The sequence below is a fragment of the Acidobacteriota bacterium genome (genome assembly GCA_030697165.1).
Lineage (GTDB): Bacteria > Acidobacteriota > Vicinamibacteria > Vicinamibacterales > UBA2999 > 12-FULL-67-14b.
In genome coordinates, this window is sequence record JAUYQQ010000013.1 from 1 (window position 1) to 230,686 (window position 230,686).

A 230,686-nucleotide genomic window follows, 5' to 3' on the forward strand; every position below is an offset into this window, starting at 1 on the left:
CGGTCACCATCTCGCCTTCGACCACCGGTACCTCCGCACTCGGAGATACCAGAACTCCTTGCTCCTGCTCCATTCGAACCCTCCTCCTGGAGGGGGTCAGAATTAGTGTCGCAAGGGGGTCAATATCACTGTCGCTCTACACGATGGCACGACGTGCGGTCAGACCGGGATCGGCGACGCCGGTGGGAAAAGATGGCGTGGAACACGAGGGACGACCACGCGGGTGGTTCTCCGGTAAGGATGGATGCGCGCGGGCCCGGAATCGACCGAGCCGCCGTGATGAAAGTGTCGCGAACCGCTGGCGCGAGGGCACTTAGGGGCGACCTGAGCCCCACTGGCCGAAGGCACTGTCCACCATCGCAGAGTGATCACGCCCTCTCTTCGCCTTCACCGGCTGATCGTGTAGCATTGCACGCGATTACCTGGCTGAAGTCTGGATTTTGAGGGTTCTGAAGTGGTGACGGTCTATAGATTCGATTAGGTTCAAGCAGTTGGCGACTGCCCCGATGACCAAGAACGACACACTGCAGACCTTTCAGGAACTCATTCGCGCGGAAAGCCAAGGAATCTTGCGCGGGCCAGCGATCGAGCGCTGCGTTAGGAAACTCGATGCGATAAAGAGCTTGGACCTTTCCGATGCGCACCTATCGTTCCTTCCAGCCGCCGTTGGCAAGCTTGCAAGTCTTGAGAGTCTGAACGTCTCAGAGAACGCGATCGGTACGCTGCCTTCGGCCGTGTTCGATCTGTCCAATCTTCAGGAGTTGCGCTGTAACGGTTGCGACCTCACAGAAATATCAAGTGACCTCAGCAGGTTGAATACGCTGCGGGTTTTGGATCTTGGCGACAACGGACTACTGAACGTTCCAAATGAGATCGGTCGCCTTAGGGGTCTCGAGTCGCTGAACCTCCGCAACAATGGGCTTACGCAGTTACCAGACGGAATCGCATCCCTCGCGAAATTGAAATATCTGGACCTGGCAAACAATGGATTAACGAACCTCCCGGAGGGACTCTCAGATCTGCGGCTACTTGAACGCCTAGACCTCCGCGGCAACGCACTTAGCATTCCACCTGAAATGCTTCAACATACTGACGACCCCTCGTCAATTGTTGACTATTACTTCACGCACGAGCACGAGAGCCGGCGTTCTTTGAACGAAGCCAAGATTTTGCTGGTCGGACAGGGAAGCGTTGGCAAGACTTCGCTCCTAAAGAGATTGGTTCACAACGCATTTGCAATTGACGAGCCCAAGACCGAGGGAATCAATATTCAAGCCTGGGCCGCAGAAGGCTCCGACAACACGCCCACCATAAGGCTCAACCTCTGGGATTTTGGCGGACAGGAAATCATGCATGCGACCCATCAATTCTTCCTGACCCGTCGCAGCCTCTACTTGTTGGTGCTCGACTCGCGGAACTCGGACGCTGACAATCGCCTCGAGTACTGGCTGCGCATCATTCAGAGTTTCGGAGGTGAATCGCCCGTTGTCATCGTGGGCAACAAGATCGACCAGCAACCATTAGACATTGATCAAACCACGTTGAGGGCCAAGTATCGGCAAATCAAGGCCGTCGTCGAAGTCTCCTGCCAAACCGGGAAGGGCATTCCGGCCCTGCGCCAGACCATTTCGCGCCTGGTAGCCGAATTGCCGCACGTGAACGACAAGCTGCCTGTGAGCTGGTTCGACATCAAAACCAAAATGGAGCAGCTCGAAGTGGACTTCATGTCGCATGCTGACTATCAGCAGGTTTGTAGCGACCATGGGGTGTCACGCCGCAAGAGTCAGGACACGCTGCTCCGGTTTCTCCACGACCTTGGTCTTGTATTGAATTTCAAGGATGACCCAAGGCTGGAGGATACCAACATCTTGAAGCCAACCTGGGTCACGGGAGGGGTTTACACGATTCTAAATTCCAACGAACTTTTCCATAGTCGCGGAGTCTTGCAGGTCGATCGACTCGACACGATACTCGACGCTGCTCGATATCCACAGCGCAAACATCTTTTCATCATCGATGTAATGAGGAAGTTTGAGTTGTGTTTTGATTTCGAAGGCCAACGTGATCGTAAGGTACTGATCCCGGCTTTGCTTTCAAGGACAGAACCGTACACAGGCGAGTGGGATGATTGCCTAGTGTTTCAATATACCTACAACGTTTTACCGGCGAGCGTAATCTCTCGTTTCATTGTCAGAACTCACGCGTACATTCATGAGGGCACTGTCTGGAGAACAGGGGTGATGCTCGCCCACGTTGTCGCATTGCCGGCATCACTTGAGGCGAAGCCACAGTCGGCGATCAACTTCTATGCGATTGTTCGGGCGAACTTAGAAGACAGGTACATTGATATTCGGGTAAGAGGTAACCCTGCCGATGATCGACGGCTGCTACTCGAGATCATTCGTTCGAACATGGAAGCCATTCACGAGACGATTCCAGGCTTACAGGTTCAAGAGAAACTCTCTGTCGCCGGGGAGGACGGCGTCGTGGTCGACTATCAGCATCTGCTAACACTGCGGTCTATGCGGATTCGCATGATCGTTCCCGAAGGCTCAGACAGGAGCGTCTCAGTGAACGACTTATTGAAGCAGGTCGAAACCGTCGAAGCTCTGAAGTCGCGAGAACGAGCTCGCAAAGAGCGCAAAAGACGTAGAGAACGTGAGCCGTCTGATTCACTTTCCCCTTGGAGAACAGGCGGCTTCTACCTGTTTGTGCTGCTTGTCGTAATGATCTCCGCCACTGTGCTGGCCGGTTATCTCCATTGGGCTCTGATTCCCATTGTCCTAGTGGTGACCCTGCTCTCTGTCTTACTAATTGGGGCGCTTCAATTGCGACATGACCAAAGGATTACCGACAAAAGCCTTGTTGACATCAGCCTCTCTGTGTTGAAGCAGCTACCTAAGTTCAAGGTTGGCAAAGATGCCTAACGCGGACAAAGGGCTTCTTCTGACCTTCTGTATTCGTCATTAGATCAAGGTCGGCCCACCTACTCTTCCCGCGCAAGCGCCGGCGCCGGCGCCACGATTTCCGTAAGCATTCAAGCGTCCCTCTAGAGCCAGTCAGCCGATCTCCAGAGGACGCGGTGCCGGATTATTTCGATCCAGGAAACACTTGCGCCGGCCAAGGAATCGCTGCGTGCAGGCGTACATCACGCGTGAACCGTTTCGCATGACCGGCTCGCAAACCTTTCGCTAACCGCCTGATCGAACTGTTCCTCGTCCAGGTGATCGGCATGAAGTGGGACGAGGTGCACGACGATGCGGAGCAGATGGAGCACGTGGTGTCGGATCGCCTGATCGAACGCATCGACGAGATGCTCGGGCAACCCGAAGTGGATCCGCACGGCGACCCCATTCCCACCGCCGAGGGCCACCTGCCGCATCGCACGCTCGAAAGCCTGCTGACCTGCCCGCTCAATACGCCGGTGACCGTCGCCCGCGTGACCGATCAGGATGCCGCGTTCCTGCAGTTCATCGAAGGCAACAACCTCAAGCCGGGCCAGACCATTGAAGTCGAAGCCCGTGACGAAGTCTCCGACAGCGTCCGTCTCAAGGGCGCCAACGACGAGCGCATCACGATCGGCGCGCGCGCTGCCTCGAAGTTGCTGGTTACCGAATAGCGTCGAGTACCGCCGACAGTTCGCGCGGGTGATCGAGGGTATACGGCGTGGCTGGCGCCGGGCCAAACTTGGCCGCCCCAAACCCGTAGCGTGCCAGCACGAAGGGACAGCCCGCGGCTGCGGCCGTGTCCGCATCGGCAGGTGAATCCCCAACCAGGACGATCGGCTCAGAGGGTGCCAGCGTGCGCAGCGCGTTCAGGCCGGCGGGATCGGGCTTGCGCCCGTACTCGCCGTCGCCGCCGATGATGCGCGCGAAGAAGCCGCGCAGGCCGAGTGCTTCGAGCAAGCCGATCGCGGGGCCGAGCGGCTTGTTGGTCAAGACCGCCAGCGGCCCCCGCCGCACCGCGCGCGCCAGCTCCTCGCGGATGCCGGGGTACACCACGGTGTGATCCATGAGCCGGCGATCGTAGATTCGCAGGAAGCGTTCGAGGGCGCCGGGCGTCTCGGGATCAAGTCCCGACTCGGTCAACGCGCGCTGCACCAGCACCGGCGCCCCGTCGCCCACCATCGTCACGACCTGCGCGACCGCCAATGGCCGGGCACCGTAGCCCTGCACCAGCTCGCTGGCTGCTTCGCCGAGATCGCGCGCCGAATCAATCAGCGTGCCGTCCAAGTCAAAGGCGATGATCACGACGAGGCGATCATAGTTCGTGTTGCCCGTCGGGAGGCCGGGTGGACCACCTTGGCAGCCGACCGCCGGCGCGTGTAGACTCCCCCGCATGCTGTCACGACGACACGTTGTTCAGGTGGGAGCGATCGCCCTGCTGAGTGCCCTTGCGCTGCCCTGCCGCATGCTCGCTGCGCAGCCACCCAATACCGCGGTTGTCACGTTGACGATTGAGGGCATGACCTGAGAGGGGTGCATTGCGCCAGTGCGGTCCGCACTGCTCTCCGTCAAAGGGGTCACTCGTGCCCAGGTCAGGCTCGAGAGCCACGAGGCCACCGTGACCTACGACCCGGCGCAAGCAACGATCGAGGACATGATCAAGGCCGTGTCCGAAGCGCAAGGGCCAATCGGACAGGAATACACCGCTACCGTGAAGAAGGAGAAACCGGCATCCAATTGAGGACGACGCGCAACTCTGAAAGCGCAGTCGCCGGTGAGGCGCTGGTGATCATCAGAAAACGCTCGTTGCCGCTCATCACGTCGTAGCCCGCGGCATCGAATGTGCCGGGCTCGCCCGCGGCGGCCAGGACCACGCGGCTCGGCTGGGGCGTACCGCCGGCCAGCGGCGCGGCGAGCAGCCGGCCTTCCGAACGATAGTAGAGCGCGCCGCCATCCCGGCGCCACACGGGTTCCGTCCCCCCCGTGACAGACACTCGACGCGCCGCGGCGGCCGGGCTCGTCGGCCGCAGGTAGACCTGCGGCTGGCCCGACTCGTTCGACACGTACGCGATCCAGCGACCATCTGGGGAGAACCGCGGCGCGCTTTCATCCGCTGTCGTGTTCATGAACGCGACGCGGTCTCCGCCGCGGCCGAGCAGCATGATGTCGCGGCCGGTCGAGGAATGCTGTTCCATGAAGGCCAGGGTCTGGCCGTCCGGCGACCACGACCCCGGGATCTGCAGCGACTCGCTCGGTGCCAGTCGCTCGGCGGACCCTTCCCCGTTCGCGGGCACGACGAACAGGTTCAGCGCGCCGTGGAGCGTGGACGCGAACGTCATGCGCTGGCCGTCGGCGGACCAGATTGGGGCGCGGTTCGCGGCCTCGAACGTCAGTTGCGTGAGCGCCCCGGTCGCCAGTTCATACGACCAGACGTGTTCGGCATTGTCGGCGACGCCAAGCAGGACGCGTCGCCCGTCGGGCGACAAGCGCGGGGTCACATACGCATGCAGCGGCGCGGCGAGCGGCGTCTGCTCATTGCCGTCGACCACGACCAGGCGCCGCGCCGCGGCCGAGAACGCCGGCTGATAGACCATCGCGCCCGACGGTGAGACCGCAAACTGCGCCGCGCCATCCACCGTCGTGGCCACCCGCTCGAGTGCCCGAACCGGTTTGCCGGTGACCGCCAGCCGTTGCGCGTCGAACGCGGCAATCCAGATGGCGCCATCGTGGGCATAGGCGAGGTGCCCCGACGAGAGGTAGCGCGGGTTGGTCCCACCCTTGAGCACCTCCGTCCGCCGGCCGCTGCTCAGTGAATACGCCACGATCGCGGCCTCATCCCATTCACCGACGGTACCAACGGTGAAGAGGATGGTGTCGCCGCCGGGAAGCGCCTCCGGCCATCGATGGCTGAACTCGCCGCGACCCACGTCGAGCTCGGTGGCGCGTGACGCAACGCCACCATCGGCGGAGACCCGCTGTAACGCGGCGCCAGTCGCCGCCGCAAAGACGATCGTGCCGCTGGTGCTCCAACTGCCGCCAAGGCCATCGGCCGCGTCGCAGATGACGACCGGCGGGCCGCCGCCGGCCGGCACCTTCTTCAGCCTGCCGTCGGCGAAGAAGGCCACCCATTGGCCGTCGGGCGAAAAGAACGGGCTGACCGCGCCGAACGTGCCCTGGAGCACGGATGCCGTCGCGGAATCGAGCGTCCGCCGCAGTAATTGGGTGGTGGCGCCGCGGCTGGCGGCGTAGACCACGGACCGGCCATCGGGCGCCATCGCGACCGCGCTGAGGGCCGTCGCGGCCAGCCGTTCGTCGTCGGGCAGCGCGATCGAGAACTTTACTTCGGTGGCCACGGCTGAAGGGAGCGGCCGCCAGGCGATCACCGCCAGGCCACCGAGAGCGGCGCCAGCCGCGACCCATGCCGCAGCGCGCATCCACGTGATGCGTCCTGCGGTGCCGCCCGGCGGCACGCCGGCCACGCCTTCGATCGCGGGCGGTTCTTCCAACTCCAGCCGCACATCGCCAATGTCTCGAAACCGGCGTCGCACGTCCTTCTGGAGACAGCGTTGCAACAGCCGCCGCACGTGCGGCGGCGTGTCCGGGGGCAGCGCCGACCAATCCGGTTCGCGCTCGAGAATGGCGGCGATGATGTCCGAGCGCGAGCCGCCGTCGAAGGCGAGGCGCCCGGTCAGCATTTCATACAGCACGCAGCCAAAGGCCCAGACATCGGTGCGGCGATCGACCGGTGCGCCGCGCGCCTGCTCGGGACTCATGTAAGGCGCGGTTCCGAGCACCGTGCCGCTGGTGGTCACCAGGGTCGAGTGGAGGGCCGCATCGGGGTTGTCGCTGTCCCTTCTCGCCAGGCCGAAGTCGAGAACCTTGACGTACCCGTCAGTGGTGATCTTGATGTTGGCCGGTTTCAGATCACGATGGATGACGCCGCGCTCGTGCGCGGCCTCGAGAGCCGCGGCGATCTGCGTGCCCAGTCGCAGCGCCTCGCCGCCAGTCACCGGGCCCCGGCGCAGCGTGTCGGCCAGTGTCTCGCCGCTCACCAGTTCCATGACGAGGCCGCAACTGCCGCCGAACTCTGCGAGTTCGTGCAAGGTGGCGACGTTCGGATGGTTGAGGGCGGCAAGAGCGCGGGCCTCCCGGCGCAGTCGGCTCAGGCTGTCAGGATGGTGGCAGAAGTCGGGATGCACCAGTTTCAGCGCGACCTCGCGGTGCAGGACCGTGTCGTGTGCCCGGTAGACCTCGCCCATGCCACCGGCACCGATGCCGCTGATGATTTGGTAATTGCCGAGCCGGGTCCCCGGGCTGAGCATGGCTACGGCAGAGTATAGACGGTCGTTCGTGTATCCTATCGCCCGGCAGCCATGGTCAAGATCGTTGTTTCCTCTCTCCTGCTGTTCGCGTGGATGGCCGCGCCGGGCTTGAGCGCTGCTCATCAGGTGGCCCTGAAGGTCGGGGACCAGGCACCACCGTTCACCCTCCAGGGGTCGGATGGGCGCACCTACCGGCTCTCTGACTACAGCGGCAAGCAAGTGGTCGTGCTGGCCTGGTTCGCGAAAGCCTTCACCAGCGGTTGAACCGCCGAGTGCAAGTCACTCCGTGAGAGTGGCGAAGAAATCCGGCGGTTCAACGTCACGCACTTTGCCGTCAGCGTCGACACCGCTGCGACCAACCGTGCGTTCGCCCAGTCGCTCGGCGTCGATTATCCGATTCTGAGTGATCCCACCAAGGCCGTGGCCACGGCCTATGGCGTGGTCGATGAAGACCAGCCATTCGCGTCGCGCTGGACATTTTTCATCGGGCTCGACGGCCGCATCCTGCACATTGACAAGCAGGTCAATCCGGCAACGCACGGCAAGGTCATCGCCGCCAGGTTGGCCGAACTCGGCGTCCGGCGCCGCGGGGCGCCCTAGGCGAAACGCCGAGTGCCGGCCGCCCTGCGCGACGCATGAACACGCTGGTCCTACTCTCCGGCGGGCTTGATAGCGCGGTGCTGGCCGCGCACGAAGCCCAGACGGCCACGGTGCAACCGGTGTACGTCAGCGTCGGGCTGGCGTGGGAGCCTGGTGAACGGGCGACGGTCGAACGGTTGCTGACGTCGCCGCGGTTCGCGGGCAAGCTCCTGCCGCTGGCGTGCGTGGAGTTCACCATGCGCGACGTCTACCCGCCGGCGCACTGGGCCATTCGCGGGGTCCCGCCGGCCTACGACACTCCCGACGCAGACGCCTATCTCCAGGGACGCAACCTGGTGCTGCTGACCAAGGCCGCGATGGTCGCCGCCCGCAGCGGCGCGACCCGCATTGCGCTCGGGCCGCTGGCCGGTAACCCATTCCCCGACGCGCGGCCGGAGTTCTTCGCCGCCATGGCGGCCGCACTGAGGCTGGGACTCGATCATCCCGTCGAGATCGCGACTCCGTTCTTGAGCTGGGGCAAGGCGCAGGTGATTCGACGCGGTGTCGAGCTGGGCGTGCCGCTGGAACTGACCCTCTCCTGCATGAACCCGGCGGCCGCTGATGTCGTGCCGCGGCACTGCGGGCTCTGCAGCAAATGCCGTGAACGAAGGGCTGCGTTCGCCGACGCCGCCGTGAGCGATCCGAGCGAGTACGCCAATCCCTCACCACGCTAGTGCTTCAAGCGGACGGCCGGTGGGCAACCATCTTGCAGGACTGATTGCGAAGGTTGTCGAACCGGCAACCGTTTGCTTCAACAGAATCACAAGGGATTGAACATGAACACTTTTGACACAACTAAGCAGCACGCGGCGACCACCGAAGCGTGGCAGCACTCTGAAGGCAAGGTCGCGCGGACGATTGAACAGCAGACGGCCAAGCTGCCGTCGGACACGTTTCTGTGGGCGGCTGGCGGGGCGATGGGCGTGGCGCTGTTGCTACAGATGACCGGAAAGAAGCCGGCGAGCTTGTTCGTGGGCCAGTGGGCCGCGCCGCTGCTGCTCCTGGGCGTGTATAACAAACTCGTGAAGGTGGCGGGAACGGATCGCGTTCACGCCTGAGCGTTGCGCAGTGCTGTCGGCCACCCGAGCTCGGGAGGCCGACAGTTCGAGTGTTAGTTCGGGCAGGTCGCGGCGACCATCTTGAGCGACGTCACGGACCAGTCAGCCTTGCCCTTGCCCATGGTCTCCTTGGCGACCGTGTCGCCCTTGCCCATGGCCATTCCCATTCCGTTGTCGGGACCAGTCACCGAGACCTTGTGGCCAACGTGCTTGGCGAGGTCGACCGACGTGCTGGTGATGGCCATCGAGTGGGCCGTCGCGTCCTTGCCCATCTGGTTCTTGCCCGCCGGGTCCTTCTTCATCTCGCCGTGGCCGACCATCGGATCCTTCTTCATCTCCCCGTGGCCCATCGCCATCTCTGCGGTGACATGAGTCAGGGTGTAGCTGCCAGCGACGTCGCCGGCCGCGATACAACCCGTGTAGGTCTTGTCCTTGCCCATCGGCTTGGCCATCTTGTCCTGCGCGATGCCCACCTGGCTCATCGCCGCAATGGTGAGAATGGTCAGTGCGGGTGTCATCAAGTTCTTCATGTGCTCTCCTCGAACGAATGTCTGCCTGCGACGAAACTGTCGCCTTGCCAGTGAATGTCCGCCGTTGATCGGATCACGCCGATCGATTGCAACAACATGGCCATGACAGGGCGGCACATCCGCTCGCGCACGGTCGAGGCGTGGCGTCGGCATTGACTGACGAGGAAGGCGCCTTCGACGCGACCTCGAGTGGTCGCGTCGTTGGCCGCGCTGCTGGTGCAGCGCGAGGTCGAGTTACTGCTGCAGGTGTGCGCGCATCGCGGTGATGGCCGCCGCGTTGGTGATCACACCGACGTGATCGCCGCCAGGGACTTCGATCAGGCGCGCGCCGGGGGATTGCTTGGCGAAGGTCACCGACAGCGGGTGAAGCGGATCGCCCGTGCCGGCAACCAGCAACGCCTTGTTGCCGCCCTTGGGCAAGCCGTTGACGGCCATGGCCGGCAGCGACTTCATGACGCCGACGAGTGAGCCGAGGTCGTTGCCCTTCATCGCCTGCGCGTTGACCATGCCGGCCATCTCCGGCTTCATCGCCGGGAACAGCCACTTCATGAAGTTGGCGAGGCCGGCGCCGCCCTCGAGGTCGGCGATCCACTGCGCCGACTCCTTGCTGAAGGTGGCCGCGTCGGCGTAGAACGGACCCGCCACGAGCGTGGCGGTGCTGACCCGGTCGGGGTAACGGGCCGCGACGTTGGCGGCAATCAGCGCGCCCATGGAATGGCCGATCACGTGCGCCCGCGGGACTCTCAAGTGATCCATCAACCGGATCACGTCATCGACCATCTGCTGCCCGAAGCGTGCCGGCTCGGCGAACTTGCTGCTGCGGCCGAAGCCGCGGACATCAAGCGCGACCATCCGGTGGGTCTGCGGCAGCGCCTTCGCAACGCCCAGCATGCTCTCGAGCGCCGCACTGTAGCCGTGAATGAGCACGACGGCATCGCCGGATCCCGCTTCACGGTAGCGCAGCGTGACGCCCTCGGCGGTGAACTGCTGGTCCGGCGCGGTGGCGAGTGCCGCTGGCGCCGGCGCCGTGGCGACCTGGGCTGGCGCGGCCTGGGGCGGCCGGCCCGCGGTCAGCACCGCGCTGGCAGAAAGGAGGCAGACGATGACGGCAGCGGGGAGCGGCGTGATTCGCATGGCGTGAGAGCCTAACACGACCTTCACCAGCGCGTTGCGCCCTCGGCCAGGCCCGACGGCACCATCATGGGCGTCTCGTCGGCGCGCTGCTGCTCGCGCTCGAGCCAGTCGGCCAGCCGCGCGAACGGATCGAACCCGAGCACGCGCGGGGCGTCGGCGACGAAGTTCGACAGCGCGTTGATGTCGTAGTAGTAACGCTGCCCATCGCGGTCGTCGACGAGGTACTCGACGCCGCCGATCTCGATGCCGGCCGCCGCCATGATCTTCTCGACCTCGGCAATCACCTCCGCCGGCGGCGTAACGGCCTCCACCCGGAGGTTGTTCTTCGGTGCGTCAGCCGGGCAGGCGCCGCGGTTCAGCTCCACACCGTCGCTCGACTGGCAGATGTCCGCGGGGCACAGGTTGAACGTGTCGCCGGTGGTGTGCACGTTGATCGCATAAAGGAACCGGCCCTCCAGCACTTCGACGCGCGTGATGTGACCGCCACGCGCCGGGATGTATTCCTGGACCAGTGCGGTCTGGTCGAGGCCGAGCGGCACGCGGCCCTCGACCGATGCCCGCGCCAGGTCTTCAGGTGTGTCAAAGCGCACGATGCCCGCGCCGCTGCCGCCGATGTTGGCCTTCACCACCACTGGAAACCGCAAGCCGTCGGCCGCAGCCGGGGCCTCGCGGCCGTGATTGATCACGCGAGCCGCGGGAAACGGCAGGCCCAGGGCGCGCAGCAAGGTCAGCTGCTGCGCCTTCGAGGTCTCGAGCCGGAACGCGCGCGTGCCGTTGATGACGCGCACCCCCAAGTGCTCCAGGTGCACCAGGTAATTCTGCGTATAGAGGATGCTGTGGCCGGCATCGCGCAGGTAGGCCGACGGGCTCATGCGATTGAGCACGAGCGAATAACCGGCTTCGTCGCGGCCGTCGATGTCGTACCAATGCCGCCGCGCGTCGATGCGCTCGTAGCGAATGCCGCGGCGGTCGAGTTCGGCAAACAGCGGCCGGAACCAGTCCTGGTGCTCGTGATAGATGCCGATGGGTCGTGTCGCTGCCATGTCAATTCTCCTGCGCCGAGAAGGTAAGGTGCGGGGCACCGCACCGTGTGAAAACCGGAAACGCCAGCCGGGCCGCAGGGAAAAAGAAAACGGCCCGGAAAGCGGATGCCTTCCGGGCCGTTCTGAACTTTCGATCGTGAACGTGATGCTTAGGAGATCACGTGCATGTGTACAGACCGCGGCGCGGAGGCGACTGCCCCACAACAACAACACGCGCGGTTGAACATGACGATCACGATAGGGCGATGCTCACATGCTGGGCGGCCGCATGTCAAGCTGAGCGCACTCGTCTGTGCCTAATCGGTGCCTAATCGGTGGCCCTACCGTTCGATACGGATGGTGCCGTCGCCGGTCCGAATCCGCAGGGTCTTGCCGCCGTCGCCCATCTTCGATCGCAGGATGCGCCGGCGCTCGCGCCGATCGTCGCTGCCCTCGCCTTCGCGGCGCTCGTCGCGGCCGTCGTCGAGCAGCGGGTGAGACGAGCGCACCGAGCCGTCGCTGGTTTCGGCGTCGAGCTCGGCGCCAAACGCCGACGGCAGGGTCAGCGTCACGCTCCCGTCGCCGGTGGTGAGATCCCAGTTGTCGGTCATCACGGTGTCGGGGTCGATCTGCACGCGCACCGAACCGTCACCGGTCTTCAGCCGCAATACCGACGGCTGCCCCTCGAAACCAATGCTGCCATCGTCGGTTTCCAGGTCGACCGTGCCGGTGACCTTGTCGAGCCGGATCGAGCCATCGCCGGAGCGCACCTGGATGTCGCCCGACAGGCGGGTGGCGGTCACGCTGCCGTCCGCGGTGTTGAGCACAATCTTGCCGTCGAGGGCCTCGGCGCGAATCGACCCGTCGCCGCTGCGAGCGACAAGGTTGCTGGCGCGCGGCACGGCCACCCGCAGGCGCGCCGTCGGCGAGATGTTCACGCCGAGGGTGACGCCGCTGAAGCCGGCGCGCGACGGCCCGGTGACCTTCAACACGATCGTGTCGCCCTGCTGCGTGGCCTCGACCTTGATCTGATCGATGAGCGACTGCTCCATGGCGCGCTTCTCGATCTCGACCTCCACCTCGGGCTTGTCCCACGAGTGGATTTCGATGGCGCCGTCCCACGTTTCGAGGTCGATCTGCGGCAGGCCGGTGACCTTGAACGACTTGGTCTCGCGGGCCGACAGGCCCTCGGTATTGAGGTTGACCTCGCACCCCGCCAGCAACGTCGACGCGAGTAGAAACGCGCCCGTGACGGGCAGTGAACGAGCGGACGTGAACCTCATGAGCACCTCAGACACTGGGGGCCGTTCAGGTTGCCGGTGTAAATCGGCGTCAATCTGTGGCCTCAGGCAGATAGACGGACTGGTGGAGGTCAGTGTTCCCATACGGCCGACCCGGCGACGTAGGTCCGGCGAACCGCCAGGCCCGGGCCCAGCACCACGAGGTCGGCCATGCGGCCGGCGGCGATCGCCCCGACCTCGGCCAGCCCGAGCTCGGCCGCGGGGGTGGTCGAACAGAGACGGGCCGCATCGGTGAGGCTCACGCCGGCCTGCTGAACGAGCCGGCGAAACGCGCCATCCATGGTGAGCACGCTGCCGGCCAGGGTGCCGTCGGCGAGCTGGGCGCTCTGTGCGGTCACGATGATGTCCTGCTCGCCCAGCCGTGCCCGAGAGCCCGGCGGCAGCCCTGAGCCGGCCGTGCCGTCGGTGATCGCCATGAGCCGCCGCGCGGTCTTCGCGCGCATCGCCAGCGCGACGAGCGCCGGGTGCACGTGAACGCCGTCGCAGATGATCTCGGCGGCGACCGACTCTGATTCGAGCACGGCGCCGACCACGCCCGGCGAACGCGATGTCGGCGCGGACATGCGATTGAACAGGTGCGTGGCCTGGCACGCGCCGGCCTCGATGGCCGCCTTCGCTTCATCGTAGCTGGCGCCGGTGTGGCCGAGCGAGACCCGGTGTCCAGCCGCCACCAACGCGCGCACCAACTCCAGGCCACCGGGCAGTTCCGGCGCCAGGGTGATGATCCCGGCCGCGTCGCGATGACGCGCGATCACGTCGAGAATGTCGAGCGCGCTGAATTCGCCATCCACCGGATCAACAGGCGGGACTAACGTCCCGCCGCGACGTGCCCCATCCCTAGGTTCCTGATCACCCGGTCGCGGCGGCAGCCGCAGGCAGCGCCGCGGCTGCGCGCCGTTCCAGTCGGGGTTGATGAAGTTGCTTTCGAGATGCGCGGGCAGCACCCGCGCCGACCGCGGTGCGAGCGACCGCCGCGCCGCGGCGACCGCGGTCAGCAGGGCGGCCAGCGTCGCCGGGCCGCACGCCACCGACGTCGGGCAGAACGCGGTCACCCCGTACTTCGGCAGGCGGCCGGCCATGTCGGCGACGGCGCCGGCGCCATCAAGCGCGTCGATGCCCTCGATGCCGTGCACGTGAACGTCGATGAAGCCGGGCACGATCACCTGGCCGGAGCAATCGATGCGGGTCGCGCCGGCCGGTCCATCGACGGCGCGCGACCGGATGGCCTCGATGCGGCCGTCGCGAATCACCAGCGTGCCTCGCTCGACGACGCGATCCGGCAGAACCAGGTCGGCGCCGGCGAGCACCATCATGCCGGCGGTCGCGCGGCCGCGCGGGCCGCGCCGATGGCGACGGCGTCGGCGCCGAGCGTGGACAGCACGATGCGCACGTGTTCGGACTGCGCCGGCCGCAGCCGGCGGCTGCATTCCAGGCGAATCGCCTCGAGCATCATGTCGCCGGACGCGGCGATGGTGCCGCCGAGGACGACGGCCTCCGGATCGAGCATCGTCACCAGGTTGGCCACGGCCATGCCAACGTACTTCGCGGTGTCGCGGACCACCGAGATGCACACGCCATCGCCAACCCGCGCCCCCTGGAACACATCATCAGCGGTCAGGCGCGTGAGGTCGCCGCCGACGTTGTCGGCGACCGAGGAGCGATCGCCCGACTTGATGCGCCACACCAGCCGGCGAACAATCCCGGCGGACGCCACTTCGGCCTCGAGGCCGCCGTAGCGGCGATAGTCTTCGCGTTCCACCGGGTTGAGTGCCAGCCAGCAGATCGAGCCGGCCAGGCCGTGCGCGCCAAGCCACGGTTCGCCGTTGATCAGGACGCCGGCCGTGACATGTTCGCCAATGGCGCAGGTGATGACCTGTTTCAGGCCGCGGGCCGCGCCGCACCATTGCTCGGCGATCGCAGCCGCGGTCCCGGCGGCAATCGGCACGGCGGCGCGCGCGCCCGGCGCCGCCTCGGCGAGCATGGCGGCGAAGTCGGCGGCTACGGGATCTCCTGGCTGCGGCAGCGCCACCGCACTGGCGGTGACCTTGCCGCCGGCGCCGGCCATGGCGCGCTTCACGGTGTCGCGCAGGGCATGGGCCGGATTGCCGGCAGCCGGCGGCAGGTGGCCGCGCGACAGCACCTGGCCGGCGTCATTGACGACGACCACGCGCGCGACCAGGTCCGAGAGATCGACGCCAAGCGTCAGTTCAGGCATGTTCGGGTTGCCAATCAGGGTGCGCGTGCAGCTTGCGGCCGTCGAGCGGCAACGGCGCACCGGTAAACAACTGTTCGTCGAGGCGCGCGAGCAACGCCGCCAGCCCGCGTTCGTCGGGGGCGGCCATCACCAGCACGCCGCTGCCCTGCCCGGGCGGAAACCGCCGGTCGTCCAGGTAGTCGCGATCGAGCGTCACGAGCGTCCGGCGCAACTGTCGGGCCAGCCGGTAGTGCTCGGCATCACGGGCCCGGCGCAGGTCCGGATGATCCATCACGAACAGGACGTCCCAGCGCAACTGCTCGCGCATGAACCTGACGAGCCCCGCCGGCACGTTGGCGTCGGCATATACCCGCGTCCGCCCGGCCGCCGCGTCGGCCACCGGCCCCAACTCCGACCACAGGGTTCCCATCGCCCAGGGGTCAGGCTTTGGCCTTCCCGCGTTTCTTGATCTGCTTTCGGGCCTCGCGCTCGAGGTCGGCGACGAGCGCCTCCCGTTGCGACAGCAGTCCCTTGCGCGGGCGGCGGCCGTTCTTGTGGCCGACCGCGTACTCGCAGAATAACGGGAACGCGATGGTCGAGTCGGCGTAGACCACCGCGGTGTCGGGCAGCACGCTCGGGTTCACCTTGCCCCAGCTCACCGCTTCGGCGGGCGTGGCGCCCGACAAGCCGCCCCACACCACCGAGTCGGTGGTGATCTGGATGAAGTAGTCGTTGCCGCCCTTGAGTATGCCGTAGACCTCCCACAGCGTGGGCTGGCCCTGCAGGTAGAAGTTTTTCGGCGAGCCGCCGCCGAGGATGACGCAGCCGTTTTTCTCGGCGGCGCGGATGATCGCGCACACCTCGTTGACGTCCTTGTTGGGATCGACCTGCAACGTGCTGCGGTTGATCAGTTCGTGGTAGGCCACGTTCATGCCGATCGAACTGTCGCCTGGCGACGAGGTGTAAATGGGCACGCCGAACTTGACCGCCGAGGCGACGATGGAATACTTGGCGCACCCGGGCCGCACCTTCAACAGGTGCCGGCCGAGATGTTCATGCATTTCGGCCGACGACATCGGCCCCTCGAGACCGCTCGAGACCAGGAAGTCGCGGATGAAGCTGTCGGTATCGAGCAGGACCTGCGCCGGAAACAGCACGTCGTAGATGCGGATGACGCCTTCGTCGTAGAGCACGCGGTCGTCCACGAACGGCGAGCCGCGGCGGAGCGTGAAATTCAGGGCGTAGTGCAGATCGTGGTAGAGATTGGCGCCGGTGCTGATGATGAAGTCGATCAGGCCGCGCTCCATCAGTTCGATGACGCAGCCGCCCAGACCGGCCGGGGTCATGGCACCGGCCATCGTTAACGCGATGGTGGTGTTGCTTTTCTTGGCGAGCATCTTGTCGCCGTAAATCCGGCAGGCTTCGCCGAGCCGTGCCGCGTTGAAGGCCTGGAACCCCTCGTCGATCAGCGTGCGGACGGCGGCGCTGCCCTTCGGCCGGTAGTAACGGATCGGCTTGCCCTTGAGGAATGACTTGGCCCCTTTGGGCGCGCCAGGGGTTCGGTATGGCATTGCTTCTAGACTATGCCAAAAACTGACGGCTCGCGGCCCGGGTTTCGGACACCGCCGACGGCTTTGGAGTAGCATCTGGTCTGTGATCAGGTCGCAGTATTACCGGACCGCGGGCACGCCGCCGGCCATTGAGGTGTCGCGTGGATGACCTGACGTTCGCGGCCCGCCGCAGCGCCGGCGGCAGCCACCGGGCCGAGCCGCCCGACGTGGAGGCGCGGTTCAAGAACCTGGTGCAGTCGCCGCTCAGGGCCGGCATCCTGCGGTTCCTGTCGGCGCGGCCGGAAGAAGCGTTCGACGCCGAGCACGTCATGCAGACCTTCGGCCGCATGCGGCTGGACGTCGAGAACTGCATCAACGAACTGGTCGAGTTCGGCGTCATCCGCCGTAATCCCCTTGATCCGCCCACCTACCAGGCGGTGCGGCCTGAGGCGGAGCCGGTGGCGAAGCTGCTCGACATCTTCCTCGAGGGCCGCGCCAACCTCGGCATCGAGGATGCGTCGCCGTCGGTGCAGCGTTTCCGCGAGATGATCGGCCGCGACGAGAAGATGCTGGCCATCTTCGAGTGGATTCGCACGGCGGCCAAGTCCGACATCTCGGTATTGATCCTGGGCCCGACCGGCGCCGGCAAGGAAGTGGTCGCGCGCATGATCCACGAGCTGTCGCGCCGCGGCCCCGAGAACTTCCAGGCCGTGAACTGCGCGGCGCTGCCCGACAGCCTGTTCGAGTCGGAACTGTTCGGCTACGAGAAAGGCGCCTTCACGGGCGCGCACGATCGCAAGCCCGGGCGGCTGGAACAGACCAACGGCGGCACGCTGTTCCTCGACGAGGTCGGCGACATGTCGCTGATGGCGCAGGCCAAACTCCTGCGGGTGCTCGAGGAACGCCGCTTCGAACGACTGGGCGGCAACAAGTCGATCCACGTCGACTTCCGGCTGATTTCGGCCACCAACCGCCCGCTCGACATGTTCGTCCGCGAGAGCCGGTTCCGCGAGGACCTGTATTACCGCATCAACGCGTTCGCGATCCGCCTGCCATCGCTGCGGGAGCGCGCGGTCGACATTCCCGTGCTGGCCAACCGTTTCCTCGCGCGCTACTGCGCGGCCAACGGCCTGCCACTCGACGCCAAACAGTTTTCGTCGGAAGCACAGGAGCTGCTGGCCTCGTACCACTGGCCCGGCAACATCCGCGAGCTCGAAAGCACGGTGTCGCGCGCGGCGCTGTCGGCGCCCGGCCGCTCGATTCGCGCCGCCGACATCGAGTTCCTGCATGGCCACGCCATGCCTCGTCCCGACGAAACCCCCAATCGCCTGCCGTCGCTGCGCGACTCGGAGCGGGCGCACATCATCCGCGTGCTCGAGGCCACCGAGTGGAACAAGCTGGAGGCGGCGAAGGTGCTCGACATCAGCCGCGGGACCCTCTACCGCAAGATCGACGAGTACGGGCTCGAACCCGCAGCAGGTTCGGGCCGGCGACGCGGCCGAAGCTGAGCATTTCAGACACACCAGACAGTTCGCGATGTCGAACCAAGCACCGACTGTCACATAATGTCAGTTAGTGTCGTCCCAATAATAGCCATTAAAGGCATGTTTGCACACTGAATCAGTGATTATTTTTCTTGTTAAACATAAGCGAAAAAACACTTTAGCTGAATAACATTCAGGCCCAGTGTCCGATCGTAGAAATTTTCTGTTGCGATATGACTTTATGGTCATGTATGCTCCTCAGGCCGTGAACAACAGTCGTCCCTACAAGCGTCCCATAAACTCGTCTCGAGGCTCGATCTGGTCCGCTGCGGAGACCGCTCGAGCCAAGGCGGTCTGGGGTTCTTAAGAAGAATCAGCGCACATGCGCTCCTTGCCGCTCGCAGCCCGAATCTATATCGGCGCCGTCGTTGCCGTTGGCGCCTTGCTCGTGGTGTGGCTCGGCCCGGACTCAACGTTTGACAGTCCCTACCTCTTCACCGTCCTCCTCCTAGCGTCGGCGATCACCTCGGCGTTCAAGGTCAGCCTGCCGCTCGCCAAGAGCGGCTCGACGATGTCGGTGTCCTACGCGGTGGACTTTGCCGCGCTGCTGCTGCTTGGCCCGAACGAAACGATGATCGTCGCCGTCATCAGCGCGTGGAGCCAGTGCACCTTCCGCATGAAGGTGAAGAACCCGGTCTACCGCACGCTGTTCAGCATGGCCTGCCTGGCCATTACCGTGCAGGCCGCCGGCATCGCGTATTGGGCGCTTGGCGGCGTACCCGGCACGCTCGCCCACGACGTGCCGGGCATCGCCAGACCGCTCGTCGGTGCCGCGACGATGTACTTCGTGTTCAATACGTGCCTGATCGCGATCGCGGTGGCGCTGGCCACCAAGCAGCAGTTCTGGCCGGTCTGGAACCAGAATTTCCTCTGGAGCGCGCCCAGCTACTTTGTCGGTGCTGGCGCGGCGGCCATCGGCACCTGGGGCGTGATGACGGCGGGCATCTGGCTGGCGATCCTGGTCGCGCCGATCCTCTACCTTACCTACCGCACCTACAAGGTCTACCTCGGGCGCATCGACGACGAACGCCGCCACGTCGAAGAGATGGCCGACCTGCACCTGGCGACGATCGAGGCGCTGGCGCTGGCCATCGACGCCAAGGACCAGACGGCGCAGTCGCACATTCGCCGTGTCCAGGTCTACGCCACCGGCATCGCTCGCGGCCTGGGCATGTCCGACACCGAGATTCAGGGCGTGAAGACGGCCGCCCTCCTGCACGACATCGGCAAGCTCGCCGTGCCCGAGCACATCCTCTCGAAGCCCGGCCCGCTGACGCAGGAAGAGTTCCAGAAGATTCGCGTGCACCCGCAGGTCGGCGCTGAAATCATCAGCGCCGTGCCCTTCCCCTACCCGGTGGCGCCGCTCATCTTGAGCCACCACGAACGCTGGGACGGCAAGGGCTATCCGCAAGGCCTCAAGGGCGAGGAAATCCCGCTCGGCGCGCGCATCCTCTCGGTGGTCGATTACCTCGACGCGCTGACCTCGGACCGCCCGTACCACAAGGCCATGACGCACGAAGCCGCGCTCGCGTTGCTGCAGCAGGAAGCCGGACGCGCCCTCGACCCGACCGTGGTCGCCATGTTCTTGAAGATGGAAGTCGAGATGGCGGCCGCCGCCGGCACCATCGACACCGCGACGCCCCGGCGGCTGTCGCTCGAGCCGACCAACGAACGCGGACGGCCGGCCGTGGGGTTCCAGCCCGAATCGCCCAAGGGCAGCACCGTGTTCGAAGACATCGCGCTGGCGCATCGCGAAATCTACGCGCTCTACGAGATCGCGCAGACCATGGGCACGAGCCTCGGGGTCTCGGACACGATGGCGCTGATCTCGTCGAAGTTGTCCAACCTGGTGCCGTTCTCGACCTGCGCGCTGTTCCTGTTCGACGAAGAGTCCGACACGCTGCGCTGCCGGTTTGCCACCGGCGTCGAGGCCGAGGCGATCGGCACCATGTCGGTGCGCGCCGGCCAGGGCCTGACCGGCTGGGTCGCCCGCAACCGCCGGCCGCTGGTCAACGCGCGCCCGAGCGCCGAGTTCGAGGCGGCCGGTCTGACCGCCGTCGCCACCACCCTGCAGTCGGCGCTGGTGGCGCCGCTGGTGTTCAGCGACCGCTTCATCGGCACCCTCGCGGTGTACTCGACCCAGGGCGATTTCTACACCGACGACCACCGCCGGCTGCTCGACCGGGTCAGCGAGCAGGCCTCCGCCGTCATCCATAACTCGATCGTCTTCGAGCAGACCCAGGAAGACTCGCTGACCGACCCGCTCACCGGGTTGCCCAACACCCGCTTCATGTTCATGCACCTGACGCGCGAACTCGCCCGCGCCGAGCGCCTGAAGGCGGAAGTGGCGCTGCTCGTCATGGACCTCGACAGCTTCAAGGAAATCAACGACAACCACGGCCACCACGTCGGCGACCGGGCGCTGCGCGAGGTCGCCACGGTGTTGCGCTCGGGCATCCGGCCGTACGACATTTGCGTGCGCTACGCCGGCGACGAGTTCATCGTGGTGCTGTCGGGCTGCGGCGCCGAGGAAGCCGAGCGCAAGCGCCAGGAACTGCAGCGCACCGTCGACGATCTGCTGTTCGAGGCCCGTCCCGGACGCCGCCTGCCGCTGGCCATCAGCATCGGCGCGGCCATTTATCCGCAGGACGGCGAGAGCTACGAAGCGTTGCTGGCCACGGCCGACAGCCGCATGTATCGGGACAAGTCGCGGCGCAAGCAGCGCGTGCAGGTCCAGCCCGCCGCCACCGGCACCGATGGCCTGCCCGCGGTGAACGTGCCGCTGCCGGCGCCGATCGCCGAAATCACCGAGATCGACCTGCAGCGGGCAGGATTCGGGGTGCTCTGATCAGGGATCAGGGATCAGGGATCAGGGATCGGGGATCAGGGATCAGTAGTGGTCGGTGAGGATGTTGGCGTGTTGCACACCCACCTGCCGCAGTAACTGACGGGCGCCTTCCACCAACTGCGGTGGTCCACAGACCAGGCAATGAGCGTCCAAGGACGGCAGGGCTAATCTCAACAAGTCTTCCTGGATCCGTCCGCGCCGCCCGTCCCACGGGCCATCGTCGGTGCGAGTCACGGTGAAGATTGCGGTCAGGCGGCCGGCCTGAACCAAGGCGTCGAGTTCGGTGCGGAAGGCGAACTCTTCAGGCGATCGCGCGCTGTAGATAAGGGCAATGGCCGGTCCCGGCGGTCGCGACAACCGCTCGATCAACATCGATCGTAAAGGGGCAATCCCGGTTCCACCCGCAACCAACAACAATGGCGCGCGTTCAGCGGCCGCGGGCAGCGCGAAGGCACCAAAGGGCCCGTCGAGGTCTATGAGAGCCCCCGGCACCGCAAGCTCAAGATGGGGATCAAGGGCGCTGGCGTCATCAACTTGCGCAAGCAACTGTATGACGCCGGTCTTTGCGACTTCCCAGGGCGCGGAGGCGATCGAGTACGGCTTCCGCAGGGGAGAACCGTGCAACCCCACCATTACGGCCTGGCCCGCGACGAAGGTAAACACTGTGCCGGCCACGTCGAGATGGATGTGCCGCGTTCGTGGCGTCGCCTGGGCAACGTGACGAACCGGGACGCTGATTAGTGGCACGAGGGTGACTATCCTAATCCCTGATCCCTGATCCCTGATCCCTGATCCCTGACCTACATGCCGACGATGTGATAGCCGGCGTCAACCATCAGCACTTCACCGGTAATGCCGCGGCCGGCGTTGCCGAGCAGGAACGCCGCGGCATCACCAACCTCCGACGTCTCGATCGCCCGGCGCAGCGGCGCCTTCTCGCGGACCACGCCGAGGATCGACGAAAAACCGCCGATGCCCGCGGCCGCGAGCGTCTTGACCGGTCCGGCCGAAATGGCGTTGACGCGAATGTTCTCGGGACCAAGGTCGGCAGCGAGATAGCGCACGGACGATTCGAGCGCCGCCTTGGCGACGCCCATGACGTTGTAATTCGGGAACACCCGGTCGCTGCCCAGGAAGGTGAGGGTGAGCACGCTGCCGCCGCCACGCTTCGCCATCAGCGGCTGCGCGCCGCGGGTCAGGGCAATCAGCGAATACGCGCTGATGTCGAGTGCCTGCTTGAAGCCCTCGCGCGAGGTCTTCACGAACCCACCGGTGATCTCCTCACGCGCCGCGAACGCGGCGCCGTGCACCAGGAAATCCAGCCCGCCGTGCTCCTGCTCGATCTTCTCGTAAACCGCGGCGATCTGCTCGTCGCTCGAGACATCACACGGCAACAACAACGGCTTGGGGTCGAGCGTGGCCGCGAGCTCGCCGACATGCTCTTCGAAGCGGCCCTGGTAGGTGAGAACGAGTTGCGCGCCCGCGTTCGCGGTGGCCTGCGCGATGGCCCAGGCCAGCGAACGGTGGTTCGCCACGCCGACGATGAGTCCAACCTTGCCGGTGAAGTCTGCCATCAGCGATTCTTTTTCCCGCCACGGCGACGGCGTCCGCCGCCCTGCCCCTGCCCCTGGCCTTGACCTTGACCTTGACCTTGACCCTGGCCTTGGTTCTGGCCCTGCTGACCGGGACCGCTGCCGTGCTCGCGGAAACGCATGGGCCCAAGGTTGTCCTGGCTGCCGCCACCAGCGGCCCGGCGCCGGCCGCGAAACTTGCCGCCGCCGCCGGCATGGCGCTGCGCACCGCCGTTGTTGTTGCGGCCTCGGTTATTGAGCGACTGGATGGTGAATTCCGGAAGGGCGCGGGGAGCGGGGACCGCGCCTTCCAGCTTGGGAAAGGTGGCTCGAATCAGTGACCGCCTGAACCCGCCTTCGCGATCCTGATCGTTGCCCGCCGGCTCGTCGCCGGCCGTGTTCTCGCTGGGCGGCGCAGGCGTCGGGTCGTTGACGACGGCCGCGGCGGCGAGGGGCTCAACGGTTGTTTCGGGAGTGGCTTTCGCCGGTGGGGGCGGGGCCTGGGGACGGGGCGCCGGTGCCTGCAGGCCATCCAGCACTTGCGTGAAGAGCGCCGGGGGCTGGGTCTTGCGGCGCGGCGCCGGGACCTTGGCCTCCTTATACTCGTGCTCGGCGTCGCAGCTGCCGCAGCGCGTGCGTTGGATGGTGACGTCGACCATGGCCACGATGGCATGGTCGGTAATGCGGCGCTCGCGCGGACAATAGTCGTCCAGCACGTCGCCGGGCCGATACCGGCGGTCTTGCATGCAACTCCCCCGAAAACCCGATCGGCTTCCCGCCTAGCCGCGTCGGTACTGAACGTCTACTGCTTCGAACCGTTGGTCTATGGGCCGCGACACGAGAGCGGCCGGGTCGTGTTGAGTGCGGGAAGCGCCTGTTGGGTCGGAACGACCGCAGGGCGCAGGGCATCCGGAATATATCAGAGCCCTGCGCCCCGGGCAAGCCACGACCGCAGGTCGGCCAGCGCGGCCGCCACGGCGTCTGGATGGGTCGATTGCGGCGTCTTCCTGGCCCGCACCGACGCCGCCGCGGTCACCCGCTCCTTCACATCGTCACCAAACAGGTCGCTCGACTGGCGCCATTCCGGCAGTGACAGGGCCTCGAAGTCGCGCCCTTCCGACAGCAGCTTGCGAACCATGGCGCCGACCACTTCGTGCGATTGGCGGAACGGCATGCCGCGCGACACCAGGTAATCGGCCACGTCGGTGGCCAGCAACAACCCCGAAGCGGCGCGCCCGGTGCGGTCGGGATGGAGGCCCAGCTTGCCGATCACGGCGGCCGTGGCGTCGAGCGACACCGCGAGCGTGTCTTCGGAATCAAACAGCGGTTCCTTGTCTTCCTGCAGATCCTTGTTGTAGCCGGTCGGCAGTCCCTTCATGGTGATCAGGAAGCCGGTCAGGTGTCCGATGGCCCGGCCGGCCTTGCCGCGGACCAGCTCGAGCGGATCGGGATTCTTCTTCTGCGGCATCATGCTGCTGCCGGTCGCCGACGAATCGGCCAACTCGAAGAATCCGAATTCCTCGCCGGTCATCAGGATGAAGTCCTCGGCGATGCGCGACAAGTGGACCATCGACAGCGACACGGCGTGCAGGAAGCTGACGGCGAAGTCGCGGTCGGACGAGGCGTCCATGCTGTTGGCGACGACGCGGGCAAACCCCAGGCGCGCGGCGAGGGCCGCCGTGTCAACCGCGTAGCCGGTGCCGGCGATCGCGCCCGACCCGAGCGGCAGCGCGTTGGCCTCCTCGCGCGCGATCTCGAGGCGGTGATGATCGCGGCGCAGCGCCGCGGCATGGCTCAACAGGAAGTGCGAGACCAGCACCGGCATGGCGCGGCGCATGTGGGTGTAAGACGGCATCAAGGCATCGCCGGCGCGCTCGGCTTGATCGGCAAAGGCCGTGATGGCCGCCCGCAGCTTCTGCTGCAGCAGCGGAATGCGGCGGCGCAAATACAAGCGCAGGTCGAGCGAGACCTGCTCGTTGCGCGAGCGCCCGGTGTGCAGGCGCCGGCCGGCATCACCCACCCGGGCGACGAGCTGACGCTCGACAAAGCTATGCACGTCCTCGTCGTCGCCTGCGACCCACGCGGGATCGGTGCGGCCTTGTTCGAGGATCGCGGCCAGCGCCTCGGCAATGGCCTTGGCGTCGGCGGTGTCGAGCACGCCGGCGTCGGCCAGCGCTTCCGCCCACGCGATGCTGCCGGTGACATCGTCTTCAAATAGCCGGCGGTCGAACGGAAACGAGACGCCGAAATCAAACGCCGCGGGATCGGGAGCCGAATCGAAGCGGCCAGACCAAAGGTGTTGGGACATGGTTCAGAGGTTCACGGGTTCAGAGGTTCAGAGGTTCAGGACGGTTCAGAGTTCGGCTGACAATGTAGCTGTGGCCCTTAAAGAGCTTCACACGAACGGTGCCGCTGACACCCTCCTGGATCGAGGCGACGTACGCATCAAGGCCCTGGCGCAGGCGCCCGAACCACTCGCCACTGCCGAGCACACCGGCGTAAGCGGCCGACACCGCCGGCTGGAACCGGTTCAAACTGGCAGACGAGGCGAGACGCTCGATCTCGCGGCGGGCATGGTGAAGCACGGCGGCGGCCGGCGCCTCGTGCAAGACGCGGGCGCGCGAGCCATTCTCGCGGGGCTTGACCCGATCGAACCGGCCCACGCCGTGCTCGCCGGCAATCGTGGAGAGGCTTTCGACCAGCTCGGCCGGGGTCATCGCCACGCCGTTGATGCCGGTGGGGGTCCCGCGCTCGAAGGTCAGCGTCACCGTCGCGGGCTCGTTCGGCGTTTGCCCCAGTGGCCGAGTGAGCGCAAAGGCCGACTCGGGCGGCTCAGCCGAGCCGTCATCGGCGGGCCGGCCGATAGTGCGTCCCCAGAGATTGGCATCGGCCCGATCGGCGCCGCCGACCGGCCTCGAAATGCCGAGGCGGTCGGCGTACTCGTCCACCTGCGCCGCCGTCATGCCGTCGCCACAGGCAATCGCCGTTAGCGATGGATCGAGGGCGCCGAGCGGCCGGTCGAGCCGGAGGCGATCGCGACCCGCGGAACCGTGCGCCACCAGGGTGGCACCCTCGATGCGGGCGATCTCCACCAGCTTCTGCGCAATCAGCGGCCGCGACAGCGCGGTGGCCATTGGATAGCGGCCATCGGCCATCGCATCGGCCCGCAGGGCCGGCCACGCGAAGTCGCGGACGAACTCCTCGCGCGCGTCAATCAGGTGCGCGCGCACGGCGCCAGCGGCCAGGGCACGGTCGCGAATCTCGGCCAGGTCAGTCGGCTGCCCCAGGTCGAGCGTCACGGCGACCACATCGGCGGCATGGCGCTCGGCCAGCCACGCAATCGCGACCGTCGACCGCAGTCCGCCGGAGTAAGCCAACACGATGGGTTTGGTCACCTTGCCAGTTCCCTCAGCTTCTTCACGACCGCCAGCGCGTTCTTCGCATCGCGGGCAATGATCAGGATGGTGTCGTCACCGGCGATCGTGCCCACCACCTCGGGCAGCCGCGCACGGTCGATGGCGATACCCAGGATCTGCGCCTGCCCTGCCCCGGTCCGCAGGACGATCAATTGCTGGACCGGCTCGATGTTGATCAAATACTCGGTGAGCGCCTTGCCGAGCGAGCCGAGGGCCGTGGTCGGCGGCGTCTCCTCAACCGCCGACGGCTGATATGCCCCATCGGACGAGCGCTTCAATAGTCCCAGCTCCTTGATGTCGCGCGACAAGGTGGCCTGCGTCACCACGAACCCTCGCGCGGCGAGGCGCTGGCGCAGCTGTTCCTGGCTGCGCACGGCTTCGTGCTCGACGACGTCCTGGATGGCGGAGAGGCGCTGGGCTTTCATGGTTATGCGTCTGAGCGAGCGATTATACATGGATATTCATTCATGCCGTGATGTTTTGTTGACTTGAGGCTGAGATATGTGTATAAATATCCCTCTTGGCGCATAACATTTCGTCTGAACAGCGGGCACCCATTCGCGTCGCGGTGGCAGGAGCTACTGGCTTCGCCGGCCAGGAATTGATCCGCCTGCTCGCGCGCCATCCGCAGGTCACCATCGCCGCGGCCACCGGTTCGCAGGCGACCAGCACCCCCCGCAGCCTACCGGCGCTGAAGCGCATTTGGGACGGCACGGTCGTGCCGCTCGATCCGGCGGCGCTCTCGGGCCAGGCCGATGCCGTGTTCCTGGCCCTGCCTGAAGCCGCGTCGGCCGACCTCGCGCCGGTGCTGCTGGCCGCCGGCCTGCGGGTCATCGACCTCTCGGGGGCGTTCCGCCTCCGCGACGAGACGTCGCGGTCGCGCTGGTATCCCGCAACCAAGTCGCTGCCCGCCGGCGTGGCTTACGGCCTGACCGAGTTCGAGGCCGAGGCGATTCGCACGGCGCGCCTGCTCTCCAATCCCGGCTGCTACCCCACCGCGTCGCTGCTCGGCCTGTTGCCGTTGCAGCGCGCCGGGCTGTTGCTGCCGGGCGCCGACGTCGTGATCGACGCCAAGTCGGGTATTTCGGGCGCCGGCAAGGCGGCGTCCGACCGCACGCACTTCTCCGAGAACCATGGCAGCGTGGCCGCCTACAACCCGTTCGGCCATCGCCACACGCCGGAAATGGAGCAGGCGCTCGGCCGCGGCGTCACGTTCGTGCCGCACCTGGTGCCGCTCGACCGCGGCCTCCTGGCGAGCCTCTACACGCGGCTGGTGGCGGGCACCACCACCGCGGCGGTCGCGGCGGCCTTCGAGCGCGCCTATGCCGACGCGCCCTTCGTGCGCCTCACCGGCGAGACGCTGCCGGAGATCAAGCACGTGGCGCACACCAACTTCTGCGACATCGGCTGGAAGGTGGATGAAGCCACCGGCCGCGTGTTCGTGGTCAGCGTGATCGACAACCTGGTCAAGGGCGCCGCCGGGCAGGCCATCCAGAACTTCAACGTGATGTTCGGCCTCGACCAGAAGGCCGGCTTGCTGTGAAGCGCGCGGTGGTCCTGAAGCTCGGCGGTGAATTGCTCGAAGGCGCGGATCGGCTGAAGGCCATCAGCAAGGTCATCAACCAGGCCGCGAAGACCCGGCCGCTGATTGTGGTGCACGGTGGCGGCCGCGAGATCGACGCGTCGCTGGCGCAGGTCGGCATCCCGAAGCGCCAGGTCGATGGCCTGCGCGTGACCGATCCGGAGACGCTGGAGATCGTGGTCGCGGTGCTGGCCGGATCGATCAACACGCGGTTTGTGGCGGCCATCAACGCCGCCGGCGGCCGCGCCATTGGCCTGACCGGCGCCGATGCCGGCGTGGCGCCGGTGAAGAAGGCCGCACCGCACAAATCGACGAGCGGCGACAACGTTGATCTCGGCATGGTGGGGACGCCGGTGGCCAATGCCCCGACCCCGGCCTTGCTCGCGCTGCTGTGCAACGCCGGCTACGTGCCGGTGATTGCCTGCGTCAGCGCGTCGAAGGACGGGCAGTTGTTCAACGTCAATGCCGACACGCTGGCCGGCAGCCTGGCATCGCGGATCAAGGCCAAGCGCCTGGTGATTGCCGGCGCGACCGCCGGCGTGCTCGACAAGCGCGGACAGACCATCCCGCGCCTCAACAAGACCCACATCGCGAAGCTGGTCACCTCGGGCACCGCGAATGCGGGCATGGTCGCCAAGCTCACCGCCTGCGAGGCCGCCCTCACCGGCGCCAGCAGCGTGGTGATCATCGACGGGCGCGATGCGAAACGAATTGGCAAGGCCGTGGCGTTGCTGAAGACCGACGCCACGTCGAGGGTAGTGAAATGACCGTGACGACAACCCAGTCCGTGACCGCGCTCGAGGCGCAGCACGTGCTGCAAACCTATAAGCGGCAGCCGGTCGTGTTCGTGCGCGGCGAGGGCACCCGCCTGTTCGACGCCGACGGCCGGGCCTATCTCGATTTCATCTCGGGCATCGGCGTGGTCGTGCTCGGGCACGCGCATCCGGGCCTGGCCGCGGTGATTGCCGACCAGGCGAAGACCCTGGTGCACACCTCGAACCTCTATTACCACCCGCTGCAGGGCCAGTTGGCCGCGCGGCTGTCGGCCCTGTCGGGCCTGCAACGCGCGTTCTTCTGCAACAGCGGCACCGAAGCGGTCGAGGCGTGCCTCAAGTTCGCGCGCCGCTTCTGGTATTCGCAGGGCGTCAACAACCGCACGGCGTACGTCGCGCTCGAACACGGGTTCTCGGGCCGCACCATGGGCGCGCTGTCGGTGACGGCCAACGCGCACTATCGCGACCCATTCGGACCGCTGATCCCCGGCGTCACGTTCGTGGCGCCGGGCGACATCGCCGGCCTCGAAGCCGCGGTCACCGAATCGACCGCCGCCATCATTGCCGAGCCCATCCAGGGCGAAGGCGGCGTGCGGCCGTTGCCGGCCGAGTTCGCGGCGGCGATCGCGCGCGTCACGAAGAAGACCGGCACGCTGCTGATCGCCGATGAAATCCAGTGCGGCCTCGGCCGCACCGGCCGGCCGTTCCACTACCAGGCCCTGGGCTGGACGCCCGACCTGGTGACCGTCGGCAAGGCGATCGGCTCCGGCGTCCCGATCGGCGCGGCCCTGGTCGGCGAACACGTGGCCGCGCAGATCTTCGCCGGCGACCACGGCACGACCTACGGCGGCAACCTGCTGTCGACGCGCGCGGCCCTGTACGTGCTCGAGCAGCTGGAGGCGCTGGCGCCGCACATTCGCGAGATGGGCGCGCTGTTCGAGCAGCGGCTGGACGGCCTGCAGCGCAAGCACCAGGTCGTCACCGCCGTGCGCGGTGCCGGCCTCATGCGCGGGCTCGAGCTCGCCGTCGACGCGCAGCCGGTCGTCGAAGCCGCGCTGCGGGCGGGACTGCTCGTGAACCGGACCGCCGAGCGCGTGGTGCGCATGCTGCCGCCGCTCACGGTGTCGGCCGCGGAGATTGAAGAAGCCATCGGCGTGCTCGATGGTGCGTTGGCGTCAGTCAAGGTCGAGGGATCGACGGTCGAGGTGAAGGCGTGACGATGCGAGTGGTAGTTGATAACGGACCGGGCAAGGGGCGGCGTCCCCTTGCGGCCGAGCGGAGCCGGCAGGCCGCCCCGGCCATTACGCTGCGGGCGGCGACGGCCGCCGACGCGCCGGCGCTGCACGCCTTGATCGCCGCGCACCTCGAAGAAGGGCGCCTGCTGCCGCGCACCCTCGGTGAACTGGCCGACCACGCGCCCCGCTTCGTCGTCGCCACCCGAGGCGAGGAGATCGTTGGCTGCGCCGAGCTGGCGCCGTTGTCGAAGGCGGTGGCCGAGGTGCGCTCGCTGGTGGTCAGCCGCCAGGCTCGCCAGACGGGTCTCGGCTATCGCATGGTGGACGAGCTCGGTCGTCGCGCGCGACGCGAAGGCTTCGAGCGGCTGACGGCGTTCGCCCACGACCCGCGATTCTTCGTGCGCCTTGGTTTCTCGATCGTCCCCCACACGTGGGTGCCCGAGAAGATCGCGCACGACTGCCATTCGTGCCCGCTGTTCCGCAACTGCGGGCAGTACGCCATCGTCCTGGACCTGGAACGTGCCCAGGCCCAGTCCGGTGCCGGCGCGCGCGCGACGGCGGGGGGCAGCCGTGGCTGATATCCACCCCATCGCCGGCGGCATCACCGCCCCGGCCGGCTTCAGCGCCAGCGGACTCCACTGCGGCATCAAGGCCAGCGGCAAGCCTGATCTCGCCCTGGTGGTCAGCGACGTGACGGCGCAGGCCGCCGGTGTGTTCACGCTCAACCTCGCCAAGGCCGCGCCGCTGATCGTGTGCGAAGAACACCTCGCCCTGACCGGCGGACGGGCCCGCGCCATGGTCACCAACAGTGGCTGCGCCAACGCCTGCACCGGTCCGCAAGGCCTGGCCGATGCGCACGAGATGGCGGCGCTGACGGCCGCCGCGATCGGCTGCGACGCGCACGAGGTGCTGGTCGGCTCGACCGGCGTGATCGGCGTCAACCTGAAGATGGACAAGCTGCGCGCCGGCATTCCGCAGGCCGTCGCCGCGCTCAGTGACGACGGCGGCGCCGCGGCCGCGCGCGGCATCATGACGACCGATCCGTTCCCGAAGGAGTACGCCGTCGAGGTGCGCACCGACATCGGCTCGTTCCGCGTCGGCGGCATGGCCAAGGGCTCGGGCATGATCGAGCCGCGGATGGCGACGATGCTGGGGTACTTGACGACCGATGCGACCGTTGACCCGGTGATGCTGTCGCGGGCGCTGTCCGACGCCTGCCGGTTCACGTTCAATGCGATCACCGTCGACGGCGAGCCCTCGACCAACGACTGCGTGCTGGCGCTCGCCAACGGCCGCAGCGGCGTGGAGATTAGCGAGGACCTCTACCCCATGCTGTTCGAAGCCTTCCGGACCGTGGCCCACGAGCTGGCGCTCGGCGTCGTCCGCGGCGGCGAGGGTGCGACCAAGCTCATCGCCATCACGACGACTGGCGCCGCCACCGATGCCGACGCCTGGCTGGCCGCGCGCGCGATCGCCAATTCGCCGCTCGTCAAGACCGCCGTTCACGGCGGCGATCCCAACTGGGGCCGCCTGGTCGCGGCCGCCGGACGATCGGGCGCGGCCTTCGTGCTCGACGCCGCACGCGTGCAGATCGGGCCGCTGGTGCTGTTCGAGAACGGCCGGCCGTTCGACGAGCGGGCGCCGCAGGCGGCCGACTACCTGACCGGCAAGGACCTGGCGATCGAGGTCAACCTCGGCACCGGAGGCGCGCACACCGCGACGGTATGGACCTGCGACCTGTCGGCCGAGTACGTGAAGATCAACGCCGAATACCGCACCTAGTTTTCACAAGAGGTCAGGAGGTAAGGAGATATTGTTTCTCCTGATCTTCTGACCTCCTGTTTCGTAAGGACAGCCGTGCAGAATTTTCTCTCCATTCTCGATCTTGATCCCGACCGCCTGGCGAAAGTGCTGGCGCTGGCCGCGAAGCTGAAGCGCGAGCGCGTCAAGGGCATGAAGGCGCCCACCTGGAACGCCCTCAACGGCAAGCATGTCGGGCTGTTGTTCGAGAAACCATCCCTGCGGACCCGGGTCACGATGACCATCGGCGTGCGGGAACTCGGCGGCGACATTGTCGAAATTCCGGCCGACGTGATGCACGCCGACCGCGAGCCCATCCAGGACGTGGCGCGGAACCTGGAACGCTGGGTCGACGCCGTCGTCATTCGCACCTTCGCGCAGGAGCGGCTGTCGCAGATTGCGGAGATCACGCCGAAGCTTCACGTCATCAACGCGCTCAGCAACGAGGAGCACCCGTGCCAGGCGCTGGCCGACATGCAGACGCTGGCGGAACAATGGAGCTCGTTCGAGGGCCGGCGAATTGCGTTTGTCGGTGACGGCAACAATGTGTGCACGTCGCTCGTGCACGTGGCCATGATGCTGGGCATGGCGGTGCACGTCGCCACGCCGAAGGGCTACGAGCTGCCGGACGAGGTCGTGGATCAGGCGGCCGCGGTGTCGCAGAAAGGCGCCGGCCTGACCGAGTTTACCGACCCCAAGGCGGCGGTGCGGGAGGTCGATGCGGTCTACACCGACGTCTGGACCTCGATGGGCCAGGAAGTCGAGTACGCCGACCGCAAGAAGCTGTTTCAGCGCTACCAGGTGAACGAGAACCTGATGGCGCTGGCGAAACCCGGCGCGCTGTTCATGCACTGCCTGCCCGCCCACCGCGGCGACGAAGTGACTGACGAAGTGATCGAATCGCCGATCTCGGTGGTGTTCGACCAGGCCGAGAACCGGTTGCACGCGCAAAAGGCCCTCCTGGTGCAGATGCTCGCCTAGCGGTGGGAACCGGCGCGCGCACGGCGACCGCGTACAATTGCGGCATGTCCCGGCAGACGACCGAGCGACTGGGCGAGCTGCCTTCGGCTGAGCCGATGAGCCCGCGCGAGCGCCGCCGCGCGGTCACCTACCTCGTGACGGTCACCCTGCTGGTGGCCCTGGTCGTCCTGGCGGTGGTGTTCGATCAGTTCGCCGCGACCGGCGTGTTCCTGATCGTGTTCCTGTCCTTTGTGCTGGCCTACCTGATCGCGCCGGCGGTCGAGCGCCTGCGCTACGCGGCGGCACCTTCACGGCGGGGCCGGCCGCTCTCACGGGGGACCGCGGTGCTGGTGATCTACGGTCTCGTGGCCGTGGTGACATTTCCGCTTTGGGCGTTCGCGGGCCAACGCCTGGGGCCGGCGCTCGGGCGCATGTCGGTGCTGGTGCCGCAGCACACGGCGCGATTCATCGGGCAACTCCGCGCCAGCGAAGGGTGGCATGACGCACTGGGCCTGCCGATGGCCGTGAATGCGCCGGTTGGCGCCACGACGCGCCGGGTGACGCGCAGCCTCGAAGGGGAGGCCCGGGCCCTCGGCGCCGAACTGATCGGCATCCGCAGCCTGGTGCCGTGGCTCTCCACGGTGCCGGTGGTGGCGTTCCTGCTGCTCACGCGCTGGCACCGGTTCCGCCGCTCGACCACCCGCGCGCTGCCGACGCCGCACCTGCAGTGGCGCGGCAACGAGTTCCTGCGCAACCTCAACCGCATTCTGGCCGTGTATACGCGGGCCCAGATCACGGCCGCCGTCCTGGTCGGATTCATGTGCTGGGCCGGGTTCGCGGCGCTCGGCCTGCCGTATCCGGGGACGCTGGGCATCGCCGCCGGCGTGCTCGAAATGGTGCCGCTCGCGGGCCCCCTGGTCGTCGCCGTGGTCGCCACCGGGATGGCGGAAGAGCGCGTCGTTGCCGTCCTTGTGTTCCTCGCCGGCTTGCGGCTGGTTCAGGACTACGCGATCTACCCGCGCCTGATCAGCCGCGTGATGCACCTGCATCCGGTCGCCGTGGTGCTGGCGCTGTGGGCGGGGGCCGCGATCGGTGGGATCGTCGGCGTCTGCCTCGCGATCCCGGTCGTCGGCATGGCGCAGGTCGCGCACCGCCACTGGCGGGAGTACCGCGAGATCGAGGAGCTCGTGAGGGAACGGGCGGCGACTTGATTACCGCCGGGTCCCTTGTGCCGGCGGCGCCTTCAAGTACTTGTCGTACCACGCCACCATGCGCTGCTCGAAGTCGATGCTCTCGGCCACGCTGTTGGGTGGCCGGTGGCCGCCGTTCACGTAGCGCACCCACTCCACTTCCTTCCCCAGCCGCCGCAGCGCGTAATACAACTCGCGCGACTGGTTGGCAGGCACGTTGGGGTCCTGATCGCCGCTGATCGTCAGCAGCGGCGTCTTGACCCGGTCGAGCCGGAAGATGGCCGAGTGCTCGAGGTAGCGTTCCGGGTATTCCCACAGCGTGCCGCCAATGCGATCCTGGCTCTTCTCCGGGGCATGGGTGTTGCGAACGCCGAGGCGTTCGCTGTCGGTGTAGAAGCTCACCATGTTGACCTTGCCCGAGACATTGATGGCAGCCTTGAAGCGATCCGTCTCGGTCAACAGCAATACCGTGGCATAGCCGCCGTAGCTGGTGCCATGCACACCGAGCCGATCGGGATCCGCGATGCCCATGTCGATCAGCTTGTTCGCCGCCGCCGTGACGCCCTTGGCCCACGACTCGCCTGGCCGGCCCACCACCAGGTTCACGGACGGGTGAAACACGGCGTAGCCCTGCCCTGCCAGCAAGGCGGCGCGGCCATTGAAGCCGTTGTCGAAGAACGTCTCGTAGATCTCGAAGACTGTCGGATACTGCTTGCCCTTCTCGTATCCAACTGGATAGCGCAAGACGCCGTAGAGCACCTTGCCGTCGGCATCGCGGTACGAGACCAGCTCCGAGGTCGGCAGCGCTGTCATCGACAGCCACGGGTTGAGGTCGGTGAGCTTCCGGACGTTCGTGAACGAGACGTCCGCGGCAAACACTTCCGCGGGGCGGGTGCCGTCGGACTTCTGGAACACGACGGTACTGCCATCACGTGACAGGCGGAAGCCCTGGTAGACACCGTGGTCCCGGATCAGGGGCGTCAGGGCCTTTGTTTTCAAGTCGAGTCGCGACAGGCCCCGCTCCCATCGATCGGGCTCGCCATACTGGACGAGCAGGGCGTCGCCGGCCGGCGTCCAATCGACGACGGTGAGCCGGGGGTTGCGCTCCTCGTTCTTGTCGTCCAGGGTGAGCACGCGTTCGCGGGCACCATCGGCGACCGCGGCCACGTACCAGCCTTTTTTGCTGGTGATCAGCAGATGCGAGCCGTCGCGAGAGAACGAGGTCACCGAGAAGGCCTCGGCCTCGTCCTCGGTAGCCGGCTTGGCCGCCGGCTCGGTCTTCGGCCTCGGTGTCAGCGATCGCGGCTTCGTCTCATCGAGGCGCTGAACGAACACCTCGCCCTTGTCGGCGTACGCGAACGTACGTCGATCGTCCGACCACCGCGGCTGCGCGGTCTTCAGGGTCTTCGCCTCGAGGACGGTGCGCGCCGCGCCGCCCTGCGCCATGGTCCGCACGGCGTTGTCGGTGCCGAAGATCACGTCGTAACTGGTCTTCTCGGTGCTGTCTTCAAGCCAGGTGACGAATGAGCCATCGCGCGCGAACTGGTAGTTGGTGATGGCGGCAGGCGCGAGCACGGCCACCTTGGCGCCGGTCGCCGGATCGATCTGGGCCAGCGCCCTGCGGCGGTTGGCGCGATTCATGGCGTCCCAATCCAGGAACGGGGCCGACGTCTGGACCACGACCGGACCAGAGACCAGCGTCTTAAACGACGCCTGCGCGGCCCGGTCGTCGGCTGGATCGCGAAGCGCCACGAGCAGCCGGGCGCCGTCCGGCGTCCACGCCAGGTCCGAGTTGGCGGCCACTTCCGCGCCGGCGTGGCGCGGCACCGCCGTGAGCCGTCTGGCGCCGAGGTCGTAGATCCAGAGGGCCGTCGCCGGCAGGCCCGCGGCGTCCTCCGCGGCGGTCAGGATCGCCAGCCTCGATCCGTCGGGCGCGAAGGCCGCCGTCCGGACGTTCAGCAGGCCGGTGCCGACGCGGTCGGTGGCGCCGGTGACCGTATCGACCACTCGGACCTCGACCAGTGACGGCGCGAAGTAGGTCGGGTCGCCGTAGCGGCGATGGTTGGTCTCGGCATTGTCATACAACCGGCGTGCCGCAAGCGCGACGCGCCGGCCATCCTCGCTCAGGTCGAGCACTGACGCCGTCGTGACCTTCAGCGTGTCTTCGGCGGAGATCGGCACACCGGTCTGCGCTGATGGCGACGACAGCGCCACGGTCACGAGTGCGAGCGCGGCAAACCTCTTCATGGCTACTCCTTCACCCGCCGGGCGCGAATCAGCACCTGGATCTCGTCGTTGCGCGGGTTCTCGTAGTAGAGCCGCTGGCGGCCGTCGGCATCCTGCGAGATGACGGCCGGAATCGAGTTGGCGACCACCGTCCAGCCGGCCGGCAGCACGACGGAGTTGCGAGGGCGGCCGAAGGCGCGGTCCCACACCAACTCCTCACCCTCCAATAAGTAGCGATTGGGATCGGTGTAGGTCTCGGTGATCCGCAACCTCGCGGATTGGCCCTGCTTCACGACCGGGAACGAGATCACGACGACCTGCGCCGTGTCGGCCAGCGGCTCGCCGGCATCAAGGCCACGCTTCTTGAGGTCGGCGCCGCTCAGGGTCTCGACTTTCAGTGCCTCGCCGGTATCGAGCAGCACGGCCGAGGGATTCGACACGGAACTGCCGGCGCGCACGACGTTGAAGTAATGCCCGACGCCCGGCCGCGACTCGGTGTAGTCGTGGAACAGGTTGAACGAGTGCGTGGCCGGATCGTTTGGAAAATACACGATCTCGCGATCCTGGTGCGCGCGGTCCGACAGACGGGCGGCCTGCGAGGCCATCGTCGTGGTCGCAGCGGCGCCACGGGTCGTCGGCAGCTTCTGGATGACGGGAGACAACCCGGGCCTGGCGCGAATGACCAACGGCGCGGCCGCGGCGCTGGTGTTCATGAACGTGACCATCACGCGGCCGTCGGTGGTCGCCATGACCTGCGACGGCACGTTGCAGCTGATCAGGCGATACCCCGCCGGCAGGACCACGGCATTGCGGCGAATGCCGAGCGAGCGGTCGAAGACGATGGTGTCGCCGTCGCGGAAGTAGCTCTTGGCGTCCTGGTAGGTCTTGTCGATCAGGACGCGGGCCTCCCCGCCCTTCGGGACCGGCCGGGCCAGGTGGACCTTCAACCACTCGGTCTCGAGATCGGCGGTGGGGTGTCCCTCGGCGCGCGCCTGCTGGCCGGTGACGATCTCCCACTTGAGGGGCAGTCCCGTCGCCATGTCGGTGACGCGCTCGTCGGTGGCGACGCTGCCGCGGCGAATGGCATTGAAGAAAAACGGCGCGCCGGCCCTGGTCGCGGTTACTTCATAGAGGATTCTGAACTGCGCGGTGTCGGGCCCAAGCAGTTCGTAGCGCGTGTAGTCGTCTTCCTGGGTCTGGCGCTGGGGCGCCTGGGCCGAGGCCAGTGGGGCAGCCGCCAGGATGAAGATGGCCGCAAGCAGGTGTCGTCGCATGCGGCGGATCATACGTCACCGCAGGCTCGCCAGCACCCACTGCGCAATTCGCTCGTCGGGCATCAGGGCCTGCGCCGGCATCGCGTACGGCAACCCTTCGAGCCGCTTGCGAATCCCCTGCTCGATGCCACCGAACGACATCAGGTGCGGCACGATCAGCACCGTGCGGCCGGCGGCGACCTGCTGCGTGACGCGATCGCGCAAGTCTTTCGTCGCGGCCTCGCGCATGGCCGGACCGGCATCGTCGCGCACGGTCAGGTAGTCAACCGACGAGAACGGCGCGGCCGCCTGCACCTGCTCCGCGAGCACCTTCATGTCGTCCAGCCACCGCTGGTTGTCGTCGTCCGGCACCGGGCCGTGGGCGACGAGAATCACGGCCTCGCTCGCGGGCGTCTGGCTGATCGAACGCGCACGGTCGGCGAGAATCTGGGCAATCAGGGGATGACGGTTGAAGGCCGTGGTCATGCGCACGGGCACCGTCGTCGTGATGGGCGAAGCCGGATCCACGGCAGGCAAATGTGCGGCGTGTTCACCAGTCGCCGCGGCCGGCGCGCCGTGCGCCGAGTGGTCCATCTTCGCGAAGATCTTCAGGTCGGCCGGCGCCTCGGCTCGCAATCCGAGCAGGTACTCGGTGGAGGTAATCACCGAACTGTGAGACGACACGAACAGCGGCACCGCCACGATCGAGGTGACGCCGCGGGCAGTGAGCTTGTCGACCGCCGCCTGGATGGACGCGCGCGACGCCATGCCGAAGGCGACTTCGATCGGCTGGGTGGCATCGACCGCCCTGGCCACCGCGATGACGCGTTCGTTCCACTGCGGCTGCCCGCCGTGAGCCAGCAGCAGCACGCCGGACCGCTCCGGGACCTGCGCGCCAGCCGTGACCGCGACCGAGAGAACGACACCCAGAACCGACGACAGCACTCTCAATCGTTTCTCCCGCGAACGCTCATGCCGCGCGCACCTGTTCCACCGTGGCCTGCTGGCCGCGGCGCCGAATCCACGACCTGAACCGGCGACACGCGAGCGCCAGGCCGGTGTAGACCAACACCACGCTGCCAGCCGAGACGATGCCGGCGATGGTCTGGCCGGCGAGTCCGTAGAACTCCCCGGTGTGCGCAAACCGTAGCCATGATCGCGCGCGGCGGCCGGCGCTCAAGTCGGCGAACGTCTCGGCCTTGGTGATGTCGCCGGTCACGCGATCGATGGTGAGGGTTGCGCGTTGCTGTGGCTGCCCGCCATAACCTTGGTCAACGGTCAGCGTCAGCGGCCTGCGGTCGGTGGACAGCCGGACGGTCATGGTGCGCCACGCGGGCACCTGCGCCTGGGCACGCGACCACGCAGCATTGAGACCATTGGCGGAGACCGGCTCAGGCGCGCCCGGGCTCGCCGCCGGCGTCGCAGCAGCCGGGGGGCGATCGCCCGCCAGCCGATAGACCAGGTTGCTCGCCCACGGGTACGAGATGGGGACGGCGCCCGCCACTACCACGGCGAGGGGCACCGCCGACCAGATGCCAATGACGTTGTGCCAGTTGAAGTCACGCGCCTTGGCGGGCAGTCCGCCGCGGAACCAGAGGACGGCCTTGAACTGAAGCCACGTCCAGACCCGTGGCAGCCAGAGATACATGCCGCTCAGGACGATGAACAGGAACGCGAGGTTGGCGGCGCCGGTCACCGCCTTACCGGTCGCCCGGCTGGCGTCCTGGAGGGCCAGGTAGCGGTGCCACACCGTCATGGTGCGGAAGAAGTTCCGCAAACCGCTCGGCGGTGCGCCGATGATGACGCCCGTGTACGGATCGACGAGCAGGGACGCGTTCCCTTCGAGGGTCACCGTGGCGGGCGCGGCCGGGTTGGCACGCAGGGTGACGCCGGTCGGCGCCACCCCCGGCCGGGCCTCGGCGACTTTCGCCAGCAGCGTCTCCGGCGGAAGATGGTGGGCGTCGAGTGAGGACGACGCCGTCCAGGCGCGGCGGTCGGCCCACTCGAGCATCTGCTTCTCGTAGGTGAGGGCCACGCCGGTGATCGACATGATGAGGACAACCACGCCGGCGGCGACGCCCACGATCAGGTGCATCCAGAAAATGGCGGAACGAAACGTCTTCATGGATTCAAGGTGAGACTCAGTCTCAAGTTCTGAATCAGCATATGGCCGACTAAAATGGTCGGTCAAGAACAAAATGAGAATTGATCTCAATTCCGATCTCGGCGAGTCATTCGGGCCCTGGCCCATGGGGGACGATGCCGCCCTGATGGCGAGCATCTCGTCGGCCAACGTCGCGTGCGGGTTCCACGCCGGTGACCCCGGCGCCATGCGCGCGACCGTCGCGCTGGCCAAGGCGAGCGGCGTCGCCGTCGGCGCCCACCCCGGCTTTCCGGACCTCGTCGGCTTCGGCCGCCGGGAGATGAAGGCCACGCCGCAGGAGGTGGAAGACTTCGTCGTCTACCAGGTCGCCGCGCTCGCCGGGATCGCCGCGACCCAGGGCGTACGCCTGCAGCACGTGAAGGCCCATGGCGCGCTCTACAACATGGCCTGCCGCGACCGCGCGCTGGCCGGCGCCATTGCCCGTGCGGTGGCCGCCATCGACAAGAACCTGATTCTGTTCGGATTGCCTGGCTCGGAACTGATCAAGGCCGGCCGAGAGGTTGGGTTGCCAGTGGCCGCGGAAGTGTTTGCCGACCGCGCTTACGAAGCCGATGGCTCGCTGGCCTCCCGCCAGAAAGCCGGCAGCGTGATTCACGACCAGGCGACCGTCGCCGCCCGCGCCGTCAAGATGGTGCAGGAGCGTCGGGTCGTGGCCCTGGACGGGTCGGAGATCGCGCTCGAAGCCGACACGATTTGCCTGCACGGCGATACCCCCGGGGCCGTCCAGTTGGCCCGGGCCGTCCGCGCCGGGCTCGAGGGGGCCGGGATCCAGGTTATGAACCTGGATGGTGGGCGATCGGTTGAGCGACCCCGTAAATGACTAAGGGCGGCGATCCCATTGCTGGAACCGCCGCCCAAAAGTTGCCGCCAACCTGGCTCCCCCCAGCTACTACGGCACTCGCACCGTAGTAAACAGACTGGCGACAGCCACCACTAATCCAAAGTTCGTGCCGCGACTTTTCTGGCCGTTTTCGCAGGTTTCGCGAACGAGCCGTTGCACGGCGCCGACAACTCTGTCGGCGCGATCACGGTTTCTTCCGCCTACCCTGCCGCCCCTTCGGGATACTGCAACGCCAGCCGCAGTTCCTTGGTCAGGTTGTCGACGGTCGTTCCCTGGCGCTTCCATGCGCCGTCGGTCTCGAAGCGCAGCGCGCCAATGCGGCGGCCCCACGGCGAGATAACGCGGCCAATGGCCCGGAAGTCAGTGCGATCGGCGTGCTGCTGGTCGATCTTCTGCAGCACGTCGGGCGCCACGCGAATGAACGCGCGCAGGGCGGTCGCCGACTTGACGCTGTACTTGCGGCCGTTCCACGCCGACTCGAAAATGCTGGCGATCTGCTTGAGGTAGTTGACGAAGAACTTCTTCGACTCCTCGCGGAACTCGGCACTCTTGCGCGCGCCACCCAAGGCCGCCTCGTCCGAGAAGAGCTTCTTGAGTTCCTGCGCCAGCGGCGCCTGGCCGACGCGGCCCTTGCCGACACCGAGCAGCTTGATCTCGCCGTGCAGGGGAGATTCCTCGCGATCGTTAAGCGCCCGCACCACGTCGTGGGCGGCCGCCAGGGATTCGTCCCGGTAGAGCTGACGTCCCGACAGCGACACCAGGTGCGAGGCGTTCAGCCGGGTGTGCTTGGCGTTAATCGTCACGAACATCTGGACGATGTGGTCTTCGGGCACGCGGTCGAAGATGATCGCGGGCACGGTGAAGGGCTCGTCGCCGAACCGATCGATGTCGGCGTGCAGGGCGAGCAACCGGTGCTGGCCGTCGATGGCGCGCAGGATGCCCTCGCGTTCCGGGACTTTCAGGCGGCCAAGCGAGGACCCGCTCTCGGACGCCTCGAAGCTCAGCTTCTCATCGCAGGAAATGATGACGGCGCCGGGGATCGAGGGCAGGTCGCGGGCCTGCCGGCATTGCTCGTAATACTGCACGAGCTCATCAATCTTCTTTCGGATGATCTGGCGTTGGTACGCCTTCTCATTCGAGGCGATGCGGCGTTCGAGCAGGTCCCAGTTGATCTTGGATTGGGCGGCCTTCTTCTTGCCCCTGACGCCCGCCTGTCCCTGGTCCTGATAGCTCAACACCTCGAAACGCACGAGCTTGTCGATATCACTGGCGGTCAGGGAGGCCTGATAGAATTGCACGCCGAACTGCTGCATCCGGATAGCGGCTACGCTGATCATAAAGAGGCAGATTCTATAATCGCCTCCGCGCCCGCTCAATGGCTTTTGCCCAATTCCGAGGGCGATCGGGGCCTGTAATGGCCTTACTATTCTCTGTAAGTCACTGCATTTGAAGGGTTTACAAAAATGATCGCCCTCCTCGACAGAAAAGCGTTATTTGGCCTTCTCTGCCTCTTCGCCGTGGCCCTTGGGACCAGTCCCGTGTCCGAATCGGCCCTTGCCGCTCAGGGCAGGCAAGCCAGGCCCGCGGCGGCGGCCGAAAACGACGCCGCATTTGCCGAGTTCGTGAAGAAGGCCACCACCAGGCCGGATTTCCTGTCGCCGCTGGTCGATCACCTGCCCAAGAAGGCGGGAGTGCCGACGCCGAAAGACATCCTGGGCTACCACATCGGCACCGAAAAGAAGCTCACCTACGTCGCCGATCAGCAGCGCTTCTTCCGCACGCTCGAGAAGGCGCTGCCGGGCCGGTTCAAGACCGAGGTCGTGGCCAAGACCGAAGAGGGCCGCGACATCATGGTCGTGTACATCTCGTCTGAAGCCAACATCAAGAACCTCGAGGTCAACCGGCAGAATACGCGCCGGCTTGCCGACCCGCGCGGCCTGACCGACGCGCAAGCGCAGCAGCTGGTCGCCGCCACCAAGCCGCACTACCACGTCAGTGCCGGCCTCCACAGCGGCGAAACCAGTCCCCCGGAAGCGGTCATGGAACTGGCGTACCGGCTCGCGGTGAGCGAGGAGCCGTACATCCAGCAGATTCGCGACAACGTGATCGTCAGCATCACCGGCGCCACCGACGTTGATGGCCGCGATCGTTATGTGGACTGGTACTACGCCTACAAGATCGACGAGCTGTACGACGGCGGCGAAAACTTCGGTGGCCCGCCCTACTGGGGCAAGTACGTCTTCCACGACAACAATCGCGACATCAACTACGGCGTCGACTCGCTGCGGGCGCACCTGACCTGGTACCTGAACTGGGTGCCGCCCATCTGGCACGACCTGCACGAGGCGCAGACGCTGCTCTACACGTTCAGCGGCCAGCCGCCGCAGAACGCCAACCTCGATCCGATCCTCTACACGGAACTGCCGTTCTTCGCGAACTACGAAGTGACCAAGCTGACCGGCTACGGCATGCCCGGCGTCTGGCACTTCGGCTTCGTCGACATGTGGTCGCCCGGCTACCTTGGCTTCGCCGCGGCCAACCACAACGGCATGCTGCGGATGTACGAGATCTTCAACCAGGGCGGCGCCAACACGAAGAAGGCGCGGTTGTCGGGCAACCAGACCACGCGGCAGTGGTACCGGCCCAACCCCATGCCAGCCGGCGAGGTCGACTGGTCGATTCGCAACTCGATCAACTACGCGCAGACCGGCGTCCTCACGGCGCTCGAACTGACCTCGAAGTTTCCGGCGATGGTGGTGGAGAACTTCTACAAGAAATCGGCGAATGCGGTGAAGAAGGGGGCTGACAAGCCGCCGCATGCCTTTGTGATCCCCGGTGGCCAGCGCGACCAGACCCAGGTCGATCGCGTGGCCAACCTGATCCGCCGCCAGGCCATCGAGGTGCATCGCACCACCGTCGAGATCAAGGTCAAGGACGGCACCTTCCCCGCCGGCTCCTACATCGTCAAGCTGAACCAGCCGTACGGGCCGCTGGCCAAGACGCTGCTCGAGAAGCAGACGTATCCGGATCCGGCGCTCGCCACTTACGACGACAGTGCGTGGACGATGGGCATGGCCAACAACATCGACGTCAGGACGATCGAGGACAAGGCCATTCTTGATACCCCGGGTGCCTTGCTGACGGCCGATGTGGTCACGGCCGGCCGCGTTGACAGTGCCTCGGGTGCCTCAGGTGCAGTGACCGTCGTGAAGCACAACGGATCGCTCAACCTGATCACGTTGCGGTACCGGCTGAAGGACGTGGCGTTCAAGGGGGCCAAGGCGGCGTTCAAGATCGGCGACGCCGAGTATCCGGCCGGATCGTTCATCATCGAGTCAGCGGGCGATCGGGTGCGCAAGGAAGTGGAGTCGCTGGGCCTCGTCGGTACGGCGATCGCGTCGGCGCCAACCGTCGACACCGTCAACGTCGACCTGCCGCGCCTGGCGATGTACACCACCTGGGCGAACACCGAGAAGGTGGGCTGGGTCCGCCTGGCCTTCGACCGCTGGGAGATCCCATACGACTTGATCCACAAGGACCACGTCCAGGCCGGCGCCAGCCTGCGCGGCAAGTACGACGTGATCGTGATGCCGCACCAGACCAACAACGGCAAGTCGATCGTGTACGAGCAGCCCAAGCTGTCGAAGCCGCTGCCCTACAAGAAGAACGACAAGTTCAAGTCGCTGGGCTTCTACGCCGAGACCGACGATGTGCGCGGCGGCATGGGCCTGGCCGGTGCGGCCGAGTTCCAGAAATTCGTGGACGAGGGCGGTGTGTTGATGACGCTGGGGGTGGCCAGCTACTTCCCGGCCGATTTCGGCCTCGCCAAGGGCGTCGATGCCCAGAGCCCGGCACCTGGGTTTTATGCGCCCGGGCCGTATGTCACGAGCGAGATCCTGCTGCCCAATCATCCCGTGATGTTCGGGTATCCACAGAAGACGTTGCCGGTTCGTTACGCTGGGGGTCCGTTGCTGCAGGCCGGTCCGCCCGCAGGGTTCGAGCAGTTTGCCGGTTCGTCACCCACTCGCCCACAGGTGATCGCGCGCTTCACGGGCGGGGAAGCCGGCGTGGTGAGCGGCCTGATGCGCAACCCCGATCAGACGCGGAATCGGCCCATGGTCGTGGACGCGGCGTCGGGTAAGGGTCGCGTGATCATGTTCGCGAACAATCCGATCTACCGCTGGCAGACGTTTGGTGAACACGGCATGGTGTTCAACGGGCTGTTGTTCTGGAACGACATGCCGGCACCGGCAGGCGGTGAGAAGCCGGTGCCGACGGCACCGGGACAGCAGTAGTTTTCACCAGGCCGCATCAAGCGCGGGCCGAGAGGTACTCGCGCATGAGCTCGGCATTGCGGTCGTTGGCCTTGAACCAGACGTCGGCAAAGAAACCGACCACGGGAATCGATCCCAGCACGAGATCGACCATGACGTTGGCCAGCATCTTTGAAACGAGGGCTGAAGGCGGGCCGTAGCGAAGTGTGCGCGCGACCAGGGTCAACGACACCGCGGTACCGGCCAGGTCGCCGACGACGGGTACGAGCCCGATGACCGCATCGAGCCCGATCTTCCCAATCACCGGGAGCGTGATCGCGCTGTCCATGAGCCGGGCCACCCGATCGATGTGCGCGCCGAAGAAACGGTTCGCCTCATCCAGGGGAATGCCGGTGGCCTCTGCGTAGTTGGCCAGGTGGGTAAAGGTGCGGGCGGCTGCCGCCCCGACCCGCCGATCGACCTCGACGGCCATGCGCTCCGCGGTGCGCACAAACAACCATCGCGTCACGAGATAGCCGACGACGCTGGCGACCAGCGCGAACACGAACGCCGCCAGCAGCCACCACACGAAGGTTTCGAACATTACGCTCGATTATGCTCCGGCTGAACTAACATCGCCGACTAGGATCCTGCTTGTTACCCGCAGAGCCGCCGCCGTCGCCCGCGTTGCCGGTTGTCGAAACCCGCCCGGCCGAACCCGCCTATACGCCACTGCTGCCTATCGAGCAGGCACAACCGACGGCTCCACCCGTCGACTTCAAGGTCGAAGTCATCGGCAACCTGCCCCTGCAGCTCAAGTTTGAAGACCTCACCCGTCTGTTGGGCCGCCGGCAGGCCAGACCCAGCTTCAACCGCACGTATCCCCCCACCATCCTGGAGCTGATCACCCTGGTCAAGCGCAACCCGGAGAAGCCGCGCGACCGGCCATGGAACAGCATCAAGGCGTTGACCATGCGGTACGACGAAGCCACCGGCACGGTCTCGGTGGAGTACTGCGTCGAGCACTGCGGTCACGACCCGCGCACCGGCGCGTTCGAGCCGAGACGCCGGATGGCCTGGTACCACGCTCCCGAAGCCACGGTCGCCGTCAAGGTCGACAAGAAGTTGCGCGACCTGGCGAAGTACGCCGAGCGCTAGCCGCTACTTGATCACCAGCAGCCGGTAGTTCGCCGGATGCAGGAACTGGATGCCCGCCTCGGTCAGGATGGCATCGTCCTCAATGGGAATCCGCAGCTTGGCGCCGCCCCACTCCGCGATCGGCGTATACGCGAAGTACTCGAACGCGAACATATGCTGCGCGTGCATCACGAAGGTGCTCTGGAGTGGCTGCCAGGTGGTGAGTGACGGCCCGATGTCGTGACCGGTGTTGCCGACCGGGTGGAACCCATAGGCCACGTCGGTCTTGTCATCCTGGTTGGGCCGATTGAACTCGATCACGCCGAACCCGGCCGCGCGCAGCGCGGCGTCCATGTTCTTCATGGTCTCGTCGGCGCGCACGCCGATCTTGATCGCCTTCTTCAGGGCATCGCGCACCGAGACCGCCTTGTCGAAGGCCGCCTGGATGCTGGCGGGAGGCACGGTCTCGCCGGGCTTCAGCACATAGGCGACGCGCTTGACGTCGGTGCCGAAGTTCATCAACTGGACGCCCCAGTCAATCATCATCACGTCCCCCGGCTGGATGATGCGATTCGACGAGGTGGCGACAATTCCGTTGGGGCCGGTGACATAGACCGACGGCATGTCGAACTCGGAGCCCAGGGCGCGATCGAGCAGCCGATCCTGCAGCCACCACGCCACGTCCTCGAGGGTGGTCTTGCCAGGGGTGATGACCTCGTTCGAGAGCGCCCGCTCGGTCAACTGGATGGCAATGCCCGCGGCCTCGCCGAATGCCACGATCTCGGTGGCGACGCGCGGCGACCGAAAGTCGACCACCAGTTTCTCGGCACTCGTGAAGCGCGAGGCATACGGTTCGCCGAGTGTCTTCGTCAAGTGCGCGAGCATGGTCACCGACAGGCCGTCGGCCGGGCCGATCTCGTCCGACATGTTGAGGCCAATGCGCTTGGGGTCGCGCGCCTTGACGTGGGCCGCCAGCGTCGCGGCCGGGGCGATGATGTCGTACGCGCCCGACTGCGAAATCATGTAGCCGCTCGGGCCGAGGGCGGCACGCTCAATCCGGTCGCCGCCGCGATCGGTGAAGACGTAGTAGCCGATGCCGGTCACGTAGCCGCGGCCCAGGTCCTTCCACAGCGGGTCGTAGTGGTTCTCCTTGACGGCCACAATCCACATGTCGATGCCGTTGGCGCGCATCGCGCGCGGCAGCACCTGCTCGAACTTGTCGAGACGGATCTGGCGCTCCATCTCCCATCGCCGGCGGGCTTCCTGCGCGAAGGCCGGCAAGGCCAGCACCATTACAAGCGTGGTAGTCAGCAGAATCTTCATCACAGAACCTCAAACAAGGGGATGCCTCGAAGGCTACTTCAAGACCGGCGCGAAGATGCGGAACGGGCCGGTGAGCTTCACGCCAGCCATCAGGCGATCCTTCCACAGCACGATCGCATAGAGCAACAGGCACAGGGCCGCGGTCGCCACGAGCGACCAACCAATCGGCAACGCACGGCGCAGCGGCCGGGCGAGCAGGCCGTAGACCATCTCCACGTGAATCCAATATACGAAGAGCGACGATCGTCCCAGAGTTGCCGTCACCACGCCGGGTGGTGCCGACACATAGCTGCCCAGCCAGCGCGGCACGGCGTGATGAAACCAGTCGATCCCCCGTGCAACGGGCACCATCGCCGCGCAGATCCCCAGTCGAATGAAGAAGAAGGTCGGCGAGCTGGTCCAGAAGTTGGCGACCGGATAGATGGACGGTTGGAACGAGGCCGCGTAGCCGAGGCCAATGCCGGCCACGCCGGCGGCCAGTAGCGACCACTGCAGCCGAATCTCCTGCGAACGCGTCCGGGCAGCGTGAATCACTTCCCCAACGATCGCCCCTGCCAGCAGGAATGCGGCCCACGGAAACAGCGCAAAGTTGGTCCGGCCTGGCAGCGGCCTGATGTAAGCCTCGAGCGGATCGGGCAGGACCGCCAGCACACCCGCCTCGCGAATCAAGGGCGTGGTCATCGTCACCGCCGTCGTCGCCACCGCGAACAGCACCAGGCGGGTGAGGCGCGCATCGGACACCCGCCACAGTAGCGCGGCGGCCATCATCGCCAGCCCCATGATGTTGAGGATGTCGACCTTCAGGAAGTTGCTGAGCGGCCCCCAACCGAGCAACTGCGATTGCAAACGGAACAGGAACGCCAGGGCCAGGACCTGGGCGCCGCGTGTCAACGCCAGCCGCGCCGCCCCGGCGTGGCCGATTGACGCCGAGCGCATGGCGGCGGCCAGTGACAGCGTCAGCCCGGCCAGGAACAGGAACAGCGGGGCGGCCAGGCCGTTGATGAAGACGATCTGCCGGTAGAGGCCGCCCTGGCGGTCACCGTCGCGCGTCCACGCGTCGGTGACGTGCGCCATCACCATCACGATCACGGCGGCGCCGCGCAGCCAGTCGAGGTAGACCTTGCGCTCCGGTGCGCTCAGGCTCGGACCTCGAACGAGGTGTCCAGTGGGAGGTCCTGGCGCAGCGAGTGCCACACCGAACAGTACTTGTCGCGCGACAACTGGATGGCCCGCTCCATCGCCTGGTCCGGCACGGCACCGGTAATCACGAAGTGCATGGTGAAGCTCACGAAGTGACGCGGCGGTTCCTCGCGGCGCGCGCCGGTGATGGTGGCGGCGAGGGCGGTGAATTCGTGACGGCCCTTGGTGATGATATCGGCCACGTCGATCGCCATGCAGCCGGCCAGCGCCATGGCCACGGCTTCGACCGGCGACGGTCCGGCGGTGCTCTTGCTATCGAGGACGATCTCGGTGGTGCCGGAACGGGCGGCAAAACGCAGGTCGCCCTGCCAGGTGAGGGTTGCGACGGTTGGCGGTTTCACCCTAGCAGTATAGGGAGAATTGCCCCACCTGCAACTCTGCGCTCAGCCGCACCGTCAAACATTTATCGCCGGTTCGGGACCACCGCGCGAAAGGACGGGCCTGATGGACTTCGACCTGATTCTGCCGGGGCGGCATCGATGATCTCTGCACTGGCCCTGGCGGCACAGGTGGCACTCGCCCCCTGCGCCATCGACGGCGTGCCCGGCGAGGCGCGCTGCGGCAGCTATCGCGTGTGGGAAGACCGCGATACCAAACAAGGCCGGCAACTCGACCTCTCCATCATCGTGCTGGCGGCGACGACGGCGGATCGGCGTCCCGATCCGCTCTTCGCGCTGGCAGGCGGGCCGGGTGACGCGCCGTCGTTCAACGCGCGTTTCTTCAGCCGCGCCTTCAGCGAGATCCGCAAGAACCGCGACCTGATGCTGATCGACTTGCGCGGCACCGGCCAGTCGGCGGCGCTCACCTGCCCTGAACTTGCGCAGCCAGGCCCCTCGGGTGCGTTCGACGCGGATCTGTTGAGCGTGGCAGCGGTGCGTGCCTGCCGCTCACGACTGGCAGCCACGGCCGACCTCACCCGCTACACCACCGAGACCGCGGTGGACGACCTGGACGAAGTGCGGCAGGCGCTCGGCTACAAGCAGATCAACCTGTACGGGACCTCGTACGGCAGCCGGGTCGCGCAGGTCTACATGCGGCGTCATCCCGCCAGCCTGCGGGCCGTCACCATGAAGGGCATCGTGCCGCCGTCGATGGCGATGCCCGAAACGCACGCGCGCGCGGGTGAGGAGGCGTGGCAGGCGTTGGTGGCCCGGTGCAACCTGGACGACAACTGCCGGCGCGCCTTCCCCACGCTCGACGCGGACTTCCGCGGGTTGCTCAGCAGGCTCGACAAGGCCTCACCCATGCTTACGCTGCCGGGTAACGCCGATCGGGCAGCGACGGCGGTCAAGGTGACGCGTGGACTGTTCGCCGAGGCCTTCCGCAACGTCCTCTACACGCCCGACGGCCTGGCCCAGGCGCCGAAGCTGGTCGCGCAATTGCTCGCGGGCGACGAGCGCGGCCTGACGGAAACCGCGCTGGCGGGGCGCACGGTTCTTGGCGGCAATCGCCTGGCCGCGGGCTTCTTCCTGTCGGTCACCTGCACCGAAGACATCCCGTTCCTCAGCAAGGACGCGCGGTCGCAGGCTGAGGGGACGTTCGGCGGCGACTACCGGCTGCAGCAACAGACGGCGGCCTGCGCCGAGTGGCCCCGCGGCACGGTGTCGAGCGCGCACGGCCAGCCCACCCGGTCGGCCGTTCCCACGCTGATGGTCTCGGGAGAGTTCGACCCGGTGACGCCGCCGGCGGGCGCCGACGAAGTGCTCCGCGGGTTGCCGAACGGCGCGCACGTCGTGATGCGCAACAACGGCCATCCCATTGGCAATGCGGAAGCGTGCATCAACGGCATGTTCGCCGCGTTTCTCGAGACCGGATCGGCCGCGGGTCTCGACCGTTCGTGCGCCGCGGCCATTCCGGCACGGCCATTCCAGCTCTCGGGATCGAAGCCGTAGGGGTGGGACTTTAGTCCCGCCCAACCTACTCCGAGTAAACGACCGTGCGGACGCTGCGGTGACGGTGCGCGAGTTCCGCCGGCAACAGCTTACTGAGGTAGACCTTGGACTCGGCGCTGTCGGCCGCGTTCGGCTCGTGCTTGACGACGTTGAAGTGCAGTTGCGCGAGGACGGCGCGCATGTCGTAGTAGCGGTTCTTGGTCTTGACGACCACTTCCTCGAAGCCGGCGGCGAGCGCCCACACTTCGGATTCTTCGGTCAGCGCGCGGAAGTGCCCCTGGCCACGCCAGTCGCGGCGCGTGCCGCCGATCCAGGAATACAAAATCCGGCGACCATCGAACGACACCGGACCGGTCAGTCGATCGACCAGGTCGCGGAGCTTCGGCACTTTCTCGTCATGCCGGATCTCGTGAACGATCTTGTAGGACACCGGCACGAGCGCGCCCGAGGGATCATCGGGGAGCGGCGCCTCGGCCATCAGGATCAGCGATTCGCGATCCTGCAGGCGTTCGATGATCTCGGTCGCCGTCTTGCGGCGCGGATACTCGCCGAAGTACTCCTCGATGTATTGGATCTCCAACGCACCGGGCTCGAGCGCGTACTGCTTGATCAGGTACTCCACGGGTTTGAATTATACGAGATGCGTCAGCCGGGAACTGAGCCAGCGTTGCTCCGGGGTTGAGCGCGCCAGGGTCAGCGCCTCGCGGTAGCTGGCCACGGCCCGGGCCTGGTCGCCGGCCTCGCGCCACAATTCGGCCTCGACGGCGGGCAGCAGCGGATAGCGCGCGAGCACGGCGCGGCCGGCGATGCTGTCGAGCACGGCGAGCCCGGCAAGCGGTCCGTCAATGCGCGAGACGGCAATGGCGCGGTTCATCGCCACCACCGGCGAGCCGGTGAGCGCCAGCAGGTCGTCGTAGTACGTGACGATCTGCGGCCAGTCGGTGGCGTCCCACGACGGCGCCACGGCGTGGCAGGCGGCAATGCCCGCCTCGAGATGAAAGGCGCTAACGTGGTTGCCAGACGCCGCGCGATCGAGGGCGCGCAGGCCGGCGGCGATCGCCTCCCGGTCCCATCTGGCGCGGTCCTGGTCGCGCAACAAGAAGAGCGTGCCGTCCGAATCGATCCGGGCGGGAAACCTCGCCGCGTGCAGCAGCATGAGCGACAGCAGCGCCCAGGCATTGGGCGAATCGGTCGCCGGATGCGCGGCGGCCAGCGAGGCCAGGCGAATGGCCTCGCCCGCCACATCGTCTCGCACCAGCGCGTCCCCAGAGGTCGCCACGTAGCCTTCGTTGAACATCAGGTAGAGCGACTCGAGCACCGAATCGAGGCGCGCGGCGAGTTCGGCCGGCGCCGGCATGCCGAAGCCGACATCCTGATCGCGCAGGGTGCGCTTGGCGCGCACCAGTCGCTGCGCGATGGCGCTCTCCTGCGCCAGGAAGGCGCGGGCGATCTCGCCGACACTGAAGCCGCCCACGAGCTTCAGCGCCAGCGCCACCCTGGCGTCGGCGGCCAGCGCCGGATGGCAGGTCAAGAACAGCAAGGCGAGTTGGTCATCGTCCACCGGCGGCAGTTCGTCGCGCAGCGAGACCTCGGCCGGGGGCTGCGCGTCGGGTTGCGCCCGCATCAGCGCGGGTTCCTTGCCGGCGGCCATCTTCGCGTGCCGCAAGCGATCGAGCGCGCGGTTCCTGGCGACGAGGTAGAGCCACGCCTCCGGTTGATCGGGCACGCCGCGGAACGGCCACTGCTGCAGCGCGGCGATCAACGCGTCCTGAACGGCGTCTTCAGCTACCGCGAGGTGACGCGGCCCGAGCGTGCGCGTCAGCCGGGCGACCATCTGTCCCGCCTGGCGGCGGAACAGATGCTCAACAAGTGCAATGGAGTCGGGGGCCACCGTAGCAGAAACTGCAACAGAAACGGGGGTAACCGTGCCAGGCACCGTTACGTGGGTTCGACCTCGCGGATTTCGATGGTGCCGAACTCGAGGTGCGGGCAGTCCTTGCTGAGATCGACCACCTCTTCGTAGCTGGCAGCTTCGACAATGAAAATTCCACCAATCACTTCGCGGGCTTCGGCGTAGGGGCCGTCGGTGACCTTCGGCGACCCCACCGCGCCGCGCAACACGCGCCCGGCGCCGTCGGCCAGCTTGTGGCCGTCCATGAGGCGGCCGTTGGCCTGGACCTTCTGCTTCCAGGCCACGTAGCGCTGGATGATCGCCTGGATCTCGTCTGGGCTGATGTCGGCCGGGAACGTCCCTGAGTCGTGCAAGAGCATAATGAACTTCGGCATTGAATCTGTCCTCCTGCCTGGTGACGATCGAGGGTCGCGCGAATCGACAGGCTTCGTACCGGCACGACGACAAGGCCGGTGACAGAATAGCGTCATTTACTATGGGCCGTTCTTCGGGCTCAACTTCCACTGGGGCGTCGCAAAGGAGGCGGCGGGTCATGATTCGACGAACTACCCTCACCGGGCCGACGACTCCCGTCGCGATGCTGATGGCGGCGGCGATCGCCGTGGCGTCGAGCGGGTGTGGCCGAACGGAGCCGGCGCCTTCCGCGGGAACAGCGACGCCACAGGTCACGACCAAGCCCTCAGCGGCGCCCGCCTCGTCAGATCCGGTCTGGCACTACGAAGGGGCCGAAGGCCCAGAGCGCTGGGGGGCGCTCAGCCCGAAGTTCGCCACCTGCGGCGACGGGCGTTCGCAGTCGCCGGTGGATATCGCGGAGACCGTGATGGGCACCGACGTGCGGGCGTTGAAGACGAACCTGCTCCCCGGATCGTTGCGCATTGCCCACCACGAACATGTCGCCGACGGCATCAACAACGGGCACACCATCCAGGTCAACGTCGAGGGCGCCGAGTCCCTGACCATCGGCAACGACACCTACGAGCTCGTGCAATACCATTTCCACAACGAGAGCGAGCACACGGTGAAGGGCCGGCACTACCCGATGGAGATGCACCTGGTGCACAAGGCCGCCGACGGCAAGCTCGCTGTCATCGGCGTCTTTATCGAGGAGGGCGCACCGAACCCGGCGTTCGACCCGATCTGGAACAACTTGCCGAACAAGAAGGGCGAGGAGAGCCACTATCCAAACGCCAACGTGGACGTGGACAAGCTGCTGCCGACCAGCCGGGCGTCCTACCGGTACGACGGCTCGCTCTCCACGCCGCCGTGCTCCGAAGGCGTGCGCTGGATCGTGATGACGACGCCGATCCAGCTATCGGGCGAGCAGATTAAGGCGTTTACCGCGATCATCCACGACAACAACCGGCCGACGCAGCCGCTCAATGGCCGTCTGGTGCTCACTGAATCGGTCGGCGCGGCACCTCGCTGACCTCGACAAGAAGCAGTTTCGGCGAGGTTCACCGCCGGTTCAGTAGTCCATGCCGAGCACGCCGCCCTGGTCGTCCACGTCGAGCTTCTGGGCCTGGGGGACTTTGCCGAGGCCCGGCATCAGCATCATGCTGCCGGCAATCGCCACCACGAACCCGGCGCCGGCCGACAGCGACACGTCGCTGACGGTGAGCGTCCATCCCGAGGGCGCGCCCATCTGCTTGGGGTCGTCGGTGAACGAGTATTGGGTCTTGGCGATGCACACTGGTAACTCGCCGAAGCCCAGGGCCGCGAGCTTGGCCAGCCGCGTCTTGGCGGCCGGTTTGAACGACACCTTGGCGGCGCCATAGACCTTGGTGGCGACGGCGGTGATTTTCTCTTCGAGGGACTGCGCGGCCGAGTAGATCGGCTTGACCGCCGCCGGGTCGGAGGTGGCGGCCGCGGCCACGAGCTTCGCGGCAAGCTCCGTCATGCCCGCGCCGCCCTTGGTGTACCCCTCAGCCAGCGCGATGTCGGCGCCAATCGAGCGGCAATACTTCATCACCGTGTCGAGATCGGCATCGCTGTCGCCGGGGAAGCGATTGAGCGCGATCACGGCCGGCACGCCCCAGCGCTTGAGGTTGTCGAGATGCCGCACCATGTTCGGGAAGCCCGGCTCGAGCGGGCCATCGGGCGATCCGCCCTGTGCACGCAGCGCCTTGAGCGTCACGATGACCGCCGCCGCCGCCGGCACGTGCCCGCACATCGGCATCACGATATCGAAGAACTTCTCGGCGCCCAGGTCGGCGGCGAAGCCCGTCTCGTTGACCACGTAGTCGGCCAGGTGAAGACCGATGCGCTGCGCCAGCACGCTGCTCGTGCCGTGCGCGATGTTGGCAAACGGGCCGCAGTGCACGATCGCCGGCGCCCCCTCGGTGGTCTGCACCAGGTTGGGCAGGACGGCGTCATTGAGCAACACCATCATCGGCCCGACCGCCTTGAGGTCGGCGGCGGTGACGGCCCCGCCGTCGTAGTTGAAGGCGACGACAATGCGCGACAGCCGCTTGCGCAGATCGGCGCGGCCTTCCGATAACGCCAGGATCGCCATGATCTCGGACGCGGCGGTGATCACGAACCCGGTCTCACGGGCCGGGCCGCTCTCGCGGCCGCCAAGGCCGGAAGCAATGCGGCGCAGCGCGCGGTCGTTCATGTCCATACAGCGCGGCCACAAGATCTCCTGCGGATTGATCCTCAGGTCGTTGCCAAAATGCAGGTGGGTGTCGAGCAGCGCGGCCAACAGGTTGTGGGCGGCAGTGATGGCGTGGAAGTCGCCCGTGAAGTGCAGGTTGATCTTGTCGAGGGGCGCGAGCGAGGCCTGGCCGCCGCCGGTGGCGCCGCCCTTCATGCCGAACACCGGGCCGAGCGACGGCTCCCTGAGCGCGGCGATCGCATGGTGGCCGAGCTTCACCAACCCCTGCGTGATGCCGATGGTGTTGACCGTCTTGCCCTCGCCGCTCGTGGTCGGCGTGATCGCCGTGACCAGGATCAGCTTGCCGCGGCGTGGAAACCGGTCGAGGGTCTCGAGGCGAATCTTGGCAATGGCGCGGCCGTACGGTTCGAGCAGGTCGTCGGACAGGCCGAGGCGCGAGGCAATCTCTGTGATGGGAAGCATAGGGGTATTCCCATCTTACTGTTTCAGGAAAGGTCCGGCTAAAGCCGGACGCTACAGGCCAGATCCCGGGTCCGGCGAAAGCCGGACACCACATCGGTGGCTCACCCGCGCAGGACGGGGAGCGCGGTCGCCGGCCATTCCTCTTCCCACCGAACGGCGGGATTCTCGAACAGCCACGCGCGGGACCGGTTGAGCGTAGGCGCGGCATCGGCCGAGCGCGATGCGACCTGTACCAGCACCGCCGCCAGATCGCTGGGATCGCGAAACGTCAGGCCCTCGTGTCCCGACGTCAGCACTTCGCCGAGCACCGGGGCGTAATCGAAAGCGGCCACCGGCACCCCGGCACCACGAAAGTCGGCCACCTTCATCGGCAGGTCGAGGCCCGAGGACGACTGGTGCAGGCACAGGCCGAGGTCGGCCATGCCGATCAGCACGGGATAGTCTTTCGGCTCGAGCCACTGCGTCCGGACCGCGATGAGGCTGAACGAGCGGCGCGCGAGGCGCGCTTCAAACGACTCGCGAAGTGCACCCTTGCCGGTGAGAATCACGGCGAGCAAAGGAACCGGCGGATCTGCAGGAGCAGGCGGGTCTAACTTGTCCGCCGAAGCGCCCGGCGCGAAGGCGGAAGACCCGCCTCTACGACCGAGTTGACGCTCCGCGCGTTCGAGCGCCTCGAGCAGGAGGTCGAAATCCTCGTCTGGCGTCCAACTGGTCGGACATACCACGAGGGGCAGGCGGTCCGCGCCAAGCGACGCCGCCTGGGCGAGCTTCGTCCACATCGCGACCGCCGCCGACGGCGCCGGACGGGTGAACGCGGCGGGCGGCCGATCGTAGACGACCGACGCGGCAATGCCGTAATTACTCGACAGCCAGGCCGCGAGCGCCTTGGAGACCGCCAGGTGCCCATCGGCGCGACGCGCCCATCGGCGCTCGCTTCGCGCCACCGCCTTCACGGCGCGATGTCGTTCGCCCAGGCGAACTGCCGCCACCGTGTGCGACAGGTTGTGCCAATCGATGACCAGGCGCGAGCCGCGCAGCCGCGCCACCAGCCACGCCACCGCCAGCGTGGGCACGGCGGGTGGATTCTGAACGAGGATCACGTCGGCCTTCGGCGCGCGCATCAGCGTGACCCACAGCCGGCGCGCCTGGCCCACGGCGCGCGCCATCGACCCAAACACAAACCGCCTGGTCCCACCCTTTGCCCGGCCCTTGAAGCTGTGATCCGGGAGGCGATGACAACGGATGCGCGGATCGGCGGCGAGGGCGGGCATGACGTCGGCGCCCTCGAGGCCCACCAGGTCGACATCGTGGCCGGCCGCGGCCAGCGACGCGGCGTGGTACTGCATCCGCGGGCTGCGGCCCAGATCTCCGAGTACGATAACGGCGGTCCGCATAGTGAAGGTAGTAGACGCCCCCGGTGGCCGGAAGGTTCGTGCGCAGAATTTCGACCCAGCAAACTGGCTCACGTGGTGGTCCGCCTAAAGGCGGACGCCACATCGGACCGAGGGTTCACGGCCGGTGCGGACGCGAGTCGACCGTATCGCGAATCACTTGCATGAACCGCTCGGCCGAGAACGCGCCACGCCGCTGCCGGAGCGCGGCGCGAAGGCCATCCTGCAACTGCGCATTCGCCAGCACGGCGCCAATCTTTGCCACCGCTTCGTCTGGACTGGCGTAGACGAGCCTGGCGTCGCCACCGACGATCTCGACCTGTCCCCCTGAATCAGGCACGAACGTGATGCACCCGCCCTCGACCATTTCCGCGGCGGCCATACCGAAATGTTCGTCGCGCATGCCGTGAATGCCGTAGCGGGTGCGGCCAATCAACTCGAGGAGCGCAGCGCGCGTCAGGTCTTCGTGCAGGTGCAGCCATTGGTGCTGTCGAGTCAGGGCCATGATTCCCTCGTAGTGCGACCGCTCTGGGCCACGGCTGCCAATCAAGTGGAGCTCGACCTCCGGCGCCAGCGCGCGAACCCCTTCGATGATCGCCACCACCTTCTCAATCTCCTTCTCGGCGGCGAATCGGCCAATGCACAAGAAGGCGTTGTCACGCCGCTTCCACGGCAGGCCCTCGGCCGCCGCCGCGACCGGTGGCGGCAGCACCGAGACGGCCACGTGCCCGTCCAGTTCGCGGATGCGGTCGGCGGTCCACGCCGAATTGGCGAGCGTGCGATTGCGGCGCACGCCGTCCAGTGAAAACCCGCTCAGGCGATCGCAGAGCGCGTAGTACCCGGCGAGCACGAAACGGGGGCGGTGGTACCAGCGGAGATCGGCGGCCGGGCGGGGCCGAAGCTGGCGTGGATAGTGGACGTACTGGATGATGTCGCGGCCCAGGCTCGCTTCGTTCTCGGCGCTGATCACGACATCGAACCCCGGCGCGAGGCGCCTCGCCAGCCGCACGACGGCACTCCACCGCAGCAGCGCGGCGCTGACCGGCAGCAGCCGGGCAACCGACCGCCACACCCGCGAGACGGCGACCACTGTCACCTCGTCGTCGCCGATCGTTGTGCCGTAGGCACGGTTCACCGCCGCGAAGTCTGGCGGGTCCCAACAGGCCAGCCCAAGTCTGTGCGAGTCCTTCAGGGCTTGGATGATCCAGGCGGCAACGGCCTGGCTGCCGCCAGGCGGACGCAGGGTTGATTGGATAATCAGGACGCGCCGCCGGGCATCCCCTTCTGTCATGTCAGCTGGCGGAACCCGGGATCGGCCAGCAGATCCTGGTAGGTGCCGATGGCGGCGACCCGCCCGTCCTTCAAGTAGATCAACTGGTCGCAATCCTTCACGGTTGAGAGCCGGTGGGCGATGGCGATCACCGTCCGCGAGCCGCGCACGGCGGCAATCGCCGCGGTCACCTCGCGTTCGGTCTGGTTGTCGAGCGCCGCGGTCGCCTCATCGAAGAACAGGATCGGCGGGTCGTGATAAAGCGCGCGGGCGATCGCGACACGCTGCCGCTGGCCGCCCGACAGGCGGACGCCGTCTTCGCCGATCACCGTCTCGAGCTTCTGGGGCATCGCCGCCACCACGTCATCCAGCCGCGCCAACGCGATCGCCGCGGCGAGTCGCGCTTCGTCGATGCCACCGTCGGGAATACCAAACGCGATGTTGCGCCTCAGTGAATCGTCCAGGAGATACACGTCCTGCGAGACGTAGCCAAGCTGCCGCTGCCAGGCGCGCTCGCGCCCCTCGAGCGGCGCGCCATCAACCAGCACCCGGCCGGTGGTCGGCGTCAGCAGGCCGAGCAGTACATCGACCAGGGTGCTCTTGCCGGCGCCGGTCGGGCCGACAATGCCTACCGATTGCCCGCGGCGAATGGTCAGCGAGACGCGGTCGAGGGCCAGTGGGCCGTCATCCTCGTAGCAGTACGACACCTCGTCGCAGGCAAGCGTGTCGCGCAGCATCGGCGGCTCCGGCACGAAGGACGCGGCCGACGGCGCGCGCAATGCCCGCATGTCGGCGTCCATCTTCGCCACCCACGGGTGCGCTTCGCGGAGGTAGCCGACGTTCAACATGATCCGATTGGCCGAGGGGATGACGCGGAAGCCGGTGTAGGCGAAGAGTGCCAGCACCGACACCGTATCGCCGCCAGAGGCATGGTCACGCATCACCAGGAAGACGACCAGCAGCATGCTGAACACGAGCGTGGTCTCGACCGCGTGCCGGGCCGCGCTGGCGGCCCACGACCGCCGCTGCTTCACCCGCGACAGGTCGCGCTTCACGTGGCGGAAGCGCTCCTCGAAGAACGGCTGCCGGCCCGACACCTTCACGTCCTTGATCGCGCCCAGGCTTTGCTGCAACACCTGCAGCTGCTGCTGCAGCAGCGTCCGTTCGGTTTCGCCAATTCGCTCCCAGGCGCGGCGGGTCAGGACAATCGGCGCGATCACGACGAGGAGCACGATCGCCACGGCGACGAGCGTGATCGGTGGCGCCGCTGACAGCAGCACCATGGCCAGCGCGGCAATGGTCACCGCCTCGGCCAGGATGTTGACGGCCGAGCCGCCGACCAGTTCGAACGCGATGTCGGAGGCGCGCGTCATCGGCTGGATCAACGACGCCGACGCCCGCGTGACATGGAACCGGTAGTCGGCCGCCAGGTAACGCGCGAGCAGCCGCTCGGCCGCGGCCGCCGACGATCGAAAGATCACGCCCTGGCGGACCCACTCGACCCACGACAGGAAGAGCGCACGCGCCAGATAGAACGCGCCGACGCCGAGCGCCAGCGCCGCAACCATCGAGCGCGGGTCGTCGGCCGGCCACGCCTGCCAGATCCGCGACACCACCGGCGCGGTGCGCACTTGCTCGGGTTCGACGACCAGGCGGAGCAGGCCGAAGGTGGCCAGGGCGCCGGCCGCCTCGATCAGGGCGCTCACGCTGACGAGCGGCACCAGAGTGAGCCACGGCCAGCGTTCGCGGGGCGCGAGCCAGCCGAGCACCGTGCGGACGTCGCGAATCACGCGGCCATCCCGGTCAGCACCGCGTGCACCGCGGGTCCATTTGAAAGCGTCTTAGCAGCGATGGCCCAGTATAGGCTCAAGACCCAGCTGTTCGTGGCGCGCCCCCTGGAGGAGACCTTTGCGTTCTTCGCCGACGCCGGCAACCTGCAGAAGCTGACGCCGCCGTGGTTGAGTTTTCGCATCCGGACGCCACAGCCAATCACGATGCGGCCCGGCACGCTGATCGACTACTTGATCGTGGTGCGGGGGTGGCCGGTGCCCTGGCGCACACGGATCAGCGACTGGACCCCGCCGGCCGGCTTCGTGGATGAACAGCTGTGGGGGCCGTACTGGAAGTGGCATCACACGCATGACTTCAGCCGCGTCGATGGCGGCACGCTGGTCACCGATACGGTGCTCTACTCGCCGATCGGCGGCGCGGTGATGCAAAGGCTGATGGTCAGGCGCGACCTCGAACGCATCTTCACGTATCGCCAGCACGCCATCCTCGAGCAGTTCAACGTCGACTCGCTCGAGCCCATCGCCGTCAGCATCGAGCGGATATAATTCCTGCGACCGTGCAGGACCTCACCACCGGCTCGCTCACCGGGCACCTTCTCAAGACCACCAGCTTCATGCTCGTCAGCATGGTTTTCCAGACGCTCTACGTCCTGGTGGACCTGTTTTGGGTGGGACGCCTCGGCACCGACGCGGTGGCGGCGGTCGGCATCAGCGCCAACCTGTCGTTCGTCGTGCTGGCCCTCTCGCAGATGCTCGGTGTCGGCACGACCACCGTGGTCTCGCACGCGGCGGGCCGCAAGGAACACACCCAGGCGACCTACCTGTTCAACCAGTCGCAGGTGTTGTCGATGGCCGCCGGTCTCGTGTTCCTGGCGGTGGCGATGTACTACCGCACGGCCTACGCCGCCGCGCTCAGTGCCGATGTCACCATGCAGGCGCAAACCGAGGAATACCTGCTGTGGTTCATCCCGGCCATGGCGTTGCAGTTCGCGATGGTGGCCATGGGGGCGGCGCTGCGAGGCACGGGTAACTTCAAACCTGGCATGTACGTGCAGACCGGCACGGTGGTGCTGAACATGGTGCTCACCCCAATCCTGATTTTCGGGTGGGGACCGATCGGCGCCTACGGGATCGGGGGCGCGGCGCTGTCAACCTTGATCGCGGTGGCGATTGGCGTCATCTGGATCTCGTTCTACTTCCTCAACCGCGATGCCTACCTGCACTTCCGCCTCGCCGACTGGGTGCCGGCGTTTCCGGTGTGGGGGCGAATGCTCAAGATCGGCCTGCCGGCAGGCGCGGAGTTCGCGATGATGGCCATCTACATGGTGGTGGTCTATTCGATTACGCGGCCCTTTGGCGCCGCCGCACAAGCCGGCTTTGGCATCGGCCTGCGGATTGTGCAGTCGGCATTCCTGCCGGTGGTGGCGCTCGGATTTGCCGTGGCCCCGGTCGCAGGCCAGAACTTCGGTGCCGGCAAGGGGCAGCGCGTGCGCCAGGCGTTCACGGTCGCGGCGTCGATGGCGGGGGGCGTGATGCTGGCGTCCGGCGTGGCGGTCTACCTGGCGGCGACGCCGTTGATGGGGCTGTTCAGCGCCGACCCGGAGGTCATCCGCGTCGGCGTCGAGTACCTGCACATCGTGACGATCAACTTCGTCGCCTCGGGCATCACGTTTGTCTCGGCGAGCATGTTCCAGGCCATGGGTAACACCCTGCCGTCGCTGGCCACGTCGTTCCTGCGGCTGATGGTCGGGATTGTCCCCGCGGCGGTCCTGTCGTCACGGCCCGAGTTTGCGCTGACCTGGATCTGGTGGCTGACGGTGCTGTCCACCCTGCTCCAAATGGCGCTGAACCTCGTCCTGCTGCAGCGCGAGTTCCGGTTGAAGCTCGCCTAGCGAGATCAAGGGACACGAGATCAAGAGACAACAGGAGATAAGGAGTTCAGGAGTCAATTAAGGTTGCTCCTGATCTCTTGATCTCCTGTTACGACTTACTACCTATATAATTGCCACGCACATGAAGCTCGCTGTACCGAAAGAATGCCGCCCCGGCGAACGCCGCGTGGCGGTCACCCCTGAAAACGTCGCGAAACTCGTGAAGCTGGGCTTCAGCGTGGCCGTCGAACACGACGCCGGCGCCGGCGCCTCCTTCGGAGACGATGACTATGCTGCGGCCGGCGCCGAGGTCATCACCGGCACGCGCGCCATCTGGCAGGCCGGCGACATCGTGCTCAAGGTGCAGCCGCCCGCGGCGCACCCCGAGTTGGGCGTGCACGAGGCCGAGCTCCTCCGCGAGGGCGGCACGCTCATCAGCTTCCTCTATCCCGGCAAGAACACCGACATCATCGAGCGGCTGGCGGCGCGCAAGGCAACGGCGATCGCGGTCGACCAGATTCCCCGCATCAGCCGCGCACAGAAGATGGACGCGCTGTCGTCGATGGCCAACATCGCCGGCTACCGCGCGGTGGTCGAGGCGGCCAGCTTCTACGGGCGGTTCTTCACCGGCCAGATGACGGCCGCCGGCCGCGTCGCGCCCGCGAAGGTGCTGGTGATCGGCGCCGGTGTCGCCGGGCTCGCCGCGATCGGCGCGGCGCGCGGCATGGGCGCGATCGTGCGCGCCTTCGACACGCGGCCAACGGTCAAAGAGCAAGTCAAGAGCATGGGCGCCGAGTTCATCGAGCTCAACGTCCAGGAAGACGGCGAGGGCACCGGCGGCTACGCCAAGGAGATGAGCCCGGCCTTCATCAAGGCCGAAATGGCGATGTTTGCCGCGCAGGCGCGCGAAGTCGACATCATCATCACCACGGCACTGATTCCCAATCGGCCCGCTCCCATCCTGATCACCGAGGAAATGGTGCAGGGGATGAAAAAGGGATCGGTCATCGTCGATCTGGCCGCCGAGAACGGCGGTAACTGCGCGCTGACCGAGCCCGGCCAGGTGGTGCAGAAGTACGGCGTCCACATCCTGGGCTACACCGACCTGCCGAGCCGTCTCGCGCCAACCGCGAGCTTCCTGTTCGGGAACAACCTGACGCACCTGCTGGCGGACCTCGGCGGCGCGAGCCACTTCCACCTCGATCTGGCGGACGAAGTGGTGCGTGGCGCCCTGGTGCTGCGTGACGGCGAGTTGCTGTGGCCGCCGCCGGCACGGCCGCCGCTCCCATTGCCTCCGGAACCCAAGGTGGTGGCCCCGCCGGCCGCCGCACAAGCGGCGAAGGCGCCGGCGTCGGCCGGCGTGGCCGGTCCGGTGTTCGCCTTGATCGCCGCGGTTGCACTCGTCGGCCTCGGCCTGGTCGCACCGCCGGCATTTCTCACGCACCTGACCGTGTTCGCGCTGTCGGTGGTGATTGGCTGGCAGGTGGTGTGGAATGTCACGCCGGCCCTGCACACGCCGCTGATGAGCGTCACCAACGCCATCAGCGGGATCATCGTGCTGGGCGGCATGTTGCAGTTGAACGGTCCGCTGACCTCGCCGGTGGTGCTCGTCGGCGCCGCGGCCATCCTCCTCGCCACCATCAACATCGTCGGCGGCTTCATGGTGACGCAGCGGATGCTCAGGATGTTCAGACGATGATTACGCTTCCTGAGACGCTCGTGACCATTGCCTACCTCGTGGCGGGCATCCTGTTCATCCAGAGCCTCGGCGGGTTGTCGAAGCAGGAATCGGCGCGCCGCGGCAACCTGTTCGGCATTCTGGGCATGGCGCTGGCGGTCGGCGTCACGGCGTTCGGTCCGCACGCCGGCAATTACGCGATCCTGATCGGCGCGCTGGTCGTCGGCGGCGGCATCGGCGCCGCGATGGCCGCGCGGGTCGAGATGACCGACATGCCGCAACTGGTGGCCATGCTCCACAGCTTCGTCGGCCTGGCCGCGGTGCTGGTCGGGTTTGGCGGCACCCTCGATCCGGCCAACGTGCTGGTGGGGGTCGAGGCCACCATCCATGCGGTCGAAACCTACGTCGGCGTGTTTGTCGGCGCGATCACCTTCACCGGCTCGGTGATCGCGTTCGGCAAGCTGCAGGGCCTGATCGGCAGCAAACCGCTGCTGCTGCCGGCGCGCCACGTGCTCAACCTGGTGGCGCTCGTCGCCTGCGTGTTCCTCGGATACCAGTTCGTCACGGCCGATCACGCCGCGGCGCTGCAGCCGCTGATCATTGCCACCGTGATCGCGTCATTGCTGGGTATTCACCTGGTGATGGCGATTGGCGGCGCCGACATGCCGGTGGTGGTGTCGATGCTCAACAGCTACTCCGGCTGGGCGGCGGCCTCGATGGGCTTCATGCTCGGCAACGACCTGCTGATCATCACCGGCGCGCTGGTGGGTTCGAGCGGCGCGATCCTGAGCTACATCATGTGTCACGCGATGAACCGCTCGTTCATCAGCGTGATCCTCGGCGGCTTCGGCGCCGAAGAGGGCAAGGCCCCGGCCGCGGGCGGGCAGCCCGCCGGCGAGGTCAAGAGCATCACTGCCGAAGAGACGGCGGAGTTGCTGCGCGACGCCAAGAGCGTGGTGGTGGTGCCCGGCTACGGCATGGCCGTGGCGCAGGCACAGCACCCGATGTACGAGGTCACCCAGATTCTTCGCGGCAAGGGCGCCAACGTGCGCTTTGCCATCCACCCGGTGGCCGGCCGCCTGCCAGGGCACATGAACGTGCTGCTGGCCGAGGCCAAGGTGCCGTACGACATCGTGCTCGAGATGGAAGAGATCAACCACGACTTCCCCAGCACCGACGTCGTGATCGTGTGCGGCGCCAACGACATCGTGAACCCTGGTGCGCTCGATGATCCGTCGAGCCCGATTTTCGGCATGCCAATCCTGGAAGTGTGGAAGGCCAAGACCTGCATCGTGATGAAGCGCGGCATGGCCAGCGGCTACGCGGGTGTCGACAACCCGCTGTTCTACAAGGACAACACCCAGATGTTGTTCGGCGACGCCAAGAAAATGATCGACGCGGTCCTGGCCGAACTCAAGAAGTAACCCCATGATGCGGCTTCAACTCCCGCATCCCTTCGTCCTGCTCCTCGGCGCGGTCGGTATTGCCGCCGCGCTCACCTGGCTCATCCCCGCCGGCGAGTACCAGCGGCGCACCGATGCCGACACCGGGCGCACGGTGGTGATCGCCGGCACCTACGCGGCCGTGGACGCTGCGCCGGTCGGCCCGATGGCCGCGGTGCTCGCCGTGCCGCGCGGCATCATCGCCGGTGCCGACGTCATCCTCACCATTCTTTTCGTCGGCGGAACCTTCGCTCTGCTGGACGCGACCGGGGCCCTGGCCCGCCTGGTCGGCGCGCTCGTCGGTGCCACCCGCCGTCCCCGCACCATCGTCGTGGCCGTGAGCCTTGGCTTCGCCACGCTCGGCGCGCTCGAGAACATGCAGGAGGAGATCGTCGCGCTCGCGCCGGTGCTGATCCTGCTCAGCCGTGGGCTCGGGTTCGGCAACGTCACCGCCGTGGCCATGAGCATCGGGGCCGCCGCCGTCGGGGCCGCCTTCGGTCCCACCAATCCGTTCCAGACCGGCATTGCCCTTCGCTTCGCCGAGTTGCCGCCGATGACCATTCCGGCCATTCGCTTCGGCCTGATGGCGGCCGCGGTCGCGACGTGGATCGCCTGGACGCTGGCGATGGCGTCGCGCGATGACGTCAAGGGCGAGGTGCGGGCCGTCAGCACCGAGCCGGCCACGCGCCGCGACGCTGTGCTGCTGGCGCTGGTGCTGCTGCCCTTCGTCCCGTACGTCTACGGCGTATTGCAGCTCGACTGGGGATTCAACGAACTGTCGGCCCTGTTCCTCGTGGCGGGCTTCGCCGTCGGGCTCGTCTCCGGCCGCGACCTGACGGCGACGACGACGGGATTTCTCAAGGGGATGGAGGCCATGCTGGCGGCGGGGCTGTTCGTCGGGGTGGCCCGGGCCATCAGCGTCGTGATGACCGATGGCCGCATCATTGACACCATCCTTTACTCGCTGGCCGTGCCGCTCGCACAGTTTCCCGGGACCATGGCGACGCTGCTGATGGTGCCGATGCACGCGGTGCTGCACATGGCCGTGCCCTCGGTGAGCGGCCAGGCCGTGTTGACCATGCCGATCATGGCGCCGCTGTCGGATCTGCTCGGGGTGTCGCGCGACGCGGCCGTGATTGCCTACCAAACCGGCGCCGGTCTGTCCGACATGCTGGTGCCCACCAACGGTGCGGTATTGGCCGTGCTGCTCGGCGCGGGCGTGCCCTACGGACGCTGGCTGCGCTTTGCGGTCCCGGGCGCGGTGCTGGTCGGCGTGATTGGCGTGATCGGCATCATCCTGTCGGCGTAGAATCGCGAACGAACAGGGGCTACCCAATGAACAGCATCCGAATCATCATCGCGCTCGTGTTGTCGGCGCTCGTTCTGTTGCCGTCCACCGCTTCCCTGCAGTCACAGACCGACAAACCTGAAGGTTTGTCGCCACAAGCGGGTGGCGGGCTGGCCGCCGAGCGCATGGCCGTGATCGACAGCGGCCTGCAACGCTATGTCGACGACAACCGCGTCGCCGGCATCGTCGCGCTCGTGCTGCAGGACGGTAAGCCGGTGTACGAGAAGGCGTTCGGCTGGGCCGACAAGGAAGCCGGCCGGCGGATGACGACCGACACGATCTTCCGCATCGCGTCGCAGACCAAGGCGCTGACGAGCGTCGCGATCATGCAGTTGATTGAGGAGGGCCGGCTGACGCCCGGGCGGCGGGCCGGCGACTTCATCCCGACCTTCGCCAGGACCACCGTGGCCACGGGCAAGACAGGCGAGACGCTCGTGACTGAGCCGGCGCACCGGCCGATCACGATTCGCGATCTGCTCACTCACACCGCCGGCATCTCTTACGGCACCGATCCCCTCGTGGCGGACCTGTATCAGGCCAAGGGCCTGGGACCGGCCGCGGGCTTCGGCTGGTACACGGCCGACAAGGACGAGCCCGTGTGCGCCACCATGGAGCGGCTCGGCACGCTGCCGTTTGTCGCTCAGCCGGGCGAGCGGTGGGTGTACGGCTACAACACCGACATCCTCGGCTGCATCGTCGAGAAGGTGTCGGGGATGCCGCTCGACGAGTACCTGCGCACGCGCATCATCACGCCGCTCGGCATGAAGGACACGGCGTTCTTCGTGCCGGCCGCCGACCGCAGCCGGCTGGCGGCGGTCTACGCGAGCCGCGACGGCGGCGTCGTGCGCGCGCCGGATGGGGCGCGCGGCCAGGGCCACTATGCCGACGGTCCGCGCAAGAACTTCGCCGGCGGCGCGGGCCTCGTCTCGACGGCGCGCGACTACGCGCGCTTCCTGGAGGCGATCCGCCTGGGCGGCACGGTCGACGGGGTTCGCGTGCTGTCGCCGCGCAGTGTTCGCCTGATGGCCACCAACCAGGTGGGCACGCTGCACTCGGCGAGCGGGCTCGGGTTTGGCCTGGGCTTCGGGACGACCGATCGGTTTGGCGCCAGTGGGATGCAGAGCGAAGGCTCGTTCGGCTGGGGCGGCGCGTATGGCTCCGTCTACAGGATCGATCCAGAGGAGAAGCTGGTGATGGTCCTGATGCTGCAGTTGATCCCGAACAGCAGCGACATCCGCGAGGCATTCCCCAACCTCGTGTATCAAGCCGTGCCATGAGCGTGTTCGCCGATCAGCCGCTCACGCGCGCGTATAATCAACCCTCGATGTCTCGAGCCACGGCATTTCTCCTCGTATCCCTGCTGCTCGGTTCGCCGGCGTACGGACAAACGACCCGGGTCGAGACGATTGCCGATCAGCAGGCTGAGAAGGCCAAGAAGCTGGAACCCGAAGGGCCGTCCGACGGGGAGTTGATCGTGCGGCGGGTGCTGTTGTCGCCGCTGCTCAGCGGCGGTGGCGGCGCCTACCCCTGGTTTGGCAGCGTGTTCGGCGGCTCGGGCATGGCGGTCGGCGCCGGCTACCTCAAGCGCTTCGAGAAGTCCGGCTCGCTCAACTTCCTGGCCGGCATCTCCATCAACAATTCGCAGGTGCTCGAGACCCGGGTCGTCGCACCGGCGTTGTTTCGTGACCGGCTGCAAATCGGCGCCCAGGCGCGCTGGACCGATGCGAAGGGAGTGTCGTACTACGGCGTGGGACCCACGACGGATCGCGAGGCCGACTTCGAGTACGACTACCAGCCGACCGAGTTCAGCACCGATGCGACGTTCAAGCCGGTGCGGTGGCTGTCGTTTGGCGGCGGCTACTCGTACGTCGATCTCACGACCGCGGTTAAAGACTTCGACCTCGCGGCCCTGCCCGCGCCGGGAATCGGGCGTGACCTGCGCTACAACGTCATCCGCTCCGAGGTGGCGGTCGACACGCGCACCTCGCCTGGCTACAGCACGCGCGGCGGGCTCTACCGCGTCGCGTGGGAGCGGCACGAAGAGCGCCACGATCTCCCCTTCTCATTTGATGCGCACGAATACGAAGTGCGGCAGCTCGTGCCGCTGGTCCGCGAGCAGTTCGTGATCGCGATCCGCGGGTTGATGACGCTGACGAGCTCGGACCCCGGCAACGTGGTCCCGGTTCCGCTCGCGCCGTTCCTCGGCAGCGGCAGCACGCTGCGCGGCTTCCCGACCCGTCGCTTCACCGACCGCAATCGCGTGCTCGTGACCGGCGAGTACCGCTGGCGGCCCTCGCGGTACCTCGACATGGCGATCTTCGTGGACTCGGGGCAGGTGGCACCCGACCGGCACCAGTTCCGGCTCAGTGACTTCGAGACCAACTACGGCATCGGGGCGCGCTTTCACGGCCCGCTGTTCACCGCGCTTCGGGTCGAATATGCGCGCGGGCGCGAAGGCCGGAGCATCATTTTCGCAGGGAGCCAGGTCTTCTAGCCATGGTGACGCGTCGCCTCACACTATCGTTACTGGCCGCGGTCGCCATCACCTGGACCGCGAGCGCCCAGTCGCGCCGGTTTTTTCCGGACGATCCGATCTGGCGCGAGCCGATCACGCAGGACGTGAAGAACGCGAACCGCTACGAGCCTGACCTGGCTTACCAGACACTGGAGAACCTGTTCTGGCGTCCCGGCGACTCCGAGACCGGGCAGCGCGCGAAGAACATCAACACCGTGGACGAGGTGCCCGACGGCCCGTTCTTCGTAAACCGCGCCGGGCGCGCGCCGCTGACACCGGCCATCGTGGCACGGGGCGCGAACACCAGCGAGGGTCCCGCGGCTGGGCCGTGGACGGTGGTGTCGGCCAAGAGTGATGGCGTGACGCCCGGTTTCACCATTCGCGACGCCGCCGGCCAGGTGTGGTTCGTCAAGTTCGATCCGCCCGGCTGGCGCGCCATGGCGACGGGCAGCGAGATTGTCGCGGCCAAGCTGTTCTGGGCGGCCGGCTACCACACCGCCGAATACCACATTGCGCAACTGAAGCCGGCGAACCTGGTGATCGGCAAGGACACGAAGATCACGCCGCGGGGCGAGATGGCCCGGTCGATGCACCAGGGCGACATCGCGTGGCTGCTGTCACGCGCCGATCGTGACCCCGACGGCACCTACCGGGTGATCCTCAGCAGGGCGACACCGGGCCGCCCGGTGGGACGCATTGCCTTTCACGGCACGCGAGCAGACGACCCGAACGACACCATCCCGCACGAGCATCGCCGCGAGTTGCGTGGCTACTTCGTGTTCGCGGCGTGGCTGAACCACGTCGATGCGAAGGGCATCAATTCCCTCTCGTCGCTCGTCACCGAGAACGGGCGCAGCTTCATTCGCCATTACCTGCTCGACTTCGGCTCGGCGCTGGGCAGCGCCGCGGTCGGGCCGCGGGAAGGCTGGGAGGGCTACGAGGCCCTGGTTGAAGAACCCGGCGAAATCGGCCGGCGTGCGCTGTCGTTCGGCTTCCGGATTCCGCAGTGGCGCACGCAGGACTACTTTGAGTCGCCGGCGATCGGCCGGTTGCCCAGGGACCACGCGCAGTGGGATCCGCAAACCTGGTGGCCGCACATCACCAACGCGGCGTTCAGGCACATGCGCGCGGACGATACGTTCTGGGCGGCGAGCAAGCTGGTGTCGATCACCGACGACATGATCACGGCCGCGGTCGCCGAAGCGAAGTTCGGCGATCCGGCATCCGAGGCCTTCCTCGCAAAGGCGATTGCCGACCGGCGGCTGCGCATCCTGCAGACGTTCCTGCCGAAGGTCAATCCCCTCGTGGACGTGGCGCTCGACGCCGGGGGCCGGCTGACCTTCCGCAACCTCGCGGTCGATGCCGCGGTGGCGGATCGCGTACCCGGCTATCGCGCCGTCTGGTACACCTTCGACAACGCAACTGACACGGCGACGCTGGTGGCCAACACCGAAGAGACGCAGAGCCCGCTCCCCATGCCTGAAATGCCGGCCTCGGAGTTCATCAAGGTGGACATTTCGGCGGTAGGCGGTCCGGAAGCGTGGACCCGCCCGATTTCGGTGTATTTCCGCAGGAATGGCGGGGCGTGGACCCTGGTCGGCCTCGAACGACTACCCTGACGGCGGTAACGGCCGATACTCTTTTGAGGGGTCAAAATCGTGTCGGACCATGGTTCCATGCGATACTGAAGCACCCGTTTCGACAACTGAGACGAAAGTCTTCTTGATGAATTTCTTGCGTCTTGCCGTGTGTTCCATCTTCTCCGTGGCTATCGCTGTGCCCGCGTTCGCGCAGGACGCGACGCCAGCCGAGAGTGCCCGCGTGGAATCGCCGGGCGCCGGGCAGTTGCCCCGCCCTGGCCAACCGCTGCCACCCGAGATGGTCTTGCCTCGCACCACCGAGCTGGAGTCGGGAAACTTCTTCAAGCTGGTCGGCAGCGACTTCAAGAACTTCTTCAGCAGCGATACCGCGCACGTGATGGCGTACACCTCGGTGGCCGCGATTGGCGCGGCCCCATGGGACCGCGAGGGCATCAACAACGGCTTCAACATTCCGACGACCGTCTTCCAGTCCGGCAACCTGATGGGGAGCTTCGCTTTCCAGGTCGGCATCGGCGCGGCAGGCTACGCCGTCGGTCGCGTCTCCGGGAAGGGCAAGCTGGCCAGGGTGGGCCGCGATGTGGTCCGCGCGCAGATCCTCTCGCAGGGCATCGCCCAGGTCACGAAGTTCTCGGTCGGCCGCAAGCGGCCGGACGGCAGCAACAGCCAGTCCTTCCCGTCAGGACACGCCGCCAGCGCCTTCGCCACCGCCTCAGTTCTGCACCGTCACTACGGCTGGAAGGCCGGCGTGCCGGCCTTTGCGTTCGGATCGTACGTAGCGCTGGCGAGGATGTCCTGGAACAAGCACCACGCCACTGATGTCGTGATGGGCGCCGGTCTCGGCATCGCCTCGGCTCGCACCGTGACCATGAGCGTCGCCGGCACCAGGTTCAACATGGGCGTGCAGCCGCAAGTGGGCGGCGCGTCCATCAACTTCACCAAAATCAATAAGTAGCCCCCCCATGAGCAGGACCGACGCGCGCGTCGTGCTCCTCCTCGTGGTCGCGATACTGGTCTGCGGTCCGGCGTTCGCGCAACCCGCGGCCGCGCCGGCCGCCACTCCGGTCGCCACGCCGGCCCTCTCGGTTGCCGAGATCCGGCAGTTCCTGCTCACCGCGAAGATCACGCGCTCGCGCGACATCGGCAAGGGCGTCACCAGCCCCAAGCGCCTGACCCTGACCAACGGCACGATCACGCACGACGCCGCCTTCCAGGCGGTGGACGAGCGGCAGAGCATGGCCAACCTGTCGGGTGGCGGGCGGCGGCCCACCGTCGAGATGAACTTCGTCGACTCCTACCGCTACAACCTCGGCGCCTATGGATTGTCGCAGTTGCTGGGCCTCGAGGCGATGATGCCCGTGCACGTGGAGCGTCGCTGGAATGGCAAGATTGGCTCGCTCAGCTGGTGGGTCGACACCCTGATGGAAGAAGGCGAGCGCCTGAAGAAGAAGATCCAGCCGCCCAACGCCACCGACTGGAATCACCAGATGTATCGGATGCGGGTGTTCGCGGCGCTCACCCGCGACACCGATCGCAATCTCGGCAACGTGCTCATCACGCACCAGTGGAAGGTGATGATGATCGACTTTACCCGCGCGTTCCGACTGCAGACCGACTTGCGCTACCCGGAGGACCTGACCAAGATCGATCGGACGCTGCTGCCCCGCCTGGAGGCGCTCACGAAAGACGGCATCAAGCAGGCCGTGGATGATCAGCTCACCGGGCCCGAGATCGACGCCGTCCTCAAGCGGCGCGACGCCATCGTCGGCCACTTCAGGAAGCTGATCGCCGACCTCGGCGAAAGCGCCGTTCTGTATTAGGCCAACGGGCAGGCTAAAGCCGGCCCCTACGTAGGGGCGCGCTTTAGTGCGCCCGCGTCATTTCACGGTCGTTGGCGGACGACGGTGGCGGGTGGCGCGCTCGTAGGCGGCCGCCAATTCCAACAGTCGCTGGTCATCCCACATGCGTCCCAGCAGCGAGATGCCGGCGGGATAGCGACCGCCGATGAAACCGGCCGGCACGGTCACCTGCGGCAGGCCCGTGGCCGCGCTTTCTTCGCAGGTTCCCGGCTCTGACCCGTAGCGCTCGAGTCCACCCTCGTGGGTGTGAGGCCGCGCGTGGTTTGCCGGGAACAGCAGCGCGTCGAGCTGCTGCTGATCCATCAGGTCCACGAAGATCTGCCGGAAGGTTTCGCGGCCGGCGACGAAGCGGCGCGTCGCCTCGTCGCGCGATGCGCCCGTCGCTACCGGTGCCAGCGCCCCTTCGAAGCGGCGCGCGCTGACCGGCGCGAGCTTTCCCGATGCCAGCAGGTCCTGGATCGTCAGCACCTTGTCGCCCGGCTTCGCGCCTCGGGAGAGATAGGCCGTCCACCCGTCGCGCAGCGAGCCTGGCGCCGCCCCGCGAGCAGCCGCGTACTTCGCGTCGTAGTCGGCAACCGAGACGTCGACCACGATCGCGCCGGCGGCCTGCAGTTCCTTGATCACGCGATCCATGTTCGCGGCCACCTCGCGCTCGCCGGTGAAGCCTACAAAGCGCTGCCGAAGCGCGCCAATGCGCTTGCCCTTGAGTGAGGCGGTGTCCAGGCCCTGCGCGAACGAGCCGGCGATGCGCCTCGCGGCGCCGGCCGTGACCGGGTCCTCTGGGTCGGGGCCTGTCACCAGGTCGAGCGCCAGGGCCACATCGCGAACCGATTTCGCCATGGGTCCAATCGCATCGTTATAGGTATTGAGCGGCATGACGCCGGCGCGGCTGGTCAACCCGCGTGTGGTGCGAATGGTCGCGAGGGCCGCGAACGAGGCGGGATTCGACAGCGAGTTGCAGGTGTCGGTGCCAAACGACAGCGCGGCCAGGCTGGCGGCCACGGCGGTCGCGCTGCCGCCGCTCGAGCCCGCCGTGCTGAGCGACGCATCGTACGCGTTGCCCACGGTGCCGCCGACGGTGCTGATGCCGAAATCACCGAACGGAAACTCATCGAGGTTGGCCTTGCCGAGCAGCACGGCGCCGCCCTGTTTCATGCCGGCGGCGACGCGCGAGTCGAGACGCGGCCGGTGATCGACCAGCGCGAGCGAACCGCCCGTGGTGGGCAGCTCCGTCGCATCGATGTTGTCCTTGTAGACGATCGGCACGCCGTGAAACGGGCTGCGCACGCGGCCGCTGGCCCGCTCGGCGTCGCGCGCGCGGGCGTCGGCCACCGCCCGCGGGTTGATCGACAACACCGAACGGAACGTGGGGCCCTGCCGATCGTAGCGGGACAACCGCGCCAGGTATTCGCGCGTGATGTCTTCGGAGGTGGTCAGGCCGCGGGTCATGGCGTCCTGCAGCTCGCTTACCGTCTTCTCGAACACGGTGAACGGCGCCGGCGCGGCGCCGGCCGGCGGCCAGTTGGCCACCTGCGATCGCTGGAGCGCCGTCAGGCCGCCAAAGTCGGGCGCTGACGTGAGCTGCCTGGCGATGGCGGTCACGCGCGCAATCTCGGAGCCGGCGGGCGGCACTTTCGCATCCGGCCCGGCATAGACCGCCTCACCGGTGACCAGTGCGTCCTTGAACGGGAGGGGATAACCGCCACGCGGGTCGTAGACCTCGGACAGGCCTTTCACCACGAACGTCACGAGCGCGGCGGTTTCGCCCGGCTGCAATCGCAGCGTGAAGACGTAGCCAACGTGCGCCGTATCGAGTCCGGGCCAGGCCGCGCCAAAGGGATCGCCGTACATGTCGCCAATCGACGTCAAGACGCCCCGGCGCGTGCCCAACACGTGCGCCGAAGGTCCATGGCCCGAGGGCCCATCGGCCGGAACGGCCGCGCGGGTCGCGTTCTGCATCATCGTGACGAAGCTGTCGGCGGTGTCGATCTGCTGGTCGCCGGTCGAGGTGACGGCGACCGTCGCCCGGCCGCCGTCTTCGCCCGCACCGACCGCGCCGCCCCAGGCCACGCGAACCGTTCGGTCCTCGGCCGCGGTGTTGGTGAAGCTGTCGAAATAGCGCAGGTAGGCCGTGTCCCTCGTCGTCTTGATGGCGCGCGCGATCAGGATGCCTTCGTGCAACACCGGAGTCGTCGAGTCGAAACGGCCGGCGGCGTCGTGGTGCAAACCAAACCCGCGCAGGTAGTGGTTGCTGGCAAGCAGCGTGTTGTCGGCTCGCCGCACCTGGAGTTTGAGGTAGCCGAAACCATTGAACGGGTTGGCGCGCCCGCCAGTGGCAATGCCGCCGCTGTCCTGCGACCAGGGCGAGGTGTCCTGGATGTCCCAGAACTGGCCGTCGCCCGACGGCACGCGGGTAATCGCCCCAACGCTCATCACACAAATCGCGGCACCGGTCACAGCCAGCGCCAAGGCTTTCAGGGTTCGCATGGCGCGAGTCTATACTCTCGCCATGCGCACCAGAAACCTGACCGCTGTCCTGCTCGCCATTGGTCTCGTCGGATTCGTGACGTTGCGAGGCCAGGACCGCCAGGCCTCGGCCGACGACACCGCGAAGCCCGGCGAGGGCTTCACGCTCAAGACCGCCGAAACCATTGAGTTCACCACGGACGAAGTGACGTGGATGCAGGTGGACGTCTCGCCCGACGGCGGGACGATCCTGTTCGACCTGCTCGGCGACCTTTACACCATGCCAATTGGGGGCGGCGAGGCCAAGCGGATCATGGGCGGGTTGTCGTTCGAGAGCCAGCCGGTGTGGTCGCCCGACGGCCGCACCATCGCGTTCCTGACCGACCGCACCGGTGTGGAGAACCTGTGGATCGCCGACGCCGACGGCAGCAACCCGCGCGCGGTCAGCAAGGACGGCAAGACCAACGCCGGCCCCCAGATCATGGTGTCGCCGGAATGGACCCCCGACGGACAGTACATCGTCGTCTCGAAATCGCGCGCACCCGATCCGGGCACGTTCTGGCTGTTCATGTATCACCGTGATGGCGGTACCGGCGTCCGCATCGGCGCGCCGCCACCGGCACCGCCTGGCCCCGACGCGCAGGGGCCGCCGGCGGTGCCGCCCGTCAACCGGATGGGCGCCACGGTGACGCCGGACGGCCGCTACATCTACTACGCCCAGCGCACCGGCACCTTCACCTACAACGCGCGCTTCCCGCTGTGGCAGGTTCACCGTCACGATCGCGAAACGGGTGATGTGTCCCAAGTGACCAACGCGCAAGGCAGCGCCATGCGTCCGGCGATCTCGCCCGACGGCAAGTGGCTGGTGTTTGGCACGCGCCACAAGACGCAGACCGGGTTGCGCGTCCGCAACCTCGAGACGGGCGCGGAACGCTGGCTCGCCTATCCGGTGACGCGCGACGACCAGGAATCCCGCGCCAGCCGCGACACCCTGCCGCGCTACGACTTCATGCCTGACGGCAAGTCGCTGGTCGTGCCGGTGGCCGGGAAGCTCCAGCGCTTCGACTTCGAAACCGGCGCCGCGACACCTATCCCGTTCACCGCCAAGGTGCAGGCCGAGATCGCCCCGCGCGTCTACACGCCGGTGCGCGTGGAGGACGGACCGACCGTGCGCGCCCGCCTGATCCGCTGGCCGTCGCTCTCGCCCGACGGCACGAAGCTGGTGTTCAGCGCGATGAACCGGCTGTACCTCAAGGACATGCCGAGCGGGGCTCCGCGCCTGCTGACTAATGGGGCGGGTCAGGCTGGTGGGGCTGGTGGGGCTGGTGAGGGAGAGTTCATGCCGTCGTGGTCGCCCGACGGCCGTTCTATTGTTTACACGACGTGGACGACGAGCGGCGGGCAGATCAAGAAGGTGGCGGCCACCGGTGGATCGCCTGAAACGCTGACGCGCAGCGAAGGTTATTACCTGGATCCCACCTTCACGCCCGACGGCACGCGCGTGGTCTACCTGGCTGGCGCCGCGTCGGATCAGCTGTATTCGATCCTGATGGATACGCCGCCCGAGACGGAACACCAGGGCGATGACGGGGCGCCGCGCGAGATTGGCGGCATCAGCCCGCCCAACACGCTCGAGATCCGCTGGATGCCTGCAGCCGGCGGCGCCTCGACGCTGGTGGCCTCGGCGCAGAATGGCCGGGGCCCGCAGTTCACGCGTAACGATTCGTCGCGCGTGTATCTCACCACCAATCGCGGCCTGCAATCGATCACCATGGATGGCCACGATCGCCGTACGCACCTGCGCATCACGGGCGTCGGGCCCGGCGCCAACCCGCCGGCCGCCGGCGCCATCCGTCTCTCGCCGGATGGCACGCGCGCCTTCGTGAACCTGCAGGAGAAGCACTACCTCGTCTCGGTGCCGCGTGCCGGCCGCGAGACCGTGGAGGTTCGCATCCAGGGCCGTGCCGACAACACCTCGGTGCCGGTCAAGCGCATGTCGATGGACGGCGGCGACTACCTTGACTGGACGGCCGACGGGAGCGCCGTGACCTGGGCCTGGGGCGCGCAGTTCTTCCACCAGCCCATTGCCGCCGACGAACCACAAAAGACCGACGTGGTCGTCGAGTTGCCACGCGCGAAGCCGCAAGGCTCGGTGCTGCTCACCGGCGCGCGCATCATCACCATGAAGGGCGACGAGGTAATCGCCCAGGGTGACGTGCTGGTCACCGACAACCGCATTGCCGCGGTCGGCCGCCGCGGATCGCTGAAGGCGCCCGCCGGCACCCGCACCATCAACGTCGCCGGCAAGACGATCATGCCGGGCATGGTTGACGCCCACTCGCATATGTGGGCACCACGCGGTTTGCATCAAACCGAGATCTGGCAGTATCTCGCCAACCTCGCCTACGGCGTGACGACGACGCGCGACCCGCAGACGTCGACGCCGGATGTGTTTGCCTATGCCGACATGGTTGACAGCGGCCTGATGCCCGGTCCGCGGGTCTACGCCACCGGACCCGGCGTGTTCTCCGGTTCAGGCATCGAGGATCGCGACGCCGCCTTCCGCTTCGTCAAGCGCTACAAGGAGGCGTACCGCACCAACACCCTGAAGCAGTACGTCGCCGGCGACCGGATCGTCCGCCAGTGGATCATCGAGGCCTGCCAGGAATACGGCATTACCGCCACCATCGAGGGCTCGCTCGACCTGAAGTTGAACCTGACGCAAATGGCCGACGGCTACTCGGGCCAGGAACACAGCTTCCCGATTGCGCCGCTCTACAAGGATGTGACGACGTTCGTCGCGAAGACCAAGACGTTCTATACGCCGACCATCCTGGTGGCGTACGGCGCGCCGTGGAGCGAGAACTACTGGTTCCAGAACGCCAGTCCCGCGGCAGACGCCAAGTTGCGCAAGTGGATTCCCTGGGAGCTGCTCGACGGCATGGTGCGGCGCCGGCCGCAGTGGTTCCTGCCGGAAGAGTACGGCCATACCCTGATCGCGAAGGGCGTGGCCGACGTGGTGCGGGCGGGCGGCAAGGCCGGGCTCGGCAGCCACGGTCAATTGCAGGGGCTCGGCGCCCACTGGGAAACCTGGAGTCTCGCCTCGGGCGGCCTGACCCCGCTCGAGACGCTCCGAGTAATCACCCTGTCGAGCGCCGAGGCGATTGCCCTGCACCAGGACCTTGGCTCGCTCGAGGCCGGCAAGCTGGCGGATCTGCTGGTGCTCGATCGCAACCCGCTCGAGGACATCAAGAACACCAACACGATTCGCTACGTGATGAAGAACGGCGAGTTATACGAGGCCGACACCATGAACATGATTTGGCCGTCGGCGAAACCGCTCCCGAAGCAGTTCTGGTGGGGAACCGAACCAAAGTAGAGTCCGGCTTTAGCCGGAGCTTGCCGTTAGAATGACCCCATGAGGCGCACGATCCCGGCTTTCCTCCTGGCGGCAGCGGTGGCGTCGGTGCCGTCGGCTCAATCGCGGCCGAACGGAATCACCGCGGTCGAGGGCTTGCGGGTGGGCCACTTCACTCTCGCGGAGAAGCCGACCGGGTGCACCGTGATCCTCGCCGAGCAGGGCGCCACCGGCGGCGTGTCGGTGCGCGGCTCGGCGCCGGGCACGCGCGAGACCGATCTGCTCGACCCGTCCAACCTCGTCGAACAGGTGCATGCGATCGTGTTGTCTGGCGGCAGCGCGTTCGGCCTGGATACGGCGACCGGCGTCATGCGCTACCTCGAAGAGCGCAAGGTAGGTTTCCCGTTTGGCGGCGCGTACGTGCCGATCGTGCCGGCGGCCGTGCTGTTCGACCTGCCCATTGCCGGCAAGCCGCTGATTCGTCCCGATGCGACCTGCGGCTATGAAGCCGCCAAGGCTGCCACGACGGGGGCGATTGCCGAAGGCACCATCGGCGCGGGGGCCGGCGCGACCGTCGGCAAGTTCGCGGGTGGCGGCCGGCCCATGAAGGGCGGCATCGGCACCGCGTCCATCACGCTGCCGAGCGGGCTGACGGTCGCGGCGATCGTGGCCGTGAACGCCGGCGGCGACATCATCGACCCGGCGACCGGACGCGTCGTGGCCGGCGCGCGCGCGGCCGACGGACAGACCTTTCTCGACGCGCGCGTCGTGATGCGCAGCGGATCGCTCGAGAAGCCCCGCCCCGGCGAGAACACCACGATTGGCCTCGTCGCCACCAACGCGAAGCTGACCAAGGCCCAGGCCCGCAAGGTCGCCGACATGGCCCACGACGGCTTCGCCCGCGCCATTGTCCCAGCCCACACCATGGGCGACGGCGACACCATCTTCGCCATCGCCACCGGCACGCACACCGGCGACCCCAACGTGTCGCTCATCGGCGGCCTCGCCGCCGAGGTAATGGCCGACGCCATCCTGCGTGGCGTGCGGGAAGCCACGGGCCTGCCGAACATCCCGGCCGTCCGCGACCTGCGCCGGCCGTGAACACCGCCCTGATCCTCCTGCTCGCCTACACGGTTGGCCTCACGGCCTTCGGTGTGTGGATCGGCCGCCGCGTGACCGGCGCGTCGGATTTCTTTGTCGCGGGCCGTAGCCTGTCGTGGCCGCTCATCGCCGGCACGGTCCTCGCCGCCAACATCGGCGCGGGTACGACGGTCGGCGCAGCCGGCGTGGCGTATAAGGACGGCATCAGCGCCTGGTGGTGGAATGGGTCGGTCGGACTCGGCACGCTCGCGCTCGCCTTGTGGGTCGGGCCACGACTGTGGGCCCTCGCCTCAGCGCGCGGCTATTTCACCCTGGGCGACTACCTCGAGGATCGGTTCAACGGTTCGGTGCGAGTGATCGTGGCCGGACTGCTGGCCATCGGCACGCTCGCCATACTCGCCGGGCAATTGATCGCGGGAGCTGCAATCCTGGAAGTAGTCGCGGGCACGGCCAAGTGGCAGGGTGTGCTGATCGGCGGCATCGCCATGACCCTGTACTTCACCGCCGGCGGGCTGCTCAGCTCCGTCTGGGTGAATGCGGTGCAGTTGACCGTGCTGCTCATCGGGATGCTCATAGCCGTGCCACTCGCGCTGACGTATGTCGGTGGCCTGGAGGCGATTGCCGCCGCCCCTGATGTGCCGGCGACGTACTTCGATCCGATGTACTCAGCTGGCGGGATGTCCGGCTGGACGATGTTCCTGTTGCTGGCTCCGGGGCTCGTAGTCTCGCCGGGCCTGGTGCAGAAGGCATTCGGGGCGGTGAGCATGAGGGCCGTGCGGGTCGGTATTGGGGTTGCCGGCGTCGCGCAGTTGGCCTTCTCGTTCCTGCCGGTGCTGCTCGGCATGGCCGCCCGGGTCAACCACCCCGGCCTCACCGATACGAACATCGTCTTGCCCACGGTGATCCTCAACGACTTGCCGGTGTGGTTCGGCGCGCTCGGCCTGGCCGCGATTTTCTCCGCGGAGGTCAGCACCTGCGACACCATCCTGTTCATGCTGTCCACCTCGATCTCCAAGGACGTCTACCAGCGGTTCGTCGACCGCACCGCGTCACCTGACCAGGTGTTGCGCGTCGCCCGGGTAGCGGCCGTCACCGGAGGCGTCATCGGCATGTTCCTGGCGATCCAGTTATCGACGGTCGCTGATGCGCTGCGCGTCTTCTACTCGCTCTTGATTGCCACGTTGTTCGTGCCAGTGGTCGGCGGCCTGATTTTCAAGCGCGCCGGGTCGAGCCACGCCCTCGTGGCGATTGCGTGCGGTATCGGCACGCTGCTGGCGGTGTACTTCGGCACCGACCGACGAGGCTGGTGGGATCCGGGGACGTGGGGCCTGGCCGCCAGCGCGATCGGATTTGCCGTCATGCTGCTGGCGAGAGGTGCCAGGAGGGCGGCCCTTTAGGGCCGCCGGCTTCTACACAGATCCCATTAACGGGTAGAGCGCTGAATTCTCCACAAGTCCCGCCCGGACAGGATTCTCGACAACGTATCTGACCATCTCTTCGATCGGCTCATCGAACCTCGCCAGCCGGTCCCAGTAGCCTTCCTGCCACAACCGCCCGTGTCCCAGACGGCTCCATGCGAAGCCAGTTGCCTGCTTCCACCGACTGACGAAACCTCGAAGATCGGACTCCGGCCCGAGCCCGCTCGCCACGAGGTGCGCGTGGTCAGGCATCAGGCAGTACGCAGGAACTGCGAACTTGCTTGTATTCGCGGCATCTACGAGCAGGTGTTCGGCGGTTCGCCCGAAATCGACGTCACCGAATGCTTTCACGCGGTCGCGGGTCGCCACGGTGACCAGATACGTTGAACGGCCTGTGTAGGAAATGCGATCGAGACGTGGTGGACGGCTCATTGCAGACGGAACCTGCAATCACGGTGCCGGGGGCATGGGAATTGGCGGCACTAAAGTGCCGCCCTCCTGGCACGTCTTGTCAGGCCGCCCTCCTGGCATCACCGAAGGTTGCCGCCCTTCTGGCACCACTTCACGGCGCAATCCTCAATTCGGCGCCGTAGAGCGTCGTTCGGTCGTTGTCGCGGGCCGACCAGCGCAGCAACACTGCCGGATCCTTCTTCACCATGCCGCTAAACGCCGGCTTGCCGTTAACCGTGACGGTGACCGGCTTGGAGAAATCAATCGCGTCCGGCGACAGCAGAAGCGTGAACGCCGCCACGTCGCGCACCTTGGCCTCGAACGCATTGCCGGCGCGGATCACATCCACGCGACCAGATAGCTTGGTGTGCTGAAAGAAACCCCGGTCCTTGAGTTCGGTTTCGCGCGACGCGTCTTGCCGCAGCTCGTCGATCACCAGCCAGCGGTTGCGGTTGAACTTGTCGGTGCGCTCGGTTTCCCACGACAGCTTCGGCGGATGGGCCACCCGCGGATGCTCGCGTACGAACTCTTCATACGGCTCGCGCTCGGTCGGCCACCACGCCGTGTTGTGGCCCGCGCCGGCCTGGGGGCGAAACACCAACGGCACGCCCATCGACTGGAACCACTTGATGTGCGGTTCGACCTGGGAGACGGGATACAGGTTGTCGAGCTCGCCGTTGACGATGTACAGCGGCGCGTTCGAGAGGTTGTTGCCGTACATCTCGCCATCGGCGCCGTTCTGCGGGCTGCGAATCACGGAGATGCTGCCGTTCAACGGCAGGTACGATGCCCACAAGTTGGGCTCCTTGAGCGCCATGTAATAGACACCGGAGCCGCCGTCGGAAACCCCGGTGAGGTAGATCCGCGCCTCGTCGATGTTGTACTTGCGCTTGAGAACGTGAACGGCGCGCAGGATGTTATCGACCTGCTCTTCATCCCACCACTGCGCCGAGGCCCAGCCGCTGGGGTGCAGGTAGATCTGCTTCTCCCCCTCGATGCGGTTGCCCACCTTCGCGCCCTGGGCGGAGGTGGGATTGGGTGACGGACGACCGACGCCGCCGTGGAGCTGCACGCGCAGTTGCCACTTCTCTGACGGGTCGTAGTCGGCCGGCACGTTAACGAGGTTGTTGAAGAAGGGGCCGGACTTCGACTTCCACCGCAGCGAGTACTCGCCCCGCTTCTCGTCACCAAACCCCCGGCCGTGCTTCAGCCGGGTGTAGGTGCTGTCGAAATCGACCCCGGCCGCCGCCAGTTGATTGGCGATTACCTGAGCGTCCTCGGGGTTTTCAGCAGACCAGAAACGCTCGAACAACAAAGCGGCGGGATCGGGAACTTGCGCCGAGACAATGGTCGTCAGTGCGATACCGGCCAGTAACGCCACCACGCGGCTCATCACGCGGACAGGATAGCCCAACTACACGCGAGGCGATTTAGCCGACGCCGCCGTGAGGGCGGCGATGAAGTGCTCGGGCCGATCGGGCGACACCACCAGGATCCCCTGCGGCGAGTCGATCACGACCGTGCGCTTGTGGTCCGTCACGTAGGCGCGATAGCGCCCGAGGGCCGCGTTGCTGAAACGACCGGTAAACCCGAACATGCCACCGTTGCCCCAGATGCGCCACGAGCCGGCCATCACATTGGGCCGTAGCCGGGCGCCAACCAGGCCCTCGAGCGGCCATCGGGTGTCCCAGCAGAGCCGCCGAATCCGGAGCTCGCGTGGCGCCACCTCGTATCCGCGGACCGTCAGCGTGACCGGGACCAGCAGAATCGCAAGCAGGACCGACCCGATCACGACGTGTCCTTGATACCACTGGGTGACGGTGGGAACGCCGACGGTGAACAGCGCGATGCCCGACATCACCATCAGCTCGCGGCCCCAGGGCGCGGCGAAGTGACGGCGCGGCGATGGCGTGGTCATGGCAGGTCGAGGATAGCGCAGAACTCGGCCAGCACCATGGCCGTGGCCCCCCAGACCTTTTCACTCTCGATGTCGAAGAATGGCACGTCAACCTCGACGCTTTGATGGCCGGACGTGCGCGTCTGCACTTCGCGCTTTACCGTGCCGGGATCACGCAGTTGCCAGAGCGACGGCTCGATGATGCGCGCCACCTCCCATTCGGCGCGATTGAAGACGGGCCGTGCCGGCACGAAGCCCACCACGGGATGCAGCAGGAACCGGCTGACCGGGATGTGCAGCGGCGTCAAGCGTCCCAACACTTGCACCGAACCGCGGGCCACGCCGATCTCCTCCTCGGCCTCGCGGATCGCGCAAGCCTCGATCGACTCGCCGTCTTCCACGCGCCCGCCCGGCAGCGACACCTGGCCGGTGTGGTTGCGCAGTCCAGAGCCACGGACGGTCAGGGGCAGGTGGATGGTGTCGTTGTGGGGATAGATCAGGATGAGGGCGGCGGCATCGCAGGTGCCGTCAGGCAGCTTGAACGGATCCCATCCCACGCGCGGGGACGGCGCCATGCGCAGTTGCGCGTCGAGGCCGGGCAGCGGCCGCGACAACGCGTCCTGCAGCCGCTGGGCCAGGTCGGCGGGCACCCGTCACCGTCCCGCGGCTGGACGAATCAGGAGGCCGCTCGTCGACACCATGACGTCGAACTCCGCCGGCTCGGCCACGCGCGCGAAGGTGCCCGAGCCATACTCGACGTCGAGTAGCGGCGCCAGGGAGGCATAGCGGGTGCGCAACGCGAACAGGTCGACCCACCGGTCAGGCCTCAAGGTGTGAACCGTTCGGCGCGCCGCCCGCTCCTGCTCGACATCGTCATAGCGGCCGGCAATGCGGTCCAGCTCATAGGCGGTGTGCAGGCCGAACACATTGACCATGGGTTTCCATTTCAGGATGTGCGCGTCTACGTAGAGCGCGTCGCCGGCCAGTTCGTAGTAACTGGAGTCGGCGCGGCCGGGAATGTGGACCGTGGCCGAGAACAGCTGCGGCCCGATTGGCTGCACGACAATGCGGGCGGCCAGGTCCTCGCGCGTCAATGCCCGGTAGCCTTGCATGCCCACGCCAATCGCGCCGCTGAGCGCACCAAGCGAGAGCAGCAACAAGCCGAGGAGGGTCCGCAGCACGAACCGGAACGGCCGCCGGCGCCGCAGCGCGACGATCCCGGCAATCACCAGGATGGCGCCAATCGCCAGGAAGAACAGGCCGCCCAGCATCAGCGGCGAGGTCGTCAGCCCAGGTGTCATACATCCCCACCGTACCACGTGGACGTTTCGGTGGATACTCTTCAGGCGTGTCCTGGTTCGTTTTTGCCCTGTCCGCGGTGATCTTCTTTGTCGCCATGTGGCTCGTCGTGCCGGCGCCGACCATGACGCTGCTGCCGCTCGCGGTCGGCGGCCCTGAGATGAGCCCGTTGCTGTTGGTGCCGGCGCTGTTCGTGGCTTACCTTGCCTGGCGGACTCGCGGCCGGCCACGGCCCGCATCGCTCGGGCTGTCGGCAGTGGCGATCGTCCTGTTTTCGGTGCCGATGGTCCAATACCCGCGCAGTGCGCCGCTGTCGGTCACGACCTTGCTGGCCGGGATCGACATGGGCCAGTCGCGCCTGTTGCGCAACGTGCCACTCGGCACACCAGGCGGTGTGCCGCTCACGGTCGACATCTATCGGCCGATGAGCGACGGGCCGCACCCGGCCATTGTCCAGATTTACGGCGGCGCGTGGCAGCGCGGCACACCGGCGAACGACACGGCGTTTGCGGCCCGCCTGGCTTCACGCGGACACGTGGTGTTCGCCATCGACTATCGCCACGCTCCCGAATGGAAATGGCCGACACAGCTGGACGATGTGCGCCTGGCGCTCGCGTGGGTGAAAGAGAACGGGCCGCAGTACGGCGCCGACGCGTCACGGCTGGCGCTGTTCGGCCGCTCAGCTGGAGCGCAGCTCGCGATGGTGGCCGGCCTGCAGGACCCAGGCGTGAAGGCCATCATCAGCTTCTATGGACCGGTGAACCTCACCAACGGCTGGCTCAACCCGCCGCGGCCCGATCCGATCGGCTCGCGCAGCGTGCTCGAAGCCTTCATCGGTGGCACGCCGGCGCAGCTGCCGGACCGCTATATCGAAGCCTCGCCCATTTCGTATGTCTCCGCAGACGCTCCGCGGACGCTCCTGATCTACGGATCGCGAGACCACATCGTGCAGCCACAGTACGGACGAAGTATGTACGAGGCCCTGCGTAAGGCCGGAGCCGAATCGGAGTTAGTTGAAATACCGTGGGGCGACCACGCCTTCGACGCGCTGCCCGCGGGATTAAGCGGGCAGCTGTCGCTGTATCACGTCGAACGATTCCTCGCAGACGTCTTTCGCCGTTGACGCACGTCGGCGGCACTAAAGTGCCGCCCTCCTGGCAAACATGGACTGCTGCCCTCCCTGGCGCTACTTCCCCATCTGCGCGGCGGGCACCGCCGTCGACGGACCGTGGAACATGGCGTTGAAGATCAGCTTGAACGTGGCGCGCGGCTGGGTGCGGAAGTCGACCTGGCTGCCGTAAGTCACCACGTAGCCCTTGCCGATGCGGAACGACAGGATGTTGGCCTGGTCCCGGAGATACTCCTCACCGAGCAGCCAGCCGCTCTGCAGGATGTCCGTCGTCGGATAGCGCGACACCACCTGGGTGTCGATGTCGAAGCCCGGACGCAGGCGATAGGCCTGGTCGCCCTCGAAGAACACCGGCCACGCCGCAGGCATGCCCCACGCCACCGGGTTGTTCACGTCGAACTCGTTCTGCAGCAGCGAACCGGGGCAGAAGAACAGCGATTCGGGATCGGCCACGCGATCGCGCAGCGTCTGCATCAACCGCGCGGGGCTGCTGAACGCGTCGCGCAGCGTCGCATCGGCAGACGCGGTGGTGCCACCCGCCGCCGGGGCCTGCGGGCCAAAGCGCGGGCGGCCTTCAGGTAACGACTTTTCGATCGGCAGATCCAGCAGCTCGCGCGCCGTTTCCACCGCGGTGCCGATCGCCAGCAAGGTGCCGCCGTTCTCGACAAACGCCTTCAGCTTCTTCCAGCCGTCATCCCCGACGCCAAACGCCCACGACCATTCGGCCGGGTCGTTGCGCTTGGGATCGAGGCCGCTGACGATGCGGGCCTTCGAGGTGCCGGAGGGCAATAGGATCACGTCGTATTTCGCGTTGAGGTCGCCGGTGAAGTCCTGCGACTTCACGATCTCGTGGGTGATGCCGTATTGCTCGAGCATCCACAGCAGCCAGCCGCCCGGCATGTTGTTGGCGCCCTTCCAGAGACCAACTTTCGTCGTGGGCTTCAACCGGAAGCCGTCCACCGCGGGCGCGCGATCGACCGTGGTGACCGGCGCGCCCATTTCCCTCGCAGCCTTCTCGATAATCGGCTGGGCTGCCGCGGTCGGCGGAATCACCCAGGTGCCGGCCGGGTGTCCCTCGAACGCCTTCGCCGCGCGATAGACCGGCACGTTCGCCTTCTGCAGTTCCGTCACGATCTTGAAGAACCCGTACGAGTCCGGCTTGACCAGATATGCGCCCTTGGGCCTCGCAGCGACGGTCGTCGGCACGGGCGCGACTTTCTTCACCATCTCGAGCGCGGCTTCGAACGGCTGCTCGACCTCGTCCACGGTCACGCCCGTCAGCATCCACAGCGTGTGGCCGGTCACGTCATAGGGCCGCTGCGGCGGACCGCCGGGAAACAACCGGAGGTCCGGGTAGACCTGCTTCTCGAGCATGGTCTTGGCGAAGGCGCCGTAGGGCTGCGCCGTCTTCACGACATACGACCCGGCCGCGTACTGCTTGCCGTTGGCGGTGAACGGCGCGGTGGCGCGATGAATCTCGACGTCGCCGAACTCAAGAATCTCGAGCATCTCGTAAGTGGCAAACTGATCGCGCTGGGCCGCCGGCACGACAAACGCGTATGGCCCCTTGCTGTAGTTCACCCAGTCCTTGTGGACGGTGTAGAAGTTGTAGAGCCACTCGCGGCCGTACTTGGCGACGTGCGACATGCCGGCGAGGGCGGCGGTGATGCCGTAGTCCATCTGCTGGCCAAGGGTCCAGGTGTCCTTCGAATACGGCACCGGGAAGTTGCCGCGCGATTCCTGCGGGCCGAGCGGACGACCCTTCTGCGGATTCACGAAGGGATCGGCCAGGTTGCCGCCGCTGTTGGCAATCTCGGTCAGGATGCGTGGCTGGCCGTGGTAAATCATGTACTGCCGGGCCGGCGACCACATGTCGTAGCTCTCGTGCCACGCGACGCCTTCCTTGCCCTCGCCGAGCAGCGCCGACGCCATCGCCTGCCCCACGGTCGCCTGGCCGAGCGCCAGCAGCGGATGAATGTTGACGTCAAAGGGATCGGTGAACGGCGGGACAAAGATTCGCGAGCCCTGCGGCCCCTGCTGGTGCATGTCGTGCGAGATGATCGGCTTGTACTTGTTCTGCACCAGCTCGATGCTCATCCGCGTTTCTTTCTGCGTGAACATGAACCAGTCGCGGTTGTCGTCGTGGCCGACGTACTTGTGGTACAGGTCCGGATACACGCGGTTGAACGGCGTGCCCTTGGTCTTGTACCAGTGATCGATCACCAGGTGTTGGCCGTCAGGATTCTGCGACGGCACCATCAGCACCACCGAGTTATCGAGGATTTCTCGAATCTGCGGCGAGTTCTCGGTGGCCAGCCGATGCACGATGTGGATGATGGCCTGGCCGTTCGAGACCTCGGTCGAGTGAATGGTGGCGTAGATGAAGTAGAACGGCTTGCCCTCGGCGGCGAGCGCCCGCGCCTCGGTGTCGGACAGCCCGCGCGGATCGGCGAGGCGGCGGTTGATTTCGACCAGCCGATCGAACTTCGCCAGGTTCTGCGGCGAGCTGATCCGCAACAGCGGATAACTGTTGCCCATTGTCGTCTTGCCCAGCTCTTCGTACTTCACGCGATCGGTCTGCGTCGCGATCAGCTGGAAATAATCGAGGATCTTCGGATAGCGCGCGAGCTCGCCGTCGGCGCCGATCTTGAAACCAAAGTACTGGTCGGGCGCAGGCACTCCCTGCTGGGCGGCCGCGCGACCATCGGATAGGGTGATGAGAGCAATGAGCGAAAGGGAGAACAGGATCTTGCGCATGCGCGATTCTACCTCCGCAGCAGCGATTCATGCTCTTCGCGGAGGCGGAATTTCTGGACCTTGCCGGACGCCGTCAGCGGAAACGCGTCAACCACGCGGATGAAACCCGGCACCTTGAAACGGGCAATCCGCTCCCGGCAGAACGCCCGCACCTCATCCGCGTCGATGGTCGCACCTGGACGCACGCGGAGGGCAGCGGCCACGTCCTCGCCGAAAAAATCACTGGCCACCGCGTAGACCGAGGCATCGGCAATGGCGGCGTGACTGCGCAGCACGTCCTCCACTTCCTTGGGCGCAATGTTCTCGCCGCCCCGGATGATGATGTCCTTGATGCGGCCGGTGATGCGCACGCGCCCGGCCTCGTCCATCGACGCCTGGTCGCCACTCTTCAGCCAGCCGTCAGGGGTGATGGCCGCCGCGGTGGCCTCGGGCATCTGGTAGTAGCCCTGCATGACCACGTAGCCCTTCGCCCACAACTCGCCGTCGGCGCCGGTGGCCGCCGTCGCCCCGGTCTGCGGATCGACGATCCGCACTTCCACCTCCGGCAGCACGCGGCCGACGGTTTGCGTCCGCTCGACCAGGTCGGCGTCGCGCGGTGTCTGGGTCAGGCCCGGCGACGTCTCGGTCAGCCCATAGACGATGGTCAGTTCGGGCAGGTGCATTTCGTCGATCACGCGCCGCATCAACGGTTCGGGACAGAGCGCGCCGGCCATGATGCCGGTCCGCAGCGAACTGGTCGAGAAGCGCCCGAAGTCCGGATGCTCGAGCGCAGCCAGGAACATGGTCGGCACGCCGTAGACGGCCGTGCACTGTTCGCGATCGATGGTCTCGAGCACGCGGGACGGCTCGAAGAACTCGACCGGGCACAGGCAGGCGCCGTGCGTGAACGCCGCGAGCACGCCCAGCACGCAGCCAAAGCAGTGAAACAGCGGCACGCACAAGCACAGGCGGTCCGCAGGCGTGTACCCCAGGCCCTGGCCAATCCAATAGCCGTTGTTGACGATGTTGCGGCTCGAGAGCATGACGCCCTTCGGGAACCCGGTCGTGCCCGAGGTGTACTGCATGTTGATGACATCGTCCACGCCAACCCGGGCCTCGCGCGCGTCGAGGTCGGCGTCGGAGACCGCGGCGGCAAGCTCCGACAGCCGCGCATACGGTATGGCGTCGGGAGGGCACGAGTCGCCGATGAAGATCACCCGCGGCACCTGCGCGCCCGATTCGCGCAACTCGGCCAGGTAGTCCACGCCCTTGAAGCCGGCGATGGTCACCAAAGTAGACGTCTCGCTCTGCCGGAGCAGGTACTCGACCTCCCTGGCCCGTAGCGACGTGTTGACGGTTACGAGGATGGCGCCGGCCTTGGCGAGCGCAAACTGCAGGACGATCCATTCAGGAACGTTGGTAGCCCACACGGCCACGCGATCGCCGCGCTCGACGCCGGCGGCCATCAGCCCGCGCGCCACGAGCCGGGCCGCTTGCTCGAGCGCCTGGAATGTCCACTTCAGGTTGTGCTGGTCATAAGCCACCGCTTGGTGTTCAGGCAGGGCGTGCGCCAGGCGCGTCAGCAGCGCACCGACGGTGACGTCGCGAAAGGGTGGGAGGTCCGGCGAGGCCATGCGGTCTCGCCGGAGTCTACATCGGGACCAAATGTGGCGTCCGGCTTCTTGACCCGCCGTAGCTTTGGCGAAGGCGGTTAGCCGGACCGTTCCGACATATCGATTACCGCCGCTTGCGCCAGCGGGGACCGTGAATCGCGAGATCAACGGCATCGCCCGGGCTCTGGATGGCCAGGCCGTCGGCGCGCGCATCGCGCACGAACTGGGCGTCGACCTTGTGGATCCGCATGCGCACCAGTTGCTCTTCGGAAACGGTCACAAAGCCGACGTCCTTCATCGCCCTGATGTAGTCGGGGGTGACCTTGTGGATGCGGAACTTTACCAGCTGGTCGATGCCCATGCCGCCGAAGCCAAGCGTCTTCTGCTGGTCCATCTCCTCGGCCGTCACCTTGTGGATGCGCATCTTCACCAGGTCTTCGGCCGCCACGTTCTTGTAGCCGCGCGCGGACAGCGCGTTGATGAACTCCGGCGTCACCTTGTGGATGCGGAACTTGATCACGTCCTCGACCGACTGGCCGCGGATGCCGGCCGCCTGCAGCGCCTTGATGTTGGCCGGTGTCGCGCCGTGGATGGCCATGCGCACGAGGTCGTCGACCGCGATGTTCTTATAGCCAACACCGGCCAGGTCTCGCACGAACTCGGGCGTGACCCGGTGGATGCGCGTCCGGACCACGTCATCGAGCGACAGGTTCGCGTATCCGGCCTGCGCGAGACCGCGCACGTGGGCCACGGTCACGTCGATGACCGCCAGTCGGACCACATCGTCTGACGACAAGTTGCGATACCCGGCCGCGCTCATGTTGGTGACGAAGGCTTGATCCGGCGTGAAGGTGTAAGTCCCGTTGCCCCGGCCCTGGTCGAAGGATCCGGTGAAGCGAAACGTGCCGGCCTCGCGGGTCCAGCTGAACTGGAGAGTGCTGGCGACGCCGGTTAAGGCCGATGCGGGGAGCCCTGCGAGATCGCGGAGCCTGACGCCGAAGCCCCAGCGATTATCGCCGGCGGTGCTGCGCAGGTTGATCTGCACGCGCGGCTCCCCGTCATCGTCTCGCCACGTATTACGGGTGTCGGCGGACCAGTCCCCTCGGTATGTGGCAGCTTGCGCTGGGGTCTGCCCGCCCTGAGCGAGGAGACGCGTGCCACCGGCACGCGCCTCCAAGTCGAAGGGCACGGTCAAAAGGGTGAGGGTGAAAAGGACGAGTCTTCGCATCGCAGTGACCTCGAGCCATTGGATGGTCCGAGGCCACCGGAAGGTTGCTTAGCGCAGAATTTCCTCGAAAAACTTCAACGCCCTGGGGTCTTTCGACTGGCCGAGCCAGAACATGGCCTGCTTGCGCACGACCGGGTTCTTGTTGGTCCGCGCCTGCTGGATGAGCAGGGGCACCCCTTCGTCCTTTGGCAGTTGGCTCAGGGCGAACACGGCCTTCTTCTTCACCTCGGTGTCGGGGTCGTTCTCGATCGCCGCGGTGATGGTGCCGACGGCTTTCTGCCCGGCCCGCTGGGCCAGCCAGAACAGCGCGTTGCCGCGAATGCTGGCGGTGGCGCCGCGACTAGCGAGGCCAATCAGCTCATCGAGCGGCTGCTGCCCTTCCGTCAGCGCCAGCACGGTCACCGCCTGGTCATTCAGCCGGCGGACGGAGTTTGCGCCCATGAACGTCTTCATGAGGCCGACGCTGCCGCCGACCGTCACGTTGTTGAACCAGTGCACGGACTTGCCGCCCGCGTCGAGCGGACAGTTGGCCGAATAGGTCCGAATGCGGGTGATCTGCTTGTTCTCGACGCGGAACATCACGAAAAAGAAGTCCGCGGGTTCGAGCCGGATCGGGTCGGTCGACGGTGAGTACCGATTGCCGTTGCTCCAGTTGTCACACATCTCGTGCTCACCATCGATGAGCGGTTGGGTGTAACCGATCCAGGTCGGCTCGCTGAGCGTACCGGCAAGGGCTGGCAGGTCCTTGCCGATGTTGGCGGTGGCGTGAGGCTCGAGACGCCCGTTCGAGAGGCGGGGCGTTTGCGCGGCGGCAACGGAGGCTATCAGGAGACAGGCAACCGCCAGAAGCGGTTGCCTCCACTGCGCCCTGATCCCCGATCCCTGATCCCTGATCCCTGATCCCTGATCCCTGATCCCTGATCCCTGATCCCTGATCCCTGATCCCTGATCCCTGATCCCTGATCCCTGATCCCTGACTTCATTTGTTCAAAATCTCCATCAGGTAGTCCATTGCCACCTTGTTCTTCGTCATCAGCGACAGCTTCTGCACCATCTCGCGCTTCAGGGCGGGATCGGCTTCCTTGCGCGCGATCGCCACCAGAGAGTCGGCATTGTTCTGGGTGAACATGGCGTTGATCACCTGGCGCTTGATGTCGGCGTCCTTCTCCCTGGCATAGATGGCGACCAGCGCATCGCCGGTCCTGGTGCGGCCCATGGTGCCAAGGTGCCGCACCGCCTGGCGGCGCAGCTCGACGTTCTGCTCGATGTTGGCCACTTCGATCAGCCTGGTGGCGTCACCACCGACGAACAGCGACTGCAGGATCTGGCGCTTGATATCCACATCGTTCGAGCCGGCGTAGATCTCGGCCAGCACGGCGCGATTGTCGACCGAGCCGTGGACGCCGAGATACTGGATGGCGCGGCGCTGCACGTCAGGGTTCGAGCCGCCCTTCGCGACCGTGGTCAGCACCTGTCTGGCGCGGGGCGAGTTGCTTTGCGCCAGCACGAACAGCGCGCGGGCCTTCAGCTGCGGCGAGGCGGTGCCCTGCAGGATTTTCTCGAGCATGGGCACGGCCTGCTCGGGGGCCGAGTGCTGCAGGCCCTGGATGGCGAGCAGCTTCAACTCCTCATCCGACTCGGCCTCCGGCCGTGGCGCCTGGCCGGCGTTCTGGCGCACCTGCAGCTCGAGGGCCTTCGCGTCGGCAATCCAGCGGCTCTGCGGATAGGTCTTGATCATCTGGCCGAGTGCTGTGAGGGCGTCGGCTTGCTGGTTGAGTTTGTCGAGGGCATACGCCTTCCAGTACAGCGCGGCGTCGACACGGGTGGAGTTCTGCGCGTCGACCACCGAGGTGAAGGCATCGGCGGCGCGCGACCAGTTCCTGCGCTCGAGCGCCTCCTGCCCGCGCTGGTACTGCTCGTCCACGCGCTGGCGGCGCTCGGACTCACGTTGCTTGGCTTGCTCCTCTCGCCGCCGCGCGTCCTCTTCGGGCGACCGCTGGCCGTCGAAGCGATACAAGTCGGGCGCGAGGACGGCGCGAGCGCTGTCAAGGGCGAGCCAACCGTCGGAGGCGGCCAGGCGCGCCGCATCAAGCATCATCGGCAGCTCCGGGAGGTTGGACAGGTCCGCCAGCCGAGGCAGATCCGCCAGCCGCGTGAGCTCCGACAAGTTCGGGATCATTGGCACCATTGGCACCATTGGCACCGTTGGCACCGTTGGCACCGTTGGCACCTTAGTTCCCTGTGCCGCAGCGAGGGAGGGCGTGACGAGCACGCCGCAGACCATCGCAATCCGGCAGGTGTTGATTACTACTCTCATCGTTTCTGTCTCCAAACAAAGACGCCGGGTTCATTTTTCGAAACGACGGGGGCGAAAAATGAACCCGGCGTCATGAAAGCGGCTGCGGAAGTCGATCGCCAGCCTCGCGATCGGTTCGGGTTCGGTTACGCATCTCCGAGGCAATCACGCGCACGCGGAACAGCAGGTCCTGGGCGGTGATGCGATCTTTCAAGCCAGACAATTCGTTAGACGTGACATCGGCCGGGGCGTTGGCAATCTCCAGCAGCACGCGCTCGAGATCCTCGAGCACGTCCACCACGCCGGCATCGCCCGACTGCGCCGCTGACTGGCGAATCAGGCGGTTGATGGCGACCAGGTCCGAGGCGCGGTCCTGCTCGCCGGCAAACAGGTCGGCCTGATCGACGTCGGTGTTGACCAGTTCGGTCAGCATCATCTGCGTGCGGTCAAGATGGTCGCCCATCGCGGCCTGCAATACGCGGTCGGGCGAGGCCTCGGCAGGCGACCCCGAAGAAGGGGTCGCCTCCACCAGGCTGCCGGCCGGAACACCACCGGTGAACCGGCCGGCCATGAAGGCCACGAGCACGAGCGCAGCGACGCCGCCGGCCAGCGCCCATCCGCCTTCGCCAAGGCTACGGCGGACAAGGCTGCGGACCCAGCCGATGGTTGTGTTGGCGTCGCTTGTCCACCGTAGCGCGGAGCGCGAAGGTGGAAGTTGCGGCTCGAGCCGTGCCCACACGTCGCGCTCGAACCCGGGACGCGCCTCGACCGGAGCCGCCGTCTCGACCAGCGTGAGCACGCGCTGCAACTGCGCCTTCGCGGCCTGGCACTCGCCACACTCGGCCAGGTGCGCATCTACGCGGGTATCGTCCGCGCGATCGGTCTCGCCGTAGTAGTGGAGGATCAGTTCTTCTTCCGACAGATGGTTCGTCATGATTGAACAAACGGTTCGAGCGCCAGTCTCATCTTCTTCACGGCGCGGAAAATACTGTGCTTGGTCGCGCTGGTCTTCATCCCGAGCTTCTCTCCCACTTCCTCGATCGACATGCCCTCGACGTGGCGCAGCGTGAAGGCGGCGCGTTCGAGGGCGGTCAGCAGCCCCAGCGCCTCGTTCACGCGGTCCGAGATCTGCGTGCTGGCGGCGACCCGTTCCGGCGTCGGCTGCGACTCGGCCCCGCGTTCGCTGAGCGGCCCCTGCTCGAGGTCGGCCGGGTCGTGCGCGTCCTCGCGATGACGCCGGCCGCGAATGAGGTCGATCGAACAGTTCACGGTGATCCTGTGCAGCCAGGTGCGGAAATCGGCCCGGGCCTCGAACCGGCTCAACTGCCTGTGCGCCTTGAGCCACGCCTCCTGCACCACGTCCTCGGCATCCTGCGCGTTGCCGGTCATCCGGTGCGCCAGCGAGAAGACGTAGCGGGAATGGCGATCGACGAGCGCTCGAAACGCCTCGCGGTCGCCTTCGCGGGCCTTGGCGACCACTGCCGCGTCGCGTTCATCCATCCCTCCTACTTCGACGGGGCTCGACGAAATTGGTTGGGGTTCGGGCAGGTTCACGGGTGCACAGGTTCACGGGTGCAGGGGTTCACCAGTGCCGGGGTAAAGTACCGATGCCGCGTTAAGTAACTCTGTAACAAAGGTTTAGGTTGCCGAACCCGGGCTCGGTCGGGCATCATCTTGCCATGGACCTACGATTTCCGACCGGCAAGTTTGTCTTCAACCCCAACCCGACGCCGGAAACCCGCCGGGACAGCATTGCCGCCATTGGCAGTTTCCCCTCTGAACTGAAGGCGGCGATGGCCACCGCGCAGATTGACCGGCCCTACCGCGAGGGCGGCTGGACCGGCCGCCAGGTGGTGCACCACGTGGCCGACAGCCACATGAATGCCTTCATCCGCTTCCGCCTGGCGCTGACCGAGGACAAGCCCACGATCAAGCCGTACAAAGAGGGCGAGTGGGCGAAGCTGGCCGACTCGACCACCGGGGATCCGGCGCTGTCTGTTCAGATCCTCGACGGCCTGCACCGGCGCTGGCACCTCATGCTCGAGTCGCTCGACGAGGCCGACTTCGCGCGTGAGGCGATTCACCCCGATCACGGCCCGCGCACGCTGGACTGGTTCCTCCAGTTGTATGCTTGGCACGGGCGTCATCACGTCGGCCACTTGAAGCTGACGTGGCCATAACAGGAGACCAGAAGATCAGGAGAGAACCTCTCCTGATCTCCTTGAACTCTTGTAAAAGGAGCGATCGATGCTGAGCGAGTTCCGCGAATTTATTGCCAAGGGCAACGTCATGGATCTCGCCGTCGGCGTAATCATCGGCGCCGCCTTCCAGAAAATCGTCGACTCGCTCGTCAACGACCTGGTGATGCCGATTGTGGGCTTTACCCTCGGTGGCACCGACTTCACCAACATGTTCCTGGTGATGAAGGACGGCGCGGAGGCGGCCGGCCCGTATGCGTCGCTGGTCGACGCGCGCGCGGCCGGCGCGGCGGTGTTCGCCTATGGCTCGTTCGTCACGCACGTAGTGCAGTTCCTGATCCTGGCGTGGATCGTCTTCCTGATGGTCAAGGCGGTGAACCGAGTGCGACGCGCCTGATAATTATTCTCCTGACCTCCTGATCTCTTGTTAAGTCCGGGCGGTACAATCTAATTATGCCGGTATCGCTGACGCCCCGCGAACGCGCCCACCTCAAGGCCAGGGCGCACAAGCTCGAACCGACGGTCTTTGTCGGACACGGCGGCGTCACGCCCTCCGTCATCACCGAGGTCGACCGCGCCCTGGCGGCGCATGAGCTGATCAAGGTGAAGATCCTCGGCGACGATCGCGAGGCCCGCGAGGCCATGGGCAACCAGCTCTGCGCCGGTACGGATGCGGCGCCGGTTCAGCGCGTCGGCAAGGTGGTGGTGTTGTGGCGGCCGAAACCGGAAGCCACGAAGTGATTGCGGTAGGTCAAGTCATGGAGAACGTAACCACGGATCTGGAGGCTCGCTTCTTCGCGTTGTCGATCGACATGCTCTGCATCGCCCAATTCAATGGGCATTTCACCCGGCTCAGCAAGGCTTGGGAGAAGACGTTGGGGTTCACCCGCGAGGAGTTGCAGGCAAGACCGATGTTCGAGTTCGTGCATCCCGACGACCGCGAGCGAACGGTGGCGCAAAACCGCCGGGTCAAGGCCGGCGAGCAGGCGATCGGGTTCGAGAACCGCTACATCTGCAAGGACGGCTCGTATCGCTGGCTGCTGTGGAACGCCAGCGCCGACCTCGACAACGAGTTGATCTACTCCGTTGCGCGCGACATCACCGAACGAAAACAGGCCGAAGAACAGCGTGAGAGTCTCGTGCGCGAATTGCAGGCCGCGCTCGCCGACGTCAACAAGCTGGAAGAGATTTTGCCGATCTGCATGTATTGCAGGAAGATTCGCGACGATCGGAATTACTGGCAGGCGGTTGAGGCCTACCTTGCCGATCACACGCGGACGCAGTTCAGTCACGGCATTTGCCCCAGCTGCCTGCCCCACGCCCAGGAAGAGTTGTTGTAGGCCCCAGCCGATGGTATGGTGATCGGTATGGCCACGACCAAGCTCACCATCACGATCGATGACGATCAGCTCGACGAGGTCCGCCGGCTGGTCGCCGCTGGACAGGTCGCGAACGTCTCAGGTTTCGTGAGGCGCGCGGTCGAGGTGGCCCTTCACGACGCGGCCGGATGGCAGCAGATGCTCGACGGCGCCTTGCAAGAGACCGGCGGCCCTTTGTCCAGGAAAGAACGGGCCTGGGCAGACGCGCTGCTGTCCCGCCCGCCGCGCCGCCGCGGGGGCCGCCGCACGGCCGCGGCATGACCGGCATTACCTTTGACACCGGCGGCTTGATTGCACTCGATCGCGGCGATCGCCGCGTGCTCGCGCTGGTCGCCCGGGCCGCTGAACGCGGCCTGCGCGTGACCGTCCCCGCGACCGCGCTGGCGCAGGCCATTCGCCATCCCGCCCGCCAGGTTCGGCTCACCCGGCTGGCGCGGCACGTGGGCACGGATCTGATGGCGCTCGACGCCCCCGACGCCACGGTCGTCGGCCTCCTGCTGGCCGCCACGCGAACGAGCGACATTGTCGATGCGCACGTGGTCGTCTGCGCGCGCCGGGCCGATCAGGTGGTCGTGACCAGTGATGGCGGCGACCTCAGGCGGCTGGATCCGGGCCTGCGGCTGCTCGAGGTGTGACGCCACTGCCTCGGGTCATCGATTCCCCGGCAGGGTCGAGGCTCATCTTGCTGCCTTTGCCGTCAGCATCGCCGGCCAGTTGAGCAGCACGTGCAACGACGGGTCCGTGCGGCGCTCGATCGAGCTGACGATAAAGCGCTGACCGTCAGCGGTCACGTCGTAGTTCGGCCTCCCTGACGGGCCCTGTTGCGGATCGACAAACCGAAACAACGCGATCGGACTGCCGAATTCGATCGGTTGCCCCGCCCGCACCGGCACCGCCATCAGATTCCCATCTGGTGTCAGGTAGTACAACTCGGTGCCGTCACGCCGCCACCGCGCCGACCTCCCGCCGTTTGGCGAGACCTGAATCCGAGCGCCAGAGTCCGGAAAGCTCTGAACGTAGATTTCGAACCGCCCGGAACTATCCGATGTGTACGCGAGCCAGCGGCCATCCGGTGAAATGGCTGGTTGCCGTTCCTCGCTCGGCGCGTTCACGTAGGCGCGCACCTGACGATCGCCGGTCAATCGCAGGGCCCAGATGTCGAAGTCGGCCGACTCCCCTTCGTAGAACAAATAATTTCCGTCGGCCGAAAGGTCGCTCGGATGCGCGTGCCGGCCGCTCGATTCATGCAGGATGATTTCCTGATTGGTCGCGCCAACTTCAGTCTCGATGAGCGCATCGTGGCCGTTGACTGGCGCATTGCGGAAAAAAATCACTCGACGGCTATCGGGGAGCCAGGTCGGGCTGCCGGCGCTCAGGCTGAGACCGGTGGTCCCCGACGTGAGTCGCGACAGCACCCCGCGCGCGAGATTGAACACCCAGATATCACCGCGCAACTGCATGGCCAGATGGCGGCCGTCGGGAGAGATCGCCGGGCTCACGGCTCCAGTGGATTGTTCGATGCGTCCCAGCAGACGGCCGGCACGGTCCAGCCACCGCAGTTGACCCGCTTCCGATTCGGCGGCGTCGCCAACCGGGAGGTAGGCGACTGTTCCGCCATTCGACGCGGTGAAGCTACCCACGACATTTTCCGATAATGGCACAGGCTCGCCGGATAGCTGGCGCGCAGCGGCGTTGAACGGTTGCGCGTAAAGGACCTGATCGCGTACGAACAGGAGATGGCCGTTTGCATAACGCGCAAGTGCCGGAACAGCCAGCAGGCGAATCGGCTCACCGCCGTCGAGGTCAGCGACAAACGTCCCGGCTCTGGACGAGTCGGTGCTGAGGACCGAGTAAAGATAGTGCCGTCCGTCTGGAAGAAAGCTGGCCATTCTGTGAACGTCGCCCGCAGACACCCGCGGCAGCCAAGTGGGTGTGCCGCCCGCGGCTGGCAGAGTGCCGAAGCGCACACCATCGCCGACCAGGAATCGTCGATCCGCTCCGACTTCAAGCGTCGGGATACCAGTGCTAAGCGATGCACCGACCTGCTCCGGTGTGCCGTCGGGAAGCGACACCTTCATGATCTGCCCACCGACCACAAACCCGAGCGTGCGGCCGTCCGGATACCACGTAATGGCTGCGGCGCCTTCGGTGCCGCGAACCGGCCGCGACGCTAACGAGTCAAGCGCGCGAAGCCAGATGCTCCGGCCGCGTTCGCCATAGCCGACGAACGCGAGCGTACGGCCGTCAGGCGACAGCGCCATGCGAGCGTCCACTCGCGCCACGGTCACGTCAGCGGTGTCATGGATGGCAAAGCGAACAACGTCTCCACTGACGGCGACTGAATCGCCCGGCATCCACCATCGCGCCGCGAACAACATCAACGCAATCAACGACACCACCGCAACTGCCGCGGCCCAACGCCACCCGGGGCGGGCGCGCTGGACCGTCTCGCCCGGTTTGCTCGCATCGTCGATCTCAAGCCGCGCGGCGGCGGCAGAGTCCAGGCGCAACCTACGATCTTTCTGGAGGCAGCGCTGGAGTAATTTATTGATCGATGCGGGCGTGGTGGTGGGCAGCGACGACCAATCCGGATCGTCCTTGAGCACGGCTGCGAGCACGTGTGACACCGTCTCGCCTGCGAAGACGTGGCGCCCGGTCAGCATCTCCAGCAAGACGACTCCAAAGGACCACAAGTCGCTGCGTTTATCGACCGCCTTGCCGGCGGCTTGCTCCGGACTCATGTACGCCGCCGTACCAAGGATGAGACCTGCTTCAGTCGCGTGGATCGAGAATGTCGGCGAGTTCATCGCGGTCACGGATGATCCCGCATTGGGATCAACGGCTTTCGCGAGGCCGAAGTCGAGCACCTTGACGGTTCCATCAGGGCGGACCTTGATGTTCGCGGGCTTTAGATCGCGATGGATGATGCCGAGTTCGTGTGCCGCTTCAAGGGCCTCCGCGATCTGCCGCGCGATCGGCAGCGCTTCGTCGAGCGGAATGGCTCCTCGCGCGATGCGCTGCGAGAGGTCCTCACCCTCAACGAGCTCCATGACGAGTGCAATGGTCCGGCTGAAGCCGGACGCCACATTGGCACCGATGTAGCGTCCGGCTTTAGCCGGACCATCACTCGCGGCTTCAGCCGGACCTTCTTCAAGGCCATAAATCGCAGCGATATTCGGATGATTGAGTGACGCCAGCACCTGCGCTTCGCGGCTGAAACGGCCCAGCCGATCGGGATCGTTCGCGACCGCAGGCAACAGCACTTTGATCGCAACGTCGCGGTTCAACTTCGTATCGCGCGCGCGATACACCTCGCCCATGCCACCAGCGCCGAGCGCGGAGAGAATCTCGTAGGGACCGAGGCGGGCGCCGGGAACGATGGGGATGCCGAGAGTATAGGTGAGAATGGCCCTTCGTTCGTCAGGCAGCCGTCAGGAAGTCAGGCGGCGCGTAGAGCATCCGGACCCGCAGCGGCTCGGGGCCCTCGGTCTCGCACGATCGCCGCAACCTCGGCATCGTCTCGGCCGCACGGACCAGATACACCGGCTCGGGGGCGGCACCAACGGTTCGCGTCCACGGCGGTGGCGGCTGTTTGGCCCTCGACGCGAGGAGTTCCACCACGCCAGCGGCCACGGCCAGTTCGGTGGCGCTCCAGCCGACCGGGCGCGGCACCTCCGCCCAGGTCACGGCCTCACGCGTGGCGTCGGCGGTCCACTGCCGGGCCTTCAGCGCGTCACGCGCCAGCAGCGCCACGACGAGATCACGCAGGTCCATGCTCGCTCTCCCACAAATCATCGAATGCGTACTGCGCCTTCATCTCGCGGCCGGGCACGAGATGAGGCTCGACCTGCCGCCACACGCCAGCACGGGTCCCCGTGCACTCCTTCAGCAGGCGCCGCGCGTCCTCGACGTCGAGGTCGTCGCGCCACGCCGACAGTTTCATCGCCAGCAGTTGCGTCACTGACAGCGTTCGCACGCGGAGCGTGGGCGTGTCCAGCACTACGGCACCTAACGAGAGGCCGTGCACATATCCCTTCGCCGCCTAGTTCAGCCAGTCGCCTGGCAACTCGAGGCTCTCGGCCACGGATGCAGCGGCCGCCGCGACCCGGGACCGGGCATCCGGGTCCAAGTGAAACGCATCGACGTCCTTCGTGGAGTCGCGTGCGCCAAAGAGCAGCACCATGGCCGCGCCTCCGACCACGATCAGGTCCACGCGAGGCTGATCGGCCGGGAGCCGATCGGCGAGGCGCCCGAGCGCAGTCACGATGACCTCCCGCGTCAGCGAGTTCACAAGGTGATGGTAGCACTGCGGACTTGCCAGATTAGGGGTCCTGATCGCGCGCGAAAGACCTGGCCCATTCCACCGTCCCCGAGTGCGGAGAGCATCTCGTAACCACCGAGGCGATCATCCTGACGTCAGCGGCACGTGAGCTTCACTTTCGAACCTGCGTCGCCCAATTCAAGACGACGGTCGCTGGGAGGAGGGCGCCCGTCCGGAAGAAATTGCGGCCACAGGTGATTGGTCTCGCTGCGCGAGGCGTCAAGCGTCGTCACTGCCGTAGGGAAGCCGCCGCCGCCGGGCACTTTGAACAGGCCGCCCTCGCCGGCGGATGTCGGAGCAAACAGGATGACGTCGTCTTGATTACATGTTCCGCCGCCGCCGGCCCCTGAATCGCAGAGCACCTGTAACTCGCGGCCGCTGGTTGCGACCCGCTTCAGCTTTCCCGACGAGAAGAAGGCAATCCGTCGGCTGTCCGGAGACCAGAATGGGCCGCTGGCCCCGCCGGTCCCTTCGAGCATTGCGGGACCGTGGCATCGAGTGTTCGCAGCCATAAATGCTGGGTACCGTCCGCGCCCGCGGCAACCATGGCAATGTAGCGTCCGTCGGGCGAGACAACCACCGGCGAGCCCCAGCCGGTACGCCCGCTACCCGTCGATGCGAAAGTCCATCCGTCAGGTGGTGCGATCGAGAAGCGAGTGGCGGGACTATCGAGCGGCGCGGGCGTGATCCCCCACATCGCCAACACCACGACAGCGAGAGCAAGGATCGACGCGAGGCCCCAGGCCGCCTGTTCGCGTCTGGACGAGCGGCGTGCTGACATCTGCCCGACGCCCCTGGGGGATCCCGATGACGCGTCGTCGATGTCAAGCCGCGCCGTCGCCGCGTCCGGCAACCGGCGTTTGCGATCTTTTTCGAGGCAGCGGCGCAGCAGCCGCCTGATCGAATCAGGCGTCCCCGAGGGCAACGCGGTGAGGTCCGGCTCGTCTTTCAGAACAGCGGCGAGCACGTGCGAAACCGTTTCGCCGCCGAATGCCGGACGACCGGTCAGCATTTCCAGCAACACCACGCCGAAGGCCCACAGGTCGCTGCGCTTGTCGACGGCCTTACCCGCTGCCTGCTCGGGCGACATGTAGGCGGCGGTGCCGAGGATGATGCCGGCCTCGGTGGCGTGCCCGGCCAGGGTTGGCGAATTGGCCAGATTCTCGTCGGCTTGAGACTTGGGGCTTGTGGCTTGGAGAACGGCTTTGGCGAGGCCGAAGTCGAGCACCTTCACCGTTCCATCGGGCCGGACCTTGATGTTCGCTGGCTTGAGATCGCGATGGATGATGCCGCACTCGTGCGCCGCTTCGAGCGCCTCGGCGATCTGGCGCGCGATGGGTAACGCTTCGTCGAGCGGAATCGGTCCGCGCGAAATTCGCTGCGACAGATCCTCGCCTTCAACCAGCTCCATCACGAGCGCCGTCACACCGCCTGATTCTTCGAGTCCGTGAATGTGCGCGATGTTCGGGTGGTTGAGCGACGCCAGGACCTGCGCTTCGCGGCTGAAGCGCGCGAGGCGATCGGGATCGTTGGCGACCGAAGGCAGCAGGACCTTGATCGCGACGTCGCGATTCAGCTTCGGATCGCGAGCGCGATAGACCTCGCCCATGCCACCCGCGCCCAAGGCAGCAACAATCTCGAACGGACCGATACGCGAGCCGGGGACCAGCGGGGTGCGGGGAGTATAGAGGAGTTTCGAGAAACCGCACTTGAGCTATTTAAGCTATAATAGCCAAACTAGCTAATCTAAGGGTGCCATGAAGAGTGTCGCAGCCACCGAAGCCAAGAATCGACTGGGCGCCATCCTTGATGAGGCGCAGCGTGGACCGATTGTCATCCGCCGCCAGGACCGCGACATCGCCGTGGTGATGTCGATGGCCGACTACGAGCGGCTGAAGTCAGGCAACGTCCGCGCGTTCCTGGAGCTGCGCAACGAGGTGGCAGCCCAGGCCGCCGCCGCCGGACTCACGGAAGACCGGCTCGCCAAGCTTCTGACCGATGGCGCGTGAGCGCATCGTCTTCGACACCAACGTCCTGATCAGCGGCGCGCTCTCGACCACCTCCACGCCGGCTCGCGCTCTGGAGACAGCGATCGCCACGGCCGACCTGCTGGCGTCGACGGCGACGCTGCGTGAGCTGACCGAGAAGCTGTTGTCGGCCAAGTTCGATGCCTACGTTTCGCGCCAACAACGCGAAGCGCTCCTCATGCGCCTGGCCCCACTCGTCGAAATCGTGGCGATCCTGCAATCGTTCCAGGCGTCGCGCGATCCGAAGGATGACAAGTTCCTCGACGTCGCGGTGAACGGGCGCGCCGATGTGATCGTGACAGGTGACGGGGATCTGCTGGCCCTTCACCCGTTCCGCGGCATCGCGATTCTCGCCCCGGCGGCATACCTGGACCGTCAGGCTCAACGCCCGGAGAAATAGCGCGCTGGAGGGTTCATGGCTTGGCCACCGGCGCGATGCGGCGCAGCTCGTCGAAGAAGTGAAGAAGAAAGGTCAGCTTGTCTTGCTTGTCTGTCGGCCCCACCTGCGCCGTCGCCATCGCGACGCGTGTGCCGTCTGGATGCAAGTCGAACATGCGGCTCCCGCGCACCACGTGACGGCCCTCCGACCAGAGCCGAGGCTTCTCGGCGCGGAACGACCCGCCTTCCATCGTGTGGGCGGCCACCATGATTTGTCCGCTGAGCGTACCGTAGAGGAGTTCCGGCCTGGCGCGCGACCAGGTTGGTGTCGCGCCGCCATCGGCGGAGATCTGCCACTTGCCGCCTGGACCCGGAAACGGCCGCACGTAGATCTCATTGCGACCTGATTCGTTGGACACGTACGCGAGCCAGCGGCCATCTGGTGAGAACATCGGTTCGGTTTCGTTAAAGGGGCTGTTCAAAAACACCGTCGGCTTGCCGGGCTTCCATCCCGAGGCCTCGTCGCCGGCCATCGGCAGGAGTAACACGTCCCATCCCGTCGACGAATTCAGCTCCTCGAACGCCAACGCGGATCCGTCCGGATGCCACGAGGCGGGCTGTTGAAACTGAGCGCTCTCGGTCAGACGCTGTGCCTCACCAGTGCCGTCGGACTTCTGCCAGAACAAGTTGGGCGTCGATCGGATCCGGGAACGGTCTGATGCGCCCGTGCGGGGCGAGGCAAACACGACGCGCCGGCCATCGGGCGTCCAGACGGGCTTCAGGTCGTTGGACGGATCGAACGTCAGGCGCGTGAGGATGTCCCGCGCCCACTCGTAGATCCAGATGTCGTTCGGGTTCGCATCGGAAATTTGCAGGGCGAGCCTGCGGCCATCTGGGGAGAAGGAGGGATTGCCGAGGTTGGCCGGTGTGGCTCGCAAGGTGGTGGTGTTGCCGGCGCGATCCCGCCAGTGGAGCGGCCAGCCGGCGCTCACGTTCTGCCCCGGCAGGTACGCCACGGTGCCATTAGCCGCGAACGTAAACTGGGCGCCGCCGGTGACCGTATTCGTGGCCACGCCCTCGAGCACCGATACCGGCGGGCCCGTCACGGCCAGGCGCTCGAGGTCAAACGGCACGGCGAACAACGTGCTGTGGCGCATATACAGCAGGTGGCCGGTCGAGATGTATCGACCGTGATAACCACCCTGCTGAATCACGGTGCGCGGACCCGTCGGCAATGGCTGCACCACCAAGGTGGCGTCGTCATAGGCCTGGCCGGCGCTGCCGCTGGTGAAGAGCACGCCCTTGCCCGCCGGCAACACCTGCGGCCATCGCTGGCTGACTTCGCCATCGGCGAGCGGCGTCAACGCTTCTGGTGTCCCGCCGGCGGCTGCGAGCCGCATCAGGGTGCCGCGCGGGTTGGGGAGAAAGACGATGGTGCCGTCGTCGCCCCATGCTCCACCGCGTGGGTCGAGCGCATCGGCCAGGATGACGGCGGCGCCGCCGGTCAGCGGAATCTTCTTCAGCTTGCCGTTCTGGAAGAACGCAATCGATTGGCTGTCGGGAGAAAAGAATGGCGTCGAGGCATTTTCGGTTCCTGCCAGAGGCGCGGCCACGGCCTGGCTGAGTCGGCGCACGTAGATCTGAGGGTTGGCACCGTCGCTGTTCTGTGCGACGAATGCGATGACCGCGCCATCGGGCGACAGCGCCGCGACGTCGCCGGTGCCGACGACAAGAGAGACGTCCGCGCCCAGCTCACCGCTGATACGCAACAGCGCAGGCGTCGATGACGCCGCGCGCCAAGGCGCCGACAGCGCGAGTCCCAACGCCAGCGCCAGTGCGCCGGCGAGCGCCCACGGCAACGCTCGCCTCACATCTACTTGGGTTGCGGGCGGGGCGGCGTTGATTGCCACGGGATCCGGCGAGGCCTGCGCATCATCGAGCTCCAGTCGCGCGTCGGCGGCATCCGCCATGCGGCGCTTGCGATCCTTCACGAGGCAGCGCCGCAGCAACTTGCGGACCGGCGCCGGGGTGTCAGCCGGTAGCGCAGTCCAGTCCGGTTCGTCCTTCAACACTGCCGCCAACACGTGCGATACGGTCTCACCCGCGAACGCCTGGCGACCGGTCAGCATCTCGAGCAGGACGACGCCAAACGCCCAGAGGTCGCTGCGCTTGTCGACGACCCTGCCTGCCGCCTGCTCTGGCGACATGTACGCGGCCGTGCCGAGGATCAGTCCTGCCTCGGTGGCGTGAATCGACAGCGTCGGCGAGTTCATCGCCGTGGCGGAGGATCCCGCGGTCGGCTCGATCGCTTTCGCCAAGCCGAAGTCCAACACCTTCACCGTGCCGTCCGCGCGCACCTTGATGTTCGCGGGCTTCAGGTCACGATGAATGATGCCAAGTTCGTGCGCGGCTTCGAGCGCCTCGGCGATCTGGCGGGCGATCGGCAGCGCGTCCTCGATCGGAATCGCTCCGCGCGCTATTCGCTGCGAGAGATCTTCTCCCTCGACGAGTTCCATTACGAGTGCAGTTATCCGGCTAAAGCCGGATGCTACATTGGTGCCGATGTGGCGTCCGGCTTCAGCCGGACCTTCTTCGAGCCCATAGATGGCGGCGATGTTCGGATGGTTCAGTGACGCCAGCACCTGCGCTTCGCGGCTGAAACGGGCCAGGCGATCCGGATCGTTGGCCACCGCAGGCAACAACACCTTGATCGCGACGTCGCGATTCAGCTTCGTATCGCGGGCGCGATAGACTTCGCCCATGCCGCCCGCGCCGAGGGCGGCGAGGATCTCATAGGAACCAAGACGCGCGCCGATAGTGAGCGCCATCTACTTAGTCACCAGGACACGCGTGCTCAATTCCTCAAACCAGTTGAGAACCACTGTCATCGTCATCGCCGCCGGGGTGTTGCCGCGATCGCCGGCCGCCACCACGTTCTTGATCATTAGAAACCGCTTGCCGTCCGCGGAGACGTCGTACGAGCGGCTCACGCCAAGGGAATAATAGGGTCGCGCGTCGAACAACCTGGTGGGCGTGCCGTTGCTGAATCCCGAACGCGTCTGCACGGCCACCGACATCAGTGACTGCGTCCGGGAATCGAGGTAGAACAGTTCCTGACCGCTTCGAGCCCACGCAGGTTGACCGCCTCCGCCCGACGACACCTGCCAGCGACCACCGGTCACACCGGGAAACGGCCGGACGTACACTTCATCCTGACCTGACTCATTCGATTGATATGCCAGCCAACGGCCGTCGGGCGAGATCTCGCCGTTGCTCTCGTTGAACGACGTGTGCATCAGCGGCTCGGTTCGCGGCGCGCCATTCAAGTGCACCAACGTCAAGTCGTAGGCGCGGAGCGGACCTTCTCGCACGACCATCTGCTGGCCGTCCGGCGTCAGGGAATAGGCAGAGATGTCCTGCGGTCCCGTCAGCAACGACTGGGCGCTGCCCGTCCCGTCGGCCTGCTGCACGTAAACCGTTTGAGGGTGCACCCTTCCGGACATGAAGATTACGCGCCGGCCGTCCGGGGTCCACACCGGATAGCCGTCAAAACCTGGATCGAACGTGAAACGACTCAATGTGGCTTGGCGGAAGTCCCACAGCCAGACGTCGCTATCTTGATCGCGAACGTCCAGCGCAATCCGGCTGCCGTCGGGCGACAGCCGCGGCCAGGCATAGGTGCGTGGGGGCACTGGAATCGACTCTTCGCGCCCTTGCCGATCGACCCACAACAGCGTGCGCACCGGCGTCAGTGCGGTCCCGACACCGCCCGTGACATACGCCAGCGCTCCTGTTCGCGACACGCTGAAGTCCGCAGTCCCGTTCCCCTTGGTCAGCAGGTGCTCCGCCACGGACACCGGCTCGCCCAGAAGCTCGAGACGGTCGGGATCGAATCGGACCGCTCGAAGCGTTCCGGCGGTGGCGTACACCAGGTAACCCGGTTCCCCCGGGACCGGCTCGAAATACTCGGCGTGGCTGCCACCATGAATCAACGTCTTGGACTGGCCGCTCGCGAGATTCAACACCGCAATCTGATGAGCCGAAGTTGACCGCAATAACTGCGGGTTCTGGTTGAGCACGCGATCGACATCATTGCCTGGAGGCACGATCGTGAAGAGCACCGCGCGGGCGTTCGGCAGTACGAACGGCCGCACATGGTCGCCCTCGCCTTGTGCAGCATCGGGCCGGGTCAACACGACGGGATCACCGCCGCCCGCCGATACCCGCAGGAGTCCCGTCGCGCGGTCACCAGTGGCGAACACGATCGCGTCGTCAGCGCCCCAGCTGGCACCGACCAGGAAACCGTCGATCCGGCAAATGGCGATCGGCGAACCGCCGGTGATCGATACTCTCTTCAGTTCGTAGTCAACCGAGCCAGGGGCGACCTGGCTGAAGAATCCGACCCACCGGCCGTCGGGCGAAAAGAATGGCGCGCGGGGATCGGTGATGCCCCGCAGGGGCACCGATTCGAGCTGGTCGATCGTTCGCAGGTACAACTCGGATGACTGGTTGTAGCCACCTTGACCGGTCTGATAGACGAGGCGCGTGCCGTCCGGCGAGATCGCGAGGTCGCGGTCGGGTCCGGGTGTCGCCAAGGGAAGATCGGCGGGCGGCGCAATGGTAAACCGGACAGGCTGGGCGGGAGCGGGCGTCGATCGCGTCAGTGTCCACGTGGTGGCCGACGCCAGGGCGGCGCCGAGCACGACGCTCCCAGCGATTAACCAGGGTCGACTTGAGGCGCGCGCGGCTGCCGGCGGAATGGTCCCTACCGGCCTCATCGCACTGGTATCGAACGCGCCGTCCATCGACAGCCGCACGGCCGAGATATCGCGCACGCGCTGCTTCGGATCCTTGCGCAGACAGACCCGCAGTGCCTGCTCCACCCCCGGCGGCGTGTCGCCTGGCAGCGCCGACCAATCGGGATCGTCTCGTAGCACCGAGACCAGCGTGTCGGAGATGTCGTCGCCGGCGAAAGCGCGCTTGCCGGTCAGCATCTCGAACAGGACAGCGCCAAAGGCCCAGATATCGGCGCGCCGGTCAACGGCCTGGCCCTTCGCCTGCTCGGGCGACATATACGCGGCGGTTCCGAGGATGATGCCGGCTTCGGTGGCGTGGATGGAGAGGGTGGGCGAATTGGCGGCACCCCCCGGTCCCTGATCCCCGATCCCCGATCCCTGACCGACCGCCTTCGCCAACCCGAAATCGAGGACCTTCACCGTTCCATCAGGACGGACCTTGATGTTCGCAGGCTTCAGGTCGCGATGGATGATCCCGCACTCGTGCGCGGCTTCCAGCGCCTCGGCGATCTGCCGGGCAATCGGTAGTGCTTCGTCGAGCGAAATCGGCCCGCGCGAAATACGCTGCGAGAGATCTTCGCCCTCGACGAGTTCCATTACGAGTGCAGTTATCCGGCTAAAGCCGGATGCTACATTGGTGTCGATGTGGCGTCCGGCTTCAGCCGGACCTTCTTCGAGCCCATAGATGGCGGCGATGTTCGGGTGATTGAGCGACGCCAGCACCTGCGCTTCGCGGCTGAATCGCGCGAGGCGGTCCGGATCGTTGGCCACTGACGGGAGCAGGACTTTGATCGCGACGTCGCGATTCAGCTTCGCGTCGCGCGCGCGATAGACCTCGCCCATGCCACCGGCGCCGAGGGCGGAGAGGATCTCGTAGGGTCCAATGCGGGTACCGGGAAGGAAGGGAATGCGGGGAGTATAGACGGTATCGGGATGCTGGTTGACGACCGGATCGCTTGTGGTCACAATGACTACATGGAACGCAACCTGGTCGGTGCCCGGGAACTCAAGGCCCGTCTGGGCACCTATCTGCGCCGGGTGCGTCAGGGGCGCACGCTGGTCGTCACCGACCGCGGCCAGCCGATCGCGGAACTTCGGCCGATCCCGACCGACATGGCTACCGACGCGGTACTCGCCAAGATGAAGGCCGCCGGCTCGGTGACGCGAACCGTGAACGAGCCTCTCACCCCATTTCGCCAAGTCGAGAACCGCGGTCGCCCGGCCGCCGCGGCCATCGGCGATGATCGCGACGACCGATTCTGATGCGCTACTTCGACGCGAGTGCGCTCGTGAAGCGGTACGTGCGCGAGAAGGGCAGCGTCAAGGTCCGGCGGCTGATCGCCTCAGACACCCCGGCCACCAGCCGGTTGTCTGAAGTCGAGGTGGCCTCGGCACTGGAGCGGCGCTCGCGGGAGGGCGCATTTTCGCCAGCCGAACGCGATCGCGCGCTCGCCGCCCTGACCATCGATCTTCGCGCGATCGTCGTCGTGGAACTGACCCCGCACATTTCCGCCTGGGCCCGCACGCTTCTGCAACGACATCCACTGCGAGCCAGTGATGCCATCCAGTTGGCCAGCTGCCTCTATCTGCAGGAGCAGTTGGCGGAGCCAATCGCGATGGTGGGATTCGATGATCGCCTAAACGCCGCCGCGCGCCGTGAGGGGTTGGCCGAGCAGTAGAGTCGCGCTCGATTGTGATCTTATGGGTGCCTCGGCAGCGTCGAGGTCCAGTTCAGCATCAGATCCATGCCCGTGACCGCCGGAGTTTGCGCCGCCGTTCTCTCCCTGAACAAAAAGCGCCGACCATCGGACGACAGGTCGTAGCAACGAATGTTGGCGCACACCTGGTCCGGAAAGTGGCGGAACAACTCACGCGGCGTGCCCGCCGTCAGTCCCGACGCCGTGTTGATGTTGACCGCGATGATGGCCGAGCCAGGATTCACCGGCTGCAGGTAGTAGAGGGTACGGCCGTCCGGCGACCATGCGGGGTTGCTGGCGCGGCCGGCGGACACCACCGTGCGCGCTCCTGGTCCAGGAAATGCCTGCACGATGACCTCACCCTTCGAGTGATACGCCAGCCAGCGGCCGTCAGGCGAAACCGCGGCCTCACTCCCCGCCTCCACCACTACGCGGCCGATGCTGCCACCTGGCTCCACGAACTTGATGTCGAAGTTGACCTGATCTGCCGCGGACAGATAGACGATGCGGCCATCCGGGAGCCAGTCGGTGGGAAGCAGGTAACGGTCGGCCTCCTGCAGCAGCACCTGGTCCGGCGCGGATTGGTCGAGCGTGTGCGCAGTGAGCTTGCCAGGTCCGCCAAAAAGAAGACGCAACCCATCGGGCGACCACTCGCCTGATCCACGCTCGGAATTGCACCCGCGGCACGCCGTCCAGACGTTGCGCGCCCAGTCCGCCATCCACACTTCCCGGCGCGTCGGCGTTTGCACTCCGACCAAGGCGCGGGATCCATTTGGTGAAACCCGACTGGTGATCCGCCCGTCAGCCGGCGCACCGGAGGCCGGCTCTGCAGAAGACGATTGCCCATCGTGCGCTACCCAAATCAAGGAATTCGCGATGTATCCGATTAAGCCGCCTCGGATGACGGCCAGGGCACCCAGACTTGACGCCGCCACCATGCCAGCGCCGGTGTTGTCACTGAATCCGCGCAGTCCACTTTGCATGACGCCATCGAGCGCGACCACGGGCTCGCCAATCGCTGCGGCGCGGGCGACATCGAACGCCACCGCCATCAGCGTGCCGAGCCGCATGAACGCCAGGTGACCGGTCGGCAGCAGGCGGGCATCGGTGGCTGACGTCAGCACCAGGCGAGCATCTCCCCCGGCCAATGACTGCACCATCAGCCGGGTATCGGCCGGATCGCGGATCGCGACGTCCGCGTACAGAATGCGGTCGCCGCCTGGCAGCCACGTGGGCGTGACGTGCCGCCGCGCAGTACCTAACGGCGGAGTCGGCGCTGTGACCGCGACCGGCGTACCGCCGCCGGCCGGAACACGCATGATGCGCCGCGACGCGTCGTCCCCGAACACGATGGTGTCGTCGGCACCCCACGAGGCGCCGAACGGCCCCAGCGGGCCGGCGAGTGCGCAGATCGTCGACGCGGTGCCGCCCTCGATGGGAACTTTTCGCAGTTCGTTCGCGGCCCAAAACCCCACCCACCGGCCATCATGGGACACGAACGGGACCCGTGCGCCGTCGGTACCCGCGATCGGGAGCGCGTCGGGACGATCGAGCTGGCGGAGGAAGAGCTGCGACTGGCCCGCACGCGTCGCCAACAGGATGAGCGAGCGGCCATCGGGCGTGAACACCATCGGTGCCCGTGTCGGGGGCACATCGCGGAACTCGCCCAGATTGTAGTCAGCGGGTGCCGCGAGCGACGCATAGACCGGCGTCATTGGCACGACAGCTTGAGGCCACGCGAACGCCCCGGCGATCATCAAGGCCGCCGCCGCGACGGCCCACGGCAACACGCGCTGCGCTGTTGATCGGCGAGCGCCCTGCGTGACGGCCGCAGGGTCATCAACCTGACTGAGTATTTCGTCGATGTCGAGCCGCGCGTCGCCGATGGCCTGCAATCGCTCTCGTGGATCCTTCGTTAGACAACGGCTGAGTAACCGGCGCAGGCCCGCCGTCGCGGCGGCCGGCAGTTGCTGCCAGTCCGGTTCGCGCGTGACGACGGCAGCAATCACATCGGTGATGGTGTCGCCCTCGAATGGGCGGCGCCCGGACAGCATCTCGAACAAGATCGCGCCGAAGGCCCAGATGTCGGTGCGCTTGTCGACGGACTTTCCGCGCGCCTGCTCCGGCGACATGTAGGCAGCAGTGCCGAGGATGATGCCTGCCTCGGTTGCGTGGAGCGACAGGGTTGGGGAATTCGCGAGGTGTTCGGCGGAACTAAAGTTCCGCCCTCCTGGCTCAACAGCCTTGGCCAACCCGAAATCGAGCACTTTCACCGTGCCGTCTGGACGGACTTTGATGTTCGCAGGCTTGAGATCGCGATGAATGATGCCGAGATCGTGTGCGGCTTCGAGCGCCTCCGCGATCTGCCGGGCCATCGGCAGTGCTTCATCAATTGGAATCGCTCCGCGAGAGATTCGCTGTGACAGGTCGTCACCCTCGACGAGCTCCATGACGAGTGCAATGGTCCGGCTGAAGCCGGACGTCACGTTGGCACCGATGTAGCGTCCGGCTTCAGCCGGACCATCACCCGCGGCTTCAGCCGGACCTTCTTCAAGCCCATAGATCGCGGCGATGTTCAGGTGGTTGAGCGACGCCAGCACCTGTGCTTCGCGGCTGAATCGCGCTAAACGGTCGGGATCGTTGGCCACCGAGGGCAGCAGCACTTTGATCGCAACGTCGCGATTCAATTTGGTGTCGCGCGCACGATAGACCTCACCCATTCCGCCTGCGCCCAGCCTGCTGACGATGGTGTAAGGCCCAAGAACCTGGCCGATCATGATGGCACCTCTCGCAGGGCTACGGCGGGATCCCGCCGTAGCTCGCAGCAATCAAGGCGAGCGGAGGCGGAGCCACCGGCGCCGACGGCGGAAAGAATCTCGTAGGTGCCGGTGGTTAGCGGCATGAAGTACTCATCACCGTCACTTGCGAATCCCCAGCGCCCAATTCAGAACCACTGTGGCGGGCGGATCGCCTGTCTCGCCGCCGCGAACGGGGACTCGAACCAGAAACCGCCGGCCGTTCGCCGCTGGCGAGTACTGCGACCGTCGGTAGCCAGACGCCCGCAGCGGCAGGATGGGCAGCTCGAATAGCACCATCGGTGTCCCGGCCTTGAGTGCTGAGCCGGCGTGCTGTGAGTCCACTGGCACAGCCATCAGCTTGTGATCCGGAGCCTCGTAGTACAGCTCGTTGCCATCCCCGCGCCACTCCGGCATGCTGCCGCCACTCGCCGAAATGCGCCACTTGCCCAGAGGGCTGGGAAAACCCGTCACGTAGACTTCCGGCGCGCCGGACTCATCGGAAACGTAGGCCAGCCACCGGCCGTCAGGGGAGACGCGACCTTCGCTCTCGTTCGACGGAGTTCTAAGTAACGGGGTCGGCGTGGGCGTACCAGCGTCTGGCAACACCCACAGATCCCACTGCGTGACGGGATCCAATGATTGATAGACGAGCCTGCCGCCGGCCCAGTCGGTAGGCGACGAAGACGTCGGCGACTGGAACAACAGTGAGTCGGGGCCGACGTTGACCAACGGCTTCTGAAACAGACTCGGTGGCCCTCCTCGAGGCGACGCGAAGGCGATGCGAGCGCTGTCGCGCGACCAGACTGGATTTTGGGCGCCCGTGCCGAAGGTGAACTTGGTAGAGGTGTTGCGCTGCACTTCAATCAGCCAGAGCGCGACCTGAAGTACTTTTTCGTCCGGTTCAAATCGGGTGACCGCCACGGTTCGCTCGTCTGGAGCCAGCTTCAGACCGAGGTAGGGGCCTGGCCCGCCCACCGTTTCGCCGACCGTTCCATCTCGTTGTATCCACGTCAACTGGGTATCAGGTGGCACCGCTCCGCCCCAGAACGCCAGCACACCGTTTGCCGATGCTGAAAAGGCCGAGGAACCCGGACCTTCCTTCAAGACGTTGTCGGCCACCTGGATGACTTCTCCGACGACGCGTCGCGTTGCGGCATCGTAGGGCTGCGCGAGCAGGGCGCGATTGCGTACGAACAGCAGGTAGCCCGGCGCGACGTACTCCACCCTGCTATATTCATCGCCAAGATCCTGATCGCCGAGCAGCTGGGTTCGATCCGTCGAATCCAGAGAGCCAACATAGAGTCCTGAACTTTCTCTGGCGCGGACCACGTACAGATAGTGGCGTCCATCCGGCAGAAACTGTGGCCACAGATGGTTGGACTCGCCACGCGTCGGATCCAGCGCGGTCACGGGCACCGGCGTGCCACCGCCCCCGGGCACGCGGACCAAACCGCTTTCTCCGGACGATGCCGGCGCGAACAGGATCACGTCATCACGGCTCCAGGTGCCGCCGCCACCGGCTCCCGTATCGCACAGGATCTGCGTTTCACCCCCGGCGATCGCGATTCGTTTGAGCTTTCCTTGTGAAAAGAAGGCGATCCATCGGCTGTCCGGTGACCAGAACGGGCTGCTTGCGCCTTCGGTGCCGGCCAGCAGCCTCGGCGCCGTGGCATCGAGTGTCCTCATCCACAGGCGTTGGGTGCCTGCGCCGTCCGCCAGGACGAGGGCGATGCGTTGACCGTCGGGGGACACGACCAGCGGCGATCCCCATCCACCACGACCGAAAGTGTTCGAGTGGAACATCAACCCGTCGGGCGGTGCCACCAGAAAGCGCGCAGTGGAAGTCTCCACCGCCGGAGCCGTGAACCCTCGGATCGCGAACGTCAGGGCCACACCGGCAAGGATCGCTGCCAGTCCCCAGCCGGCAAGTTCGCGGCGCCGGGATCGTCGTGCCGGAACAGCGGCAGCGGTCGACCGCGCTGCGGGCTCCGTCAGGGCATCGTCGATCTCGAGCCGCGCATCGGCGGCGTCGGCAATCCGCCGCTTGCGGTCCTTCTCCAGACATCGTCGCAGCAGTTTGCGGATCGATTCAGGTGTCTGCGGTGGCAGCGCGGTCCAATCGGGATCGTCCTTCAAGACCGCCGCCAGCACGTGCGACACCGTTTCACCCCCGAACGTCTGCCGGCCGGTCAGCATCTCCAGCAGGACGACACCGAAGGCCCAGAGATCGCTGCGCTTGTCGACAGCCTTTCCCGCCGCCTGCTCGGGACTCATGTAGCCGGCGGTGCCAAGAATCAACCCGGCTTCGGTGGCGTGAACGGCCAGGGTTGGCGAATTGGCGAGGTGCTCGGCGTGATCGGCGGAACTGAAGTTCTGTCCTCCTGGCACGGCATCCATCGCCTTCGCCAAACCAAAATCCAATACCTTCACAGCACCATCGGCGCGAAGTTTGATGTTCGCGGGCTTCAGATCGCGATGGATGATGCCGAGTTCGTGTGCCGCTTCCAGCGCCTCCGCGATCTGCCGCGCGATTGGCAGCGCTTCGTCGATCGGAATGGCTCCTCGCGCGATGCGCTGCGAGAGGTCCTTACCGTCAACGAGCTCCATCACCAGCCCGGTCACACCATTGGCTTCTTCAACGCCGTAGATGTGAGCGATGTTCGGGTGGTTGAGCGACGCCAGCACCTGTGCTTCGCGGCTGAAGCGCGCGAGACGATCGGGGTCGTTGGCAACCGAGGGGAGAAGGACTTTGATCGCGACGTCGCGATTCAACTTGGTATCGCGCGCGCGATAGACCTCGCCCATGCCTCCGGCGCCGAGTGGAGCCACGATCTCGTAGGGACCGAGCTTCGTGCCATTCGCGAGGCTCACTTCTTCGACCCCTCAGTCCAATTGAGAATCACATTCAACTGGCGCGGCACCGACCCTGGGTCGCGCCGGATCATCAGAAACCGCTTGCCATCGAGCGACACATCGTAGGACGAGCTGTATCGGAGGAAGTAGTTTGCCCGATCAAAGAGCCTCCGCGGCACACCGAAGGATCCGTCGGGGCGCATCGACACGGCCACCATCGCGTCGCCGGTGACATAGATCAACTCCTTGCCGTCGCGCGACCATGTGGGCAGGAATCCGCCTCCTGTGGACACAGGGATTCGGTTCGTTCCACCTGGATACGGCTGCACGTAAACCTCGCTTCGCCCCGACTCGTCCGACTCGTAGGCCAACCAGACCTGACTACCGGTTCCGCCTGGTGAGAACTGGCCTGCGGCTTCGTTGGCCGCGGTCACTCGCAAAGCTGTGACCCTTCCATCGGGCGACAGGGTCCACAAGTCCCGGCCGGTGGTGGGGGCCAATTCTATGAAGAGCAGGGTCCCATCGGCCGAGAGCGAGGCCGGGAACTGGTCGGACGGCCGTTTGAGAAGCGCTTCCGCCGGTTGCGAGCCGTCAGCTCGTTGTGCGTAGATGTCCCAGTCGCCTCCCCGGTTCGAGGCGAACATGATCCGCGTTCCATCTCGACTCCACATCGGGTAGACGTTGCTATCGTCTCCCGACGTCAGGCGGCTGCGCGTCCCGCGCCGCAAGTCATGCACCCATAGGTCGCGACCGTGCCGCACGACGGCCTGCGTGCCATCCGGCGACAGGCTCGCCTCCCGGTAAGCATCCTGGTCCTGACCGAGCGCGTCAATCTTCCCCTCGCGGTCGACCCACACCAGGGACACTTTGGCCGGGTCGCCGGGTGCGTAGACGGCGGTGCCGGTCTCTGACACAGCGAGCCAGCCGCGGGTCTCGTTTTCCACGTCGTAATGGACATTGGCCAACACCGACGCATCGGCGCTGGTGCGCGCCGGGCGCGCAGCATCGAAGGGCGCGGCCCTGATGCCGGCGGCCTGATCGGCCACCAGGAGGCGGCCCATTGAACCGTTGAGGGCCTCGAAAATCGGCGGGGCCCCGGTCGTGCTGGGCAAGATCAGCTGCCACTGGCGTGAATCGCGTGCGAGCACCGCTCCGCCTTCCGATTGCCCCCAAACGGCGAATAGAAGGCTACCTCCAGGAAGCGATGCCGGAAACGTGTGGGCGTAGCCCTTGGCGGCGCCATCGGGCGTGGTGACGGATTCTGGCGATCCGCCGCTGGACGGAATCCGCCAGAGTCCCGAGCCAAGCGACGGCGTGTAGATGATGGTGTTGTCCTCGGTCCAGGTGCCACCGAAAGCAATCGGGGCCGCTGCCAGCCGGATGGGCGCGCCGCCGGCAACTTCAACTTTCTGCAGCTGCCCCTGCGCGAAAAACGCCACCCACTTCCCATCTGGCGAGAAGAACGGTTGCTTGGCGCCCGTTGAACCCGACACCGGGCGAGCGTCGAACGAATTCAGATCGCGCAGATACAGCTGCGAATCCTCGGTGCCTTGTTGCGTGACGTAGGCCACGGTACGGCCGTCGCGGGTGATGGCTGGTGCGGTGGTGATCTCATGACCCAACGGGAGCGCAATGGTCAAGCGAGCCGACGCCTGCTGGGCCGCCCTCGGCTGGTTCCACAGTACCAACGCCGCAACGGCCACTGCCACGACTGCGGTCGCGACGGAGGCCCACGCCAGTGCGGATCGTTGGCGATAGCGATAGTCGGGAGCCGGCGCCAGATCGCTTTCGCCCTCGAGTGCCAGGCGCACATCGCCCATGTCGCGAATCCGCTGACGCGGGTCCTTGACCAGGCATCGGCGCAGCAGCTGTTGAACGCCCGGCGAGGTCGCCGGCGGCACTGCCGCCCACGCCGGGTCTTTCAGCATGACGGCGGCGAGCGTCATGGAGAGGTCATCCGCGGCAAAGGCCCGCTGCCCGGTCAGCATCTCGAACAGCACCGCACCAAACGCCCAGATGTCCGCCCGCTTGTCGACACCCTTGCCGCGCGCCTGCTCCGGGCTCATGTAGGCGGCCGTGCCGAGGATCATTCCGGCCTGCGTCATCGCCGGTGTCGTGATGGTCGGCGACTGCGTCACGTTCGGGGAAGAAGTCGCCGGCTCCACCGCTTTCGCGAGGCCGAAGTCGAGCACCTTCACGGTGCCGTCTGGCCGAACCTTGACGTTCGCGGGTTTCAGGTCGCGATGGATGATGCCGCACTCGTGCGCCGCTTCGAGCGCTTCCGCGATCTGACGCGCGATGGGCAACGCTTCGTCGAGCGGAATGGACCCGCGCGAAATGCGCTGCGACAGGTCTTCGCCTTCAACCAGCTCCATCACCAGCGCGGTAACACCGTTCGACTCTTCAAGCCCGTAGATCGCGGCGATATTCGGGTGATTCAGTGACGCCAACACCTGTGCTTCGCGGCTGAAGCGCGCGAGGCGATCCGGATCGTTCGCCACCGCGGGCAGCAACACCTTGATCGCGACGTCGCGATTCAGCTTCGTATCGCGAGCTCGATACACCTCTCCCATCCCGCCAGTGCCCAAGGCGGAGAGAATTTCGTAAGAGCCGAGCCGTGCGCCGGGCGTGAGCGCCATCTACTTAGTCACCGGCACACGTGCCGCCAGTTCGTCGAGCCAGTTGAGCACGACGGTGATTTCCGGGGCAAGACTGGTAACCCCATCGGGTGCGGTTGATCGCGCGTTCTTGATCACCAGGAAGGACTGGCCGTCCAGCGACACATCGAACGCACGTCCGAGCGGGCTGACGAAATACGGACGCATGTCGATGACGCGCACCGGAGCCGCGCTGCTGAAGGTGGCCGTGGCCTGAACCGCCGCGGACATCAGCACCTGCGTTTTGGCATCCACATAGAACAGCTCGCGCCCGTTCCTCGACCACATCGCCTGCTGGCCGCCGCTGATCGACACCTGCCAGCGTCCGCTCTCGATCTGAGGAAAAGGACGAACATAGATTTCGCTCTGGCCCGACTCGTTCGTTTGATACGCGAGCCAACGGCCATCGGGTGAAAATTCGGCGTTCTCCTCGTAGAAGCTGGCATGCAGCAGCGGTTCACTGTGCGGCGTCGGTGCCATCCTGATCAGGGTGAGATCGCGGCGAGCCGAGAAGAGCCCTTCCCGCGCGACCAGCGTTTTTCCATCCGGCGTCATTGAATACCCTGCAAAAGGGTCGGTCCCGGAGACCAATCGCTCCGGGCTGCCGGTGCCATCCGCGGGTTGAATGAAGAGCCCGTTCGGCACCGTGCGCGCCGAGGTGAAGATGATGCGGCGGCCGTCAGGCGTCCAGACCGGATACGTATCGGCCGCGGGATCCAGCGTGAGTCGCGTGAGCACGCCTCGCGCCACATCCCAGGTCCAGATATCCTGTTCCTGATCTCGGATGTCCAGCGCGATTCTGGCGCCGTCGGGCGACACACGCGGGTAGACATATGAACGCGGCGGCGCCGCAATGGCCTTCTCCTTGCCCTGGCGATCGACCCAGGCGAGCGTCCGGTCGCCAAAACCCTGCTGCCCCGTCGCACCCTCGACATAGACCAACGTGCCCGTTCGAGAAGTGTGGAACTCTGCGGTCCCGTTACTCTTCCCCAGCACTCGTTCGACGAGAGGCACGGGGCCGCTCAGCACAGCCAGGCGCGCCGGATCGAATCGAACGGCGCGCAATGTCCCTGCAGCGGCATACACCAGATATCCCGGCCCTGCGCCGGAGGCCGGTGCGACGTACTCGGCGTGGCTGGCGCCGCGAATCAAGATCTGGTGTTGACCGGTTGTCAGGTCGAGAGCGGCGATGTCGTAGAGGTCGATGGCGCTGCCGACATTGACGGACGTAAAGACCACGGCGTTGCCGCCCGGCAACACGAACGGCAGCACGTGGTCCACTTCACTCTTGGCCGGATCGGGTCGGCTCAGGACCGCCGGGTCGCCGCCACTCGCTGGCACGCGCATCAATCCGGTGGCGCGATCTAACGTTGCGAACACGATGGTGTCGTCCTCGCCCCAGCTCGCGCCGACCACCGAGCCGGCCATCCGGCAGAGCACGATGGGAGGGCCGCCCGTCATCAGCACCTTCTTCAACTCAAAGCCGCCGTTGACACTGCCGGTGAAAAAGCCAATCCATTGATTGTCCGGGGAAAAAAATGGCGCACGCGCACCGGCGATGCCCTGGAGTTGCGTGGGTTCGAGTTGATCGAGCGCGCGCACGTACAACGCCGCGGTGGGACCGTCACCGATCACATAGGCCAGGCGGGTGCCGTCCGGCGAAATGGCTAGGTCGCGATCAACACCGAGGATCCCGAGGACCCCCTCGGTAGGCGTGATCGTGAATCGAACCGGATGGCCTGTCTGAGGCGTCGCTCGCATCAGCATCCAGGTGACGACCGTCGCCACCGCGGCGCCGATCAACAGCATCGCCGGTGCCATCACCCACGACCGCATCGCCGATCGCGACTCCTCCGCGGGCGGCGTGGTGGCCGCGCGCATTTGTCTCGTGTCGAACGCGCCTTCCATCGAGAGCCGCACCGCCGAAATGTCGCGGACCCGCTGCCTGGGGTCCTTCCGCAGGCAGACCCGCAGTGCCTGCTCGACTCCTGGCGGGGTGTCGCCTGGAAGCGCCGTCCAATCTGGGTCGTCTCGCAGCACCGAGACCAGCGTGTCGGAGATGTCGTCACCGGCGAAGGCGCGTTTCCCCGTCACCATTTCAAACAGCACCGCACCGAAGGCCCAAATATCGGCGCGCCGATCGACGGTCTTTCCCTTGGCCTGCTCGGGCGACATGTACGCCGCGGTGCCGAGAATGATGCCCGCCTCCGTCGCGTGAATCGACAGCGTCGGCGAATTCGCCGCACCCCCCGATCCCTGATCCCCGATCCCTGATCCCTGACCGACCGCCTTGGCCAACCCGAAATCGAGCACCTTGACGGTTCCATCGAGGCGGACCTTGATGTTCGCGGGCTTCAGGTCGCGATGGATGATGCCGAGTTCGTGCGCGGCCTCAAGGGCTTCGGCGATCTGGCGCGCGATGGGAAGTGCCTCGTCGATCGGAATCGCACCGCGCGCAATTCGATGCGAGAGATCTTCGCCCTCGACGAGTTCCATTACGAGTGCAGTTATCCGGCTAAAGCCGGATGCTACATTGGTGCCGATGTGGCGTCCGGCTTCAGCCGGACCTTCTTCGAGCCCATAGAGCGCGGCAATATTCGGATGATTCAGCGATGCCAGCACCTGCGCTTCGCGACTGAAGCGCGCCAGGCGATCGGGATCGTTGGCGACGGCAGGCAGCAACACCTTGATCGCGACGTCGCGGTTCAGCTTCGGATCGCGCGCCCGATAGACCTCGCCCATTCCGCCGGCGCCAAGGGCGGAAAGGATCTCGTAAGGGCCCAGCTTCGTTCCAGTGGCTAGACTCATGGCTTCGCCGCCGGCGCGATCGTTCGCAAGTGGTCGAAGAAGTTGATGAGGAACGTGACCTTGTCGTGCTTCACGCCTGCCGCTTGCTCAACCGGCGCAAGCGCGAACCGCGTGCCGTCAGGATGCAAGTCGAACATGCGGTTCTGGCTGCGCACCATGCGCCTCTGTGACCAGAGCCGCGGCTTCTCTGCGCGCAGCGAGTCGCCCTCCACAGCGTAAGGCGCCACCATGATCTGGCCGAGCGGTGATCCGAAGAACAGCTCGGGCTTGGTTCGCGACCAGGTGGGGTGCAAGGCGCCGCCGGTCGAGATCTGCCACTTGCCACCGGGACCGGGAAACGGTCGCACGTAGAGTTCGTTGCGTCCGGATTCATTCGAAATGTAGGCGAGCCACCGTCCGTCGGGAGAAAACATCGGCTCGCGTTCCTGAGCGGGGCTGTTCAGGAAGACCGTGGGCGTGCCGGGCTTCCAACCCGACGCCTCGTCGCCTGTCATCGGCAGCAGCATCAAATCGACGTTGGCACCGCTTTGTTCTTCGAACGCCAGAAGGTTGCCGCTCGGGTGCCAGGAAGCGGGCCGGTGGCGGTTGCTGCTCTCGGTGAGGCGCTCAGCGTCGCCCGTCCCGTCGGCCCGTCGCCACACCAGGCCGGAGGTCGCCGGGGCAGCGCCGCTCGAGGCGTACACGATGCGGCGTCCATCAGGGGTCCACACCGGAAAGTTGTCACCCGCCGGCTCAAACGTCAGTCGCGACAGACTGTCTCGAGCCCATTCGTAGATCCAAATGTCTGTCGATGCTCCGTCTGCCAGCTGCATGGCCAGCCGGCGCCCATCGGGAGCGAAGCGGAGCTCGAACCAGTTCGCTGGCGTCGGGCGTAACGGGGTCGTGTTCCCCGCGTCATCCAGCCAGGTGATTGGCTGGCCGCTGGAGCTCTGCCCCGGCAGATAGAAAAACGTGCCGGTAACCGACACTGCGAACTGCGCGGCGGCAGTGCCGACGTTTGACATCACGCCTTCGAGCGCCGGGACGGGCGGCCCGGTCGCCGCCAACCGCTCCAGATCGAAAGGCGCCGCAAACAGCATCCCGTCGCGGATGTAGACCAGGTGGCCGCCTTCGCGCTCGCCGCGCTTCGGCGAGCCAAGCCCACTGGCCACGTAGCGGCCGTGATAGCCGCCACGGTGGACGACGGTGCGCGCGCCGCCCGGCGATAGGACCACGATGTTGGCGTCGTTATAGCTGGTAGCCACAGTGCTGCTGGTAAAGAGCACTCCTCTGCCACCTGGCAGCGCTTGCGGCCAGCGTTGGGTGACCTCGCCCTCGGCGAGGGACGCAAGCGGTTCCGGCGTACCACCGGCCGATGGCACCGACATCAAGGCGGCGCCGTCGCTCGAGTGCGGCGAAAACACGATGGTGCCGTCCTCGCCCCAGGCGCCGCCGCGGCCGGCCTGCGCATCGCACACCGTGAGCACTGCGCCGCCAGTGACGGCGACCTTCTTCAACTTGCCGCCCGCGTAGAACGCGATCCACTCACCGCCCGGCGAAAAGAACGGGCTCATCGCATCGTCGGTTCCCGGCAGCGCGGTGGCCTGCAGTTGGTCGAGTCGCCTGACATAGAGCTGTGGCGTACCGTCCTCACCGGTCTGCGCGGCGAAAGCGAGGACGTTGCCATCCGGAGAGACCGCCGTTGCGTCACCAAAACGGAGCGACAACGAGACATCTGCGCCCAGCTCGGCGCTTAGTCGTACCAGCGACGGGGGCGTGATCTCCGTACTGCGCCACGGCGCCCACGCCGGCAGCACCAGCGTCAAGCCGATCGCGAGCGCGCTGACGATTGCCCACGGCAGCACACGCTTCCAGGCTGGGGCTTGAACCGGGACCACCATCGGCGTGGAGATGTCAGCGGGGCCACTCGCAGCTTCATCGATTTGACGACGGGCTTCGCCCATGTCGCGCAGGCGCGCTTTCGCATCTTTCTTGAGGCAGATCGTCAGCAACCGGCGAATGGCATTGGGCACGTCCGCAGGAATCGCGTCCCACTCCGGATCGGTTTTCAGGACCGCGGCCAACGTGTCCGAGACTGTGTCGCCTTCGAACGGCCGCCGCCCGGCGAGCATCTCGAACAAGACGACGCCGAACGCCCACACGTCGGCGCGCCGATCGACGGCGGACCCGCGCGCCTGCTCGGGACTCATGTACGCCGCTGTGCCGAGGATGATGCCGGCCTGAGTGGCATGGATCGACAGGGTCGGCGAGTTCATCGCGGTCGCGGATGAGCCCGCGGAAGGGTCGACCGCCTTCGCGAGTCCGAAGTCCAAGACCTTCACCGTTCCATCGGGCCGGACCTTGATGTTCGCTGGCTTGAGATCGCGATGGATGATGCCGCACTCGTGCGCCGCTTCGAGCGCCTCGGCGATCTGGCGCGCGATGGGTAACGCTTCGTCGAGCGGAATCGATCCGCGCGAAATTCGCTGCGACAGATCCTCGCCTTCAACCAGCTCCATCACGAGCGCCGTCACACCGCCCGATTCTTCGAGTCCGTGAATGTGCGCGATGTTCGGGTGGTTGAGCGACGCCAGGACCTGCGCTTCGCGGCTGAAGCGCGCGAGGCGATCGGGATCGTTGGCGACCGCGGGGAGCAGCACCTTGATCGCGACGTCACGATTCAATTTGGTATCGCGCGCGCGGTAGACCTCGCCCATGCCACCGGCGCCGAGCGCGGAGAGGACTTCGTAGGGACCGAGGCGGGCACCAGGCGATAGGGTCACGGGTGGCCGCGAGTATATGGGGTTCCGGCGTCCGAGGGGGTCCCTTCAAGGGATCCGTTTTGCGACGAGGGTATTTGCGGTTTCCCGATAGATGACTATGATGACCATAATGACCTGTAATCAGGGAGGGTCCTGTGGCAGTTGCCTGGACGGTGGCTGAGGCCAAGGCGAGATTCAGCGAACTGATCGACCGGGCGGCCGAGGCTGGACCCCAGGTCGTGACCCGCAACGGCCGGGCCGCGGCGGTGGTCGTCTCGGCGGACGAATGGGAGCGGAAGATCCGGCGGAGTGGAAACCTGGCCGAATTTCTGGCGGCGTCCCCACTGCGAAGCTCCGGTCTCAAGGTGCGGCGGCGAACCGGACCAGCGCGGACCGTTGACCTGTGAGCTATTTGCTCGACACCAACATCGTGTCCGAGTGGGTCAGGCCGCGACCGGAACCGAAGGTCGTCAACTGGCTGGCCGACATCGATGAAGACCGCGTTTTTCTGAGTGTCGTCACGCTGGCCGAATTGCGGCATGGCGTCGAACGGCTGCCGGCGAGCCGACGCCGGACGCGTCTCGACGAGTGGCTCCGCCACGACCTGCCGGCCCGGTTCGAGGGCCGTGTGCTGCCGATCGACGAAACGATCGCGGCCGCGTGGGGCGCGATCGTCGCGCGGCGCGAAGCGAAGGGCCGGCCGATCGGCGTCATGGATGCCTGGATTGCCGCCACCGCCGAGACCCACGAACTGACCTTGGTGACGCGCAATGCCGCGGACTTTCGCGATGCCGTGTCGGCGGTCCTGGACCCGTGGGCTTCCCCGTGAGGCCGCGAGCCCCCGGCTCCCAGCGTTTCCTCTTCTTTCAGCGCGCCAATGGCGGCGACTCGATGCCGGTGCCGAGCGTGAAGGACGACCCGACCGCGGCGACGACCGCGGTGCGGCGCGCGAGACCCACGATCTGACGGAGTCGAAACACGGCCTCGATGCCGGTACAGTGGGCGCCCAGCAGGTTGCGGACCCCAAGGGCCTTCAGCCGCCCACCTGTCCACACGAGCGCTTCGTCGGATGCCGCGAAAAGGTGAAAGCCGCCAATCGCCGCCTCAATCGGCACATCGGCGATGGCCTTTCGAGCGTATTCAAGCGTGTTGACGATGCCGGCGTGGCCGCAGCCGCTGATCACGACCAGACCGCTCGGCGTGTTGACCGCGATCGCGGTGTCTTCCGGAACGTTGTCCTCGACCGGCCCACTTGGTAATTGCAGCCGGCCCGTCGTGTTCCAGTTCCGCTCCGGATGCACGCGCGGCACCGGGCCAAGCAACCAGACGCCCGGCAAGAGTTCGAAGGGCGCACCATGTTCGATGAAGGTTCCGCCGAGCTGTTCGAATGCCGACTTGATGGGCCGCAATCCACCGACTTCGCGGCCATCAACGAGACGGCTGGTAAAGATTCCCGCCGGCACGTGCACGCGCGAGAGCGCCGCCGGATTCCTGGCCATGACCGCGCGCCGCAGCGCCAGCAGGCCGCCGGTGTGATCGGCGTGGTTGTGTGTCAGGACCACGTCGGTCACGTTCGACAGGTCGACGCGCATCTCCTCGACATTGCGCAGCACGGTTTCGGGACGCGCGCCGGTGTCGATCAGGATGCGCCGGCCGTCGGCCTCAACCAGCGCTGCGAATCCCCACTCGCCGATGCCATTCGATCCGCCCGCGCCGACGAGCATCGTCGACAGGACGGTCACTTTCAGGTTCGTCACCTGGGCGCGAGTGGCGGTCTGCGCAACACTGGCGGCCGGCATGAGGAGGGCGAGTGCGAACAAGGCGGCTCGGAGCTGATATGTCATGTTGATTATCTGGGTTCCATCTCGTCTGGCCTCAGCCAGACTCACTTATGAGATCGCATCGGATCCGTCGCGGCATCGAAGGTGAGGCGCGCACGATACACCTCGCCCATGCCACCCACGCCCAAGGCAGCGACAATCTCGAACGGACCGATGCGCGAGCCGGGGACCAGCGGGATGCGGGGAGTATACCCGGTGATCCTTGTCGGGAGGGTGATCCTTGTCGGGAGGGTGAACCATGTCGGGAGGGTGATCCTTGTCGGGATCCCGACCAGAAGTGCTGCCCTCCCGTCAGGCTCTGCTAGCTCCAGGCGCGAAACGAACCACTGCGGGCGTCGAGGATCTCGCCGATCGTGATCGCCGCGTGAATCAGGCCGACATGGGTGTAGGCCTGAGGGAAGTTGCCTAACAGTTCGCCGGTCGACGGTTCGATGTCTTCCGAGTACAGGCCCAGCGGATTCGCGTAGCCTTCGAGTTTGCGGAACAGCGCAACCGCCTCGTCGATTTCGCCCATCATCGCCAGCGCCTCGACCCACCAGAACGAACAGATCGAGAACGCGCTGGTGGTGTGGCCAAAGTCGTCCAGGTGCTTGTAGCGCAGCATCAGGCCATCTGGCGCGAGCAGCTTCTCGTAGGCACGGACCGTCGAACGGAAGCGCGGGTCGAGCGGATCCACCAGGCCAATCTGCGGCAGCAGCAGGTTCGAGGCATCGGCATACTGCCCGTCGAGCGCCTGCGTGAAGAAGCCGAGTTCCTCGTTGTACGCGCGGGCCAGAATCCGCGGGCGTTCGGTGTCGGCCCACGCTTTCCACGCCTGGGCTTGCGCGGGCATACCGAAAAACTCGGCGAGCAGGGCGCCGCGGTGTGCCGCGACCCAGCACATCGCCTTGGAAAAAGTGTAGTGCTTGGGCAGCGTGCGGTACTCCCACAGGCCGGTGTCTTCCACCAGTGACGCCGCCATGGCCTCGTCCACCAGGTGCTCGAGCAGCGGCGCCAGCGATGGGTCCTCCCAGACCACTCGCGGATCGGTCAGGATGGTCTCGAGGCACAGCACCATCTCCCCATGCACGTCGTGCTGTTGCTGGATGTACGCCGCATTGCCGATGCGGACCGGACCAATGCCGTCGTAGCCGCGCAGTTCGGGGACGATCTCCTCGTCCAGGTTGCGCTGACCGGTGATCCCATAGATCGGCTGCAGCGGACCGCTGTCGGCCATCTCGCGCAGGAACCGCACGAACGCCTCGCCTTCCGACAGGTGGCTCAGGCGCCGCAGCGCCTCCACCACGAACGCGGCATCGCGTAACCAGCAGTACCGGTAGTCCCACGTCCGGCCCGACCCGATCGCCTCGGGCAGGCTCGTCGTCGCCGCGGCGATGATCGCGCCGGTATCGTTAAAGGCATGCAGCTTCAGGCACAAGGCCGAACGCAGCACCGACTCGGCGGCAAACGATGGCAGCGCGCAGCTCTTGGCCCACGACCGCCACGCGCGGATCGTCATCTCGGCGCTGGTCTCGGCCGCCGGGCCCGAGTCAATGCCCGGTGGGCGGCCGGAACTGAGCGAGAAGAAGACCGGGCGATCGATGCGGAACGGGGCGCGGTCCAGGATGTACGCCGCCGGCACGTTCGACGCCAGGTGCAGCCGCGTCGGCCCACCCACTACCTCGACACCGTGCCCAGCCGCCACCACTTCGACCTTGGCCCGGCTGTAATCGGGGCGTGGGTCGAACCGCATCCGCACCCGAGGCGTGCCCTCGAGCGGACGGAGCAGCCGGCACACTTCGATCGGCGCATCCACGCGGTAGCCATCGAGCGTGCGCGGGGCAAAGTCGATGATCTCGAAGCGGCCATCGGCCGCCGTGATCTCGGTGCGGACGACGTTCGTGTTGCGGATGTAGGCGGAGGAGGCCGACCAGGTGTCGATTGGTTCGAAGGCCCACGAGCCGCCGCGCTCCTGGTCCAGCAGCCGCGCAAATACCGACGGGCTGTCAAACCGAGGCAGGCACAGCCAATCGATGCTGGTGTCGGGCCCGACCAGTGCGAGCACGCGGCCGTTGCCGATGGCCCCGTGATGAAGCGGAATGGGTGTCACCCTTGTGACCTTACCCTCTGCTCGCCAGCCATCTCAAGAAATGATCGACATCGGCAATACCGTCGAGCTTGTGCGTGGCGGCGGTCGGCCGCAGCCCGACCAGCACGCTGATGCCGCGGCTGATCGCGCGGAAGGCGTCTTCGTCCGTGATGTCGTCGCCCAGATACGCCACCCACGACGGCCGCCCCGTGCGCGCCTCGACGTTTTCGGCAATCCACTGCGTCGCGTCGCCCTTGTGGCCGTTGATGTTCGGCAGGTACTCGACCACCGCATGGCCTTCGAGCCGCCGCACCAGCCGCTCGGCAATCCACGGCACCGCCAGGATGTCGGCCGTGGCAAACACGGCCTCGCGCAACTCGGGGGGCACGCCCCGCGCGTGCACCGCGACGCTGGCGCCCTTGTCTTCGATCAAGGCACCTGGGTGCTCGATGGCCAGCCGGCTCAGAGCATGGGCCAGCCCCTCGAGGCGTTTGGCCGCGGCCAGCAGGTCCGGATGCCCGGTTCGGCGTCCCTCGATCTCGATCTCCAGGCCGTGCAGGCCGGCATGATAGACATGGCCCGGCAGGCGCGTCCGCTCCTGGAGGTCGTCGAGGCGTCGGCCGCTGACGATGCCCACCGCCATCCCGGGTTGCCGCGCGATCTGCTCGAGCCAGTCTTTTCGCTGGGGCGTCAGGTGGGGCGCCGCCGGGTCAAGGTTGAATTCGGCGAGGGTGCCGTCGAAATCAAGCAGCAGTATGAAGGCACTGTCGGCGGGTCGGCCCGCCACGGCCGCCTGCACTTCATCTAGCACGTGTCTATTGTGCCGGGAAAACCACTCCCGGCGCGAGCATGCCGCGCGGGTCAAGGCTGAGCTTGAGGTCGCGCATCGCCGCAATCCCACTTGAGCCGTAGAGCCGCATCAACAGTGCCTGCTTGATGGGATTGCGGCCCACGCCGTGCTCGGCCAGCGGGCTCCCGCCCATGGCGATGACCGCCTCCCCGAGCGCCAGGATCGCCTCCTGCCCCTTCGTTACTTCGTCGGCGCTGCGCGGGATGACATTGGGGTGCACGTTGCCGTCAGAGATGTGGCCCCACACCGCGAGGTCGAGGCCACGCTCGGCAAACAGCCGCCGGCACTCGCGCATCATCTCGGCAAAGCGTTCGAACGGCACAATCATGTCGGCCGCGGTCTTGTAGATGCGCGGGTCGACCTGTTGTTGAGCCAGGGCGACGCGGCGGTTGACGCCGGCCGGCACAGCTTCCCGCAACTCGGCAAACGCCGCCGCACGGGCGTGGTGGCCGGGCAGCGCAATCTCGGCGTCATCGAGCGCGCCATGCCGATCGAGCATTGCGCACAAGCGCCGCAGCGGCGAATCGGCGGCGCCGTCATCGCGCGCGGTCTCGAGCTGCCGCCACAGCTCCTCGTCAGTAACCGGCTGGGACAACTCCATTTCGACCAAGAGGACGATGCCGGCGCCCGAAGGCAAGGTGATGTCGAGCTTGCGATCGACACCGTCTTCGCGGACCACGGCGATCGATCGCGCATCGATGTGTTCAATCGCTGCCACGTCCACGCCGAGCGGATCGCCCGTGCGCCAGGTTTGCTGCGCGGCCAGGCGGAGCTCGGCGACCAGGCGAATGCCGGCCTCCTCGCTTTCCATCGGCACAAGCGCGTGACACCGCGCGGCCGGCCGCGCCGCGGTCCTGAAGATGACCTCGGTGACGATGCCCAGGGTGCCTTCGGAGCCGATGAACAGATCCACCAGGTCCATGTCGGGCGCGATGAAGTAACCCGCTGAGCACTTGGGCACGTCGGGCATGCGAAGGGCCGGCAGCGACACGAGGCTCGAGGCCAGGCGGCGGCCACGCTCCAGCTCGAGGACGTCGCCACTCGCGAGCACGACGGTCAAGCCGTGAACCCACGGCCGTATGGTTCCGTACTTGAACGTCGCGGCGCCCGCCGCGCAGGTCGCAGCCGCGCCACCGGCGGTGGCGCCAAGGTAGGTCGGCACGGGCGGCAACCAGCGGCCAACCGGGGCCAGCGCATCCTGGATGGCTTGCAGGGTCACGCCGGCGCCGGCGCGGACCAGCTCGCCTTCAATCGCGAGTGTGGTGAGCCGTTCGGTGCTCACCACGACGTCACCAAACGGCGTGGCGCCACCAGTCAGTGACGATTGAGCGCCAACGACCAACACCCCGTAGGGCCCTCCTTTATGGGGGGCCGTCAATATCTCCGCGACCTCGCCCGCCGTCTGCGGCCGTGCGACCCCGGCGGCATGACCGCCAGGATACCGAGCCGCGTCATGGAGGAACCGCTCGACGAGCTCGCTGTTGGTTTCAATGCTCACAGCGTTTCACGATGCCCCCTAGCGACGAGCCGGATAGAGGTCATCGCCGAGCCTGACATCCGCCCCGGCCCAGGCTTTTTCGAAAGCGGTCCTGGTCTCCTGGGCGGCCGATTTTCGCTGCCCCTCGAGGCTGCGGAACAACCCGTACAGCGACCGCGGGTTGCCGACATTCTTTTCGAGGTCGGCACGAAACACCGTTTCGGCGTCGGCGAACTTGCCGGCCTTGACGAGCAGCGCCCCCAAACGTTCCCGTTCGGGAAGCAGCCAGTCGGGCGGTTCGTTGTAGCCCAGGTGATCTTCGGCGGCGACGGCCTCGGTAAACGCCTTGATCGCGGCGGGCATGTCGCCTTTGGCTTCGGCGACGCGCGCGGCGAGATCGGTGACGGCGACAAAGATCACGTCCACCGCGGCATTGGCCGGGCCGACCATGGCATCTCGAGGGATCGTCGCCGCTGCGGTCTTCAGGGCCGACAGTTCCGCCTCGGCTTCGGCGACCTGACCCTTGGCGGCACGTGCCGCACCGCGGGCAAAGTGGTAGAGCGACGTCTGCACGGTGCGGGTGGGCGCCGGCGCCTTCGCATCAAGGATCGGCTCCCACTGGCCGAATCGCACGAGCACGGCCAGCTCCTGCGCGGCAAAGGGCTCGAGCATCGCCATTTGATCGGCGATGGGATCGGCGAGCGCAACGGTGCGGCGCGCGGCATCGCGCGCCTGCGCGAAGTTGCCGGCATACATGGCTGCCGCCGATTCGAACTGCAGATTGTGCCCGTAATACATCGACGCATAGAAGCCCCGGTCGGCGCCGGTGGCCTTGAAGTATTTCTCGTCCACGGCCGCCGCGTCGGCGTTGCTCTTCGCCGACTTCGCGTACTGACCGGTGCGGATGTAAACGTGCGCAGGCATGTGGACCAGGTGTCCCGCGCCGGGCACGAGGGTTTCCAGGCGCCCGGCGGCGTCGAGCGCGCGGGCGGGGGTCTGCGACGCCTCGACGGCGTGGATGTAGTAGTGATTCGCGCCCGGGTGCAGCGGGTTGCGTTTGATCACACTTTCCAGCGCGGCGACGATCACGTCGGTGCCCGGCTCGGGGGTGCCGTCTTTCTTATACAGACGCCACGGCCGCAGGTTCATCATGCTCTCCGCGTGGAGCGTCGCCACGTCGTCATCCTCCGGAAAGCGCTTCGCCAGCTCGCCCATCGCCTTCGAGTACGCCTGTTCGCGGTCTTGTTGATCGCCGGTGGGTTCCGCGACGTACCGCCTGCCCAGCGCCTCGACCAACCCCTGCTCCACTTCGCTGCCGCCACTCTTACGCTTTTCGGCCTCGGCGAGGTGCGTGTAGCCCTGCTTGAGGCGATCCGCGGGCGCGACATCGTTGATGTTGGTGCCGAGCGCCAGCGACATCCCCCAGTGCGGCATGGGCGACGAAGGGTCGAGTGTGGCGGCGCGCTCGAACGACCTGAATGCTTCCTCGTGGTTGAAGCCGTAGAGCAACGCCAGGCCTTCGTCGAAGAACCGCTGCGCCTCGGGGCTGGCCGTCTTGATGGTGCGGTGGTACGTGCCGAGGTTCCCAAGCAACTTCGTGCGCGGCGCGGCGGCCGGGGCGGCGGCGCCATGCCCGTCGTGGGCGGATTGATTGGTCGGGGTGGGAGCGGGTTCGGATGGGCGCGCACAAGCGGACGGGACGACGGCGAGCGCGACGAGGAGCAAACGTATTTTCATACCGAACCTCTCCAGCTGAGGAGCAGCAACACCGTTTCCGCGCCGAGTAACAGGCTTGCCAGGGTCAGATGCACGACCTGCGCGGCGGGTAACAGGGAAACATATGCCATCACCAGGCCCACCGCCACCTGCGCCACGGCCAGGCCCAGGACGGCCCACGACCACCAAACCAACGTCATGTGGTGTCCGGCCTTAGTCGGAGCGGTTGCCTTGGCCACCAGCCAGAAACACAGCAGGATCGACCCCAGCAGCATGACGAACGCCGCGTCGCGGTGCAGGTAATCGAGCGCGCCCACGGTGGCGAGCGCCGCGTCGCGCGCCACTCCGGCGTCGAGCGCGGCGTCCAGCGCGCCACGCACCTGCGTGCCGAGCACAATCTGGATCAGCGTAATCGCGATCAGCACCATCGCGAAGGTGCTTACGTGCTTGGGTGCTGAGGTGCCGGGGTGCGCGGGCGGGAACGCGCGGACCGTGACGTACAACAGCATCTGCACGATCACGAGCGCGACGACCATGTGGACCGTCACGATCCACGCCGCAAGCTCGTGCGCCACCACCTGCCCGCCGAGCCATCCCTGGAAGCCGGTGAGCAGCACCGCCGCGATCGTCGTCCACAGGATGCGCGGGTCGCGGCGATGGTGCCGCCACGCCGAGACGGCCGTGGCAATGATCAAGAGGCCGACGGTGGCGCCGAGCAGGCGATTGAGGTACTCGGTCCACATCAACGTGGGGTTGAACTGCGAGGGGTCGAACTGCGGCGGCAACTCGGCCAACGACATCGGCGGCACCCAGCCGCCGAAGCAGCGGGGCCAGTCGGGGCACCCCAGCCCGGCGCCGGAGGCGCGGACCAGTCCACCCACGAGGATCAAGAAATACGTCGTCGCCGTCGCCCACAGGGCGAGGCGCTGGAAGGAGGTCAGGCGGTTCAAGCCTCTATTATCCGCCGAGGCTGAAACAATTTCCGGCCGATCGGCGTCTAGTGGGAGCATGGCCATCCTCCCCGATCTGCGTTACGCCGTCAGGATGCTCGGGCGCAGCCCGCTCTTCACGCTGACCTCGGTGGCCTCGCTGGCGATTGGCATTGCCGCCGCCACCACCATTTTCAGCCTGACCGACGCCCTCCTGTTCGAGCCGGCCCCGGGCGTGCGCGACGGGTCGCGGGTGGTCGATATTGGCCGCGCCAACCAGGGCGAGAGCGGGTTCGACAACATGTCGTATCCGGCGGTGAAATACCTGAAGGACCACACCCAGACGCTCGAGGGCATCGCGGCCCTCAACTTTGGCGGCGGGCCCATGACGCTCAGCGACCACGGCGCGAGCGAACGCATTTTCGGCATGCTGGTCTCGGGTAACTACTTCGACGTGCTGGGGACGCGGCCGGCGCTCGGCCGCTTCTTCAGACCCGACGAAGACGAGGTTCCCGGCGAACGGCCGGTGGTGGTGCTGAGCCACGCCTTCTGGGAACGCCGCTTCAACCGCGACCCCGAGATCCTGCAGAAGCCCCTCCGCCTCAACAACCAGACCTTCACCGTGGTCGGCGTCGCCGAGCCGGGTTTCAACGGCTCGTCACTCGTTGGCACCGAAGCGTGGGTCCCCATGGCCATGGTTGCGACGGTGCGCGGCATGGACAATTCGCGACTGCTCACGCAACCAAGCGCCGTCTGGACCGTGGCGATCGGCCGGCTGAAACCTGGGATTACGGCCGCGCAGTCACAAGCCGAACTGGTCACGTTGATGGAAGCGTTCAAGGCCTCGGAGCCGCTCGCCAACCCTCGGCACACGATTGCAGTGATTCACACCAGCCGAATCCCTGGACCGATGCGCACGCCGTTCCTCGCCTTCATCGGCTTCCTCTTCGCCCTCACCAGCGCACTGGTGGCGATCGCCTGCAGCAATGTTGGCGGCATGCTGCTGGCGCGCGCGGCCACCCGCCGGCGCGAGATGGCGACGCGACTGGCGGTCGGCGCGGGCCGTGGACGGCTGATCGCGCAGCTACTGACCGAAACGGTGGTGCTCTTTGCCGTCGCCGGCGCCGCGGCGCTGCCGCTCACCTTCGCGCTGATCCAGGTGCTCGAAAGCTTCCTGCCGGCGTTGCCGGTGATGATCAACCTCGACCTGTCGCTGAACTGGCGGGTCATGCTGTTCGCCATGGGCGTGGCGCTCGCCGCCGGCCTGGTGTTTGGTCTCGCGCCCGCGCGGCATGCGCTTGGCGCCGACCTCGCGCCGATGCTTCACGGCGCCAATGCGACCGTCGACCGCCGCCGCTTCCGCTTGCGCAACGTCCTGGTCGCGGGCCAGGTGGCGCTGTCACTGATGCTCGTGGTGATCGCATTCCTGTTCGTGCGCACGTTGCAGGCCGCGTCCACGATCGACACGGGATTCGCGACCGCCAACGTCCAGATTGCCTCGGTGGATGTCTCGCTCTCGGGCTTTCGGGGGCAGGAGGCCGTCGCGTTGGCCGAGCGCTACGAAGAACGGCTGCGCGCGATCAACGGCGTGACCGCGGTCGCAACAGCGCGAATGGTCCCCCTGCAGGGTGGCGGGTTCGGCCTCGGTTCGATCAGCGCGCCGGGCGTCAGCGGACCACAGCGGGACGGCACGTGGGACGCCGACTGGGACATCGTCTCGGCCGGCTACTTCGAAACTGTTGACATGGCGATTGTCGAAGGCCGCGCTTTTACCGCCGCCGACCGAGAAGGGTCCCCGCGCGTCACCGTGCTCAACCAGACCTTCGCACGGCGGCTGTTCCCCGGGCGATCGGCCGTCGGCCAGCAGGTGATGCATCATTCCCGCGAGTCCGAGCCGCAGCCGCTCACCGTCGTCGGCGTCGCCGCCGACGCCAAGTACCGCTACGTCAGCGACGGCCCGCGCAACTTTGTCTACGTGCCGCTCGCGCAGCAGGCGTTCAGCGAGTTCTCGCTCTTCGTGAAGCACGCCGCCGGGCGGCCGGTCGCCACCGACATCCGAAGCGCCATGACGCAGGTCGAGCCCAACGTGCCGATCGTCCTGCTGCAGTCGTTCGATGAGGCGGTGGCGGTAGGGTTGCTGCCGCAGCGGCTGACGGCATGGATCGCGGGTAGCGTGGGCAGCATTGGCGTCGGCCTGGCCGCGCTCGGTTTGTACGGCCTAATGGCGTTCCTGGTCACCCAACGCACGCGCGAGATTGCCATCCGCATGGCACTCGGCGCTTCGCACGGCAACATGCGATCGATGGTCATGAAGCAGGCGGCGTGGCTCGGCATGGCCGGCGTCACCATCGGCCTGCTGCTCGCCGGCGTGGTCGGCACACTGGCGCAAAGCCTGCTGGTCGGCGTCACGGCGATCGACCCCGTGGCTTTCGGCGGAACCGCGCTGTTGTTTGCGGTGGTGCTCGCGGCGGCGTGTTGGGCACCCGCCAGGCGAGCCGCGGCCACGGATCCAGCCGTCGCCCTCAGAGCGGAATAACAGGAGGTCAAGAGATAAGGAATTTCTCTTGGTCTCCTGATCTCTTGTTAATCCGGAATGACCTCGAAAATCCGGACCATCGGCGATTCGTTCGGCTTTTGACCCTCGGCGCGAAACTCCTGCGCCAGTCGCATGCTGGTCACTCCTGGCACCGGGAACGCCGGTTGCCACGGGGTGCGGCCGACGACGACGAATTCGGGACCGCGGCCGGCGGCGGCCCGTCTGGCGTCATCTGCCGAGGCGAATGACTGCGCCTCCGACACCTCGCAGAACTGACGGCCGGTCGAATCCACTCGTTGCTGCCTGCGCACCAACCAGGTGCTGTTCACCGGGTTGACTCCCTGGCCGCCCAGCACCATCAACCGGTACGCCATCGCCTGGTAGTAGGGCTCGAAGTAGATCCAACTGGGCGTCCACGCGTCGCTCTCGCGAATGCGCGAGTAGCACAGCGAGTAGAAGCGATCGGTGGGCACGCCGGCCCAGTCGGCGAGGTTCTGGAAGCGCCCGGCCAGCGAGCCGTTACCGGCATCGCGGAACGGCAGTTCCCAGTCCACCATCACGAAGCGCGACCGATTGGCCTTCAGGATGTCGAGCGCTGCCGCCTCGTCTGTCGCCGTGAGAAACGCAGCGGACTGTGGCGCCCCGCCCTGCGTCGGGTTCGACACCGGCACGCGGTGCGCGGCCTGGATCAGCCAGTACCCCTGATCCCACCAGTTCATGACCGTGTAGGCCGCGGGCGGATTCGCGGCACCGTACCTGGCGTAGTAGTAACCGGGTTGCGCGAACGGCTCTGGCGTCTGGGTCCGCAACCACTGCATGGCCGACGCCCAGTAATCGGCCATGCCGCCGGCGCGGGTGGTGGTAAGCGCGGCCGGCACGAGATTGGGCGCCACGACCACGCCCGCCACCAGCACAATTGCCAACTCGCGCTGCATCGGCAGCCACGGCTTGATGAGGGGGCGTGGATTGCCAGCGTGGGGCACGCCGCCCCAGTCGAGCACGCGCACACACAGCCAGCCCGCCACCAGCGCCGCAGCCGGTACGAGGTAGTAGCCGAAACGGTTCTGGCCCACGGTCGCCGCGTAGTTGACCACCGTGAAGATCACGATCAGCAGGTGATCGAGACGCCGCGACTTCCAGACGGTGACCGCGAGCCACACCACGGCGAGCAACCCGACATAGAAGCCGCCGCGAAAGAATACCCAGGGCTGCGACCATTCCCAGTTGCCGGTGTAGAGAAACAGCGGCCGGGCCTCGAGCACGGCCATGCGCGTGGGATCGGGGCTGAACCGGGCGAGATCGGTCGTTACTTGCCGCACGAGATTGGGCTCGACCAGGTAGGCCGCGGCCATGGCCACGACGGCCAGCGCGCCCAGCGCACCGAAAGCCAGGAGAACTCGATCGGCCAGCAGCATGACCAGCAGCGACAACACCAGCAACGCCGCCAGCGCCGCGACTTGGGTGTTGTAGCGGAAGAGACCCGGGTCCTGCAGCACCACGACGAGCACGAGCGCCACCGCGGCAGCAATCGCCGAAGCGCGGGCCGCCGGCGCGACGTCGTCACGAGACCGGCCCACCAGCGGCATCAACCCCACCCACGCGGCCAGGATGGCGACAAAATACGCGCCACTCCCCCACGCCAAGAGGTATAGCCCTAGCAAGAGACCTGCGGCTACCGCCGGGACTGCCAACTCTTGACGGGAGGACACCTCCTGTCGGGAGGGCACCTCTTGTCGGGAGGGCACCTCTTGTCGGGAGGGCACCTCATGTCGGGAGGGCACCTCATGTCGGGAGGGCACTTCTTGTCGGGAGGGCACTTCTTGTCGGGAGGGCACTTCTTGTCGGGAACGAAGAGCCACAGTGAGACACACCAAGGCGGCGAACGAGAGCAACACCTCAAGCGCGTGGTGGTCGACAAAGCCCACGAGCGTGCGGTCGAGGAAGTGCCCGGGCAAGACTGCCGCCAGCAGTCCCGCGATCAGACCGGCGCGGCGATCGAACGCGATCGTGCCGAGGAGCCAGACCGCCGCCACGGCCAGCACACCTGCGACCGCCGGCGCGAGCGCCGCGACGCGCTCAATGTAATCTGTCGACGCGTCCCTGCCCTGGGTCGCGACCACGGCGATGGAGATTGCGATGTCGAGAAGGGGCGCCACCGCGACGTACTGGCCGTTGGGCGAGGCGTATGGATCGACCGTGACGCGATGCGGGAAATTGCGAACCTGGTTCTCGACCAGCCTGACGTGGTACCAGGCGTCGGTTTCGAGAAAGTTCACGCGGGTTCCGCCGAGCACATCGTCCCACGGCGCCCACAACCTCAACACCGAGGCGATCAGCAGGATTGCGGCCAGGAACACCCAGTCGAGTCTCTTCACGGTTGCCTGAGCGTTTGTACCTGTTCGCCGCGCAGAAAGCGAACGCGATCACTCAAGCGCCAGACCCGCGTGCGATGCGAGGTGCCCGCGTCGAACACCGATGGCCATTCAAGGGAGACCGCCGGCAGCGCGCCAAGCCTGGCGCGAAACGGTTCGTGCTCCCACGCATCGAGAGCGACCACGACTGGGCGGTCGGCCGCGTTCAAGGCGATGAGCGCCGCCGCCAGTGCGTCGGGCGACGCGAGATCCCAACGCAGGATCGAACGGCCGGTGTAGTACCTCAAAGCGCCACTCTGTTCGCCTGACACGATCACGCCATCGGCCGGCAGTGTGGTGGACAGGAAACGCGCCACTTGTGCGACCCGCCGCTGCTGATCGGCCAGCCGGAACGTATCAAGCGCTCGCGCCTGGGAGATGCCGTGCGCGGCGATGCCCAGGATCGCAGCCAGCGCGGCCATCACTCGCACTGGCGCAGGCAGGCGCCGGAGCGCGGCCGCGATCGCAATAGCCGCGAATACCGCGGCGATGGCCATCGCAGGAAGCAGGAAGCGCAGGTATGACCAGACATCAAAGACGGCATAAACAAGATAGGCGGCCACGACCAATGCGCTGAATGCGGCGAGCGGCTTCGTGAACGCGTGGCGCCACACGAGGGCTGCTCCAACCGGCGCGACCAGCAGCATCGGAGACGTGGACATCAGCCATGAGAAGTATCGGGAGGCGTTGGCGCCGATGTTCGAGAGCGCAAACAGCTCGTCGGCGGTGCCATAGCCAGAGCGCAGCGGCGACCCGTACCACATGTTCTGAAGGAACATCAGGATTGCTGCCGCAATCACGACGGGCAGAGAGAATCCGGCTAGACGCCGAAGGTGCCAACCAATCGCAAACAGCGGTACGGCGGCTAGCGGTGCCAGATTCGGTCGGATGAGCACAGCGAATGCGCACGCGATGCCGGCGGCAAACCGCGCCCTCGGCCACAACAGCAGAGCCCAGCATGTCATCCAGGCGGCCGTCACCGGCACATCGCTCATCGGTTGAACCGACTGAAACAGAAACACCGGGCTGATGGCCAGCAGCATGGCCGCCAGCATTCCGGCGACCGGTCCCGAGAGCCGCACCGCCATCACTCCAGTCGCACACACGGCAGCGGCCGCCGAGAGCATCACGACCCAGTCGGGGTGGCTTGTGCCTGGAACCCACGACATCAGCCAGGGAAGGCCAGGCGGATAGGTGGGCGCTTGCATCCACGGGATGTGCATCGGCCGCCATCCCAGGGGCGACGTGATCCACGGATCGATCGCCGTCAGGGTAAGAGCGAGCTCGTCAATATGTGTGAAGCCACCGCGCTCCCACATGGCTGCCTGGCTTAAGTAGCCAGAAGCGTCAGCGCCGGCAGCAGAACTTGTGGCGAAGATGGTCGCAACAGTTCCACTCGCCGCAGCGACGAGGATGATGGCGGGCGTGCCGTGGCGTTCAAGGGTGAGCCAGGCCGATTCGAGATCTGAATCAACCGACTTCGCGCGGCGTGCCAGCAGCCACCAGGCGCCGACCGCGGCGAGCGCGGCAATTGATGTAGGAAGAGGGAATCGGGCGGAAATGCGAAGGCCGCCAACGGTGGCGCGAACGCCGCCGCTCGCGGCCAGCAACACAGCGACTGCGGCCAGGATGGCCGCGAGTAGTAATAAACTTCGGCGGTTCAAATCGCCCAAGTCTATCCGGCTAAAGCCGGATGCCACAAAGACCTTACCGCTTCGGAATCGTCCAGTAGTAAACCTTGCGGCCGTCGACGTCCAGTTCCTTCTCGGGCTTCCAGTCGCCCATGTCGAAGGCATGCGAGACGATGCGGGTGCCGGGCTTCAGTTCCTTCATCAGCTTGGGCATCAGCTTCACGTTGAGCGACGGCAGCAGGTAAAGCGTGATCACGCTGGCCCCGCTCAGGTCCTGTTCGAAGAGGTCGCCTTCGACCACCTTGACCAGGTTTCCGACGTTGTTCTTGGCGACGTTCTCGTTGGCTTCCTTGATGCGCTGCGGATCGATGTCAAAGCAGACGCCGCGTGCGCCATACTTCTTGGCGGCGGTCACCGGAATGCGGCCGTCGCCACACCCGAGGTCGTACACCATGTCGTTCTTGGTAACGTTGGCCACCTGCAGCATCGCTTCGACCACCGCCTCGGGGGTGGGCACGAAGATGACGTCAGGGCGGCGAGCCGGCGCGGCGGTTTGCGCGAGCGCCGCGGTGGCGCCGGGAAGTCCCGCCACGACGACAGTGATGGCCAGGGCGAGAAAACGATTACGCATGCGATGCATCCTCCTGTGGACGTAAGACCGACAGTATATCCCTTGCTCGTCGCCGTGCTGGCGCTGTCTGCCTGTGGGCAGGCGCCCCCGCCCGCGCCGGCCGGACCGGAACCGGTGCGTGCGGCTTGGCTGGCACCAGGCTCGGTCGAGGTGGGCTCGGGCGCCGACTACCCCTTTGGACTCGCGCTGGCCCCCGATGGCCGCCGGCTGGTGTTTCCGGCCGCAGCCGCAGGCCGTGTCTCGCTGTGGCTGCAGGATCTATCAACCGCCGAGGCCCGCGCGTTGCCGGCGACTGACGGCGCCGCCGCCCCGTTCTGGTCGACCGACGGGTCGCGCGTGGGCTTCCTGGCCGAGGGCCGCTTGCGGGCACTGGATCTCGCCTCGGGAGCGGTCAGCGATCTCGCCGACGCGCCGGGCGCGCGCGGCGCCACATGGAACGCGGCCGGCGATTTGGTGTTTGCCGGCAGCACCGGCGGGTTGCGGCGGCGGGCCGCCGACGGCGTTGTCACTCCGCTCACATCGATCGCTGAGGGCGGCGAGACCTCCCACTCCTGGCCGGCGTTCCTCCCGGATGGGCGGCACGTCGCCTACCTCGTGACGGCGAGCGAACGAGGCCGGGCCGGCGTCTGGCTGACGTCGCTCGACAACCCCTCCTCGCGCACGAAGGTCAGCGACTCCGACGCACAACCGCTGATCGCCGGACACACGCTGCTGACCCTGAACGACACGAACCTGATGGCGCAGCTGCTCGACCCCGCCACCTGGCAGGCGTCCGCCCGACCGACGCTCGCCGGCCTGAATGCGGGGCGCGGACCGCTCGGGCAACTGTTCGCCACTGCGGCCGCCGAGGTACTGATCTACGGCGCACCGGGATCGCGGCTCCGCGAACTGCGCTGGCTATCACCGACCGGCGACCTCCTCGGCCGCGCCGGTGAGCCGGCTGAATCGTGGGACCTGCGCATTGCCCCAGACGGCCGCCGGGTCGCCGTGACGCAACTCGATCCGCAATTGCGCACGCTCGACGTGTGGATTCGCGACGCCGCGCAGACGGTGCCGACGCGACTGTCGCTCGGCACCGATGTCGACGAGAGCGCGGTGTGGTCGCCCGACGGCCGGCGCGTCGCGTGGGTCGGCAAGCGCCGGCACATCATGATTCGCGGCGCCGGCGCGGTGCTGCCCGAGCAAACGATCGTAACGCTCGATCCGCCGATCCAACTCTGGGACTGGTCCCGCGACGGCGCCTTCCTGCTGGTCGGACGCACCGACGCGCAGACCCGCGACGACCTCTGGGTGTTGCCGCAGGTGCCAGGCGCGACACCGGGCGCCTATCTATCGTCCAGCTTCAACCAGACCTACGGCGCGTTCGCGCCCAACGGCCGCTCGGTCGCGTATACCTCTGACGAATCGGGGCAGCCTGAAATCTACGTGGATTCGTTCCCGAAGCCAGGCACTCGGCTGCGCGTGACCACTGCCGGCGGCACCGAGCCACGCTGGCGCGGCGACGGCAGCGCGCTGTACTTCCGGCGCGGTTCCGAAGTGCACATGGTTCGCCTGCAGTGGGGGCCACCCCTTCGCGGGGTTGCGCAACCGCCGGCGGTCGCCTCGCTCGATCGCCTGTTCGACGCCGGCGCGCCCATTCGCGCGTTCGACGTCACGCCCGACGGCACGCGCTTCCTGGTCAACTTGCCGGCGAGCGATGCCGCGCCGCGATCGGCGACGCTGGTCGTGAACTGGCAAGCCAATGCGCCGCACGGAAACCCGGCAGCACCGAAACACGGAACCCAATCCAGATGACTTCAGTGCTTCCGTGCTTCCGTGTAAGGCTTTGATAAAGATGAAGATTGCGACCTGGAACGTCAACGGCATTCGTGCCCGGCAAGGACAGCTCCTCGACTGGCTCGCCACCGAAAAGCCCGACATCGTGTGCCTGCAGGAAATCAAGGCGTCGCTCGACCAGTTGCCGTTTGAGCTGCGTGATGTCGAGGGCTATTGGAGCTACTGGCACGGCGAGAAGGGCTACTCGGGTGTAGCCGTGCTGTTCGCGAAGTCGCTGACCAACGTCTTCCCATCCTGTTCGCACCCGGGCTTCGACTTCGAACAGCGCATCGCCTGCGCCACGATTGCCTCGCCGCTCGGCGAGATCATGGTGGCGTCGATCTACGTGCCCAACGGCGGCAAGGACTACGAGGCGAAGCTGCGCTTTCTCGACGCGCTCGACTCGTTTGCGGCGGAGGCAGAGCGCGAACAGCGGCTGGTGATCTTCTGCGGCGACCTCAATGTCGCCCGCGAAGAGCGGGATGTTCACATCAAGCTGCGCAAGTTGAACCAGATCGGGACCAGGCCCGACGAGCGGGGGTTGCTGGAACGCGTCATCTCACACGGGCTGGTCGATGTCGGACGCACGCTCGATCCCGACAACCACGACCTGTTCACCTGGTGGGCGCCGTGGCGCAACCAGAAAGCGCGCAACATCGGCTGGCGGATCGACTACGTGCTGGCCTCGACGGCCCTCGCCTCTCGCGCCACCACCTCGGTCGTTCAGCGAGAAATCGGGACGAGCGATCACGGGCCGGTCGTGGTGACACTGGATGTCTAGAGGAGATCAAGAGATCAGGAGAAGCTAGAGTAGGGGTTCTCTTCTCCTCCTGAACTCCTGTAAGGCTAAGGCATCTTCTCGATCGCCGCCTTGAGCGCCGCCGCCTTCTCTTTCATGCGCGGTTCGGCGATCGCCATCTCGACGTGCGCAAGCGCCAGCGCCTTTTGCCCCATTCGGGCGTAGCCCTGGGCGGCGTTGAAGGCGGATTGCGCCGAGCGCTCGGCGGCCACTTCCATGTCCCTCGTCAACTTGGCGCGCTGACGCGCTTCCCTGCCAGGCGGGGTCAACGACCCGCCCGCGCGTTTGACCTCGGCATCGAGCGCGCCCAGGTCGGCCTTGGCCTGCGATGCGGCGTTCGAGAAACAACTCATCGCCCGCGCGAACTTCGGCGAAGCCAGCGGCCACGATTCCTGATCCACGTGGACCAGTCCTGCCATCCACACCGCATCGCAGTTGGTGCCGTCGAGATCGAACGATCGATCGAACCTGGCAATCGCGGTCGGCAGGTCCTTACGGTCGTAAGCAATCAAGCCGGCAAGCATGTAGACGCTGCTGTTGGACAAGAGCTTGATCGCCTGCTCGACGTCAGACCACGCCAGCGCGAGCGCCTTGAGGTGGTATTGGTTCCACGCCCGCCAATAGTACGCGTCGCCCATGTGCCAGGTGCCGAGCTCGATCATCCGGGACGCCGTCGCGACCGCCTCCGGGTGCCGCATCAGGTAGCTCAGGCTGGTCACGCGGCCGAGCAGGGCATCGCGATGGGTCGCCGTCTCGGCGAGCACGGTATCGAATCCGCTGAGCGCGGCTTCAAACTCCGCCAGCGACTGATGGATGCGCGCCCCGGTGAGCGTGATCCACGGCGAGGAAGGAAACGCCTCGTGTGCCGAGCGCAGCAAGGTGGCCGCGCGGTACAGGTCGATGGGCTCGGACGGCCCGCCCACCATGGCGCGGCGCGCTTCCCACGGCGGCGTGTCGAGAAGGCGAGGGTTGGCCTCGCGAAGCGGCGCGGCCTGGGGCGCGCCGGCCCCACCACACACCGCGAGCCGGAACCCGATCAGCGGCACGCCGTCGTAGCGAGCCAGGACTGCGGCAGGATCGACGGTGTTGCGCAAGCGGGTTTGCTCGCAATCGATCATCAACGCGACGTATTGAGCGACCGGATCGGTCGCGACCCAGGGATCAAGGGCGCGGCGCGCGGCGTTGGCGGGGTCAAGCGCGGCCCTCGCTCCGAAGAGTCTTGCGCGCTGCTCGGGATCGAGGCCGCCGGTCTCGCCGTTCACGAGTTCGGCCGCGTCGAGCAGCACCGAGGGAGAGGCAGTGGAGGCAACCCCTTCTTTGGGATTGCCTGTTGGACTGGCCAGCTGCCTCGCCCGAGCGAGTGAGACCTCGGCTGGAATCCCCAGCTCCTTCTCGCGCATTGCGATCAGCAGGGTTGCCTCGAACGCGCCTTGGGCCGCACCAGGCGCCGGTCGCGGCGGCCCGGCAAGCCGCTCGAAGATGGCCTGTGCTTCTTTCAGGCAGGAATAACAGCCTTCGCGGACAAGCGCGGTGGCTTTGCCCAGTTCGGCAACCACTTGCGGAGAAGGCCCACGCGCAGCGCATCCAGCGGCTGCGATGGCGAACCACGTGAGAGCGGTCCGTGACATGGGAGAGTTAGACACAGTCCGGAATGAAAAGTTCCTTCGTGTCCTTCGTGGCGACCTTCGCGTCCTTCGTGGTTGCCTTTAAGGCAGCGCCAACGCCACCAACTCCGGCACCGCCGCCTGAGTCGCGCCTTGCACGGTGATCGCCACGTACTGCTTCCCGTCGACCGAATACGTCATCGGCGTGCCGATGGCCACGCCCGGCAGGTCCACCGACGCCAGTTCCTTCCCCGTCGCCTTGTCGTATGCCACCAGGCGTGGACCGCCGGTGCTGCCACCCGCCGTCAGCGCATACATCAACAGCGTCTTGGTCAGCAGCGGACCGCTGAACGTGCTGTCGCCACCGACCGGCGGCAGGTTGAGGCCCTTCAGCCGCGGGTTGTTGCGAATGCGATCGCCGTCGCCGGCCGGCACCATCCACGTGTGGTTGCCGGTGTTCATGTCGATGGCGGTGATCCGCGAGTACGGCGGCTTGAACAGCGGCACCCCATCCGGCATCTGCGGGCTGCGGCCCGGCTGCTGCATGTAGAGCAGGTTGCTGTCGAGCGCGGCGTCAGGCACGCCGAGCTTGACCACGCCGTAGGCGTTGCGCGACGGCACATAGAGCAGGCCCGTTGACGGGTCGACGGCGGCGCCTTGCCAGTTGCCGCCGCCGGTGGTGCCGGGCCTGACGATGGTCCCCTGCACGGACGGCGGCGTGAATAACGGCCCGTAGCGGAACGGTTCGATCGCCTTGATCGCCGCCGCGCGGAGCTCCGGCGTGAAATCGGCGAGGTCGTCAACCGCGACGCCCTGGTACTCGTACGGCGCCGGCCTCGACGGAATGGGCTGCGTCGGCGACGCCTTCTCGCCGGGCACATCGGACGCCGGCACCGGCGTCTCGACAATCGGCCACACGGGCCGGCCGGTCACGCGATCGAAGGTATAGACGTAGCCCTGCTTCGTTATCTGGGCCAGCGCCTTGATGCGCCTGCCATTCACCGTGATGTCGAGCAGGTTCGGCGCCGCCGGGTTGTCGTAGTCCCACAGGCCGTGATGCACGGTCTGGAAGTGCCACACGCGCTTGCCCGTCGCGATATCCAGCGCGACGATACTTTCGGCGAACAGGTTGTCGCCGAGACGATGCGCGCCGTAGAAGTCGGGCGCGGTCGTGTTGGTCGGCAAGTAGACCTGCCCCAACTCCTCGTCCGCGCTCATCATGGTCCACACCGTGACCTTGCCGGCGTACTCGTTCGAACCGTCGGCCCAGGTCTCGCTGCCAAACTCGCCCTTCGACGGCACGGTCTGGAACGTCCACCGCACCTTGCCGGTGCGAACATCGAAGCCGCGGATCCACCCAGGGATCTGTTCCTTGGTCTTGATCAACGACGAGATCGCGGCCGGCGTGATGATCACGTCCTTGACGACGATGGGCGGGGATTGCACGGAGTAGGTCAAGGCGTTGAGGTAGTCGCGGGTGCCGCGCTTCGCGCGCGGCAGGCCCTCCATCAAGTCCACCTTGCCGTTGTTGCCGAAGCCCGCCACCGGCTTGCCGGTCTTGGCATCGACGCAAATGAGGTATCCGTCGCCGGTGCCCCAATAGATCCGCTCGTCACTGCCGCCCGCCCAGTACGCGACCCCGCGCTGATTCCACCGCAACGTCAGCGTCGTCGTCCCCGACTCGTAGCTCTTGGGGTTGTAGACCCACTTGAGCGCGCCGGTGCGCGCGTCGTAGGCGGCGCCGACTGACGAAGCCGTGTTCACGTACAAGGTGCCGTTGACCATCAGCGGCGTGGCCTTGTAGTTCTGCACGAACGGTGGCTGGCCGTCGCGCCACCGCGTGGGGTCAAGACGATTCAGCTCGTCGAAGATCAACTTGGAGTCGGCCGACCACCCGGTGCCGTCGGGCAGGGTCAGGCTGAGAAAACCGTCTGGCGACTTGGCGCGCCACGCGATCTTCAGCGAGGCGAAGTTCGCCGCGGTGACCTGGTCGAGCGGTGAGTACTTGGTGCTGGCCAGGTCGCCACCGTAGGTGGGCCATTCGCCGCGCGCGGTGGACGGTGCCGCGGACGACGCCGGAGACGGCGCCTGCGCGCCGAGCGCCGTGGCCAGGACGAGGGCAACCAGCAGCGTGGTGATTCGGGTCATTCGGGCACCGGCGGACGGCCGGACAGGCACATTCTAGAGGGAAACGGCGTCTAGCGGGCGACGCGAAATGCCACCCACTGCTCCGCCGACTGTTCGCCGACGGTGGCCGTGACCTTGAGGAGGTAGGTGCTGTTGGCCAAGCTCCCGACCGGCAGCGGCATGCGCAGGCGGCCACCGGACAGCGGCGGCGCGTCGAGCACGCGCAACGGCGATCCCTTGGCGTCGAGCAACTCGACCTTGACCAGGGCGGCATCGCCAGCTGGCGAGTCCAACCCAATCTCCACCAGCACCCGCTCGGTAGCGGTGAACCGGGTTAATGCGGTGGGCGATGCCGACGGGTTCGCTTCGATCGCCCGCAGCTCGATCATGTTGCGCGCGCGCAGGAACCGCGGAGTCGCAAGCACGAGCGCGCTCTTCGACAGGTCGGGCACCACCTGGGCCTGTACCCAGCGGTCGATGGTCTCGCCGGCCTGGGTCATCGAGGTAAAGCGCAGGCGCTGCCGCCCGGCCGGCCACTCGAAATGCGCCATCAGCGGCAACTCGCCGGGCGCGCCGCCAATCACTTGCGCCGGCATCGATTCCTTGCCGGCATCGTCCAGCGGCTGAATCTCGAGCCGCGCCGGCCGGTCGGCCGAGGCCGGCGCCGCTTCCCAGGTGTAGGAAAAGCGCGTGCGGCCCTCGTCGCCCCTGGACACGCCGGTCCAGATGGTCACTGCCCTGCCGGTCGCCGAATCGGACATCGCCGACAACGCCGTGGTGAGCGCCGTGTTCACCGGCGTGGCGGCGGCTTCGGCGGCGGCGGTGATCTCTTTCTCGCTGGCCGCCCAGTAGCCGCGCCGTGCGGTCACGTCGACGCCACGCCGCTTCACGCGCACCTTGATCTCGTGGAACTTGCCGTCGTTGGTGCGCCGCGTCGGCGTGTAGCCGATCAAGTAATAAGAGCCGGCATCGGACATCACAGTTCGCAGGTGGCGTTCGGGATCGTTGGTGCTGACAATGGCGCGGCCGCCGGTGTCGTAGGCAATGCGGCGCAGGATGTCGTCGCCACCGAAGCCGACGGACCCGAGCGGGCGCGGATCGATGACATGAATAGTGACGTTGCCGCGATTGGCCGCCTCGATCGCCTCCTTGTAGCGCTGGTCGTTGGGGCTGCCCGGGCGTACTGGTGGGCCCTGGCTGAAGAACAGGATCGACTTGCGCCCCTCCCGCAACCCGCCAAACTGGGTCGCCAGCGCGCCCAGGGCCGACAGCGTGACGCCGGCCCGCAGCTCCATCCAGTTGCGCTGGGTCATCTGCGCCTCTTCGACCGCGCTCTTGACCGGAAAGGTCTCGCCGCGGCGGCCTTCGAACGTGCGCACGCGCGCGAGCAGCTCGTCTTTCGAGCGCGTGTACTTCAAGTCGCGCAGGCTCTCGAGCGGCTCCATCATCACCGCCAGGTCGTTGGGCCCGAGCTGCTTGATGAAGCTGCTGATCGCCTCGCGCAGCGGCAACGTGATCTCGGGCCGCTTGTCGATGTGGTAGTCGTCCAGGAAGATGCCGAACAACCGCACATCCTCGCGCGCGGCCTCGAGCAGTGCGTGCTCGCGGGAACGAATCTCGAGTGGCTCGTTCAGGTCGGTGGTCCGGACGCCATCGACGCGCGCGAGCTGCATGGTTTCGACGACCTGCGGCACGCCGTCTTCAGTGACTTCGAAGTCGGCCAGCTGCAGGTCGGTCACGGGTTGGTCGTCGCGCGCCGTCACGGTGACGTCGACGCGCACCAGGTCGGTGCCGGCGCGGAAGATCGGCTGCTGGGGAAGCTCCTGCACCGCTTGCGGATCGGGTTGCTGGGCGGACGCCAGCACGCCGAGGGTCATCAGCCCCGCCACCACCGCCGCCCGTCCGCGCCTCATGTCCCTCATCCTAGCTATACTCGACGCCAATGTCCGCTCGAAATGGTTCGCCCCCAGCGCCTGGGCGGAGGTGGGACGTGGTCGGGGTGGGCGCCAATTCCGTCGACTATGTCTACCGCCTGCCGGCCTCGCCACGCGCCGACAGCGCCACCGCCAAGCTGCGCATCACCAGCCACTTTGTGTCGTGCGGCGGGCAGACGGCGACGGCGCTCGCCGCCTGCGCCGCGCTCGGCCTTCGCCCCGCCTACGTCGGCGCCGTCGGCAGCGACGACAACGGCGGACTCGTCCGTCGGGAACTGGCCGGCCGGGGCATCGACCTGGCTCATGTTGTGACGCGCGAGGCAGCCAATCAGTTTGCGGTCATCACCGTGGACGACCGCACCGGCGAGCGAATCGTCTTGTGGGATCGCGACGACCGGCTGAGGTTGCACGCCGCCGAATTGCCCGAAGCGCTCATCGCCTCGGCCCGCCTGGTGCACGTGGACGATGTGGATGAGGAGTCGGCGATTCGCGCAGCGACGCTGGCGCGCGCGGTCGGGGTGCCCGCCACGAGCGACCTCGATCGCGTGACCAGCCGCACCGCGGAACTGGTGGCGGCGGTCAGCATTCCGATTTTCGCCGAGCACGTCGTGCCGGCCCTGACCGGCGAGACCAATTCCGAGCGCGGGCTGCGAACACTTCGTCAGACCCACGCAGGCATGCTGTGCGTCACCCTCGGCCCACGCGGGTCGATGATGCTGGTGGACGATCGCTTGTATGTGGAGCCCGGGTTTGCCGTGCAGGCCGTGGACACGACCGGAGCCGGCGACGTGTTTCGCGCCGGCTTCATTCACGCCCTGCTGAGTGGGGCCGCCCCTGCAGAGATCCTTCGCTTCGCGAATGCCGCCGCGGCCGTGAGCTGCACTCGGGCGGGCGCCCTGAACAGCGTGCCGTCCCTCGCCGAGGTGGAGCGGTTTATGGCCGAGGCGCCAACGCTTCGGTGAGCACGCGGCCGGTCGCGTCGGGCAGGGTGACGCCAGCGAGAAACGCCAGCGTAGGCGCCAGGTCGGTCGGCGAGGCCGGCTGCAGGTACTCGCCCCTCTTGATGCCGCCGCCGAACAGGATCACCGGCACGTGCGTATCGTAGCGGTGGCCGGTGCCGTGCGTGCTGGTGCTCGAGGAGGTGATCCAGTAGCTGCGGCCGAGCATCTTGAGGTCGCCGCTGCGCCCCTCGTAGTGGCTGAACGCCGACGCGCGCGTCAGCACATCAGTGGTTGATAACTCTTCCTTGCGGTAGACCCGCCACACGCCCTCGGTCTGCCGAATCGCATCGATCACGGCGGCCATCGCCTGGGCGTTCTGGGTCAGCTTCAGGTAGACGCCGTCGTTGAAGTAGACGTCGTTGTAAATCACCCGCGTCCGATACGGGCCGGCGCCGAGCTCGCGCTGCAGCACCTCGTCGATCCGGCGGCCCACGGCGACGGTGCTGATCCGGCCGGCCTCGAAGCCGAGCGCCTTGACCCGCTCGGGCACCAGCGCCACACCGTGATCGGACGACAACGCCACCACGTAGTTGCCCGTGCCGACGTCGCGATCGAGCGTGTCGAGCAGCGTGCCGAGTTCGCGATCGAGGCGAATCAGGACGTCCTGCACCTCGTGCGAATCCGGGCCGAAGTCGTGGCCCACCTTGTCGAGCGCCGAGAATCCGACGGCCAGGTAATCCAGTCCGGGTCCGCGCCCGAGCTTCAGGCCATCGAGCGCCGCGCCGGCCAGGCCCGCCAGGTAGGCGTCGGAATGCGGGCTCGACTCCCACGCGTCGGTGAAGGCGCCGGCGATCTCCTTGCCGTCGCCCTTGACGATGTGGGGAAAGTCCTTGGTGATGAGCGCGGTGCGCTGCAGCCCTTGTGACGAGCCGTCATAGAGGTAGCGGTCCTTCGGCAATGCGCGATCCCAGGCCCGGCCCATCTCGTTGCGTAGTGGATGCTTCGCGATGTACTCCGCAAAGTACGGCGCGGTGGTCTTCGCGAACGCGGTCGAGGTGACCCACTCGCCGTCGACCTCGTCCAGCCAGATCACTGCGTCGGGCCGGTGGCCACCCAACGTGACCGCCGACCGGGCCTTCAGCGACACGCTCACCACGCGCGGCGCCGACGCGCCCTGCAGCCGGAGCTCGTCGGCGAGCGTGGTCGTCATCAGATTCCGGGCGCTGTGGCCCACGCTCTTGACGGCCCCGCCGTAGGTGATGAGCTGCTGGGTGTCGTCGTCCGTGCAGCTCACGATGCGGCTGTTGTTGCGCTCCCACCACTGGTTCAGCACCATGCCGTGCACGGCGGGAATCGCGCCGGTGCTGATACTGGCGTGGCCGGCACAGGTCACGGTGTTGTAGTACGGAAAGTCGGCCTGCCGGAACCAGGCGCCCTCGGTGACCAGCCGCTTCAGGCCGCCGGTCCACTGGTGCTGGAAGCGGTCGACGTAGTCGGCCCGCATCTGGTCCACCGAGATCATCACGATCAGCTTCGGCTTGCCCGCGCCCGGCGTTTGCCTGTCTTGAGCGAGCGCGGTGGCGGGCCACGGCCCGCCGGCGGCCGAGTCGAAAGGGGCCGCCGGTCCGACGGTGATCAGGAGTGCGGCAAGAACAGCGAGAACGGCAATTCGCATAGTGGCTCAGCTGAAGTGATGCTCGTTGATGCTGGTGGTGAACGTCCGCCCATCGACATCCAGGTAGAGTTGACGCTCGGTGACCGACACCGACACCTTCGCGCGACGCTCGATCGTAGCCGCGACCTCTTCGATAAAGCCAGCGCCAAACTCGTAAACCGGAATCTCGGCCGCCCGGTGCACGCCCTGGCCTGCCAGCTGCGCCAGCACCTGGCCGACCGCACGATGCGTATACACCGCGACACGTCCGGTCTTCTTCATGCCGCGATGCAGGCGATCGGCGGCCGGCATGCCGACTTCGATCCAGGCCGTGACCTGTCCGGTGAGGTCGCGAATCATCACGGCGGGCTCCTCCCCACCAGCGGCGACGCCCTCGGTGAAGGTGATGCCTTCCGCGTATTCGAGGCAATAGGCGAGATAGCGCGCCAGCATGTACTCGGCGGTCTCTGACGGTTGGCGCGCCATGCGCACCGCCAGCGTCTCGTACACGCCGCGATCGATGTCGGCCAGTTCGGTGTCGAGGTTGTATACCGTTGCGGTCAGGGCCATTTCAGGGATCAGGGATCAGGGATCAGGGATCGGGGATCGGGGATCAGGGATCGGGGATCAGGGGATGCCAGGAGGGCGGCACTTTAGTGCCGCTAGAAACCAATCGTACCTCACCGCACCCGAACCGTAACGGTCCGGCCGGGCGCGATGCCGCGCTGCCACACCGGCACGCGCCTGCCATTCCGCGGCGCGATCACTTGCACATCCACCCGCGACACGCCGGCCGGGACGCCGACGTGCACTGGCATCTCGTTCTGGGCGTCGTAGCCGGAGCCGGTATCGACCAGGCGCGCGCCCACCAGGCGCGTCGTGCCGGCGGCATAGACGCGCACTTCCGCGCCGGGCAGCGTCGCGCGGCCCCGGCTGTCGACCACCCGCACGTGCAGCCCCCGCGCGGCATCGGCGGCCGGCAACAGGTTGCGCATCACCAGGTGCATGCCGTCGGCGCGGGCACCGGTGAGCGCCAGGTCGAGATCCCCGTCACCATCCACATCGGCCCACTGCACGCCGTGATCCGCCTGCAGCCTTCGGATGGATGGCGGCGTCACGTCGACGAACGCTGATCCGGTGTTGCGAAACAGCGTGTCCTGCCAGCTGGCGCCGCCGGTGACGGTGCCGTTGACGTAGAGGTCCAGCCGGCCATCGTGATCGAAATCCGCGAACGCGCACGCGTCGTAGCGCGAGTCAATGGCGATGTTCCATGCCGCGCCGCGGTCCTCGAACAGGCCCTTGCCGCGGTTGCTGAAGAAGCCCAGCGGGCCGTAGTTGGCGGCGAACAGATCGAACCGGCCGTCGTTGTCCACATCGGGAGCACAGACGCGAACCGTGCCGTTGCCGGCGTGCTTCGGCGCGCGGCCGCCCCAGGCGACGCCTGCCGCCTCCGCGACATCGGTGAACTTGCCGGCGTCGTTGCGATACAAGCCGTTCGCGTCGCCATCCATGTTGGCATCGGCCAGGTCGAGGTCGCCGTCTTCGTCGTAGTCGAACCACACGGCGCCCACGGTTCGGCGCGGGTCGGCCAGGCCTACGGCCGTTGAAACGTCGGTGAACCGCCCGGCATCTACACGAAACAGCGCGTTGGGCCGATCGCGGAACGCCACGAACAGGTCGAGATCGCCGTCCCCGTCAAAATCCACCCACGCCGGCTGGCGTACGGCGCCGGTGGGGACGGTCAGCCCCACGGCGGTGGTGACATCGTCGAAGCGGCCACCGGTGTTGCGATAGAGGCGGAGGACGGAGGTTGCGGCTTGGGGGGTGAAACCGAGCAACAGGTCGGGGTCGCCATCCGCATCGAAGTCACCCCACGCGGCGGCGCGGGTGGCACGGGAATCGGCCACGCCGGCGGCGGTCGCCACATCGGTAAAGACGCCCTGGTCGTTGCGATAGAGCCGGTTGGGCGCGCCGTCGAAGCCCACGAACAGGTCGAGGTCGCCGTCGCCATCCACATCGGCAAAGGCATTCACGAAGGTCGCGCCGGCCCCGAACAGTTCCGGCTGGATGGGCTCGAACAGCGGGCTTGGTGCTTGGGTCGTGGTGGGCTGGAACGACGCCATAAGCAGGGCGCATAGAAGCAATACGGCAGTTGGCATAGGACGGCAGCCAGCTTACACCCGCGTTGACGGACTGACGAGGGGGAGCTAGAGTCATGCGTCTGGAGCGTGTATGAACATCGCGGTATTTGCCAACGTCGCCATTTTCGTCCTTGCGATGTACTGGCTCGCTCGCCGGGCGAAGAACGGCTCGCCGCTCTCCACCAACGTGCTGATCGCGGTGCTGCTGGGCGCCGCCCTCGGCGCCGCGGCGCAGGCGGTCTACGGGCTCGGCAGCGCCCCCATCCGTGACACGCTCACCTGGGTGGGCATTGTCGGCAGCGGTTACGTGCGGCTGCTGCAGATGGTGATCGCGCCGCTCGTGCTGATCTCGATCCTGGCGGCCGTCACCAAGCTGAGCAACGCCCGGTCACTCGGCGCCATCGCCGGCGGCGTGCTGGGCATGTTGATGGTGACCGTGGCGCTGTCGGCAGTGATCGGCATCGGCATGACGACGCTGTTCGGACTGAGAGCCGACGGCCTGGTGCAGGGCGCGCGGGAGCTCGAGCGCGGCTCGGCCCTCGAGGCGCAGGTGGCCCAGGCGGCCACGCTCACCATCCCGTCGCTGCTGCAGTCGTTCGTGCCGATCAACATCTTCGCGGACCTGGCCAACAGCCGCTCCACCTCCATCATCGGCGTCGTCATCTTCGCGGCCCTGCTGGGGCTGGCCGTCCTCTCGCTGCGCAAGGAGAACCCGGAGCTGGGCGATCGGTTGCTGCGGGGCATCGAGACCCTGCAGGCGCTGATCATGCGGCTGGTGCGCATCGTGATTAGGCTGACGCCCTACGGCGTGCTGGCGCTGATGGCGCGGGTGGTGGCGAGCTCGAACGTGCAGGACGTCGTCAACCTGGGCGGGTTCGTGGTGGCGTCGTATGTCGGGATGGGCGTGATTTTGGTGATGCACGCGGTCATCCTCACGATGGCCGGTCTCAGCCCGGTGCGCTTCTACCAGAAAATCTGGCCGGTGCTCACCTTCGCGTTTACGTCCCGTTCGAGCGCCGCGGCCATCCCGCTCAGCGTCGAGACGCAAGTCACCCGGCTTGGCGTGTCCCCCGCCATTGCCAACTTCGCCGCCAGCTTCGGCGCCACCATCGGGCAGAACGCGTGCGCCGGGCTCTACCCCGCCATGCTTGCCGTGATGATCGCGCCGAGCGCGGGCATCGACCCCACCTCGCTCTCGTTCATCGGCTCTCTCGTGGTCGTGGCGACGCTCGGGTCGTTTGGCATCGCCGGCGTCGGCGGCGGCGCCACGTTTGCTGCGCTCGTGGTGCTGTCGGCCATGAACCTGCCGGTGGCACTGGCTGGCCTGCTCATCTCGGTGGAGCCACTCATCGACATGGGCCGCACGGCGGTGAACGTGAGCGGATCGATGATGGCCGGCACGGTGACCAGCCGGTGGCTGGGGCAGACCGAGATGGCGGTGTATGCGGCCAGCGACGCGGTGGCGGTGGCGCCGGCCGCGGCGGCCACGCCCGACCGTGTCGGCGAGTCCGCGCCCTCCGCGATATGATTCGCGCGTGACCAGACCCGCGCTCATCGTCGCGCTGCTCGTCGCGGCCTGCGCCGCGCCGCAGGCGCAATCCCCGCCCGCCTTCGACGTGCACGAGGCGTCGATCGCACAGATCCACTCGGCGTTACAGGCCAGGCGCCTCACCTGCCGCGCGTTGGTCGAGCAGTATCTGCGTCGCATTGATGTCTTCGACAAGAACGGACCCGCCCTCAACGCCATCGTCATCACCAACCCCGAGGCGCTGAAGCAGGCGGACGATCTGGATCGACGTTTTGCCGAGAGCGGCCTCACCGGACCGCTCCACTGCGTGCCGACGATCGTGAAGGACAACTTCGAGACAATCGGGCTGCAAAGCGCCAATGGCTCGCTGGCGCTGGCTGGCTTCGTGTCGAACAAGGACGCGTTCCAGGTGGCGCGCATCAAGGCGGCCGGCGCGATCGTCATCGCCAAGTCGAACATGGCGGAGTGGGCGTTCACGCCCAACGAAACCCTGAGTTCGATCCTGCCCGGTTACACGAAGAACCCCTATGCGCTCGACCGGGTCACGGCGGGATCGAGCGGCGGCACGGCAGCGGGGGTCGCGGCCAGCTTTGGCGCCGTCGGCCTCGGCAGCGACACCGGCAATTCCATTCGCGGCCCGTCATCGCATCAAGCGCTGGTAGGCATTCGCTCGACCATGGGGCTGACGAGCCGGGGCGGCGTGATGCCGCTCAACCTGCTGGCCGACATCGCCGGACCGATGGCGCGAACGGTGGAGGATGCGGTGAAGGTGTTCCAGGTGGTGGTCGGCAGCGACCCGGCCGACCCGGTGACGGCGGCCGCGGCGGCGCACCTGCCGCAAAACTACTCCGCGGCGCTGGTGCGCGATGGGCTGAAGGGCGCGCGAATCGGTGTGTTGCGCTTTGCGTACGAACGCGAGTCCACCGACCCGGAGATCGTGCAGGTGTTCATGCGCGCGGTCGACGACTTGCGAACCCATGGCGCGACCATTATCGATCCAGGCGTCGTCGACGGCCTCGATCAGATCAAGCGGCCGCAGGGCATGGGCCCGTGCGCCGGGTTCAAGTACGACATCAACCGCTACCTCGCCGAACACGGCGAACGCGTGCCGGTGAAGAGCCTGGCCGAGATCGTCAAGTCGGGCCGGTTCCACCCCACCGTCCGGCGTCAACTCGAACAAGGCGAGCAGGGCCCCGAGAACGGTCCCGATTCACCGGAGTGCAAGGCCGACGCACAGTATCGCCAACAGGTGCGCGAGGCCGTCACGAAGACGATGGATGCGCAGAAGCTGGATGCCTGGGTCTATCCCACGTGGAGCAATCCGCCGCGCCTGATCGGCGACCTGAATACGCCCGGCGGCGACAACAGCCAGTTCTTCTCGCCCACCACGGGGTTTCCGTCGATCCAAGTGCCGATGGGTTACACGCGCGGGGGCCGGCTGCCGGCCGGCATCACCTTCTTCGGTCGCGCGTGGTCGGAACCCACGTTGATCAAGCTCGCCTACGCCTACGAGCAGGCGACGCATCACCGCCGCGCGCCTGAAAGCACGCCGCCATTGCGCTAGCAGTATTTGATGGCCGGCTCGCGCAACCAGCGATAAGCTCATCTATTCGATTCATTCGTCACCCGAAGGGACCTTCAATTGATGAAATCACTCACGCTCGCGCTCGCTCTGCTCGCCGGAAGCCTGGCGCCGATCCTCGCGCAGAGCAAACTCGACTTCACGCTCAAGAACGACACCGGCGTCATCATTGCCGAGGTCTACGTGGCTCCCAGCACCTCGGATGACTGGGAAGAAGACATCATGGGCAAGGACGTCCTCGGCAACGGCGAGTCGGTGGACATCACGTTCTCTCGCACGGAAAAGACCTGCGACTGGGACCTGAAGATCGTTGACGAGGACGACAACGAAATCGAGTGGACCGAACTGAACCTCTGCACGGCATCGCACATCACCCTGCAGTACAAGGGCAAGAAGGCGACGGCGATCATCAAGTAAGGAGTCAGCCAGCGGCGGGTGTGCAGAATGGTCCGGCTAGCCACCTTCGCCAAGGCTACGGTGGTCAAGAAGCCGGACGCTACATATCAGCGGCGGGGTCGGCGAGCGACGCCAGCTTGTCGGCGTCGGTGAAGCGCAACGATTCGGAGTTGACGCAGTGGCGCTGCCCGGTCGGCTTGGGACCATCGGGAAAGACGTGCCCCAGGTGGCAGTCGCAGCGCGCGCACAGGATCTCGACGCGCACCATGCCGAAACTGCGATCCGAGATCGTAGCGACGTTCTCTTCGGCGATCGGCTGGAAGAAACTGGGCCAGCCGGTGCCCGACTCGAACTTGGCGTTCGACGAGAACAACGGCAGCCCGCAGCACACGCACGAGTAGACGCCACTGCGCTTGTTATCGAGCAACGTGCCGCAGAACGGCCGCTCGGTGCCGTGCGCCCGGGCTACCGCGAACTCCTCTGGCGTGAGAAGCTCTTGCCACTCGGCATCGCTCTTCTCGACCCGCGGCACCGGCAACGGCCCGACCAGCTGGCCGTGGCGGTTGTAGACGAACAACGGCACCAGCTTCACTTGTGACTCTCTCTTCTCGGGACTACCCGAACAATTGGCCGAGCGGGAGTGCCCAACCCGGCAAGAGCGGCGTGGTGAGGGCTCGGTCAGCCGCCAGCACTCCCACACGAACGAACTTAGCGTTCTCGTCCAGTCGATCCACGGTCACTGTGTTTCGCTCCGGATCAATCATCCAGTATTCCCGCACGCTGCTCTTCTCAAACAGCCGCTGCTTGAGCTGCTGATCGCGCCTCCTTGTGGATGGCGACAGGATCTCCACAACCAGGGCCGGTGCGCCCACGACGTTCTTCTCCGTCAGGATGCTCTGTTGGTCAGCGGCGACGAACAGCAGATCCGGCTCGACGATGTCCCAGTGTGACAGGACCACATCCAGTGGCGCGTAGTAGACCTCACCGACCAACGGGTGTGCTCGCAGGTACTCCGCGAGCGACAGATGGAGTCGGCCTGAGAGCTTCTGGTGCCTCAGGTTAGGGGAGGGCGTCACGTAGTGCTCCCCATCGATGAGCTCGTGCCGTTGCCCATCGTCCGGGAACAACAGGAAGTCGTCGTAGGTGAGGCGAGAGTCAGGCCGAGCGCTCGTCGACATGGCGTCGCTACCCTCCATTCGGCAATCTTACACCTGGGCATGACGACCCAGTAGTGCTAACGCCGTGCCGCTCGCATTCCCGCGCGTTCGCTCGTATTTGCGTGAATCGTGGAATGAGCGATAGCAGAAACAGCAGCGGCAACGGCCGGGCGGTGTGGCAGATCCTGCGAGGTGATGCCTACTGGATGGGCATCGTGCCACGCCACAGTGTCTCGCCTTCGACCGTGACCACGATGGTGGCCGAACCGGCGGCCGCCGGATCCCGCTGATCGACAATCGCGGTGAATGCCCGCTCGTTGGCGCCCCCGGCCGTTGTCGTCACGCCGGTGAAGCTCGACCAGCCGTCGGTGGATTGCAGGACCCCCAAGACGCTGGCCGCGATTGACCTGGTCTTATCCGGCGCGTCGATGGTGAACGTGCCGATCGCCTGTCGTGCTCCCGCGCGGTGGGTGATATCGATGGCGACTCGTGCTCTCGCCGCCAAGCCCTTGGCCGAAAGCTCGCGGGCACCGAAGGACATGGGCCGGCTGGGCATGTTGCCGGATCTGAGCAAGGCACGACCGCTGCGCACGCCCGTAGCAGTGCCGTTGGTCAACGCGACGGTGCCGTTGACCAGCACGTGCCGAATGCCCTCCGATGGCAGCGCCGGCTGTTCGTAAGTCGCACGATCAATTACCGTCGCCGGGTCGAGCACAACTAGGTCGGCGGCCATGCCGAGCGCGATCAGGCCGCGATCGATCATGCCGATGGTGGCGGCGGGCAGCGCCGAGGATTTCCGGATCGCCTCCTCCCACGACATGATCTGCTGCTCGCGCACGTAGCGGCCGAGGACGCGCGGATACGAACCGTAGAAACGTGGATGGACTCGGGTGGCGGTCGAGGCGCCGCAGTCGCATGCCATCGACGTGGTGGGGTGCTGGAGGATCTTGACCAGGTCGGCCTCGCTGCCGAAGCGCAGGATCGCGCCGGGATCCCCGGTGGTTTCGAGAATCCGGACGATGGTCTCGCCGGCCCCGGCATTCATGTCTTTCATCACCGCGGTCAATTCCTGCTGGGTGCGCGGGAGGTAGACACCCTGCGGGCCGCCGAAACGCGCGGTCATGGCCTGCTCGGCCTCGGTGATAATCCGCGCGCGCTCGGCCGGCTCGGCAAACCGCTTCAGCATGGCCTGGCGCCCGCCCTCTTGCGCCCAGCCCGGAATGATCAACGAGCCAAGGCCCGACTGACCGGCGAGATACGGATACGCATCGGCCGCGGTGTAGGCACCGCGCCTGGTCGCGTCATCCATCGACGCGAGAATGGCGCCCGCGGTTCCCTGCTCCAAGCCCTGGGCTTTCATGTGGGTCACGACCGGGACCAGTCCGGCTTTCTGCCCAATCGCGACGGTCTCGGCCACGCCGACCTTCGAACTGTAGTTGGATTCCGGTGCGATGCGATCGTGATTGGTGAAGTTGGTGCGGAAGGGCCGCGCCACGTCGACAATCCTGATCACTTCCTCGGTGCGGGCGAAGTACCCCGGCTTGTAGTCGAGCCCGGCTGACACGCCCCACGCGCCTTGATCGAGACCCCTGGCGATCAGCGCGCGCATCTGCTCGATCTCGGCCGGCGTCGGACGCTTGTCCGCGTTCCCGTTCACCGACTGCCAGGCGGCATTGAAGCCGATGTAGCCGCCGATGTTCACGGCCAGGCCGGACGCAGCCAGCGTCTGCATTTGCTGCGCGATGTCGAGCGGCCCGTTGCCGTCGGCGTTGAAGATCTCGGTGGTCACGCCTTGCGTCAGCATGTTCACCGCCGTCGGCAGCGCGTCGGGTGAGGCGTGGCTGTGGATGTTGATGAAGCCTGGTGTCACGAACAGTCCGCGCGCCTCGATCTCGGTCGCTGCGGTCGCGCCGGCCAGGTCGCCGATGGCGACAATGAAGCCGTTACGGACGGCGATGTCGGCGTCGTAGCGGGGATTGCCGCTGCCGTCGAGCACCGTGCCGTGGCGAATGATGGTGTCATACCGAGGGGCCTGTGCCTGGGCGTGGCCAATCGACAGACTGATGAGGCAGGCAACGGCGAAGCAAGTCGGGTTCATGGCGCGGTGCCGGATGATAGCACCCACCCATCGGCGTAGTGAACGATCAGCAGGTCGCTCTGTCGGATAGCCTGCTTAAGAAGTTCAGCGTCAAGCGGGCGATCGGCGGTGATGCATTGGCGGACCGCCTCGATCCGCAGCACCGCATCGGCAATGTCCGCAACCCGCAGCACCGCCTCCAGCCCATCGGCGGTGTACGCGGCCCACGAAGCGAATACCTTGGCCGCGCGGTACCGCTGCACCACTGGCGCAAAGCCCGGCCACGCCGGCGCGACCCGCGCCTCCCACTGTTGCTCTACATCAGACGGCGCCTCGTTCCATGACCAGGGCGCGGGCACGGCGAAGCGCGCGTGCTCGAACAAGGCAATCGCGACGGCCATCGATGGAGTCGTGGGCGCCTTCCCCACTTCAGAGCGCTCCCAGGCCGCGAACGCGTCGAACGTCATCAGCCGCTCCGGCGCTTCGAGCGGCGGCAGTGATTCGCGCGCATCGAGCCCTTCGGGAAGGTCGAAACCCGCGACCGGTGACGGCCCGTCGACAATCTCAATCGCTCCTTCATGCGTGAACAGCAGCGACGCTGCCGCCGGGCAGTAGTGCGACAGCGTGACGTGCACGCCACGCTGATCGATCAGGCAGACGTACGGGAAATGCGCGCAGCTCACCGGGCGCGCGCGGTGAACCCCGCAGCCGCCGGCGCCGTGAAACACGCAGTGACCGTTCGCCTGCAGCGCCAGCATCCCGGCCACCTCGCCGGGCGCGTCGGGTTCAGGCACCAGCCACGAGTCGTCTGGCCGGCCCGCCAGGCCGCGAATGGGAATGACCCGGTCACGTTCCACCGGAATCGCCCAGCCCGAGGAACAACAGGCGCCGCTGTGGCGGCAGGCGTAGGTGACGTGGAAGTTGAGCCAGGAGGTGCGCACTTGGGTGGAGTTGAAAGTTTAAGAGTTGGTAGTTGGTAGTTTCAGTTGAGAGTTTCAGTTTCAGTGGCAGTTTCAGTGGCAGTTTCAGTTTCAGTGGCAGTTTCAGTTGCGGTTCAGCCGCCGGGTCGCAGAAATTGCTGCGGGCTTCGGCCACTCACCGGTCAGAAATTTCCACGTCTCGCAACGGCAATAGGCGATTGTCGCCGAAAAACCGGCGGTACACCCCTTGCTCTTGATTGACCATGAAGCCACCATCCGACGCCCGAAAACGCACCCTCGCACTGCAGGAGCGCGCCTTACGGTTCAGCACTGGAGTGAATCTCTCGTGTCCGAGCCAGTTCTCCAACATCCCAAGCGCCACCATCTGGCGTCAACTGGTTCGCTGTGCGGACTCCGTGTCCGCGAATCTAGTCGAGGCCGACGATGCGTCGAGCACCGCGGACTTCTTGTATAAGATCCAGTTGACGCTGAGAGAGGCCAAGGAATCACGCCAATGCCTGGCCAAACTCCGGCTGGCCAAACTGGACGCGTGGGATGCCGTCGGTAGACTGGAGGACGAGGCCATCGAACTGTCGGCGATCTTCGCGACGATCGCCATCAAGGTCGCCAGCCGCCTCGAACGGGAATCGCAATCTCGACGCCGAAACTGAAACTGAAACTGAAACTGCAACTGCAACTTCCAACTTCAACTACCAACTTTCAACTCGTCAACTTACAACTATCCATGATGCAGGCATTTTCGGTCGTCGCCGCGCTGTTGATTCTCTTTCCGTTCGCAGCCAGTCAACTGGGCCGGCTGTCCACGCGCACCTTGTCGTACCAACTGATGAACCTGGCTGGCTCTTCCGCGCTCACCATCGTTGCCCTGGTCGAACGGCAGTACGGGTTCATCCTGCTCGAGGGGACCTGGGCCATTGCGAGCGCCGTCGGGTTGGTGAGCGTCCTGCGCGCCAGGGGGAAATAGGGCGGCCTCTGGCTGGCACACTACTGGATCGCGTATCCGGTCAGCAGGAACTTCGCGCTGCCGCCGCGCACGTTGATGCCGTGACCGAACGAACAGCCGCCGCCGAACGTCACCCCGAGCCGCGAGACATTCAGCAGCGCCTTGTCGAAGTTGAACCGCGCGACGCTGTCGGCATTGCCGAACTGCCCGTTCACGCTCGACCACGCGCCGGGCTCCAGGGGCACGGCGATCGTCGCGCTGCCATCGGCGAGCGCGAACGCCCGTGGATTGGACCACCATCGGTCGTAGGCGCCGTTGCCGTTGTTGTTGGCCCACAGAAATGGCCGCACCGAAGCCGGAAGGCTACATGCGCTCGTGATGGGATCAAGCGAGTTGAACACGACCGGGCCAGTGGTCATGACGCGCAGCGACACCACCACGGTCCCGCGGATCGTCGTCAGGGCACTGGGCGAGAAGAGGTAATGCATCGATCCCGTCTCCGGGAAGTCGAACTCCAGCTGCGCGGCACTATTGGTGGTGAGCGGGAACGGATCGGGAGTGCCGATGGTCTGCCAGAGGCCGCTTTGCAGCGACAGCGTGAGCGGCGTCGGCGGATCAGCCGACGGCCCCGTCGGTGACCCCGAACACGCCACCTGTGTGGCTAGTGACACCAATAGCGCCACCACGAACGCGCGTCGGGGCCTCACCAGGTTCGTCACTCTCTACCTGGTTGGCGGCGTTCGGCCACGACAGACGCGATAAAGCGGCCGTCGACCTCGCCTTCCCGTGATCGAATCACGGCCAACGGTGCCAGGAGCGCGGGCAGTTCGCCCGCATTCAGCAGGAATACCGGGTTCTTCGGATGGCCACGCTCGGCCTGCCGCGCGGTGAAGGTCTCGTAAAAGAGCCGCCCGCCTGGCGCCAATGCCTCTCGCAGGGCGGGCATCAGCGGACGATGCAGGTAGTTGAACACCAGCACCGCGTCGCACGGCCCAGGCAACGACGGCACCGGATCGGTTTCAAGATCCACCACGTCGCAACTGAGCGACAGGTGCAACCGTTCGGCCGTCTCCTGGAGAAACTCGATCTTCTCCGGATCGCGGTCGATGGCGTGCACGTCGAAGCCGGCGCTGGCCAGCAACAGCGCGTGCCGGCCGCGGCCGCTCGCGACATCCAGCACCTTGCCGCCACGCGGCAGCAGATCGGCATTCTCGATCAACCAGGCGGCGGGCCCGGGAAGTAAAGGCGCAGCGGACGCGCGAGTCGCCGCCCAGGCGGCCAGGTCCTGGGCAATAGTGCGGAAATTCTGCTTCATGTTTGCGGGAACTGCGTACCTCCTGATGCTACACGGTTGCCGCGTTCTTCGATGACCGTTCGTACCCCTGTTTTGCCCAGCGAACACGCTTGACGATCCGATTCAGACGATGGCATCGTCGTCGCGAGGGCGCACATGACCTTGTTTACGCGACGGCAGCAGACGGTGAACGAGTACCTCGCTGGCGAGGAGACACTCAACCGGCAGGGACTCATCTGGGGCTCGGTCTTGAACGAGCCGGCCCCCAACTACACCCACCAGGCCATCGTGACCCGCGTGGTCGTCCTGCTGGATGAGCACGTGCGCGCACACCAGGCGGGGCTGGTGTGCGTGTCGCCGCTGGATGTCATCCTCGACGAGAAGCGGGCGCTGGTGGTGCAGCCAGATCTCCTGTTCATCTCGAACGAGCGGGTCACCATCCTGCGGAACCAGGTCTGGGGCGCCCCAGATCTGGTCGTCGAAGTCGAGTCTCCCAGCACGCGCCGCCGCGACCGCACCGCCAAGCGGGTCTGGTATCGGCGCTACGGGGTCCGCGAATACTGGCTGATCGATCCCATCGCAGAGACGGTGACGGTGGTCGGACTGGAGGCGGCGCGCTCGACCCGCCGGCAGTTCCACGGCCAACGCTCCCTCCGGTCGACGGTGTTGCCAGAGCTTCGCATTCTTGCCGCCGCATTCTTCGAATAGTCCACGGAGCCGCCGGCCGCCGAGATGCGTATCCACGTATGTGGATATGTTTGTAATACTTCCAGATTCAAGGCACAATGCCGCGATGGCAACCCTGGCGGCCACCGACCTGCGCCCGCGCCGGCTGGTGATCGAACACCTGTCCATCACGATCGAGGGCCGCGCCCTCGAAGACGTCCAGCTCGGCGGCTGGGTCTACGGCCCCGAGCTCGGCACCGCTCCCGTCGTCGTGGTCGTCGGCGGCATCACCGCGTCGCCGTTTCCGTTCGGCGACGGCCAGGCGGCCGGCGACGATGAGCGCGCGGCGTGGTGGCCGGCGCTCTGCTCGCCTGACCTGATCGATCCCGCAAGGCACACCGTGCTGTGCCCGTCGTGGCCCGGCAACGGCTCGACGTGGCGCGGGTTCGACGATCCGGGCACCATTGAATCCATCTCGATTGCCGGGCTCGCAGACCTCGTCGCCGCGTGGCTCGACGGCTGCGGCTGCTCGACCCCGGTCACGTGGGTGGGCGCCAGCCTGGGCGGCATGGTCGGGGTCGCCTTTGCGGCGCGCCATGCCGACCGGTGCGCCAGGCTTATTTCGATTTCCGGTGGCCTGCGGCCCGACGGCTGGGGCACGGCCACGCGCCACTTGCAGCGCGAACTGGTCCGCGACGGCTTGCGCAACGGCGACGTCGCCACCGGCATGAGCCGCGCCCGCCAGTTGGGCATGCTGACTTATCGCGGCCGCGATGAGCTGGACACGCGCTTCGGCAAGCTGCAACCGGGCCTCGATCGGCCGCCGGTCGCCGCGTATCTCGATCACCATGGCCGTCGGTTCGCCGAACGGTTTCCGGTCAAGACGTTCCTGATCCTGAGCGAGGCCATCGATCGCGGGTGGCTGAGCGATCCGCGGGCGATGCGCGAGGCGATCCAGGCGATCAGCGCTGAAACGCTGGTGGTGGGCGTGCCCGGCGACATGCTGTTTCCGTGGGCACTGCAGGTCGAGCTGCACCGCGCGCTGCAAGCGGCGGGCGCCGACTCGTCGCTGTGGAAGCTGGAGTCGGTGTTCGGGCACGACGCGTTCCTCGCCGACCAGGAACGGCTGGCCGAGGTCCTGCGCGGCGCCGGCGCGTTCGGCGGCGAGCTGCGGCTGGCGGCACGGCCGCGATTCGACGGGGTGGGAGTCGAACCGGTGCGCGAGATCCGCATCGGCCTGGTTGGCTGCGGCACGGTGGGGCGGGGCGTGCTCGAAATGATCGAGCGGCAACGCGACGCCGTGGCCGAGCGCTACGGTGTCCGGTTCCGCGTGTCGCGGATTGCGGTGCGCGACCTGACCAAGGATCGCGGCCCACGCGCGGCCGGCATCCCGATCGGCGATCAGGCGCTCGAGCTCGTCAGCGATCCCGAAGTCGACGTCGTCGTCGAGGTCGCCGGCGGGACCGCGCTGGAACCGATCCTGCGCGCGGCCCTGGCCGCCGGCAAGCCGGTGGTCACCGCCAACAAGGCGCTGCTCGCCTCGAAACTGGCCGACCTGGGGGTGCTGGCGCAACGCACCGAGACGCCGCTGTACTGTGAAGCGGCCGCGGCCGCGGCCATTCCGATCGTGCGGCACTTGAGCCATCGCGCCGACGAGGTGGACAGCTTGTGGGGCATCGTCAACGCCACCTGCAACTTCGTGATGACCCGCCTCGAGCAAGGCGACCTGTCGCTGGCCGATGCGATTGCTGAAGCCCAGAAGCTGGGGTTCGCCGAAGCGCAGCCGGATGCCGACCTCGACGGCCACGACGCGGCCGCCAAGCTGTCGATTCTCGCGTATCGCGCCTTTGGCGCGTGGGTGCGGCCCGACGGGTTCCTGGTGCGCGGCATTCGCGACATCGATCCGGCGGATTGCGACCTGGCCGAATCCATGGGTTGCCGCATCCGGCAGATCGCGCGGGCCGTGCGCATCAACGGCGCGCTCGACATGGCGGTGGAGCCGTTGCTGCTGCCCACCTGGCACCTGCTGGCCTCGGTCGAAGAGGAATACAACGCGGTCTACATGCGGTGCGTGTCGTCCGGCGACTTGAGCCTGTTCGGCAAGGGCGCTGGCGCGTTGCCCACCGCCACGGCCGTGCTCGGCGACCTGATCGATCTGGCCCAGGACAACTCCGTCCGCTGGCCGGTGCCACGGGTCCTGCCAGTCGCCCGCGACGGCACGGCGGTCACGCCGGCGCCGCGGCGGCACTACCTGCGCATCACCGGCCAGCCGCATCCGGGCCTCGAACGAAAGTTCGAAGGGCTCGTGCGGCGTCACGGGCTGACGGTGCAGAACCGCGCCTCGCGGCTCGAGGCCGACCGCGTGCACACCGCCTTCATGATCTCCGCCAGTTCCGACACGCAGATTGCCGAGGTGACCGAAGCGGTGGGAAACCTCGCCCGCGTCGAACAGAAGCTCTGCCTCGGAGTCATGGATTGAAGCCAGGGAACAGGGATCAGGGATCGGGGATCAGGGATCAGGGATCGGGGATCGGGGATCAGGGATCGGGGATCGGGGATCAGGGATCGGGGATCGGGGCGTGGCTCGACCCGGCGGGCTGCCCCGCTGAGCGGCCGCCGGTTTCGGCGATGGCCCCCGCGACTCAGGCCATTCACCAGGGCATCGACGACCACGCGCGGCGCACCGGCGTCCCGTATCTGCATCCCGACGAGCCGACCGTGCAGCTCGACCTGCTGGGCTCGGCACCGGTCGTGGCCTGGCAGGAGGGCAAGGCCGCATTCCTGTTTGCCAGCGAGGGCTGCTGGTCGGAACTGCCTCACTTGTATGCCCGCTATGGCACCACCGCGACCACCGCGTTGATTGCGAAACTGAAGGCACTGGAGCACGCGACCAGCGCGATTGTGTGCGATTCGGGCATGCAGGCCACCGCGCTGGCCTTCGATGTCCTGATGGGTCCCTTCGACTCCGCTCAGGGCAGGTCGGGTGGTCACGCCGTGCTCATGCGCCAGGTCTACAACAAGACCCGCAGCTACCTGGAGTGGCTGGCGGCCCGCACCGGCGGCAGCGTCACGATCGTGGACGATGGCGATGCCGCGGCGCTGGCGGCGGCCATTACGCCGGCGACCCGATTCGTGTTTGCCGAAACGTTCACCAACCCCCTGGTCCGCGCCCAGGACTTCAACCGGTTGCGCGAGGTAATGGCCGGAGCCCGCGAGCGGGCCCCGGGCATTCGACTGGTGCTCGACACGACCATCGCCTCGCCCTGGGCCTTCGCCGTGCCGCCCCTCCAAAATGGCATCGATATCGTCGTCGCCAGCGGCACCAAGTCGCTCGGCGGCAACGACCGTGACATGTGGGGCTACCTCGCGACCAACGATTCGCCCTTTGCCAATGCGGTGATGGACCTCGTGGCCATGCGCGGCGGCATTCTCGACTGGCGCCGCGCCGAGGCCGTGGTGGCGTCGTTCGACGGCGCCGGCGAGTCGCACGCCCGGCGATCGGCGTCAGCATCGAAGGTGGCCGCCTTCCTCGCGGCCCATCCCAAGGTCAGCGAGGTGTTCCACCCGTCGCTCGGGTCACACCCCGACGCGGCGGCCATTGCCAGCCAGTACACGCGGCCCGGGTCGCTGCTCTCCTTCAGGGTGAAGGGCGCGGACGAGGACCAGACCCGGCACCTCGCCGACGTGCTCGCCACCTGCATCATCGTGCGCTACGCGCTGTCGTTCGACGGTCTGGCCACCAAGGTGAACCATCACCGCACCGTGTCCGAGTACTTCACGGCCCTCGAACAGCTGAAACGCAACGGATTCGACCGGCTGATCCGGCTCGGACTCGGCCTGGAGGAGGCCGACGACGTGATCGCCGCGCTCAACTGGACGCTGCATCACGGGCAGACGGTGACCGCCGCTGAAATTGCGGCATGGCAGCAGCAGCGCCGGGCAGTTACACTGGGAGCCTGATGGGCGCCGCGACACACCTCGGTATCAAACTCAACGAATACGATGCGGTAATCCGCACCCTGATCCCTCACTACCAGGAGCTGATCGCCTCGGCCGGGATGGTCGTCGGCGCGCTGGCGCGAACGGCGCCGGCGGTGGTCGACCTTGGCACCGGTTCCGGCGCGCTGGCGCAGGCTATTCTCAAGGCCCGGCCGCGGGCGCGCCTGATTGGCATCGACGAAGATCCCGGCATGCTGGCGATGGCCGAAAAGCGCCTGCGCGGCCGGATCCAGGCCATCGAAGGCGACTTCGAGTACACCGTGATCCCGCGCTGCGACGTCATCTCGGCGTCGTTCGCGCTGCATCACATCCCAACCGGCCGCCGCAAGGCGGCGATCTACAAGCGATGCTTCGCGGCGCTGCGGCCCGGCGGCATGCTGGTGAGCGCCGATTGCTGCCTCGCCGCGTCGAAGATGCTGCAACAGACCCACCGCGCCGAATGGCTGGCCCACTTGCAGGCACGCTACCCGCGCGCGAAGGCCGAGGGCTACTTGCGCGCGTGGGCCAAGGAAGATGTGTACTTCACGCTCGAGCGGGAAGTGGCGCTGCTGCAGGACGCCGGGTTCAGCGTCGAGATCGCGTTCCGGAAGTCGTGCTTCGCGGTGGTGGTGGGGCTGAAGTAGTTGAAATGACGCCGGGTTCAATTTCGGCAGGACGCGCCAGACGAAATTGAACCCGGCGTCCTTACGAAAACTGGGTGACGACCACGTCGATGTGGCGTTCCTGCCTCTCGGCCGGCTGCCACTGCACCAGGATCGGGCTCTGGTAGGTGCCGCGCAGCACGCGCGGCTGGCCGGTCTCCGGATCGGTGCCAGCCAGGAAGCTGACGCGACGTGACCGCAGGAAGCGGCGGGCCGGCAGCGACATGACCTTCGCCATCAGCCGCTCGAACGACCCGGCGTCGATCCGCAACGCCTCCATCAGCGAGTTGAGCACGCGCACCGCGTCGTACTTGGCGTAGTTCAACGTCTTGCCGGGAATCGAGAATGGATCCGCCACCATGTGGCTGGCCTTGGCACGGGCAAACCGCAGCGGGTCGCGCAGCACGTCGACGAGGTCGTGCTGCATCAGCAGCGTTTCGTACTCGTTCACGGTGATGCCAACGTTGCGCTCAGCGGGATCGACCACCAGGTCGACGCGCGCGCGCTCGATGCCGACCTGCGCCACCAGCTCGTTGATGCGTTCGAGCACGCCGAGCCGCGGGTCGGCCAGGTTGACCGAATCGATCGGGTGCTTCGACACCGGAATGGTCAGCGTCGTGCGGGCGACGATCTCCTCGTGATCGTAGCCGACGACGGTGGTCTTGCGCTTGCGCATGGCGGCATCACACTTGCCGTCCAGCTCGATGAAGTAGACCGGCGAATGCGGCCGGGTGCGGTAGGTCACGCAGTTGCGCATGCCGGCGCCGATGAACGTCAGGTGCGAGTCGGCGTTGCGCGGCTCGACCACCTTCTGTTCCTCGGTGAGCTCCGATCGCAGCTCCATCTGGTCGTGGCGGTACTCGCCGCCCTGCGGAAACAGGGCATGGAAGGCGCTGAAGAACTGCGACACCAGGTCCGGGCTGTGATGCATGCGCACCGACAAGCTCTGGTCGAGATAACCGGCGGTGGTATGGAACGAGGTGTACAACGCGCGCCGGTGCTGGCGCAGCAGGTCGCCGGCCTCCTGGTTGATGCGCGAGTTGACGTCGATGGCCTCGAAGCGCCGCTGCGGCGCGAGGGTGAGCGTGAGTTCGGTCGGCTTGGTGGCCATCAGCTGATCGGTGCCCCGGCCACCGCGCCACTTGGCGCTGTCAGGTCGGCGGGCGTGCATCCGCGCAGTGCCAGGATGCGCTCCAACACCTCGCCGACCACGCTATCCGGGGTCGACGCGCCGGCGGTAATCCCGATGGTCTGGGGTCCGGCCGGCAACCAGCCGTCGGTGCGGCCTTCCTCGGCCGCGCCGACCTGCCGGTGGCGGATGAAAGTTTCCTCGATGCACGACGGATTGTCGATGTAAAAGGTGCGGACGCGCGGCGCGCACATCCGCGCCAGCGCCTGGGTATTGCTGCTGTTGTAGCCGCCAATCACGATCATCTGGTCGAGGCCGCCGTCGCGCAGCAGGTCGAGCACCGCGTCCTGCCGTTCCTGGGTGGCCGAGCAGATGGTGTCGAACGCGCGGTAGTGCGCCTCGAGGTCGTCGCTGCCATGCCGTTCGATCAGGGCCCGGCGCAGCGTTTCCTGCACCTTGAGCGTCTCGGTCATCAGCATGGTGGTCTGGTTGGCGAGGCCCATGCGCTGCAAGTCGCGATCGGGATCGAAGCCCGGGCTCGCGGCCTCGCGGAACTCGTCCATCAACTCGGCCGCGGTCCGCCGGCCGAGCAGGAACTCGCACAGCCGCTCGGTCTCGGCGACATCGCGGACGCACAGATACTGGCCGCCGGGATGGGTGAGCGCCTGCGACGCCGTGGCCCGCGTCTCTTCATGGTGATGCTTGCCGTGGATGATCACCGTGTAGCCGTCACGCGCGTAGAAGTGCACCTTCTTCCACACGTTCAGCACGCTGCCACAGGTGGTGTCGACCAGCACGCAACCCTTGCTCTTGAGCTGATTCAGTTCGGGAACGCTGACGCCAAACGCCGGCAGGATCACCACGTCGGCGGCGGACACCTCCCGAAAGCGGGTTTCGGGGTCAAGCGAGTCCTCGAGAATCCGGATCCCCATGGCGCGAATGCGCTGGTTTACGTCAGGGTTGTGGATGATCTCACCCGACAGGAACACGCGGCGGTCGGGAAACTTCTGCCGGGTCTGGTAGGCATAGTCCACGGCGCGATCGACGCCGTAACAGAAGCCGAATTCCTTGGCGAGCTTGAAGCAGAGCCCGCCCGCCTCGGCCTGGTAACCGAGCGCCTTGAGCCGCTCGACCACCGGGCTCTCGTAGGTACGCGCCAGAACCGGTCCGACCTCGGATTTCAGGCCGAAACCCTTCTGGAAATACAACTGAGTCACGTGTCACAAGTATAGCCGACGGAGCGACTTAGGCCCAAGTGCGGGCCGCCCGAGCCGTTGTTGATAGCATGAGCCAACATGCTCCGTCGTGTTGTCGTGTTGCTGGCCCTGGCCGTGCCGGCCGCCGCCCTGGCCCAGTCCTCCGCCCCCACCGTCCGCGCCCACCGGGTCGCCGAACCCATCCGCATCGACGGCAAGCTCGACGAAGCGGTCTACGCCAGCACGCCGGCGATCAGCAACTTCGTGCAGCAGGAGCCCGACGAGTTCAAGCCCGCCACCGAGAAGACCGAGGCGTGGATCTTCTTTGACGATGACCACGTCTACGTGTCGGCTCGTAACTGGGAAAGCGCGCCCGAACGGCGGGTCGCCAACGAGATGCGCCGCGACACCGCCCAGTTGCGGCAAAACGACACCTTCGCGGTGCTGTTCGATACCTTCCACGACAAGCGCAACGGCTACATCTTCTACGCCAACGCCATCGGCGGCCTGTCCGACAGCCAGGTCACCGACGAGGGCCCGCCCAACACTGACTGGAACACGGTGTGGGACGTGCGCACCAGCACCTTCGATGGCGGCTGGACCATCGAAATGGCCATTCCGTTCAAGTCGCTGCGCTACCAGCCGGGCACCGACCAGACCTGGGGCATCAACCTGCGACGGGTAGTCCGCTGGAAGAACGAGTGGTCGTACCTGGCACAAGTGCCGCGTGCGCTGACCACGTTTCGCGGCATCCTCAAGGTGTCGTCGGCAGCCACCCTCGAAGGGCTGCAGGTGCCGTCAGGCGGCCGCAACCTCGAGGTCAAGCCGTACGTGCTGGGCAACCTGGCCACCGACAACACGGTCAACCCACCAACCTCGAATGAGACGACCGGCCGCATCGGTGGCGACTTGAAGTACGGCGTCACCCAGAACATCACCGCCGACCTCACGATCAACACCGACTTCTCGCAGGTCGAGGTCGACGAACAGCAGGTCAACCTCACCCGCTTCAACCTGTTCTTTCCGGAGAAACGCGACTTCTTCCTCGAAGGCCTCGGCACCTTCGCATTTGCCGGCCGCGCCAGCGCCGGACAGGCCGCTGGTACCGGCGACACGCCGTACCTGTTCTTCAGCCGCCGCATTGGCCTCGACCTGTCACGGGTCGTGCCGCTGCGGGTCGGCGCCCGTGTCAGCGGCAAGGCCGGCAAGTTCACCTTTGGCGCAATCAACGTGCAAACCGGCGAGCACGACAAGGCCGGCATCGATTCGGCCAACTTCACGGTGCTGCGCGCGAAACGCGACGTCCTGCGCCGCAGCAGCATCGGCGGCATGTTCACGCATCGCACGGCCACGCCCGGCCGCGCCGGCTCCAACGATGGCTACGGCGTCGATGCCGCGCTGTCGTTCTACCAGAACGTCCGGTTCGACGCCTACCTCGCCGCCACCCAGACCAAAGCGCGCACCGGCAACAACCTCAGCTACCGCGGCTACTTCGACTACAACGCCGACAAGTTCGGCGTGCAGCTGGAACACCTGGCGGTGGAGCCCAACTTCCTGCCCGAGATCGGCTTCGTCCGCCGCACCGACATGCGCCGCAATTTTGGACAGCTCCGCTACAGCGCCAGGCCGGTCGGGCTGGGCCGCGTTCGCCGAATGACGACGCAGGCGAGCTTGAACTACACCACCAACACGCAGAACCGGCTCGACACGCGTGACGGCATCGGCCGATTCGAAACCGAGTTCACGAGCAGCGACGTGGCCAGCCTGACCTATACCGACAACTTCGAGCGGCTGGTCCGGCCGTTTGTCATTTCCCCCGGCGTCATCCTGCCAGTGGGCACCTACAATTTCCATACCACGCGACTCGGCTACACCGCCGGCCAGCAGCGCCGCGGCTCGGGCGAGCTGGTCTACGAGTTCGGCCCGTTCTACAACGGCGACCGGCAAACCATCGCGGTCAACTCCGGCCGCCTCCAGGTGACGCCGCAGGTGTCGCTCGAGCCGAGCTTCTCGATCAACTGGGTGGACCTCGTCCAGGGGTCGTTCACCGCCAAGGTGGTGCGGACCCGCGCCACTTACACGATCACGCCGCGGATGTTCGTCAGCGGCATCCTGCAGTACAACTCCGCCGGCACCTCGTTCGGCAGCAACGTCCGCTTCCGCTGGGAGTACCGTCCCGGCAGCGAACTGTTCGTCGTCTACACCGACGACTTCGACACCGAGCCCCGGCCGAACCTCGACGCGCTGCGCAATCGCGCGTTCGTCGTGAAGTTCAACCGGCTGTTCCGGTTGTAGACTGCTCTGGTGACAGTCGTCTTCGCCACTTGCGCCCACCAGCCCTACATCACGGACGACGACCAGCCGCTCGCCGATGCGCTGGGGGCGCTCGGCTACCGCGTCGAGCCCGAGCCGTGGACCGACATCGACCCCGACACCCACCTGGCCGCCGACCCGGTGGTGCTCCGGTCAACGTGGGACTACCACCGCGTGCCGACGCTGTTCACGTCGTGGCTGGCGGCAATGGCCGATTCGTCACGCCCGCTGCTGAACCCCGCCGACATCGTCCGCGACAACCTCGACAAGATCTACCTGCAACGTCTCGAACGCGCCGGCATTGCCATCCCTGCGACGCAGTGGGTCGAGAAACCCGATGCCGCGTCGCTGACCGCCATTCTCGATCAGCAAGTCTGGAAGCAGGCCGTGCTCAAGCCCCGCATTGCCGCGACCGCCTACGGCACGTTCGTGATCGCCGGCGATTGCATGCCGGCGGACGAGGACCTGGCGCCCGCGCGCGCATCGGGCGCACTCGTCCAGGAGTTCATCCCGGAGATCGCCACCCGCGGCGAAGTGTCGCTGGTCTATGCCGGCGGCCAGTTCAGCCACGCGGTCTTAAAGCGGGCCAGGGATAGTGATTTTCGCGTGCAAGAGGAATTCGGCGGCTCGGCCGAAGCGATCGTGCCATCGGCCGCCCTGCGCGCGTTCGGCGAGTCGGTCATGGCGCAGGTATCCGGGTCGTGCGCGTACGCCCGGGTGGACGTCGTCGACAGTGCGCGCGGGCCGCTGCTGATGGAACTGGAGCTGATCGAACCGGTGCTGTACTTCAGGGTCGTCCCGGGCGCGGCCGAGCGCATGGCGCGAGCCATCGTTGACCGCCTGACCCTATAATTCCCGGGTGTTCATCGGTCATTACGCGCTCGCGTTCGGCGCCAAACGCTACGCCCCCACGGTGTCGCTCGGCACGCTGTTTCTCGCCTGCCAGTTTGCCGACCTGCTCTGGCCCACGCTGGTCGTCCTCGGCATCGAGCGGGTGGAGGTTGACCCGGGCAACACGGCGGTGACACCGCTCAACTTCATCAGCTATCCCTACTCGCACAGCATGGTGATGCTGCTGATGTGGTCGGCGCTGTTCGCCCTTGCCTATCGCATGATCAAGGGCTGGCAAGCCCACGCCATGGCGGTGATCGCCACGCTGGTGTTCAGTCACTTCGTGCTGGACTTCGTCACCCATCGTCCCGACCTGCCGCTCACCCTCACGGGCCCGCAGCGGGTCGGCCTGGGACTCTGGAACTTTCCGATCGCGGCACTGGCCATCGAGGTCACGCTGTTCGCAGTGGGCACCGCGATTTACGTGGTGACGACTCGCGCACGCGATCGCGTCGGGTCACTCGGCCTGTGGTCCCTGATCGCGTTTCTGTCGGCCATCTACTTTGCCGCCGTGTTCGGCCCGCCTCCCCCGAACGCCGCGGCGGTCGCGATGGCCGGCCACTTGTCGTGGCTGTTTGTGTTGTGGGCCTACTGGGTCGATCGCCATCGCCAGAGCCCCCGCTCTTCGGCACCCTAGGCACCTTAGTCCTACGGCTTCGCGCGTTCGAGCACGAGGCCGACCGCGGTGCCGCGCCTGAATCCTTTCCAGTAAGTGTGCGCCGGTAGCGGCTTGCCGTCGCGGTCCAGCGCGAAGACCCCGTCCTTGCCGTTCGGCACGACATCAAAGTACGCCTGCTTGTCGTTTTCGCCCTTCAGATAGAGCCCGAAGTAGGCCGTCGCGAAGTGATGAAGGATGTTGTTCATTCGCGCGGTGTCCCAGACGGGATCGGCATAGTGGGTAAAGCCGGGCGTGCCTGTCCCCGACGCGCGATAGGTCTCCGCCGGCGCCGGCATTGGCGCCGCAGCGTTGTGGCCGGCGTTGATGAACGTCAGCAGGTATCGGTCGGCGTTGACCGCGCCCTGGAAGATGGCGCGCGGCCCTCGCTCGTATCCCGAAGTCTCATCGGCGCTTCCGGCAACGATCAGCACCGGCGTGCGAATCCCCTTCAAGCCTTCGGCGTCCCAGTAGCCGGCCTGCATGCCCCAAGGGCCAATCGCGATGGCAGCCTTGATGCGTGCATCGCGCGCCTTCTGGTAGGCCGGATTCGACGCCGCACGTTCCGCCAGGAGCTTATTGGGCGGCGCCTGCGCGCCGGCGACGCTGGCATCGCTGTAGCCGCCGCCGATCACGTTGACGACGCCGTAGCCACCCATCGAGTAGCCGACGATGCCGGCGCGGCTGGCGTCGACGAGCCCGGCAAGGAAACTGCCCGAGCCTGCCTGGCTCTGACGATCGACCTCGTTCAGCACGAAGAGCTGGTCGAACGACCGGTTGTAGAGCGTGCTGCCGAACGGCTTCTGGTCGTCGTAGGTGCTGTCCTTGTGATCGATCGACACCGCCACGAACCCCTTGCTGGCCAGGTTCTCGCCGATGTGGCTCATGAGGTAGCGATTGCCAGGGTAGCCGTGCGAGATGATTACCAGAGGGTAGCCGCCTCCGCTTGGCTTCGGCGCGCCAGGGGCACCGGGCGCAGCCAGCGGCGCGGCGTCGCGTACAGCCGTGCCGAGGATCGTGGCCGTGATCGCCGGGTCGCGCGTGATCACGCGATACTCCCCACCCGCTTGCTGGCCGGCCGCGAGGGCCGCCGGATACCAGACTTCAAGGGTCAGGCTGCGGTCGTAGCGTGCGACCGGACCACCGTCCTTGGTATTGAGGATGTCGGGACGGTTCTGGTCGGTCACCTGGATAGTCCGCACGCCGATGTTGAGCGGGCCGCGGGCCGACAGCTCGGGCGCGCTCGGCGTCACGACATCAATACGGTTCTGCTGCGCAAAGACGCCGGCCGACGCCAGCACCAGGACCAAACCCACCGTTACTCGACGCATACGCCATCTCCCAGTCTTGTCACGACGCCACGGATTATATGGCGTAGGATCTCGCTCCATGGGAAATCGCTGTTTCGTTGCCGCCACCGCCGCCCTGGCCCTGTCCCTCATGCCCCATCTCATGGCGGCGGGCGGCCAGACCACCTCCTCGCCAGAAGCTGCCGTGGACAAGGTGTTTGCCAGATGGACCAGCGCGACGCCCGGTTGCACGGTCGGCGTCGCCGTCGGCGGCAAGACGGTGCTCGCCAAGGCCTACGGCATGGCCGACCTCGAGCACGATGTGCCCAACACGGTGGACACCGTCTTCGAGGCTGGCTCGGTGGCCAAGCAGTTCACCGCGATGGCGGTGCTGCTGCTCGCAAAGGACGGAACGATCTCGCTCGACGACCCGGCACGGAAGTACGTTCCTGAACTGCCCGACTACGGCGCACCGCTCACGATCCGTCACCTGCTGAACCACACGAGCGGCCTGCGCGATTGGGGCAGCATGGCCGGCATTGCCGGCGCACCACGCACCACCCGCGCATACACCCACGCCCACGTCCTCGACATCGTCAGTCGCCAGACCGCGCTGAACTTCCCCACCGGCACCGAGTGGTCGTACACCAACACCGGCTTCAACCTGGCGGCCGTGATCGTGTCGCGGGTCAGCGGCATGTCGTTCGCGGAGTTCTCGCGAACACGCATCTTCACGCCGCTCGGCATGACCCGCACGTCGTGGCGCGACGATCACACGCGGGTCGTCAGGGGCCGCGCCAGTGCCTACGCCAGCGCGAGCGACGGCTACCACCTCGATATGCCGTTCGAGAACGTCCACGGCAACGGCGGACTGCTGACCACGGTTGGCGATTTGCTGACGTGGAACGAGAACTTCGTGACGCCGGTGATCGGGGACCGCGCGCTGCTGACGACGCAGTCAACGGCCGGACAGTTCAACGACGGCCGGCCGCTCGACTACGCCCTGGGCCTGTTCGTCGGCCAGTATCGCGGCGCACGGAATATCTTTCACAGCGGCTCGACGGCAGGCTACCGCGCACACTTGAATCGATTCCCGGACAGCCACACGTCGGTGGCCGTGCTCTGCAACGTCGCGACGGGCGATGCCACGCGATCCGCCAACCTGGTGTCGGACCTGTTCCTCACCGGGCTGAAGCCGGTGACACCCACCACGCCGACGTCACCGGCGCCGGCCATGACGCCAGCACCGACGGCCGCACAGCTCGCGGAGTTCAGCGGCAGCTACTGGAGCGATGACGCAGAAGTCGCCTTGACCGCCGTGGTCGAAAACGGGGGGCTCGTCATGAAACGCCGGCCCGACGCGGTGATCGCGCTCACGGCCATCGATCGCGACACGTTCCGCGGATCGCTCGGGATGATCGCCTTCCGCCGCGACGCGGCCGGCAAGGTCAACGGGCTGAGCATCAAGCAGGACCGTGTGTGGGACCTGCGCTTCCAGCGACGATAATCACAGCCACCGATTACACACAGATTCGTCACAGATTGCACGCGCCAGGCCGTGGACTGCCGTTCGCTGGCGGCGCTTCGCGCCGCTGGTCCGGTGTGAGCCCGCGAGAAATGAGTCCGCTGGCACCTGGAAGACTCATTTCTCGCGGGCTCACGCCGGACCAAGCGCCGGGCGGAGCCCGGCGCCAGCGGACCCGCATCGGTGTCTAATCTGTGTCCAATCTGTGGCTGCATTTCTGTGGCAGCATCGAAGCATGACTCGCCGCCAGACGTTGGGCGCATTGGCCGTGGTGGTTGCTGTCGCCGGAATCGCCAGTGGCCAGGCGTTGGTCTTTCCATCGCCGCGAGCAACCGCCGAGATCGTCGCTGACAACCAGGACTTTCCGTTTATCCCGGCGCTCCCAGGGGCGCAGCTGATCTCGACCACGCGCATCCGCGGCCCCCTCGAACTGCGGCCGGCGATGGCTCGTGATGAGGCCGTGCTGGCGGGCAAGTCGTACTTACAGAAGACCTACGACCGCCCCGGCAGCCTGACGCCGATTGTCTTCATCGCCGTGTTGAGAGACTCCCTATTTGCGGCCGGCTGGAAGCTGATCGACGTGACGAAGCTCGAGGAGATTCCGATTCCTGGGCACCGTAGCCTTGGCGAAGGTGGCCAGCCCGGGACCGTGAACGTCGCCGCGCACTACTCGGCCAACGACCGGATCATCTACGCGCGCATGACGCTGGAGCCGGGCGGCCCCTACCAGGTCAACGTGGCGGATGTCGGTGGAGAGGACTGGGCCGCGACGTTGGCGAAAGAGTGCCACCTGCGGCCGTACTCCATCCAGTTTGATCTCGATCGGCCCACCTTCAGGCCCGAAGCGGCGCCGTCGCTCGAGAAGCTGGCAAACGTGCTGAAGGCGCGAGCGGCGCCGGCGGTGGAAGTCCAGGGTCACATGGACAACGTCGGCCCGGCAGGTGACGCGGCGCGCCAGGCGCTGTCGGAGGCGCGCGCGAGAGCGGTCGTGGCCTGGCTGGTCGCCAACGGCGTCCCGGCGGCGAAGCTGACGGCGAAGGGGTACGGAAAAACGCGACCCGTCGCGGCCAACGACAGCGACCTGGGCCGCGCGATGAATCGCCGGATCGAGATCGTCAGGACAGGTTGTTCGCGCTAGCGTAGTCCTCGTAGGTGCCCTTGAAGTCGGTGATCTTGCCGTGATCGAAGTGCCACACGCGCGTGCCGACTTCTTCCATCAGGTCCTGGTCGTGCGTCACGAGCAGCACCGTGCCCTCGAACTTCTGCAGCGCCACGTTGAGGGCGTTGATGGCTTCGAGGTCGAGGTGGTTCGTGGGTTCATCGAGGATCAGCACGTTCGGCTTCTGCAGCATGATGCGGCAGAACAGCAGCCGCGCGGTTTCGCCGCCCGACAGCGCCTCGGTCGGCTTCAGCCCTTCTTCGCCGGTGAACAGCATCTGCCCCAGCAGGCCGTGGATGTCCTGGCGCGACGCGTCGGGGTCGAACTGGTGCAGCCACGCCGCCGCGGTCAGGCCCTTCTGGATCTCGCCGGTGTGATCCTGCGCGAAGTAGCCGATCGACACCTCGTGGCCCCACTTGGTCGTGCCGGCATCGAGGTCACTCTTCGACCCGATGTTGCCGGGCGCGTCCGACAGCAGCGCCTTGAGCATGGTGGTCTTGCCGGTGCCGTTGCGGCCGACCAGCACGATCTTCTCGCCGCGGTTGATGATGCCGCTGAAGTCGTCAATCACCTGGAGCGAACCATGCGCCTTGGCGATGCCCTCGAACTCCAGCGCCGTGCGGCCTGACGGGCGCAAGCTGGTGAACTTGATGTACGGGCGTTGAATGTTCGAGCGCGCCAGCTCGGTGGTCTGCAGGCGCTCGACTTCCTTGCGCCGCGACTGCACCTGGCTGGAGCGGGTGCCGGCCGAGAAGCGCTGGATGAAGTCCTGCAGCTGCGCGATCTTCTTGTCGCGCTGTTCGTTCTGCGATTCCAGCCGCGAGCGAATCTGCGTCTTCGCCATCACCATGTCGTCGTAGCCACCGGTGTAGGTGATGATCGTCTGGTAGTCGATGTCGGCGGTGTGCGTGCAGACCGCGTTCAGGAAGTGGCGGTCGTGCGAGATCACGATCAGCGTGCCGTCGTAGCGGATCAGGAAGTCGCGCAGCCAGTGGATCGAGTCGAGGTCGAGGTGGTTGGTCGGTTCGTCCAGCAACAGCGCCTGCGGGTGGCCGAACAGCGCCTGCGCCAGCAGCACGCGCACCTTCTGGCCGCCCTGCAGCTCGCTCATCTTGCGTTCGTGCACCTCGTCTGGAATGTCGAGGCCCTGCAGCAGGATGGCGGCGTTGCTCTCGGCCTCGTAGCCGTCTTCTTCGCCGACAATGCCCTCGAGCTCGCCCAGGCGCATGCCGTCGGCCTCGGTCATCTCGGCCTTGGCGTAGAGCAGTTCACGTTCTTCGAGCGCGCTCCACAGCCGGGCGTTGCCCATGATCACGGTATCGATCACGCGCAGCTTGTCAAAGGCGAACTGGTCCTGCTTCAGCACGCCGAGCTTCTTGGGCCGAACCACGTCGCCCTTCTGCGGCTGGTTCTCACCCGTCAGCAGCTTCATGAAGGTCGACTTGCCCGAGCCGTTGGGGCCCGAGAGACCATAGCGGCGCCCCGCCAGAAAAGTGGTGGTGACCTCGTCGAAGAGGACCTTCGAGCCGAAGCGCATGGAGACGTTATTAACGGAAATCACAACCTACGATTATAACCCCTCGCCTTTGGGTTTGCCGGTCATCGGCACGAACCGCACCGGAAGTGTCCTCAGCAGTTGCGTGCCGGTCTCGGTGCGCCGCAGGATGCGCAGTTCCTGGTTCGCGGTCCCGACCGGAATCGCCATCAAGCCTCCGACTTTGAGCTGTTGCACGAGCGCCGGCGGCACCTCGTCTGGCGCGGCCGTCACCATGATCCGGTCATACGGCGCGTGCTCGGGCCAGCCGAGGTAGCCGTTGCCGGTGCGCACGTGAATGTTGCGGTAGCCCAGATCCGCGAAGATCTTGCGCGACCCTTCTGCCAGCGGCGAGAGGATCTCGATCGTGTAGACCTCCTTCGCGAGCAGGCTGAGCACGGCGGCCTGATAGCCGGACCCGGTGCCGATCTCGAGCACGCGATGACTGGGCTCCGGTTCAAGCGCCTGCGTCATGAACGCGACGATGTAGGGCTGGGAGATGGTCTGGCCGAGACCGATGGGCAGAGGGGAATCCTCGTAGGCCTCGACGCGCTGGGGTTCCGGCACGAACAGGTGGCGCGGCACCTTGCGCACGGCGTCGAGTACCTGCGCGCTGCGAATGTCGCGCGCCCGCAACTGGTCCTCGACCATGCGCTCGCGCTGGGCGTCCCAGTCGCGCGCGCCTTGCTGGCCCGCGGTTCCCGTCACCCCGCAGGCCACCGCCACGGCAGAAATCAGGGCGCCGAATGGATGCCTAAACATGTTCCCAGCTTACGCCTGTCGGCCGGCGCGTGGGGATGCCCCCCGGGGGGTGACTTTCCCGGCGTTTGGGGGTACTTTTGATTCGACAGCAACCGTGTCGCTCCACGAATCGCGGGCGCGGTGTTTCATTCACTGTCCGTTGGCCAAGCTCTTCTGGAGCCGGCCGATTCACACAAGGGGAAGTTGCCATGGCACCCTCAACTACCGAAGCGCGTGAACTCGCGGCCAAGGCCGTTCGTGAGGCCGAACACCTGGCGCACGAAGCGGCCCGGCTCAAGGCGGTCGCCGCCGAGGCCGTCGAAGACGGCGTGCGTGCCACCAAACGCGCGATCACCCACGGTCTTCACGACCTGGACGATGCGCGCGACGCGGCCGCCTATCGCATCAAGCAGGCGCCGCTCATGACGGTCGGGCTGGCCTTCGGGGTGGGCATCCTGCTCGGCCTGATCGTTGGACAGGCGACGCGCCAAGCAGCGCCAGAGCGGTAAGACGCCGAGCTATCGCAGGACGTTGCTCTTCTCGGCCTGCGCCACCAGCCGCGCCGCGTCATCCGGTAACAGGAACCGTTCGACCACCGCGCGCGCCGCGGCGGCCTTGACGCGGGCGACATACGCGTCGTGCGAGCCGTAGCGCTCTTCCAGCGACAGGCGTGGATCGCCCGACGCCAGTCGTTGCGCCTTGGTCTGGGCGAACGGAACAAACCCGCCGCCGAGCGACTGGATGCTGCCCTTGAACACCCCGCGGGCGATGGGATTCCAGCCGGTATAGGTGCCGAGCGGCGCCTCGAGCAGCACGCTGCGCACTCCGGCCAGTTCGTTCCCGTCCGCATCCACGCGGGGCACGAGCATGGGCAGCGTCTGCCGCACGATGGGCGGCTGGAGCGAGACAACGCCGGAGACGTCGGCGTTCTTGAAGCCGGGTCCGAAGTCGTACTCGAAGAACGGTACGATCACCCCGTCAGGGAGCGAGACGCCGGGGATCAGCGGAAACCCGAGGGCGGCCTGCGTCGGCGGCACCAGGTCGCCACGATCCAGGCGAGGGTAACGGCTCGGTGGCGGCGGTGCGTCCTTCGCCACCCAGTCCACGAGCGCGTGCATCAGCGCCCGATTCGTGTCAGCGGACGGGTTCGGGTTCGATGCCAGCAGGCAACACGCATCGACCGGGACGTCCACGGTGAACCCGCCCGGGCCGCCACCGTGACGGGTGCTCGGCGAGTAGTAGCGCCGGACGTTGGCCGGCAGCGGAATGTCGCGATCCGCCCGCGTGCCGACGAGGTTGGGCGAGGCCCGCAACGAGTAGAACTCGGCCGAGCCAAACGTCTCCACAATGCGCGGGCACGTCTCGGTGGCCTGGCAGCGCGCCAGCAGTCCGCCGGCCTGTCGCCCGCGCGCCTGATCGGCGTAGTCGCCCCACCACAGGATTCCCTCGCTGCCGGGCTCGAACATCTCGGCCGCGCCGCTTGGTGCGCTGAAGCGGATGTTCATCGCCAGCTGACGCGCGGCGATGTTCGGATTCATGCCGTCGAACACGCGGCGGCCGGCCTCGTCCTGGTTGAAGCCCAGGTGCACCAGGCTCCGCAGGTAGTTGCCCGACTGCGAATTGCCTTGCGCGATGGTGTGACGGACCGCCGCAGCGAGCGGATTACCGGCGGACCCGTGTCGCAGGAACGCGATCAAATCGCGGGTGGCCGCGAAGCCAATGCCGTGGACCGGCGGATCCTTGGCGAGGTAGGTCAGCTCGTAGAGCGATGCGGGATCGAAGCCACCCTTCAGGCACACCTTGTCGGGCGCCGCCGTGCCAGGAAAAGGTGTCGCGGTGCAATCGGCAAACGCCCACTCGTCGGCACCGAGCGGCACCCGGCTGCCAGTTTCAGAGGCGCGTCGCGTCAGCGTCGCCTTGGCCGGGTCGAGGCTCGCCGGTGTCGCGGTGCCTGTGACGCGGCCACGAATGATCGCTTGCGTGTTGGATCCGGCCGGCGCATCGGCGATGCGCGACATCACCGGTCCGGTGATGCTGGAGCCATCCGGGTTCCTGGCAACGGGCGTCACCATCGTCTCGATGCCGGCGCCCGCAGCAATGTCGGCCTGCCATCCACTGGCGACCAGCACATGGCCCTGCGAGCGGAAATCGGCGAAGTAGCCGCCGCCTTCGATGCCTGAGCGACCGCGATTGGGCACCTGGTAAAAGAGGATGCCTGTGGCGCCCGTCATGTCCACCGGCTTCAGGATGGTGAACGTGGCCGAATACTCGACCCGGCCGCGCGCGTTCCGGGGTGCGTATTCGATGTCGGTGATGACAGCGTTCAGCGGATGGCGGGCGTCGAGCTCGCCGTAGAAGCGGCCGGTCAGCTTCTCGTACGGCCGGCCGGCGCTGCTAAACGCCTCGCGTTTCTCGACCACCAGCGTCACCACGTCGGCGTGGGCGGCCGAGCCGAACAGGAGGACGCAGGCGGCGAGACAGACCGACCTGACGGTCATAGCTGTTCGGGCTCCATCACCTTCTCGACGACCTTCCCGCCCTCCACGCTGACGTAGTACACCTTGGCCGCGGCGCGGGTCGAGACGACCCGCTTGACGGTGTTGTCCTCGAAGTAGATGCCGGCGTCGTTGTCGCACGCGTAGCCCGGCTTCATCTGGCCCGAGCCGATCAGCTTCTGGTAGAGCGGCCGGCGGCCCGGCTCCGCGTCGTAGTGCGGCGAGTGGCTGCCCTTCAGGAAGCCAAGGCACTGCACAATCGACAACTCTTTCGGCCGCGAGTCGGTGGTGCCTTCTTCGAACCAGCACAGCGAACCGGCACTGGCGCCGCCGAGCACGATGCCGCGGTCCCACGCCTGCCGCAGGATGACGTCGATGCCGTGCGCCTTCCAGATCACCTGCTGGTTCAGCGTGTTGCCACCCGAACAGACGATGCCGTCGACTGACAGCAACACCTCTTCCCAGGTGCGGGTTTGCCGCGTGCTGGCGATGAAGCTGATCTGGTGTGACGGTTCGACGTTGAGCGTCGCGCAGTTGGTGTACCAGGTCAGGATCCCAGAGGGTGAATCGGCCGACGCGGTGGGCAGGTACAGCAGCTTCGGCCGCGTCTTGCCCGTGAGCGCCGCCATGTAGCGGATGTAGGCAGTGTTGAAGCCGCCACCGGCGATCAGGATCCTTCGGTTCGTCGAGGCGCCTGCCTGCAGGCGTTCAGCCGCGGACGAGGGTGACGCGGCAAGGGTGGCTAAGGGGGCGATCAACGAGGCGGCGATGAAGTCACGGCGTTCCATGGGGTGTATGTATACATCAGGGATCGGGATCGGGGATCAGGGATCGGGGATCCCCGCTACAATTGCGCTATGGATCCCGACGACCTGCGCGCGTTCGTCCAGCGAGACTGGGCAGCCGCAGAGCGCGCCAAGCAACAGTACTGGGCGGACCGCTATCGCGGCGAGGGCGGCGCCCCGGCGCGTCACGCCGCGACGCTGTTGCTCGAACACGCCCGCCGGCTCGGAGTGCTGAGGCTTTCGGCGGCCGATCGGCGCGACGATTTCGCCCACCACCTGGAGATCCGCGACCGACTGGATCGCGCCGCCCGTGCGTTCGCCGATCGCTGATCTGCTCTCGGACCTGGGGCGTGCCTTCGATACCCTGGGCATCTCCTGGTATCTGTTCGGTGCCCAGGCCGCCATCGTCTACGGCGTCGCCCGGCTGACCGCCGACGTGGACGTCACGGTTCGGGCGCCGGCCATGCCAACGGCCGATTGGCTGGCCACGCTGACCGAGCACGGCTTTCACGGGCGATTCGCCGATGCCGCCTTCGTCGCCAGCACGCGCGTCCTGCCGGTGACACATCTCGACACCGGCCTGCCGGTCGATATCGTGATCGCCGGTCCCGGGCTCGAGGACGAGTTCCTCGATCGAGCCGTCATGCGCTCGATTGATGGGGTGCAGGTTCCAGTCATCGAGATGGCCGACCTCGTGGTACTGAAGATCCTGGCCAGCCGGCCCAAGGATCTCGATGACGTGGTCTCGCTGTTGCGGATTCATCCCGGTGATCTGGACACCGTGCGCATCCGCACCGTCCTCAAGATGCTCGAAGACGCGCTCGGGCAGAGCGACCTGCTGAGCGCATTCGAACAGTGCCTGTCGCGAGCCCAGGCGGGCCGCGGCTAACAGAGTTTCATCCCATGCCTACCAACGAAGTTCTCACCGAAGCGGCCGGCGCGATCGCGTGGCTGGAACGCATCGCCGGCGACCGGAGCCTGCTGCGGTCGCTCCCCACCGAAGATCGCCACCGCTTTCACCGTGCGATCGCGACGTTGTCGGAGATCGACCCTCAGGCCAAGCGCAAGCGGCAGAAGGCCATCAAGGCCGACGGCGTGAGGAAAGCCGAAGCCGTGTTGAACGAGTCCGGGATCCGCGCGCTGCGGCGCCGGCCGATGATCACCACGCCCAACGTGTTTCCCCCGCAAGTCGACGGGTCCGACACGACCAACCAGCTCCCACCGGCGGTGGACCGCGTCTGCTACGTCTGCAAGGAACCCTACTCGCAGCTCCACCACTTTTACGATCAGCTCTGCCCCGCGTGCGCCGAGACCAACTTCGCCGCCCGCACCGAGCTTGCAGACCTGCGAGGCCGCGTGGCGCTGCTGACCGGCGGGCGCGTGAAGATCGGCTACCAGGCGGGATTGAAGCTGCTGCGCTGCGGCGCGCACCTGATCGTGACGACGCGGTTTCCGCGCAACGCGGCCGATCGATACGCGCAGGAACCCGACTTTGTCGAGTGGGGCCACCGCCTGGAGATCTACGGCCTCGACCTGCGGCACATCCCGAGCGTGGAGGCGTTCTGCCGCGACATGAACGCCACGCGCGAACGCCTTGATTTCATCATCAACAACGCCTGCCAGACGGTCCGCCGTCCGCCCGAGTTCTACACGCACATGATGGAAGCGGAACTGGCGGCGTCACGGGATCAACCGGAACACGTCGGCAAGCTGCTGGGCGCAAGTGAACACGCGGTGGCACTCACCGACTCGGGCCAGGGCGTGGTGGTGGCCGCCCAACTCTCGCAGGTGCCGATGCTCGAAGAGGAGCTGGTCGCGCGGTCGCACCTGTTCCCGACCGGCCAGTACGACCACGACCTGCAACAGGTGGACCTGCGCGATCGGAACTCCTGGCGCATGCTGCTGGCCGACGTGCCGACGGTCGAGATGCTCGAAGTGCAGTTCGTCAACCAGGTGGCGCCGTTCCTGTTCAACGCGCGGCTGAAGCCGCTGATGCTGCGGACCGCCGAACGCGACAAGCACATCGTGAATGTCTCGGCCGTTGAAGGACAGTTCTATCGTGCCTTCAAGACGACCCGGCATCCGCACACCAACATGGCGAAGGCGGCGCTCAACATGATGACGCGCACGGCCGCGACCGATTACTTCAACGACGGCATTCACATGAACAGCGTCGACACCGGGTGGGTCACCGACGAGGATCCGGTCGAGATCGCGACGCGCAAGACCGCCGAACACCGCTTCCATCCCCCGCTCGACATCATCGACGGCGGCGCCCGCATCGTCGCGCCCATCGTCACGGGTTTCAACACCGGCAACCACGTGTGGGGCCAGTTCCTGAAGGACTACAAGCCGACCCCCTGGTAGCGCTAAGATTGCCCCATGCTGATGAAGCGCGTGGGACTGGTGGTGGGATTGGCGGCGGTGCTCGGCGTCTCGCTCGGCGCCTCGGAGAATTGGACGCGCTTCCGCGGCCCCAACGGCCTCGGCGTTTCCGACGCCACGAACGTGCCGGTGGATTTCGGTCCCACCAAGAACGTCAAGTGGAAGGCGCCGCTGCCGAACGGCCACTCGTCGCCGGTGCTGACCGACACCCACATCTTCCTGACCGGCCACTCGGCCGAGAAGGACGCGTACAAGCTGTTCGTGCTCGCGCTCGATCGCCAGACCGGCAAGCAGTTGTGGCAGCACGAGGTGCCCCGCCTGCAGCCGGGCCGCCGCGAGAACGTCAACGGGCCGGCATCACCGAGCCCGGTCACCGACGGCACCAACGTCTACTTCTTCTTCCAGGACTTCGGGCTGATCAGCTACACCGCCGACGGCAAGGAGCGCTGGCGCCTGCCGCTTGGGCCGTTCAACATGTTCTACGGCTTCGGCGCGTCGCCGATTCTCGAAGACGGCGTGCTGATCCTGCCGGTCGATCAGGACACCGATCCGTATTTGCTCGCGGTCGATGCGAAGACCGGCAAGCCGCGCTGGAAGGTGTCGCGGCCGCACGTGATTTCCGGTTATTCGACGCCGACCATCTGGCGGCCGACGACCGGCCCCGCGCAGATCCTGATTCCCGAGTCGTTCCAGCTGACCGCCTACTCGATCGCCGACGGCAGGCAGTTGTGGTGGGTGCGAGGCCTCGCCTGTGAGATGAAGTCGGTGGCCAGCATCGACGGCGACACGCTTTACGTCAACGGCTGGGGCTTCGGCCAGAACCAGGCCGGCACGCAGATTCCCACGGTGGACTTCGCCACCGGCCTCAAGCGCTTCGACAAGAACGGCGACGGGTTCGTTGGGCGCGACGAAGTGTCGAACCCGGCGGCGACCGAGCGCATGGACCGCATGCTGCGACCCGAAGCGGGCTTCGACGCGTTCGATGGCAATCGCGACGGCAAGCTGGATGCCAAGGACTGGGACGTCTTCCGCGCCATGCTCGCGGCCGAGAACGGCTTGATGGCCATCACGCTCGGCGGCTCGGGCGACATGACCGCCACCGCAGTGAAGTGGAAGTATCTCCGGCCGGTGCCGCAGGTGCCGTCCACGGTGCTGTACCAGGGCGTGCTCTACATGGTGAACGACAGCGGGATCCTGCTGTCGTTCGACCCGAAGACCGGCAACGTGTTGAAGCAGGGCCGTCTCAAGGGCGCCATCGACAAGTACTTCGCCTCGCCAATTGGCGCCGACGGCAAGATCTGGCTCGCCAGCCAGGACGGCACCATCTCCATCGTCACCGCCAAGGGCGACTGGGAGATGGTGCAGGTCAACACCCTGGACGACGAGGTGTTTGCCACGCCCGTGCCGGCGGATGGTGAGCTGTTCGTGCGCACGCGCAGCGCGTTGTATAACTTCGTGAAGTAGATGGCCAAGATCATCGTCGCCCTGCTGATCGCGCTGCCGTTCCTGGATCAACGGCCGGTCGACCTTCGCGGCAACAGTTTCCGCGCCTCGTCTGAGCTCGTGACCACCGCCGTCACCGTCCGCGACGCCGAGGGCCGGTTGGTGAAAGACCTCACGCAGGCCGACTTCACCATTGAAGAAGACAGTGCACCGCAGCGCATCACGCAGTTCAGCAAGGAGCGGGTTCCGGTCAGCCTGTCGCTGACCCTCGACATCAGCGACAGCATGCGCGGCCAGCGCATTGCCGACGCGCGCGCGGCGCTCGCCATTTTTCTCGACCAGCTGCTGGCGCCCGAAGACGAGGCGGCGCTGCTGGGCTTCAACCACGAAGCGCGGATGCTGGCGCCGTGGACGACCGAACGTGGCGGCATGCGCACCACCCTCGACGGGATCATCCCGTCAGGCGGCACGGCCCTGTACGACGCGATCGACGTGTCGTTGCCGCTGTTCGAGTCGCGGCTGCACCCGCGGGCGGCCATCCTGCTCGTGTCGGACGGCGCCGACACCGCCAGCGACGCCACCCCGACGCTGCTGAAGTACAAGCTGGTGCGCAGCGACGTGTTCCTCTACGCCATCGGCATCGACTCGCTCGACGCCCGCAACTCACAGCGCATCAACCAGTACACGCTGGGCGAGTTGACCGCGCAGGGCGGCGGCTACACCGAGATCATTCGCAACGCGACCGAGCTGGGCCCGGCGACCGAGCGCATTGCCGAAGAACTGAATCACCAGTACATGATCGGCTACACGCCCGCGACCCGCGGCGACGGCAAGCTGCACACGGTCAGGGTCAAGGTCGCGAACGCAAGTTACAAGGTCCGCGCCCGCCGGGGGGTTGTTCGGTAGTTCTCGAACCTTCGTGTCTGAACCCCCGCGCTTGAACCCCCGCGCTTGAACCCCCGTACTTGAACCTCCGTGTTAGGCTACGGCCTATGCGCGTCACACTGCTTGCGGTCGCCCTGCTCTCCACCTCGCTTCTCGCCCAGAATCCGGCGCCACCCGACTGGGCCAAGGTCGAGGAAGAAACCCTTCGCCACTTCCAGGCCATCCTCAAGATGGACTCGTCCGACCCTCCCGGCAAGGAGGATCACGTGGTCGCGTACCTGAAGCAGGTGCTCGAGGCCGACGGCATTCCCGTGCAGACCTACGCCATGGAAGCGCACCGGCCCAACCTGGTGGCCCGGATCAAGGGCAGCGGCAAGCAGCGGCCCCTGCTGTTGATGGGGCACAGCGACACCGTGAACGTCGACCCGAAGAAGTGGACCCATCCGCCCTTCGGCGCGGTCCGCGATGGCGGCTACGTCTACGGCCGCGGCACCGTCGACGACAAGGACAACGTCATCGCCAACGTGATGACCATGCTGATGCTGAAGCGGCTGAACGTGAAGCTGGATCGCGACGTGATCCTGCTGATCGAGGCCGGCGAAGAAGGCTCGTCGCGGCTGGGCATCCAGTTCATGGCCAACCAGCATTGGCCCGAGATCGACGCCGAGTTCTGCTACGCGGAAGGCGGCGGCGTCACCCGGACCGGGGGTGAGGTGAAGTTCGCGCGCGTCCAGACCGTGGAGAAGATCCCGCGGGCGATCACGGTCACGGCCAAGGGTGTCGCCGGGCATGGTTCGGTCCCGCTCGAAACCAACGCCCTCGCCCACCTGGGCGAGGCGGTCGGCGCGATCGCGGCGTGGACGCCGCCCATGCGCATCAACGAAACCACGGCCGCGTACTTCAAGCGGCTGGCCACGGTATCGTCTCCCGAAGAGGCGGCGCGGTATCGCGACGTCCTCAGTCCCGACCCCAAGATCTCGGGGCCGGCCGACGCGTACCTGCGCAAGAACGAGCCCAGCCACTGGTCGATGTTGCGCACGTCGCTGTCGCCGACGATGATCTCGGGCGGCTATCGGACCAACGTGATCCCGTCCGAGGGCACGGCGACCATCGACACCCGCCTGGCGCCCGACGAAGACCCGGCCAAGTTTCTCGAGCTGGTGAAGCAGGTGGTGAACGACCCGCAGGTGGACGTGAGTTACGGCGCGCGCGATACCCGGCCGCCGACGCCCACCGCCAAGCTCGACTCCGACGCCTTCAAGGCGATCGAGGCCAACATCACCAAGCACTACAAGGCGATCACGCTGCCGACCATGAGCACCGGCGCCACCGACATGGCGTTCCTGCGCCAGAAGGGCATGCAGTGCTACGGCATTGGCCCCGCACTCGACAGCGAAGACGGCCCCAAGGGCTTCGGCGCGCACAGCGACCAGGAGCGCATTCTCGAGAGCGAGCTCTATCGCTTTGTCCGCTTCACGTGGGATGCCGTGGTCGATCTCGCGCGCGCGAAGTAGAAGCGTTCAATCACGGCGGTGCGATCACCAGGGTTCAAGCACGAGGGTTCGAGCACGGGGGTTGTCTCTTATCCACCCTCCCGGCGGGGCGACGACGTTGACGCGTACGGGGCGACGCAGGTCGCCGATCCGTATCGCTGGATGGAAGACCTCGAGTCACCCGAGGTCGCGCAGTGGGTGGCCGCGCAGAACGCGGTCACGCGCGCGCACCTCGACGGCCTGCCGCACCGCGCGCCCCTCGTAAGCCGGCTCACCGAACTCTGGAACTACTCGCGCAGCAGCGTGCCGGTCGTCGAGAACGGCACGCTGTTCTACTCGCGCAACAGTGGGCTGGAGCGACAGGCGCCGGTCTACCTGCGCCGGGGCGTGGACGGCGAGCCCACGCTGGTGCTCGATCCCAATGTCCTGTCGCCAGACGGTTCGGTCTCGCTCGCGCACTACGCACCATCGCCGGACGCGACGCTGCTCGCGTACGCCTGCGCCAGGGGCGGCGCGGATTGGGAGACGATTCGCATCCGCGATCTGGTAACCGGCCACGATCGTGAAGACGAAGTGCACTGGGTCCGGTTTTCGGACCTGTCGTGGACCCGCGACTCGCGCGGCTTCTTCTATTCCCGCTACCCTGAGCCGCCGTCGCACAAGGTGCTCGAAGCCGCGCTCTCGGGCCAGGCTATCTACTATCACCGGCTCGGCACGCCCCAGGCGGATGACGAGCTAGTCTACCAGCGACTCGATCACCCCGCGTGGATTGTGAATGGCACGGTCACCGAGAACGGCCGGTACCTGCTCATTCGCACCTACCGCGGCGCCGACCACAACAACCAGCTGCACTACCTGGAACTGGGCGATCGGCCGCGGCGGGCGGGCACGATTGTCCCGGTGGTCGAGACCCTCGACGCCGAGTACTCGCCAATCGGCGCCTACGGCTCACGGATCTACCTCCGCAGCGACAAGGACGCACCCAACCGCCGCGTGATCGCCATCGACCTGGAAGACCCCGCCCCCGCCGCTTGGAAGACCGTGGTCCCGGAACAGGACCAGGCGATCGAAGGCGCCGTCATCGCCGGCGGCCGGGTGATCGTGCATTACCTCGATCACGTGCAGAGCCGCGTGCGCGTGTTCGGCCTGGACGGCCGGCCCGAAGGCGACCTCGCTCTTCCCGGTGTCGGAACGGTCGCGGCACTCGAGGGCCGCGCCGCCGCCCCGGATGTGTGGGTGAGCTTCAGCTCTCCACTCGTGCCTGGCACCGTGCATCACTACGACGCCGACACGCAGTTGCTGCGCGCGTTTGAACCGCCCGTGTCGCCAATCGACGCCTCGCGCTACGAGACCCGCGCCCTGTTTGCCTCGTCGAAGGATGGCACGCGCGTGCCGTTCTTTCTCACGGCGCGCAAGGGCCTCGTGCTCGACGGCTCGCATCCCACGATGATGTACGGCTACGGCGGCTTCTCGATCAGCGTCCTGCCCGGCTATCGGCCCGACGTCCCAGCCTGGCTCGAGCTGGGCGGCATTTTCGTGTCGGTCAACATGCGCGGTGGCGCGGAATACGGCGAGTCGTGGCACCTCGCCGGGTCGCTCGAGAAGAAGCAGAACGTGTTCGACGACTTCATTGCCGTTGCGGAACAACTGATTCGCGAACGCTATACCAGCCCGTCACGACTCGGAATGATGGGGGGCTCGAACGGCGGCCTGTTGGTGGGCGCGGTGATGGAACAGCGTCCCGACCTGTTCGCGGTCGCGATGCCCGCGGTCGGCGTCATGGACATGCTGCGCTACGACCGTTTCACCGGCGGACGCCTATGGGCCACCGAGTATGGCTCCGCCTCGGATCCGGCGCAGTTTCCGTTCTTGTTCAACTACTCGCCGCTGCACAACCTGAGGGCTGGCACCTGCTACCCGGCGACCCTCGTCACGACCGCCGATCACGACGACCGGGTCGTGCCCAGCCACTCGTTCAAGTTCACGGCGGCGCTGCAGTCGGCGCAGGGGTGCGACCGGCCGACGCTGATCCGCGTCGAGACCCAGGGCTCACACGGCTACCGCCCCACCGACAAGTTGATTGAGGAAAAAGCGGATCAGTGGGCGTTCGCCGCCGCCCACCTTACGTCCGCGTCGACCCCCCCATCGAGTTGAACAGGTAGATGTGCGCCTCGACGATGCGCTGACGCTCTTTCTCGTCCACGGTCAGCGTCCAGTCGTCACGGATCGAGGTGCCTCCCATCACGATCCCGTCCGAGCGCGGCATCATGTGGATGAACCCGGCCTCGGGCGTCGCCGTCGCCCGGCCGCCGCCACTGGTCGAGTAGTTGACCTCCGACTGGGGCACCAGGATGCTCAGCTGCCCCTTCAGCGGCGTAAGTTCAGGATCGTTGAACAGCGCCTTCGCGCCCAGTCCCGTGCAATTGATGATCAGGTTCTCGCGCAGGGTGGTGACGTCGCGCGGCGTCTCGAACTTGCGGATCACGACCTTGCCGCCCCAGAGCAGGAAGTCGTTCATCAGCGCGTCGAGATAAATCGAAGGCTCGATCCGCATCTCGGGGCGCTCGATCGCATACTTGGTGGGAAACGGGTGCTCGCCGGGCTGCAACAGCACCCGCGGGTTGGGGATGTCGTCGGGCATCAGCACGTTGCCGCCACGCGCCGCCATCTCGTTGTCGGTCGGCGCGTAGTTCATGATCCAGGTGATGCCGTACTTCGGGCCGGTCAGCAGTTGCAGGCGTCGATACGCAATGCGCACGGCCGTCCGGAACTGCTCGTCCCACTCGGCGGAGCGGCTCTTGAAGTCCACCAGCCCCGAGGTCGGCGTCCAACCGGCCAGAGACATGTTCGAGGTGGTGTCCGGCGGCACCGTCGCCGCGTAGATCGTCACCGCAAAGCCGTGACGCTGCAGTTCGCGGGCGGTTGTGAGACCGACGACCCCCGAGCCCATGACCGCGGCGGTCCGCTCGGTGTGCGCCATCGCCAGGTCGGTGGCCATCGACGCGGTGCCCCAGGACAGCGACATGCCCGAGCCGCCGTGGCCGAAGTTGTGGATGATGGTCTTGCTGTCGAGGGTCGCGGCCTTGAGGACAAACCCCGACGGCCGAAACGGGCGCAGCCCAATGGTGGTGCGGATCACGCGGTCCCAGGCCACGTTCACGAGCGGCAGGCGAACTGGCGGCCGCAGCGGCGCGGTGACGGGCGGCTTGGCGGCCGCGCGAGGGGCGCACGCCTGGGTGGCGAATCCGACGGCGGCCATGCCGCCGAACTTCAGCAGAGATCGTCGATCCATGTGCCGATCATGATACTGCGGCCGGGACTAAAGTCCCGGCCCTCCGTACCGCGCCACGCGACTAGTCGTCGCGCAGCACAACGTTCGGATCGACGCGCGACGCGCGCCAGGCGGGGATCCAGCAGGCGACGGCAGCCACCAGCGTGATCGTCGCAGTCACGGCCACCAGTGTCGTGGGATCGGTGGGCTGCACGCCGAACAGCAGCGACGCGATCAGGCGATTGAGTGCGAACGCGCCGGCCAGCCCGGCGACGATGCCGATCGTGGTGAGGGTGAGGCCCTGCTTCAGCACCTGCCCCATCACGCTTGCTTGATCGGCGCCAAGCGCCATGCGGATGCCGATTTCGCGGCGGCGTTCCGCCACCATGTAGGACAACACGCCGTAGGTGCCGATCGCCGCCAGCAGCAGCGCCAGCCCGGCAAACGCGCCGAGCAACTGCGCGAGCAGCCGCGGCCGCCGGATGGCCTCGTCAAACACCGCGTTCATTTCCTGGAGCCGGACGACCGGGACCGTGCGGTCGGCTTCGCGAATGACCCCCTCGATGCTTTGCGACAGCGACGCGGCGGGCAGCGTCGTCCGCAGCACCATGTTCATCGTGCCGGGCACGAAATTGAACGGCGGGCCGGCGGTGGCCACCTGGTCGACGAGCGCATAGAACTCGTGGCCGGTCTTCTGGTCCACCCCGCCCTGCTTCACGTCCCTGGCCACACCGATCACCGTGAACCACGGCGCCTTGTCGCCCAGCTGCGAACTCGGGCGCAGGCGCTGGCCAATCGGGTTCTGGTCTTTCCAGAAGGTGTTCACGAGCGTTTCGTTAACGATCGCGACCAGGCCGGCCGAGGCGGCGTCGCTTGGTTGGAAGCCGCGTCCCTGGACAATCGGAATGCCCATAGTCTCGAAGTAGTCGGTCATCACCTGCTGGTAGTAGTCGATGTTCTCGAACGGCCCTTCGGGCGGCGCCGTGTAGTTGTCGATGTCGGTATCGTTGGCGTTGAGCGGACGGTTTGGCGGCAGCCCCGACATGGCACTGGCGCCCTGCACCCCGGGCAGCCCGCGCAGCTTTTCGAGAATGCCCTGGTACATCTGGCCGCGGGCGTCTGGCTGCGGATAGTTGGCCGTCGGCAGCGTCAGTGAGAAGGTGACCAGCCGCGATCGATCGAAGCCGCTGTCGACGGTGGACAGGTTGTAGACGGTGCGCAGCAGCAGCCCGGCGCCGATCACCAGCATCACCGCCAGCGCCACTTCCACCATCACCAGGCCGCGGCGGACGTGGTGGCGCGCCGCGCCGGTTGCGCCCTTGGCGCCGCCCTCCTTGAGGGCGGTGACGAGGCCCTGCACGCGCGTATGCATGATCGGCGCGAAGCCGAAGATGATGCCAGTGGCAATCGACACGCCAAACGTGAAGATCAACACCAGCGGATCGACCGTCACTTCGCTCGTGCGCGGCAGGCTGTTCGGGTAGGCGCGCAGCAGCGCCGCCACACCGGCTTGCGCGAAGATCAAGCCCAGCGTGCCGCCGGCCATCGACAGCAGCACGCCCTCGGTCATGAACTGCCGCAGCAACCGGCCACGGCCGGCACCAAGCGCCGTGCGGACCGCAAACTCGCGATGGCGCGTCTCGGCGCGCGCGAGCAGGAGGTTGGCGAGGTTGGCGCAGGCAATCAGCAGCACGAAGCCGACGGCGGCCTGCAGCACCCAGATCGAACGGCTGGCGCTGCCAATCACTTCGTCCTGCACCGGCTTCATCTGCAGGATGTGGCCGAAGTTGGTCTTGCGCTCCTCCGCGGTCTTCGGCAGCGGCGCAAACACGTGGCGGCTCTTCACACCGACGCGCTCGCCCCAGTTCTGGATCAACGCCTCGAGTTCGATCTGCGCCGCCTGCGGCGTCACGCCGTCCTTGAGACGGCCGATCAGGTACAGGAAGTGGCTGCCGCGGTTCTGGCGGTTGCCGGGATTGAGCCCGAGCGGCATCCAGATCTCGGTGCGGTTGTCCATGACATCGGCGCCTGGCGGCATGATGCCGATCACCTCGCGGCGCATGCCGTTCACCTCGATCAGCTCGCCGACCATGGGCCGCCCGCCAAACGCCGACTGCCACAGGCCGTGCGACAGCAGCAGCACCGCCGGCAGCTGCGGCGGTGGCGCGCCGGGTTGCGGCGGCGGGCCCGTCAGGTCCGTCTCGCCCTTGCCGAACAACCGGCCCTGGATCGGCTGGACCCCCAGCGCCGTCATCAGCTGGTCATCCACCGACGCCGACCGGACCCGCAGCGGCCGGTCGCCGGCCGTCAGGTTCACTTCGCCGGTCGTAAACGCGCCAACCGACGAAAACGACTGGTTGATCTCGCGGAACTCGAAATACTCGGGCGGCGACACCCAGAACTGCAGGAAGCCGAACGCCGGAAACTGCGTGGTGAGGTACATCAACTGGTCGGGCTGGGGATAGCCCAGCGGACGCAGGATCACGCCGTTGACGATCGAGAAGATGGCGGTGTTGGCGCCAATGCCGAGGGCCAGCGTCAGGATCGTGATGATGGTAAAGGCCGGGGCGCGCAGCAGGCCGCGAACCGAATGACGAAGATCCTGGCGAAGGTCATCGATGTTCATGGGGGCTTTGACGGATTGGAGCGCGGCAGGGTTGCGGTATAAGTGTGGACTTGAGTCGGCTCCTGGTCCTGGCGCTCGTGGTTGTCAGCGTTTTGCCGCCCCAAACGGCCCGCGACCCCGATTCGCCGACGCCCGTCCCAGGCTTTTTCGACCTGCCCGTCACCGGCGGCACCGCGACCTACACGGCGCTCGGCCTCGAGCCCGAAGAACGCGGGGTGGCGCTCGCGATCCTCGCGCGCGGATTGCACGGCCAGGGCACCGACCGCGGGGCCGTCGCGCGCTTGTTGACGTCGGTGCTCGGTCCGCCGGGCGCCCCGGGCGCGCCGCCGCCACAATCCCCGCCCGGCTCCACCTCCATCACCATCGCCGCACCTCTCTCCGCCGACCATTGGCGCGATGTACTCGACCTGCGGGGGCGGGCAGACCTGTTCCCCGCCCTGCTCGCGAACCGTCCCGCTCTGCTCGTGTGTGCCGCCACGCTGGCCGCCGACGCCTCGCTGCGCAAGTGGCTGGACGACGACCGCGGGCTGCTGCGCTGGCTGGTGCGCACGGCGCCCGGCGCGTACACGACCGCGGCACGGGGCCTGCGGATCGAAAGCGGCCGCATCGTGGTGCCCGGTGGCGCGGCCGCGGTGCCAATTTGGGAGGCCCTCGCCGGCGAGAAGGTGGCGCGACCGGCCGAATTCATCCGTGCCTTGCTGGTGCGCGATGCAGGCCGCCTGGCCTGGCTGTACGGCGCCGCCGCCTTGATGAGCCCCGACCGTCTTGCCGCCGTGCTGGGGCCCGGTCCGGTCGAGGCGCAGATCGAACAGACACGGGCCATGCTCCAGGCCTTCCGCGCCGGCGACCAGAACTGGAAGATCGAGGAACACCCGTTCATGCGGAGCGTCGCTGATCCGTGGATGGTCGCGACCCAGATCGAAGTCGCCAACGGACAGGTGGCGGCTCCGAGCTCGCAGTGGCTGTGGGAGGCGGTGTTCGATCGCACCGGCCTGTCACGCCGCGAGGCCGAGGCCGTGCGCCGCACGCCGGCCGCGCCCATCACGCTGACGTGGCTGGCCGCGCAGATCGCGTCGACGCCGTCGCGCGAGCGCCGCGAGCGTTTCGAGACGGTGCGCTTCGCGCAAACGGTCTTTGGCGCCGCCGCCGAGGCCGATGCCGGGGACGTGCTGATGGCGCTCACCAACTACCGCCGCTTTCACGCGTTGCTGGTCACGCTCGACCGCATCGGCGTTCGGGCGCCGCGCAGCTACACCCGCGTGATCGAAGCCGCGCAGCGGCTCGACCAACGTCCCGGCCGCGAACGCCGGGCGAACCTGGCGGCATTCCAGGGCGTCGTGGCTCTCGTCGAGCGGGCGCGCGTCTCGGGTGCCCTGAGCGCCGCCGCCGCCGAGCAACTGCTGCTGTCGTTGGCCGATGCCGTCGATCGCGACCGGCCGCCCGTGCCGGCCATCGCGGGGTGGCTCACAACCGCATTCATCGACGCGATTCCGCCGCTCGTCCGGCCCGATCGGTGGACCGGAAAGACCGCATACGAGTCGAAGATTCTGCAGGCGCTGGCCGGGCCCGGCGTCGAAACTGCTTTGCCGGCGATCGAGTGGGAAGGCCTGCAGTATCGGCTCGACCTCGCCGCCGCCGAGCATCAGCGCATTCTGGCCGTGCGCGAACAGCTCGAGTCGCCCGGTCTCGATGCGGCCCTCGCCTCGGGGCGGCCCGGCGAGTTGGCGGTCGCGCTACTGGCCCTGGTCTATGCGCCGGCGCTCGGCGACCCCGAGGGTCAGGCGATGCTTGGCGCCGACCTCATCGCGCGCCACGACTTCGGGCTGGATGCGCCGGCCGGGTCGCGACAACCGGGCCGGGCGTGGGCGCTGCCGCGCGAACAGGTAGGCGACGGCCAGCCCTGGCGCGTCCAGGGGTCGTTGCTCGGCCTCGACCTCAGCCTGGCGCGGTTGGCGCTGCGTCGTCTCACCGACAACGAGATGCCGGTGGAGCCGACGATCAACCTGAACGATCAGCTCAGCATCGCTCGTACCATCTTTGCGATGAACGCCGGCGAGTTGACCGACGCGGGTCGCGATCGCATTGTCGAGGCGATCGCGCGAGGTCGCCGCCGCGTGGTCGTCGCGGCCGGTAATTTTCCGGCGCTGCAGGCATTGGCCGCCGAGGCGCATTTGTCGGCGGGCATTCGCGAGACGCTGGCGTGGCTCGCCGGCCGATCGCCCGAGTCGATTGCCGCGCAGTTTGCCCTGCGCGACCTGATGTGGCTGGGCAAGCCCGAGCTGAGCCAGGCAGAACTCGACCGATGGGGCGTGTATTCGGAGGGATTGACCGGCCGCCTCGTGACCGCCATGCCGCGGGCGTCGGAGTGGGAAGACTTCGGCGGCCGGCCCGAAGGCGGCGTGATGGCTACCCAGTCCCCGGACCTGGTCCTCCGGCTGATCCTGGAGACCGCGCGTCTTGAATTGCCGGGACGACTGGTGCCGTCCCTGCTGACGTTTGCCGCCCAGGACTACTGGCACGACGTCTCGGCGCGCTTCCCGGACGACTGGCCAGCCATGGCGCGACAAGCACTGGCGCTTTCGCCGTCGCGGGTAGAAGATTACGTGGCGGCGCTGGCCGGCAACGGCCCGCTACGTTCGCAGTGAAACCGGACCTGCTCCCCTGTTACGTATTTCGTAAGCGGCTTGTAACCATGGTTCGATTGATTGTCCTGCTCGCGGCGCTCTCGTTCGTCGCCTCCGCCCAGGAACCGCCGGCGCCGCCGCCAGGGCTCGAGCTCCACATCGTGTCGCCGGAGCCCGACTTCTATGTGAGCGGCCCGACGTTGCTCAAGGCCGAGATCCGTCCGAAGATGCTGGCCACCCGCGTCGCGCAGCTGCTGTTCTTTGCCGACGGCAAGCAGGTGTGCAACGTGCTGGATCCGATTGCCGCCGAGTGCATGTGGGATGCCGGCGACGAAATTCGCCCACACGTCTTTCGCGTCGTCGCCAACCTGATTGGCGGCGGCCGCATGGTCGCCAGCGCGCGCACCAAGGGGCTCGAGCAAGTCGAGAAGGTAAATGTCGAAGTGGTCCAGGTCACCGCCGTCGTGACCGACCACAACCGCTTCGTCGCGGGCCTGCCGCCGACGGCGTTCCGGCTGCTCGAGGACGGCAAGCCCCAGGTGCTCGGGCACTTCTCGGCGGAAGGGTCCCCGCTCGAGATCGTGGTCGCGATCGACGTCAGCGAGAGCATGACGCCGGCCATGCCGCAGCTGAAGAACGCGGTCAAGAAATTCCTGGGCGCGCTCGGGCCGAAAGACCAGGTCACGCTGGTCGCCTTCAACGACAACATGTTCACGCTCACCCGCCGCGAAACCAGCGTGGCGCAGCGGACGCGGGCCGTCGATCGGCTGGCGCCCTGGGGCGGCACCGCGCTCTACGACGTGATCGTGCGAGGGGTACAGCAGTTGTCGCGCGCCGCCGGCCGCCGCGTGCTGGTGGTGTTCAGCGACGGCGACGACCGCTCGAGCCACGCCACCATCAACGCGGTCGAGAAGGCGGTCCGCGCCAACGACGCCACGCTGTTCATGGTGGCGCTCGGCCGCGGCGTCAGGGAGGCACAACTCAAGTCGGGCATCGAGCGCATGGTCAACCTGAGCGGCGGGCGCGCGTTGTTCGTGGAGCGCAGCGATCAGCTTGACCAGCCCTTCACCGAGATCCTCGAGGAACTGTCCAACCAGTACATGCTCGGGTACGAATCGACCAACCCCAGGCGGGATGGCGCCTGGCGCGAGGTCAAGATCGAGGTGCCCGGCACCGACTACGAAGTGCGCGCGCGCCAGGGTTATCGCGCGCCGGGGTCCTAGCATGACAGCCACGCGCATACTTTCCGGCGTCGTGATGGCCTGCGTAATGGGCGCGCTGACGCTCGGCGCGCAGCAGCCGGCCGCGCCACCAGAACCGCAAACCCCGCGCCCGGTGTTCGAAACCCAGACCGAGATCGTGCTCGTCGACGTCAACGTCGTCGATCGCGATGCCAAGCCGGTGCCGACGCTCACGGCCGCCGACTTCGAGCTGCAGGTCAACGGCCAGCCGCGGCCGATCCAGTCGGTGCAGTTCATCTCGACGGTCCCCACCAACACCTCGCCGGCGACGCCGCGCGAGACCGGCTTCAGCTCGAACGACACCGCCACCACGGGCCGCCTGCTGCTGTTCGCGGTTGACGAAGGCAACCTCCGAGTCGCCTCGTCCCGGTCGGTGCTGCGCACGGCGCAGTCGCTGTTCGAACGGCTGGCGCCCGGCGACCTGGTCGGCCTGGCGCGGCTGCCGCTCGGCGTCGGCAACGTCGAGTTCACCACCGACCGCAAGCGCGTGACCGACGCCCTGCTCAGGGTCAACGGCAGCCTCAGCAACCGCGTCGGCATGACCAAGGTGAACATCAGCGAAGCGTGGGCGCTCGAGACCAACGACGACTCGACCTGGCAGCAGGCAATCGCCCGCGAGTGCCAGGGCGAAACCGGCCCCGGCCTCGACGCCTGCGCCGGCACCGTCGAGGCCGACGCGCGCGCCATGCTGATCGAGACGAGCTCGCGCACGCGCATGACCATCTCGGCGCTCGAAGGCCTGCTCAAGGGCCTCGCCCAGTTGAAGACGCCGATCAACATCGTGCTGATCTCCGAGGGCATGTTCGTCGCCCGCGATCGCAACAACATGCGCGAGATCGGCCGTCGCGCCGCCGAAGCCCGCGCCACCATCCACGTCGTCCGGCCCGGCCAGTCGTACTTCGACGTGGACGACTCGTCCGCGCCGGGGGTGTCGCGCTTCTTCGACGATGGGCTGCTGGCTGAAGGGTTGGAGCAGTTGGCTGAACAGACGCGCGGCACGCTGGCGACGGTAAACGCCGGGGCGACCAGCGCCTTCGAACGCCTCGGGCGCGAGTTGTCGGGCTATTACCTGCTCGGCTTCGAGCCGACCGAGGCCGATCGCCGCGGCAAGGAACATCGCATCCGCGTGCAGGTCAAGACGCGCGGCCTCTCGGTGCGGGCGCGGCCGACCTTCGTGCTGCGCGAGACCGAGGCCACCAGGGCCGAGGCGGTCGCGGCGATGACGCCGCTCGAGCAGGTGGCCGACGTGCTGCGGCAGCCCATGCCCAGTCGCGCGTTGCCGATGCGGGTGGCCAGCTATACCAGCATCGACGCCGCCAGCGCCAAGGTCCGCGTCGTGATCAGCGCTGAGCTGGGCGACCCGGCCACCACCGAGAAGGAATTGCCGATCGGCGTGATCGTGGTCGATAAGAACGACAAGGCCATCTTCAGCCGCGCCGGCATGACCTCGCTGGCGCCGGCCAGCGTGCGCGGCGCCTCGCCCCGGCTGATCCTGACATCGCTCCTGCTCGATCCTGGTGAATACACCCTGCGCGTCGCGGCGATCGACGACACCGGGCGCGCCGGCAGTGTGCATCACACCGTGAACGCGCGGCTCTCGCGCATGGGCGGCGGGCTGAACGCCTCCGACCTGATGTTGGTGCCGCAGGCGCCGAATGGCGGCGAGTTGCCGCGGCCGCGCCCAACGGGCCTGATCGATACCGAAACGCTCACCGCGATGGTCGAGATGAGCGGCAGCGACACCACCCTGCTGGGCCGCTCGCGAGCCACGATCGAGATCGCCGACGCCGTGGACGGCGCCGCGCTGGTCAGCGTCGAGGCGCGCCAGGCCATGCGGTCGAACAACCTGCGCGCGTTTGCCGCCACGCTGCGGCTGGGTGTGCTGCCGCCGGGCGAATACATCGCGCGCGCCATTCTCAAGGCGCCCGGCCAGCCCGAGTTGCGCCTGTCGCGGCCGTTCCTGCTGGCGCCGGTGGCCGCTGCCACGACCGAGCCGGCCATTGATGCGCGGGTGCCGCTAGATCCCGACGCGCCGCCGCCACCACCGGCCGAGGTCAAGATCTTCGCGCCGGTGCCGCGCTTCGTTCGCGACACCGTGCTCGTGCCCAACGTGGTGACGCCGTTCCTCGACGGCCTCGCCTCATTGCACCCCCCGTCGCCTGAAGTAGAGGCGGTGATCGAACGCGCGCGCGCCGGCCAGTTCACGCCGCCGGACGCACCGGGCGCCACCCCGGACGATGAGTTGAACCTGGCGTTCGTGCGCGGCCTGGACGCGCTCAACAAGGGACAGGTGCCGCAGGCGGCGGCCTACTTCCAGCAAACGCTGAAGGGCGCCTCCGACTTCCTCGGCGCGGCGTTCTACCTGGGCGCCACCCACGCCGCGCTCGGCCGCGACCGCGAAGCCGTGGGAGCGTGGCAGGTGGCGCTGCTCAGCGAGAATCCTGGCGCGGTTTACCCGGCGTTGGTCGATGCCCTGCTGCGCATCGGCGACGGACGGCAGGCGGCCGACCTGCTGGAAGAGGCGCCGTCCGCGTGGGCCCGGGACACCGACCGCATTCGCCGCGAGGCCACCGCGCTGGCCATGATCGGCGACTACAGCGGCGCGCTGCCCAAGCTCGTCGACCTGCTCGACCACACCAAGAACGACGACCAGCCGTTATTGTTCATCGCCATCCAGGTGATGTACCGCATGCACGTGCAGGACAAGGGGTTGAGCGACAACAACCTCGCCCGCTTCCGCAATTACGTCGAGCGCCACCAATCGCTAGGTGGACCGGACCGCGCCATCGTCGAGACGTGGCGACGCTACGTGCTGCGGTAAGTTGAAAGTTGACGAGTTGATAGTTGGAAGTTTCAGTTGAGAGTTGCAGTTTCAGTTGCAGTTCCTGAACTTGAAAACTTAAAACTGCAACTACCAACTACCAACTCTTCAACTTTCAACTGTTAGATATCGCGCACTCCGGCGACGCGGGTCAACGCCGCTGAAAACGTTTCCCAGATCGCCCGCTGCTTCGCCAGCACACCGCGGCCGCCGGGCGTGAGCCGGTAGTAGCGGCGGCGGCGCGTCCCGGCCTGGTCATCGTAGCCTTGGCGAAGGTGACCCTTTTCAACCCAGCGCCCTTCGATCAGTCCCTTGTCTTCGAGGCGGTAGAGCGTCGGATAGAGCGAGGTGGCGTGAAAGGTAATGGCGCCATCGCTGCGTTCGGCGATCAGTTGGCTGATCTGGTACCCGTGCCGTTCCTGCTCTTCGAGCAGCGCGAGAATCAGCAACTCGGCGCTGCCGCGTTTGAGTTCGCGCTCAAGGGATGTCATGCCCATATATTGGTATAAACAATATCATTAAGTCGTTGGGTAATAGCTGTTTAAAGCCATGACACAACTATTACAGTGCCCGAGACGACGGCCTGTTACTGTCCTTGGCATGGTTCCTGTGACAGAGATTTATGGCCGCAAAGCGGCTCACGGCATTAACTGGATCACCTTTATTGCGATGGTCGCGTTCCACATCGGCGCCGTCGCGGCGTTCTGGTATATCGACCTCGGCGCCATCCTGATGGCGATTTTCCTGTGGTGGGTGGCCGGCTCGCTCGGCATCGGCATGGCGTATCACCGCCTGCTGACGCATCGCGGCTACAAGACGCCCAAGTGGATGGAGTACTTCCTCACCACCTGCGCCACGCTGGCGCTCGAGGGCGGACCCATTTTCTGGGTCGCCACGCACCGCATTCACCACCAGCATTCGGATCACGACGGCGATCCGCACACGCCAAAAGAAGGCGCGTTCTGGGCGCACATGGGCTGGATCCTGATGGGCAAGGGCATGCACCACGACACCGACGTGCTGCGCCGCTATGCGCCGGACCTGTGCAAGGACCCGTTCCACGTGTTCATGAGCAAGTGGCACTGGGTGACGCAAGTGGTCGTCGGCCTCGCCCTGCTGTACTTCGGCGGCATTGCGTATGTCCTCTGGGGCACGTTCTTCCGCACCACGTTCCTGCTGCACGCCACCTGGCTCGTGAACTCGGCGACCCACATGTGGGGCTCGCGCCGCTTCGAGACCAAGGATGATTCGCGCAACAGCTGGTGGGTGGCGCTGCTCTCGTTCGGCGAGGGCTGGCACAACAACCACCACGCGCACCCGGTGTCGGCGCGCCACGGCCTGGCCTGGTACGAGTTCGACATGAACTGGATTGCGATCCGCGCCATGCAGGCGGTTGGGTTGGCCTGGGACGTCAAGGTCGCCAAGGTCCGCCAGGAGCTGGAAGTCGAAGCAGCGTAATTAAGACGCCGGGTTCATTTTTCGATGGCGGTTGACGTGGGCAGGTCAACGGCCGAAAAATGAACCCGGCGTCATGACTCGCAGACAGACCGCGTCGATCGTCTTCGTCGTCCTCTGCGTCGTGCTCGTCGCCGCGGCGGTCACGCTCAACATCGGCTGGATTATCGTGAACGGGCGGCGCCTGGCGCCGCTCGTTCTCGGTGTCGCCACCTTCAGCCTCATCATCGCCGGCCTCATCGTGTACACGGTGTTCCTGGTCCGCGAAATGGGCATCACCGAACAACAGGACAGCTTTCTCAACTCGGTGACGCACGAGTTGAAGACCCCGATCGCGTCGATCCGCCTGTACCTGGAGACGCTGCAGTCGCGCGACGTCGGCGACGCGCAGCGCAAGGAGTTCTACCGGATCATGCTGCAGGACGCCGAGCGGCTGCAGCACACCGTGGAGCAGGTGCTGCGCGCCGGCCATGCCCGCCAGAAGCGCAAGCTCGATCATCGCGCGCCGGTGGACCTGGTGTGGCTGGTGCAGGACTGCGTTGACACCGCGCGCATGCGCCACAACCTGCCGCCGAGCGCGATCACGCTCGCCGACTACGAGGCCAACACGCTGCTCGTGGTCGAAGGCGATGTCGACCAGCTGCGCACCGCCATTCTCAACCTGCTCGACAACGCCGTGAAGTACTCGAGCCAGACGCCGCGGGTGGTGGTGCAGGCGGTGGGCGCCACGCCCGACTCGGCGTGGGTGCGCGTCAAGGACCACGGCGCCGGCATTCCGAAGGCGCAGCTCGGCCGCATCTTCAGCCGCTTCTACCGCTTCCAGCCGCGCGGCACCACGGTCAAGGGCACCGGCCTCGGCCTCTACATCGTCCGCTCAATCGCCAAGGCGCACGGCGGCCGCGTGTTCGCCGAAAGCCTGGGTGAAGGCAAGGGCGCGACCTTCACGCTGGAACTGCCCCGGTCGCGCGCATGAGTCGAATACTGATCGTCGAAGACGAGGTGCACCTGGCCGACGGCCTTCGCTTCAACCTCGAGGCTGAGGGACACACGGTCGACGTGGACGGCGACGGCCAGGCGGCGCTCGAGCGGCTGCTGGCCAATCGCGCCCTGTACGACGCGGTCGTGCTCGACGTGATGCTGCCGGGGCGCAATGGCTTCGAGGTGGTGAAAGAGTTGCGGACGGCCGGGCATTTCGTGCCGGTGCTGATGCTGACCGCGCGCAGCCGTCCGGCCGACGTGCTGCAAGGCTTCGAGGCCGGCGCCGACGATTACCTGCCGAAACCATTCGAGCTGCAGATTCTGCTGGCGCGGTTGCGCGGGCTGCTACGACGCCGGCAGTGGCTGCAGCAGGATCAGCACGAGCACGAGCAGTTGACGTTTGCCGGGCGCACGCTGGATCTCGAGGCGCTGGAGCTGCGAGTCGGCGACAAGAAGTATCAGCTCACGCAGATGGAGAGCGACCTGCTGCAGTACCTGGTGCGCAACGCCGGCCGGGCGGTGTCGCGCAAGGCGATTCTCGAGGAAGTGTGGGACCTGCACGAGGACACCGACACGCGCGCCATCGACAATTTCATCGTGCGGTTGCGACGGTACCTGGAAGTGGATCCGACCAAGCCGAAGCACCTGCTCACGGTGCGGGGTGTCGGGTACAAGTTCGTAGAGTAGAGACGTTCGGAGGGCGATGGCTTTCGCCATCGCCCTTCCCAGCGACGGCTAAAGCCGTCGCTCTCCGAACGATTATTTCATCGCGAACAGCAGGAACGACGTGTACTGCGTCTTGCGGAAGTTGTCGTCCGACATCAGCAGCAGGGTTCGCGCACCGTTGACCGGCGGACCAAACGCGAGTCCCTCGAAGTTGTCGAGCCGGGCCAGCGCCGGCGACAGCGAGGGGATCACCGTGGACAGATCCAGCAGCAACGTCTTGGCCGCGGTCTCCCCCGAAAGGTTGACGGTGAACAGCTGGATGGGATTGAACACCGCCGAGCGGTCGGCCGTCATCAGGCACGCGCGCTCGAGGGCAAGCAAGAGCGTCTCGGTGAGGGCCAGCAGTTCGACCAACCCATTTTCACCATCGCTGCACACGGTCGGAAAGCGCTCGGACCGTGGCGTCGGCGCCAACTCGTAACGCCACTGCCGTCCCGGGCGAAACGTGGCGCCGCTCGGCTCGAACTCGATCAGCCGTCCCTCACCGCCGCGGTCGAACGAGGTCACCGGTCGGTCGATCGGCGGCTGCTCGAGTCCGGCAATCAGGCGGCCACGAGGCGTCCGCGTGAGGGCCTCGAATCCCTGGTTGTCGCGAATGCCGGTCTTGCCGTCGGTGCTGACCTGGAATTCCGGCGGATACGCAATCACCTCGGTCACCACGCCGTCACGAGTCGCGCGCAGGATCGCCGGCGGCCACACGCCTTCCTCGGCGACGTGCCCTTCCTCGTTCATCAGGAACGTGCCGTCAGGCAACGCGACGATGGCTTCGAGATCGGCCTGGGTCACGATTCGTTGATCAACGCCGGGACCGGCCGTCAGTGCCTGCATCCGCCGCGGCGTCACGGCCAGCCGGCCGCCAGCCGCGGTGATCGCCAGCCACGCGACGCGCGAGCCGGCGCGGTCGTCAACCACGGCAAGCCAGTCGCCGCTCGCCTGGTCGAACGCCAGCCCGGACAGGCTGCCGAACCGGGTACTATCGGACAGTTGCGGGTAGATTGTGCCGGCGGGCCGGGTGAACTCGCTCAGGAACGAGAGCACCGGGAGCCCGGACGGCGGCGAAACCGCCGCGGTTTCGCTCGTTCGCACCGGCGCGCAGGCGCCGGTGAGGGCCGTCACGACGCTCGTCACGAACACGGCCAGGAGAGGCCCGGTCCGTGGCAGAATCTGTCGGTCAGGAATTACCCGTTCACCCAAGGAGTTACCATCATGACACGCCAGCTCACGGCCGTCGCTCTCGCGGCCCTCGTCCTCTCGCCGGTCGCGGCCTTTGCGCAGGCCAACCCGTTTACCGACGCCGTGAAGGCGCAGCTTGCGCAGATCAAGAATCCGGTAATCCGCACCGCCGAGAAAGTGCCGGAGGATCTCTACGCCTTCAAGCCGACGCCGGAGGTCCGCAGCCTGGGCCAGCTGATTGCGCACATCGCCGACGGCAACAACGGCATTTGCGGCGCCGCGAGCGGCATGAAGCCGACCGGCCAGACCGGCATTGAGAAGAGCGTTACGGGCAAGGCGGCCCTGCAGAAGGCGCTGGCTGATTCATTCGCGTTCTGTGAACAGGCCCTGGCCAGCATGGACGACACGAAGGGTGCCGAGATGGCCAAGTCGTTCCTTGGCATGCAGCCGCGCCTGATGGTGCTGGCCTTCAACAACTCACACGTCAACGAGCACTACGGCAACCTCGTAACCTACATGCGCCTCAAGGGCATCGTCCCGCCCTCGTCTGAGCCCAAGTAGAGTCCGGCTTTAGCCGGATTGCAGCGTAGTGTAGAGTCCGGCTTTAGCCGGACCACGTCGCTCGTGGCGGCAATCCCGCCGTCTTGTCCACCGTAGCGCTTGGCGCAAAGGTGGAGGGATTGCCGCCATCTGGTAAGCTCGTGAACCCGTGTGTGTTCGTAGATACCTGATTACTGCTCTTTGCCTCCTCGGTAGTTCAACAGCGGCCCCGGCGCAAACGCCTGAAGCGCCGACGGCGCAAGCCCTGAAAGTCACCGCGCCTCCCAAACTGGACGGCCGCCTCGACGACCCGATCTGGCAGAAGGCCGCGATCATTTCCGGGTTCAGGCAGCGCGAGCCAGAAGAGGGGCGTGAGGCGAGCGAGCCGACCACCGTCCGGATTGCCTACGACCAGTCGCACCTCTACATCGGCGCCGTGCTCGACGACAGCCTGCCGGCCGAGATTCGCGCGTCTGAACTGCGCCGCGACAACACGCTCGACAGCGACGACACCTTCTCGGTGCTGCTCGACACCTATCACGACCACCGCAACGCGTTCGTGTTCCGCGTCAACCCGCGGGGCACGCGGTTCGATGCGCTGGTGCGCAACGAGTCGCGCTTCTACTACGCCGACTGGGACGAGCAGTGGACCGCGGCCGCGACGCTGACCGACACCGGCTGGTCGGTCGAGATTGCCATCCCCTTCAAGATCCTGCGCTTCACCGGTGCCGCGGCGCAAACGTGGGGGCTCAACTTCGAGCGCGTGATCAAGCGCCGCAACGAGATGTCCTACTGGAGCGGCTGGAGCCGGAATTACGCGTTCCAGAACGTGTCGCAAGCTGGCCACCTGGCCGGCCTGGCCGACATCAAGCAGGCCGAGCGGGTGCGCCTGCGGCCGTACTTCCTGGGCGGCGCCGAGTCGCTCGACGCCGTGGCGACGCCGGCCGGCACCCGTCGCATCACCGAGATCGGCATCGACGACCTGAAGTGGCAAGCCACCTCAACGCTGACCGCCGACCTGGCGGTGAACCCCGACTTCGCGCAGACCGAAGTCGATGCGCAACAGGTGAACCTCACGCGCTTCAGCCTGTTCTTTCCGGAGAAGCGCCAGTTCTTCATCGAGGGCGCCGACTCGCTGCGCATGGGCGTCGGATTGCTGCACTTCGGACCGCCACCGCTCGAGCTGTTCTACAGCCGCAACATCGGCCTCTCGAACCAGGGCACTCCGATCACGATTCCGGTCGGCGGCAAGCTCACCGGCAAGGTCGGCGGCTTCGACATCGGCGTCCTCAGTGCGCAGACCGACGACACCGATCGCCAGGCCGGCGAGAACTTTACCGTCGGACGCGTGCGCAAGGAAGTGCTCGGCCGCTCCTACATCGGCGCCATCGTCACCAATCGGCAGGGCGGCGGCGCGCGCAACACCGTGATGGGCGCCGACGCGCGGTTCACGTTCTTCAACAACTTCAACGTCATGGCGCTGGCAGCGCGGTCGGAAGACGATCGCAGCGGGGCCGCCGGTGGTGCGGCCAGGCCGCAATGGGCGAAACAAGTCGGCGCCGAGTGGCGCGACGATTTCGTCGAGGCCGGCGCGAACTACATCGACATCGACCCGGGGTTCAATCCCGGCATTGGCTTCGTTCGGACGCGCGAGCGGCTGATGGGCGTGCGGGGGTCACTCAAGCCGCGGCCGAAGCGGTGGCGCATCCGCCAGTTCGAGCTGACGCCGAACAGCGTGTGGTACCACGACCACGAGCGCGTGCTACGGAGCCGCGAGAGCTCGTTCACGTTCGCGACCGCGTTTGAAACCGGCGACCGCGTCGAGATTGTGCCGTTCGCAAGCTACGAGCGGGTGGTGCGGCCGTTCCCCATTGGCCCCGGAGTCGTGTTGCCGGTCGGCGAGTACAACTGGAGTGGCATGACCGTGAACCTGCGCGCCTACAACGGCCGCAGGATCAGCGGCCACGTGTCGCTCAGCGCGGGCGACTTCTACGACGGCACCAAGCAGACGATGACGCTCGCGGGCGATTTCCGGCCCAACAAGACGCTGTCGTTCAACCCGACCTACCAAATCAACGACGTGAGCCTCTCGCCGGGCGCGTTTGTGACCCACCTGTTCGGCCTGCGCGCCAATGTGTCGTTCTCCACCAACCTGCTGACCTCGGCCTTTGCCCAATACAACAGCGCCGGACAGCTGGCGGCCACGCAGGTCCGCGTGAACTACATCTTCCGGACCATCGACAACGTGTTCCTGGTCTACAACGAGACCCGTTACACGGACGGCGTCTTCGACGGCCGCGCCAACAAGTCGCTGGTCCTGAAGGTCACCTACTCCCTGCACCGGTAGCAACCAGCTATTTGCCGGGAACCCGTGCGTTTTGAGCGATCGAAACTTTATTCATGGGCTACCCGTAATCTCCTTGTAACCGCCGTCGGCCAGTAGGCACGGCGGTCAAACACGCCGGCCACCAGCAGGCGACCGACGCGAAACCGCTTCCCACAAGGAGGGTGGAATTGCCGTAACAGGTCGTCTTTCTCAAGAATCACGAAAGTCTCAACGACCCGGGTTGCACGGATTTTCCACAGCCCTTCTGATGTTGTGCAAAGTGCAGGGCTGGCTTACACTGGGGCGCCATTTGGCCCCCTTGCAAGCCCTCCCTGGTAGTCCTCGTCGATTTAACTCGCTAGTTTGTATGGAGGCGGTAGTCATGCGCCGGTTCATCCCCCTTGCCCGTCATGGTTCGGTCCTCGTTCGATTGGCGCTCGGCACAAGCCTCGCCGCCGGACTGGCCTTCACGACTATCCAGGCCCAGATTCCCGGCCGGAACGTCAACATGGTGTCGGGCACGAAATGGCCCGACGGCGACCCTTATCTGCAGCGGCAAAACGAACCGTCCATCGCGGTGTCGACACGTAACCCGCTGCACCTGCTGGCGGGCGCCAACGATTACCGGACGGTGGACGTGCCGTTTGTGGACGGGGCTGAAGAAACCGGCGACGCCTGGCTCGGGATCTTCAAGTCCTTTGACGGCGGGCAACGGTGGCGAACCACGCTGCTGCCCGGCTATCCGCAGGACACCTCTCCCGAAGGCATGAGTTCACCGATCAAAGGCTACCAGGCTGGCGCCGATCCGGTAGTGCGCGCGGGTACCAACGGCCTGTTCTACTACGCGGGGCTGGTGTTCGACCGCGTCGAGAACGGCCGCAGCGCGGTGTTCGTGGCGCGGTACATCGACAACAACAACCAGGAAGACAACTACCAGGCCAACCGCGAGCATGTGGTCGGCGACCCGATCCGCTACATCGGCGCGCGCATCGTCGCCCGCGACAACGGCAAGCGGTTCCTGGACAAGCCCTGGATTGCGGTGGACATTCCCCGGGACGGACGCACGTGCCAGATCCCGGGCCCCAACAACACCGTGCAGGTCGTTCCGGCCGGCACGGTCTACGCCGCGTTTTCATCCATCTACGAAGACCGCCTCGGCCTCCGGTCCGACATCCTGCTGTCCCGATCAACCGACTGCGGCGCGTCGTGGTCTCCTCCCGCCAAGGTCAGCGGTGGCGACAGCCGCATCAACCAGGGTGCATCGATTGCCATCGATCCCCGAAACGGAACGGTCCACGTCGCATGGCGAAAATTCGCGTCGAGCGCGACGCCAGGCGAGACCGACGGCATCATGGCGGCACGGTCGGTCGACGGTGGCCGGCGTTTCAGCACGCCGGGCACGGCCCGCGCGTTCGAGCGCGGACGCGGCAAAAAAGTCGGTCTCGACCCGGAGCGCTACTTCGAGCATCGGCGCAAATCGAAGGGCAAGCCGAAGAAGCCGGTCGTCGGCAGTCCGGAGACGGTCGACGCGGAACTGGACGAATTCGATCAGGCCACGTCGGATATCGACGGCTTCCTGATGTTCCGAACCAACGCGTACCCGTCGATGGCCCTCGACGGCACGGGGCAAATCTATCTGGCGTGGGCCGAGCGCGGTTTCACCTCGTCGCCACAAAACGATGCCCGCATCGTCATGGCGACCTCGTCGAACGGCCGCGATTGGACGCAGCCGAAGCCTGTTTCTGACGAGGGCCAGAGCGGGCACCAGTTGATGCCTTCGCTTACCTTCGGGGGCGGCCGGCTTGTGCTCGTCTACTACGACCTACGTGAAGACATCTCGGGGCAGTTCACGCAGTTCATCGATGATCGAAGCGCCATTGCCTCGGCTGGAAAACGCCACACGCTCGACCTGCGCACATCGATGGGTCTGCCGGGCGTCACGCCCGTGTTTGCGCCTTCCGTACGCGTCTCGGATTACCTGGTGGCGTTCAGGACCCTGCCGGGCACCGGCACGCTCGTCGAGGAACGATTGCAGTTCAACCCGCCCAACCTGCCGATGTTCAAACAAGGCACGGCGCCGTTCATGGGCGACTACGTGGATGTGGCCGTTTCGCCAGCGTTCGTCCCGACGTCGTCTGGCGGCTGGGCCTTCAACACGAACGGGCCGCAGCCGGTCTTTCACGCCGTCTGGACCGACAACCGCGACGTTCGGCAGCCGGCCGCCGGACCCGATGGCAAGGTCGATTGGTCGAAGTACACGCCGCCGACGCCGCGCACCGGGTCGAGCATCTTCGACCCGGCCCAGGGCATGACGGTCTGCGACCCGAATTCGACAGGGTCGCGTAACCAGAACATCTACACCGCTCGATTGTCGACCGGACTGGTCGTCGGGTCGCCGGGCAATACCAAACCGCTCAGCCCCACGATCCAGCGGGCCTTCGTCGTCTTCGCGCAGAACACGTCGTCGACGACGAAGTCGTTCCGAATGACCATCACCAGCCAGCCGGTGGGCGGGCGCGCGTCGTTCCGACAGTTCGACGTCAGTTCCACAGGCCAGCTGCTGGACCCGCTCACAGCCATCACCGTGACGACGCCCGGCCGCTCGACGGCCGCGCGCACGGTCTACGCCACCTCATCAAACCCGCGAGCCCAGATCCTGGTCGATGTGGTCGAAGTGCCGTATGGGGGAACGACGCCAGCCGTGCCGCTGGCGGACCGGTTGATCCTGAATCCCGACATTGCCAATCCGGACATCGCCAATCCCGACATCGCCAACCCGGATATTGCCAACCCCGACATCGCCAACGCCGAGGTCTACAACCCGGACATCGCGAATCCCGACATCGCGAATCCAGACATTTCAAACCCTGACATCGCCAATCCCGATATCGCGAATCCCGATATCGCAAATCCCGATATCGCGAACCCCGACATTGCCAATCCGGACATCGCTAACCCCGATATCGCCAATCCGGACATCGCCAACGCGCTCGTTGCGAACCCGGACATCGCGAATCCGGACATCGCGAACCCGGACATCGCGAATCCCGACATTGCGAATCCCGATATCGCCAATCCGGACATCGCCAACCCCGACATCGCCAACGGGGCGCTGACCGACGTCACCTGGACGATGACGAATAACGGGAATACGACGGCGGCGTTCAACGTCAACCTGTTCCTCGCGCAGCAGACCGACAAGATCTGCCCGGCGGGGACCGATCCCAGCACCGGCTGCATCACCACCCAGTTGATCCTGCGCAAGGTCTACAACACGCCGGTGTCGACGAACTGCGTGTTGCAGGTGCAGTCCCAGAATGTCCTGCTGGCGAACATCCCGAATCCGAAGTTCGTGCTGCCGGGCGAGAGCCTGCCAGACCAGAACAGCGACGCGCCGACCAACGCCACCTTGTGGCTGGCTCCCGGTGAGACGGCGAAGATCACGCTGCGCGTCTACGACCCGGACAGGGAGGGTAACGTGCCGGTGACCGATACCGATCCGAGCACCCCGACACCGGGAGGGGCGTTTATCGACCCAGTGTTCCTGCCGACCACGAAGACCGACCTTGGTTCAGTGACGCCGGTAGTCCAGCAGCAAAGCGTCGATACCGAGGACATCGTCAAGGCCATCGAGCTCGGCGTCAACGCGCCGAAGCCGCCGATCGTGACGCCGCTCAGCCCGCCGGTGCCGTCAGGCGAGACCGAGGATCCCAAGCCGACGCCGTTGGCGCTGGCGTTCGTGCAGCAGCCTACCGCCGCGCAGCTCGGGTCGGCGATCGCGCCGGCGGTGTCGGTTGCCGTGCGCGACCAGTACGGGGCCCTGCTCCCGAACGCACCCGTGACGTTGTTCCTGGGCACGAACCCTGGCGGCGCATTGCTCTCGGGCGCGGCGGCGACGTCCAACGTGGACGGCGTGGCCACGTTCCCGGGTCTCACCGTCAGCGCGGCTGGCGAGGGCTACACCATCGTTGCGACGTCGGGCCAGGCACTGCCGGCCGTGTCGAGCGCGTTCAACATTGGTAAAGTCCCGGCCAGCATCCAACTCGATGCCGGTACTCTCATGCAGAGCTACGACGGTGGCATCAAGGCAGCGACGGCGACCACATCACCGGCGGGGCTGTCGTACAGCCTGGCCTACACGCAGAACGGCGCCGCGGTCGTGCCGCTCAACGCCGGCAGCTACGCGGTCGTCGCGACCATCACCGACCCGAACTATACCGGCAGTGCGATCGGTACGCTGACCATTAACAGGGTGACACCGGTCGTTGTCTGGGCGCCGCCAGCGGCGATCACGTCGGGGACGGCGCTGAGCGGCACGCAGTTGAATGCAACAGCCAGTGTGCTGGGCTCGTTCGTTTACGCTCCGCCTGCGGGCACGGTACTTCCCGCCGGAGCTGGACAGACGCTTTCGGTGAGTTTCTTCCCATCGGACGCAGTCAACTACGCTAGCGCGGGCACCGCTGTCACGATTGACGTCACGCCGCCGGCTCCTGTGGACTCGGGCGTAATCCAGGTGTTCGTGCCAGGAACCGCGGGCGGCACGGTGAACACCAATCTCGGGGGGGCTGGAGGCACAGCCCCTGTCGACGGCCCCTTCCTAAACGCTGGCGATTCGGTCAGCGTAACGGCGACGGGAAGCGTCGGCTGGTACAACACGGAAACCGGTAACGCGGGAGCCGGTAACGCGCCCCCAGACGGTGTCCACAACATCGTCGGCTGCGACCATCCGTTCTTGTCTCCCTGTTCGAATGGGACTCCGGGAATCTCGCTCATCGCAAGGATCGGCTCCGGTCCGTGGCAATTCGTCGGTTCGGGCCCGACGCTCCTCACCGCAAGTGCGGCCGGAATCCTGCAATTCGCCGTCAACGACAGTGACTACAAGGACAATGGCGGCGGGTGGAATGTCGCGGTGGCCCCCTTCCCCACCGGCGGACTTGTCAGCCTGTGGCGTGCGGATGGCAGCGCCGGCGACAGCTTCGGCGGCAGCACCGGCTCCCTGGTGGGCGGGGCGTCGTTTGCCCAGGGTCGAGTCGGTCAGGCGTTCAATTTCGCCAACCGCAGCTATCCCGACAACCAGTTTGTCCTGCTGGGCGATCCACCCAGCCTGCGCCTTTCGAGCGCGGGCACGATCTCGGCCTGGATCAACCCGGCCGGGCCTGGCCTTGGCTACGACAGTTTCCGCGAGGGTGGCATTACGGACGAAGGCGGCATCATCGTCAACAAGGAGGACTCGTACGAAGTGGCGCGATTCGCCGACGGCACCATCCGGTGGGCGTTCAACGGAGACCCCTGTTGGTGCTGGATCAACACTGGGGTCGTCGCGCCCGAGAACGGGTGGACTCACGTCGTGGTGACCTATGATGCGGGGCTCATCAAGACCTACATCAATGGGGCGCTGCGCCACACGCACCTACCGGTGGGGCAGGGCGGCACGATTGCCGCCTCGGTCGGACAGTTCCGCATCGGCGGTCGCCAATACAGCGACACGCTGGGCCGCGATTATCGGCAGAACTTTGACGGCAAGATTGACGAGGTAGCGGTCTACAACCGCGCGCTGACGGCGGGCGAAGTCCTCAGATTGTTTAACGCGGCGCCGTGAACGCCGACGCCACAGCCTCGGCAGGGTTGCGTTAGCGCACGCGCTTGCGCGCATCGGCGACGAGACCCCCGGTCTCGTCGCCTTTTTCTTTGATCTTGAGGAACGCCGCGAAACTCTCCTTCGCGGCGGGGCTCTTCAGCCCGTCCTGCGCAAGCCCCTGGTAGTAAAGCAGCTGCGGGAAGTAGTGATAGGTCGGCCAGTCGTCGAGCCCCACGGCGGTCGCCTCGCCGCGGCGTTTGATCGCGACGTCAAGTTCTGACGTGGCCTCGGTGAACTGCTCGAGCGCGATGTAGGCGCGCGCCAACAGCACGCGACCCGGCCAGGTGTCCGCGAGCTTCTGCGCCTCGCGCGCGTGATCGAGCGCCGCGCGAGCCTGGTTGCGCGCCAGGCTCGCCTCGGCACGCAGCAAGTACGCATAGGCCTGGGGATCGGCGTCGATCTTGTTCGCCAGGCCATCGGCGATCTTGATGGCCGCGGCCGCCTTGCCCGTCCGCGCCAGGATCAGGCCTGCCGGCAGCGCTACGCTGTCGCTGGCAGCCACCGCCTGCTCGGCGGCCTTCGCGGCGGAGGCAGCATCGTCCTGCGCCAGATACGCGGCGGCGAGTGCCACGTGCTTGTGCGCGACACCGGTCGTGTTCTTGGCCGCCGTGTCCGCCGCGATACCCTCGTTCAAGACAGCGATGGCGTCCCTGGTACGACCCTCGTACAGCGCCACGTCGGCCAATCCCGCCGCCGCGAACGAGGCGCCCGCGGGCGACACCCCCTTTAACTTCTCGAACGTCTTGATCGCGTCGGCGGGTCGGCCGAGTCCCAATTCCGACAGGCCGCGCGCCACAAACGCCTTCACGAACAGCGGATTGACCTTCAATACCTCATCGCTTTCTGCGATCGCGGTCTCGAACTGGGCCGCGTACATCGCGTAGAGCGCCAGATTCGATCGCGCCCCGACGCTGCGCGACAGGTTGACGGCCTTGCGGCCCTGCTCGAGGGCCTGCTCCATGTTGCGCTCGTAGAAGCGGGCCAGCGCGAGATTCTCCTGCCCGACGCGGTCGCCAGGAAACGCCTGGACCAACGCCGTGTATTCCTTGATGGCCTCCGGCGCCTTGCGCGCGAACAAATAGTAGCTGCCGCGCGTGCGGTACTTCTCGCGATCGGTCATGCGATCGATGCGCGACAGCGCTTGGTTGTAGAACTGTTCGGCCTCGTCGGTCCGGCCGAGATTCGCCATCTGCGCGGCCGCCCCCGAGTAGGCGCGGCCCATGTCGGGGTCGAGCCTGATCGTTTCCTTGAATTGCTCGATGGCCTCTTCGCGCTTGCCCGCCGCCTGCAACTCCTGACCCTTCGCGTACGCGCGCGCGGCCTCGAGGCTCGCGGCCGTGAACGTCTCGCTGGCCGCCGGGCCGTCTTCCGGTACCGCCGTATCACCAAGCGCCGTGCGGACCTTGCCGGCGAGGGCGCCCACGGTTTCGAGCATCGATGCTTTGCTGCTCGCGTCCGCCTCGAGTGTGTGCAGCGGCGCACCATCCGTACTGCCGGAGCCAAGCGCCCGGGCGGTAATATGAAATCCGGAGCCGCGCGCCTCGACCGTACCGGCCAAGACCAGGCCCACACCCTCGCGCACGGCCACGAGCCGGGCCGTCTTCTCATCGAGCCGATCGCCCAGCTTGGCCGCCGCCGCCGCCCGCAAGGCGTCGCGCCTGGGAAAGGCGGTGATGAACGAGGCGCCCTCAATGCCGAGGCCGAGCGCCTGCTCGACCACGCCGTCAAACACGGTATCGCCGGTCTTGTTCTCGAAGTCGGCAATCAGCACCGATACCGGCTCCTTCGGCGCGGCGTCCGACGGCGCCGCGCTTCGGCCGCTCAGCAGCCATCCGCCGAGACCGGCAATGGCCACGAGCGCCACGCCCGCCACGGCCAGTTGCCACTTCGGCCGCCCGGGCGCGGCCACGGCCGCCACGGGTCCCGTGCCCGTCGCGGTGGACGGCCGCTCGTGTCCGTCTGGCGTGAGCGACTCCAGGACGGCGACGAGTTCAGCGGTGGTCGCAAAGCGCGCGTCGGGGGAGGTCTGCAGGCACCGCGTCACGACGCTGCTCATCGCCTCTGGCACGTCGTCCTTGAGCGCCCGGGGCGGGGGCGGCGGCTGCTGCAGGCGGCCGAGCAACTCCGACATCGCGTTGTCGCGGTTGGCGAGGCGATGACGGCCCACCAACATGTCGTAGACCATCAGGCCGAACGCGTACTGGTCCGTCCGCTGGTCCACCTTCTTGCCCTGCGCCTGCTCGGGCGCCATGTATTCGAGCGTGCCGATCACGGCGCCGGCCGCCGTTTGCGTGGCGCCGCTCTCCACCGAGCGCGCGATGCCGAAGTCCATGATGAGGGCGGTGCCGCCGCCGTCCTCATCCTTCTCGATCATGATGTTCTCGGGCTTCAGGTCGCGATGCACCACGCCCTTGTCGTGCGCGGCCTGCAGGCCCTGCGCCACCTGCCGCGCCCAGGTCATCACCCGCGGCACCGACAACGCCCCTTCCCGCCGCATCAGTTGCGCCAGCGTCTCCCCCTCGACGAACGGCATCGTCAGGTACTTGATGCCGTTGATCTCGCCGAGGTCGTGGATGCGGACGACGTACTTGTGGGTGATCTGGCGCGCGAGCACGAGCTCGCGCTTGAAGCGCTGCTCGAGGTCCTTCGCGGCCGTGGCGTCGGACTGTGCCGCCGGGCGGATGACCTTGATGGCCACGGCCACGCCCAGCTCATGGTCAAAGGCCTGGTATACGGCGCCCATGCCGCCGGCGCCGAGCAGCCGGATGATCGTGTAGCGCGGGCCCACCTGCTCGCCGGCCTGGAAAGGACCATCGCCCGGCCTGATCGGGGGGCGCGGCGACGTGCTGTCGAGCGACGTCACCATGCCAGTGGGTGACATGGTCGGCGCGTCGGCAATCGGAGTCACGCCACCGAGGTTGGTCTCCGCCTCCGCAGCGTTACGCGTGCCGACCGAAGCCGCCGGAGCGGCGAAGGTGGGCGTGGGCGTGAGAATGGTGACCGGAGCGTCGCCGGAGGGCCTGAAGGACGGGTCGCCCAGCTGGGTGCCGCAACTGGGGCAGAACCCGGCGCCAGGCGGCACCACTCGGCCGCACTTGACACACGTCGGGCTGGAGGAACGGTCAATCATGGCAGTGTGTTGGCGCGCTCATTATCGCGCACCTTGCACAGTATTTCGTCGACCATCCCGGCCCGCCCTACCAGCCCGACCGGCCTACTTGGCCTTGATGTCGTAGGCGTAGACGTTGTCCTGGTCGCGGATGATGAGCAGCCCGCCGCTGATGATGGGGTGGCTCCACGTCGAGAGGCCGCTCTGCTGGGCCAGCGTGAAGCGGCCGTGCTCCCGGTAGCCGGCCGGCGACGCCTCCGCCAGCCCGACGACCCCGCCTTCGCTGTAGAGATAGAGGCGCTGGTCCGCGAAGATCAACGAGCCCTTGCCAACGCTGCGATCGCGCCACGCCATGACGCCGGTATCGAACTTGAGCGCGGTGAGGATGCTGCTGGAGAAGCCGTACAGGTGGTCGCCGATCAGTACCGAGCTGGCGTGGTGGTTGCGCATGTCGCGCGTGAAGTAGAGCTCGTTGGCCGAGGCCAGGTTGCCGGCGGCGCGGATGTCGAGCAGCGCCGCGCCGGTGCCGTAGTCGGACGACACGAACACGCGCGTGCCGAGAACAATGGGGGTGGCCACGTTGGCGGTGCCGTTGGCGGCCTTGTGGTGCGACCACAGCAGCCGCCCGTCGCGCGGGTCCACCGCCAGCGTGCGCGAGCCGGTGAAGAAAATCACCTGGTTGAGGCTGCCGGTGCGCATCAACATCGGCGACGAGTAACCCGCCTCGTCTCCGTGGCTCTGCCACAAGGTGGCGCCGTCCGCTTTCGCAATCGCAACGATTGAGGCGCGCGGGCCGCCGGCGTTCACGAGAATGCGGTCGCCGACAACCAAGGGCGATTCGCTGTAGCCCCAGTACGGATTGCGGCCGCCGAACTTCTGGATCAGGTTGATCGACCAGAGCTTGTTGCCGGTCGCGTGTTCGAGGCACGTCAGGTCGCCGCTGCCGCCGAGCACATACAGCCGGTCGCCCTCGATGGTGGGCGTGCTGCGCGGGCCGTCGCCGCGATCGTTCTCGTAACGCCGGCCGTTGTGGTATTCCCACACCTTCTTGCCGGTGGCGCGATCAAACGCCATGACGTACTCGTTGCCGCCGCGCGCGCCCAGCGTGAAGAGGCGTCCGCCAGACGCCGAGAACGACGAGTAGCCGTTGCCGGCCCCGCTGGTGCGCCACACCTGCGGCGGCCCGGCCTTGGGCCACGATTGCAGCAGGCCCGTTTCCTGCGAGATGCCGTCGCGATCCGGCCCACGCCACTGGAACCACTCGGCCGGTGCCTGAGCCTGCGTCCAGACCGATGGCGCGAGTGCCAGCATCCCAACAACCACGATCGTCCACAGTCGAGCTGTCATCAGTGGCCTCACTTGCCTTTCATCCGCAGATTACGCCGATAACGCCGATTTGTTTCACGTGTAAGACGCCGGATGAGGCCCAGGCGGTCGGTCGACGAGCGGCGAAATCTGCGGACAAGACCATCGCAAAACGATCTGTTACGATCTGCCTCGTGAAACCAGCAGCATTTGTCGGAGCCGGAGTGGCGATTCTCGTCGGGGTGGGCATCGTGTTCATGGGCCGAAGAGAGCCGGAGCCGGCTCCGGCCGCAGCGCCCGTGACGGCGGCACCGGCGCCGGCGGCCCGAAAGGCTGAGCCGCCACCACCCGCGCCGGCCGCCGAGCCCGCCGCGCCGCGCGCCGCTGCGCCCAGAAAAACCGCGCCCGCTCCGGCGCCCGTCGTCGAGGCGGCGCCGACCCTGGCCACGCTCAGGCTCGAGTCGGATGTGCCGGGCGCCTCGGTGTTCATCGATCGCCAGTTCGTCGGCACCACCCCGCTCACCCTCGACAAGCTCGCGCCCGGCAGCAAGCAGGTGCAGCTCACGGCCGATGGGTTCGACAGCGTGCAGCGAACCGTCGAGCTGGCGGCCGGGCCGAACGCGGTCACCGTCCGCATCAAGGAAGTCCGCCTCGACGCGAAGGTCCCGGTGGTGCACAAGCACGCCATGGGCTCGTGCAACGGCATGTTGTCGGCGACCGTTGACGGCCTCAAGTACCAGACCGACAACAAGGGCGACGCGTTCACCCTGACTTATGCCCAGGCCGAACAGTTCGCGGTCGATTACCTGCAGAAGAACCTGCGGGTGAAGCAGCGGGGCGGCAAGACCTGGAACTTCACTGACAAGAATGACAACGCCGATGCCCTGTTCGTGTTCCACCGCGAGGTCGAGGCCGCGCGCAAGAAATTGGCAGAAGGCTACACGCCCGTCAGGTAACCCTCGGCTTTACCGCAGCATTCTCTCCAATTAACGTAATTTAACAGGCGGCACCACCTTTGCTACTCTTGACCCCATGAAACGCATCTTCCTGTTCCTGGCGACCAACATCGCCGTCATGATCACGCTGTCGATCGTGCTCAGCTTGCTGGGGTTCAGCGGCTACCTCACGCCGACAGGTCTCGACTACTCGGCCCTGATGGTCTTCAGCCTCGTGTGGGGCATGGCCGGCGCGTTCATCTCGCTGCAGATGTCGCGCTGGATGGCCAAGCGGGCCATGGGCGTCCAGCTCGTCGATGGCAAAAGCGGCCAGGCCGAGCTCGACTGGCTGCACCAGACCGTCGCCAACCTGGCGCGCAAGGCCGGGCTGCCGATGCCGGAAGTCGGCATCTACGACTCGCCGGAAGTGAACGCCTTCGCCACCGGCCCGAGCAAAAAGCGCAGCCTGGTCGCCGTCTCGACCGGCCTGCTCCGCTCGATGCGCCGTGAAGAAGTGGAAGGCGTGCTCGCGCACGAAGTCGCCCACATCCAGAACGGCGACATGGTCACGCTGACGCTGATCCAGGGCGTGGTGAACGCCTTCGTGATGTTCTTCTCCCGCATCGTCGCCAACATCGTCCGGCAGATGGTCGACGAGAAGATTTCGACCCTGGTGTTCTTCGTCACGACGATCGTGTTCGACATCTTGTTCGGCATTCTCGGCTCGATGGTGGTGGCGTGGTTCTCGCGCGCGCGCGAGTTCCGGGCCGACGCCGGCGGCGCGCAGCTGGCCGGCAAGGCCAACATGATCGGCGCCCTGCAGCGGCTGATGCAGAACAAGGACATGGTCGACACCTCGCAGCCCCAGCTGGCGACCATGAAGATTTCAGGCGCCCAGAGCGGGTTCATGGCGCTCATCTCGACCCACCCGCCGCTGGAAGTTCGCATCGCCGCCCTACAGAAGGCTCAGATTCTGTAAAAAGGGACCTGCTCCCCTTTTACGGTTTGCGTAAGAATAGGAGGAGCGAAAGCTCCTCCTATGGTTTCTGAAACAGTCCAGGCTGAAGGCCACCTGATCGACTCGGGCAATTTCCAGTCGATTCTCACCACCATTGTCGAACACGGGTCTGAATACGAGATCCTCCGCTTCGACGTCGGCCGCAAGAACGAAGAAGGCTCCCACCTCACCCTGCGGCTGACCGCCGACACGCCGGCACGGCTCCAGGACCTGCTGGCCCGCCTGTCGGTGTTTGGCTGTTACGTCGAGGGCACGCCCGACGTGTTGTTGCGGGAAGCCGACATGGACGGCGCCGTCCCGGAAGATTTCTATTCGACCACCAATCACCGCACCGCGGTGTTCACCGGTGGCGCCTGGGTGACGGCCGAGCGCCAGCGGATGGATGCCGTGCTGGTGGTTGACGGAGGCCGCGTCGCGTGCCGCAAGCTGCGCGACGTCCGCAAGGGCGACCGCATTGTCTGCGGCATGCAGGGCATTCGCGTCGCGCCCGACGTGCAGCAGCGCGACAAGCCCAGCTTCGGCTTCATGAGCAACGAGGTGTCGTCCGAGCGACGGGTCGAGACCGTCGTGGCCCGCATCGCCGACATGATGCGGCAGGTCAAGGCCACCGGCGGCCGGATCGCGTTCGTGGCCGGGCCGGTGGTGGTGCACACCGGCGGATCACAGTACTTCTGCGAGCTCGTCCGCCTGGGCTACGTTGACGCGCTGCTCGCGGGCAACGCCCTCGCCGTGCACGACATCGAGGTGGCCCTCTCAGGCACCTCGCTCGGCATCGACCTCAGCAGCGGCCACCCGGTGGAGCACGGCCATCGCAACCACATGCGCGCCATCAACGCCGTGCGCCGCGCCGGCGGCATCGGCGCGGCCGTCAAGTCCGGCGTCCTGACCTCCGGCGTCATGCACGCCTGCCATACCCACCACGTGCCGTACATCCTCGCCGGCTCGATCCGGGACGATGGTCCACTGCCCGAGACGATGATGGACCTGACGGCGGCGCAAGATGCGTACGGTGCCGCGCTGGCCGACATCGACGTGGTCGTCATGCTGTCGTCGATGCTGCACAGCATCGGCGTCGGCAACATGCTGCCGTCGTGGGTCAAGGTGATCTGCGTCGACATCAACCCCGCCGTCGTCACCAAGCTGTCGGACCGCGGGTCCACCCAGACAATTGGCGTCGTCACCGACGTGGGCTTGTTCCTCCACCAGTTGGCGGAACGTCTCAGACCTAACCACGAAGCACGCGAAGGGGACCCGAAGGACGCGAAGCATTAAACTTAGGTTTCTTCGAGTTCATCGTGGTTTCTTCGTGTCCTTCGTGGTTGCCTTATGCACAAAACACTCATCACGCCATCGACGCTGGCCCAGCACGTGAACGACCCGAGCTGGGTGATTATCGACTGCCGCTTCGACCTGACCGATCCCGCTAAGGGCGAGGCGCTGTATCGGGCCGGTCACATTCCGGGTGCGCGCTACGCCCACCTGGATCGGCAGTTGTCGGGTGAGAAGACCGGCACCAACGGACGCCATCCGCTGCCGACGCGAGAACAGATGGTCAAGAGCTTCAGTGAGCTCGGCATCGGCCCGCAGTGCCAGGTGGTGGCGTACGACGCCGACAGCAGCATGTATGCCGGACGGCTGTGGTGGATGTTGCGGTGGATGGGCCACGACGGCGTTGCGGTGCTCGACGGCGGATTGGCGCGGTGGCAGCGTGAAGGACACGCCGTCAAGGGCGGCGTCGAGCCGTCTGCCGCGGCGCAGTTCAAGGGTTCGCCGCGCCCGGGTTGGCGGCTGTCGGTGGACGAGGTGGCGCAGGGGCTCGGGACCCCGGCGCGGCTGCTGGTCGATTCGCGAACGCCCGAGCGGTATCGCGGCATTGGCGAGACGCTCGACAAGGTGGGCGGTCACATCCCCGGCGCGGCCAACTACTTCTTTCAGCAGAACCTGGCCGACGACAAGACCTTCAAGTCGCCGGAGGCGCTCAAGGCGCAGTGGGCCCCTATCCTGGAGGGACGGGATCCCAAGGAAGTGGTGGTCTATTGCGGTTCTGGCGTGACGGCCTGCCACAACCTGCTGGCGCTCGAACACGCCGGAATTCATGGCGTCAAGATTTTCCCGGGTTCCTGGAGCGAGTGGAGCGCCGACCCGGGCCGGCCGGTGGCCACGACCGAAGATTGACCTGGCCGCCAACCCTCGGCCGGGTCTTCCCGTCCAAGTCCCCATGACCCTTCGCATCCTGTTTACCCTGGCCATTCTGATTGGCCTCGCCGTGGCACCGTCCGCGCAAACCTTCCGCTGGGAGCCCAATCGCCGGACCGACGTCAGCGCCCAAGTGGAGCGCGCGCTCGAGCGGGCCGAGCGGCAGGTCGAGCGCCGCTGGCAGCAGATCGAGCAGCAATGGAAGCGCACCCTGCAGCGTTCGCTGAGGACGGGTGAACGCCAGGCGGCGCAAGCGGCGCGGATCGACCGCCAGGTCCGCCAGCGCGTCGAGCGCCAGGTCAACGCGCAGGTGCGCGCGGCCACCCGGTCGGCGGCCGGCTTCGGCTATCGATGGAACGACCGCTCGTTCCACTACGTCGGCCAGACCGGCACCGACGCCGATCCCTGCGCCGGCAGCCGCGAGTGGGATGACAACGACTATCGCCGGCACTGCGAAGTACGCGAATCGACCATGCCGGCCGGCCCGCTCACGGTGGATGCCGGCGCCAACGGCGGCATCACCGTCGAGGCGTGGGACCGCAACGAGATCCGCGTGCGCGCGGTCGTGACCGGCTCGGCCCGCACCGAAGAGCGCGCCCGCGAGATCGCCAACGGCGTGCAGGTGCAGTCGGGCGGCGGCCGCGTGTCGGCCACCGGGCCCGACCGGAACGAACGCCGCGAGTGGTGGTCGGTAAGCTACCGCATCAACGTGCCGCGCAGGAACGACCTTGACCTCAACGCGCGCAACGGCGGCATCACCATCACCGGCGTCAGTGGCAACCTTCGCTTCGACACCACCAACGGCGGCGTGCGACTCACCGACCTGGCCGGCCGCGTGAACGGCTCAACCCGCAACGGCGGCCTCACCGTGAGCCTTGGCGGCGATCGCTGGGACGGCGAGGGCATCGACGTGCAGACCAGCAACGGCGGCGTCACGCTGGCGGTTCCCGAGGGCTACAACGCGCAACTCGAGACCCGGACGGTGAACGGCGGCTTCCGCAGCGACATTCCGCTCACCATCCAGGGCGAGTTGTCCACGCGCCGCGGCATCTCGACGCAGCTGGGCTCGGGCGGTCCGACGGTCAGCGTGCGCACGACCAACGGCGGCGTGAAGATCGGCCGGCGGTGAGGCCGGCGGCCCCGCCGCCGGTGGGGCTCGCGCCTTCGGCGCTGGTAGGGGTCGCTCGCGGCGCTCGCATCCTGGGGCTCACCTCTTTTGTGGGGGAGGCATTTCCCCACGAGGGGGCGAAGCCCCCGAGCCCTACGAAGGCAGGGCCGAGCCCGACGAGCGAAGCGAGCCCTGTCGCCGTGCCGAACTCCACGATCAGGTTCGCAAGTAAACTCCCTACCATGAGCGAACTGAGCCAGATCTGGGTCAAGCGGATGCACAAGGGCCCGATGGATCCGAGGACGACGGCGACCGTCGTGGCCGGCAAGGGCATTGTTGGCAACGCCAACCAGGGCGGCAAGCGCCAGGTGACGATCGTCTCCAGCAAGAACTGGGAGGACGTGACCGCGCCGCTCGGTGCCACGCCCGATCCGCGCCTGCGCCGGGCGAATCTGCTGGTGTCTGACGTCGACTTCGTCGACTCGCGGGGCAAGATCCTCAGAATTGGCAACGTCCGCATCCGCATCTACGGCGAGACTCGTCCCTGCGAACAGATGGAGGCCGCTGTCGCGGGCTTGCAAGAGGCCATGAGCGTTCCGTGGGGCGGCGGCGCGTTTGGCGAAGTGCTGGACGATGGCGAGATCGCGGTGGGTGATGCAGTAGAACTCGTCGCGCCGTAGGATCTGATTCCTGGTCCCTGATTCCTGCTAGAGGCCGAGCATGGCCATCGGCAGCCATTCCTTGAGCTTCGCGAGGTGCGGCTTGACCAGGGCGAGGTTAACTGGCGGCACCTTCGACTTCGGCATCTCGGGCAGCGACATGCCGGACTTCAGAGCGCCGTCGCGGGCCATTTGCTCGAGCGCCGACACGTCGAGGCTGCCGGCCAGCTCCATGCCTGCCGCTTCGTAGACCCGGAGCCGCACCCACGAGAACTCCTCATCCGAGAACTTGTGGACGTTCAGTGCGGTCACGTGAGCCTTGCGCCCCTCGGTATAGATGCCGGTGAAGTCGGAGAGCATCGTGCGCAGGTCGCTGAACGACCAGTCGGAGCGATCGTTCTGCGCCCTCTGCTTCAGGATCTCGGACTTCTTCTCGAACTCGGTCCAGCGATCACCCAGTTCCGATCGCACGCGGCCTTGCACCGCGATAAAACGCTCGACCTGCGACGAGGTCAGCTCACCCGAGGTCGGCGGCGCATACGGCGACTGGTTGTTGACCTGATCGCTCAGGGTCGACAATTCCCGGGCCCGCCCGAGGTAATCATCGAACACCGGCCGGGCCGCGCGATAGGCATAGAAGCCGGCCACGCCGAACCCCACGATGGCAATCACCAACACGATCAGGCAGCCGCCGAGAATCTTCCTCATCGAACGACCAGTCTATCAGCGCACGGCGGCCAGGTGCCTGGCCTGCGACGCCGCATGGCGCTTCGCCTGCCCGCACATGAGGTCGCAGAGCTGGAACACGCTCGCGTCGGCCAGCTGGTAAATCACGAACAAGCCGTCGCGCCGCCGGGTGACGAACCCGTTGGCATGCAGCAACTGCAGGTGCTTCGACAGGTTGGCCTGGTTCAACCCGGTTTCGGCGATCAACTCGCTGACGTTCAGCGGACCTGCGCGCAACACGTTCAGCACCTCGAGCCGCGCCGGTTCCGCCAGCACCTTGAGGCGCTGGGCCACCACGCGCAGCGTGTCAGGCGTGAGTGGCTTGCTCAAGGCGGCCCTCCACCGGCAGTCCCGCCGACTCCCACGCTGAGAAGCCGCCGGTCAGGTTCGTCACATTCGAAATGCCGAGGCGTTCGAGCAGCGACGCGGCAATGGCCGACCGCGCACCGGCCTGGCATTGCACCACGATCGGCTGGGACGCCGGCAGGCTTCGACCACGTTCGCCCAGGTAGCCGAGCGGAATGTGAACCGCGCCGGGCAGGTGGCCCCCTGCCCATTCGGCGGCGCTTCGGACATCGACCACCGTGACGCCGCCCGAGGCGAGCTTCGCCTGCAACTCGGCGGCGGTGATCTGCGGCGTCGAGCGAAGTCCGTGACTGGCCGCGACGGCCGACGTGCCGAGCCAGCCGGCAATGCGATCGATGCCGATCGACGCCAACAGCCGCGAGACTTCCGGCAACCGGGCCGAGGTCGCCTCATCTGCAATCAGGTAGAGGTCCGCGGTGAACGGCACCAGCCAACCCGCCCAGGTCACAAACGAGCTGTTCAACGGAATATTCAACGTGCCGGGGACGTGCTGTCCGGCAAATTGCTCGGCCGGCCGCGTGTCGACGACCAGCGCGCCGGCGGCCAGCAGCTCACCGAGCTTGCCGTCCGCCAGCCGCGGCGGCGCCTGGTACGGACCGAGCAGCGCGGGGCCTTCCTTGTTCACGCGCTTCATATTGGCAAAGTAGGCCGGCGGCTCTGGCTGCCCCTCGAGCACGCGCGTGACGAACTCGGCTTCGGTCTTCACGTTGAACGCCCAATTGAAGCGGCGTTCGTAGCCGAGTGTCGACGAAGGGATCGCGCTGATGCCCTTGCCGCAGGCCGAGCCGGCGCCGTGTCCCGGCCAGATCTGCAGCCAGTCCTCGCGCGCCGCGAACTTCTGCAGGCTCTTCCACAACATCCTCGCCCCCGCCTCCATCGTCCCCTTGAGGTTGGCGGCGCGTTCGAGCAGGTCGGGCCGGCCGACGTCGCCGACGAAGACGAAGTCGCCGGTGACGGCTGCGATCGGCTGGTCGGCGGCCGCGCCGTCGGTGACGAGGAACGACAAGTGCTCGGGGGTGTGGCCGGGCGTGTGCAGGACATCGATGTGGATGTTGCCGATGGTGAGCCGATCGCCGTCGTGCAGCAGCCGGCCTTCCGAGGCAAACCCGTACTTCCAGTCGGCGTCGCCCTCATCCGAGAGATACAGCGTGGCGCCGGTCGCGTGGGCCAGCGCGCGCGACCCCGAGACGTAGTCGGCGTGAATGTGGGTTTCGGTGACGTGCGTGATGCGGAGGCCTTCGAGCGCCGCGGCCTGGACGTACTGGTCGATGTCGCGGTTCGCATCGATCACGATCGCTTCGCCGTTGGCCTGGCAGCCAATCATGTAGCTGGCCTGCGCGATCGACGGTTCAAAGAAACGTTTGACGAACATGGGGACTCCTTAGTTCACGAACGGATGAGTACATACGATCCCAGCACCACGAGCGTCGCCGCGAAGGCTTGCTGCACGCGGCGTTGCGGCAGGCGGTGGGTGATCATGCCGCCGGCCAGGGCGCCGGTGGCGGCCACCGCTGCAAAAGGTCCGACGAACGATGGCGCGAGCGGGGTGGTCACCAGATATCCGGGCAGTCCGGAGGCGGCGGCCATCGCCATCACCACCAGCGAGGCGCCGGTCGCTTCGCGCATGGGCAGCCGCGCCACGAGCACCAGCGCCGGCACAATCAGGAAGCCGCCCCCAACCCCGATCAGGCCCGTCAGCATCCCCAGGGGAAACCCGATCGCCAGCAGCACCGGTACCGAACGGCGCGCCGCTGGTGAGGCAACCGTGACCGGATTCCAGAACATCAGCGCCGCGGCCGCCAGCATCACCACGCCGAGCATGCGCATCTGCGTGACGTCGGCCAACTGCGCGCCGACGAAGCCCCCGAGCAGCGCTCCCACGGTGGCGGCCAGCCCGACGATCAGGCCGGCGGCCAGGGGCAGCGTGCCGCGCCAGAAACTGCCCACCGCGCCGGCCGTGGCGGCAATGCCGACCACCGCCAGGCTGATGACGACGGCTTCTTTCGGAGGGAAGTGGAGCCACAGCGTCAAGGCCGGGATGGCGAGGATCGAGCCACCACCGCCAAGCAGGCCCATGACCAGGCCAATGCCAATCGCCAACGCCGCGGCTGTCAGCGTCATATGTCTATATGACTATACAGCAATATATGGCTCGCGGCTTCGCCGCTCGTGGGGGTTGGGCCTCCCGGCCCTCCTGGGGCTTCCCCACGCCGAGCGTAGCGAGGCGCCCCACGAGTGCGCGAAGCGCACGAGCCCCACGCAGGCGGCGGAGCCGCCGAGCCCCACCGTTCACATCCCGAAGACGGCCCTGTAGAACGCGAGCTCATCCTCGAGCGCGCGGATGATGTTCTCGGCCTTGCGGAAGCCGTGCTGCTCGCCCTCGAACGTCACGTACTTCACCTTCAACCCCTTCTTGCGCACCGCCTCGGCCATCATCGCCGACTGGTTCGGCGGCACCACCTTGTCGTCGAGGCCCTGGAACAGGATGATCGGGCACGACAGGCGATCGGTGAAGTGAATCGGCGACCGTTCAACGTAGGTGTCGCGAGCGGCCGGATACGGGCCAATCAGCGACTCGTTGTAGCGCGACTCGAACTTGTGGGTGTCCTGCTGCAGCACTTCGAGGTCGCTGATGCCGTAATAACTGGCGCCGGCCTTGAACACCTGGTGGAAGGTCAGCGCCGCCAGCGTCGTGTAGCCGCCCGCGCTGCCGCCACGAATGATCAGCCGGCCGGGGTCGGCCTTGCCTGCCGCCACCATGGCCGTCGCGCCGCCAACCACATCTGCGACATCGGCGATGCCCCACTGCCCATTCAGCCGCGTGCGATAGGCGCGGCCGTAGCCGGTACTGCCGCTGTAGTTGACGTCGAGCACGGCAAAGCCGCGGCTCGTCCAGAACTGCAGCTTGGCATCGAGCACATCCAGGGTGGCTCCGGTCGGACCGCCGTGGGTCAACACCAGGAGTGGCGGCCGCTCACCGGCCGGGGCCACGACCTCCGGATTGGTCGGCGGATAGTAGAACGCATGCACCTCGCGGCCGGCCGCCGTGAAGGTTACCGCTTCGGCCCTGGCGATCCACGCGGGGTCGATCCGCTCGGCCGACGCCGAACGCAGCACCTCCTTCGTCCTGCTCGCGAGATCGAGACGCGTGATCGCATTCGCCTCGGTCGCCGATCCGGCCATGAAATAAAGCGCGCCTCCGCCGGCCTGGATCGACTCGAGCGGCTGCACCGGCAGCGCGATCGGCGTGAACTCGCGGCTGCGCGGGTCGATCAGCGCCAGCTGCCAGCGCCCGCCCTCGGTATAGGTGACGGCGATGCAATCGGCCGACACGAACGCATAGGTGACCATGCTGAACGTCCACTGCGGCTTACCGAACTCCGCCGCCATGGCATGCACCACCGCCACGCGCTCGCCGTCCAAGCGATAGAGATTCCACCAGCCCGATCGATCCGACACGAAGTACAAGGTGCCGTCAGGCGACCATTCGGGTTGGAAGATCGACTCGGCCGGCCCGCCCGCAACGATCCGCGCGGGGCCGAGCGCGCCGTCCGCGCCAAACCGCGCGAGGCACAACTCGGTGCCGTCCCACGGCATGTTGGGGTGATGCCATTGCAGCCACGCCAGCGATTGGCCGTCAGGGCTCACGATCGGATCGGAGTAGAAGTCAGCGCCAGAGACGAGCACGTGCTCCCTACCCGCCCTACCCGCCCTACCCGCAATCGCCACAATCGTATTTCCGGGCTCACCGGGCCTTGTGTGATCCTCGCGCACGCTGATCAGGCGATCGCGCGTCTCGTCAACGCGGAAGTCGGCGTAGAAGTAGCCATCGGCGGTGATGGGCTCGGGTGCCTCACCCGGCCGCTGCCGGTAGATGCGCTGGTCGCTGAAGCTCGAGAAATAGACGATGCCGCATTTCACCGTGTAGGCGGCGCCGCCGTACTCGTGCACGCGCGTGCGGACGTTGAGCGGCGCCGGTGTCACGTCGGTGGTCGCACCAGACGCATCGCGTTTCACCAACACCGTCCGGCCACCCTCCGACGCCCGCCCCTCCACCCAATACAGATCGTCTCCGTCAAGCTGGAGATGATCGAGGCGAAGCGCGCCCGCGGTGACGCGCGCGGCCGTGAGCGGCGAGGGCCAGGCGCCATAGGAAGCGATCGGTTTCATGAAGTACGCAGTTTCAGCGATATTGGGGCAGTTTCAAAGGACGCGACAAACTTTTACGAACCGCGCAGCACTTGGCGTGCTCGCCCGACTTACGCGCACCGTAAAAGGGGAGCAGGTCCACTTATACTCTC

183 protein-coding genes and 1 pseudogene are annotated in these 230,686 nt (G+C 66.5%); 88 read left to right on the plus strand and 96 right to left on the minus strand.

Features of this window, described 5'->3' with window-relative positions:
* The first annotated feature begins 506 nt into the window (after positions 1 to 506).
* Both Q8T13_12725 and Q8T13_12730 read left to right on the plus strand, forming a co-directional pair.
* Positions 507 to 2,927: a COR domain-containing protein gene (locus Q8T13_12725; protein ID MDP3718620.1), complete on the plus strand. Its 2,421-nt coding sequence runs from the start codon at positions 507 to 509 to the stop codon at positions 2,925 to 2,927.
* Between the two features lie 275 nt (positions 2,928 to 3,202).
* The gene (locus tag Q8T13_12730; GenBank protein MDP3718621.1) at positions 3,203 to 3,619 is read left to right on the plus strand and encodes a metal-dependent transcriptional regulator; all 417 of its coding nucleotides are present in this window, start codon (positions 3,203 to 3,205) and stop codon (positions 3,617 to 3,619) included.
* Here the strand turns inward: Q8T13_12730 and Q8T13_12735 are convergent.
* On the minus strand, positions 3,609 to 4,250 hold the full coding sequence (locus tag Q8T13_12735; GenBank protein ID MDP3718622.1) for an HAD-IA family hydrolase: 642 nt from the start codon (positions 4,248 to 4,250) through the stop codon (positions 3,609 to 3,611). The genes Q8T13_12730 and Q8T13_12735 overlap by 11 nt on opposite strands.
* Before the next feature lie 88 nt (positions 4,251 to 4,338).
* On the opposite strand from Q8T13_12735, the gene Q8T13_12740 reads away from it, so the two are divergent.
* Together Q8T13_12740 and Q8T13_12745 are read left to right on the plus strand one after the other, a co-directional pair.
* On the plus strand, positions 4,339 to 4,473 hold the full coding sequence (locus Q8T13_12740) for a hypothetical protein (GenBank protein MDP3718623.1): 135 nt from the start codon (positions 4,339 to 4,341) through the stop codon (positions 4,471 to 4,473).
* Positions 4,474 to 4,482: 9 nt separating this feature from the next.
* A complete protein-coding gene (locus Q8T13_12745) occupies positions 4,483 to 4,686 on the plus strand; it encodes a heavy-metal-associated domain-containing protein (GenBank protein ID MDP3718624.1) in 204 nt (67 codons plus the stop codon).
* Here Q8T13_12745 and Q8T13_12750 read toward each other — a convergent pair.
* Positions 4,652 to 7,267, minus strand: coding sequence for a protein kinase (locus Q8T13_12750; GenBank protein MDP3718625.1), 2,616 nt, complete (start codon positions 7,265 to 7,267; stop codon positions 4,652 to 4,654). The genes Q8T13_12745 and Q8T13_12750 overlap by 35 nt on opposite strands.
* A 93-nt stretch (positions 7,268 to 7,360) precedes the next feature.
* On the opposite strand from Q8T13_12750, the gene Q8T13_12755 reads away from it, so the two are divergent.
* The 3 genes from Q8T13_12755 (at position 7,361) to Q8T13_12765 (ending at position 8,964) form a co-directional block, all read left to right on the plus strand.
* A complete protein-coding gene (locus Q8T13_12755; GenBank protein MDP3718626.1) occupies positions 7,361 to 7,867 on the plus strand; it encodes a peroxiredoxin in 507 nt (168 codons plus the stop codon).
* A 35-nt stretch (positions 7,868 to 7,902) separates the two neighbouring features.
* A complete protein-coding gene (locus tag Q8T13_12760) occupies positions 7,903 to 8,580 on the plus strand; it encodes a 7-cyano-7-deazaguanine synthase (GenBank protein ID MDP3718627.1) in 678 nt (225 codons plus the stop codon).
* Positions 8,581 to 8,682: 102 nt separating this feature from the next.
* Positions 8,683 to 8,964: a hypothetical protein gene (locus Q8T13_12765; GenBank protein MDP3718628.1), complete on the plus strand. Its 282-nt coding sequence runs from the start codon at positions 8,683 to 8,685 to the stop codon at positions 8,962 to 8,964.
* Between the two features lie 53 nt (positions 8,965 to 9,017).
* Here Q8T13_12765 and Q8T13_12770 read toward each other — a convergent pair whose 3' ends face one another.
* From Q8T13_12770 to speY, 8 genes are all read right to left on the minus strand, one after another.
* Positions 9,018 to 9,482, minus strand: a complete 465-nt coding sequence (locus Q8T13_12770) for a hypothetical protein (protein MDP3718629.1) — start codon at positions 9,480 to 9,482, stop codon at positions 9,018 to 9,020.
* A gap of 246 nt (positions 9,483 to 9,728) precedes the next feature.
* The gene (locus tag Q8T13_12775; protein MDP3718630.1) at positions 9,729 to 10,628 is read right to left on the minus strand and encodes an alpha/beta hydrolase; all 900 of its coding nucleotides are present in this window, start codon (positions 10,626 to 10,628) and stop codon (positions 9,729 to 9,731) included.
* A gap of 23 nt (positions 10,629 to 10,651) precedes the next feature.
* Positions 10,652 to 11,671, minus strand: coding sequence for a hypothetical protein (locus tag Q8T13_12780; protein MDP3718631.1), 1,020 nt, complete (start codon positions 11,669 to 11,671; stop codon positions 10,652 to 10,654).
* 320 nt (positions 11,672 to 11,991) lie between these two features.
* A complete protein-coding gene (locus Q8T13_12785) occupies positions 11,992 to 12,933 on the minus strand; it encodes a DUF4097 family beta strand repeat-containing protein (protein ID MDP3718632.1) in 942 nt (313 codons plus the stop codon).
* 89 nt (positions 12,934 to 13,022) lie between these two features.
* Complete coding sequence (gene nagA / locus Q8T13_12790) at positions 13,023 to 14,264, minus strand: N-acetylglucosamine-6-phosphate deacetylase (GenBank protein MDP3718633.1); 1,242 nt, start codon at positions 14,262 to 14,264, stop codon at positions 13,023 to 13,025.
* Positions 14,261 to 15,166, minus strand: a complete 906-nt coding sequence (locus Q8T13_12795) for an ROK family protein (GenBank protein MDP3718634.1) — start codon at positions 15,164 to 15,166, stop codon at positions 14,261 to 14,263. The genes nagA and Q8T13_12795 overlap by 4 nt, the downstream gene beginning before the upstream one ends.
* Positions 15,159 to 15,575 carry a DUF5615 family PIN-like protein gene (locus Q8T13_12800; GenBank protein MDP3718635.1) on the minus strand — a complete coding sequence of 139 codons (417 nt, stop codon included), beginning with the start codon at positions 15,573 to 15,575 and terminating at the stop codon, positions 15,159 to 15,161. The genes Q8T13_12795 and Q8T13_12800 overlap by 8 nt, the downstream gene beginning before the upstream one ends.
* Positions 15,576 to 15,585: 10 nt before the next feature.
* Entirely contained in the window at positions 15,586 to 16,716 is a 1,131-nt protein-coding gene (gene speY / locus Q8T13_12805; protein MDP3718636.1) for a deoxyhypusine synthase, read from the minus strand.
* Positions 16,717 to 16,856: 140 nt separating this feature from the next.
* On the opposite strand from speY, the gene Q8T13_12810 reads away from it, so the two are divergent.
* Together Q8T13_12810 and Q8T13_12815 are read left to right on the plus strand one after the other, a co-directional pair.
* A complete protein-coding gene (locus Q8T13_12810) occupies positions 16,857 to 18,203 on the plus strand; it encodes a sigma-54 dependent transcriptional regulator (protein ID MDP3718637.1) in 1,347 nt (448 codons plus the stop codon).
* Positions 18,204 to 18,561: 358 nt separating this feature from the next.
* A complete protein-coding gene (locus Q8T13_12815; protein MDP3718638.1) occupies positions 18,562 to 21,087 on the plus strand; it encodes a diguanylate cyclase in 2,526 nt (841 codons plus the stop codon).
* 42 nt (positions 21,088 to 21,129) lie between these two features.
* On the opposite strand, the gene Q8T13_12820 is transcribed toward Q8T13_12815, so the two are convergent.
* The 6 genes from Q8T13_12820 to argR form a co-directional block, all read right to left on the minus strand.
* A complete protein-coding gene (locus Q8T13_12820) occupies positions 21,130 to 21,834 on the minus strand; it encodes a hypothetical protein (protein ID MDP3718639.1) in 705 nt (234 codons plus the stop codon).
* Positions 21,835 to 21,887: 53 nt separating this feature from the next.
* On the minus strand, positions 21,888 to 22,661 hold the full coding sequence (locus Q8T13_12825; protein MDP3718640.1) for an enoyl-ACP reductase: 774 nt from the start codon (positions 22,659 to 22,661) through the stop codon (positions 21,888 to 21,890).
* Positions 22,661 to 23,404, minus strand: a complete 744-nt coding sequence (locus tag Q8T13_12830) for a hypothetical protein (GenBank protein ID MDP3718641.1) — start codon at positions 23,402 to 23,404, stop codon at positions 22,661 to 22,663. Before Q8T13_12830 ends, Q8T13_12825 begins: the two co-directional genes overlap by 1 nt.
* A 173-nt stretch (positions 23,405 to 23,577) precedes the next feature.
* Positions 23,578 to 24,966, minus strand: a complete 1,389-nt coding sequence (argH, locus tag Q8T13_12835) for an argininosuccinate lyase (protein ID MDP3718642.1) — start codon at positions 24,964 to 24,966, stop codon at positions 23,578 to 23,580.
* A gap of 19 nt (positions 24,967 to 24,985) precedes the next feature.
* Positions 24,986 to 26,053 (minus strand): argininosuccinate synthase, encoded by a 1,068-nt coding sequence (argG, locus tag Q8T13_12840; protein ID MDP3718643.1) that lies wholly within the window; start codon positions 26,051 to 26,053, stop codon positions 24,986 to 24,988.
* Positions 26,050 to 26,499 carry an arginine repressor gene (gene argR, locus Q8T13_12845; GenBank protein MDP3718644.1) on the minus strand — a complete coding sequence of 150 codons (450 nt, stop codon included), beginning with the start codon at positions 26,497 to 26,499 and terminating at the stop codon, positions 26,050 to 26,052. The genes argG and argR overlap by 4 nt, the downstream gene beginning before the upstream one ends.
* 95 nt (positions 26,500 to 26,594) lie before the next feature.
* Between argR and argC the strand changes: the two genes are divergently transcribed.
* The 7 genes from argC to Q8T13_12880 all read left to right on the plus strand — a co-directional run bounded on the left by argC (position 26,595) and on the right by Q8T13_12880 (position 33,635).
* A complete protein-coding gene (gene argC, locus Q8T13_12850; GenBank protein ID MDP3718645.1) occupies positions 26,595 to 27,617 on the plus strand; it encodes an N-acetyl-gamma-glutamyl-phosphate reductase in 1,023 nt (340 codons plus the stop codon).
* Positions 27,614 to 28,423 (plus strand): acetylglutamate kinase, encoded by an 810-nt coding sequence (argB, locus tag Q8T13_12855; protein MDP3718646.1) that lies wholly within the window; start codon positions 27,614 to 27,616, stop codon positions 28,421 to 28,423. Before argC ends, argB begins: the two co-directional genes overlap by 4 nt.
* Positions 28,420 to 29,646, plus strand: a complete 1,227-nt coding sequence (locus Q8T13_12860; protein ID MDP3718647.1) for an acetylornithine/succinylornithine family transaminase — start codon at positions 28,420 to 28,422, stop codon at positions 29,644 to 29,646. Before argB ends, Q8T13_12860 begins: the two co-directional genes overlap by 4 nt.
* A gap of 2 nt (positions 29,647 to 29,648) precedes the next feature.
* Complete coding sequence (locus tag Q8T13_12865; GenBank protein ID MDP3718648.1) at positions 29,649 to 30,242, plus strand: GNAT family N-acetyltransferase; 594 nt, start codon at positions 29,649 to 29,651, stop codon at positions 30,240 to 30,242.
* Positions 30,235 to 31,446: a bifunctional glutamate N-acetyltransferase/amino-acid acetyltransferase ArgJ gene (gene argJ / locus Q8T13_12870; GenBank protein MDP3718649.1), complete on the plus strand. Its 1,212-nt coding sequence runs from the start codon at positions 30,235 to 30,237 to the stop codon at positions 31,444 to 31,446. The genes Q8T13_12865 and argJ overlap by 8 nt, the downstream gene beginning before the upstream one ends.
* A 75-nt stretch (positions 31,447 to 31,521) precedes the next feature.
* Complete coding sequence (gene argF, locus Q8T13_12875) at positions 31,522 to 32,445, plus strand: ornithine carbamoyltransferase (protein MDP3718650.1); 924 nt, start codon at positions 31,522 to 31,524, stop codon at positions 32,443 to 32,445.
* A 44-nt stretch (positions 32,446 to 32,489) separates the two neighbouring features.
* Complete coding sequence (locus Q8T13_12880; GenBank protein ID MDP3718651.1) at positions 32,490 to 33,635, plus strand: AI-2E family transporter; 1,146 nt, start codon at positions 32,490 to 32,492, stop codon at positions 33,633 to 33,635.
* Here Q8T13_12880 and Q8T13_12885 read toward each other — a convergent pair whose 3' ends face one another.
* From Q8T13_12885 to Q8T13_12900, 4 genes are read right to left on the minus strand one after another with little or no spacing between them, the layout of a single operon-like run.
* Positions 33,636 to 35,861 (minus strand): prolyl oligopeptidase family serine peptidase, encoded by a 2,226-nt coding sequence (locus Q8T13_12885; GenBank protein ID MDP3718652.1) that lies wholly within the window; start codon positions 35,859 to 35,861, stop codon positions 33,636 to 33,638.
* Between the two features lie 2 nt (positions 35,862 to 35,863).
* The gene (locus Q8T13_12890) at positions 35,864 to 37,114 is read right to left on the minus strand and encodes a hypothetical protein (GenBank protein MDP3718653.1); all 1,251 of its coding nucleotides are present in this window, start codon (positions 37,112 to 37,114) and stop codon (positions 35,864 to 35,866) included.
* A 15-nt stretch (positions 37,115 to 37,129) separates the two neighbouring features.
* On the minus strand, positions 37,130 to 38,038 hold the full coding sequence (locus tag Q8T13_12895; protein MDP3718654.1) for a CbiX/SirB N-terminal domain-containing protein: 909 nt from the start codon (positions 38,036 to 38,038) through the stop codon (positions 37,130 to 37,132).
* A gap of 25 nt (positions 38,039 to 38,063) precedes the next feature.
* Positions 38,064 to 39,218, minus strand: coding sequence for a PepSY-associated TM helix domain-containing protein (locus tag Q8T13_12900; protein MDP3718655.1), 1,155 nt, complete (start codon positions 39,216 to 39,218; stop codon positions 38,064 to 38,066).
* Positions 39,219 to 39,291: 73 nt separating this feature from the next.
* Between Q8T13_12900 and Q8T13_12905 the strand changes: the two genes are divergently transcribed.
* Positions 39,292 to 40,077, plus strand: coding sequence for a 5-oxoprolinase subunit PxpA (locus Q8T13_12905; protein ID MDP3718656.1), 786 nt, complete (start codon positions 39,292 to 39,294; stop codon positions 40,075 to 40,077).
* A 221-nt stretch (positions 40,078 to 40,298) separates the two neighbouring features.
* On the opposite strand, the gene Q8T13_12910 is transcribed toward Q8T13_12905, so the two are convergent.
* The gene (locus Q8T13_12910) at positions 40,299 to 41,435 is read right to left on the minus strand and encodes a DGQHR domain-containing protein (protein MDP3718657.1); all 1,137 of its coding nucleotides are present in this window, start codon (positions 41,433 to 41,435) and stop codon (positions 40,299 to 40,301) included.
* Between the two features lie 201 nt (positions 41,436 to 41,636).
* Between Q8T13_12910 and Q8T13_12915 the strand changes: the two genes are divergently transcribed.
* On the plus strand, positions 41,637 to 44,393 hold the full coding sequence (locus Q8T13_12915) for a M14 family zinc carboxypeptidase (protein MDP3718658.1): 2,757 nt from the start codon (positions 41,637 to 41,639) through the stop codon (positions 44,391 to 44,393).
* A gap of 16 nt (positions 44,394 to 44,409) precedes the next feature.
* Here Q8T13_12915 and Q8T13_12920 read toward each other — a convergent pair whose 3' ends face one another.
* Positions 44,410 to 44,955 (minus strand): DUF4112 domain-containing protein, encoded by a 546-nt coding sequence (locus tag Q8T13_12920; GenBank protein MDP3718659.1) that lies wholly within the window; start codon positions 44,953 to 44,955, stop codon positions 44,410 to 44,412.
* A 50-nt stretch (positions 44,956 to 45,005) separates the two neighbouring features.
* On the opposite strand from Q8T13_12920, the gene Q8T13_12925 reads away from it, so the two are divergent.
* Positions 45,006 to 45,509, plus strand: coding sequence for a hypothetical protein (locus tag Q8T13_12925; GenBank protein ID MDP3718660.1), 504 nt, complete (start codon positions 45,006 to 45,008; stop codon positions 45,507 to 45,509).
* A gap of 3 nt (positions 45,510 to 45,512) precedes the next feature.
* Here Q8T13_12925 and Q8T13_12930 read toward each other — a convergent pair whose 3' ends face one another.
* From Q8T13_12930 to Q8T13_12940, 3 genes are read right to left on the minus strand one after another with little or no spacing between them, the layout of a single operon-like run.
* Entirely contained in the window at positions 45,513 to 46,811 is a 1,299-nt protein-coding gene (locus tag Q8T13_12930) for a M24 family metallopeptidase (protein MDP3718661.1), read from the minus strand.
* Positions 46,812 to 46,844: 33 nt separating this feature from the next.
* Positions 46,845 to 48,005: a heparan-alpha-glucosaminide N-acetyltransferase domain-containing protein gene (locus Q8T13_12935; protein MDP3718662.1), complete on the minus strand. Its 1,161-nt coding sequence runs from the start codon at positions 48,003 to 48,005 to the stop codon at positions 46,845 to 46,847.
* Complete coding sequence (locus Q8T13_12940; GenBank protein ID MDP3718663.1) at positions 47,948 to 48,352, minus strand: OsmC family protein; 405 nt, start codon at positions 48,350 to 48,352, stop codon at positions 47,948 to 47,950. Before Q8T13_12940 ends, Q8T13_12935 begins: the two co-directional genes overlap by 58 nt.
* Before the next feature lie 138 nt (positions 48,353 to 48,490).
* Here Q8T13_12940 and Q8T13_12945 point away from each other — a divergent pair, with 138 nt between their 5' ends.
* Positions 48,491 to 49,903, plus strand: coding sequence for an alpha/beta hydrolase (locus Q8T13_12945; GenBank protein MDP3718664.1), 1,413 nt, complete (start codon positions 48,491 to 48,493; stop codon positions 49,901 to 49,903).
* 25 nt (positions 49,904 to 49,928) lie between these two features.
* Here Q8T13_12945 and Q8T13_12950 read toward each other — a convergent pair whose 3' ends face one another.
* Genes Q8T13_12950 through Q8T13_12960 form a run of 3 tightly spaced genes read right to left on the minus strand, consistent with a single transcriptional unit; the run spans position 49,929 to position 52,189 of the window.
* On the minus strand, positions 49,929 to 50,525 hold the full coding sequence (locus Q8T13_12950) for a hypothetical protein (protein MDP3718665.1): 597 nt from the start codon (positions 50,523 to 50,525) through the stop codon (positions 49,929 to 49,931).
* Between the two features lie 9 nt (positions 50,526 to 50,534).
* A complete protein-coding gene (locus Q8T13_12955; GenBank protein MDP3718666.1) occupies positions 50,535 to 51,794 on the minus strand; it encodes a sigma factor in 1,260 nt (419 codons plus the stop codon).
* Positions 51,795 to 51,841: 47 nt separating this feature from the next.
* Entirely contained in the window at positions 51,842 to 52,189 is a 348-nt protein-coding gene (locus Q8T13_12960) for a YciI family protein (GenBank protein ID MDP3718667.1), read from the minus strand.
* A gap of 158 nt (positions 52,190 to 52,347) precedes the next feature.
* On the opposite strand from Q8T13_12960, the gene Q8T13_12965 reads away from it, so the two are divergent.
* On the plus strand, positions 52,348 to 53,241 hold the full coding sequence (locus tag Q8T13_12965; protein ID MDP3718668.1) for a carbonic anhydrase family protein: 894 nt from the start codon (positions 52,348 to 52,350) through the stop codon (positions 53,239 to 53,241).
* Between the two features lie 39 nt (positions 53,242 to 53,280).
* On the opposite strand, the gene Q8T13_12970 is transcribed toward Q8T13_12965, so the two are convergent.
* From Q8T13_12970 to Q8T13_12985, 4 genes are all read right to left on the minus strand, one after another.
* Positions 53,281 to 54,891 (minus strand): formate--tetrahydrofolate ligase, encoded by a 1,611-nt coding sequence (locus Q8T13_12970; protein MDP3718669.1) that lies wholly within the window; start codon positions 54,889 to 54,891, stop codon positions 53,281 to 53,283.
* Between the two features lie 101 nt (positions 54,892 to 54,992).
* Complete coding sequence (locus Q8T13_12975) at positions 54,993 to 56,285, minus strand: glycosyltransferase (GenBank protein MDP3718670.1); 1,293 nt, start codon at positions 56,283 to 56,285, stop codon at positions 54,993 to 54,995.
* 115 nt (positions 56,286 to 56,400) lie between these two features.
* On the minus strand, positions 56,401 to 57,417 hold the full coding sequence (locus Q8T13_12980) for a glycosyltransferase (GenBank protein MDP3718671.1): 1,017 nt from the start codon (positions 57,415 to 57,417) through the stop codon (positions 56,401 to 56,403).
* A 152-nt stretch (positions 57,418 to 57,569) separates the two neighbouring features.
* Positions 57,570 to 59,342 carry an ABC transporter ATP-binding protein gene (locus Q8T13_12985; GenBank protein MDP3718672.1) on the minus strand — a complete coding sequence of 591 codons (1,773 nt, stop codon included), beginning with the start codon at positions 59,340 to 59,342 and terminating at the stop codon, positions 57,570 to 57,572.
* A gap of 60 nt (positions 59,343 to 59,402) precedes the next feature.
* Here Q8T13_12985 and Q8T13_12990 point away from each other — a divergent pair, with 60 nt between their 5' ends.
* The 10 genes from Q8T13_12990 (at position 59,403) to Q8T13_13035 (ending at position 71,614) form a co-directional block, all read left to right on the plus strand.
* The gene (locus Q8T13_12990; GenBank protein MDP3718673.1) at positions 59,403 to 59,888 is read left to right on the plus strand and encodes an SRPBCC family protein; all 486 of its coding nucleotides are present in this window, start codon (positions 59,403 to 59,405) and stop codon (positions 59,886 to 59,888) included.
* A gap of 11 nt (positions 59,889 to 59,899) precedes the next feature.
* A complete protein-coding gene (locus tag Q8T13_12995; GenBank protein ID MDP3718674.1) occupies positions 59,900 to 61,234 on the plus strand; it encodes an MATE family efflux transporter in 1,335 nt (444 codons plus the stop codon).
* A 121-nt stretch (positions 61,235 to 61,355) separates the two neighbouring features.
* Entirely contained in the window at positions 61,356 to 62,912 is a 1,557-nt protein-coding gene (locus Q8T13_13000; GenBank protein MDP3718675.1) for a Re/Si-specific NAD(P)(+) transhydrogenase subunit alpha, read from the plus strand.
* Positions 62,909 to 64,315 (plus strand): Re/Si-specific NAD(P)(+) transhydrogenase subunit beta, encoded by a 1,407-nt coding sequence (gene pntB / locus Q8T13_13005; GenBank protein ID MDP3718676.1) that lies wholly within the window; start codon positions 62,909 to 62,911, stop codon positions 64,313 to 64,315. The genes Q8T13_13000 and pntB overlap by 4 nt, the downstream gene beginning before the upstream one ends.
* 4 nt (positions 64,316 to 64,319) lie before the next feature.
* Complete coding sequence (locus tag Q8T13_13010) at positions 64,320 to 65,642, plus strand: YfcC family protein (GenBank protein ID MDP3718677.1); 1,323 nt, start codon at positions 64,320 to 64,322, stop codon at positions 65,640 to 65,642.
* A 26-nt stretch (positions 65,643 to 65,668) separates the two neighbouring features.
* Complete coding sequence (locus Q8T13_13015; GenBank protein ID MDP3718678.1) at positions 65,669 to 66,958, plus strand: serine hydrolase domain-containing protein; 1,290 nt, start codon at positions 65,669 to 65,671, stop codon at positions 66,956 to 66,958.
* Positions 66,955 to 68,175 carry a hypothetical protein gene (locus Q8T13_13020; protein MDP3718679.1) on the plus strand — a complete coding sequence of 407 codons (1,221 nt, stop codon included), beginning with the start codon at positions 66,955 to 66,957 and terminating at the stop codon, positions 68,173 to 68,175. Before Q8T13_13015 ends, Q8T13_13020 begins: the two co-directional genes overlap by 4 nt.
* 2 nt (positions 68,176 to 68,177) lie before the next feature.
* The gene (locus Q8T13_13025; GenBank protein ID MDP3718680.1) at positions 68,178 to 69,815 is read left to right on the plus strand and encodes a hypothetical protein; all 1,638 of its coding nucleotides are present in this window, start codon (positions 68,178 to 68,180) and stop codon (positions 69,813 to 69,815) included.
* A 145-nt stretch (positions 69,816 to 69,960) separates the two neighbouring features.
* Positions 69,961 to 70,749, plus strand: a complete 789-nt coding sequence (locus Q8T13_13030; GenBank protein ID MDP3718681.1) for a phosphatase PAP2 family protein — start codon at positions 69,961 to 69,963, stop codon at positions 70,747 to 70,749.
* A gap of 7 nt (positions 70,750 to 70,756) precedes the next feature.
* A complete protein-coding gene (locus Q8T13_13035) occupies positions 70,757 to 71,614 on the plus strand; it encodes a hypothetical protein (protein ID MDP3718682.1) in 858 nt (285 codons plus the stop codon).
* A 57-nt stretch (positions 71,615 to 71,671) separates the two neighbouring features.
* Here the strand turns inward: Q8T13_13035 and Q8T13_13040 are convergent, their stop codons facing one another.
* Positions 71,672 to 74,140, minus strand: coding sequence for an amidase family protein (locus Q8T13_13040; GenBank protein ID MDP3718683.1), 2,469 nt, complete (start codon positions 74,138 to 74,140; stop codon positions 71,672 to 71,674).
* 22 nt (positions 74,141 to 74,162) lie between these two features.
* Here Q8T13_13040 and Q8T13_13045 point away from each other — a divergent pair, with 22 nt between their 5' ends.
* Genes Q8T13_13045 through Q8T13_13055 form a run of 3 tightly spaced genes read left to right on the plus strand, consistent with a single transcriptional unit; the run spans position 74,163 to position 79,975 of the window.
* Positions 74,163 to 77,498 (plus strand): amidohydrolase family protein, encoded by a 3,336-nt coding sequence (locus Q8T13_13045; protein ID MDP3718684.1) that lies wholly within the window; start codon positions 74,163 to 74,165, stop codon positions 77,496 to 77,498.
* A gap of 39 nt (positions 77,499 to 77,537) precedes the next feature.
* Positions 77,538 to 78,578, plus strand: a complete 1,041-nt coding sequence (locus Q8T13_13050; protein MDP3718685.1) for a P1 family peptidase — start codon at positions 77,538 to 77,540, stop codon at positions 78,576 to 78,578.
* Positions 78,575 to 79,975, plus strand: coding sequence for a sodium:solute symporter family protein (locus Q8T13_13055; protein ID MDP3718686.1), 1,401 nt, complete (start codon positions 78,575 to 78,577; stop codon positions 79,973 to 79,975). The genes Q8T13_13050 and Q8T13_13055 overlap by 4 nt, the downstream gene beginning before the upstream one ends.
* Positions 79,976 to 79,987: 12 nt before the next feature.
* Here Q8T13_13055 and Q8T13_13060 read toward each other — a convergent pair whose 3' ends face one another.
* The 5 genes from Q8T13_13060 to Q8T13_13080 form a co-directional block, all read right to left on the minus strand.
* Positions 79,988 to 80,428, minus strand: coding sequence for a transposase (locus Q8T13_13060; protein ID MDP3718687.1), 441 nt, complete (start codon positions 80,426 to 80,428; stop codon positions 79,988 to 79,990).
* Between the two features lie 130 nt (positions 80,429 to 80,558).
* A complete protein-coding gene (locus Q8T13_13065) occupies positions 80,559 to 81,842 on the minus strand; it encodes a hypothetical protein (protein MDP3718688.1) in 1,284 nt (427 codons plus the stop codon).
* A gap of 18 nt (positions 81,843 to 81,860) precedes the next feature.
* Positions 81,861 to 82,364, minus strand: coding sequence for a PH domain-containing protein (locus Q8T13_13070; GenBank protein ID MDP3718689.1), 504 nt, complete (start codon positions 82,362 to 82,364; stop codon positions 81,861 to 81,863).
* Entirely contained in the window at positions 82,361 to 82,993 is a 633-nt protein-coding gene (locus Q8T13_13075; GenBank protein MDP3718690.1) for a CoA pyrophosphatase, read from the minus strand. The genes Q8T13_13070 and Q8T13_13075 overlap by 4 nt, the downstream gene beginning before the upstream one ends.
* 3 nt (positions 82,994 to 82,996) lie before the next feature.
* Positions 82,997 to 83,644 carry a hypothetical protein gene (locus Q8T13_13080; GenBank protein MDP3718691.1) on the minus strand — a complete coding sequence of 216 codons (648 nt, stop codon included), beginning with the start codon at positions 83,642 to 83,644 and terminating at the stop codon, positions 82,997 to 82,999.
* 47 nt (positions 83,645 to 83,691) lie between these two features.
* Here Q8T13_13080 and Q8T13_13085 point away from each other — a divergent pair, with 47 nt between their 5' ends.
* A complete protein-coding gene (locus Q8T13_13085) occupies positions 83,692 to 84,765 on the plus strand; it encodes an alpha/beta hydrolase (GenBank protein ID MDP3718692.1) in 1,074 nt (357 codons plus the stop codon).
* Between the two features lie 63 nt (positions 84,766 to 84,828).
* Here Q8T13_13085 and Q8T13_13090 read toward each other — a convergent pair whose 3' ends face one another.
* From Q8T13_13090 to Q8T13_13120, 7 genes are all read right to left on the minus strand, one after another.
* On the minus strand, positions 84,829 to 87,528 hold the full coding sequence (locus Q8T13_13090) for a M14 family metallopeptidase (protein ID MDP3718693.1): 2,700 nt from the start codon (positions 87,526 to 87,528) through the stop codon (positions 84,829 to 84,831).
* Positions 87,529 to 87,536: 8 nt separating this feature from the next.
* Positions 87,537 to 89,141 (minus strand): AMP-binding protein, encoded by a 1,605-nt coding sequence (locus tag Q8T13_13095; protein ID MDP3718694.1) that lies wholly within the window; start codon positions 89,139 to 89,141, stop codon positions 87,537 to 87,539.
* 103 nt (positions 89,142 to 89,244) lie between these two features.
* Positions 89,245 to 90,165, minus strand: a complete 921-nt coding sequence (locus Q8T13_13100; GenBank protein MDP3718695.1) for a hypothetical protein — start codon at positions 90,163 to 90,165, stop codon at positions 89,245 to 89,247.
* Positions 90,166 to 90,396: 231 nt separating this feature from the next.
* Positions 90,397 to 91,011 (minus strand): HEAT repeat domain-containing protein, encoded by a 615-nt coding sequence (locus tag Q8T13_13105; GenBank protein MDP3718696.1) that lies wholly within the window; start codon positions 91,009 to 91,011, stop codon positions 90,397 to 90,399.
* 316 nt (positions 91,012 to 91,327) lie between these two features.
* Entirely contained in the window at positions 91,328 to 92,665 is a 1,338-nt protein-coding gene (locus Q8T13_13110) for a HEAT repeat domain-containing protein (GenBank protein MDP3718697.1), read from the minus strand.
* Between the two features lie 70 nt (positions 92,666 to 92,735).
* Positions 92,736 to 93,578, minus strand: a complete 843-nt coding sequence (locus tag Q8T13_13115; GenBank protein MDP3718698.1) for a hypothetical protein — start codon at positions 93,576 to 93,578, stop codon at positions 92,736 to 92,738.
* Positions 93,575 to 94,144, minus strand: a complete 570-nt coding sequence (locus Q8T13_13120; protein MDP3718699.1) for a sigma-70 family RNA polymerase sigma factor — start codon at positions 94,142 to 94,144, stop codon at positions 93,575 to 93,577. Before Q8T13_13120 ends, Q8T13_13115 begins: the two co-directional genes overlap by 4 nt.
* A 179-nt stretch (positions 94,145 to 94,323) precedes the next feature.
* Between Q8T13_13120 and Q8T13_13125 the strand changes: the two genes are divergently transcribed.
* The 6 genes and pseudogenes from Q8T13_13125 (at position 94,324) to Q8T13_13150 (ending at position 96,856) form a co-directional block, all read left to right on the plus strand.
* Positions 94,324 to 94,824: a putative metal-dependent hydrolase gene (locus Q8T13_13125; GenBank protein ID MDP3718700.1), complete on the plus strand. Its 501-nt coding sequence runs from the start codon at positions 94,324 to 94,326 to the stop codon at positions 94,822 to 94,824.
* Between the two features lie 67 nt (positions 94,825 to 94,891).
* Positions 94,892 to 95,236, plus strand: a pseudogene (gene mscL / locus Q8T13_13130) (large conductance mechanosensitive channel protein MscL).
* Between the two features lie 59 nt (positions 95,237 to 95,295).
* Positions 95,296 to 95,583 carry a ribosome assembly RNA-binding protein YhbY gene (gene yhbY / locus Q8T13_13135; GenBank protein MDP3718701.1) on the plus strand — a complete coding sequence of 96 codons (288 nt, stop codon included), beginning with the start codon at positions 95,296 to 95,298 and terminating at the stop codon, positions 95,581 to 95,583.
* Entirely contained in the window at positions 95,553 to 96,182 is a 630-nt protein-coding gene (locus Q8T13_13140; protein ID MDP3718702.1) for a PAS domain S-box protein, read from the plus strand. The genes yhbY and Q8T13_13140 overlap by 31 nt, the downstream gene beginning before the upstream one ends.
* 27 nt (positions 96,183 to 96,209) lie before the next feature.
* Positions 96,210 to 96,482 carry a ribbon-helix-helix domain-containing protein gene (locus Q8T13_13145; protein MDP3718703.1) on the plus strand — a complete coding sequence of 91 codons (273 nt, stop codon included), beginning with the start codon at positions 96,210 to 96,212 and terminating at the stop codon, positions 96,480 to 96,482.
* Entirely contained in the window at positions 96,479 to 96,856 is a 378-nt protein-coding gene (locus Q8T13_13150; protein MDP3718704.1) for a PIN domain nuclease, read from the plus strand. The genes Q8T13_13145 and Q8T13_13150 overlap by 4 nt, the downstream gene beginning before the upstream one ends.
* A 42-nt stretch (positions 96,857 to 96,898) precedes the next feature.
* Here Q8T13_13150 and Q8T13_13155 read toward each other — a convergent pair whose 3' ends face one another.
* From Q8T13_13155 to Q8T13_13175, 5 genes are all read right to left on the minus strand, one after another.
* Complete coding sequence (locus Q8T13_13155; GenBank protein ID MDP3718705.1) at positions 96,899 to 99,568, minus strand: protein kinase; 2,670 nt, start codon at positions 99,566 to 99,568, stop codon at positions 96,899 to 96,901.
* A 73-nt stretch (positions 99,569 to 99,641) separates the two neighbouring features.
* Positions 99,642 to 99,995 carry a hypothetical protein gene (locus Q8T13_13160; protein ID MDP3718706.1) on the minus strand — a complete coding sequence of 118 codons (354 nt, stop codon included), beginning with the start codon at positions 99,993 to 99,995 and terminating at the stop codon, positions 99,642 to 99,644.
* Positions 99,982 to 100,221, minus strand: a complete 240-nt coding sequence (locus tag Q8T13_13165; protein MDP3718707.1) for a hypothetical protein — start codon at positions 100,219 to 100,221, stop codon at positions 99,982 to 99,984. Before Q8T13_13165 ends, Q8T13_13160 begins: the two co-directional genes overlap by 14 nt.
* A 42-nt stretch (positions 100,222 to 100,263) precedes the next feature.
* A complete protein-coding gene (locus Q8T13_13170; GenBank protein MDP3718708.1) occupies positions 100,264 to 100,512 on the minus strand; it encodes a DUF6036 family nucleotidyltransferase in 249 nt (82 codons plus the stop codon).
* Positions 100,513 to 100,936: 424 nt separating this feature from the next.
* Positions 100,937 to 102,178: a serine/threonine-protein kinase gene (locus Q8T13_13175; GenBank protein ID MDP3718709.1), complete on the minus strand. Its 1,242-nt coding sequence runs from the start codon at positions 102,176 to 102,178 to the stop codon at positions 100,937 to 100,939.
* Positions 102,179 to 102,299: 121 nt separating this feature from the next.
* On the opposite strand from Q8T13_13175, the gene Q8T13_13180 reads away from it, so the two are divergent.
* Both Q8T13_13180 and Q8T13_13185 read left to right on the plus strand, forming a co-directional pair.
* Complete coding sequence (locus tag Q8T13_13180; protein ID MDP3718710.1) at positions 102,300 to 102,551, plus strand: type II toxin-antitoxin system Phd/YefM family antitoxin; 252 nt, start codon at positions 102,300 to 102,302, stop codon at positions 102,549 to 102,551.
* Positions 102,541 to 102,969, plus strand: coding sequence for a putative toxin-antitoxin system toxin component, PIN family (locus Q8T13_13185; protein ID MDP3718711.1), 429 nt, complete (start codon positions 102,541 to 102,543; stop codon positions 102,967 to 102,969). Before Q8T13_13180 ends, Q8T13_13185 begins: the two co-directional genes overlap by 11 nt.
* A gap of 13 nt (positions 102,970 to 102,982) precedes the next feature.
* Here the strand turns inward: Q8T13_13185 and Q8T13_13190 are convergent, their stop codons facing one another.
* Positions 102,983 to 105,775: a protein kinase gene (locus Q8T13_13190; protein ID MDP3718712.1), complete on the minus strand. Its 2,793-nt coding sequence runs from the start codon at positions 105,773 to 105,775 to the stop codon at positions 102,983 to 102,985.
* Entirely contained in the window at positions 105,776 to 108,709 is a 2,934-nt protein-coding gene (locus tag Q8T13_13195; protein MDP3718713.1) for a protein kinase, read from the minus strand.
* 9 nt (positions 108,710 to 108,718) lie between these two features.
* Between Q8T13_13195 and Q8T13_13200 the strand changes: the two genes are divergently transcribed.
* Together Q8T13_13200 and Q8T13_13205 are read left to right on the plus strand one after the other, a co-directional pair.
* A complete protein-coding gene (locus Q8T13_13200; GenBank protein ID MDP3718714.1) occupies positions 108,719 to 109,006 on the plus strand; it encodes a type II toxin-antitoxin system prevent-host-death family antitoxin in 288 nt (95 codons plus the stop codon).
* Complete coding sequence (locus tag Q8T13_13205) at positions 109,006 to 109,422, plus strand: type II toxin-antitoxin system VapC family toxin (GenBank protein MDP3718715.1); 417 nt, start codon at positions 109,006 to 109,008, stop codon at positions 109,420 to 109,422. The genes Q8T13_13200 and Q8T13_13205 overlap by 1 nt, the downstream gene beginning before the upstream one ends.
* A gap of 20 nt (positions 109,423 to 109,442) precedes the next feature.
* Here the strand turns inward: Q8T13_13205 and Q8T13_13210 are convergent, their stop codons facing one another.
* The 5 genes from Q8T13_13210 to Q8T13_13230 all read right to left on the minus strand — a co-directional run bounded on the left by Q8T13_13210 (position 109,443) and on the right by Q8T13_13230 (position 123,318).
* Positions 109,443 to 112,217 carry a protein kinase gene (locus tag Q8T13_13210; GenBank protein ID MDP3718716.1) on the minus strand — a complete coding sequence of 925 codons (2,775 nt, stop codon included), beginning with the start codon at positions 112,215 to 112,217 and terminating at the stop codon, positions 109,443 to 109,445.
* A gap of 141 nt (positions 112,218 to 112,358) precedes the next feature.
* Entirely contained in the window at positions 112,359 to 115,109 is a 2,751-nt protein-coding gene (locus Q8T13_13215) for a protein kinase (GenBank protein ID MDP3718717.1), read from the minus strand.
* Positions 115,106 to 117,730 carry a protein kinase gene (locus Q8T13_13220; GenBank protein MDP3718718.1) on the minus strand — a complete coding sequence of 875 codons (2,625 nt, stop codon included), beginning with the start codon at positions 117,728 to 117,730 and terminating at the stop codon, positions 115,106 to 115,108. The genes Q8T13_13215 and Q8T13_13220 overlap by 4 nt, the downstream gene beginning before the upstream one ends.
* On the minus strand, positions 117,731 to 120,490 hold the full coding sequence (locus Q8T13_13225) for a protein kinase (protein MDP3718719.1): 2,760 nt from the start codon (positions 120,488 to 120,490) through the stop codon (positions 117,731 to 117,733).
* Between the two features lie 62 nt (positions 120,491 to 120,552).
* On the minus strand, positions 120,553 to 123,318 hold the full coding sequence (locus tag Q8T13_13230) for a protein kinase (protein MDP3718720.1): 2,766 nt from the start codon (positions 123,316 to 123,318) through the stop codon (positions 120,553 to 120,555).
* 134 nt (positions 123,319 to 123,452) lie between these two features.
* On the opposite strand from Q8T13_13230, the gene Q8T13_13235 reads away from it, so the two are divergent.
* Positions 123,453 to 123,704, plus strand: a complete 252-nt coding sequence (locus Q8T13_13235) for a type II toxin-antitoxin system Phd/YefM family antitoxin (protein MDP3718721.1) — start codon at positions 123,453 to 123,455, stop codon at positions 123,702 to 123,704.
* A complete protein-coding gene (locus Q8T13_13240; protein MDP3718722.1) occupies positions 123,701 to 124,126 on the plus strand; it encodes a type II toxin-antitoxin system VapC family toxin in 426 nt (141 codons plus the stop codon). The genes Q8T13_13235 and Q8T13_13240 overlap by 4 nt, the downstream gene beginning before the upstream one ends.
* Before the next feature lie 37 nt (positions 124,127 to 124,163).
* On the opposite strand, the gene Q8T13_13245 is transcribed toward Q8T13_13240, so the two are convergent.
* The 6 genes from Q8T13_13245 to Q8T13_13270 all read right to left on the minus strand — a co-directional run bounded on the left by Q8T13_13245 (position 124,164) and on the right by Q8T13_13270 (position 132,199).
* Entirely contained in the window at positions 124,164 to 125,141 is a 978-nt protein-coding gene (locus tag Q8T13_13245; GenBank protein MDP3718723.1) for an MBL fold metallo-hydrolase, read from the minus strand.
* A 298-nt stretch (positions 125,142 to 125,439) separates the two neighbouring features.
* The gene (locus Q8T13_13250; protein MDP3718724.1) at positions 125,440 to 127,227 is read right to left on the minus strand and encodes a glycoside hydrolase family 15 protein; all 1,788 of its coding nucleotides are present in this window, start codon (positions 127,225 to 127,227) and stop codon (positions 125,440 to 125,442) included.
* 10 nt (positions 127,228 to 127,237) lie between these two features.
* Positions 127,238 to 128,017, minus strand: a complete 780-nt coding sequence (otsB, locus tag Q8T13_13255) for a trehalose-phosphatase (protein MDP3718725.1) — start codon at positions 128,015 to 128,017, stop codon at positions 127,238 to 127,240.
* 4 nt (positions 128,018 to 128,021) lie between these two features.
* Positions 128,022 to 129,554 carry an FAD-binding oxidoreductase gene (locus Q8T13_13260; GenBank protein MDP3718726.1) on the minus strand — a complete coding sequence of 511 codons (1,533 nt, stop codon included), beginning with the start codon at positions 129,552 to 129,554 and terminating at the stop codon, positions 128,022 to 128,024.
* A gap of 18 nt (positions 129,555 to 129,572) precedes the next feature.
* A complete protein-coding gene (locus Q8T13_13265; GenBank protein MDP3718727.1) occupies positions 129,573 to 131,270 on the minus strand; it encodes a hypothetical protein in 1,698 nt (565 codons plus the stop codon).
* Entirely contained in the window at positions 131,267 to 132,199 is a 933-nt protein-coding gene (locus Q8T13_13270) for a COX15/CtaA family protein (GenBank protein ID MDP3718728.1), read from the minus strand. Before Q8T13_13270 ends, Q8T13_13265 begins: the two co-directional genes overlap by 4 nt.
* Before the next feature lie 58 nt (positions 132,200 to 132,257).
* Between Q8T13_13270 and Q8T13_13275 the strand changes: the two genes are divergently transcribed.
* Positions 132,258 to 134,714, plus strand: a complete 2,457-nt coding sequence (locus tag Q8T13_13275) for an ABC transporter permease (GenBank protein ID MDP3718729.1) — start codon at positions 132,258 to 132,260, stop codon at positions 134,712 to 134,714.
* A gap of 47 nt (positions 134,715 to 134,761) precedes the next feature.
* Here the strand turns inward: Q8T13_13275 and Q8T13_13280 are convergent, their stop codons facing one another.
* The 3 genes from Q8T13_13280 to Q8T13_13290 are packed head-to-tail and all read right to left on the minus strand — an operon-like array spanning position 134,762 to position 139,387.
* Positions 134,762 to 137,089, minus strand: a complete 2,328-nt coding sequence (locus Q8T13_13280; protein ID MDP3718730.1) for an STT3 domain-containing protein — start codon at positions 137,087 to 137,089, stop codon at positions 134,762 to 134,764.
* On the minus strand, positions 137,086 to 138,789 hold the full coding sequence (locus tag Q8T13_13285) for a hypothetical protein (protein ID MDP3718731.1): 1,704 nt from the start codon (positions 138,787 to 138,789) through the stop codon (positions 137,086 to 137,088). The genes Q8T13_13280 and Q8T13_13285 overlap by 4 nt, the downstream gene beginning before the upstream one ends.
* Positions 138,790 to 138,832: 43 nt before the next feature.
* Entirely contained in the window at positions 138,833 to 139,387 is a 555-nt protein-coding gene (locus Q8T13_13290; GenBank protein ID MDP3718732.1) for a class I SAM-dependent methyltransferase, read from the minus strand.
* Positions 139,388 to 139,429: 42 nt separating this feature from the next.
* Here Q8T13_13290 and Q8T13_13295 point away from each other — a divergent pair, with 42 nt between their 5' ends.
* The gene (locus Q8T13_13295) at positions 139,430 to 141,181 is read left to right on the plus strand and encodes a hypothetical protein (GenBank protein MDP3718733.1); all 1,752 of its coding nucleotides are present in this window, start codon (positions 139,430 to 139,432) and stop codon (positions 141,179 to 141,181) included.
* 40 nt (positions 141,182 to 141,221) lie between these two features.
* The gene (locus Q8T13_13300) at positions 141,222 to 141,983 is read left to right on the plus strand and encodes an exodeoxyribonuclease III (GenBank protein MDP3718734.1); all 762 of its coding nucleotides are present in this window, start codon (positions 141,222 to 141,224) and stop codon (positions 141,981 to 141,983) included.
* A 65-nt stretch (positions 141,984 to 142,048) separates the two neighbouring features.
* Here Q8T13_13300 and Q8T13_13305 read toward each other — a convergent pair whose 3' ends face one another.
* The 3 genes from Q8T13_13305 to Q8T13_13315 form a co-directional block, all read right to left on the minus strand.
* Positions 142,049 to 143,557 carry a hypothetical protein gene (locus Q8T13_13305; protein MDP3718735.1) on the minus strand — a complete coding sequence of 503 codons (1,509 nt, stop codon included), beginning with the start codon at positions 143,555 to 143,557 and terminating at the stop codon, positions 142,049 to 142,051.
* Between the two features lie 150 nt (positions 143,558 to 143,707).
* Positions 143,708 to 145,753: a pyrroloquinoline quinone-dependent dehydrogenase gene (locus Q8T13_13310; GenBank protein ID MDP3718736.1), complete on the minus strand. Its 2,046-nt coding sequence runs from the start codon at positions 145,751 to 145,753 to the stop codon at positions 143,708 to 143,710.
* A 50-nt stretch (positions 145,754 to 145,803) separates the two neighbouring features.
* Positions 145,804 to 147,645: a VWA domain-containing protein gene (locus Q8T13_13315; GenBank protein ID MDP3718737.1), complete on the minus strand. Its 1,842-nt coding sequence runs from the start codon at positions 147,643 to 147,645 to the stop codon at positions 145,804 to 145,806.
* Positions 147,646 to 147,674: 29 nt separating this feature from the next.
* Between Q8T13_13315 and Q8T13_13320 the strand changes: the two genes are divergently transcribed.
* Positions 147,675 to 148,628 (plus strand): PfkB family carbohydrate kinase, encoded by a 954-nt coding sequence (locus tag Q8T13_13320; GenBank protein ID MDP3718738.1) that lies wholly within the window; start codon positions 147,675 to 147,677, stop codon positions 148,626 to 148,628.
* Here Q8T13_13320 and Q8T13_13325 read toward each other — a convergent pair.
* The 3 genes from Q8T13_13325 to Q8T13_13335 all read right to left on the minus strand — a co-directional run bounded on the left by Q8T13_13325 (position 148,600) and on the right by Q8T13_13335 (position 152,384).
* The gene (locus tag Q8T13_13325; protein ID MDP3718739.1) at positions 148,600 to 150,282 is read right to left on the minus strand and encodes an alkaline phosphatase family protein; all 1,683 of its coding nucleotides are present in this window, start codon (positions 150,280 to 150,282) and stop codon (positions 148,600 to 148,602) included. The two genes, Q8T13_13320 and Q8T13_13325, sit on opposite strands and share 29 nt — an antisense overlap.
* Positions 150,283 to 150,288: 6 nt before the next feature.
* A complete protein-coding gene (locus tag Q8T13_13330) occupies positions 150,289 to 150,831 on the minus strand; it encodes a YaeQ family protein (GenBank protein MDP3718740.1) in 543 nt (180 codons plus the stop codon).
* A 110-nt stretch (positions 150,832 to 150,941) separates the two neighbouring features.
* Positions 150,942 to 152,384 (minus strand): CRTAC1 family protein, encoded by a 1,443-nt coding sequence (locus Q8T13_13335; GenBank protein ID MDP3718741.1) that lies wholly within the window; start codon positions 152,382 to 152,384, stop codon positions 150,942 to 150,944.
* Between the two features lie 109 nt (positions 152,385 to 152,493).
* Between Q8T13_13335 and Q8T13_13340 the strand changes: the two genes are divergently transcribed.
* The 3 genes from Q8T13_13340 (at position 152,494) to Q8T13_13350 (ending at position 155,929) form a co-directional block, all read left to right on the plus strand.
* Positions 152,494 to 153,930 (plus strand): L-cystine transporter, encoded by a 1,437-nt coding sequence (locus Q8T13_13340; protein MDP3718742.1) that lies wholly within the window; start codon positions 152,494 to 152,496, stop codon positions 153,928 to 153,930.
* 7 nt (positions 153,931 to 153,937) lie between these two features.
* Positions 153,938 to 155,494, plus strand: a complete 1,557-nt coding sequence (locus Q8T13_13345) for an amidase family protein (GenBank protein ID MDP3718743.1) — start codon at positions 153,938 to 153,940, stop codon at positions 155,492 to 155,494.
* Positions 155,495 to 155,575: 81 nt separating this feature from the next.
* Complete coding sequence (locus Q8T13_13350) at positions 155,576 to 155,929, plus strand: hypothetical protein (GenBank protein MDP3718744.1); 354 nt, start codon at positions 155,576 to 155,578, stop codon at positions 155,927 to 155,929.
* A 79-nt stretch (positions 155,930 to 156,008) separates the two neighbouring features.
* Here the strand turns inward: Q8T13_13350 and msrB are convergent, their stop codons facing one another.
* The 4 genes from msrB to Q8T13_13370 form a co-directional block, all read right to left on the minus strand.
* Positions 156,009 to 156,494, minus strand: coding sequence for a peptide-methionine (R)-S-oxide reductase MsrB (msrB, locus tag Q8T13_13355; GenBank protein ID MDP3718745.1), 486 nt, complete (start codon positions 156,492 to 156,494; stop codon positions 156,009 to 156,011).
* A 28-nt stretch (positions 156,495 to 156,522) separates the two neighbouring features.
* Positions 156,523 to 157,104 (minus strand): Uma2 family endonuclease, encoded by a 582-nt coding sequence (locus Q8T13_13360; GenBank protein MDP3718746.1) that lies wholly within the window; start codon positions 157,102 to 157,104, stop codon positions 156,523 to 156,525.
* A 160-nt stretch (positions 157,105 to 157,264) separates the two neighbouring features.
* Positions 157,265 to 159,163, minus strand: coding sequence for an amidohydrolase family protein (locus tag Q8T13_13365; GenBank protein ID MDP3718747.1), 1,899 nt, complete (start codon positions 159,161 to 159,163; stop codon positions 157,265 to 157,267).
* The gene (locus Q8T13_13370) at positions 159,160 to 160,083 is read right to left on the minus strand and encodes a hypothetical protein (protein ID MDP3718748.1); all 924 of its coding nucleotides are present in this window, start codon (positions 160,081 to 160,083) and stop codon (positions 159,160 to 159,162) included. The genes Q8T13_13365 and Q8T13_13370 overlap by 4 nt, the downstream gene beginning before the upstream one ends.
* Before the next feature lie 242 nt (positions 160,084 to 160,325).
* Here Q8T13_13370 and Q8T13_13375 point away from each other — a divergent pair, with 242 nt between their 5' ends.
* Together Q8T13_13375 and Q8T13_13380 are read left to right on the plus strand one after the other, a co-directional pair.
* The gene (locus Q8T13_13375; GenBank protein MDP3718749.1) at positions 160,326 to 160,733 is read left to right on the plus strand and encodes a four helix bundle protein; all 408 of its coding nucleotides are present in this window, start codon (positions 160,326 to 160,328) and stop codon (positions 160,731 to 160,733) included.
* 74 nt (positions 160,734 to 160,807) lie between these two features.
* Positions 160,808 to 161,047 (plus strand): hypothetical protein, encoded by a 240-nt coding sequence (locus tag Q8T13_13380; GenBank protein MDP3718750.1) that lies wholly within the window; start codon positions 160,808 to 160,810, stop codon positions 161,045 to 161,047.
* Between the two features lie 20 nt (positions 161,048 to 161,067).
* Here Q8T13_13380 and Q8T13_13385 read toward each other — a convergent pair whose 3' ends face one another.
* Entirely contained in the window at positions 161,068 to 161,733 is a 666-nt protein-coding gene (locus tag Q8T13_13385; protein ID MDP3718751.1) for a hypothetical protein, read from the minus strand.
* Positions 161,734 to 161,741: 8 nt separating this feature from the next.
* Complete coding sequence (locus tag Q8T13_13390) at positions 161,742 to 162,341, minus strand: methyltransferase domain-containing protein (protein ID MDP3718752.1); 600 nt, start codon at positions 162,339 to 162,341, stop codon at positions 161,742 to 161,744.
* 135 nt (positions 162,342 to 162,476) lie between these two features.
* Between Q8T13_13390 and Q8T13_13395 the strand changes: the two genes are divergently transcribed.
* The 4 genes from Q8T13_13395 to Q8T13_13410 all read left to right on the plus strand — a co-directional run bounded on the left by Q8T13_13395 (position 162,477) and on the right by Q8T13_13410 (position 167,608).
* Positions 162,477 to 163,028 (plus strand): Uma2 family endonuclease, encoded by a 552-nt coding sequence (locus Q8T13_13395; GenBank protein MDP3718753.1) that lies wholly within the window; start codon positions 162,477 to 162,479, stop codon positions 163,026 to 163,028.
* Positions 163,029 to 163,113: 85 nt separating this feature from the next.
* The gene (locus Q8T13_13400; GenBank protein MDP3718754.1) at positions 163,114 to 165,465 is read left to right on the plus strand and encodes a homoserine dehydrogenase; all 2,352 of its coding nucleotides are present in this window, start codon (positions 163,114 to 163,116) and stop codon (positions 165,463 to 165,465) included.
* A 149-nt stretch (positions 165,466 to 165,614) separates the two neighbouring features.
* Positions 165,615 to 166,946: a PLP-dependent transferase gene (locus Q8T13_13405; protein ID MDP3718755.1), complete on the plus strand. Its 1,332-nt coding sequence runs from the start codon at positions 165,615 to 165,617 to the stop codon at positions 166,944 to 166,946.
* On the plus strand, positions 166,946 to 167,608 hold the full coding sequence (locus tag Q8T13_13410; protein MDP3718756.1) for a methyltransferase domain-containing protein: 663 nt from the start codon (positions 166,946 to 166,948) through the stop codon (positions 167,606 to 167,608). The genes Q8T13_13405 and Q8T13_13410 overlap by 1 nt, the downstream gene beginning before the upstream one ends.
* A gap of 61 nt (positions 167,609 to 167,669) precedes the next feature.
* Here the strand turns inward: Q8T13_13410 and Q8T13_13415 are convergent, their stop codons facing one another.
* Positions 167,670 to 168,797, minus strand: coding sequence for a hypothetical protein (locus Q8T13_13415; protein ID MDP3718757.1), 1,128 nt, complete (start codon positions 168,795 to 168,797; stop codon positions 167,670 to 167,672).
* The gene (locus tag Q8T13_13420; protein ID MDP3718758.1) at positions 168,737 to 169,972 is read right to left on the minus strand and encodes a 4-hydroxy-3-methylbut-2-enyl diphosphate reductase; all 1,236 of its coding nucleotides are present in this window, start codon (positions 169,970 to 169,972) and stop codon (positions 168,737 to 168,739) included. The genes Q8T13_13415 and Q8T13_13420 overlap by 61 nt, the downstream gene beginning before the upstream one ends.
* Positions 169,973 to 170,050: 78 nt before the next feature.
* Between Q8T13_13420 and Q8T13_13425 the strand changes: the two genes are divergently transcribed.
* Genes Q8T13_13425 through Q8T13_13435 form a run of 3 tightly spaced genes read left to right on the plus strand, consistent with a single transcriptional unit; the run spans position 170,051 to position 173,792 of the window.
* Positions 170,051 to 172,246, plus strand: a complete 2,196-nt coding sequence (locus tag Q8T13_13425; GenBank protein MDP3718759.1) for a DUF5916 domain-containing protein — start codon at positions 170,051 to 170,053, stop codon at positions 172,244 to 172,246.
* A gap of 9 nt (positions 172,247 to 172,255) precedes the next feature.
* On the plus strand, positions 172,256 to 173,116 hold the full coding sequence (locus tag Q8T13_13430; GenBank protein MDP3718760.1) for a hypothetical protein: 861 nt from the start codon (positions 172,256 to 172,258) through the stop codon (positions 173,114 to 173,116).
* A 7-nt stretch (positions 173,117 to 173,123) separates the two neighbouring features.
* Positions 173,124 to 173,792 (plus strand): hypothetical protein, encoded by a 669-nt coding sequence (locus Q8T13_13435; protein MDP3718761.1) that lies wholly within the window; start codon positions 173,124 to 173,126, stop codon positions 173,790 to 173,792.
* 11 nt (positions 173,793 to 173,803) lie between these two features.
* Here the strand turns inward: Q8T13_13435 and Q8T13_13440 are convergent, their stop codons facing one another.
* On the minus strand, positions 173,804 to 175,141 hold the full coding sequence (locus Q8T13_13440; protein MDP3718762.1) for a dienelactone hydrolase family protein: 1,338 nt from the start codon (positions 175,139 to 175,141) through the stop codon (positions 173,804 to 173,806).
* Between the two features lie 58 nt (positions 175,142 to 175,199).
* Between Q8T13_13440 and Q8T13_13445 the strand changes: the two genes are divergently transcribed.
* Together Q8T13_13445 and Q8T13_13450 are read left to right on the plus strand one after the other, a co-directional pair.
* Positions 175,200 to 176,606, plus strand: coding sequence for a serine hydrolase domain-containing protein (locus tag Q8T13_13445; protein ID MDP3718763.1), 1,407 nt, complete (start codon positions 175,200 to 175,202; stop codon positions 176,604 to 176,606).
* Positions 176,607 to 176,859: 253 nt separating this feature from the next.
* Positions 176,860 to 177,762: an OmpA family protein gene (locus tag Q8T13_13450; protein MDP3718764.1), complete on the plus strand. Its 903-nt coding sequence runs from the start codon at positions 176,860 to 176,862 to the stop codon at positions 177,760 to 177,762.
* Here Q8T13_13450 and Q8T13_13455 read toward each other — a convergent pair.
* Together Q8T13_13455 and Q8T13_13460 are read right to left on the minus strand one after the other, a co-directional pair.
* Positions 177,740 to 179,344 carry an ATP-binding cassette domain-containing protein gene (locus Q8T13_13455; GenBank protein MDP3718765.1) on the minus strand — a complete coding sequence of 535 codons (1,605 nt, stop codon included), beginning with the start codon at positions 179,342 to 179,344 and terminating at the stop codon, positions 177,740 to 177,742. The two genes, Q8T13_13450 and Q8T13_13455, sit on opposite strands and share 23 nt — an antisense overlap.
* Before the next feature lie 9 nt (positions 179,345 to 179,353).
* Positions 179,354 to 180,079, minus strand: coding sequence for a protein-L-isoaspartate(D-aspartate) O-methyltransferase (locus tag Q8T13_13460; GenBank protein ID MDP3718766.1), 726 nt, complete (start codon positions 180,077 to 180,079; stop codon positions 179,354 to 179,356).
* 188 nt (positions 180,080 to 180,267) lie between these two features.
* On the opposite strand from Q8T13_13460, the gene Q8T13_13465 reads away from it, so the two are divergent.
* A complete protein-coding gene (locus Q8T13_13465; GenBank protein ID MDP3718767.1) occupies positions 180,268 to 180,567 on the plus strand; it encodes a hypothetical protein in 300 nt (99 codons plus the stop codon).
* 9 nt (positions 180,568 to 180,576) lie between these two features.
* Here Q8T13_13465 and Q8T13_13470 read toward each other — a convergent pair whose 3' ends face one another.
* On the minus strand, positions 180,577 to 182,556 hold the full coding sequence (locus Q8T13_13470) for an alpha/beta hydrolase domain-containing protein (GenBank protein MDP3718768.1): 1,980 nt from the start codon (positions 182,554 to 182,556) through the stop codon (positions 180,577 to 180,579).
* Complete coding sequence (locus Q8T13_13475) at positions 182,553 to 183,341, minus strand: peptidase E (protein ID MDP3718769.1); 789 nt, start codon at positions 183,339 to 183,341, stop codon at positions 182,553 to 182,555. Before Q8T13_13475 ends, Q8T13_13470 begins: the two co-directional genes overlap by 4 nt.
* 69 nt (positions 183,342 to 183,410) lie before the next feature.
* Here Q8T13_13475 and Q8T13_13480 point away from each other — a divergent pair, with 69 nt between their 5' ends.
* The 7 genes from Q8T13_13480 (at position 183,411) to Q8T13_13510 (ending at position 191,698) form a co-directional block, all read left to right on the plus strand.
* On the plus strand, positions 183,411 to 183,668 hold the full coding sequence (locus Q8T13_13480; GenBank protein MDP3718770.1) for a hypothetical protein: 258 nt from the start codon (positions 183,411 to 183,413) through the stop codon (positions 183,666 to 183,668).
* Entirely contained in the window at positions 183,649 to 184,227 is a 579-nt protein-coding gene (locus Q8T13_13485; protein MDP3718771.1) for a nucleotidyltransferase, read from the plus strand. Before Q8T13_13480 ends, Q8T13_13485 begins: the two co-directional genes overlap by 20 nt.
* A gap of 14 nt (positions 184,228 to 184,241) precedes the next feature.
* Positions 184,242 to 185,705: an SDR family oxidoreductase gene (locus Q8T13_13490; protein ID MDP3718772.1), complete on the plus strand. Its 1,464-nt coding sequence runs from the start codon at positions 184,242 to 184,244 to the stop codon at positions 185,703 to 185,705.
* A gap of 15 nt (positions 185,706 to 185,720) precedes the next feature.
* Positions 185,721 to 187,187, plus strand: a complete 1,467-nt coding sequence (locus Q8T13_13495; protein ID MDP3718773.1) for a PQQ-binding-like beta-propeller repeat protein — start codon at positions 185,721 to 185,723, stop codon at positions 187,185 to 187,187.
* Positions 187,188 to 188,072: a VWA domain-containing protein gene (locus Q8T13_13500; protein MDP3718774.1), complete on the plus strand. Its 885-nt coding sequence runs from the start codon at positions 187,188 to 187,190 to the stop codon at positions 188,070 to 188,072.
* Between the two features lie 86 nt (positions 188,073 to 188,158).
* On the plus strand, positions 188,159 to 189,565 hold the full coding sequence (locus Q8T13_13505; protein MDP3718775.1) for a M20/M25/M40 family metallo-hydrolase: 1,407 nt from the start codon (positions 188,159 to 188,161) through the stop codon (positions 189,563 to 189,565).
* Between the two features lie 18 nt (positions 189,566 to 189,583).
* Positions 189,584 to 191,698: a prolyl oligopeptidase family serine peptidase gene (locus tag Q8T13_13510; protein MDP3718776.1), complete on the plus strand. Its 2,115-nt coding sequence runs from the start codon at positions 189,584 to 189,586 to the stop codon at positions 191,696 to 191,698.
* On the opposite strand, the gene Q8T13_13515 is transcribed toward Q8T13_13510, so the two are convergent.
* Positions 191,667 to 192,836 carry an FAD-dependent oxidoreductase gene (locus Q8T13_13515; protein MDP3718777.1) on the minus strand — a complete coding sequence of 390 codons (1,170 nt, stop codon included), beginning with the start codon at positions 192,834 to 192,836 and terminating at the stop codon, positions 191,667 to 191,669. The two genes, Q8T13_13510 and Q8T13_13515, sit on opposite strands and share 32 nt — an antisense overlap.
* A 61-nt stretch (positions 192,837 to 192,897) precedes the next feature.
* Positions 192,898 to 195,441: an ABC transporter permease gene (locus tag Q8T13_13520; protein ID MDP3718778.1), complete on the minus strand. Its 2,544-nt coding sequence runs from the start codon at positions 195,439 to 195,441 to the stop codon at positions 192,898 to 192,900.
* A gap of 50 nt (positions 195,442 to 195,491) precedes the next feature.
* Between Q8T13_13520 and Q8T13_13525 the strand changes: the two genes are divergently transcribed.
* From Q8T13_13525 to Q8T13_13535, 3 genes are read left to right on the plus strand one after another with little or no spacing between them, the layout of a single operon-like run.
* Positions 195,492 to 198,086 (plus strand): hypothetical protein, encoded by a 2,595-nt coding sequence (locus Q8T13_13525; protein ID MDP3718779.1) that lies wholly within the window; start codon positions 195,492 to 195,494, stop codon positions 198,084 to 198,086.
* A 47-nt stretch (positions 198,087 to 198,133) separates the two neighbouring features.
* Positions 198,134 to 199,288 carry a VWA domain-containing protein gene (locus Q8T13_13530; GenBank protein MDP3718780.1) on the plus strand — a complete coding sequence of 385 codons (1,155 nt, stop codon included), beginning with the start codon at positions 198,134 to 198,136 and terminating at the stop codon, positions 199,286 to 199,288.
* A 1-nt stretch (position 199,289) separates the two neighbouring features.
* A complete protein-coding gene (locus tag Q8T13_13535) occupies positions 199,290 to 202,127 on the plus strand; it encodes a VWA domain-containing protein (protein MDP3718781.1) in 2,838 nt (945 codons plus the stop codon).
* Positions 202,128 to 202,249: 122 nt separating this feature from the next.
* On the opposite strand, the gene Q8T13_13540 is transcribed toward Q8T13_13535, so the two are convergent.
* Entirely contained in the window at positions 202,250 to 202,624 is a 375-nt protein-coding gene (locus Q8T13_13540) for a helix-turn-helix transcriptional regulator (GenBank protein ID MDP3718782.1), read from the minus strand.
* A gap of 103 nt (positions 202,625 to 202,727) precedes the next feature.
* On the opposite strand from Q8T13_13540, the gene Q8T13_13545 reads away from it, so the two are divergent.
* The 3 genes from Q8T13_13545 to Q8T13_13555 all read left to right on the plus strand — a co-directional run bounded on the left by Q8T13_13545 (position 202,728) and on the right by Q8T13_13555 (position 205,247).
* Positions 202,728 to 203,585, plus strand: a complete 858-nt coding sequence (locus Q8T13_13545; GenBank protein ID MDP3718783.1) for a fatty acid desaturase — start codon at positions 202,728 to 202,730, stop codon at positions 203,583 to 203,585.
* 73 nt (positions 203,586 to 203,658) lie between these two features.
* Entirely contained in the window at positions 203,659 to 204,555 is an 897-nt protein-coding gene (locus Q8T13_13550; protein ID MDP3718784.1) for a HAMP domain-containing sensor histidine kinase, read from the plus strand.
* The gene (locus Q8T13_13555) at positions 204,552 to 205,247 is read left to right on the plus strand and encodes a response regulator transcription factor (GenBank protein ID MDP3718785.1); all 696 of its coding nucleotides are present in this window, start codon (positions 204,552 to 204,554) and stop codon (positions 205,245 to 205,247) included. The genes Q8T13_13550 and Q8T13_13555 overlap by 4 nt, the downstream gene beginning before the upstream one ends.
* A gap of 72 nt (positions 205,248 to 205,319) precedes the next feature.
* Here the strand turns inward: Q8T13_13555 and Q8T13_13560 are convergent, their stop codons facing one another.
* Positions 205,320 to 206,480 carry an esterase-like activity of phytase family protein gene (locus tag Q8T13_13560; GenBank protein ID MDP3718786.1) on the minus strand — a complete coding sequence of 387 codons (1,161 nt, stop codon included), beginning with the start codon at positions 206,478 to 206,480 and terminating at the stop codon, positions 205,320 to 205,322.
* A 12-nt stretch (positions 206,481 to 206,492) separates the two neighbouring features.
* Here Q8T13_13560 and Q8T13_13565 point away from each other — a divergent pair, with 12 nt between their 5' ends.
* The 3 genes from Q8T13_13565 to Q8T13_13575 all read left to right on the plus strand — a co-directional run bounded on the left by Q8T13_13565 (position 206,493) and on the right by Q8T13_13575 (position 214,924).
* Complete coding sequence (locus tag Q8T13_13565) at positions 206,493 to 207,020, plus strand: DinB family protein (GenBank protein MDP3718787.1); 528 nt, start codon at positions 206,493 to 206,495, stop codon at positions 207,018 to 207,020.
* 148 nt (positions 207,021 to 207,168) lie between these two features.
* A complete protein-coding gene (locus Q8T13_13570; protein ID MDP3718788.1) occupies positions 207,169 to 209,346 on the plus strand; it encodes a DUF5916 domain-containing protein in 2,178 nt (725 codons plus the stop codon).
* A 361-nt stretch (positions 209,347 to 209,707) separates the two neighbouring features.
* A complete protein-coding gene (locus tag Q8T13_13575) occupies positions 209,708 to 214,924 on the plus strand; it encodes a LamG-like jellyroll fold domain-containing protein (protein ID MDP3718789.1) in 5,217 nt (1,738 codons plus the stop codon).
* Positions 214,925 to 214,955: 31 nt separating this feature from the next.
* On the opposite strand, the gene Q8T13_13580 is transcribed toward Q8T13_13575, so the two are convergent.
* Positions 214,956 to 218,093, minus strand: a complete 3,138-nt coding sequence (locus Q8T13_13580) for a protein kinase (GenBank protein MDP3718790.1) — start codon at positions 218,091 to 218,093, stop codon at positions 214,956 to 214,958.
* Positions 218,094 to 218,177: 84 nt separating this feature from the next.
* A complete protein-coding gene (locus tag Q8T13_13585; GenBank protein MDP3718791.1) occupies positions 218,178 to 219,419 on the minus strand; it encodes a PQQ-binding-like beta-propeller repeat protein in 1,242 nt (413 codons plus the stop codon).
* 152 nt (positions 219,420 to 219,571) lie between these two features.
* On the opposite strand from Q8T13_13585, the gene Q8T13_13590 reads away from it, so the two are divergent.
* The 6 genes from Q8T13_13590 to Q8T13_13615 all read left to right on the plus strand — a co-directional run bounded on the left by Q8T13_13590 (position 219,572) and on the right by Q8T13_13615 (position 225,314).
* A complete protein-coding gene (locus Q8T13_13590) occupies positions 219,572 to 220,333 on the plus strand; it encodes a PEGA domain-containing protein (protein ID MDP3718792.1) in 762 nt (253 codons plus the stop codon).
* Between the two features lie 76 nt (positions 220,334 to 220,409).
* Entirely contained in the window at positions 220,410 to 221,291 is an 882-nt protein-coding gene (htpX, locus tag Q8T13_13595) for a protease HtpX (protein ID MDP3718793.1), read from the plus strand.
* A gap of 60 nt (positions 221,292 to 221,351) precedes the next feature.
* Complete coding sequence (locus Q8T13_13600; GenBank protein ID MDP3718794.1) at positions 221,352 to 222,602, plus strand: TIGR00300 family protein; 1,251 nt, start codon at positions 221,352 to 221,354, stop codon at positions 222,600 to 222,602.
* A 54-nt stretch (positions 222,603 to 222,656) separates the two neighbouring features.
* A complete protein-coding gene (locus Q8T13_13605) occupies positions 222,657 to 223,505 on the plus strand; it encodes a sulfurtransferase (GenBank protein ID MDP3718795.1) in 849 nt (282 codons plus the stop codon).
* A gap of 43 nt (positions 223,506 to 223,548) precedes the next feature.
* Positions 223,549 to 224,655, plus strand: a complete 1,107-nt coding sequence (locus Q8T13_13610; GenBank protein MDP3718796.1) for a DUF4097 family beta strand repeat-containing protein — start codon at positions 223,549 to 223,551, stop codon at positions 224,653 to 224,655.
* A gap of 221 nt (positions 224,656 to 224,876) precedes the next feature.
* Positions 224,877 to 225,314 carry a sulfurase gene (locus tag Q8T13_13615; GenBank protein MDP3718797.1) on the plus strand — a complete coding sequence of 146 codons (438 nt, stop codon included), beginning with the start codon at positions 224,877 to 224,879 and terminating at the stop codon, positions 225,312 to 225,314.
* 27 nt (positions 225,315 to 225,341) lie between these two features.
* On the opposite strand, the gene Q8T13_13620 is transcribed toward Q8T13_13615, so the two are convergent.
* From Q8T13_13620 to Q8T13_13640, 5 genes are all read right to left on the minus strand, one after another.
* Positions 225,342 to 226,001, minus strand: a complete 660-nt coding sequence (locus Q8T13_13620) for a hypothetical protein (protein MDP3718798.1) — start codon at positions 225,999 to 226,001, stop codon at positions 225,342 to 225,344.
* Between the two features lie 15 nt (positions 226,002 to 226,016).
* Positions 226,017 to 226,349 (minus strand): metalloregulator ArsR/SmtB family transcription factor, encoded by a 333-nt coding sequence (locus tag Q8T13_13625; protein ID MDP3718799.1) that lies wholly within the window; start codon positions 226,347 to 226,349, stop codon positions 226,017 to 226,019.
* Positions 226,327 to 227,757, minus strand: coding sequence for a rhodanese-like domain-containing protein (locus Q8T13_13630; protein MDP3718800.1), 1,431 nt, complete (start codon positions 227,755 to 227,757; stop codon positions 226,327 to 226,329). Before Q8T13_13630 ends, Q8T13_13625 begins: the two co-directional genes overlap by 23 nt.
* 14 nt (positions 227,758 to 227,771) lie before the next feature.
* The gene (locus Q8T13_13635; protein ID MDP3718801.1) at positions 227,772 to 228,506 is read right to left on the minus strand and encodes a sulfite exporter TauE/SafE family protein; all 735 of its coding nucleotides are present in this window, start codon (positions 228,504 to 228,506) and stop codon (positions 227,772 to 227,774) included.
* A gap of 168 nt (positions 228,507 to 228,674) precedes the next feature.
* On the minus strand, positions 228,675 to 230,555 hold the full coding sequence (locus Q8T13_13640; GenBank protein ID MDP3718802.1) for a prolyl oligopeptidase family serine peptidase: 1,881 nt from the start codon (positions 230,553 to 230,555) through the stop codon (positions 228,675 to 228,677).
* Positions 230,556 to 230,686 lie beyond the last annotated feature (131 nt).

Coding starts and splice junctions, on each gene's coding strand:
- Q8T13_13180 (MDP3718710.1), top strand. CDS start 102,300: ATGAAGAGTGTCGCAGCCACCGAAGCCAAGAATCGACTGGGCGCCATC.
- Q8T13_12860 (MDP3718647.1), top strand. CDS start 28,420: ATGACCGTGACGACAACCCAGTCCGTGACCGCGCTCGAGGCGCAGCAC.
- Q8T13_12930 (MDP3718661.1), bottom strand. CDS start 46,811: ATGAAGATTCTGCTGACTACCACGCTTGTAATGGTGCTGGCCTTGCCG.
- Q8T13_13120 (MDP3718699.1), bottom strand. CDS start 94,144: ATGGATGAACGCGACGCGGCAGTGGTCGCCAAGGCCCGCGAAGGCGAC.
- Q8T13_13320 (MDP3718738.1), top strand. CDS start 147,675: ATGTCCGCTCGAAATGGTTCGCCCCCAGCGCCTGGGCGGAGGTGGGAC.
- Q8T13_13515 (MDP3718777.1), bottom strand. CDS start 192,836: ATGGATCGACGATCTCTGCTGAAGTTCGGCGGCATGGCCGCCGTCGGA.
- Q8T13_13045 (MDP3718684.1), top strand. CDS start 74,163: ATGCGCACCAGAAACCTGACCGCTGTCCTGCTCGCCATTGGTCTCGTC.
- Q8T13_13535 (MDP3718781.1), top strand. CDS start 199,290: ATGACAGCCACGCGCATACTTTCCGGCGTCGTGATGGCCTGCGTAATG.
- Q8T13_13540 (MDP3718782.1), bottom strand. CDS start 202,624: ATGGGCATGACATCCCTTGAGCGCGAACTCAAACGCGGCAGCGCCGAG.
- Q8T13_13095 (MDP3718694.1), bottom strand. CDS start 89,141: ATGGCCTCGCCGGACCTCCCACCCTTTCGCGACGTCACCGTCGGTGCG.
- Q8T13_13460 (MDP3718766.1), bottom strand. CDS start 180,079: ATGTTTAGGCATCCATTCGGCGCCCTGATTTCTGCCGTGGCGGTGGCC.
- Q8T13_13245 (MDP3718723.1), bottom strand. CDS start 125,141: ATGACATATCAGCTCCGAGCCGCCTTGTTCGCACTCGCCCTCCTCATG.
- Q8T13_13220 (MDP3718718.1), bottom strand. CDS start 117,730: ATGGCGCTCACGCCCGGCGCACGGCTCGGCTCTTACGAAATTCTCTCC.
- Q8T13_13315 (MDP3718737.1), bottom strand. CDS start 147,645: ATGAGGCGCGGACGGGCGGCGGTGGTGGCGGGGCTGATGACCCTCGGC.
- Q8T13_13490 (MDP3718772.1), top strand. CDS start 184,242: ATGCCTACCAACGAAGTTCTCACCGAAGCGGCCGGCGCGATCGCGTGG.
- Q8T13_12825 (MDP3718640.1), bottom strand. CDS start 22,661: ATGGCAGACTTCACCGGCAAGGTTGGACTCATCGTCGGCGTGGCGAAC.
- Q8T13_13105 (MDP3718696.1), bottom strand. CDS start 91,011: ATGTGTGACAACTGGAGCAACGGCAATCGGTACTCACCGTCGACCGAC.
- Q8T13_12970 (MDP3718669.1), bottom strand. CDS start 54,891: ATGCTTCCCATCACAGAGATTGCCTCGCGCCTCGGCCTGTCCGACGAC.
- Q8T13_13400 (MDP3718754.1), top strand. CDS start 163,114: ATGGCAACCCTGGCGGCCACCGACCTGCGCCCGCGCCGGCTGGTGATC.
- Q8T13_13585 (MDP3718791.1), bottom strand. CDS start 219,419: ATGACAGCTCGACTGTGGACGATCGTGGTTGTTGGGATGCTGGCACTC.
- htpX (MDP3718793.1), top strand. CDS start 220,410: ATGAAACGCATCTTCCTGTTCCTGGCGACCAACATCGCCGTCATGATC.
- speY (MDP3718636.1), bottom strand. CDS start 16,716: ATGCCATACCGAACCCCTGGCGCGCCCAAAGGGGCCAAGTCATTCCTC.
- pntB (MDP3718676.1), top strand. CDS start 62,909: ATGATTACGCTTCCTGAGACGCTCGTGACCATTGCCTACCTCGTGGCG.
- Q8T13_13275 (MDP3718729.1), top strand. CDS start 132,258: ATGGCCATCCTCCCCGATCTGCGTTACGCCGTCAGGATGCTCGGGCGC.
- Q8T13_13365 (MDP3718747.1), bottom strand. CDS start 159,163: ATGAACCCGACTTGCTTCGCCGTTGCCTGCCTCATCAGTCTGTCGATT.
- Q8T13_13630 (MDP3718800.1), bottom strand. CDS start 227,757: ATGTTCGTCAAACGTTTCTTTGAACCGTCGATCGCGCAGGCCAGCTAC.
- Q8T13_13555 (MDP3718785.1), top strand. CDS start 204,552: ATGAGTCGAATACTGATCGTCGAAGACGAGGTGCACCTGGCCGACGGC.
- Q8T13_13035 (MDP3718682.1), top strand. CDS start 70,757: ATGAGCAGGACCGACGCGCGCGTCGTGCTCCTCCTCGTGGTCGCGATA.
- Q8T13_13190 (MDP3718712.1), bottom strand. CDS start 105,775: ATGGCGCTCACTATCGGCGCGCGTCTTGGTTCCTATGAGATCCTCGCC.
- Q8T13_13040 (MDP3718683.1), bottom strand. CDS start 74,140: ATGCGAACCCTGAAAGCCTTGGCGCTGGCTGTGACCGGTGCCGCGATT.
- Q8T13_13390 (MDP3718752.1), bottom strand. CDS start 162,341: ATGAAGCAGAATTTCCGCACTATTGCCCAGGACCTGGCCGCCTGGGCG.
- Q8T13_12900 (MDP3718655.1), bottom strand. CDS start 39,218: ATGAAGACGTTTCGTTCCGCCATTTTCTGGATGCACCTGATCGTGGGC.
- Q8T13_13605 (MDP3718795.1), top strand. CDS start 222,657: ATGCACAAAACACTCATCACGCCATCGACGCTGGCCCAGCACGTGAAC.
- Q8T13_13115 (MDP3718698.1), bottom strand. CDS start 93,578: ATGACGAACCATCTGTCGGAAGAAGAACTGATCCTCCACTACTACGGC.
- Q8T13_13410 (MDP3718756.1), top strand. CDS start 166,946: ATGGGCGCCGCGACACACCTCGGTATCAAACTCAACGAATACGATGCG.
- Q8T13_13470 (MDP3718768.1), bottom strand. CDS start 182,556: ATGACCGTCAGGTCGGTCTGTCTCGCCGCCTGCGTCCTCCTGTTCGGC.
- Q8T13_13495 (MDP3718773.1), top strand. CDS start 185,721: ATGCTGATGAAGCGCGTGGGACTGGTGGTGGGATTGGCGGCGGTGCTC.
- Q8T13_13600 (MDP3718794.1), top strand. CDS start 221,352: ATGGTTTCTGAAACAGTCCAGGCTGAAGGCCACCTGATCGACTCGGGC.
- Q8T13_13335 (MDP3718741.1), bottom strand. CDS start 152,384: ATGGCGTCGTTCCAGCCCACCACGACCCAAGCACCAAGCCCGCTGTTC.
- Q8T13_13475 (MDP3718769.1), bottom strand. CDS start 183,341: ATGGAACGCCGTGACTTCATCGCCGCCTCGTTGATCGCCCCCTTAGCC.
- Q8T13_12775 (MDP3718630.1), bottom strand. CDS start 10,628: ATGCGAATCACGCCGCTCCCCGCTGCCGTCATCGTCTGCCTCCTTTCT.
- Q8T13_12960 (MDP3718667.1), bottom strand. CDS start 52,189: ATGCCGAAGTTCATTATGCTCTTGCACGACTCAGGGACGTTCCCGGCC.
- Q8T13_13360 (MDP3718746.1), bottom strand. CDS start 157,104: ATGGAGGGTAGCGACGCCATGTCGACGAGCGCTCGGCCTGACTCTCGC.
- argR (MDP3718644.1), bottom strand. CDS start 26,499: ATGAAAGCCCAGCGCCTCTCCGCCATCCAGGACGTCGTCGAGCACGAA.
- Q8T13_13395 (MDP3718753.1), top strand. CDS start 162,477: ATGACCTTGTTTACGCGACGGCAGCAGACGGTGAACGAGTACCTCGCT.
- Q8T13_12760 (MDP3718627.1), top strand. CDS start 7,903: ATGAACACGCTGGTCCTACTCTCCGGCGGGCTTGATAGCGCGGTGCTG.
- Q8T13_12890 (MDP3718653.1), bottom strand. CDS start 37,114: ATGCGACGACACCTGCTTGCGGCCATCTTCATCCTGGCGGCTGCCCCA.
- Q8T13_12800 (MDP3718635.1), bottom strand. CDS start 15,575: ATGGGAACCCTGTGGTCGGAGTTGGGGCCGGTGGCCGACGCGGCGGCC.
- Q8T13_13060 (MDP3718687.1), bottom strand. CDS start 80,428: ATGAGCCGTCCACCACGTCTCGATCGCATTTCCTACACAGGCCGTTCA.
- Q8T13_13640 (MDP3718802.1), bottom strand. CDS start 230,555: ATGAAACCGATCGCTTCCTATGGCGCCTGGCCCTCGCCGCTCACGGCC.
- Q8T13_13520 (MDP3718778.1), bottom strand. CDS start 195,441: ATGAACATCGATGACCTTCGCCAGGATCTTCGTCATTCGGTTCGCGGC.
- Q8T13_13185 (MDP3718711.1), top strand. CDS start 102,541: ATGGCGCGTGAGCGCATCGTCTTCGACACCAACGTCCTGATCAGCGGC.
- Q8T13_12975 (MDP3718670.1), bottom strand. CDS start 56,285: ATGCGGACCGCCGTTATCGTACTCGGAGATCTGGGCCGCAGCCCGCGG.
- argH (MDP3718642.1), bottom strand. CDS start 24,966: ATGTCCCAACACCTTTGGTCTGGCCGCTTCGATTCGGCTCCCGATCCC.
- Q8T13_13425 (MDP3718759.1), top strand. CDS start 170,051: ATGCTCCGTCGTGTTGTCGTGTTGCTGGCCCTGGCCGTGCCGGCCGCC.
- Q8T13_13310 (MDP3718736.1), bottom strand. CDS start 145,753: ATGACCCGAATCACCACGCTGCTGGTTGCCCTCGTCCTGGCCACGGCG.
- Q8T13_13325 (MDP3718739.1), bottom strand. CDS start 150,282: ATGCGAATTGCCGTTCTCGCTGTTCTTGCCGCACTCCTGATCACCGTC.
- Q8T13_13415 (MDP3718757.1), bottom strand. CDS start 168,797: ATGCACGCCCGCCGACCTGACAGCGCCAAGTGGCGCGGTGGCCGGGGC.
- Q8T13_12990 (MDP3718673.1), top strand. CDS start 59,403: ATGGCCCAGTATAGGCTCAAGACCCAGCTGTTCGTGGCGCGCCCCCTG.
- Q8T13_13505 (MDP3718775.1), top strand. CDS start 188,159: ATGCGCGTCACACTGCTTGCGGTCGCCCTGCTCTCCACCTCGCTTCTC.
- Q8T13_13530 (MDP3718780.1), top strand. CDS start 198,134: ATGGTTCGATTGATTGTCCTGCTCGCGGCGCTCTCGTTCGTCGCCTCC.
- Q8T13_13160 (MDP3718706.1), bottom strand. CDS start 99,995: ATGGACCTGCGTGATCTCGTCGTGGCGCTGCTGGCGCGTGACGCGCTG.
- Q8T13_13330 (MDP3718740.1), bottom strand. CDS start 150,831: ATGGCCCTGACCGCAACGGTATACAACCTCGACACCGAACTGGCCGAC.
- nagA (MDP3718633.1), bottom strand. CDS start 14,264: ATGATGGTGCTCGCCGGCGCCGACCTGGTTCTGCCGGATCGCGTCGTC.
- Q8T13_12750 (MDP3718625.1), bottom strand. CDS start 7,267: ATGCTCAGCCCGGGGACCCGGCTCGGCAATTACCAAATCATCAGCGGC.
- Q8T13_13610 (MDP3718796.1), top strand. CDS start 223,549: ATGACCCTTCGCATCCTGTTTACCCTGGCCATTCTGATTGGCCTCGCC.
- Q8T13_13575 (MDP3718789.1), top strand. CDS start 209,708: ATGCGCCGGTTCATCCCCCTTGCCCGTCATGGTTCGGTCCTCGTTCGA.
- Q8T13_12740 (MDP3718623.1), top strand. CDS start 4,339: ATGCTGTCACGACGACACGTTGTTCAGGTGGGAGCGATCGCCCTGCTG.
- Q8T13_13015 (MDP3718678.1), top strand. CDS start 65,669: ATGAACAGCATCCGAATCATCATCGCGCTCGTGTTGTCGGCGCTCGTT.
- Q8T13_13070 (MDP3718689.1), bottom strand. CDS start 82,364: ATGACCACGCCATCGCCGCGCCGTCACTTCGCCGCGCCCTGGGGCCGC.
- Q8T13_13200 (MDP3718714.1), top strand. CDS start 108,719: ATGGAACGCAACCTGGTCGGTGCCCGGGAACTCAAGGCCCGTCTGGGC.
- Q8T13_12770 (MDP3718629.1), bottom strand. CDS start 9,482: ATGACACCCGCACTGACCATTCTCACCATTGCGGCGATGAGCCAGGTG.
- Q8T13_13465 (MDP3718767.1), top strand. CDS start 180,268: ATGGCACCCTCAACTACCGAAGCGCGTGAACTCGCGGCCAAGGCCGTT.
- Q8T13_13440 (MDP3718762.1), bottom strand. CDS start 175,141: ATGCGTCGAGTAACGGTGGGTTTGGTCCTGGTGCTGGCGTCGGCCGGC.
- Q8T13_12795 (MDP3718634.1), bottom strand. CDS start 15,166: ATGCCTGAACTGACGCTTGGCGTCGATCTCTCGGACCTGGTCGCGCGC.
- Q8T13_13550 (MDP3718784.1), top strand. CDS start 203,659: ATGACTCGCAGACAGACCGCGTCGATCGTCTTCGTCGTCCTCTGCGTC.
- Q8T13_13080 (MDP3718691.1), bottom strand. CDS start 83,644: ATGACACCTGGGCTGACGACCTCGCCGCTGATGCTGGGCGGCCTGTTC.
- Q8T13_13010 (MDP3718677.1), top strand. CDS start 64,320: ATGATGCGGCTTCAACTCCCGCATCCCTTCGTCCTGCTCCTCGGCGCG.
- Q8T13_12830 (MDP3718641.1), bottom strand. CDS start 23,404: ATGCAAGACCGCCGGTATCGGCCCGGCGACGTGCTGGACGACTATTGT.
- Q8T13_13265 (MDP3718727.1), bottom strand. CDS start 131,270: ATGAAAATACGTTTGCTCCTCGTCGCGCTCGCCGTCGTCCCGTCCGCT.
- Q8T13_13125 (MDP3718700.1), top strand. CDS start 94,324: ATGGACCTACGATTTCCGACCGGCAAGTTTGTCTTCAACCCCAACCCG.
- Q8T13_12765 (MDP3718628.1), top strand. CDS start 8,683: ATGAACACTTTTGACACAACTAAGCAGCACGCGGCGACCACCGAAGCG.
- Q8T13_13350 (MDP3718744.1), top strand. CDS start 155,576: ATGAAATCACTCACGCTCGCGCTCGCTCTGCTCGCCGGAAGCCTGGCG.
- Q8T13_12905 (MDP3718656.1), top strand. CDS start 39,292: ATGAGAATTGATCTCAATTCCGATCTCGGCGAGTCATTCGGGCCCTGG.
- Q8T13_13090 (MDP3718693.1), bottom strand. CDS start 87,528: ATGCGCAAGATCCTGTTCTCCCTTTCGCTCATTGCTCTCATCACCCTA.
- Q8T13_12785 (MDP3718632.1), bottom strand. CDS start 12,933: ATGAGGTTCACGTCCGCTCGTTCACTGCCCGTCACGGGCGCGTTTCTA.
- Q8T13_13025 (MDP3718680.1), top strand. CDS start 68,178: ATGGTGACGCGTCGCCTCACACTATCGTTACTGGCCGCGGTCGCCATC.
- Q8T13_13620 (MDP3718798.1), bottom strand. CDS start 226,001: ATGAGGAAGATTCTCGGCGGCTGCCTGATCGTGTTGGTGATTGCCATC.
- Q8T13_13545 (MDP3718783.1), top strand. CDS start 202,728: ATGGTTCCTGTGACAGAGATTTATGGCCGCAAAGCGGCTCACGGCATT.
- Q8T13_13290 (MDP3718732.1), bottom strand. CDS start 139,387: ATGCGTAATCGTTTTCTCGCCCTGGCCATCACTGTCGTCGTGGCGGGA.
- Q8T13_13450 (MDP3718764.1), top strand. CDS start 176,860: ATGACTCGCCGCCAGACGTTGGGCGCATTGGCCGTGGTGGTTGCTGTC.
- Q8T13_13565 (MDP3718787.1), top strand. CDS start 206,493: ATGACACGCCAGCTCACGGCCGTCGCTCTCGCGGCCCTCGTCCTCTCG.
- Q8T13_13635 (MDP3718801.1), bottom strand. CDS start 228,506: ATGACGCTGACAGCCGCGGCGTTGGCGATTGGCATTGGCCTGGTCATG.
- Q8T13_12965 (MDP3718668.1), top strand. CDS start 52,348: ATGATTCGACGAACTACCCTCACCGGGCCGACGACTCCCGTCGCGATG.
- Q8T13_12945 (MDP3718664.1), top strand. CDS start 48,491: ATGATCTCTGCACTGGCCCTGGCGGCACAGGTGGCACTCGCCCCCTGC.
- Q8T13_12815 (MDP3718638.1), top strand. CDS start 18,562: ATGCGCTCCTTGCCGCTCGCAGCCCGAATCTATATCGGCGCCGTCGTT.
- Q8T13_13225 (MDP3718719.1), bottom strand. CDS start 120,490: ATGGGCGAGGTCTATCGGGCGCGCGATCCGAAGCTGAACCGCGACGTC.
- Q8T13_13020 (MDP3718679.1), top strand. CDS start 66,955: ATGAGCGTGTTCGCCGATCAGCCGCTCACGCGCGCGTATAATCAACCC.
- Q8T13_13405 (MDP3718755.1), top strand. CDS start 165,615: ATGGCCCCCGCGACTCAGGCCATTCACCAGGGCATCGACGACCACGCG.
- Q8T13_12780 (MDP3718631.1), bottom strand. CDS start 11,671: ATGGCAGCGACACGACCCATCGGCATCTATCACGAGCACCAGGACTGG.
- Q8T13_13145 (MDP3718703.1), top strand. CDS start 96,210: ATGGCCACGACCAAGCTCACCATCACGATCGATGACGATCAGCTCGAC.
- Q8T13_13000 (MDP3718675.1), top strand. CDS start 61,356: ATGAAGCTCGCTGTACCGAAAGAATGCCGCCCCGGCGAACGCCGCGTG.
- Q8T13_13205 (MDP3718715.1), top strand. CDS start 109,006: ATGCGCTACTTCGACGCGAGTGCGCTCGTGAAGCGGTACGTGCGCGAG.
- Q8T13_13580 (MDP3718790.1), bottom strand. CDS start 218,093: ATGATTGACCGTTCCTCCAGCCCGACGTGTGTCAAGTGCGGCCGAGTG.
- yhbY (MDP3718701.1), top strand. CDS start 95,296: ATGCCGGTATCGCTGACGCCCCGCGAACGCGCCCACCTCAAGGCCAGG.
- Q8T13_13480 (MDP3718770.1), top strand. CDS start 183,411: ATGGATCCCGACGACCTGCGCGCGTTCGTCCAGCGAGACTGGGCAGCC.
- Q8T13_12910 (MDP3718657.1), bottom strand. CDS start 41,435: ATGATCAGCGTAGCCGCTATCCGGATGCAGCAGTTCGGCGTGCAATTC.
- Q8T13_13150 (MDP3718704.1), top strand. CDS start 96,479: ATGACCGGCATTACCTTTGACACCGGCGGCTTGATTGCACTCGATCGC.
- Q8T13_13110 (MDP3718697.1), bottom strand. CDS start 92,665: ATGAGAGTAGTAATCAACACCTGCCGGATTGCGATGGTCTGCGGCGTG.
- Q8T13_13340 (MDP3718742.1), top strand. CDS start 152,494: ATGAACATCGCGGTATTTGCCAACGTCGCCATTTTCGTCCTTGCGATG.
- Q8T13_13445 (MDP3718763.1), top strand. CDS start 175,200: ATGGGAAATCGCTGTTTCGTTGCCGCCACCGCCGCCCTGGCCCTGTCC.
- Q8T13_13380 (MDP3718750.1), top strand. CDS start 160,808: ATGATGCAGGCATTTTCGGTCGTCGCCGCGCTGTTGATTCTCTTTCCG.
- Q8T13_12865 (MDP3718648.1), top strand. CDS start 29,649: ATGCGAGTGGTAGTTGATAACGGACCGGGCAAGGGGCGGCGTCCCCTT.
- Q8T13_13375 (MDP3718749.1), top strand. CDS start 160,326: ATGAAGCCACCATCCGACGCCCGAAAACGCACCCTCGCACTGCAGGAG.
- Q8T13_12880 (MDP3718651.1), top strand. CDS start 32,490: ATGTCCCGGCAGACGACCGAGCGACTGGGCGAGCTGCCTTCGGCTGAG.
- Q8T13_12725 (MDP3718620.1), top strand. CDS start 507: ATGACCAAGAACGACACACTGCAGACCTTTCAGGAACTCATTCGCGCG.
- Q8T13_12920 (MDP3718659.1), bottom strand. CDS start 44,955: ATGTTCGAAACCTTCGTGTGGTGGCTGCTGGCGGCGTTCGTGTTCGCG.
- Q8T13_13500 (MDP3718774.1), top strand. CDS start 187,188: ATGGCCAAGATCATCGTCGCCCTGCTGATCGCGCTGCCGTTCCTGGAT.
- Q8T13_13615 (MDP3718797.1), top strand. CDS start 224,877: ATGAGCGAACTGAGCCAGATCTGGGTCAAGCGGATGCACAAGGGCCCG.
- Q8T13_13210 (MDP3718716.1), bottom strand. CDS start 112,217: ATGATCGGCCAGGTTCTTGGGCCTTACACCATCGTCAGCAGGCTGGGC.
- Q8T13_13050 (MDP3718685.1), top strand. CDS start 77,538: ATGAGGCGCACGATCCCGGCTTTCCTCCTGGCGGCAGCGGTGGCGTCG.
- Q8T13_12885 (MDP3718652.1), bottom strand. CDS start 35,861: ATGAAGAGGTTTGCCGCGCTCGCACTCGTGACCGTGGCGCTGTCGTCG.
- Q8T13_13300 (MDP3718734.1), top strand. CDS start 141,222: ATGAAGATTGCGACCTGGAACGTCAACGGCATTCGTGCCCGGCAAGGA.